At 72.3% G+C, this 228520-nt stretch carries 203 protein-coding genes, 6 pseudogenes and 1 riboswitch (1 of these 210 cut by a window edge); of the genes and pseudogenes, 101 read left to right on the top strand and 108 right to left on the bottom strand.

Annotation, left to right across the window (positions count from 1 at the left end):
• Window positions 1-697: the 3' portion of a nucleotidyltransferase domain-containing protein gene (locus tag IE212_RS04515; protein ID WP_190196363.1), read on the top strand. Its footprint begins 29 nt before the window's first position; the window shows 697 of its 726 coding nt (coding positions 30-726); its start codon lies beyond the left edge, outside the window; the stop codon is at window positions 695-697.
• Here the strand turns inward: IE212_RS04515 and rpmF are convergent.
• The 3 genes from rpmF to IE212_RS04500 form a co-directional block, all read right to left on the bottom strand.
• Window positions 664-834, bottom strand: coding sequence for a 50S ribosomal protein L32 (gene rpmF, locus IE212_RS04510; protein ID WP_190196362.1), 171 nt, complete (start codon window positions 832-834; stop codon window positions 664-666). The two genes, IE212_RS04515 and rpmF, sit on opposite strands and share 34 nt — an antisense overlap.
• Before the next feature lie 105 nt (window positions 835-939).
• Window positions 940-2535 (bottom strand): solute symporter family protein, encoded by a 1596-nt coding sequence (locus IE212_RS04505; protein ID WP_190196361.1) that lies wholly within the window; start codon window positions 2533-2535, stop codon window positions 940-942.
• Window positions 2529-2897: a DUF485 domain-containing protein gene (locus IE212_RS04500; protein ID WP_373301345.1), complete on the bottom strand. Its 369-nt coding sequence runs from the start codon at window positions 2895-2897 to the stop codon at window positions 2529-2531. The genes IE212_RS04505 and IE212_RS04500 overlap by 7 nt, the downstream gene beginning before the upstream one ends.
• 411 nt (window positions 2898-3308) lie before the next feature.
• Between IE212_RS04500 and IE212_RS04495 the strand changes: the two genes are divergently transcribed.
• On the top strand, window positions 3309-3803 hold the full coding sequence (locus IE212_RS04495; RefSeq protein WP_190196359.1) for a phosphatase domain-containing protein: 495 nt from the start codon (window positions 3309-3311) through the stop codon (window positions 3801-3803).
• Between the two features lie 10 nt (window positions 3804-3813).
• Here the strand turns inward: IE212_RS04495 and IE212_RS04490 are convergent, their stop codons facing one another.
• From IE212_RS04490 to IE212_RS04460, 7 genes are all read right to left on the bottom strand, one after another.
• A complete protein-coding gene (locus IE212_RS04490) occupies window positions 3814-4029 on the bottom strand; it encodes a dodecin (RefSeq protein ID WP_190196358.1) in 216 nt (71 codons plus the stop codon).
• A gap of 117 nt (window positions 4030-4146) precedes the next feature.
• Window positions 4147-5109, bottom strand: a complete 963-nt coding sequence (gene egtD, locus IE212_RS04485; protein ID WP_190196357.1) for an L-histidine N(alpha)-methyltransferase — start codon at window positions 5107-5109, stop codon at window positions 4147-4149.
• Window positions 5106-5894, bottom strand: a complete 789-nt coding sequence (gene egtC / locus IE212_RS04480; protein ID WP_190196356.1) for an ergothioneine biosynthesis protein EgtC — start codon at window positions 5892-5894, stop codon at window positions 5106-5108. Before egtC ends, egtD begins: the two co-directional genes overlap by 4 nt.
• Complete coding sequence (egtB, locus tag IE212_RS04475; protein ID WP_190196355.1) at window positions 5894-7231, bottom strand: ergothioneine biosynthesis protein EgtB; 1338 nt, start codon at window positions 7229-7231, stop codon at window positions 5894-5896. The genes egtC and egtB overlap by 1 nt, the downstream gene beginning before the upstream one ends.
• Window positions 7228-8547 carry an ergothioneine biosynthesis glutamate--cysteine ligase EgtA gene (gene egtA, locus IE212_RS04470; protein WP_190196354.1) on the bottom strand — a complete coding sequence of 440 codons (1320 nt, stop codon included), beginning with the start codon at window positions 8545-8547 and terminating at the stop codon, window positions 7228-7230. The genes egtB and egtA overlap by 4 nt, the downstream gene beginning before the upstream one ends.
• A 647-nt stretch (window positions 8548-9194) precedes the next feature.
• Window positions 9195-9641 carry a type II toxin-antitoxin system PemK/MazF family toxin gene (locus IE212_RS04465; RefSeq protein WP_190196353.1) on the bottom strand — a complete coding sequence of 149 codons (447 nt, stop codon included), beginning with the start codon at window positions 9639-9641 and terminating at the stop codon, window positions 9195-9197.
• Between the two features lie 100 nt (window positions 9642-9741).
• Window positions 9742-11166 carry an amidase gene (locus tag IE212_RS04460; protein ID WP_190196352.1) on the bottom strand — a complete coding sequence of 475 codons (1425 nt, stop codon included), beginning with the start codon at window positions 11164-11166 and terminating at the stop codon, window positions 9742-9744.
• A gap of 240 nt (window positions 11167-11406) precedes the next feature.
• Here IE212_RS04460 and IE212_RS04455 point away from each other — a divergent pair, with 240 nt between their 5' ends.
• Window positions 11407-12792: a glycoside hydrolase family 43 protein gene (locus tag IE212_RS04455; protein ID WP_190196351.1), complete on the top strand. Its 1386-nt coding sequence runs from the start codon at window positions 11407-11409 to the stop codon at window positions 12790-12792.
• Between the two features lie 115 nt (window positions 12793-12907).
• The gene (locus IE212_RS04450; RefSeq protein WP_190196350.1) at window positions 12908-14275 is read left to right on the top strand and encodes an APC family permease; all 1368 of its coding nucleotides are present in this window, start codon (window positions 12908-12910) and stop codon (window positions 14273-14275) included.
• Window positions 14276-14361: 86 nt separating this feature from the next.
• Here the strand turns inward: IE212_RS04450 and IE212_RS04445 are convergent, their stop codons facing one another.
• Entirely contained in the window at window positions 14362-14811 is a 450-nt protein-coding gene (locus IE212_RS04445) for a spore-associated protein (protein ID WP_190196349.1), read from the bottom strand.
• 356 nt (window positions 14812-15167) lie between these two features.
• On the opposite strand from IE212_RS04445, the gene IE212_RS04440 reads away from it, so the two are divergent.
• The 4 genes from IE212_RS04440 (at window position 15168) to IE212_RS04425 (ending at window position 18298) form a co-directional block, all read left to right on the top strand.
• Complete coding sequence (locus IE212_RS04440; RefSeq protein ID WP_190196348.1) at window positions 15168-16082, top strand: SCO2400 family protein; 915 nt, start codon at window positions 15168-15170, stop codon at window positions 16080-16082.
• A gap of 257 nt (window positions 16083-16339) precedes the next feature.
• Complete coding sequence (locus tag IE212_RS04435) at window positions 16340-17122, top strand: FHA domain-containing protein (protein ID WP_190196347.1); 783 nt, start codon at window positions 16340-16342, stop codon at window positions 17120-17122.
• A 223-nt stretch (window positions 17123-17345) separates the two neighbouring features.
• The gene (locus tag IE212_RS04430; protein WP_229864048.1) at window positions 17346-17852 is read left to right on the top strand and encodes a protein kinase domain-containing protein; all 507 of its coding nucleotides are present in this window, start codon (window positions 17346-17348) and stop codon (window positions 17850-17852) included.
• Window positions 17849-18298, top strand: coding sequence for a hypothetical protein (locus IE212_RS04425; protein WP_190196346.1), 450 nt, complete (start codon window positions 17849-17851; stop codon window positions 18296-18298). Before IE212_RS04430 ends, IE212_RS04425 begins: the two co-directional genes overlap by 4 nt.
• 113 nt (window positions 18299-18411) lie before the next feature.
• Here the strand turns inward: IE212_RS04425 and IE212_RS04420 are convergent, their stop codons facing one another.
• A complete protein-coding gene (locus tag IE212_RS04420) occupies window positions 18412-18789 on the bottom strand; it encodes a peptidase M23 (RefSeq protein WP_190196345.1) in 378 nt (125 codons plus the stop codon).
• A gap of 50 nt (window positions 18790-18839) precedes the next feature.
• Window positions 18840-19214 carry an SH3 domain-containing protein gene (locus tag IE212_RS04415; RefSeq protein ID WP_190196344.1) on the bottom strand — a complete coding sequence of 125 codons (375 nt, stop codon included), beginning with the start codon at window positions 19212-19214 and terminating at the stop codon, window positions 18840-18842.
• A gap of 258 nt (window positions 19215-19472) precedes the next feature.
• Between IE212_RS04415 and IE212_RS04410 the strand changes: the two genes are divergently transcribed.
• A complete protein-coding gene (locus IE212_RS04410) occupies window positions 19473-19901 on the top strand; it encodes a VOC family protein (protein ID WP_190196343.1) in 429 nt (142 codons plus the stop codon).
• 48 nt (window positions 19902-19949) lie between these two features.
• Here IE212_RS04410 and IE212_RS04405 read toward each other — a convergent pair whose 3' ends face one another.
• Together IE212_RS04405 and IE212_RS04400 are read right to left on the bottom strand one after the other, a co-directional pair.
• On the bottom strand, window positions 19950-21215 hold the full coding sequence (locus IE212_RS04405) for an MFS transporter (RefSeq protein ID WP_190196342.1): 1266 nt from the start codon (window positions 21213-21215) through the stop codon (window positions 19950-19952).
• Between the two features lie 150 nt (window positions 21216-21365).
• Complete coding sequence (locus IE212_RS04400) at window positions 21366-21818, bottom strand: YbhB/YbcL family Raf kinase inhibitor-like protein (RefSeq protein WP_190196341.1); 453 nt, start codon at window positions 21816-21818, stop codon at window positions 21366-21368.
• 264 nt (window positions 21819-22082) lie between these two features.
• Between IE212_RS04400 and IE212_RS04395 the strand changes: the two genes are divergently transcribed.
• Complete coding sequence (locus tag IE212_RS04395) at window positions 22083-23510, top strand: serine/threonine-protein kinase (RefSeq protein WP_444545054.1); 1428 nt, start codon at window positions 22083-22085, stop codon at window positions 23508-23510.
• A gap of 131 nt (window positions 23511-23641) precedes the next feature.
• Here IE212_RS04395 and IE212_RS04390 read toward each other — a convergent pair whose 3' ends face one another.
• Both IE212_RS04390 and IE212_RS04385 read right to left on the bottom strand, forming a co-directional pair.
• A complete protein-coding gene (locus IE212_RS04390; RefSeq protein ID WP_190196339.1) occupies window positions 23642-24706 on the bottom strand; it encodes a fatty acid desaturase family protein in 1065 nt (354 codons plus the stop codon).
• A gap of 173 nt (window positions 24707-24879) precedes the next feature.
• Entirely contained in the window at window positions 24880-26400 is a 1521-nt protein-coding gene (locus IE212_RS04385) for an alpha/beta hydrolase (RefSeq protein WP_190196338.1), read from the bottom strand.
• Between the two features lie 122 nt (window positions 26401-26522).
• Between IE212_RS04385 and IE212_RS04380 the strand changes: the two genes are divergently transcribed.
• A complete protein-coding gene (locus IE212_RS04380) occupies window positions 26523-27467 on the top strand; it encodes a helix-turn-helix domain-containing protein (RefSeq protein ID WP_190196612.1) in 945 nt (314 codons plus the stop codon).
• A 675-nt stretch (window positions 27468-28142) separates the two neighbouring features.
• Window positions 28143-29486, top strand: a complete 1344-nt coding sequence (locus IE212_RS04375) for a DEAD/DEAH box helicase (RefSeq protein ID WP_229864074.1) — start codon at window positions 28143-28145, stop codon at window positions 29484-29486.
• Window positions 29487-29558: 72 nt separating this feature from the next.
• On the opposite strand, the gene IE212_RS04370 is transcribed toward IE212_RS04375, so the two are convergent.
• On the bottom strand, window positions 29559-29924 hold the full coding sequence (locus IE212_RS04370; protein ID WP_190196336.1) for an STAS domain-containing protein: 366 nt from the start codon (window positions 29922-29924) through the stop codon (window positions 29559-29561).
• A gap of 172 nt (window positions 29925-30096) precedes the next feature.
• On the opposite strand from IE212_RS04370, the gene IE212_RS04365 reads away from it, so the two are divergent.
• Complete coding sequence (locus tag IE212_RS04365) at window positions 30097-30567, top strand: ATP-binding protein (RefSeq protein WP_190196335.1); 471 nt, start codon at window positions 30097-30099, stop codon at window positions 30565-30567.
• Window positions 30568-30660: 93 nt separating this feature from the next.
• Here IE212_RS04365 and IE212_RS04360 read toward each other — a convergent pair whose 3' ends face one another.
• Genes IE212_RS04360 through IE212_RS04345 form a run of 4 tightly spaced genes read right to left on the bottom strand, consistent with a single transcriptional unit; the run spans window position 30661 to window position 33933 of the window.
• Entirely contained in the window at window positions 30661-31770 is a 1110-nt protein-coding gene (locus IE212_RS04360) for a CapA family protein (RefSeq protein ID WP_190196334.1), read from the bottom strand.
• 39 nt (window positions 31771-31809) lie between these two features.
• Window positions 31810-32265 (bottom strand): archease, encoded by a 456-nt coding sequence (locus IE212_RS04355; protein WP_190196333.1) that lies wholly within the window; start codon window positions 32263-32265, stop codon window positions 31810-31812.
• A 58-nt stretch (window positions 32266-32323) separates the two neighbouring features.
• Entirely contained in the window at window positions 32324-32926 is a 603-nt protein-coding gene (locus IE212_RS04350) for a DJ-1/PfpI family protein (RefSeq protein WP_190196332.1), read from the bottom strand.
• Entirely contained in the window at window positions 32923-33933 is a 1011-nt protein-coding gene (locus tag IE212_RS04345; RefSeq protein WP_190196331.1) for a GlxA family transcriptional regulator, read from the bottom strand. Before IE212_RS04345 ends, IE212_RS04350 begins: the two co-directional genes overlap by 4 nt.
• 117 nt (window positions 33934-34050) lie before the next feature.
• On the opposite strand from IE212_RS04345, the gene IE212_RS04340 reads away from it, so the two are divergent.
• Window positions 34051-34707 (top strand): dienelactone hydrolase family protein, encoded by a 657-nt coding sequence (locus tag IE212_RS04340; protein ID WP_190196330.1) that lies wholly within the window; start codon window positions 34051-34053, stop codon window positions 34705-34707.
• A gap of 162 nt (window positions 34708-34869) precedes the next feature.
• On the top strand, window positions 34870-35514 hold the full coding sequence (locus IE212_RS04335) for a phosphoribosyltransferase (protein ID WP_190196329.1): 645 nt from the start codon (window positions 34870-34872) through the stop codon (window positions 35512-35514).
• 46 nt (window positions 35515-35560) lie between these two features.
• Here the strand turns inward: IE212_RS04335 and IE212_RS04330 are convergent, their stop codons facing one another.
• The 4 genes from IE212_RS04330 to IE212_RS04315 all read right to left on the bottom strand — a co-directional run bounded on the left by IE212_RS04330 (window position 35561) and on the right by IE212_RS04315 (window position 39836).
• Complete coding sequence (locus IE212_RS04330; RefSeq protein ID WP_190196328.1) at window positions 35561-36751, bottom strand: CaiB/BaiF CoA transferase family protein; 1191 nt, start codon at window positions 36749-36751, stop codon at window positions 35561-35563.
• 120 nt (window positions 36752-36871) lie between these two features.
• Window positions 36872-38242, bottom strand: coding sequence for a helix-turn-helix domain-containing protein (locus tag IE212_RS35725; protein ID WP_190196327.1), 1371 nt, complete (start codon window positions 38240-38242; stop codon window positions 36872-36874).
• Between the two features lie 78 nt (window positions 38243-38320).
• Entirely contained in the window at window positions 38321-39295 is a 975-nt protein-coding gene (locus IE212_RS04320) for an alpha/beta hydrolase (RefSeq protein ID WP_190196326.1), read from the bottom strand.
• A gap of 328 nt (window positions 39296-39623) precedes the next feature.
• On the bottom strand, window positions 39624-39836 hold the full coding sequence (locus IE212_RS04315; RefSeq protein ID WP_190196325.1) for a hypothetical protein: 213 nt from the start codon (window positions 39834-39836) through the stop codon (window positions 39624-39626).
• A gap of 117 nt (window positions 39837-39953) precedes the next feature.
• Here IE212_RS04315 and IE212_RS04310 point away from each other — a divergent pair, with 117 nt between their 5' ends.
• Window positions 39954-40859, top strand: coding sequence for a LysR family transcriptional regulator (locus IE212_RS04310; protein ID WP_190196324.1), 906 nt, complete (start codon window positions 39954-39956; stop codon window positions 40857-40859).
• Window positions 40860-41060: 201 nt separating this feature from the next.
• Here the strand turns inward: IE212_RS04310 and IE212_RS04305 are convergent, their stop codons facing one another.
• Entirely contained in the window at window positions 41061-41639 is a 579-nt protein-coding gene (locus tag IE212_RS04305; RefSeq protein ID WP_190196323.1) for a TetR/AcrR family transcriptional regulator, read from the bottom strand.
• A gap of 238 nt (window positions 41640-41877) precedes the next feature.
• Between IE212_RS04305 and IE212_RS04300 the strand changes: the two genes are divergently transcribed.
• The 4 genes from IE212_RS04300 to IE212_RS04285 are packed head-to-tail and all read left to right on the top strand — an operon-like array spanning window position 41878 to window position 46649.
• Window positions 41878-42420 (top strand): (2Fe-2S)-binding protein, encoded by a 543-nt coding sequence (locus tag IE212_RS04300; RefSeq protein ID WP_190196322.1) that lies wholly within the window; start codon window positions 41878-41880, stop codon window positions 42418-42420.
• Window positions 42417-43409: an FAD binding domain-containing protein gene (locus tag IE212_RS04295; protein WP_190196321.1), complete on the top strand. Its 993-nt coding sequence runs from the start codon at window positions 42417-42419 to the stop codon at window positions 43407-43409. The genes IE212_RS04300 and IE212_RS04295 overlap by 4 nt, the downstream gene beginning before the upstream one ends.
• Complete coding sequence (locus IE212_RS04290) at window positions 43406-45520, top strand: xanthine dehydrogenase family protein molybdopterin-binding subunit (RefSeq protein WP_190196320.1); 2115 nt, start codon at window positions 43406-43408, stop codon at window positions 45518-45520. Before IE212_RS04295 ends, IE212_RS04290 begins: the two co-directional genes overlap by 4 nt.
• Window positions 45513-46649, top strand: coding sequence for an XdhC family protein (locus IE212_RS04285; protein ID WP_190196319.1), 1137 nt, complete (start codon window positions 45513-45515; stop codon window positions 46647-46649). Before IE212_RS04290 ends, IE212_RS04285 begins: the two co-directional genes overlap by 8 nt.
• 119 nt (window positions 46650-46768) lie before the next feature.
• Here IE212_RS04285 and IE212_RS04280 read toward each other — a convergent pair whose 3' ends face one another.
• The gene (locus IE212_RS04280; protein WP_190196318.1) at window positions 46769-47332 is read right to left on the bottom strand and encodes an NAD(P)H-dependent oxidoreductase; all 564 of its coding nucleotides are present in this window, start codon (window positions 47330-47332) and stop codon (window positions 46769-46771) included.
• Window positions 47333-47463: 131 nt separating this feature from the next.
• On the opposite strand from IE212_RS04280, the gene IE212_RS04275 reads away from it, so the two are divergent.
• The 3 genes from IE212_RS04275 (at window position 47464) to IE212_RS04265 (ending at window position 50947) form a co-directional block, all read left to right on the top strand.
• Complete coding sequence (locus IE212_RS04275) at window positions 47464-48129, top strand: TetR/AcrR family transcriptional regulator (protein ID WP_229864042.1); 666 nt, start codon at window positions 47464-47466, stop codon at window positions 48127-48129.
• Between the two features lie 93 nt (window positions 48130-48222).
• On the top strand, window positions 48223-49260 hold the full coding sequence (locus IE212_RS04270; protein WP_190196316.1) for a LacI family DNA-binding transcriptional regulator: 1038 nt from the start codon (window positions 48223-48225) through the stop codon (window positions 49258-49260).
• Window positions 49261-49510: 250 nt separating this feature from the next.
• Window positions 49511-50947: a benzaldehyde dehydrogenase gene (locus IE212_RS04265; protein WP_190196315.1), complete on the top strand. Its 1437-nt coding sequence runs from the start codon at window positions 49511-49513 to the stop codon at window positions 50945-50947.
• A gap of 34 nt (window positions 50948-50981) precedes the next feature.
• On the opposite strand, the gene trxA is transcribed toward IE212_RS04265, so the two are convergent.
• On the bottom strand, window positions 50982-51368 hold the full coding sequence (gene trxA, locus IE212_RS04260) for a thioredoxin (RefSeq protein WP_190196314.1): 387 nt from the start codon (window positions 51366-51368) through the stop codon (window positions 50982-50984).
• A 118-nt stretch (window positions 51369-51486) separates the two neighbouring features.
• Between trxA and IE212_RS04255 the strand changes: the two genes are divergently transcribed.
• On the top strand, window positions 51487-52917 hold the full coding sequence (locus tag IE212_RS04255) for a dihydrolipoyl dehydrogenase family protein (RefSeq protein ID WP_190196313.1): 1431 nt from the start codon (window positions 51487-51489) through the stop codon (window positions 52915-52917).
• A 182-nt stretch (window positions 52918-53099) separates the two neighbouring features.
• Here the strand turns inward: IE212_RS04255 and IE212_RS04250 are convergent, their stop codons facing one another.
• Window positions 53100-53744, bottom strand: a complete 645-nt coding sequence (locus tag IE212_RS04250; RefSeq protein WP_190196312.1) for a peptide deformylase — start codon at window positions 53742-53744, stop codon at window positions 53100-53102.
• A gap of 133 nt (window positions 53745-53877) precedes the next feature.
• On the opposite strand from IE212_RS04250, the gene IE212_RS04245 reads away from it, so the two are divergent.
• Window positions 53878-55287: a PepSY-associated TM helix domain-containing protein gene (locus tag IE212_RS04245; protein WP_190196311.1), complete on the top strand. Its 1410-nt coding sequence runs from the start codon at window positions 53878-53880 to the stop codon at window positions 55285-55287.
• Between the two features lie 79 nt (window positions 55288-55366).
• On the opposite strand, the gene IE212_RS04240 is transcribed toward IE212_RS04245, so the two are convergent.
• The 3 genes from IE212_RS04240 to IE212_RS04230 form a co-directional block, all read right to left on the bottom strand.
• Complete coding sequence (locus IE212_RS04240) at window positions 55367-55726, bottom strand: tetratricopeptide repeat protein (protein WP_190196310.1); 360 nt, start codon at window positions 55724-55726, stop codon at window positions 55367-55369.
• A 64-nt stretch (window positions 55727-55790) separates the two neighbouring features.
• Window positions 55791-56756, bottom strand: a complete 966-nt coding sequence (locus tag IE212_RS04235) for a pirin family protein (RefSeq protein ID WP_190196309.1) — start codon at window positions 56754-56756, stop codon at window positions 55791-55793.
• A 120-nt stretch (window positions 56757-56876) separates the two neighbouring features.
• Window positions 56877-57413 (bottom strand): hypothetical protein, encoded by a 537-nt coding sequence (locus tag IE212_RS04230; RefSeq protein ID WP_190196308.1) that lies wholly within the window; start codon window positions 57411-57413, stop codon window positions 56877-56879.
• A 143-nt stretch (window positions 57414-57556) separates the two neighbouring features.
• On the opposite strand from IE212_RS04230, the gene IE212_RS04225 reads away from it, so the two are divergent.
• The 5 genes from IE212_RS04225 to IE212_RS04205 all read left to right on the top strand — a co-directional run bounded on the left by IE212_RS04225 (window position 57557) and on the right by IE212_RS04205 (window position 62393).
• Entirely contained in the window at window positions 57557-58306 is a 750-nt protein-coding gene (locus IE212_RS04225) for a GNAT family N-acetyltransferase (RefSeq protein ID WP_190196611.1), read from the top strand.
• A 609-nt stretch (window positions 58307-58915) separates the two neighbouring features.
• Window positions 58916-60001 (top strand): S-(hydroxymethyl)mycothiol dehydrogenase, encoded by a 1086-nt coding sequence (locus IE212_RS04220; protein WP_190196307.1) that lies wholly within the window; start codon window positions 58916-58918, stop codon window positions 59999-60001.
• Window positions 60001-60636: an MBL fold metallo-hydrolase gene (locus IE212_RS04215; protein ID WP_190196306.1), complete on the top strand. Its 636-nt coding sequence runs from the start codon at window positions 60001-60003 to the stop codon at window positions 60634-60636. Before IE212_RS04220 ends, IE212_RS04215 begins: the two co-directional genes overlap by 1 nt.
• Window positions 60637-60870: 234 nt before the next feature.
• Window positions 60871-61233 (top strand): bifunctional 3-phenylpropionate/cinnamic acid dioxygenase ferredoxin subunit, encoded by a 363-nt coding sequence (locus IE212_RS04210; protein WP_190196305.1) that lies wholly within the window; start codon window positions 60871-60873, stop codon window positions 61231-61233.
• Window positions 61230-62393, top strand: a complete 1164-nt coding sequence (locus tag IE212_RS04205) for an NAD(P)/FAD-dependent oxidoreductase (RefSeq protein WP_190196304.1) — start codon at window positions 61230-61232, stop codon at window positions 62391-62393. Before IE212_RS04210 ends, IE212_RS04205 begins: the two co-directional genes overlap by 4 nt.
• 85 nt (window positions 62394-62478) lie before the next feature.
• Here the strand turns inward: IE212_RS04205 and IE212_RS04200 are convergent, their stop codons facing one another.
• Window positions 62479-63225: an IclR family transcriptional regulator gene (locus tag IE212_RS04200; RefSeq protein WP_190196610.1), complete on the bottom strand. Its 747-nt coding sequence runs from the start codon at window positions 63223-63225 to the stop codon at window positions 62479-62481.
• 209 nt (window positions 63226-63434) lie between these two features.
• Here IE212_RS04200 and betA point away from each other — a divergent pair, with 209 nt between their 5' ends.
• From betA to IE212_RS04155, 9 genes are all read left to right on the top strand, one after another.
• Window positions 63435-65096: a choline dehydrogenase gene (gene betA, locus IE212_RS04195; RefSeq protein ID WP_190196303.1), complete on the top strand. Its 1662-nt coding sequence runs from the start codon at window positions 63435-63437 to the stop codon at window positions 65094-65096.
• Window positions 65097-65294: 198 nt separating this feature from the next.
• Window positions 65295-66764: an aldehyde dehydrogenase family protein gene (locus IE212_RS04190; RefSeq protein WP_190196302.1), complete on the top strand. Its 1470-nt coding sequence runs from the start codon at window positions 65295-65297 to the stop codon at window positions 66762-66764.
• Between the two features lie 19 nt (window positions 66765-66783).
• Complete coding sequence (locus IE212_RS04185; RefSeq protein ID WP_190196301.1) at window positions 66784-67872, top strand: quaternary amine ABC transporter ATP-binding protein; 1089 nt, start codon at window positions 66784-66786, stop codon at window positions 67870-67872.
• Window positions 67872-69881, top strand: a complete 2010-nt coding sequence (locus tag IE212_RS04180; RefSeq protein WP_190196300.1) for an ABC transporter permease — start codon at window positions 67872-67874, stop codon at window positions 69879-69881. The genes IE212_RS04185 and IE212_RS04180 overlap by 1 nt, the downstream gene beginning before the upstream one ends.
• A gap of 15 nt (window positions 69882-69896) precedes the next feature.
• A complete protein-coding gene (locus IE212_RS04175; protein ID WP_190196299.1) occupies window positions 69897-70859 on the top strand; it encodes an ABC transporter substrate-binding protein in 963 nt (320 codons plus the stop codon).
• Between the two features lie 227 nt (window positions 70860-71086).
• Window positions 71087-73525: a GcvT family protein gene (locus IE212_RS04170; protein WP_190196298.1), complete on the top strand. Its 2439-nt coding sequence runs from the start codon at window positions 71087-71089 to the stop codon at window positions 73523-73525.
• Between the two features lie 184 nt (window positions 73526-73709).
• Complete coding sequence (locus tag IE212_RS04165; RefSeq protein WP_190196297.1) at window positions 73710-74942, top strand: sarcosine oxidase subunit beta family protein; 1233 nt, start codon at window positions 73710-73712, stop codon at window positions 74940-74942.
• Window positions 74943-74970: 28 nt separating this feature from the next.
• Complete coding sequence (locus IE212_RS04160) at window positions 74971-78207, top strand: sarcosine oxidase subunit delta family protein (RefSeq protein WP_190196296.1); 3237 nt, start codon at window positions 74971-74973, stop codon at window positions 78205-78207.
• Entirely contained in the window at window positions 78200-78805 is a 606-nt protein-coding gene (locus IE212_RS04155) for a sarcosine oxidase subunit gamma (RefSeq protein WP_190196295.1), read from the top strand. Before IE212_RS04160 ends, IE212_RS04155 begins: the two co-directional genes overlap by 8 nt.
• 93 nt (window positions 78806-78898) lie before the next feature.
• Here IE212_RS04155 and IE212_RS04150 read toward each other — a convergent pair whose 3' ends face one another.
• The gene (locus IE212_RS04150; RefSeq protein WP_373301337.1) at window positions 78899-79690 is read right to left on the bottom strand and encodes an IclR family transcriptional regulator; all 792 of its coding nucleotides are present in this window, start codon (window positions 79688-79690) and stop codon (window positions 78899-78901) included.
• Between the two features lie 54 nt (window positions 79691-79744).
• Entirely contained in the window at window positions 79745-80617 is an 873-nt protein-coding gene (gene purU, locus IE212_RS04145) for a formyltetrahydrofolate deformylase (RefSeq protein ID WP_190196294.1), read from the bottom strand.
• 194 nt (window positions 80618-80811) lie between these two features.
• Here purU and IE212_RS04140 point away from each other — a divergent pair, with 194 nt between their 5' ends.
• Complete coding sequence (locus IE212_RS04140; protein ID WP_190196293.1) at window positions 80812-81954, top strand: aromatic ring-hydroxylating oxygenase subunit alpha; 1143 nt, start codon at window positions 80812-80814, stop codon at window positions 81952-81954.
• A 13-nt stretch (window positions 81955-81967) separates the two neighbouring features.
• On the opposite strand, the gene IE212_RS04135 is transcribed toward IE212_RS04140, so the two are convergent.
• From IE212_RS04135 to IE212_RS04065, 15 genes are all read right to left on the bottom strand, one after another.
• Window positions 81968-82288, bottom strand: coding sequence for an FCD domain-containing protein (locus tag IE212_RS04135; RefSeq protein ID WP_229864040.1), 321 nt, complete (start codon window positions 82286-82288; stop codon window positions 81968-81970).
• A gap of 132 nt (window positions 82289-82420) precedes the next feature.
• Window positions 82421-84226: an ABC transporter ATP-binding protein gene (locus IE212_RS04130; protein WP_190196292.1), complete on the bottom strand. Its 1806-nt coding sequence runs from the start codon at window positions 84224-84226 to the stop codon at window positions 82421-82423.
• A gap of 190 nt (window positions 84227-84416) precedes the next feature.
• On the bottom strand, window positions 84417-84773 hold the full coding sequence (locus IE212_RS04125) for an STAS domain-containing protein (protein WP_190196291.1): 357 nt from the start codon (window positions 84771-84773) through the stop codon (window positions 84417-84419).
• Window positions 84770-86101 (bottom strand): PP2C family protein-serine/threonine phosphatase, encoded by a 1332-nt coding sequence (locus tag IE212_RS04120; RefSeq protein ID WP_190196290.1) that lies wholly within the window; start codon window positions 86099-86101, stop codon window positions 84770-84772. The genes IE212_RS04125 and IE212_RS04120 overlap by 4 nt, the downstream gene beginning before the upstream one ends.
• Entirely contained in the window at window positions 86101-86904 is an 804-nt protein-coding gene (locus tag IE212_RS04115; RefSeq protein ID WP_190196289.1) for an alpha/beta fold hydrolase, read from the bottom strand. Before IE212_RS04115 ends, IE212_RS04120 begins: the two co-directional genes overlap by 1 nt.
• A gap of 63 nt (window positions 86905-86967) precedes the next feature.
• On the bottom strand, window positions 86968-87633 hold the full coding sequence (locus IE212_RS04110; RefSeq protein ID WP_229864039.1) for a maleylpyruvate isomerase N-terminal domain-containing protein: 666 nt from the start codon (window positions 87631-87633) through the stop codon (window positions 86968-86970).
• A 91-nt stretch (window positions 87634-87724) separates the two neighbouring features.
• On the bottom strand, window positions 87725-88579 hold the full coding sequence (locus IE212_RS04105) for an energy-coupling factor ABC transporter ATP-binding protein (RefSeq protein ID WP_190196288.1): 855 nt from the start codon (window positions 88577-88579) through the stop codon (window positions 87725-87727).
• Window positions 88576-89325, bottom strand: coding sequence for a cobalt ECF transporter T component CbiQ (cbiQ, locus tag IE212_RS04100; RefSeq protein WP_190196287.1), 750 nt, complete (start codon window positions 89323-89325; stop codon window positions 88576-88578). Before cbiQ ends, IE212_RS04105 begins: the two co-directional genes overlap by 4 nt.
• A 4-nt stretch (window positions 89326-89329) precedes the next feature.
• Window positions 89330-89698, bottom strand: coding sequence for an energy-coupling factor ABC transporter substrate-binding protein (locus tag IE212_RS04095; protein ID WP_190196286.1), 369 nt, complete (start codon window positions 89696-89698; stop codon window positions 89330-89332).
• On the bottom strand, window positions 89695-90396 hold the full coding sequence (locus IE212_RS04090) for an energy-coupling factor ABC transporter permease (RefSeq protein WP_190196285.1): 702 nt from the start codon (window positions 90394-90396) through the stop codon (window positions 89695-89697). Before IE212_RS04090 ends, IE212_RS04095 begins: the two co-directional genes overlap by 4 nt.
• Window positions 90397-90426: 30 nt before the next feature.
• Window positions 90427-90610, bottom strand: a riboswitch (cobalamin riboswitch).
• A gap of 136 nt (window positions 90611-90746) precedes the next feature.
• The gene (locus IE212_RS04085) at window positions 90747-92183 is read right to left on the bottom strand and encodes a serine/threonine-protein kinase (RefSeq protein WP_190196284.1); all 1437 of its coding nucleotides are present in this window, start codon (window positions 92181-92183) and stop codon (window positions 90747-90749) included.
• A gap of 248 nt (window positions 92184-92431) precedes the next feature.
• Window positions 92432-93730: an MDR family MFS transporter gene (locus tag IE212_RS04080; protein ID WP_190196283.1), complete on the bottom strand. Its 1299-nt coding sequence runs from the start codon at window positions 93728-93730 to the stop codon at window positions 92432-92434.
• Window positions 93727-95529, bottom strand: a complete 1803-nt coding sequence (locus IE212_RS04075; protein WP_190196282.1) for an ABC transporter permease subunit — start codon at window positions 95527-95529, stop codon at window positions 93727-93729. Before IE212_RS04075 ends, IE212_RS04080 begins: the two co-directional genes overlap by 4 nt.
• A 106-nt stretch (window positions 95530-95635) precedes the next feature.
• The gene (locus IE212_RS04070; RefSeq protein WP_190196281.1) at window positions 95636-96169 is read right to left on the bottom strand and encodes a GNAT family N-acetyltransferase; all 534 of its coding nucleotides are present in this window, start codon (window positions 96167-96169) and stop codon (window positions 95636-95638) included.
• 77 nt (window positions 96170-96246) lie between these two features.
• On the bottom strand, window positions 96247-97044 hold the full coding sequence (locus IE212_RS04065; protein WP_190196280.1) for a VOC family protein: 798 nt from the start codon (window positions 97042-97044) through the stop codon (window positions 96247-96249).
• 136 nt (window positions 97045-97180) lie between these two features.
• On the opposite strand from IE212_RS04065, the pseudogene IE212_RS04060 reads away from it, so the two are divergent.
• Window positions 97181-97687 (top strand): annotated as a pseudogene (locus IE212_RS04060) (SAM-dependent methyltransferase); the annotation flags it as partial.
• A 51-nt stretch (window positions 97688-97738) separates the two neighbouring features.
• Here the strand turns inward: IE212_RS04060 and IE212_RS04055 are convergent.
• Window positions 97739-98536: an SDR family NAD(P)-dependent oxidoreductase gene (locus tag IE212_RS04055; RefSeq protein WP_190196279.1), complete on the bottom strand. Its 798-nt coding sequence runs from the start codon at window positions 98534-98536 to the stop codon at window positions 97739-97741.
• Between the two features lie 56 nt (window positions 98537-98592).
• Here IE212_RS04055 and IE212_RS04050 point away from each other — a divergent pair, with 56 nt between their 5' ends.
• The 6 genes from IE212_RS04050 (at window position 98593) to IE212_RS04025 (ending at window position 102980) form a co-directional block, all read left to right on the top strand.
• Window positions 98593-99069: a DUF4396 domain-containing protein gene (locus IE212_RS04050; protein ID WP_190196278.1), complete on the top strand. Its 477-nt coding sequence runs from the start codon at window positions 98593-98595 to the stop codon at window positions 99067-99069.
• A 117-nt stretch (window positions 99070-99186) separates the two neighbouring features.
• On the top strand, window positions 99187-99855 hold the full coding sequence (locus tag IE212_RS04045; RefSeq protein ID WP_190196277.1) for a hypothetical protein: 669 nt from the start codon (window positions 99187-99189) through the stop codon (window positions 99853-99855).
• Between the two features lie 195 nt (window positions 99856-100050).
• The gene (locus IE212_RS04040) at window positions 100051-100683 is read left to right on the top strand and encodes a sigma-70 family RNA polymerase sigma factor (protein ID WP_190196276.1); all 633 of its coding nucleotides are present in this window, start codon (window positions 100051-100053) and stop codon (window positions 100681-100683) included.
• A 196-nt stretch (window positions 100684-100879) separates the two neighbouring features.
• Window positions 100880-101569 (top strand): helix-turn-helix transcriptional regulator, encoded by a 690-nt coding sequence (locus IE212_RS04035; protein ID WP_190196275.1) that lies wholly within the window; start codon window positions 100880-100882, stop codon window positions 101567-101569.
• Complete coding sequence (locus tag IE212_RS04030; protein WP_190196274.1) at window positions 101566-102543, top strand: pyridoxal-phosphate dependent enzyme; 978 nt, start codon at window positions 101566-101568, stop codon at window positions 102541-102543. Before IE212_RS04035 ends, IE212_RS04030 begins: the two co-directional genes overlap by 4 nt.
• A gap of 77 nt (window positions 102544-102620) precedes the next feature.
• Window positions 102621-102980 carry a cupin domain-containing protein gene (locus IE212_RS04025; RefSeq protein WP_190196273.1) on the top strand — a complete coding sequence of 120 codons (360 nt, stop codon included), beginning with the start codon at window positions 102621-102623 and terminating at the stop codon, window positions 102978-102980.
• 11 nt (window positions 102981-102991) lie between these two features.
• Here the strand turns inward: IE212_RS04025 and IE212_RS04020 are convergent.
• The 7 genes and pseudogenes from IE212_RS04020 to rhaI form a co-directional block, all read right to left on the bottom strand.
• Window positions 102992-103928, bottom strand: a pseudogene (locus tag IE212_RS04020) (VWA domain-containing protein); the annotation flags it as partial.
• Window positions 103929-103948: 20 nt separating this feature from the next.
• Entirely contained in the window at window positions 103949-104596 is a 648-nt protein-coding gene (locus IE212_RS04015; RefSeq protein ID WP_190196272.1) for a LutC/YkgG family protein, read from the bottom strand.
• On the bottom strand, window positions 104593-106071 hold the full coding sequence (locus IE212_RS04010; RefSeq protein WP_190196271.1) for a LutB/LldF family L-lactate oxidation iron-sulfur protein: 1479 nt from the start codon (window positions 106069-106071) through the stop codon (window positions 104593-104595). The genes IE212_RS04015 and IE212_RS04010 overlap by 4 nt, the downstream gene beginning before the upstream one ends.
• Window positions 106068-106823, bottom strand: a complete 756-nt coding sequence (locus tag IE212_RS04005) for a (Fe-S)-binding protein (protein WP_190196270.1) — start codon at window positions 106821-106823, stop codon at window positions 106068-106070. Before IE212_RS04005 ends, IE212_RS04010 begins: the two co-directional genes overlap by 4 nt.
• Window positions 106824-106894: 71 nt before the next feature.
• Window positions 106895-108283, bottom strand: a complete 1389-nt coding sequence (locus IE212_RS04000) for a rhamnulokinase (protein WP_229864073.1) — start codon at window positions 108281-108283, stop codon at window positions 106895-106897.
• A 56-nt stretch (window positions 108284-108339) separates the two neighbouring features.
• Window positions 108340-110379 (bottom strand): bifunctional aldolase/short-chain dehydrogenase, encoded by a 2040-nt coding sequence (locus tag IE212_RS03995; protein ID WP_190196268.1) that lies wholly within the window; start codon window positions 110377-110379, stop codon window positions 108340-108342.
• A 108-nt stretch (window positions 110380-110487) separates the two neighbouring features.
• Window positions 110488-111648, bottom strand: coding sequence for an L-rhamnose isomerase (gene rhaI / locus IE212_RS03990; protein WP_190196267.1), 1161 nt, complete (start codon window positions 111646-111648; stop codon window positions 110488-110490).
• 262 nt (window positions 111649-111910) lie between these two features.
• Between rhaI and IE212_RS03985 the strand changes: the two genes are divergently transcribed.
• The 10 genes from IE212_RS03985 to IE212_RS03940 all read left to right on the top strand — a co-directional run bounded on the left by IE212_RS03985 (window position 111911) and on the right by IE212_RS03940 (window position 122591).
• Complete coding sequence (locus tag IE212_RS03985) at window positions 111911-113428, top strand: sugar ABC transporter ATP-binding protein (RefSeq protein WP_190196266.1); 1518 nt, start codon at window positions 111911-111913, stop codon at window positions 113426-113428.
• On the top strand, window positions 113425-114465 hold the full coding sequence (locus IE212_RS03980; RefSeq protein WP_190196265.1) for an ABC transporter permease: 1041 nt from the start codon (window positions 113425-113427) through the stop codon (window positions 114463-114465). Before IE212_RS03985 ends, IE212_RS03980 begins: the two co-directional genes overlap by 4 nt.
• A complete protein-coding gene (locus tag IE212_RS03975; RefSeq protein WP_190196264.1) occupies window positions 114458-115432 on the top strand; it encodes an ABC transporter permease in 975 nt (324 codons plus the stop codon). The genes IE212_RS03980 and IE212_RS03975 overlap by 8 nt, the downstream gene beginning before the upstream one ends.
• Window positions 115433-115541: 109 nt before the next feature.
• Window positions 115542-116624, top strand: coding sequence for a rhamnose ABC transporter substrate-binding protein (gene rhaS / locus IE212_RS03970; protein ID WP_190196263.1), 1083 nt, complete (start codon window positions 115542-115544; stop codon window positions 116622-116624).
• Window positions 116625-116641: 17 nt separating this feature from the next.
• Window positions 116642-116962 (top strand): L-rhamnose mutarotase, encoded by a 321-nt coding sequence (locus IE212_RS03965; protein ID WP_190196262.1) that lies wholly within the window; start codon window positions 116642-116644, stop codon window positions 116960-116962.
• Window positions 116963-116978: 16 nt separating this feature from the next.
• On the top strand, window positions 116979-118403 hold the full coding sequence (locus IE212_RS03960) for a BNR repeat-containing protein (protein WP_190196261.1): 1425 nt from the start codon (window positions 116979-116981) through the stop codon (window positions 118401-118403).
• Window positions 118404-118487: 84 nt separating this feature from the next.
• A complete protein-coding gene (locus IE212_RS03955) occupies window positions 118488-119513 on the top strand; it encodes a LacI family DNA-binding transcriptional regulator (RefSeq protein WP_190196260.1) in 1026 nt (341 codons plus the stop codon).
• A gap of 119 nt (window positions 119514-119632) precedes the next feature.
• Window positions 119633-120934, top strand: a complete 1302-nt coding sequence (locus tag IE212_RS03950) for an alpha/beta fold hydrolase (protein ID WP_190196259.1) — start codon at window positions 119633-119635, stop codon at window positions 120932-120934.
• Window positions 120935-120984: 50 nt separating this feature from the next.
• A complete protein-coding gene (locus IE212_RS03945; protein ID WP_190196258.1) occupies window positions 120985-121719 on the top strand; it encodes a PIG-L deacetylase family protein in 735 nt (244 codons plus the stop codon).
• 29 nt (window positions 121720-121748) lie between these two features.
• A complete protein-coding gene (locus IE212_RS03940) occupies window positions 121749-122591 on the top strand; it encodes a pentapeptide repeat-containing protein (RefSeq protein WP_190196607.1) in 843 nt (280 codons plus the stop codon).
• On the opposite strand, the gene IE212_RS03935 is transcribed toward IE212_RS03940, so the two are convergent.
• Entirely contained in the window at window positions 122553-124049 is a 1497-nt protein-coding gene (locus IE212_RS03935) for a cytochrome P450 (protein ID WP_190196257.1), read from the bottom strand. The genes IE212_RS03940 and IE212_RS03935 overlap by 39 nt on opposite strands.
• A gap of 123 nt (window positions 124050-124172) precedes the next feature.
• On the opposite strand from IE212_RS03935, the gene IE212_RS03930 reads away from it, so the two are divergent.
• Window positions 124173-124781, top strand: a complete 609-nt coding sequence (locus tag IE212_RS03930) for a TetR/AcrR family transcriptional regulator (protein ID WP_190196256.1) — start codon at window positions 124173-124175, stop codon at window positions 124779-124781.
• Between the two features lie 85 nt (window positions 124782-124866).
• On the top strand, window positions 124867-125595 hold the full coding sequence (locus tag IE212_RS03925; protein ID WP_190196255.1) for a DUF2470 domain-containing protein: 729 nt from the start codon (window positions 124867-124869) through the stop codon (window positions 125593-125595).
• On the opposite strand, the gene IE212_RS03920 is transcribed toward IE212_RS03925, so the two are convergent.
• From IE212_RS03920 to IE212_RS03905, 4 genes are all read right to left on the bottom strand, one after another.
• Complete coding sequence (locus IE212_RS03920) at window positions 125563-126804, bottom strand: lactonase family protein (protein WP_229864038.1); 1242 nt, start codon at window positions 126802-126804, stop codon at window positions 125563-125565. The genes IE212_RS03925 and IE212_RS03920 overlap by 33 nt on opposite strands.
• A gap of 85 nt (window positions 126805-126889) precedes the next feature.
• The gene (locus tag IE212_RS03915; RefSeq protein WP_190196254.1) at window positions 126890-128143 is read right to left on the bottom strand and encodes an FUSC family protein; all 1254 of its coding nucleotides are present in this window, start codon (window positions 128141-128143) and stop codon (window positions 126890-126892) included.
• An 85-nt stretch (window positions 128144-128228) separates the two neighbouring features.
• Complete coding sequence (locus IE212_RS03910; protein ID WP_190196253.1) at window positions 128229-128723, bottom strand: FBP domain-containing protein; 495 nt, start codon at window positions 128721-128723, stop codon at window positions 128229-128231.
• Window positions 128724-128856: 133 nt separating this feature from the next.
• Entirely contained in the window at window positions 128857-129537 is a 681-nt protein-coding gene (locus tag IE212_RS03905) for a helix-turn-helix transcriptional regulator (RefSeq protein ID WP_373301333.1), read from the bottom strand.
• A 116-nt stretch (window positions 129538-129653) separates the two neighbouring features.
• Here IE212_RS03905 and IE212_RS03900 point away from each other — a divergent pair, with 116 nt between their 5' ends.
• The 3 genes from IE212_RS03900 to IE212_RS03890 all read left to right on the top strand — a co-directional run bounded on the left by IE212_RS03900 (window position 129654) and on the right by IE212_RS03890 (window position 134218).
• Window positions 129654-132839, top strand: coding sequence for a bifunctional cytochrome P450/NADPH--P450 reductase (locus IE212_RS03900; RefSeq protein WP_190196252.1), 3186 nt, complete (start codon window positions 129654-129656; stop codon window positions 132837-132839).
• Between the two features lie 24 nt (window positions 132840-132863).
• Window positions 132864-133832 (top strand): phosphotransferase family protein, encoded by a 969-nt coding sequence (locus IE212_RS03895; RefSeq protein WP_190196251.1) that lies wholly within the window; start codon window positions 132864-132866, stop codon window positions 133830-133832.
• Between the two features lie 92 nt (window positions 133833-133924).
• Window positions 133925-134218 carry a hypothetical protein gene (locus IE212_RS03890; protein WP_190196250.1) on the top strand — a complete coding sequence of 98 codons (294 nt, stop codon included), beginning with the start codon at window positions 133925-133927 and terminating at the stop codon, window positions 134216-134218.
• A gap of 121 nt (window positions 134219-134339) precedes the next feature.
• Here IE212_RS03890 and IE212_RS03885 read toward each other — a convergent pair whose 3' ends face one another.
• The 4 genes from IE212_RS03885 to IE212_RS03870 all read right to left on the bottom strand — a co-directional run bounded on the left by IE212_RS03885 (window position 134340) and on the right by IE212_RS03870 (window position 138833).
• Entirely contained in the window at window positions 134340-135368 is a 1029-nt protein-coding gene (locus tag IE212_RS03885; protein ID WP_190196249.1) for an SDR family oxidoreductase, read from the bottom strand.
• A gap of 310 nt (window positions 135369-135678) precedes the next feature.
• Window positions 135679-136872, bottom strand: a complete 1194-nt coding sequence (locus tag IE212_RS03880; protein ID WP_190196604.1) for an FUSC family protein — start codon at window positions 136870-136872, stop codon at window positions 135679-135681.
• Between the two features lie 208 nt (window positions 136873-137080).
• Window positions 137081-137746, bottom strand: a complete 666-nt coding sequence (locus IE212_RS03875; protein ID WP_190196248.1) for an HAD family hydrolase — start codon at window positions 137744-137746, stop codon at window positions 137081-137083.
• 46 nt (window positions 137747-137792) lie between these two features.
• Window positions 137793-138833, bottom strand: coding sequence for a PHP domain-containing protein (locus IE212_RS03870; protein WP_190196247.1), 1041 nt, complete (start codon window positions 138831-138833; stop codon window positions 137793-137795).
• A 124-nt stretch (window positions 138834-138957) separates the two neighbouring features.
• On the opposite strand from IE212_RS03870, the gene IE212_RS03865 reads away from it, so the two are divergent.
• Window positions 138958-139767, top strand: a complete 810-nt coding sequence (locus IE212_RS03865) for an SDR family oxidoreductase (RefSeq protein ID WP_190196246.1) — start codon at window positions 138958-138960, stop codon at window positions 139765-139767.
• Between the two features lie 85 nt (window positions 139768-139852).
• Window positions 139853-140089 (top strand): hypothetical protein, encoded by a 237-nt coding sequence (locus IE212_RS03860; protein ID WP_190196245.1) that lies wholly within the window; start codon window positions 139853-139855, stop codon window positions 140087-140089.
• On the opposite strand, the gene IE212_RS03855 is transcribed toward IE212_RS03860, so the two are convergent.
• The 4 genes from IE212_RS03855 to IE212_RS03840 all read right to left on the bottom strand — a co-directional run bounded on the left by IE212_RS03855 (window position 140070) and on the right by IE212_RS03840 (window position 142621).
• Window positions 140070-140630, bottom strand: a complete 561-nt coding sequence (locus IE212_RS03855) for a VanZ family protein (RefSeq protein ID WP_190196244.1) — start codon at window positions 140628-140630, stop codon at window positions 140070-140072. The genes IE212_RS03860 and IE212_RS03855 overlap by 20 nt on opposite strands.
• A gap of 158 nt (window positions 140631-140788) precedes the next feature.
• Window positions 140789-141451, bottom strand: coding sequence for a DUF4230 domain-containing protein (locus IE212_RS03850; protein WP_190196243.1), 663 nt, complete (start codon window positions 141449-141451; stop codon window positions 140789-140791).
• 145 nt (window positions 141452-141596) lie between these two features.
• The gene (locus IE212_RS03845; RefSeq protein ID WP_190196242.1) at window positions 141597-141977 is read right to left on the bottom strand and encodes an anti-sigma factor antagonist; all 381 of its coding nucleotides are present in this window, start codon (window positions 141975-141977) and stop codon (window positions 141597-141599) included.
• Window positions 141978-142183: 206 nt separating this feature from the next.
• Window positions 142184-142621, bottom strand: a complete 438-nt coding sequence (locus tag IE212_RS03840; RefSeq protein WP_190196241.1) for a MarR family winged helix-turn-helix transcriptional regulator — start codon at window positions 142619-142621, stop codon at window positions 142184-142186.
• 103 nt (window positions 142622-142724) lie between these two features.
• Between IE212_RS03840 and IE212_RS03835 the strand changes: the two genes are divergently transcribed.
• Window positions 142725-144179, top strand: a complete 1455-nt coding sequence (locus IE212_RS03835) for an aldehyde dehydrogenase family protein (protein ID WP_190196240.1) — start codon at window positions 142725-142727, stop codon at window positions 144177-144179.
• Window positions 144180-144201: 22 nt separating this feature from the next.
• On the top strand, window positions 144202-145308 hold the full coding sequence (locus IE212_RS03830) for an NAD(P)-dependent alcohol dehydrogenase (protein WP_190196239.1): 1107 nt from the start codon (window positions 144202-144204) through the stop codon (window positions 145306-145308).
• A 584-nt stretch (window positions 145309-145892) separates the two neighbouring features.
• Here the strand turns inward: IE212_RS03830 and IE212_RS03825 are convergent.
• Entirely contained in the window at window positions 145893-146843 is a 951-nt protein-coding gene (locus tag IE212_RS03825; protein WP_190196238.1) for an NADP-dependent oxidoreductase, read from the bottom strand.
• A gap of 71 nt (window positions 146844-146914) precedes the next feature.
• Between IE212_RS03825 and IE212_RS03820 the strand changes: the two genes are divergently transcribed.
• The 6 genes from IE212_RS03820 (at window position 146915) to IE212_RS03795 (ending at window position 152429) form a co-directional block, all read left to right on the top strand.
• Window positions 146915-147859, top strand: a complete 945-nt coding sequence (locus IE212_RS03820) for a GlxA family transcriptional regulator (RefSeq protein ID WP_190196237.1) — start codon at window positions 146915-146917, stop codon at window positions 147857-147859.
• Window positions 147860-148096: 237 nt separating this feature from the next.
• Window positions 148097-149827, top strand: a complete 1731-nt coding sequence (locus tag IE212_RS03815) for an ATP-binding protein (protein WP_190196236.1) — start codon at window positions 148097-148099, stop codon at window positions 149825-149827.
• Window positions 149828-149832: 5 nt separating this feature from the next.
• Entirely contained in the window at window positions 149833-150243 is a 411-nt protein-coding gene (locus tag IE212_RS03810; protein ID WP_003994857.1) for a roadblock/LC7 domain-containing protein, read from the top strand.
• Window positions 150240-150611 carry a DUF742 domain-containing protein gene (locus IE212_RS03805; protein ID WP_190196235.1) on the top strand — a complete coding sequence of 124 codons (372 nt, stop codon included), beginning with the start codon at window positions 150240-150242 and terminating at the stop codon, window positions 150609-150611. Before IE212_RS03810 ends, IE212_RS03805 begins: the two co-directional genes overlap by 4 nt.
• On the top strand, window positions 150592-151197 hold the full coding sequence (locus IE212_RS03800) for a GTP-binding protein (RefSeq protein ID WP_190196234.1): 606 nt from the start codon (window positions 150592-150594) through the stop codon (window positions 151195-151197). The genes IE212_RS03805 and IE212_RS03800 overlap by 20 nt, the downstream gene beginning before the upstream one ends.
• Complete coding sequence (locus IE212_RS03795) at window positions 151194-152429, top strand: cytochrome P450 (RefSeq protein WP_190196233.1); 1236 nt, start codon at window positions 151194-151196, stop codon at window positions 152427-152429. The genes IE212_RS03800 and IE212_RS03795 overlap by 4 nt, the downstream gene beginning before the upstream one ends.
• A 187-nt stretch (window positions 152430-152616) precedes the next feature.
• Here the strand turns inward: IE212_RS03795 and IE212_RS03790 are convergent, their stop codons facing one another.
• The gene (locus IE212_RS03790; protein ID WP_229864037.1) at window positions 152617-154230 is read right to left on the bottom strand and encodes a hypothetical protein; all 1614 of its coding nucleotides are present in this window, start codon (window positions 154228-154230) and stop codon (window positions 152617-152619) included.
• 780 nt (window positions 154231-155010) lie between these two features.
• Here IE212_RS03790 and IE212_RS03785 point away from each other — a divergent pair.
• Window positions 155011-155226, top strand: coding sequence for a hypothetical protein (locus tag IE212_RS03785; protein WP_229864035.1), 216 nt, complete (start codon window positions 155011-155013; stop codon window positions 155224-155226).
• A 79-nt stretch (window positions 155227-155305) separates the two neighbouring features.
• Complete coding sequence (locus IE212_RS03780) at window positions 155306-155698, top strand: VOC family protein (protein ID WP_190196232.1); 393 nt, start codon at window positions 155306-155308, stop codon at window positions 155696-155698.
• 111 nt (window positions 155699-155809) lie between these two features.
• Here IE212_RS03780 and IE212_RS03775 read toward each other — a convergent pair whose 3' ends face one another.
• The gene (locus IE212_RS03775; protein ID WP_190196231.1) at window positions 155810-156106 is read right to left on the bottom strand and encodes a DUF4235 domain-containing protein; all 297 of its coding nucleotides are present in this window, start codon (window positions 156104-156106) and stop codon (window positions 155810-155812) included.
• Window positions 156107-156147: 41 nt separating this feature from the next.
• Window positions 156148-157170: a glutathione S-transferase family protein gene (locus IE212_RS03770; protein ID WP_190196230.1), complete on the bottom strand. Its 1023-nt coding sequence runs from the start codon at window positions 157168-157170 to the stop codon at window positions 156148-156150.
• Between IE212_RS03770 and IE212_RS03765 the strand changes: the two genes are divergently transcribed.
• A complete protein-coding gene (locus IE212_RS03765; protein WP_229864033.1) occupies window positions 157169-158230 on the top strand; it encodes a cation diffusion facilitator family transporter in 1062 nt (353 codons plus the stop codon). The two genes, IE212_RS03770 and IE212_RS03765, sit on opposite strands and share 2 nt — an antisense overlap.
• A gap of 93 nt (window positions 158231-158323) precedes the next feature.
• On the opposite strand, the gene IE212_RS03760 is transcribed toward IE212_RS03765, so the two are convergent.
• On the bottom strand, window positions 158324-158773 hold the full coding sequence (locus tag IE212_RS03760; RefSeq protein ID WP_190196228.1) for a nitroreductase family deazaflavin-dependent oxidoreductase: 450 nt from the start codon (window positions 158771-158773) through the stop codon (window positions 158324-158326).
• 105 nt (window positions 158774-158878) lie between these two features.
• Window positions 158879-159511, bottom strand: coding sequence for a LysE family transporter (locus IE212_RS03755; RefSeq protein ID WP_190196227.1), 633 nt, complete (start codon window positions 159509-159511; stop codon window positions 158879-158881).
• A 287-nt stretch (window positions 159512-159798) separates the two neighbouring features.
• On the opposite strand from IE212_RS03755, the gene IE212_RS03750 reads away from it, so the two are divergent.
• Genes IE212_RS03750 through IE212_RS03740 form a run of 3 tightly spaced genes read left to right on the top strand, consistent with a single transcriptional unit; the run spans window position 159799 to window position 161795 of the window.
• Window positions 159799-160995 carry a cytochrome P450 gene (locus IE212_RS03750; RefSeq protein WP_190196226.1) on the top strand — a complete coding sequence of 399 codons (1197 nt, stop codon included), beginning with the start codon at window positions 159799-159801 and terminating at the stop codon, window positions 160993-160995.
• Window positions 160996-161008: 13 nt separating this feature from the next.
• Window positions 161009-161209 carry a ferredoxin gene (locus IE212_RS03745; protein WP_030247659.1) on the top strand — a complete coding sequence of 67 codons (201 nt, stop codon included), beginning with the start codon at window positions 161009-161011 and terminating at the stop codon, window positions 161207-161209.
• 49 nt (window positions 161210-161258) lie between these two features.
• Window positions 161259-161795: a flavoprotein gene (locus IE212_RS03740; protein WP_190196225.1), complete on the top strand. Its 537-nt coding sequence runs from the start codon at window positions 161259-161261 to the stop codon at window positions 161793-161795.
• Between the two features lie 87 nt (window positions 161796-161882).
• On the opposite strand, the gene IE212_RS03735 is transcribed toward IE212_RS03740, so the two are convergent.
• A complete protein-coding gene (locus IE212_RS03735; protein ID WP_190196224.1) occupies window positions 161883-162722 on the bottom strand; it encodes a phytanoyl-CoA dioxygenase family protein in 840 nt (279 codons plus the stop codon).
• A gap of 64 nt (window positions 162723-162786) precedes the next feature.
• Here IE212_RS03735 and IE212_RS03730 point away from each other — a divergent pair, with 64 nt between their 5' ends.
• Window positions 162787-163788 carry a helix-turn-helix domain-containing protein gene (locus IE212_RS03730; protein ID WP_190196223.1) on the top strand — a complete coding sequence of 334 codons (1002 nt, stop codon included), beginning with the start codon at window positions 162787-162789 and terminating at the stop codon, window positions 163786-163788.
• Between the two features lie 196 nt (window positions 163789-163984).
• Window positions 163985-166088 (top strand): annotated as a pseudogene (locus IE212_RS03725) (ricin-type beta-trefoil lectin domain protein).
• Between the two features lie 8 nt (window positions 166089-166096).
• Here IE212_RS03725 and IE212_RS03720 read toward each other — a convergent pair.
• Together IE212_RS03720 and IE212_RS03715 are read right to left on the bottom strand one after the other, a co-directional pair.
• The gene (locus IE212_RS03720) at window positions 166097-167353 is read right to left on the bottom strand and encodes an arsenic transporter (RefSeq protein ID WP_190196602.1); all 1257 of its coding nucleotides are present in this window, start codon (window positions 167351-167353) and stop codon (window positions 166097-166099) included.
• A gap of 295 nt (window positions 167354-167648) precedes the next feature.
• Window positions 167649-170036 (bottom strand): SpoIIE family protein phosphatase, encoded by a 2388-nt coding sequence (locus IE212_RS03715; protein ID WP_190196222.1) that lies wholly within the window; start codon window positions 170034-170036, stop codon window positions 167649-167651.
• A 180-nt stretch (window positions 170037-170216) separates the two neighbouring features.
• Here IE212_RS03715 and IE212_RS03710 point away from each other — a divergent pair.
• The 3 genes and pseudogenes from IE212_RS03710 to IE212_RS03700 all read left to right on the top strand — a co-directional run.
• Window positions 170217-170499, top strand: a pseudogene (locus tag IE212_RS03710) (hypothetical protein); the annotation flags it as partial.
• A gap of 158 nt (window positions 170500-170657) precedes the next feature.
• Window positions 170658-172901 carry a glycoside hydrolase family 9 protein gene (locus IE212_RS03705; RefSeq protein ID WP_190196221.1) on the top strand — a complete coding sequence of 748 codons (2244 nt, stop codon included), beginning with the start codon at window positions 170658-170660 and terminating at the stop codon, window positions 172899-172901.
• A gap of 80 nt (window positions 172902-172981) precedes the next feature.
• On the top strand, window positions 172982-173773 hold the full coding sequence (locus tag IE212_RS03700) for an alpha/beta fold hydrolase (protein ID WP_190196220.1): 792 nt from the start codon (window positions 172982-172984) through the stop codon (window positions 173771-173773).
• On the opposite strand, the gene qcrB is transcribed toward IE212_RS03700, so the two are convergent.
• Window positions 173733-175247, bottom strand: coding sequence for a cytochrome bc1 complex cytochrome b subunit (qcrB, locus tag IE212_RS03695; protein WP_190196219.1), 1515 nt, complete (start codon window positions 175245-175247; stop codon window positions 173733-173735). The genes IE212_RS03700 and qcrB overlap by 41 nt on opposite strands.
• Window positions 175244-176176, bottom strand: a complete 933-nt coding sequence (gene sigJ, locus IE212_RS03690; protein ID WP_190196218.1) for an RNA polymerase sigma factor SigJ — start codon at window positions 176174-176176, stop codon at window positions 175244-175246. The genes qcrB and sigJ overlap by 4 nt, the downstream gene beginning before the upstream one ends.
• Window positions 176177-176362: 186 nt before the next feature.
• Here sigJ and IE212_RS03685 point away from each other — a divergent pair, with 186 nt between their 5' ends.
• The 3 genes from IE212_RS03685 to IE212_RS03675 all read left to right on the top strand — a co-directional run bounded on the left by IE212_RS03685 (window position 176363) and on the right by IE212_RS03675 (window position 178930).
• On the top strand, window positions 176363-176608 hold the full coding sequence (locus tag IE212_RS03685) for a hypothetical protein (protein WP_190196217.1): 246 nt from the start codon (window positions 176363-176365) through the stop codon (window positions 176606-176608).
• Between the two features lie 3 nt (window positions 176609-176611).
• Window positions 176612-176989, top strand: coding sequence for a toxin Doc (locus IE212_RS03680; RefSeq protein ID WP_190196216.1), 378 nt, complete (start codon window positions 176612-176614; stop codon window positions 176987-176989).
• 306 nt (window positions 176990-177295) lie between these two features.
• Window positions 177296-178930 (top strand): RICIN domain-containing protein, encoded by a 1635-nt coding sequence (locus IE212_RS03675; protein WP_190196215.1) that lies wholly within the window; start codon window positions 177296-177298, stop codon window positions 178928-178930.
• 37 nt (window positions 178931-178967) lie between these two features.
• On the opposite strand, the gene IE212_RS03670 is transcribed toward IE212_RS03675, so the two are convergent.
• Window positions 178968-180137 (bottom strand): lactate 2-monooxygenase, encoded by a 1170-nt coding sequence (locus tag IE212_RS03670; protein ID WP_190196601.1) that lies wholly within the window; start codon window positions 180135-180137, stop codon window positions 178968-178970.
• 144 nt (window positions 180138-180281) lie between these two features.
• A complete protein-coding gene (abmR, locus tag IE212_RS03665) occupies window positions 180282-180839 on the bottom strand; it encodes an ATP-binding transcription factor AbmR (protein WP_190196214.1) in 558 nt (185 codons plus the stop codon).
• 326 nt (window positions 180840-181165) lie between these two features.
• On the opposite strand from abmR, the gene IE212_RS03660 reads away from it, so the two are divergent.
• Complete coding sequence (locus IE212_RS03660) at window positions 181166-181600, top strand: protease inhibitor (protein WP_190196213.1); 435 nt, start codon at window positions 181166-181168, stop codon at window positions 181598-181600.
• A gap of 197 nt (window positions 181601-181797) precedes the next feature.
• Here the strand turns inward: IE212_RS03660 and IE212_RS03655 are convergent, their stop codons facing one another.
• The 9 genes from IE212_RS03655 to IE212_RS03615 form a co-directional block, all read right to left on the bottom strand.
• The gene (locus IE212_RS03655) at window positions 181798-182013 is read right to left on the bottom strand and encodes a CDGSH iron-sulfur domain-containing protein (RefSeq protein WP_190196212.1); all 216 of its coding nucleotides are present in this window, start codon (window positions 182011-182013) and stop codon (window positions 181798-181800) included.
• Complete coding sequence (locus IE212_RS03650; protein ID WP_229864029.1) at window positions 181994-182647, bottom strand: HemK2/MTQ2 family protein methyltransferase; 654 nt, start codon at window positions 182645-182647, stop codon at window positions 181994-181996. The genes IE212_RS03655 and IE212_RS03650 overlap by 20 nt, the downstream gene beginning before the upstream one ends.
• A gap of 21 nt (window positions 182648-182668) precedes the next feature.
• Window positions 182669-183697 (bottom strand): iron-containing redox enzyme family protein, encoded by a 1029-nt coding sequence (locus IE212_RS03645; RefSeq protein WP_190196211.1) that lies wholly within the window; start codon window positions 183695-183697, stop codon window positions 182669-182671.
• Between the two features lie 173 nt (window positions 183698-183870).
• A complete protein-coding gene (locus IE212_RS03640; protein ID WP_190196210.1) occupies window positions 183871-184080 on the bottom strand; it encodes a hypothetical protein in 210 nt (69 codons plus the stop codon).
• Between the two features lie 47 nt (window positions 184081-184127).
• Entirely contained in the window at window positions 184128-185138 is a 1011-nt protein-coding gene (locus tag IE212_RS03635) for a Ppx/GppA family phosphatase (RefSeq protein ID WP_190196209.1), read from the bottom strand.
• An 80-nt stretch (window positions 185139-185218) separates the two neighbouring features.
• Complete coding sequence (locus IE212_RS03630) at window positions 185219-188041, bottom strand: NHLP bacteriocin export ABC transporter permease/ATPase subunit (protein ID WP_190196208.1); 2823 nt, start codon at window positions 188039-188041, stop codon at window positions 185219-185221.
• Between the two features lies 1 nt (window position 188042).
• A complete protein-coding gene (locus tag IE212_RS03625) occupies window positions 188043-190268 on the bottom strand; it encodes an NHLP family bacteriocin export ABC transporter peptidase/permease/ATPase subunit (RefSeq protein ID WP_190196207.1) in 2226 nt (741 codons plus the stop codon).
• Entirely contained in the window at window positions 190265-191071 is an 807-nt protein-coding gene (locus IE212_RS03620; RefSeq protein ID WP_190196206.1) for an HlyD family efflux transporter periplasmic adaptor subunit, read from the bottom strand. The genes IE212_RS03625 and IE212_RS03620 overlap by 4 nt, the downstream gene beginning before the upstream one ends.
• A gap of 116 nt (window positions 191072-191187) precedes the next feature.
• Window positions 191188-191403, bottom strand: a complete 216-nt coding sequence (locus IE212_RS03615) for a type A2 lantipeptide (protein ID WP_190196205.1) — start codon at window positions 191401-191403, stop codon at window positions 191188-191190.
• Window positions 191404-192148: 745 nt separating this feature from the next.
• Here IE212_RS03615 and IE212_RS03610 point away from each other — a divergent pair.
• A complete protein-coding gene (locus IE212_RS03610; protein WP_190196204.1) occupies window positions 192149-193525 on the top strand; it encodes a S1 family peptidase in 1377 nt (458 codons plus the stop codon).
• 94 nt (window positions 193526-193619) lie between these two features.
• Here the strand turns inward: IE212_RS03610 and IE212_RS03605 are convergent, their stop codons facing one another.
• Entirely contained in the window at window positions 193620-195776 is a 2157-nt protein-coding gene (locus IE212_RS03605; protein WP_190196203.1) for a SpoIIE family protein phosphatase, read from the bottom strand.
• Between the two features lie 311 nt (window positions 195777-196087).
• Between IE212_RS03605 and IE212_RS03600 the strand changes: the two are divergent.
• Window positions 196088-196618, top strand: a pseudogene (locus tag IE212_RS03600) (LuxR C-terminal-related transcriptional regulator); the annotation flags it as partial.
• Here IE212_RS03600 and IE212_RS03595 read toward each other — a convergent pair.
• From IE212_RS03595 to lanKC, 4 genes are all read right to left on the bottom strand, one after another.
• Window positions 196541-198745, bottom strand: coding sequence for an ATP-binding cassette domain-containing protein (locus IE212_RS03595; RefSeq protein WP_308430171.1), 2205 nt, complete (start codon window positions 198743-198745; stop codon window positions 196541-196543). The pseudogene IE212_RS03600 and the gene IE212_RS03595 overlap by 78 nt on opposite strands.
• Window positions 198742-200493 carry an ABC transporter ATP-binding protein gene (locus IE212_RS03590; RefSeq protein WP_190196201.1) on the bottom strand — a complete coding sequence of 584 codons (1752 nt, stop codon included), beginning with the start codon at window positions 200491-200493 and terminating at the stop codon, window positions 198742-198744. Before IE212_RS03590 ends, IE212_RS03595 begins: the two co-directional genes overlap by 4 nt.
• Window positions 200494-200576: 83 nt before the next feature.
• Complete coding sequence (locus IE212_RS03585) at window positions 200577-200693, bottom strand: SapB/AmfS family lanthipeptide (RefSeq protein ID WP_190196200.1); 117 nt, start codon at window positions 200691-200693, stop codon at window positions 200577-200579.
• A 56-nt stretch (window positions 200694-200749) separates the two neighbouring features.
• Complete coding sequence (lanKC, locus tag IE212_RS03580) at window positions 200750-203374, bottom strand: class III lanthionine synthetase LanKC (RefSeq protein WP_190196199.1); 2625 nt, start codon at window positions 203372-203374, stop codon at window positions 200750-200752.
• Between the two features lie 185 nt (window positions 203375-203559).
• Here lanKC and IE212_RS03575 point away from each other — a divergent pair, with 185 nt between their 5' ends.
• The 7 genes from IE212_RS03575 to IE212_RS03545 all read left to right on the top strand — a co-directional run bounded on the left by IE212_RS03575 (window position 203560) and on the right by IE212_RS03545 (window position 210708).
• Complete coding sequence (locus IE212_RS03575; protein ID WP_190196198.1) at window positions 203560-206010, top strand: SpoIIE family protein phosphatase; 2451 nt, start codon at window positions 203560-203562, stop codon at window positions 206008-206010.
• Window positions 206011-206107: 97 nt separating this feature from the next.
• Window positions 206108-206527 (top strand): CBS domain-containing protein, encoded by a 420-nt coding sequence (locus tag IE212_RS03570; RefSeq protein ID WP_190196197.1) that lies wholly within the window; start codon window positions 206108-206110, stop codon window positions 206525-206527.
• Window positions 206528-206708: 181 nt separating this feature from the next.
• The gene (locus tag IE212_RS03565; RefSeq protein ID WP_190196630.1) at window positions 206709-206888 is read left to right on the top strand and encodes a hypothetical protein; all 180 of its coding nucleotides are present in this window, start codon (window positions 206709-206711) and stop codon (window positions 206886-206888) included.
• 103 nt (window positions 206889-206991) lie between these two features.
• On the top strand, window positions 206992-208059 hold the full coding sequence (locus IE212_RS03560; RefSeq protein ID WP_190196196.1) for a glucose-1-phosphate thymidylyltransferase: 1068 nt from the start codon (window positions 206992-206994) through the stop codon (window positions 208057-208059).
• Window positions 208056-209036, top strand: coding sequence for a dTDP-glucose 4,6-dehydratase (gene rfbB, locus IE212_RS03555; RefSeq protein ID WP_190196195.1), 981 nt, complete (start codon window positions 208056-208058; stop codon window positions 209034-209036). Before IE212_RS03560 ends, rfbB begins: the two co-directional genes overlap by 4 nt.
• Window positions 209033-209908 (top strand): dTDP-4-dehydrorhamnose reductase, encoded by an 876-nt coding sequence (gene rfbD, locus IE212_RS03550; RefSeq protein ID WP_190196194.1) that lies wholly within the window; start codon window positions 209033-209035, stop codon window positions 209906-209908. Before rfbB ends, rfbD begins: the two co-directional genes overlap by 4 nt.
• Entirely contained in the window at window positions 209905-210708 is an 804-nt protein-coding gene (locus IE212_RS03545) for a class I SAM-dependent methyltransferase (protein WP_190196193.1), read from the top strand. Before rfbD ends, IE212_RS03545 begins: the two co-directional genes overlap by 4 nt.
• A gap of 591 nt (window positions 210709-211299) precedes the next feature.
• Here the strand turns inward: IE212_RS03545 and IE212_RS03540 are convergent.
• Entirely contained in the window at window positions 211300-213243 is a 1944-nt protein-coding gene (locus tag IE212_RS03540; RefSeq protein WP_190196192.1) for a glycosyltransferase family 2 protein, read from the bottom strand.
• Between the two features lie 206 nt (window positions 213244-213449).
• Here IE212_RS03540 and IE212_RS03535 point away from each other — a divergent pair, with 206 nt between their 5' ends.
• Window positions 213450-213959: a metallophosphoesterase family protein gene (locus tag IE212_RS03535; protein ID WP_190196191.1), complete on the top strand. Its 510-nt coding sequence runs from the start codon at window positions 213450-213452 to the stop codon at window positions 213957-213959.
• Window positions 213960-214124: 165 nt separating this feature from the next.
• Window positions 214125-214784 (top strand): TetR/AcrR family transcriptional regulator, encoded by a 660-nt coding sequence (locus IE212_RS03530; RefSeq protein WP_190196190.1) that lies wholly within the window; start codon window positions 214125-214127, stop codon window positions 214782-214784.
• Window positions 214785-214865: 81 nt separating this feature from the next.
• Here IE212_RS03530 and IE212_RS03525 read toward each other — a convergent pair whose 3' ends face one another.
• The 5 genes from IE212_RS03525 to IE212_RS03505 all read right to left on the bottom strand — a co-directional run bounded on the left by IE212_RS03525 (window position 214866) and on the right by IE212_RS03505 (window position 220857).
• Window positions 214866-216527: a carboxylesterase/lipase family protein gene (locus IE212_RS03525; protein ID WP_190196189.1), complete on the bottom strand. Its 1662-nt coding sequence runs from the start codon at window positions 216525-216527 to the stop codon at window positions 214866-214868.
• A gap of 47 nt (window positions 216528-216574) precedes the next feature.
• Window positions 216575-217810: a right-handed parallel beta-helix repeat-containing protein gene (locus tag IE212_RS03520; protein ID WP_229864026.1), complete on the bottom strand. Its 1236-nt coding sequence runs from the start codon at window positions 217808-217810 to the stop codon at window positions 216575-216577.
• Window positions 217811-218177: 367 nt separating this feature from the next.
• Complete coding sequence (locus IE212_RS03515) at window positions 218178-219230, bottom strand: alcohol dehydrogenase catalytic domain-containing protein (protein WP_190196187.1); 1053 nt, start codon at window positions 219228-219230, stop codon at window positions 218178-218180.
• 26 nt (window positions 219231-219256) lie between these two features.
• Window positions 219257-220264, bottom strand: coding sequence for an NADP-dependent oxidoreductase (locus IE212_RS03510; RefSeq protein ID WP_190196186.1), 1008 nt, complete (start codon window positions 220262-220264; stop codon window positions 219257-219259).
• 260 nt (window positions 220265-220524) lie between these two features.
• Entirely contained in the window at window positions 220525-220857 is a 333-nt protein-coding gene (locus IE212_RS03505) for a putative quinol monooxygenase (protein ID WP_190196185.1), read from the bottom strand.
• A 280-nt stretch (window positions 220858-221137) separates the two neighbouring features.
• Here IE212_RS03505 and IE212_RS03500 point away from each other — a divergent pair.
• Both IE212_RS03500 and IE212_RS03495 read left to right on the top strand, forming a co-directional pair.
• Window positions 221138-223005 (top strand): annotated as a pseudogene (locus IE212_RS03500) (GTP-binding protein).
• Between the two features lie 75 nt (window positions 223006-223080).
• Window positions 223081-224958: a glycoside hydrolase family 5 protein gene (locus IE212_RS03495; protein ID WP_190196184.1), complete on the top strand. Its 1878-nt coding sequence runs from the start codon at window positions 223081-223083 to the stop codon at window positions 224956-224958.
• On the opposite strand, the gene IE212_RS03490 is transcribed toward IE212_RS03495, so the two are convergent.
• On the bottom strand, window positions 224939-226195 hold the full coding sequence (locus IE212_RS03490; protein ID WP_190196183.1) for a YncE family protein: 1257 nt from the start codon (window positions 226193-226195) through the stop codon (window positions 224939-224941). The genes IE212_RS03495 and IE212_RS03490 overlap by 20 nt on opposite strands.
• 161 nt (window positions 226196-226356) lie before the next feature.
• On the opposite strand from IE212_RS03490, the gene IE212_RS03485 reads away from it, so the two are divergent.
• Window positions 226357-227010 (top strand): TetR/AcrR family transcriptional regulator, encoded by a 654-nt coding sequence (locus tag IE212_RS03485; RefSeq protein ID WP_190196182.1) that lies wholly within the window; start codon window positions 226357-226359, stop codon window positions 227008-227010.
• A gap of 85 nt (window positions 227011-227095) precedes the next feature.
• Here IE212_RS03485 and IE212_RS03480 read toward each other — a convergent pair whose 3' ends face one another.
• Window positions 227096-227437, bottom strand: a complete 342-nt coding sequence (locus IE212_RS03480) for a hypothetical protein (protein WP_229864024.1) — start codon at window positions 227435-227437, stop codon at window positions 227096-227098.
• A 5-nt stretch (window positions 227438-227442) separates the two neighbouring features.
• The coding region (locus tag IE212_RS03475) for a cbb3-type cytochrome c oxidase subunit I (RefSeq protein ID WP_190196181.1) at window positions 227443-228520 on the bottom strand (1078 nt) is incomplete at its 5' end.

The following is a 228520-nucleotide window of genomic DNA, read 5'->3' as shown; positions in this document are numbered from 1 at the left end:
CATCGTCGGATCCACCGCGTACGGCCTCGCCCGCGAGGGCTCCGACATCGACCGTCTCGGGCTGTTCGCCGCGCCCACCACGGAGCTGCACGGACTGCGCCGGCCCAAGGAGTCCCACGTCAGCACGGCACCGGACCGCACGCTGCACGAGGCCGCCAAGTGGTGCCGGCTGGCCCTGGGCGGCAATCCGACCGCCATGGAGCTGGTGTGGCTCCCGGACGAGCTGTACGAGGTGCGGACGCCGCTCGGCGACGAACTCATAGGCATCCGGGCGGCGTTCCTGAGCGCCCGGCGTGTCAGGGACGCCTACCTCGGCTACGCCACCCAGCAGTTCCGGCGGCTGGAGGCACGCGGCGACGGTTCGTTCTCCGCGGACACCCGGGGGCGCACCGCGAAGCACGCCCGGCATCTCAAACGGCTGTGCGCGCAGGGCCTGGAGCTGTACACCACCGGGCGGCTGACGATCCGTGTCGCGGACCCCGAGGAGTACCACGCCTTCGGGGAGCGGGTCGCCGCCGACCCGTCGGCCGCGCTGCCCCTGCTCAGGCAGTACGAGACGGCCTTCGACTCGGGCCCCACGGTGCTGCCGGAGGAGCCCGACGAGGCGCCGGTCGAGGCGTGGCTGCGCCGGGTCCGCGCGGACTTCTACCCGGAGGCCGTGCCTCAGCCCTCGGGGTGCAGCAGCCCGCGCTCGTAGGCCCTGACCAGGTTCTGCGGGACGAGGTGACGCACGCCGTCGACGGTGACCGGGACCAGCGCCGGCGTGGCGGCCTTCCACTGGGCGCGGCGGTGACGGGTGTTGCTGCGGGACATCTTCCGCTTCGGGACAGCCATGGGACTCCTCCTCGGTGGGCCGGTCACCGGGGACGCTACATGAAAATGGATCCCATTAGCAACGAGAGTCTCCGGGGACCGGCCCCATGTGTGCCGAAGGGGCCGTCAGTCGTCGGCGCCCACGAGCATCCGAATCTCGAACTCCTCGTGCACGTCGCTCTGCTCGGGCCGGCCCTTGTCCAGAAGCGTGCCGAGCCAGCCGAGGAAGAAGCCCGCCGGGATGGAGACGATGCCGGGGTTCTGCAGCGGGAACCAGGCGAAGTCCGCGTCCGGGTAGATCGACGCCTCGGTGGAGGAGACCACGGGCGAGAACACCACGAGGAGCACGGAGCAGCCCAGTCCGCCGTAGAGGCTGAGCAGGGCTCCCTTCGCCGAGAAGCGCCGCCAGAAGAGGGTGTAGATGATCGTCGGCAGGATCGCCGACGCCGCCATGGCGAAGGCGAGGAAGGCCAGCGTCGCGGTGTTCGAGCCCCAGGCGACGAGGGCGAGCAGGATGCCGAGGACGCCGATGACCGCGCCGGACAGCCGGGCGACGGCCAGCTCCTCCGTCTCGCTCGCCCGGCCCTTGCGGATCACCTCGCCGTACAGGTCGTGAGCGAGCGACGAGGCGGCGGCCAGCGTGAGGCCGACGGCCACCGCGAGCAGCGTCAGGTACGCCAGACAGGTCAGCAGCGCGGTGAGCAGGCTGCCGCCCAGTTCGTGGGCGAGGAGGAGGACCGAGGCGTTGCCGGTGCGGTCCGTGCCGACGATGGCGTCCTGGCCGACGAGTGCGGTGGCGCCGAGGCCGAGGACGCCGGCCCCGAGGCAGATCGCGCCGACCAGGCCGATGGCCCACAGGAGAGAGGAGCGCAGGACGCCGCTGCCGCGCGGGGCGAGCAGCCGCATCAGCACATGGGGGAGGGCGGCGAGGCCGAGGACGATGGCCAGTTCCAGGCTGAGGAAGTCCAGCTTGTTGCTGACGGTGCCGCCGTAGCGCAGCCCGGGTTCGAGGAACCGCGCCCCGTTTCCGCTGCGGTCGGCGGCCGCCGTGAGCAGGGCGTTGGGGTTCCAGTCGTAGTGGTGCAGCACCCAGCCCGCCGTGAACAGCACGCCCACCACCAGCATCACGGCCTTGATGATCTGGATGACCGTGGCACCGGGCATGCCGCCGAGGGACGCGTACAAGATCACGAACGTGCCGATCACGGCCACGCACAGGGTGCGTGTGGTGGCGCTCGGCACTCCGGTGAACTGCGTCAGCAGGGCCACACTGCCGACGAGCTGGGCCACCAGGTACAGCGTCGCGACGGCCAGCACGCACACCGAAAGGGCCAGCCGCACCGACCGCTGCCGCCGGGGCAGCCGCAGTGCGATGGTGTCGCCCAGCGTGAACCTGCCCGTGCGGTGCAGGGGTTCGGCGATGAGCAGCAGCACCGTCATCCACGCGACGGTGGTGCCGCCGAGGTACATCAGCCCGTCGTAACCGGTCAGGGCGACCAGTCCGGTACTGCCCAGCAGCGTGGCGGCTGACAGGTAGTCACCGCACATGGCCAGGCCGTTGCGCAGCGGTGACATGGCACGGTTGCCGAGGTAGAACTCGCTGATCTCGTCGCGCTGGGGGGCCGTCAGCAGTGCCGTGAACAGGGTGATCACGACGACGGTCAGGAACAGTACGAACGTCAGCTGGAGGCTGCTGTCGTCGATGGCGGCGGCGGTCACCACGCGCGGGACCCCCTCGCGCCCTGCTGGAAGAACCGGCCGGCCTCGGACCGCGGCGCGGCCGGACCTGCCCGGCGGCTCTCGTCCTCACGCATCCGGACCCGGAGGCCGTGGGCGAGCGGATCGACCCGGGTGCGCATGTGCCGGACATAGCACCACGCGGTCACGCCCATGACGGCGAACTGCCCGAGACCGAGGGTGAGCCCGACCGTGAGACGTCCGAACAGCGGCTGGTTCATCACCGCGGGCGCGAAAAACGACACCAGCACGTACAGCAGGAATCCGCCCACCGACAGGATCGTCGCCCGGATGCCGAAGCGGCGCTGCGCGCGACGCAGCGACCGGAATTCGGGATGGCTGGATATCCGGAACGGCTGCGTGTGTTCGACGTGTGGAAGCGGAAATGTGGGAGAGTCCTCCCGCCGTGGTGGAAATTCGGGCACAGTCGCACCTTCTTCGCTGCTTCGTGCCCCGCATTCGACCCCGTTGTCGCAAGGGCGTGTCCGGCGTTCGGGCAGGGGTGGGGGACGCCGAACACGCGGTGGGGGGTGCGGGCTCTGTGGGGGGTGTGAAACCGGGAAACTCGCTGCTCGGAATCACGCAGGCGGCCGGCCCCGGCCGCGGGTGGTGGCCGGGACTGAATGCGGAGTATGTCAGTGCAGTGCTTGAGCCATCAACTGTGGTGCTGAATTGGCACATTCTTCGGCCAGGCTGTCTCAAAAGACGCGGCAGCCCGGGACGGTCCAAGGTTGCCGGCAGGCCCTAATGTGGACAGTGTGAGTGACGACCGCAGCAAGGCCCCGCTGGCCGTGTTCGACCTGGACAACACCCTCGCCGACACCGCGCACCGGCAGCGGTTCCTGGAGCGCAGGCCGCGCGACTGGGACGGCTTCTTCTCGGCGGCGCCGCAGGACCCGCCGCTCCCGGAGGGCATCGCGCTGGTCAAGGAGAGCGCCCGGGACTGCGAGATCGTCTACCTCACCGGGCGTCCCGAGCGCTGCCGCCGCGACACACTCGACTGGCTGGCGGCGCAGCAGCTGCCCGAGGGACGGGTGTACATGCGGCGCGACGCCGACCGCCGGCCCGCCCGGTTCACCAAGCTGGACATCCTGCGGCGACTCGCCCGCACGCGCGAGATCCGCATCCTCGTGGACGACGACGAACTGGTCTGCCAGGGCGCCCGGAGCGCGGGCTTCACCGTCCTGCAGGCGGACTGGGCGGCCCGGTCGGCCGAGCTGAAGGTGGCGCAGGAGCGCGAAGGGCGGACCTGAGGGCACGTCCCTACGCGGGCTCCTCCAGCCGGAAGCCCACCTTGAGGCCCACCTGCCAGTGCGCGATCTGCCCGTTCTCCAACTGGCCGCGTACCTGTGTCACCTCGAACCAGTCCAGGTTGCGCAGGGTGTGCGAGGCCCGGTCGATGCCGTTGCGGATGGCCTGGTCGACGCCGTCGGGGGAGGTGCCGACGATCTCCGTCACCCGGTAGATGTGGTCCGACATGCCGCTGCTCCTGTTCAGGGACGGACGTGTGTCACGCGTTACTCCACCGTGCCCCAAGCGGCGGCGAAGCGCGAGACGTCACCTCGCGCCGCGCCGCCGCCGAAGGGGACACCGGTGTCAGCGCGCCACGCTCAGCGACAGCGCGAACCGGCCCGCGCCGTCCGTCCACCAGTGCGCCAGGTCCAGCCCGGCCGTGAACAGTTCGGCGCGCACGCCCTCCCGCCGGAACTTCGCCGACACCTCGGTGCGCAGCTCCTCGCCCGCCGCGAAGTCGACGGCGAGGCCGAGCGCCGGCACCTTCACCGTCTGCGCCGTACGGGAGCGCAGCCGCATCTCGATCCACTCGTGCTCGGCGTCCCACCGGGCCACGTGGTCGAACGCGGCGGGCTCGAAGTCGGCGCCGAGCTCACGGTTGATCACGGTCAGGACGTTCTTGTTGAACGCGGACGTCACCCCGGCCGCGTCGTCGTACGCCCGGACCAGCACCCCCTCGTCCTTGACCAGGTCGGTGCCCAGCAACAGGGCGTCACCGGGGGCGAGCAGAGCACGCACCGACGCCAGGAACGCGGCCCGTTCGGCGGGCAGCAGGTTGCCGATCGTGCCGCCGAGGAACGCCACCAGCCGGGGCCCTGGGGTGTCCGGCAGCGTCAGCTGCGTGGTGAAGTCGGCGATCAGCGCGTGCACGTCGAGTCCCGGCCGCTCTTCCGCGAGAGCCTGCCCGGCCTGGGTGAGGGCGCTCTCACTGACGTCGACGGGGACGTAGGTGTGCAGGTCCGCAAGGGCGTCGAGCAGGTGCCGGGTCTTCTCGGACGAACCGGAGCCCAGCTCGACCAGGGTGCGGGCCCGGATCGCCTCGGCGATGTCGCCGGAGCGGGCGCGAAGGATCTCCCGCTCGGCGCGGGTGGGGTAGTACTCGGGCAGTTCGGTGATCTTCTCGAACAGGTCGCTGCCGTGCGCGTCGTAGAACCACTTCGGCGGCAGCGTCTTAGGTGTGCCGGTCAGACCCCGGTGGACGTCGGCGCGCAGCGCGGCGTCCGTGGCGTCCTCGGGCAGGGTGCGGGTGACGTGGAACGGGCTCACGTGCGGGGCTCCTTCGGGGACGGCGTGAAGGCGTCGGCCGGCTCCTTCAGCGGCGTCAGCAGCACGTCCGTGCGGCCGGCCGTCAGCAGGGTGCGGTCCGGGACTTCCTTCCAGTGCGGGTCGTCGTCGTAGGGCTCGGAGGCCACGACGGTGCCGCCGCCGGGCCGGGTGAGGTGCCAGAGGGTGTCGCCCCAGGCGGTGGCGGTGATGGTGTCGCCGTCGGTGAGCAGCAGGTTGAGCCGCGAACCGGGCGCTGCGGCGGCGACCTCCAGGACCGTGTCGGCCAGGGCCTGGCCCTGCTCGTCGCCGCTCCGCAGCCGGGCCAGGACCAGTGCCCACACGAGCGCCGAGTCGTTGCGGGCCTCCAGCGACAGCAGGTCCTCCGGCGGCAGGGTGCGGGACACCTGCGCGAGCGAGCCGGGCCAGCCCCTGACCGCGCCGTTGTGGCTGAACAGCCAGGCCCCCGCGGCGAACGGGGCGGCCGCGGCCTCCGCGTCCGCGCCCGACAGGGTCGCGTCCCGGACCGCGGCGAGCAGCGCGGTGGTGCGTACGACGCGGGCGAGGTCGGCGAAGGACACATCGGCCCAGATCGGCCCGGCCCGGCGGTAGCGGGCGGGCACCGGGTCGCCCTCGGCGTACCAGCCGACGCCGAACCCGTCGGCGTTGACGGTGCCGTAGCGCTGCCGCCGGGGCGCCCACGACTGCCGGTACAGCCCGTGCGGGGGCTCCACCAGGAGCCGGCCGAGCGGCTCCCCGGGCCCCACGTACGCCACGTGGCGGCACATCAGACGTCCTCCGAGCGGGCGGTGCGGAACCCGGAGAAGATCTGCCGGCGGATCGGGTAGTCCCAGTTGCGGAACGTGCCACGGCAGGCCACCGGGTCCACGGCGAACGAACCGCCGCGCAGCACCTTGTGGTCGGACCCGAAGAAGACCTCCGAGTACTCCCGGTACGGGAATGCCCTGAACCCCGGGTAGGGCAGGAAGTCGCTCGCCGTCCACTCCCACACGTCGCCGATCAGCTGCCGTACGCCGAGCGGCGACTCGCCGGCCGGGTAGCTGCCGGCGGGCGCCGGACGCAGGTGCCGCTGGCCGAGGTTGGCGTGTTCGGGACCGGGGTCGGCGTCGCCCCACGGGTAGCGCATCGAGCGGTCACCTGCCGGGTCGTACCGGGCCGCCTTCTCCCACTCGGTCTCCGTGGGCAGCCGGCGTCCGGCCCAGCGGGCGTAGGCGTCCGCCTCGTACCAGCACACGTGCAGCACCGGCTCGTCCGGCGGAACGACCTCGGTCACGCCGAAGCGACGCCGCAGCCATTGCCCGCCGTCCCGCCGCCAGAACAGCGGGTGCGCGATGGAGTTCCGGCGGATGTGGGCCCAGCCGTCCGGATCCCACCAGCGCGGGTCGTCGTAGCCGCCGTCCTCGATGAACGCCTGGTACGCGCCGTTCGTCACCGGGGTGGTGTCGATCCAGAACGCCGGCACCTCACGCCGGTGCGCGGGGCGTTCGTTGTCCAGGGCCCACGGCTCATCGGAGGTGCCCATGGTGAACGGGCCGCCCGGGACGAGGACTTCGGGCGGGCCGGTGAACAGGGGCGCCGGCTCCGGGTCGGGCGCGGTGAGCGCCTGCGGTCCGCGGCGCAGCTGGTGAGTGATCAGCATGGTCTCGTCGTGCTGCTGTTCGTGCTGCGCGATCATCCCGAAGGCGAACCCGGCCTCCGTCAGCCGTGTCCCGTGGAACGCGGCCTTCTCCAGCACGTCCAGGACCCGGCCGCGTACGTCGGCCGCGTAGCCGCGTGCCTCGGCGGGTGCGAGCAGGGGCAGTTTCGGCCGGTCGGCCCTCGGGTGCTCGAAGGCGTCGTAGAGGCTGTCGATCTCGGGCCGGATCGCCTCCTGCCCGGCGACGGCCCGCAGCAGCCACTGCTCCTCCTGGTTGCCGATGTGCGCGAGGTCCCACACCAGGGGCGACATCAGCGGGGAGTGCTGCGCGGTCAGGTCGGGTTCCTCGACGCAGCTCGTCAGCAGCATGGTGCGTTCGCGGGCGACGACCAGCGAGGCGACCGCGCGCTCGCGCAGTGCCTCGGGGTCGGCCGTCCCGGTGCCGGCGGCGGGGCTGGTGTCGGTCATGGGCGGATGTCCTTCCCGTGGGCGCGACCGTCCGTGGCGCGCTGCCGTTCGAGGAGGTCGTCCGCGGGGCAGCGGCCCCGGACGACGTAGTGGTCCAGATGGGCCGCGACGGCGGCCGTCACCCCGGGCGCGGCGCCGAGCCTCGGCAGGGCGTCCAGAGCGGCCGTGAAGCACGAGACGGCCACCTCGCGCAGTTCGGTGTCGGCCAGGCCGGTGCGGGCCGCGTCGCGCCACAGCGGGTTGTGCGGCGCGGGCAGGCCCAGCGTGCGCTCGCCCAGCGGCTTCGCGGCCCGGTAGGCGGTCTCGGCGGCCTCCGGGTCGTCGAACAGCGCCGCCGTCACGGCCAGCGGCACGATCCACCCGTCGTCGCCGGGCTGCGCGTCGATCATGCGCAGTTCGAGGTGGCCGCGCGGCCTGACCGGCGGGAACAGTGTGGTGACGTGGTAGTCGAGGTCCTCGCGGGTGGGCGGCCTGGGGTGCCCCTTCCGAGTCCATTCCCGGAAGGTGAGATCCTCCGGGACGTGCCAGGGACCGCCGTCGTCCTGCCGCCGTACGCACATCACGGGGGAGTCGAGCACGTGCCGGGCCCAGGCGCCGCGCGGGTCGCTGTCGAGGGCCGGTCCGCCCGCCCGGCCCGCGCCGATCCGTGTCCACAGCAGCTGCCGGGTGGACACCCAGCCGGTCGGCCGGTGACCGGCGAGGGGTGAGTTGGCGAACGCGGCCAGCAGCACCGGGCCCAGGTGATGGGCCAGCCACCAGCGCCGCACGAAGCCCAGGGGCCCCGGCTCCTCGTGGCCGGCGTCCAGGCACACCTGCACGGAGGCGGAGGTGCACATCATGGCGCGGCCTGCCGGGCCGGTGCGGTCGAGGCAGGCCTCCATGGCGTCGTAGCGCGGTTCGCGCAGGAACCGGCGGGGTTCGTGCCAGGGATCGTGGCCGAGGCCGACGAGCGTGAGGCCGTCGTCGCGCAGGGCCGCGCGGACGGCGTCGAGGTCGGCGGAGACGGTGGCGATGCATTCCGTCAGTGAGGCGGCGGGGGGCGAGCTGAGCTCCAGCTGGCCGCCGGGCTCCACGGTGAGCGCCGACCTCAGGGGCAGGGCCCGCAGCGCGGCATAGGCCGCTTCCAGCCGTTCGAGTGTGACGGGGAGCTGCGGTGAGCACAGCTCGTGGATGAGCCATTCCACCTCGACGCCGATGCGGCGCGGTGGGCCGGTCTTGAAGCAGATGCCGCGGACCAGGGCCTCGACCTCGGCTTCGTGCAAACCCGGGTGAGGCTCGGAACAGCCACCCGCCGGGGCAGTTGACGCATCGGACATGTCTGGATCCTCCTGAGATTCCACCATGCCACCGGTCCGGGCTTCATGACGGCCCGGGCCGGAATCACTCGTCCCACCCAAGACTCTCGCGCGGCTCGGCACAAGGGGGCCAACCAGGGCGTTCCGCGGCGGTCATCCCGGTCGGCCGGGGTATCCGGGTGCTTTCCCCGGTGTGCTCCGGCGGCGGAAACTCCGTTGCGCCGTGGCTCCGGCATCACGCACGATGCCTGCGTGAGCACGACAAGATCGGCCCGCGCGGCACGCGCTCACGGCGCGCACGGGGGTGGCGCCGTGAGCGTGCGCCTGCGGGGCATCGCGCGGCAGACCGAGAAGATCGTGGCGTCGGGGTGCGGGGTGCCACCGGGTCCCGGACGGGCCCCAGGTGTCGGTCGCGACGGCACTCCGGGTGGTGTGCGAGGGCACCCGCGTGTACGGACCGCGACCGCTGCCGGTGTCCGCCGTACGGGTGACCGAGACGCCGATCGTGCCGAACTTCGCGTTGCTGCGCCTGTCACGGCCAGTACCGAGAACTCGGGTCTTCCGGTCCGTACTCGGTGCGGGTGCGCTGTGCCTGATCGCGCAGTTCCCCGCGCCCCTTCCGGACCGGACGCCGGGCGGTGTGGTGCGGGGAGCCTTCGAGAGGGTTCTCAGCTCCAGCCGTACCGCTCCCGCAGGCGGTGTCTGACCGCGTTGAAGCGCATCCGGTCCAGCGCGCAGGCCTCCCGGCGCATGCCCTGTTCGTGCAGGCGCAGGACGCGGTCCACGGCGACCCACGAGTCGCGGCCCGACCGGTCCCACGGGCCGCTGCCGATCGGTACCCACTCCCGGTCACCGGAGTGGCTCTTGCTGGACAGCTGGACCGCGAGGAACGTACCGCCCGCCTCGCGTGCGACGACGAGCACCGGGCGGTCCTTGCCCCGGCCGTCGTTCTCCTCGAACGGGACCCACGTCCAGACGATCTCCCCCGGGTCGGGGTCGCCGTCGTGCGCGGGCGAGTACTCGGTGCGGACCCGGCCCACCTCGCGCGGGTCGGCCTGGGTGGTGGCGGTGGGGCCGTGACGGCCCGGGACGTGTCCGTCGGCGATCGTGCTCACGGAAGGCACCTTAGGCGCTGCCCCGGTGAGCGGCGTGGGGAGGGTCACTCGCCGTCCGCCGGCGCAAGCGCGGCCGGCCCGTGGAGCGGCGGGGCCCGCGTCAGGCGGCGGCGGAGCGGGCCGTGACCGGAGGATCGGGCCACTTCTCGCACCAGCGCAGCTCGGACTCCAGCTGCGCGGCCACCTGCAGCAGCAGCGGCTCGCTGTTCGCCGGGCCGAGCAACTGCGCGCCGACCGGCAGACCGTCCGCCGTGAAACCGGCGGGCACGTTGACACCCGGCCAGCCCAGTACGTTCCACGGCCAGGCGTACGGGCAGGCGGCGATCATCGCCCGGTCGGTGGCGAAACCGCTGAGTTCGAGCAGGGCGCCGATCCGGGGCGGGGGAGCGGCGGTGGTGGGCGCGAGGACCACGTCGTACGAGGTGAAGAACGCGCCGATCCGGCGGTGCAGCACGGCCTCCGCCCGCCGGGCCACCCGCAGCGGTGCCCCGCCGAGCAGCCGGCCCAGCCGGGCCGCGCCCCGGGTGCGCCGGTCCAGCAGCGCCGGGAAGGGCGCCTCGTCCACCCGCTCGGCGATCCCGGCCGTCGCCCGGGGCACGAAGGTCAGCCCGATCTGGCCGTACGGCGGGTCCGCCTCCTCGACCGTGTGCCCCGCCGCCGCGAGGCGCTCGGCGAGCGCGACGACCCGGGCCCGTACCTCGGGACGGAGCCGGGCGGGCACGGCCGTGAACGGTGGCTTCAGGGAGAGCGCGATGCGCAGCCGCCCGGGGTCTCGGCCGATGACCGGCAACAGGTCGACAGCCGGGGGCCGGTGCGGGTCCCGCGCGTGGTTGCCGCTCGCCGCGTCCAGCAGGAGTGCGGCGTCGGCGACCGTGCGGGCCAGGGTGCCGTTGACGGTGATGCCCTGGAAGGACTCGCCGCGCGGCCAGGTGGAGATGCGGCCGCGCTGCGGTTTGACGCCGACCAGATGGGTCCAGGCGGCCGGGATCCGCACCGAGCCGGCCCCGTCCGAGCCGAGCGCGGCGGGCACCAGACCGGCGGCGACCGCGGCGGCCGAACCGCCCGAGGACCCGCCGGGCGTGTGATCCGTGTTCCACGGATTGCGGGTCGCCCCGAACGCGGGCCCCTCGGTGAAGGGCCACTGGCCGAACTCGCAGGTGTTGGTCTTGCCGACGATCACGGCACCAGCCGCGCGCAGCCGCCGCACCGCCTCGCCGTCCTCGGCGACCGGCGGGAACTCCCCGCAGCAGCCGAAGGCGGTCGGCTCGCCGGCCACGTCCATGTCGTCCTTCACCGCCACGGGCACTCCGAGCAGCGGCAGCCGCGTACCGGCGGCCAGTTCCCGGTCGGCCGCATCGGCCTCGGCCAGCGCCGCTTCGGCCCGGACGATCCGGAAGGCGTTGATGCTGTCCTGCGTGGCCTCGATCCGCGCCAGGGTCCGCTCGACCAGCACCCGGGACGTCACTTCCCCGGCGGCCAGCGCACGGGCGGTCTCCGCCAGGCCTGCCGAACGGTCGAGCGTCATACGGGCACCTCCGCGAACAACTTTTCTACCGAACGGTAACGTCCGGGGGCCGCTGGCGGAACGCCGACGGCCCAAGTGGAAATTCACCCACAGCTCACCTTCTACCCCACTGGGCTCATCCGCTCCTGTTCAAACCATTGACGCCTCCGGGCCCCGCCCTTACTTTCTGTGCCCCACCGCTGATCGGCTTTCCGAACCTTGTTCGGTATATCGATCCCCGTGTCTCATGGAGAGCCCCCTGTGACCCCACGACCCGCCCCGTCCCGCCGTACCCTGCTGCGCGCCCTGACCGTCCTGCCCGCCTCGGCGGCGCTGCTGGGCGAAGCTCCCGGGATGCTCGGCGGTTCCCTGGCCGCCGCACCCCCGAACGGCTCCGCCACGCGCTACACGATCGTGCCGTTCCTCAACGGCGACGACGGCACGGTCAACGTCTACCAGGCGGACGACGCCACCGACTTCCGGCTGGTGCGGGCCTCCGCGTACACCCCGCCCGCCGGCCGGATCCGCGACGCGAGCATCCTCAGACACACCGACGGCTACCACTACGTCACCTACACGACACGCACCTGGCAGGACCCCAGCACGACCATCGGCTTCGCCCGCAGCTCCGACCGCGTCAACTGGACGTTTCTCTACGACTACACCGTCCCCGTCGCCAACCTCTCCCGCGCCTGGGCGCCCGAGTGGTTCGTCGACAGCGACGGCAGCGTCAACATCATCGTGTCCTGCTCCACCACGAACGACGAGTGGATCTTCACGCCCTACCGGCTGAGGGCCGCCAACTCCGCCCTGACCGCGTGGAGTCCCCCGGTGGCGCTGTCGGGCATCGGCGCCAATCACATCGACACGTTCATCGTGAAGATCGGCTCGACGTACCACGCCTTCCCGAAGAACGAGACGACGAAGTACATCGAGTACGCCACCGCCTCCCGTCTCGACGGCCCGTACACGATCCGCAGAACGGGCGACTGGGCGGGCTGGGGCAGCTACCGGGAGGGCCCCGCGCTGGTACAGCTGGACAACGGGGGATGGCGGATCTTCTTCGACGGCTACGGCGACGGGAACTACTACTACAGCGACAGCCACGACACCTTCGCGACCTGGTCCGCGCCGGCCGCGCTGCCCGCGATCTCCGGAACGGCGCGGCACTTCACGGTGGTCAAGGAGACGGTGCCGGGCGGCCCGGACCTGGCGAGGAACGTCACCCGCTCGTTCCGCTCGGCCAACTACCCGACCCGCTACTGGCAGCAGCAGTCCGCGCTCCTCAACCTCCCCGTAGTCAGCGGCTCCAGCACCACCGCCGAGAAGCAGGCCGCCACCTTCACGGTCGTCGCCGGCCTGGCGGACGCGAGCGGCTGCTCCTTCCGGGACGCGGCCGGCAATCACCTGCGCCACTGGGACTTCCGCGCCCGCTTCGACCGGAACGACGGCACCAGAACGTTCGCCGAGGACGCCACGTTCTTCCTCCGGGCCGGAGCGGCCTCGGGCTCCGTCCGCTTCGAGTCGTACAACTACCCGGGGCACTACCTGCGCCACTACGCCTACCAGCTCCGCGTGGAGCGCTCGAACGGAACCGACCTGTTCCGGCAGGACAGCTCGTTCGTGCCGGTGACGGCCTGGGCCTGACCGGGACGCCCGGCGGCGCGTCAACGAGCTCTGCGGTGGGCCGATGCATCACCGCCCGAGCCGGTGGGCAGGTGAGACGTACCTTCTTCAGCGCCGAACGCCTCAGGGAGCCCTCGTGTCCACAACCGACAAGGACGCAGCCGCTGACCCGCAGAGAGGGGACGACGGCACCCCGCTGCGGCGCGCCATCGGGCCCGGACTGCTGGTCCTGTTCGTCATCGGCGACATCCTCGGCACCGGCATCTACGCCACCACCGGCCAGGTCGCCGGCAAGGTGGGCGGAGCGCTGTGGCTGCCGTTCGTCATCGGATTCGTGGTGGCCGTCCTGACAGCCGCCTCGTACGTCGAACTCGTCGGCAAGTACCCGAAGGCGGCCGGGGCCGCGCTCTACACGCAGAAGGCGTTCCAGGTCCCGTTCCTCACCTTCATCGTCGCCTTCATGGTCATGTGCTCGGGCCTCTCCTCGGCGAGCGCGGCGGCCCGTGCCTTCAGCGGGGACTACCTCTCCGAGTTCACGGACCTCCTCCCGCCCACCCTCGTCGCGATCCTGTTCATCCTCGCCCTGGCGGCGCTCAACCTGCGTGGTGTGGCGGAGTCCGTGAAGACCAACGTGGTGCTCACCCTCGTCGAGCTGACCGGTCTGCTGATCATTCTCACGATCGGGGCCTGGGCCGTCCTGACCGGCGACGGTGAGCCCTCACGACTCGGCGAGTTCCAGGCGGAGGGCACCGGCTTCGCGCTGCTCACCAGCGTGCTGGGGGCGACAGCGCTCGGTTTCTTCGCCTTCGTGGGCTTCGAGGACTCCGTCAACATGGCCGAGGAGACCAAGGATCCGGTGCGGACGTTCCCGCGCGCCATCTTCATCGGCGTGGCCGTCACCGGCACCATCTACGTCCTGGTCGCCCTGGTCTCCTCCCTGCTCGTCGACTACCGCGTGCTGGAGGACTCCAGCGGCCCGCTGCTGGAGGTCGTCAAGGCCGGCGGGATCGACTTCCCGCCCAAGCTCTTCGCCCTGATCGCGCTGTTCGCGGTCACCAACTCGGCGCTGATCAACATCATGATGGCGTCCCGCCTGTGCTACGGCATGGCGAACGAACGCATCCTGCCCCGTGCCCTGGGCCGTGTGCTGCCCCGGCGCCGCACCCCCGTCGTCGGCATCGTCTTCGTCTCGCTCCTCGCCATCGGCCTGGTCTCCACCGGCGAGATCGAGGGCCTCGGTGACACCACGTCCTTCCTGCTCCTGTGCGTCTTCGCCGTCGTCAACGTCACCGTCCTCGTGCTGCGTCGCGACCGCGTCGCGCACCAGCACTTCCGGACGCCCACCGCCCTGCCGGTGGTCGGCGCGGTCACCGCCCTGATCCTGGCCAGCCCGTTGTCCGACCGGCCGGCGAGCGTCTACATCCGGGCGGGGGTGCTGCTGGCCGTCGGAATCGGGCTGTGGGTGCTCAACAAGACGGTGATGAAGGTGCGCGGCGAGGCGTGAGCGGCGCCGGGCCACCACCTTCCCGCACGACGGCGGCGGGAACGTGATGGCCCGGCAGGGGTGGTTCAGGGTGGTTCAGGGGTGGATCAGCGGGTGAACGTGACCCGGTGTTCCTTCAGGGCACTGCAGTTGGAGCCGTACACCTGCACATGCGTGCCGGCGATGCTGCCACCCCAGTCCACGCAGTGGCCCTTGCCGTAGGCGTAGGTGGGACCGGCGTACGAGGTGAACAGCCCCTCGTCGTAGTGGTGCTCGTCGGTGTCCGGGATGTAGATCCAGGCGGACATGTTCACGGCCTTGCCCGGGTTGTTGCGGATGGTCGCGACGCAGTTCTTGCCGTTGGAGGAGTTGTAGGTCAGGTAGACCGTCCCCAGCGAACCGACGGCCGCCGAGTTGACCGTCTTGTAGCCACTTCCGCAGACCCTCTGCGGAGTGGTGTCGGGCGCGGCGGAGGCGGGCGACGCCAGGGCGGTCATGGTCCCCAGCGACAGGGCCGCCGTGGCGGACGCGGCCAGCACAGAACGGGTGAATCTCATATTTCCCCCTTGCAACTCTTCGAGATGGTTGCTCCTGCATGATGTGACCCGCCCGGCGTCCAAAGGGTTGTGCGTCAGTTCGCGTGAAAATCAAGAGAGTTGACGACGAGCGTGCGCTGGGGGTCGCCGGCCGGGCCGTGGCCCGCGAGCGCCTGAGCATGCCCACGCCGGACCGCGTTGACTCACGAGTCACTCATGGCACACGCGAGATCCCGAGTATCTGCTCAGGGGTGTCACACAGGCTGCACATTCCCCTTTCAAAGTCTCGTTAGCGTTACGGCTCGATCCCACGTACGAACGTGACCAGGCCGCGGCCGGCGAGCCGCCGGAACAGCCAGATCGGGAAGACCACACACATGGACTACTGCTCCTCGTGCCGTCGGCACCTCAACGGCGCCTTGGTCTGCCCGGGGTGCGGCGCCTACGCCCCGGACATCGACCCCTCCGCCGCCCCCGGCGCACGGCTTGGCCAGAACGCTTCGCAGGCCGGGAACGTGTGGGACGACCCGAGCGTGTGGGAGGAAGCCGACGCCGGCACGCGTGAGATCCACCTCGCGCACACCGGGTCCGCCGCCGGCCCGGCGAAGACCCCCGCGGCGGACACGCCGGACGGCTCCGGGACCGCGGACACCGACGCGACCGCCACCGGCGGCTTCACGGCCCCGCCGCAGGGGCGCGCCGCACGGCGGCGCCAGATGGCCCGCTGGAAGAAGAACCAGCGCCGGGCCGTGGTGGCGACCGCGTTCGCGCTCGTGGGCGGCGGGCTGACCGTTGCGGGCATGAACGGGAACGCCACCGACTCGAAGCAGTCGGCCACGGCCCCGGGCGACACGGCCATGGGCGGCACCGGAGGGCAGGCGCCGACGTACACCGAACCGACGTCGTCCCGGCGCGACACCCCGCGTTCCTCGCCCACGCCCGCCACCACCCCGGCCTCGCACCGTGAGCAGCCCCGTGCCGCCCGCACCACGCCGACGGACACCCGGACGGACTCGGGTTCCACGCCCCGCGCCCTGCCGAAGACGACGCAGCAGCCGAGGACCACCGACCCGGACGCCGCCGGCTCCGCAGCCGGCGGCGCCGGAGATTCCCCGTCGACGGTGACCGAGCGGACGACACCACCCACCGCCGACGACGGCCACGACACCCAGCAGTCCGCGGACACCGCGCCGCCCCCGCCCGCCGCCAGCCCCACTCCCGCCGAGACGCCCCCCTCCAGCGGGAACTCGGACCCGAAGGAACTCTGCCTGGTCGTCGTCTGCCTCGGCTGAGACATGCCAGGGCGGCCGCCGAAACAAACCGGTGGCCGCCCCCAGCCCATCCGCGGCTCGCCGCGCTCCACGACCCGCTCGCCCCCCGAGCGCCTCGACCTGGGCCCGTACCCGCGGGCTGAAGGAGGAGTTCGGGGCTCGCCGGGTGCTCGCGGGAACAGTGGCCTGACCCCGGCCCCGCCGCCTCCGCGACGAGCGGAACCCGCCCGTACAATCCTCGCGACCAAATCGGGGGCGTCGGCAGCGGGGGAGTCCGCGTGGAAACCATCATCGTGCAGTTGCCCGGACCCGCACTGTGGGGCGAGGCCCAGCCGGGCAGACCCGAACTCATCCACCTGGGGCCCGGGGACATCGCCGACTTCGGCCGCGGCGCGCCCGGTGACCCCGCGGTGCGCATCGTCCTCACCGATCCGGGGATCTCCCGCCGTGCCGGGCAACTGGAGGCGGCCGGGGACTACTGGCGGCTGTCCAACTTCAGCCGCAGCGTGTCGTACGTGGTGGAGAACCTGGAGGGAGCCGGCGAGTACCTCACCGTGGCCCCCGGGCGGCTCGGCGCGCCCGTGCCGTTCGAGTTCGCGCGCGTCGTGCTTCCCGCTCTGGCCGGCACCGCCACGTTCAAGGTGTTCGCACCACAACACGCCTACCTCGGCGAGCAGGCGGCACCTGGCGGTGGTGAGCAGACCGTGCACCCCTTCGCTCTGGACCCGACGTCGAAGTACTTCCTCGTCCTGGTGGCCCTGTGCGAACCCCGGCTGCGTGACCCCTCCGGCTCGGCGCTGCCCGGGGTCGGGCAGATCGTGGAACGGCTGCGGCCGCTGGAGACGTGCCGGGACCTGACCCGCTCGGCGGTCAACTACCACATCGACTACCTCGCCTTCGCGAAACTGCGCCTGGACCCGGGCGAGGAGACCGCGACCGGCGCCAAGCGCACCCGGCTCGCCTCGGTCGCCCTGCGCTTCGGCCTGGTGCGCGAGGAGCACCTCGGCCTGCTGCCGCCGCGCGGCGCGGGCCGCCTCGCCCCGCAGGGGGCCGGCGCATGACCTGATCCGGCGGAGGCGACGACCTGCGGACACCCGCACCGCCCCGCCTTCCCGAGGGCTTCCGCGTCGACGGCTGGGAGCTTGGCGCGATCATCGGCTCCGGCGGCTGGGGGACCGTGTACGAGGCCTGCGGCAGCGACGACGGCGCGCCCGTGGCGGTGAAGGTGCTCCCGACCGGTGCTCTGGGGCCCGGACAGCGCGCCGCGCCGCGCTCGGCGAACTCGTGGCGCTTGAGGTCCGGTTCAGCGCGGAGGCCGACCACCCGCACCTCGTCCGGACCCACGCCGTGCGCACCATCGAGGCACCGGAGCTGCCCACGCTGGACGGCGCCGTCGCACTGGTGATGGACCGTGCCGAGGCCAGCCTGAAGGACGTACTGGACGGCGCCGGGGCCGGCCGGCCGATCGACGGCGCCGACCGGATCCTGCGGGGAGTCGCCGCCGGACTCGCCCACATGCACGACGCGGGCTGGGTGCACGGCGACCTGAAACCGGCCAACGTCCTGCTCGGCCCGGGCGGGCAGGTGTGGCTGGCCGACTTCGGGCTGGCCGCCGAACTCGACGGCACCCACGCCCATGGCGGCCGGCTACCGCACCAGCGACCGAGCGCTCGTGAGCCGGCCCGGCGGCCGACCCTGACAAGTGTCAGGTGTCGCCGGCGCGGTGACGGCTCCTACGGTCGGCACAGCACGACCAGAACACTCGCCGACCACCTGAAAGAGGACTCATGAGCCGTCGATCGCTCAGGACACTGCTGGCCGCCGGGGGCGCCGCCGCGGTGATGGCGCTCCTGCCCACCTCCGCCCAGGCCGCACCGCACTCGGGCGGCAACTACGGGGCCTACGGCATGGAGGGGCAGTACCCCACCACCTCCTTCTGCTCGGGCACGTTCCGGCAGATCGGACCCACCAAGTACGCCGAGGGCATGGCCCTGAAGTACTTCTACTCCGACAAGTGCGGCTCGTTCGCCCGGATCGAGAACTCGCGGGCCAACTGCGCCGCCGTGCTGCAGCGCTCCGACAACGGCGTGGGACGCGCCGACGGCTGGGTCTCCGAGACCGTCGACCCGGGCATCAACTACGCCTACACGCAGATGGGCAACAACCTCAACGGCCGTGTCTCGCGCGCCCTGCTCTCGTGCGACGGCCACGACCTGGTCGCGACCGGCTGGTACTGAGCCGCACACGCGCCACCGCCGGCCGGACGGGTCGCTGAGCCCGGCCACCACGAGCGCGGCGGGTCACCGCAGGACCGGTGACCCGCCGCGCGGCGTGTGGCGGGGACGGGGTGTCAGCAGTCCCGGACGCCGGCGATCTTCTCGCCACCCCGGATGTACAGGTTGTTCACCCAGGCGATGTCGCTGCCGGCGAACTCCTGGACAGCGGTCCACCAGTTGTTGCTGCCGACGGCCGGGTCGTGCACCATCTGGCCCTGCGTCTGGCACACGGCGTCCGCCCACCACTGCGAACGGACCGCGAGGCGGGGCGAGTCGGTGGTCGGCTGCTGGCGCAGATTGACGTCGGTCGCCCAGATGTAGACGTCGGTCAGGGTCGGGTCACCGTTGTCGGCGACGGCGGCCGGAGCGGCCTGTGCGGTCGTGGTGAGGCCGCCGACGGCGAGTGCCGCCGCGGCCAGGCCCATGGCGGTACGGCTGATGAGTCGCTTCATGTCTGTCCCCCGTAGGACGGTGGTGCGGATGGTCGGTGTCGTGCCATGGGTCAGCAACTCGCCGAGGCGGGCAGGTCGCCGTACTCGTCGCCCTTGAGGTAGACGGCGCTGACGTAGCCCTCGGCGAGCTTGACCCAGACGTTGTTGGTGATGCCGTAGTCGCTGACCGTCTCGCCGCGCTCCCAGCAGTAGGCGCCGCGCGGCTGGCCCGCCGGCACGGAACCCACCTTCGGGAACGCGCGGGCCGGTCCGGAGCGGACGTTGACGGTCTCGTACGGCACGACCGCGTACGGCGCGGCCATGACGCGGACGGTGCCCTGCTCGCCCGCGGAGGACGCGACGGCGGTCCCCGCGGTGAGCGGGCCGAGCAGAGCGAGCGCCCCGGCGCCGGCGAGCGCGGCCCTGGCGAAGATGCGAGTGGTCATGTCGAGTTCCCCCTGAACGGTGTGGCCGATGCTCAGAACTGTAGGGAGACCAGGGGCGACGCGGTCCTGACAATTGTCAGGGTCATCCGCGACGGCGGGGGCGGTGTGCGGGGCGGGCGGACGCGCCATGACACGGCCGAAAACCGCTCGACGGCCACGGCCGCCCCTGTCTACGATCCACGGCGCGGCATCGCGTGCCGGTCACCGGCCGGGTGAGGCATGGAGGCGCCGCGGAGATGCCCGTGGAGGCATTCAACCGTGTCTGTCGAGTTCAATCACACCATCGTGCTGTCCCGTGACCGGGAGAAGTCCGCTCACTTCCTCGCCGAGATCCTGGGGCTGGAGGTCGGGGCGCCGGCCGGGGTGTTCCTGCCCGTGACGACCGCCAACGGCGTCACCCTGGACTTTCTCACCATCGACGCCGACATTCCCATGCAGCACTACGCGTTCCTCGTCTCCGAGGACGAGTTCGACGAGGCCCTCGCCCGTCTCGTCGCGGCCCGGATCCCGATCCAGGCCGACCCGCACGGCAACCACCCGCGCCGGATCAACCGCCACGACGGCGGCCGGGGCGTCTACTTCCTCGACCCGGCGGGCCACGGGCTGGAGATCATCACCCGCCCGTACGGCACCGACCCGTCCTCCCCGCTGAACGGCGTCACGGAGGACGTGCCCGGAGCAGTCTGAACCGGACCTCGGCCGGGGGCGGGAGCAAGGCCGTCCCCGGCCCGACGGTCAGCCCCCGCCCGCGCTGAGCCGCGCGGGAGCCGGCTCCGGGCCGGTGCCGGGCATGTGGCCACGGCGGGGGAGCAGCAGCGGAGTGGTGAGGAGGAGAGCACCGGCGAGCGCGATGGCGGTGCGGGGGCCGGTCAGGCCGGCCAGCACGCCCCACAGGGCGGTCACAGCCGCCGTGGTGGCCTTGCCGGTGGCCGACCAGGCCGCCAGGGTGCGGGCGACCCGGTCCGCGGGCGTCCGCTCGAGCCGGTACGTCGCGAACACCGGGTTGAACACGCCGCAGCAGGCGATCAGCCCGAACTCGACCACCATGACCAGCACCAGCCCGGCCGTGCCCGGGCCGACGAAGGCCGGCCCCAGGGACCAGCACGCCCGCAGCACCCCCGAGGCGAGCAGGACCCGGTGCCGGCCGAACCGTGTGACGAGCCGCGCGGCCAGTCGTGAGCCGAGAAGGCCGCCGGTGCAGGGCACCGCGAAGGCGAGGGCGTACTGCCAGGGCTCGAACCGCAGATCGCCGACCATCAGCACGAGGAGCGGTGGCGAGGCCGCCATGATCAGGGCGTTGCTCAGGAGCGTGTTGAAGAACAGCGGGCGCAGTCCCGGATCCGCCAGGATGTACCGCCATCCGCCGAGCAGTTCGCCCGCACGGGGCCGGGCCCCCAGGGGAACGGCCCGCGCGGGGCGCTTGTCATGGCCCCCGACCGCCCGGATCCCGAACGCCGAGAGCAGATAGCTCACCGCGTCCGCCGCCACGGTCGCCACCGGGCCGAACAGCCCGATCACCGCCCCGCCCAACGGCGGCCCCACCATGCTGGCCGTCCAGTTCGTCGCCTCGAACCGTCCGTTCGCGACCAGCAGGTCCCGGCCCGGCACCAGTTCCTTCAGGAACGCCCCGGCCGCCGCGTTGAAGGTGATGTCCGCCGCCGCGACCACCACCGACACGAACAGCAACTGACCGAAGCCCAGCCGGCCAAGGACGAACGCCACGGGGATGCTCAGCAGCACCGCGCACCGCAGCAGATCCGTCGCGATCATCACCGGGCGTTTGCCGCGGACCTCCACCCACGGACAGAGCGGCACCGACACCACCGCGCCGACCGCGGGCCCGACCGCCGCCAGCAGCGACACCTGCGCCGGCCCGGCGTCCAGCACCAGCACCGCGATCAGCGCGAGCGCGTCGAAAGCCAGCCACGTACCGGCCGTGCTGACCGCGTACGCGCCCCACAACCACCCGAACCGCCGCCCCAACGACCGTCTGTCCGCCATACCCGGCGCACGCTCCCAGCTCCCGAGGCCGCTCCGCTGCCGACCGGGAGCCATCCAAGCGAGGACCGGGCCGTCCGGGCAAACAACCGTCCGTGGGCCGTGCCACAACCATCCGTTGTGTCACGGCGCTCCGGCCGGACGGGGGCGGTGTCAGCGCTGGTACAGCCCCACCAGCGTCCCGTCCGCGAGGCGGCGCCTGTCGACCTCGGCGTGCACCTGGTCCGCGTCCGGCGCGTCGGGCAGGACGCACGGTTCGGACAGGGCGTAGAGGCGGAAGAAGTAGTGGTGCGCGTCGTCCCCGGGCGGAGGATGCGGACCGCCCCAGCCGTGCTGTCCGTAGCCGTTGACGAGCTCCGTGCCACCGGGTGGGCAGTGCCCGGCCTCGACGCCGTCGCTGTGCGGGTCGATGCCGACCACGACCCAGTGCGCGAAGGTGCCCGACGGGGCGTCGGGGTCCTCGCAGAGCAGGACCAGTTCGGTCGCGTCGTCCGGTACGCCGCTCCAGGTCAGCGGCGGAGAGACGTTCGGTCCCTCGTACGCGTACCGGCGCGCGATGAAGGAGTGGTCGTTGAACGCGTCGCTGCGCAGTTCGATGCCGGTCATGTGCCCCGGTGTACCCCTGCCGGGCCCGGACATGCGGTCGGGGGTCCGCCAGGCCGTTTCGCCGGCGTCCCGCCAGCTGCCCCATGTCCCGAAACGGGCATGTTCCAGCAGGTCAGGCTGTATGTGGCCGCGGCATCCACCAGGTGGCCGCGCGGGAGAACCCGCACCGTTGTGCAAGCGGCGGATGGCTGGGTACTCGCGTTCGGCGGCCCGTCGACGTCGGTCCGCCGAGCGGTGCGAGTGTGCGGAGTGGGGAGATCGAGGGTGGGATTGCGCGAGGTGCGGGACGCTCGGGCTTTTCGAGGCTGTGTCCGGATTCTGGCGGGCCGCTACCGTCTGGACACGCTGATCGGTTCGGGTGGCGCGGCTGACGTGTACCGGGGCGTCGACCTGCGCCTGCGGCGGCCGGTCGCTGTGAAGGTCTTCCGCGCCGGCACCGGTTTCGACACGGAGGAGGCCTTCCGCAGTGAGGCCGTGATCCTGGCACGATTGCAGCATCCGGGACTGGTGACCGCCTTCGACGCCGGACACCATGGCGGCGATGCCTTCCTGGTCATGCAGCTGATCGACGGGCGTACCCTGAAATCCCGCATCGCCGAAGGTCCCCTGTCGTGCGAGGCTGCCGCCGCGCTCGGCGCGGCATTGGCCGAGGCTCTGGCTCACGCCCATGAGGAGGGGATCGTCCACCGCGATGTCAAGCCGTCCAACATCCTCCTGGACTCCTCCGGCCGTCCCCATCTGACCGACTTCGGCATCTCCCGGCTGCTGGACGCGACCACCCGCACCGCTACCGGCGCCCTGACCGGCACGGCGGCCTATCTCTCCCCCGAACAGGTGCTGGGCCAGCCCGTCGGCCGGCCCGCCGACATCTACGCCCTCGGCTTGGTCCTCCTCGAATGCCTCACCGGCCGACTCGAATACGACGGCGGCCCTCTGGAGGCCGCCATAGCGCGCCTGTACCGCCGACCCGCCCTCCCGGACTTCCTGCCCGACGGTTTCGCCACCCTCCTTCGGGACATGACCAGCCTGGAAGAGCAAGTTCGTCCCAGCGCGTACGACTGCGCCCAAGCCCTGACCGGTCTCTCCGGAACGAGCGCGGCAGTCCTTGCCGCACCCGCTGCCCGGCCGGCGCTCAGCGCCGTACCTCCCACAGTCGCGGATCACGCCGACAGCACCCACCGGAGCCTGTCGCCCGCCGCGAAAGCGCTCGGCAACTCCAGCACCTCGACAGGTCTTGCCCGGTCAGCCTCCCAAGGCGGCCGTCTCCGAACGCGTGGGGCGGCAGCTGCACTGGCCGCCCTGCTCGCCGCGGGCCTGGTGGTCACCGACGGCCTCTCACATCGCGACGCCACGGACGAAGCGGCGCCGGAAGCGGCCCCCTCCGCCCCTGCTCCGGCCGCCCCTTCCCCGGACAAGTCCGCTCACCAGGACGACACGCCCTCCGCATCGGTGACCCCGCCTTCGCGCCACCCCACCGCCTCTGGCCGGCCGCTGAGCGACTCCGTCCCGAGGCACAACACTCACCCCCAGCCCGGCAGCGCCGAGTCCACCACTCACCCTGCCACCAGTCCCGGCGATTCCGAGCCGGCCGCGGCCGACGCAGCCGCGAAGGACAGGGCAAAGGCCTCCGACGAACCGCCAGGCCATGCGCGGAACAGCCAGAAGGGCAAGGAGGCAGCGCCTGCCAAGTAAGGGACCCACGCTCGGTGGAACCTCGCTGCTCCACCACGTCGTCCGCGCTGTCACCGTCGGCGAAGTCCTCCAGGGTGTACACCGACCCGGCAGGTCAGCGGATCAGGTCCCCGGCCCCGGCGCCCGCCGGGTCAGTCCACGGCCGGGGCGCGCAGCGGCTCGCCGACACTCCTGAGGTGGCGTAGCGCCTCCCGGTGCGAGGCGATCAGCCCGGTCCGGTGGTACGGGATGCCCAGTTCCCCGCAGTACCGCTCGGTGATGGCCTGCGCCCTGGCGAGTGCGGGTGTCGGCATACTGGGGAAGAGGTGGTGCTCGATCTGGTAGTTGAGCCCGCCCATGAAGGCGTCGACCAGTGCGCCGCCCCGGACATTGCGCGAGGTGAGGACCTGGCGGCGCAGGAAGTCCAGCCGGGTCCCCTCCTCGATCATCGGCATCCCCTTGTGGTTGGGCGCGAACACCGAACCCAAATAGATACCGAACAGGCCCTGGTGAACGGCGAGGAACAGGAGCGCCTTGGCGGGGGAAAGGACGGCGAACAGGCCGCCGAAGTACAGAACGAAATGCGTTATGAGTAGCGTGCCTTCGAGCGCGGGCCTCTTCACCGATGGACTTTTCAGAGCCCGGAAGCTGCTGAAGCTCAGATTCAAACCCTCCAGGGTCAGCAGCGGGAAGAAGAGCGCGGCCTGGTGTTTTCCGATGAAACGCGGCAAACCCCGGGCCGTGCGCGCCTGTCGGCGCGACCACACGAGAATGTCAGGCGAGACGTCCGGGTCCTTCCCCTCGTGATTGGGGTTCGCGTGGTGCCGGGTGTGCTTGTTCATCCACCACCCGTAGCTCATGCCCAGTAGCAGGTCGGCGACGAGCAGTCCCCCTGCCTCGCTGGGCCGTCGGCGGGAGAAGACCTGTCGGTGGGCGAGGTCGTGGGCGGCCAGTCCGAGTTGGCCGAATACCACGGCCAGGGCGACGGCGACGAGCAGTTGACCCCAGCTGTCGCCCAGTGCGGCAAACGCGCCGACGCACCCCGCGAGAGCGAGGGCGACCAGTCCGAAACGGACCGTGTAATACAGCGGACGGCGCCGGAGAAGCCCGGCCTCGGTTATGCGCCGCGACAGCTCGGAGAAGTCGCTTCCCCTGCTGTGCGGCTGTCGTTCTCCTCGCGTCGGCGGGTCCACCGGAAGCACCATTGACGTTGTCATGGAGTTCAGTATTCAGATCCTTCTCCGGCGGCATAATGGCGCCCGCCCCCTGAACGAGGTGGGGCCAGCGCCACCATGGTTCCGGGGGCGGGCCGCAGCCCGGGCCGCCGACCGCCTTCCGTTCGGAGACCAGACGCACAGAGGTGTCCGTGACAGCTCGCGGCCGATGGCGGTCAGGCGGTCAGGTGGGTGACCACCGAGCGCATCGCATGGCGCAGGGCCGGACGCGTCTCCTCCGGCGCGTTGAGGGTTTCGAACCCGTGGTGGCCGCCTGGGACATCGACCAGTTCGAGTCGCGCCGCGCAGTCGCCGGCCGCGGTCACGAACGCCTCGACCGTCGCGGCGATCTCGGGTGCCTCCCGCCCGACGCGCAGGAGGACGACGGGCAAGGACCCCGCCTGACCGACCGCCCTGGCGGGATGGAAGCGGCTGCCGGCCATCCCCCAGGCGGGAAGCGGGGCCAGCACGGGGTAGGAGGCGGCCAGGCAGCGCAGCCAGGCGGGGGGCTTTGCCAGCCAGTCCGTGGTGAGCAGGCCGCTGCCGGAGAAGAACCACAGGGCGATCCGGTCGGCGTCCACCCGGGCGTCGGCCCGCACCAGCTCCACCCCGGCGGCTATGTCGGCGGCGGCGCGCTCGTAGTCCGCGATGTCGTGGAGGCGGTGGTCGAGGGTCGCGCCGACCATGCCCTCCGCGGCGGCCAAGCGGGCGTATCCCATCAGGGTCGGCCAGTCACGCGGGCGCGGCCGCGCTCCCGCGGGCACCGGTCCGCCGTGCACGAACACCACGGCCGGTCGCGTGCCCTCGCCGCCGGGGACGTACAGATCGACATGACCCTGGCGGTCGCGGGGCGACTCGGGGACGTCCAACGGGAACGGACGCAGATGTGCGGGCGCCGGCGCATCGCCGGCCGGCCGCAGGCGTTGCCCCTCACCGGCCGCTGCCCGCAGCAGGACGTCCGCCAGCTCGGCGGGGCAGGACAGCATCGGCCAGTGCCCGGTCGGGAGCTCGAAGAAAGTGACCTGAGGCCGGGTCAGGACAGCGAGGGCGGGGTCGCCGAAGTCGACGAGCCTCTGCACTTGGCCGATACCGGCGCCGTTCCTGGTGCACAGCACGCCGGTGACGGGAACCGCGGCCACCGCTCCGGTCAGACGCAGCGGCTGAAGCAGGGTGCCCAGCGGCTGCGGCGCTGCCAGGGCGGTCAACCGCTCCAGGGCCGCCTCGCCGACGCCGGCGGTACTGCCCCAGCGCTCCCACTCGCCATGGGCCGGTGGCTCCAGCACGCCCTCGCGCTCGCCTGCCTCGGCGCGTTCGGCCAGCCGCGCACGCAGCACCTGGTCCGGTACGGCGGCCAGCGCCGGAACACCGTTCTGCGGCATCCCCGAGTCCAGGTACACGACGCGTGCGACGCGCTCCGCCCGCCGGTCAGCGGCGCCGAGCACAGGATGGATCCCGTAGTCGTGACCGACGAGCACGATCTCCCGCCCCGATGTCACCTCCACCGCGTCGATCGCCGCGATCACGTCCTCGATGTGCGTCTCCAGCCCGACGTGCGCCGGCGCGGCGGGCCGGGCCGGGTCGATGCCCGTCAGCGGCACCGCGTGCGCCGCGTTGCCCGCCGCGACCAGCCGCGCGGCCGTCTCCTGCCAGACATGGGCCCCGGTGAACACGCCCGCCACCATGATGAACACCTGCACAAAGGCCTCCCCGGACTCGTCACATGACGCCGCGCCGGCCGCGTACGCCACCGTCCGCGGGCCGAGGCGTCTGCCTTGCCCGCGCAGCGGTACCGTAGAAACTCCCCTTAAGGGAGGTTCAACTGTCGACCTCGAACGAGCTGTTGTGGAGCATCGGGGAGCTCGCCGAGCGCGCCGGTGCCACCGTGAAGACCGTCCGCTTCTACTCCGACCGGGGCCTGCTCCCCGAAGCCGCCCGCAGCAGTGGCGGACACCGCCGGTACGGCCCGCAGGCGTTGGAACGACTTCGGCTGATCCGCTCCCTGCGCACCCTTGACCTGCCCCTGCCCGAGATAAGCCGCATCCTCGAGGACGAAGACGCGGCCGGCCCCGCACTGGAGAACGCCGTCGACAGCCGTCTGCGTGAGCTCGGCAGTGAGCTGAGGGCCCTGCGCTGGCGGGAAGCGGCACTCCAATCGGTGCGGGACTGCCCGCCGGCTCAGCGCGCCGGTCGGCTGAGGCTGCTCGCCGCACTGGACACCCCGCCGAGCACCGCACCACTGGCCAGGTTCTGGCGCAATTGGCTGCCACCGAGGATGCCGCGCCCGGCGACCGCGGCATTCCTCGAAGCGGCCGTCCCCCAGCCGCCCGACGAACCGCACCCCTCCCAGGTGCTCGCCTTCGCCCGGCTGCACGCGATGACGACTGCTCCCTGCCCGGACGGTCGGCAGCCCCAACCGGAGGTGCACCGAGTGGCCGGGGCTCGCGGCGCCGCCCTGCTGTACGCGGGCCTCGCCGAAGCATTCGAACTCGCGGCCTCACACCTGCGCCGGACACACGACCCGCATCCGGGCGAGGCCCTGGACGCCTACGTCGCGGCATACGCGAGCGCCTACGGAAGCCGGGACACCCACGAGTTCCGTCGCGTGCTGGCCGCCCGTCTCACGGCCGAGCCGCGCCTGCACCAGTACTGGGAACTCGCTGCCGTCGTCCTGACTCCGCCGGGCAGCCGCCCGCAGCCGACCCCGGGCTCCGCGGACGACTGGCTGCGCGCGGCACTGAGCTTGCACAACGCCGAAGCAGCCTGAGTCACGTTCCCCCCTGAGGCACCCGGCGGGGCCCGAAGCGTTCAGAAAGGCCCGATGGTGGAACTGATCACAAGTGGGTGGCACGTGATTCCGGGAAGCCTTTCGGAAGTGGGCTCGGGGGAGAGTCGGTGACGGCGAGTGGGTGAGCAGGGCGGCCGCGACTGGGTGTGCATGACTCCGGACGACTTCGACCGGGAAGCGCCGCCACGCCCGGAGGCGGACGGACGGATCCCGGCCGAGCTGGACGAGTGCGGTACGCCTCCTCTCTTCGGTGACGAACCTGCTCCGGCAAGGACTGGGCGGCCGAGCGATACCGAACGAGGCTGCCAGGGACGGCTGTTCTGACCCCGGGCGGTGCTCGGGGCGCACGGGAGCCGCTCCGCCACTGCCGGGGTCCGCGCGGCGCATCGTCACCGGCGCCCACGACGGGATCAGATCAGATTTCGCACACGCCACGCCGCGATACCGTGCGGTGCGCCGTGCTAGCGTTCGCTGTTTGCAGCGTCGCTGTGGCGGTACTCCGCTCGGAGTTCCTGACCGGTGACCGCGTCCCTGCCGCGCCTTCCTCGGGACGGCTTCTTCGGAGGAAGGCTTTCTGTGAGCGAATCAGCACGTGGCGATGCCCGGCGGCAGGACCGTCTGTCCGAGGTGTCCGGCGCCGCTTCGACGGTGCCCATGGTGACGTCCTTCGCGCGGTTGGGGTTGCCGGCCAAGCTTCTGCGGGCACTCGACGAGCACGGTGTGACGGTGCCCTTTCCCATCCAGGCGGCGGCGCTGCCGGACGCGCTCGCGGGACGGGACGTCCTGGGCCGGGGCCGTACCGGGTCGGGCAAGACGCTCGCCTTCGGCCTGGGCATGCTCGCCCGGACGGCCGGGCAGCGCGCCCAGTCCAACGAGCCACTGGCGCTCTGCCTGGTGCCCACCAGGGAGCTGGCGCAGCAGGTCGGCGAGGCGCTCACCCCGTACGCCGAGGCGCTGCGGCTGCGGCTCGCGACCGTGGTGGGCGGAGTGTCCATCGGACGGCAGACCGCCATGCTGCGGGACGGCGCCGAGATCCTCATCGCCACCCCCGGCCGGCTGCACGACCTCATCGAGCGCAAGGACTGCCGGCTGGGACGGGTGCGCATCACGGTCCTGGACGAGGCCGACCAGATGTGTGACATGGGGTTCCTGCCGCAGGTCACCGAGATCTTGGACCAGGTGCGTTCCGACGGGCAGCGAATGCTGTTCTCCGCGACCCTGGACCATGACGTCGACCAGCTGGTGCGGCGCTACCTGCGCGACCCCGCCGTCCACTCCGTGGACCCCTCGTCCAGCGCGGTTTCCGCGATCGAGCACCACCTCTTCGTCGTGCACGGCCCGGACCGGTACGCCGTGACCACGGAGATCGCCGCCCGGGACGGCCGGGTCCTGCTGTTCCTGGACACCAAGCACGGCGTCGACCAGCTCACGCGGCATCTGCGGGCCAGCGGCGTGGCCGCCGCCGCCCTGCACAGCGGGAAGTCCCAGCCGCAGCGCACCCGGACCCTGGCCCAGTTCAAGAACGGGCAGGTCACCTCGCTGGTGGCGACGAACGTCGCCGCACGCGGCCTGCACGTCGACGACCTCGACCTCGTGGTCAACGTCGACCCGGCCACCGATCCGAAGGACTATCTGCACCGGGCGGGCCGCACGGCCCGGGCCGGCCGCTCCGGCACCGTCGTGACCCTCGTCCTGCCGGGACAGCGCCGCGAGACGAGCCAGGTCATGGCGGACGCCGACGTCGCTCCCAAGGTCACCAAGGTGCGGTCCGGCGAGGCTGAGCTGAGCCGTATCACCGGCGCCAAGGTTCCCTCCGGAGTTCCTCTCGACGGCGGGTCGGCCGTGCCGCGCCCCAAGAACCACAACGCCCCGTTCCGCGGCCTGGGCAGCGCCAAGGACGGGAAGGGCGGCTCCGGCAGCAGGTCGTCCCGCAAGAGCGGCGAGGCCCGCCGGCTCGCGGAGGCCCGCAAGGCGGCCAGGGTGCGGCGCGGCGGCTGAACCCGGCCTGCCGAACGGCCGGCCCTGTACGTGCACCGGCCCCAGCCGCGACTCCCCGGCGCCTCGCAGCGGTCAGGCGGTCAGAGCCTGCTCGGTGGTGGGGTGGCAGGGGATGAGCGCATCGACGCCCACCAGCTGCAGGACCCGCAGAACAGACTGCTGAGCACCGGCGATGCGCACCCACCCGTCAGCGTCGCTCACCCGCTGATAGGCGGCGACGAAGACGTTGATGCCGCTGGAGTCCATGAAGGTCACATCGCTGAGGTCGGCCACTATCCGCGGTGGCACCGGCCCGTCTTCGACCTGCAGAGCCTGGCGGAGCACGTCCTGCACGTCGTGGTCGATCTCGCCCCGCAGGGTCGCGACACAGACGCCGTCGACCGCGCGGTGTTCGACGGACAGCCGCTCTGGCCGGCGCGCTGGTTCGATGTGGGCCACGGTCTCCTCGACTGCTGTCCGGGCTCGTCCCCGGTTCAGGGCGTGCGGGGATGATTCTGCCCCACTGATCCGGCCGGAAGCCTCCCCGAGGCCGATTCGAAAATCATCGGTGCGGCATGCACGGCGGCAAAGGGGGTAGTGGCGCGCTAGACGGGGGAGTGAGGGCGGACCGGTGGATTCTGATGCCGATGGTGACGGCTGTACTGCACAGGTGGAAGATCTGGTGCGTGTCGGCTTCGCCCTGGGCGGCGATGACGGTTGCATCGCGGACGCCCGCCAACACGCCGCCGCCTTCCTCGACCAGGCGGCCGACGACTACGGCGTGCTGGTGCCCGTGCGAGCGAAGGAGCTCACCCAGCTGGTGGTCAGCGAGCTGGTCACCAACGCCTGCAAGTACGCGCCGGGCCCGGTCCTGGTGGAGTTGGGCCTGACCGCCGGTGCGGTGGAAGTGGTCGTGTGGGACAGCGATCCCAGGGTCCCCGCGGCCTGGGCCGCGGATCCGGGCAGGATCGGCCGGCACGGCCTGGAGATCGTCAAAGCGGTGACGGAGGGCCTGTCCGTCGAGTCGGAGGCGGTGGGCAAGCGCATCGCGGCCCGCGTCACCCTGCCCGGCGCATCCGGCGGCACCCGGCTCGGAGGCTGACGCGGGGACGGCTGAAGCCGCTCGGTCCCTGCTGTGCGCGGCCCACATCCGCAGCCGGTCACAGCCACTGCTCCGGCGCGCGGCCCGTCCGGTTCACCGTCCGGCCGACAACACCAGCGAACCGTCGGCCGCCAGACCCACCCCCACCCCGCCGCTGATCCGGTCGAGCGTCGTTCGCAGCCACACGCGGTCCGCCCGGGGCGCCGGCTCCAGGCGCAGTCGTCGCGCGCGCAGCGGCACCATGCGCAGCCCCACCAGCCGGCCGCTGCCGGCGTCCAGGGACACGAAGTACGCCAGCCGCAGGTCGTCGCGGTACTCCTCGTAACCGGGGATGCCCTCGTAGTCGTCGATGAAGTCGCCGCAGCCGTACAGGATCAGCCGGTCCCGGTACACCTCCAGCGGCCGGGGATGGTGCGAGGAGTGCCCGTGGACGACGTCGACACCCCCGTCCACCAGCGCGTGCGCGAAGCGGACCTGCTCCCTGGGCACGTGGAACCCCCAGTTCGAGCCCCAGTGCACGGACACGACGGTCGGATCACCGGCCCGGCCGGCCCGCCGGACGTGCCGCACCACCGCATCGGCCACGGCTCGCGAGAGCTCCGGCAGGTACGCCACACCGGGCAGCTCCGCCGTCGCCGCCCACCCGGACGGGATGCCGCTGGAGCGCGCCCCGAGGGCGAGCACCAGCAGCCGGCGGCCACCGGGGAGGGGGACGGTCGCGGGTGTGAAGGCCTCGTCGGCGTTCCGGCCCGCGCCCGCGGTCCGCAGGCCCGCCCGCCCCAGCACGTCCAGCGTCTCCAGCAGACCGGCCCGGCCGAAGTCCAGGACGTGGTTGTTGGCGACGACGGTCACATCCGGCCGCGCCACCGCCAGGGCGGGCAGATTGGCCGGGTGCATCCGGTAGTGGATCTCCTTGTCGGGGGCGAACGTGTCGCCGCACGTCACCGACGTCTCCAGATTCACGATCCGCGCGTCCGGCGCGGCGGCCTCCAGTACCCGCAGCGCCGTCCCCCACGGCCAGGACGGACCGGCGGGCGCCGGCACCGGCCCGTGCACCGACTCCGCCAGCCGGACGTAGGACCGGGCGTCCTCGATGTACGCCTCCCGCAGCACCGGATCACCGGGATGCGCCAGGATCTGGTCGACACCGCGCCCGAGCATCACGTCACCGCACAGGAACAGCGTCACGACGCCGCCGCCCACACCTCCACGGTAGAACGGCCGCGTGGCCCCGCCGGAACCTCAGGCGTCGACCCGCACGGCGCACGACCACCCGTACGGATCCGGCCCGATGCGCAGCTCGTCCCACGCCACCGCCGTCGGGACCGCCCCGGTGACCGCCACGTCCGCCAGCCCGGCCGTCGCCAGCCGGACGTCCAGCCCGCCGTCGGCCTCGTCCGCCTCCACGTCCACGGGCACCTGCCCGTACACCCGCAGCCGGAAGATGACCTCGTCCAGCAGCGTGGCCAGCAGGTCGTCGTCGCTGGCCTCGTCCAGCCGGATCCGGTCCACGGCGGTGGGCCGGACCCCGGAGAGGTCGGCGAAGCACTCCACCATCCCCAGCACGGCCTCCGCCAGACAGTGCTCCCGGCACGCCGCCCACGCCTCGATCCGGATGTCGTCCGGGCGCGGCACCGCGCGGTGCCCCCAATCGCCCGGCTGCCGTCCCTGCCCGCCGTCGCTCGTGTCACCGCCCATGAGACATCGACTGCCCGACGTACGCGCACCCATGCGGCGCCGGTGCTCGCCTACGGGGTCACATCGGCTCGTCCGCGAGGTACGGCGGCGCCGGGTCGTACTGGATCTGACGGCGCACGGCCCGCGCGTGGTCACGGCCGTGCAGCCGCCCGACGAGCCACAGCGCGCTGTCGACACCGGCCGAGACGCCCTGGCTGGTGACCAGGTCGCCGTCCACCACGTAGCGCACGTCCCGGACGACCGTCACGTCGCCGCGCGCCTGAAGGGTGTCCTCATGGCTCCAATGCGTGGCCACCCGGCGCCCGCGCGCCGGACCCGCCGCGTGCAGCAGAAACGCCCCGGTGCACACGCCGTGCACCCACGCGGCCTCCTTCGCCGTGCGGGCGATCCAGTCGGTGATCACTCGGTTGTGCGGCTGGACCTCGCGCGCGCCCCGTCCGCCGGGTACATGCAGCACGTCCAGGGGCGGATGGTCGTCCAGGGTGTGGTCGGGCAGGACGCGCAGGCCCTTGTTGCAGCGCACGGGCCCGGCGTGTTCGGCGACGAGCACGGCCGTGTCGGCACCCCCGCGGAGCCGGGCGGAGACGTTGAAGACCTCCCAGGGCCCCACGAAGTCGAGCTCCTCGGCATCCTCGAAGACCAGCAGGCCGTACGTCGTCATGCGGGCTCACCTTCCAGTGGGAGAGCAGTCGGCTGAGACTGGGGAGCACCGGCGGGGCCGGCGGTGGAGCGGAATCTGGCGCGGTAGTCCGACGGGGCGACGCCGAGCCGGCGGTGGAACGTGCGGCGCAGCGTCTCGGCGGTGGCGAAGCCGCAGCGGCGGGCGATGGCGTCCACCGGTTCGTCGCCCTCGGCGAGGGCGCGCTGGGCCGCCTCGACGCGCACCCGCTCGACGTACGCGGTCGGCGGCACGCCCAGCTCGGCGGTGAAACGCCGCTGGAGGTGGCGCGGGCTCAGGCCGGCATGCGCGGCGAGGCCCGCGATGTCGTGCCGGTTGCCCGGGGCGGCGTGGATCGCGGTGACGGCGGCCCGCACCGGGTCCGTCGCCGGCTGCCGCGACCACAGCGCCACGCTGAACTGCGACTGGCCCCCCGGGCGGCGCAGGAAGAGCACCAGCCGGCGGGCCACCGCGTGTGCGACGTCCCGGCCCAGGTCGTCCTCCACCAGGGCGAGCGCCAGATCCATACCGGCCGTCACCCCGGCCGACGTCCACACCCGCCCGTCCCGGACGAAGATCGGGTCGCGGTCCACCCGTACATCGGGGTACTCCCGGGCCAGCTGCTCCTCGCGGGCCCAGTGCGTGGTGACCCGCCGCCCGTCCAGCAGCCCCGCGGCCGCCAGCAGGAAAGCGCCGCTGCACACCGAAGCGACACGCCGCGCTCCGGCCGCCGCGGCGGTGATCCACGCCATCAGCGCCTCGTCCTCGCGGGCCCGGTCGACACCTCGGCCGCCGACCACCACGAGGGTGTCGACACCGGCCGGGTCGAGGTCCGTCACGCCGTGCGCGACATGCACGAGCAGCCCGCTGGCCGATGCGACCGGCCCCGCCCGGGACGCCACCACCACGCAGGCGTAGTCGCCCGCGCTGTGGAACACCTCGTGGGGACCCGTGAGGTCGAGCGGCTGGAAGCCGTCGAAGACGACGAAGGCGATACGGCGTGATGTCACCCCCTCACGCTCCTGCGCGACGCGGCACGGCGTCAACGACACGCATCCCACGGATCGCGCCATGGGACGCCCACCGCATCGTGGGTACCACGGGAACCGGGGGAGAGGAGGCCTGCGATGAACTCCCAGACGGTCACCCTGCCCGCCGGCGACGCGGCGCTCACCGGCGATCTGACCGTGCCGCCCGCCGCCCGCGCGGTCGTGCTGTTCGCGCACGGCAGCGGCAGCTCCCGGCACAGTCCCCGCAACCGCGAGGTCGCCGCCGGTCTGCGTACCGCCGGACTCGGCACCCTGCTGATCGACCTGCTCACCGAGGAGGAGGAACGGCTCGACGTGGTCACCGCCGAACTCCGCTTCGACATCCCGCTGCTGGGCCGCCGGCTGGTGGCCGCCGTCGACTGGCTGGCCGAGTCGCCCGCCACCCGCCGGCTGCCCGTCGTCCTGTTCGGCGCCAGCACCGGCGCGGGCGCGGCCCTTGTCGCGGCCGCCGAGCGTCCGGGCCGGGTGTCGGCGGTCGTCTCGCGGGGCGGCCGGCCCGACCTGGCGGGTGACGCCCTGGAGGCCGTCCGGGCTCCGGTGCTGCTGATCGTCGGCGGCCGCGACCAGCAGGTGCTGCGGCTCAACCAGGAGGCGGCCCGGCGGCTGCGCGTCCCGCACACCCTCCACGTGGTGCCCGGCGCCACCCACCTGTTCGAGGAGCCGGGCGCGCTCGGCCAGGTCACCGAGGCGGCCCGCCAGTGGTGCCACGAGCAGCTGAGGACCGCGGCGGGCTGAACGGCGGCCGGTGCCGTCCGGGGAAGCTGTCCGTGGGCACCCGCTTCGGCGCGGTCACGAGCCACGCACGTCCGCGCGGCGCGCATCGTCCGGTGGGCAGCGGGTACGCGGGTGCCGGACCGGCCGAGGGCCCTCTCCGTGTGGGAAACAGAGGTGACCGTCATGCGGTTCCGTGATCGCCGCCAGGCCGGCGGGGAACTGGCCGACATCCTGCGCACCCGGCAGCACGAGGGGGCTCTGCCCCGTCCTCTCGTCCTCGCTCTGCCGCGCGGCGGGGTCGCGGTGGCGCGCGAGGTCGCCCGGGCCCTCGACGCCCCGCTGGACGTGGTCGTCGTACGGAAGATCGGGGCGCCCTTCCAGGAGGAGCTCGGCGTCGGTGCGATGGCCGGGGACGAGGTGCCGCTCCTCGACCAGGACGCCCTGCGGCACCTGGGGCTCAGCGAGGCCGCCCTGGCCCCCGTCATCGAACGGGAGCGTGCGGAACTGCGCCGCCGTGAGCGGCTCTACCGGCAGGGCCGCCCCGCCCCCGACCTGAGCGGACACACCGTGATCGTGGTCGACGACGGCCTGGCGACCGGTTCCACCGCCCGGGCCGCGCTGCGGTTCGTACGCCGCCAGGAGCCCGAACGGGTGGTGCTGGCCGTGCCGGTGGGATCCCCGGAGGCCGCCGAGTCGCTGCGGGCCGAGGCCGACGAGGTGATCTGCCTGCACCGGCCGGCCGCCTTCATGGCCGTGGGCCTGTGGTACGAGAACTTCGACCAGCTGACGGACCGGGACGTCCTCGAGGCCCTCCGCGTGCGGCTCTGACCCCTCGCACGGGAGCAGGCGGGGCGGCGGGCCGGAGCCCGCCCGCTCAGACGACGCCGTCCGCGCGCAGGGCCGCCACCTGTTCCTCGGTGCGGCCCAGCTCGCCGAGGATCGCCTCGGTGTGCTCGCCCACCGCCGGCACCGGGTCCATGCGCGCGGCCAGCCCCGCGAGATCGGCCGGGGGAAGGAGGGCCTCGACCGTGGCACCGGGCACCGCGACCTCGGTCCAGCGGCCGCGGGCGGCCAGCACCGGGTGGTCCAGGAAGGCGGGGACGTCGTTGACCCCGGCGCAGGCGATGCCGAGGGCCTCCAGGTCCTCGAGGATCTCGTCGGACGCGGAGCGGGCGAAGCGTGCCGAGACGATGGTGTTGAGCTCCTCGCGGTGGGCGACGCGGTCGGAGGCGGTGGCGAAACGCGGATCGTCGACGAGCTCGGGCCGGCCGAGGAACCCGGTGCACAGGGCCGCCCACTCGCGCTCGTTCTGGATGGAGAACAGCACTTCTCTGCCATCGGCGGCCGGGTACGTCCCGTACGGCGCGATGGTGGCGTGCTGCGTGCCGATGCGCGGGGGCTGGCTGCCGCCGTGCCGCGTGTAGTAGGCGGGCTGGCCCATCCACTCCGCGAGCGCCTCGAACAGGGACACCTCCACCGGGTGGGCCTCGCCGGTGACGGCGCGCGTGTACAGGGCCGTGAGGACGCCGCTGTAGGCGTACATCCCGGCGGCGATGTCGGCGACGGAGATCCCGGTCCGGGCGGTCCCCTCCGGGGTCCCCGTCAGGGACACCAGCCCGGTCTGGCACTGCACGAGCAGGTCGTACGCCTTGCGGTCGGCCCACGGGCCGGTGGTGCCGTACCCGGATATCGTGCACGGGATCAGGCCGGGGCGGCGGGCGGTGAGGGTGGCGACGTCCAGGCCGAGCCGGTCGGCGGCGCCCGGGGCGAGGTTCTGAACGAACACGTCGGCACCGTCGAGGAGTTCGTGGAGGATGTCGCGTCCCCGCGGGTCCTTGAGGTCCAGCGTGAGGGACTCCTTGGAGCGGTTGAGCCACACGAAATAGCTGGAGTGGCCGTGCACGGTCGTGTCGTAACGCCGGGCGAAGTCGCCGCCGCCCGGCCGCTCCACCTTGATCACGCGAGCACCGAGGTCGGCGAGCTGCCGGGTGGCGTAGGGCGCGGCCACCGCCTGCTCCAGGCTGACCACCGTGACCCCGGACAGGGGATACCGCTGCACGCTCATGCCTCAAGCTCCTGAACCTCGTACCGACCGGCCCGGCCAGTGTCTCCCAGGGGAAGGGCGCAGGCATGGGACCTCGGGCGCGATCCGGATCACGCCGCGCGGGAGCCGGATCGCACGGGGCTATGGCCGGGCGAGGCGCCGCATGGCCAGTGCGAGTTGCAGCCGCAGCCGGCCCTGCGGGGTGCGCACCGGCCAGCCGAGCAGGTGCTCGGCGTGGGCCAGCCGGTCCTGCAGCGTGGAGTGGTGGACGTTGATCTGCGCTGCGGCCGCCCGCAGGCTCGCAGTGGACGCGACGGCGTGCAGCGTCACCGGCAGCCAGGGTGCGGTCGCCGCGGCGGTCTCCAGGGCACGGACGTCGGGCGGCGGTTCGGCGCCCGGGGCGACCAGACCGGCGAGGAGGGCGATACCGCCCAGCTCGTCGGCGTACACGACGCGCGGCCCGGGGTCCTGCGCGGTGCCCTCGGCGGTGAAACGCAGTGCGGTACGGGCGGCGGCCCACGACCCGGGCAGCTCGAGCACGGGGACGGCGGGTCCGACCCCGAGCCGGCCGGCCGGACCGGCCTCCACCCCGTCGGGTACGACCCGTGGCCGGTCGTTCAGCGGGGCGAGGGCACGGACCGGGGCCGCCGGGTCCAGGCCGAGGCGGCGGGCGGCGTGCAGCCGGGCGGGTTCCGGGGCACTGGCGTCGAGAAGGGTCTCCACCAGCGCCGGGTCGTCGGCCGGGGCCCGGCCCCGGGTGCGGTCGAGCACGACCCTCACGGCACCGGCGGCCCGTTCGAGAATCACGGCATCGACGACGCTGGCCGCGCCCCCGGTGCCGTACCGTGCGCTGCCGGCGTCGGCTGTGCCCACCGCGCCCGCTGCACCGGTCGCGCTGCCTGCGCCGGTCGCGCTGGCTGTGCTGGCTGTGCTGGCTGTGCCGGTCGTGCTGGCTGTGCCGGTCGTGCTGGCTGTGCTGGCTGTGCCGACCGTGCCGGTCGCGCCGACTGTGCCGGTCGCGCTGGCTGTGCCGACCGCCGTCGCGGTGCCGAACCTCGTATCGGGCACCGCCCCGGTGCCGTCCCAGGTCTCCGGGTGGGGAGCCGGCCTGGCCTGGCCGGCGTCGTCCGGGTCGGGAGCCGGCCTGGCCTGGCCGGCGTCGTCCGGGCGGGACTCTGTCCGGGTGTGGTCCGGCCCGACCACCCCGGGCGCCGCTGCGGCCCGCTCCAGCCACAGGGTCGCCGCACCGCCCGGGGCCAGCCGCGCGGACGGCCACGCGGGATCCGGTGGCGTCTCGGTGTCCCGGCGGGTGCCGTCGGCCTCCACGCGGACGTGCACGCGCCGCTCGGGGTCGACCAGCCGGGCTGGGCAGCCCGCCAGTACGGCGGCACCGCGGACAAGCGCCTCCACACCGGCCCTGGACTCGGCCAGACGGTCGAAGTAGGCGATGACCCGGACCGCCGCACCGGCGTCCGGATCGAGCGCGGTCAGGCGCCCGGCCAGCTCTTTCATAGGCCCATGGTGCGGCATGCGGCCGTGCCGCGGCAGCCGGCCGCAGGGCTCGCGGACACGCGGACGCACCTGGTGCCGTCACATCCCGAGCAGCCTCCGCAGCCAGTCCACATGCGCCGCCCGCGCCGACTGGGAGAGCGCCGCCTGGGGGGCGAAGCCGTCGAATCCGTGGAAGCCGCCGGGCCAGACGTGCAGTTCGGCCACGCCACCGGCCTGCCAGATGCGCGACGCGTAGGCGACGACCTCGTCGCGGAAGGTCTCGGCGGAGCCGACGTCGAGGAAGGCGGGCGGCAGCCCGGACAGGTCCTCGGCCCGGGCCGGCGCCGCGTACGCCGGTACGTCGGGCCCGCCGCGCCGCGCGCCCAGCAGGGCGGTCCAGCCGGTCTCGTTGGCGGTGCGGTCCCACACCCCGAGCCCTGCCATCTGGTACGCCGACGGCGTGTCGTTGCGGTCGTCGAGCATCGGGCACAACAAGACCTGGCCGACCGGCTGCGGCCCCTTGCGGTCCCGGGTCAGCAACGCCAGAGCCGCGCACAGCCCACCGCCGGCGCTGGCCCCCGCGATGACGATCCGCTCCGGGTCGGCCCCGAGCTCGGCGGCGTGGTCGGCCGTCCACAGCAGCCCGGCGTACACGTCCTCGATCGGCGCGGGATGCGGATGCTCCGGTGCCAGCCGGTACTCCACCGACACCACCACCGCGTCCAGCGCCCCGGCCCAGGCCAGCGGGCCGTCGACGCCGACCCGGTTGTTGCCGATGACCATGCCACCGCCGTGCACGTGGTAGATGACGGGCCGTGCCCCGGCGGTCCCCGGAGCGGTCGGCCGGCAGATCAGCAGCGAGATGTCGGGCTCGCCCTCCGGACCGGGCACCTGCCGGTCCTCCACCTCGAACGCCCCGCCCATGGTCAGGTCCAGATCGGCCAGCATCTCGATGCCCGGGCCCCGGCGAGCGTCGGCGATCTCGTCCAGCGCGAGACCGGGACTGATCATGTCCTTGATCAGCTCGAGGGCAGCGGCGAGTTCCGGGTCGAACGGGGGCGGAACATGTGTCATGACGTCTCCTCGGGCGAGGTCGCGGCGGCTCGTGCGGACAGGATCGGGCCGGCCGGGCCGGGCCCGGGCGCCGCCGTACGGCGGAACCTCCCCGCCGTACGGCGGGTGGCGCTCCGTGCTGCGTCTGCCGGCCGAGCCTCTGCCCACCGTGGAGCCGGCCCGGCGGCTGGGGGTGCCCCCGAGCGCCCGTGTCCCCGCATGTGCGCGTCCCGCACGCGACGGGCCTGGTGAGCCGCGCCCGCGACGGCCGCCGCGTCCGGCGCGGCCCGCTGGGGAGCGACTGGCGCGGCACGGCGGCGGCTGAACGACGCTCAGTGGCCGCCGTACCCTACCGGGCCGGAGCGTAACTGGGGGCCGGCACGCTCCGGGAGACGATGCGAGTGCCGCAGCCGTCGACGACCCGGACCTGGAGGGAGCCGCAGCCGCAGCGCGTCCATTCCGTGCGGCCCGTCGCGGTGGTGTGCCGGGACAGCACCTGGAACGGCTCACCTCCGTCCGGCCAGCCGCAGTGCGGGCAGACGATGCCGGTGGTGCTGCTCATGTCTGTGACTCCTCGTACCTCGTGGCTGGTTGACCGTCGCGACACAGCCAGGGTGCGTCGAAGCGTCTGTGCACGTCCAGGTTGACTTTGCGGACTCGACTGTGAAGTCTCGCCTTCATGATTGACCTGCGCCGGCTGCACGTCCTCAGGGCCGTCTCCCACTACGGCACGGTCACGGCGGCGGCCCGGGCCCTGCACTTCACCCCGTCCGCCGCCTCCCAGCAGATCCGGCAGCTCGCCCGCGACCTGGGCGTGGACCTGCTGGAGCCGCAGGGGCGGGGGGTGCGCCTCACGCCCGCCGCCGAAAGCCTGCTCGCGCACGCCGACGCCATCCAGGCCCAGTGGGAACAGGCCGAGATCGACCTCCGGGCCGACCGCGGGGCGCCGTCCGGGGTGCTGCGCGTGACGGGTTTCCCGGTGGCCGTCTCGGTGCTGCTGGCCCCCCTGGCGTCCCGGCTGGCGGAGCGGCACCCCCGGCTGTCCGTGCGGATCACCGAGGCGGGTGTGCCGGAGAGCTTCGACCTCCTCTTCGAGGGCGAGGCCGATCTGGCGGTCGTCGAGTCGACCCCGCACAGCCCGCCGATGAGCGACAAGCGGTTCGACCAGCAGCCGTTGCTCGACGACCCGTTCGACCTGGTCGTTCCCGACGCGCATCCACTGGCGGGGCGGGACCGGGTCGACCTCGCCGAGGCTGCCTGCGAGCCGTGGATCGCGCCGGTGGAGCAGAGCCCCTGCCGCCGGCACGTCCTGTCGGCCTGCGGCGCGGCGGGCTTCACGCCCGACGTCGTCCACCACGCCCGCGACTGGGACGTCACCGCCCACCTGGTCGCCCACCGGCTCGGCGTCGCCCTCATCCCCCGCCTGGCGCATCTGACCCCGGACCTCCCGATCACCCGGATCCGTTGCGCCGGCAACCCCCACCGCAAACTCCTCACCTGCACCCGAGGCGCCGGTCATGCCCGCCCGGCCGTGGCGGCGGCCCTCCACGAGCTACGAGAACTGGCCCTCACGGCCGTCGCCTGACCCCCGTCGCCGTGCGCACCGGCACCGCGGCCCCCGCCCCGGTCGCACACCGTCCGGCCACCCGTGTCCGGCTGCCTCCGCGTGACGGCTTTCCTGCCCGGTGGTGTGTGCCCCGCCATCGGGCAGCCCGTCAGGGCGGCCCTGCGCGCCGCTCACCGCGCTCACGGTCCGGCGCTCAGAACCGGCCACCGCGGGAGGCGCTCAGTGCCCGGGCGCCCCCACCCGCAGCGCGTCCATGACGAGGTCCAGGAGCCGGGTGGCGCGGGGTTGCCAGTCGCTGTGGGGGTCGATCGTCCACAGGCCGCCGATGGCGAGGAAGAAGTCCTCCGCGGTGATGCCCGGGCGGATGGTGCCGGAGGACTCGGCGGCGCGGAGCAGGAGTTCTGCCGCCGCGGTCACCGGGGCGTGACCCGGCTTCGCCGGCTTCCCGGGTGCGCTGGTGGCCTGACGGAGCGCGTCGGCCAGCCCCGCCTTGGTCATGGCGAAGCGCGCGAGACGGTCCATCCACTCGCGCAGCGCCCGGTCCGGTTCCCGGCTCTCCAGCAGCGGTGCCGCGGTGTCGGCGACCTGCTGCATCTCGTGGCGGTAGATCTCCAGGACGAGTGCCTCCCGGCTGGGGAAGTGCCGGTAGAACGTCCCCTGCCCGACACCCGCCTTCTTGGCGATCGCGCTGAGCGGGGCGTCCGCCGAGCGCGTCAGCTCGGCCAGAGCCACCTCCAGGATGCGTTCGCGGTTGCGTTGCGCGTCCGAGCGCAAAGGGGCGTCCCCGTTCTGCGGCACTCGTCCTCCTCGCGGTCCCTGGCCGAAACCCGGCCCTTGTTAAGCGGACAGTTGTCCGTTACGTTTCCGGGTAACGGACAACTGTCCGCTTGTTCCATCGTATCGGCGGGCCGCCCGCGCGGACAGCCCGCGACGGCCGTGTGCACGGCGGACCCGCCCCTCATCCCGCACCTTGCGAACCCGCACCGGCCCCACGGGCCATGCCACCTGATCTTGTGACGTGAGAAAGAAGGCTTCCATGCCCCCATCGGCGTCCAGCGACCTCACCCTGTCCGTCAACGGCGAGAAGTACACGCTGACCGTCGACCACCGCACGACCCTGCTCGACGCCCTCCGCGAGCGCCTCGACCTGACCGGCACGAAGAAGGGCTGCGACCAGGGCCAGTGCGGTGCCTGCACGGTCCTGGTCGACGGCCGCCGGTCCGTGTCCTGCCTCCAGCTCGCGGTGGCCGCCGAAGGGCGTGAGATCACCACCATCGAGGGCGTGGCCGAAGGGGAGCGGTTGCATCCGGTGCAGCAGGCCTTCCTCGACCTGGACGGTTTCCAGTGCGGTTACTGCACGCCGGGACAGATCTGCTCGGCCATCGCGGTGATCGAGGAACACGCGGCCGGCTGGCCCAGCGCCGCCACCGGGGACGTCCGGCCCGAGGCCGGACCGCCGCCGCTCACCCCGGAGGAGATACGGGAGCGCATGAGCGGCAACCTGTGCCGCTGCGGTGCGTACGTGTCGATCGTCCAGGCCGTGGCCCGGGCGGCCGAGCAGAAGGGTGCGGCGGCATGAGGGAGTTCGGATACCAGCGCGCCCTCGACGTCTCCGGCGCGCTGGCGTTGCTCGACGCCGACCCGGAGGCCCGCTTCCTGGGCGGCGGCACCAACCTGGTGGACCTGATGAAGACCGGCGTCGAGCGGCCCGCCCGGCTGGTCGACATCCGGGAACTGCCCCTGAACCGGATCGAGCCGGCCGAGGACGGCGGACTGCGCATCGGGGCGACGGTCACCAACAGCGACCTCGCCGCCCATCCCGAAGTCCGGCGCCGCTATCCGGCGTTGGCGCAGGCGGTCCTCGCCGGTGCGTCCGGTCAGCTGCGCAACATGGCCACCGTCGGCGGAAACCTGCTCCAGCGCACCCGCTGCGGCTACTTCGCCGACGTCACCTCCCCCTGCAACAAGCGCACCCCCGGCAGCGGCTGCCCCGCGGTCGAGGGCGAGCACCACAACCACGCCATCCTGGGCGCCTCCGGACACTGCGTCGCCACCCACCCGTCCGACATGGGCGTGGCGCTGACCGCCTTCGACGCGCGCGTGTCGTACGAGACGGCGGACGGGCCGGGCGAGGTGCCGCTGGCCGACTTCTACCTGCCGGTGGGGGAGACCCCGCACCTGGAGACGGCCCTGCCGCCGGGCGCGCTGATCACCGGCGTCACCCTGCCGCCCGTCCCGGCCGCGGCCGGCTCCCGCTACCGAAAGGTGCGCGAGCGCGCCTCGTACGCCTTCGCCATCGGCTCCGTCGCCGCCGCGCTCGACGTCCAGGACGGCGTGGTGCGCGACGTACGCCTGGCCTTCGGAGCGGTCGCCTCACGCCCCTGGCGTGCCCGAACGGCGGAGGACGTCCTGACCGGGGCCCCGGCCGACGCCGGGACCTTCGCCGCCGCCGCGGACGCCGAGCTGGCGGGAGCGAGGCCCCTGCCCCACAACGGATACAAGGTCACACTGATGCGCAACCTCGCCGTGGCCGTGCTGAGCGAACTCGCCGAGGAGGCCGCCCGATGACCACCGCCACCCGAGATTCCGTCGGTACCGCGCACACCCGCGTCGAGGGCCGCGACAAGGTCACCGGCGCGGCCCGCTACGCCGCGGAGGTCCCCTTCGCCGAGCTCGCCCACGGGTGGCTGGTGCTGTCCACCGTCGCCCGCGGGCGAGTCAGGTCCGTCGAGACCGAGGCCGTGCTCGCGATGCCCGGCGTCCTCGCCGTGCTGCACCACCACAACGCCCCGCGCGTCGACACGGACTACGTCGGCCTGCTGGGCGTCCCTCCGGACCTGACCGTGGCCCTCTTCCAGCATGACCGGGTGGCCCACCGGGGCTGGCCGGTGGCGCTGGTCGTGGCCGAGACGTCCGAGCAGGCCAGGGAGGCCGCCGAGTCCCTCGTGGTGCACTACGAGGAGGAGCCGCACGACGTCGCGTTCTGCGCGGAGCGGCAGACGGAGGCGTACACGCGCGACAGCCATGCCCCGGCCGTGGTGCGCAAGGGCGACCTGGAGGCGCAGCTCGCCGCGTCCGCCGTCGTGGTGGACGCGGAGTACACCACGCCCGAGGAGCACCACAACCCGATGGAGCCGCACGCGGCGACGGCCCGGTGGGAGGGCGGCCGGCTGGAGGTCGTCGACTCCAACCAGGGCACCACCTGGGTCGCCGGTGAACTCGCCAGCCTGTTCTCCCTCGACCCGGCCTCCGTGCGGGTGCGGTCCGAGCACGTCGGCGGCGGCTTCGGCAGCAAGGGCGTCCGCGCGCACCAGGTGGCCGCCGTGATGGCCGCGACCGTCCTGCAGCGCCCGGTCAGGGTCGTCATGACCCGCCGCCAGATGTTCTCGCTCGCCGGCTACCGCAGCCCCACGGCCCAGCGGGTCAGGCTCGGCGCCGACGCGGACGGGCGGCTGCGCGCCCTGGAGCACCAGTCCCTGAACCAGACCTCGACGGTGTACGAGTTCGTCGAGCCGGGAGCGGCGGCGAGCCGGGCGATGTACGCGGCCGACGCCCATCACACGGTCAACCGGCTGGTACGGCTCGACGTACCGAGCCCGACGTGGATGCGGGCCCCGGGTGAGGCGCCCGGATCCTTCGCGCTGGAGTCGGCGCTCGACGAGCTCGCCGAGCGGTGCGGCATCGACCCGATCGAGCTCCGCGTACGCAACGAGCCGGCGGCGGGCCCCGTGTCGGGGCTGCCCTTCAGCAGCCGCAATCTGGTCGCCTGCTTCGAGGAAGGCGCCCGCCGGTTCGGCTGGTCCGGGCGGGACCCGCGCCCGGGGGCGCGCCGGGAGGGGCGCTGGCTGATCGGCACCGGCACGGCCGCCGCCTCCTTCCCGGCGGGAGTCATGCCCTCGACAGCGGCCGTCACCGCGGAGGCGGACGGCACCTTCACGGTGCGGATCAACGCCGCGGACATCGGCACCGGTGCCCGCACCGCGCTCACCCTGGTCGCCGCCGACGCCCTCGGGGTGCCGACGGACCGCGTCCGGGTCCGTATCGGGGACAGCGACTTCGGTCCCGCCATGATCGCGGGCGGCTCGATGGGCACCCGCTCCTGGGCCTGGGCGGTCACGGCCGCCGCCGGGGAGCTGCGCCAGAGCCTCGCGCCGGGCGCCGAGATCCCGCCGGAGGGCATCACCGTACGGTCGGACACGGCCGAGGCCGTCGGCGCCCTCGCCCAGAAGGAGCGGCACTCCTTCGGGGCTCAGTTCGCCGAGGTGGCCGTGGACCCGGCGACCGGCGAGGTCAGGGTGCGCCGCATGCTGGGCATCTTCGCGGCCGGCCGGATCGTCAACCCGCTCACGGCCCGCAACCAGCTCGTCGGCGGCATGATCTGGGGCATCTCCATGGCCCTGCACGAGGAAGCCGTCCGCGACCGGGCCTCCGGCGGTCTCTACGGCGCCGACCTCGCGGGCTACCACGTCGCCGCACACGCCGACATCCCCCACATCGAGGCCGACTGGGTCGACGACCCCGACCCGGACGACCCGGTGGGCATCAAGGGCATAGGTGAGGTCGGCATGGTGGGCGCCGCGGCGGCGGTCGCCAACGCGGTGTGGCACGCGACCGGCGTCCGCCACCGGAACCTGCCGATCCGGCCCGACCGGGTGCTGATGGCGGGCGGCGATGCTTGACCTGTCCGGGCAGCTGAGCGAGTGGATCGAGGAGGGCCGGGAGTTCGCCGTCGCCACGGTCGTCGCCGTCGGCGGCAGCGCCCCGCGCCCTCCAGGGGCCGCCCTTGCCGTCGCCGCGGACGGCACGGCGATCGGCTCGGTCTCCGGCGGCTGCGTGGAAGGCGCCGTCTACGATCTGTGCGTCCAGGCCCTCCAGGACGGCGAGACGCTCGTCGAACGGTTCGGCTACAGCGACGAGGACGCCTTCGCGGTCGGACTGACCTGCGGTGGAACCATCGACGTCATGGTGACCCCGTTCGATGCCCGCCGGGGAGCCGAACCGGCCGCCCTGCGGGCCGCCGCCCGAAGCGAGCCGGTGGCCCTCGCCCGGGTGGCCCGGGGCCCGGCCGGCCTCCTCGGCCGGGCGGTGCTGGTGCGGCCCGACGGCACCCACCAGGGCAGCCTCGGCGGCCACCGGGGCCTGGACCGCACGGCGATCGCCGAGGCCCGTGCCCTGCTGCGGGCCGGCCGCACCGGCACGGTCGACCTCTCCGAGGACGGCTCCCACTGCCCGGGCGGTCTCACGCTGCTCGTCGAGTCGGCCGTCCCACCGCCCCGCATGATCGTCTTCGGTGCGATCGACTTCGCCGCCGCCCTCGTCGGGGCGGGCAAGTTCCTCGGCTACCACGTGACCGTGTGCGACGCCCGCCCCGTCTTCGCCACCCGGGCCCGCTTCCCCGACGCCGACGACATCGTCGTCGACTGGCCCCACCGTTACCTGCGGGGGACGAAGACCGACCGGCGCACGGTGCTGTGCGTGCTCACCCATGACGCCAAGTTCGACGTGCCCCTGCTGGCCGAGGCCCTGCGGCTGCCGGTCGCCTACGTCGGCGCCATGGGCTCGCGCCGCACCCACGAGGACCGGAACCGGCGGTTGCGGGAAGCCGGCGTGAGCGAGCGCGAACTGGCCCGGCTGAAGTCCCCGATCGGCCTGGACCTGGGTGCGCGCACGCCCGAGGAGACCGCCGTGTCCATCGCGGCGGAGATCATCGCGGCGGGAAACGGCGGGACGGGACGTCCGCTCACCGGCTCGGGCACACCGATCCACCGAGCCGTGCGGGAGAGCGGGCACCTGCCCCGAGCGGTCTGAGCCGCGCCCCCGCCGACGGCACGCCGCAGGGGCCGCAGTCCTCTCGGGCCGCGGCCCCCGCGCGGGTACCCGGCCGGCCGTTTCGGGTCGCGGCCCCTCGAGGGCCGGACGCGAGCGGATCAGGCCGCGGTCGGCTCCGTGGCGTAGCCGTGCAGGCGGGCGATGACCTCGGTGAGCTGCTCGGCGACCTCGGTGTCGTCGGCCGGGTGGGTCTCGGCGAAGCGGGTCATGGAGCCGGGGATGGACAGCTTGACGTCCTCCAGGACCTTGCCGCCGGCCACGCCCACGGACTTGCGGGTCTCGTCGTGCGCCCAGACACCGCCGTACTGGCCGAACGCGGTGCCGACCACGGCGACCGGCTTGCCGCTGAGGGCGCCGGCGCCGTACGGGCGGGACAGCCAGTCGATGGCGTTCTTCAGCACGGCCGGGATGGTGCCGTTGTACTCGGGGGTGAAGAAGATCAGGGCGTCCGCGGCGGAGGCGGCCTCGCGCAGCCGGGCCGCCGCGGGCGGAACGGAACCCTCGACGTCGATGTCCTCGTTGTAGAAGGGGATCTCGGCAAGGCCCTCGAACAGGTCCACCTCGGCGCCCTCGGGGGCGAGCTTGACGGCCGCCTCGGCGAGCTGCCGGTTGTGCGAACCGGCGCGGAGGCTGCCGACGAGGGCGAGGATACGAACAGACATGCTGACTCCCACGTAGTGAAGAACGACTCCGAGAAACACTGCCGTAACGATCCGGACCAGGGTCCGTTTACTGTTGTAGCACTCTAACCGGACCACGGTCCAGTTTCTTCCCCATGCTTTACGCTGGCCTCATGTCCGCCATCCCGCCCTTCCCGACGCCCCAGGAGCCCGTCGACCACCCCGAGCTGCTCCAGCTCGGCAGCGCGATGGCGGCCGATGAGCCATGCCTGCGGGCCGACGCCGCGCGCAATCGGGCCCGGTTGCTGGAGGCGGCCGCGCGGCTGGTGGCGGAGCGTGGCGCGGACGCCGTCACGATGGAGGCGGTGGCCGCCGCCGCCTCGGTCGGCAAGGGCACGGTCTTCCGCCGGTTCGGCGACCGCACCGGCCTGCTGACGGCACTGCTCGACCACTCGGAGAAGAAGTTCCAGGCCGCGTTCCTCGCCGGCCCGCCGCCCCTCGGGCCCGGGGCGCCGCCCGTGGAGCGGCTGCGGGCGTTCGGCCGCGCGATGCTGCGCCGGTCGGCCGACGAACTGGACCTGCAACTGGCGGCCGAGCCGTGCGCGCCTCGCCGCTTCACCATCCCGGCCCGCAGCGTGCTGCGCCACCACGTGGCCGTGCTGCTGCGGCAGATCGTCCCGGAAGCGGACTGCGAGCTCCTCTCGTACACCTTGATGGGCCAGCTCGACCCGGCCCTGATCCACCACCTGACCTCGCAGCGCGGAATCCCCCTGGCCCGCCTGGAGGACGCCTGGATCGCCCTGGTCGACCGGGTGGCGGGCGCGCCCCCGGCCGGCTGATGACCCTCGCGGATCTCCGTGACCGTTCACGGCATCCTCACAACTCCCCCGCCCGAAGGGTCCGTTGGCGCTTCTGCCAAGATGCCCTTCGTCATGGTGCAGATACCGAAACCGCCCACGCCCCCGTCCCCCGCACCGACGCGCTCCGTGCCCACGAGCGCCGATGTGGCCCGCCTGGCCGGCGTCTCGCGCGCGACCGTCTCCTACGTCCTCAACAACACCAGTGCCGTACGGATCAGTGAACCCACCCGCCGTCGCGTCCACGAGGCCGCGAAGGAACTCGGCTACGTCCCGCACGCGGCGGCCCGCAGCCTGCGCGCCGGGCACAGCCGTATGGTCCTGATCCCCGCGCCGACCTTCCCCGTCGGCCCCCTCTACAGCCGCTTCCTGGCCGACCTCCAGAGTGCCCTCGCCGCCCTGGACTACACGGTGGTGCAGCACGGCACCGGCGGCCCGCACGGTGACGAGGCCGCGCGCGGCTGGGCCGAGTTGCGGCCCGTGGCCGTCCTCGTGCCCGGCTCCGGGCTCGGCCCGCGCGGGGTCGCGGTGCTCAAACGCTCCGGGGCACGGGCCGTCGTCACCCTCGGCCCGGAGACCATCGAGGGCGCGCACGCCCTGCTCATGGACCACGATGTCGTCGGCCACAGCGCGGGTGCCCACCTCTACGACCGCGGCAGGCGCCGGATCGGCGTGGTCGTCCCCCAGGAAGCGGGCCTGGAGGCGTTCTCGGCGCCCCGGCTCGACGGTGTGCGCCAGTCCGTGCGGGGCACCGGCGCCACGGTGACCGAACTGCCCCTCGCGTACGACGAGGAGGCCGCCGCGCGTCTCGCCGCCCGCTGGCGGACCCTCGGCCTGGACGCCGTCTTCACCTACAACGACGAGTACGCGATGCTGCTGATGCGGGCCCTGCAGGACGAGGGTGTCAGCGTCCCCGAGGAGACGGCGGTGATCGGCGCCGACGACCTGATGCTCGGCCGGCTGCTGCGGCCGCGGCTCAGTACGGTGCGGCTGGAACTGCCCCCCGGCCGCGAACTCGCCGAACTGGTCGACCGCGCGGTGCGCAGGCCCGGGAGTGAGCCCGAGGCGCACAAGGTGCTGGGTGCCACGGTGCTGCAACGCGAGTCGAGTTGACCCGCGCGGCGCGTTCCGCGGCGGCTGACCGGATCTGTGCGGCCGGCCGGGAGCGGACGACCTGCCGGGGCACGTCGGCACGGCTAGGATGTTGCATGCTCAACAAATTGAGGACGCGTCAGCACGCGGGCCGCAGCGCGCAAGGCTGCGCCCGGTCGGCGCGTCCCGTCATGTGACCGCCGAACCGGCCGCGCACACACGGGAGTTCCGCTCGCCCGTCAGCCGGTGACCGATCGATCGGAGAGCCGTCTTGCCGTTGCTCGACACCAGGACCTGGCAGCCCAGCACCCTGACCGGGCCCGGGTACACCGTCACCGAGCCCGCCACCGGCCAAGCCCTCGGCCCCCTCACCCTCGCCACCCCGGAGGACGTCGCGGCCGCCGCCGGCCGTGCCGCCTCCGCCCAGCGGGAATGGGCGCGTGCCCCGCACTTCGCCCGTGCCGCCGTGCTGCGCAAGGCCGGCGACCTGTTCACGGCGCACGCCGACGAACTGCGCGAGTGGCTCGTCCGCGAGTCCGGCTCCGTCCCCGGCAAGGCCGACTTCGAACTGCACGTCGCCGCCCAGGAGTGCTACGAGGCCGCCGCGCTCGCCTCCCGCCCGGCCGGCCAGGTCCTGCCCAGCGAGGCGCCGCGCCTGTCCTACACGCGCCGCGTGCCGGCCGGCGTGGTGGGCGTGATCTCCCCGTTCAACGCCCCGCTGATCCTGTCCATACGCTCCGTCGCCCCCGCCCTGGCCCTCGGTAACGCGGTCCTGCTGAAGCCGGACCCGCGCACCGCCGTCTGCGGCGGACTGTCCCTGGCCGCGGTCTTCGCCGCCGCGGGCCTGCCGCAGGACCTGCTGCACGTGCTCCCCGCAGGCCCGGACGCCGGGCAGGCCCTGGTCGCCGACCCGCGCGTGCCGGTCATCTCCTTCACCGGCTCCACCGCCGCCGGACGGGCCGTGGGCGAGTCGGCCGGCCGCCACCTCAAGCGGGCCCACCTGGAACTGGGCGGCAACTCGGCCATGATCGTGCTGGAGGACGCCGACCTCGACGCGGTGATCTCCACCGCCGCCTGGGGCTCGTTCTTCCACCAGGGCCAGATCTGCATGACCACCGGACGCCACCTGGTGCACGCGTCCCTGTACGACGAGTACGTCGAGCGGCTGGCGGCCAAGGCCGACTCGCTGGCCGTCGGCGACCCGTACCGCGACCGGGTCCACCTGGGCCCCATCATCGACTCGGGTCAGCTCGCCAAGATCGGCCAACTGGTCGAGTCCAGCGTGGCCGCGGGCGCCAAGCTCGCCGCGGGCGGCACGTCCGACCGGCTCTTCTACCGTCCGACGGTCCTCGCCCACGTCGGCGACCACACCCCGGCGTACACCGAGGAGGTCTTCGGTCCTGTGGCGCCCGTACGCTCCTTCACCACCGCCGACGAGGCGGCGGACCTGGCCGCGCAGAGCCCCTACGGCCTCTCCCTGGGCATCGTCACCAGGGACCCGGCCCGCGGCCTGGACCTCGCCGAGCGCATACCCACGGGCATCGTCCATATCAACGACCAGACCGTGAACGACGAGGCCGTGGCACCCTTCGGCGGAGTGGCCGCCTCCGGCACCGGCGCGCGCTTCGGCGGCGAGGCCAACCTCGAGGCCTTCACCGAACTGCGCTGGACGACGGTACGCGGAGACGTGGCGCCTTATCCCTTCTAGGACGGCGTGGGGGCCCCGCACAAACGGCCCCGCGTCACTCGCTCTGCTGCGGCTGCTGGGCCTGCTGCTCGGCGACCGCCTTGCGGACCTCGTTCATGTCGAGGTTCCGGGCCTGCCCGATGACGTCCGTCAGAGCGGCCTCGGGCAGCGCGCCCGGCTGGGCGAACACGGCGACCTGGTCACGCACGATCATCAGCGTCGGGATCGACTGGATACCGAAGGCCGCGGCCAGCTCCGGCTGCGCCTCGGTGTCCACCTTGCCGAACACCAGGTCCGGGTTGTCCTCGGCCGCCTTCTCGTAGACCGGTGCGAACTGCTTGCACGGCCCGCACCACTCGGCCCAGAAGTCGATCAGGACGAACTCGTTGTCCGTGACCGTCTGGTCGAAGTTCTCCTTGGTGAGCTCCACGGTGCTGCTCATGGCGTAAGTCCCTCTTCCTGGTGTGGGTAAAGCGGTCGGCACAACACGGCCGACCGGATGCGTATTCCGCGCCCCTACCCGTGTGGCCAGGGCGCACACCACCCACCAGACTGACCCCATGACGGAAACGGAAACCAACACGTACGACGTCGTGGTGCTCGGGGCCGGTCCCGTGGGGGAGAACGTCGCCGACCGGACCCGGGCCGCCGGTCTGACCACCGCGGTCGTGGAGAGCGAGCTGGTCGGCGGCGAGTGCTCGTACTGGGCGTGCATGCCCAGCAAGGCCCTGCTGCGGCCGGTCATCGCCCGGGCGGACGCCCGCCGCGTGCCCGGCCTGAGCCAGTCGGTGCGGGGCCCCCTCGACGCGTCCGCGGTCCTCGCCCACCGCGACTACTACACCTCCCACTGGAAGGACGACGGACAGGTCGGATGGCTCGACTCCATCGGCGCCGACCTGTACCGCGGCCACGGGCGGCTCACCGGCCCCCGCAGGGTGACGGTCACCGGCCCGGACGGCGTCGAACAGGTCCTGACCGCCCGGCACGCCGTGGCCGTCTGCACCGGCAGCCGCGCCGCCCTGCCCCCGCTGCCGGGGCTGGACGACGTCAAGCCGTGGACCAGCCGGGAGGCCACCAGCTCGGCGAGCGTGCCCGGCCGCCTCATCGTGGTGGGCGGTGGCGTGGTCGCCACCGAGATGGCCACCGTCTGGCAGGCCCTGGGCTCCGAGGTCACCCTGCTGGTCCGCGGCAAGGGCCTGCTCGCCCGGATGGAGCCCTTCGCCGGAGAACTGGTCGCGGAGGCGCTCACGGAGGCCGGTACGGACGTCCGCACCGGCACCGGCGTGGAGTCGGTGACCCGTGAGAACGGCACGGTCGTGGCCGTCACCGACAAGGGCGACCGCATCGAGGCCGACGAGATCCTCTTCGCCACCGGTCGCGCCCCGCGCACCGACGACATCGGTCTGGAGACCATCGGCCTGGAACCGGGCTCCTGGCTGCCGGTCGACGACAGCCTCCGCGTCACCGGCCACGACTGGCTGTACGCCGTCGGCGACGTCAACCACCGCGCCCTGCTCACCCACCAGGGCAAGTACCAGGCCCGGATCGCGGGTGCCGCGATCGCCGCGCGGGCCACCGGCGAGACGCCCCTCGCGGGGCCGTGGGGCGCCCACGCCGCGACCGCCGACCAGGCCGCCGTCCCCCAGGTCGTCTTCACCGACCCCGAGGCGGCCGCCGTGGGCCTGTCCCTGGCCGAGGCGGAACAGGCGGGGCACCGGGTACGGGCCGTCGACGTCGACCTGTCCACCGTCGCCGGGGCCGGCCTGTACGCCGACGGCTACAAGGGCCGGGCCCGCATGGTCGTCGACGTCGAGGACGAGATCCTGCGCGGTGTGACCCTCGTCGGCCCCGGTGTGGGCGAACTCATCCACTCCGCCACGGTCGCCGTCGCCGGCCAGGTCCCGGTCAGCCGCCTGTGGCACGCCGTCCCCTCGTACCCGACGATCAGCGAGGTGTGGCTGCGGCTGCTGGAGGCCTACCGGGACAACTGAGCCCGACTGCCGGTGAGACGCGGGGCGGCACCTGACAGGTCCTCAGGGACCGTCGGTGCCGGGGCGGCCGTCCGACGTGCCGCCCCGCGAGGATGCGCGACAGGGTGGTCCGGCCGGCATCCGAGGCCATCGCCTCCGGCCGTCGGGCGGGAGCATCGGCCGGCATCAGTTTCTCCGGTGCCTCAGGGCAGTTCGAAGCCCAGTGCCCGCGCCGCCTCCTGGGGCGTCGGCTGGGACCAGCGCTCCGTCATCGCCTGGTTGGACGACAGCGAACGCGACTCGGCCCGGTCCAGATACAGGACGCCGTCGAGGTGGTCGGTCTCGTGCTGCACGATCCGTGCGGGCCAGCCGCCGAACACCTCGTCCACCGCGCGCCCGTGCTCGTCCTGCCCGGTGAGCCGCACCTCGGCGGGCCGTGCCACCACCGCCTGCCAGCCCGGAACGCTCAGACAGCCCTCGAAGAACGCGGCCCGCGTGCCGCCGACGGGCTCGTAGGCCGGATTGACCAGCACCCGGAACGGCTGCGGCACCCGCCCGCGCGCGAGACGCACCTCCTCCGGCACGGGGGCCGGGTCCTCGATCACCGCGATCCTCAGCGGCACACCGACCTGGGGCGCCGCCAGACCCACCCCGGGCGCCGCGCGCATGGTGACCCGCAGAGCCTCGACGAACCGGGCCAGCAGCGCGGACCCCAGCTGCCCGTCGTAGCGCTCGGTGCCACGCCGCAGCACCGGATCGCCGGCCGCGACGATGCGCAACGGCCCGCCATCGGCGAGGAGTTGCTCGACCCGCTCGGCCAGGGGCGCGTGATGGCTCGGAGTTCCCATCGCGTCAGGATGACACGGCACCTTCCACCCGAGCGTGATGCGCATCACACGCTCTCCTCGGGAACTCAACCCCCGGCCGCACCGACTACTGCACCGCAACGGCCACGAAGACGTCCCCGGGAGAAGCCCGCCGATGACCACCGCCCCCTCGACCACCACGGACGAGGCCCCGAAACCCGCCAAGCCGGCACCGTCGAGGAACAGCCGGGCCCTGCTGCGTCCACTCATCCTCCGCCTGCACTTCTACGCCGGGGTCCTGGTCGCGCCGTTCCTCCTCGTCGCCGCCCTCACCGGCCTGCTCTACGCCGCCTCCTTCCAGGCCGAGAAGGTCGTGTACGACCACGAACTGACCGTCCCCGTAGGCAGGACGAAGCTACCGGTCGGCGAGCAGGTGGCCGCCGCCCGCGAGGCCCACCCCGAGGGCACCGTCTCGGCCGTCCGCCCCTCGCCCGAGGCCGACGCGACGACGAGGGTGATGCTGTCCGGTGTCCCGGGCGTCGACGAGGGCCACACGCTCGCCGTCTTCGTCGACCCGTACACCGCGGAAGTGCGCGGCTCCCTCGAACAGTACGGCTCGACCGGCGCGCTGCCGCTGCGCACCTGGATCGACGAGTTCCACCGGGATCTGCGCCTGGGCGAACCGGGCCGCTTGTACAGCGAGTTGGCGGCCAGCTGGCTGTGGGTGATCTCGGCCGGCGGACTGGTGCTGTGGTTCTCCCGCCGCCGTGCGCTGCGCAAGGTGCGGGGAACCGGCGGACGGCGTCGCACGCTGGGACTGCACGGCAGCGTCGGCGCATGGGCGGCGGCGGGCTTCCTCTTCCTCTCGGCGACCGGTCTGACCTGGTCGGCCTACGCCGGGGCGAGCATCGACGAGTTGCGGACCTCGCTGGGCCAGGCCACCCCGTCGGTGTCGGCGGCGGCGGGCGGTGAACACGGCGGCCACGGCTCCGCCGCAGGGCAGGCGGGAGACGCGGCGCACGGTGTGGGACTCGACAAGGTGCTGGCGGCGGCGCGGGCCGAGGGCCTCGGCGACCCGGTGGAGATCGTGCCGCCGGCCGACGCGAAGTCGGCGTACGTCGTGAAGCAGGTGCAGCGCGGCTGGCCCGGGAAGCAGGACTCCGTCGCGGTCGACCCGGCCAGTGGCCAGGTGACCGACGTGCTGCGGTTCGCCGACTACCCCGTGCTCGCGAAGCTCACCCGCTGGGGCATCGACCTGCACACCGGCGTTCTGTTCGGCCTGGCCAACCAGATCGCCCTGATGCTGCTCGCGCTCTCGCTGATCCTGCTGATCGTCTGGGGCTACCGCATGTGGTGGCAGCGCGGCCGCGGCAGCGCCTTCGGCCGGCCGGTCCCGCGCGGCGCCTGGCAGCAGGTACCGCCGCAGATCCTGGTGCCGCTGCTCGCCGGGGTCGCCGTACTCGGGTACTTCCTTCCCCTGTTCGGCATCCCGCTGGTGGCTTTCCTCGCCGTCGACATCCTGTTGGGAGAGATCGCCTACCGGCGGGGGCGACGGTCGTACGGATCCGGAACAGCCGCCCGGTGACATACCCGCGCCGACGCGCCGGTGCCCGGCTCCCCAAGGGGGGCCGGGCACCGTTCGTCAGGCGAGGGCCGGCGCCGCGTCAGCGTTCCCCGAAGTCGCCCGCCAGCGCCGAGGCGATCCGCAGATGCGTCTCGGCCTCCTCGTGCCGCCCCTGCCGCTGCAGTGTGCGGCCCAGCATCAGCCGGGCGTAGTGCTCCACGGGATCCCGCTCGACGATCGTCCGCAGCTCTGTCTCCGCGCGCCACAGCTGCGCCGAGTGGTAGTAGGAGCGTGCCAGCAGCAGCCGCGGTCCGGTCTGCTCCGGGACCTCCTCGACCAGCCCGCCCAGGACGCGCGCGGCGGCGGCGTAGTCCTTGGCGGCGAAGAACAGCTGCGCGCGGTCCCAGCGCTCCGCAGGTGTTCCGTGGTCGTAGTACACCGGCTCGTGGGTCGTGTTCACGGGTGACCTCCTTCGGTCCCGGCAACCGAACCCGGTGGTTCAATATTCCACTACTTGGTCCGGCTCAACGGACGCGGCCACGGGGCTTGAGCGGCGTCGTGGGCAGCTCCGGCGCGGCGAGCGGAGCGCCGTCATATCCCTTCACCTCGCCGAACCTGCTGCCTGCCATCCAGTCGGCACGGGCCTGTTCGATCTCTGCCTGCGTGCGGCCCACGAAGTTCCACCACATGATCAGTTCCTCGGCGAACGGCTCCCCGCCGAGCAGCATCACGCCCGCGTCGGATCCGGCGCGCAGCGGGAGCTCGCCGCGGCCGCACCCGAGGTACAGCATCGAGCCCGGCAGCACCGGCACGCCGTCGACGTGGACCTCACCCGACATGGACAGCACCCCGTACTCGAAGTCGGGCACGAGGGGCAGCCGGACGTCGGCACCGCGGTCGAGGGCGAGGTCGGCGCCGACGATCGGCGTGTACGTCGTGCCGGGCGAGGCCGCGCCGTCCAGGTCGCCGAGGAGGACGGTCGCCGTGAACCCGGGGGCCGTCACGGTCGGCAGCCGGGCGTGGTGCTCGAACTTCGGGTCGACATGCCGGTGCGCGTCCGGGAGGGCCACCCAGAGCTGCGCGCCGTGCAGGTAGCGGGCGTGTGACCTGGGGCTCTCCTCCGAGTGACTGATCGCCCGGCCGGACGTCATGAGCCCGAGCTCGCGTGGGCGGATCGTCTGCAGGCTGCCGGTGGAGTCGCGGTGCAGCACTTCGCCCTGGTGCAGCCAGCTGACGGTCTGCAGGCCGATGTGCGGATGGGGTGGCACCTGCATGCCGGGCTCGTCGGCGATGTCATCGGGACCGTAGTGATCAACGAAGGCCCAGGCGCCGATCATGCGCCGGCCGAGGTTCGGCAGCAGCCGGCGCACCTCGGTCGACTCCCCGAGCTGTACGCGTCGAGGGCTCAGCAGCTCGCGGACGGGTTCGGCGACGACGAATCCACGGCCGCCGCACACGCTCGGTGCGGGCGCGCGGTCAAGGTTGCTCATGCGGCACAACCTAGTCGCGCCCGGGCGTGCGCGCAGAGAGTCCAGCGCCCCGGGCGAAGTACTGGGCTGACGCCGGCCCCGCCGGCAGGAGCTGACCGCGCCGTCCGCACCCGGTGGAAGCTAATGGATCAGGGCGTTCAGCGTAATGATCACTATGCCGATCAGCATGTCCAGGCCCCCTGCCAGGCATGCGGACGGCCACCCGTGCCCAGCGGTACGGGCCGCCCAGACGCCCACGGCGAACAAGGCGGCGGTGTTGAACAGCAGGGCCGTGTCCGCGGCCGCGGCCTCCGACCACCACCCGGCGACCGCGGTGAGCAGCATCCCCACCGTGGGCAGCGCGGCGGCGACCAGTGGCCATTCGGCGAGCACCGACCGCAGTCTGCTGGTGGTGGCAGCCCCGTCGCCGGACGCACGCTGGGCGATCACGTGCGCGTACCCGTGGGCGGCACTGGACGCCACCGCGGTGATCAGCACCCACAGCGCGTCCTCACCGGGATCGGCCTCCTCACCCGTCGCGTCCAGCGCGGCCACCATGGCGCTGGCCAGCACCAGTCCGTAGATGCCGCTGAACAGCCACTGCTCCGACGACTGCCGCCGCGGGATCCCCTGTGGTGCCGTGCCTTCGGGGCGGACACGGTCGGCGCGGTCGGGCATCGCGTCCCCTCGGTGCGGGAAGAGGCCTGGATCCGCACATGCTCACCCGCGTGCCGCCGGAGAAACACGACGCCACGCGGGTGAGCCCGCTCGATGCGCCTGAAGGGGGCAGCCCCGCCGGCGCCGGAGACCACGGCACTAGGATGGTCGGCCGGGTTCGGCCGGAGGCAGGAAAGGGGCAGCACGTGGTGGGTCTCCGCGACGCCGTCGCGCTCGACGACCCGGTGGGGGAGTCGCTCCGAGGCCACCACGGGCACCTCGCCCGCCGGCTCGGCCGGGCTGTCACCTACCTTCCGGCCGTCGCGACCTTCTCCGCGATTCCCGCGGAGGCGGACCCGGCGGCGTGGGCCGACCTGGCCGCGTTGCTCGGGCCGGGCGAGTTCGCCGACATGTTCAGCTGTCCCGCGGCGCCGCCGTCGGACTGGGATCCGGTCTTCGTTCTCGAAGGCCGCCAGATGATCTGGGTCGGCGACAGCCGCCCGGACCGGTTCCCCGCAAGGGAGGATCCGGGCATCGTCGAACTCGGCGCACAGGACGTGCCGGAGATGCTCGGCCTCGTCGAGCGGACCCGGCCGGGGCCGTTTCGGCCACGCACCCATGAACTCGGCACCTACCTCGGTGTCCGCGACGGCGGCACGTTGGTGGCGATGACGGGAGAGCGGCTCAGGCCTCCCGGATGGACCGAGATCAGCGCTGTCTGCACCGCCCCCGAGGCGCGTGGGCGTGGCCACGCGGCCCGTCTGGTCCGCGCGCTCATCGCGCGCGTCGTGGCCCGGGGCGAACGTCCCTTCCTCCACGTGGCCGAGGCGAACACCGGCGCGATCGCGCTCTACGAACGGCTCGGGTTCGAGACCCGGAAGCACGTGACGTTTCGCGGGTTCCGCATCCCCTGAGGGAGCCGGACCGGCAGTCGGCCCGGCCGGCTACTGGGCCGGCGTCCTGGCCTGCCGGTGCGACGCCTTCGCCGGACGCAGGCCTGAGTCCTGGGCCGACTTCCGGAGCTTCGAGGCCTTCCCGGGCACCCGCGCGATGCAGGGCTTGGTGGACTGGCCGGAGCTGGAGTCCGATCTGCTCGCCGACGGCGTACCGCTCGACGGCCTGTATCCGCTCTACGTGGACCGCGCCCTCCACCGGGTGGGGGAACTGATCCGTGGCGCGGCTACGACCGGCTGCGGAGCACCCGAAACGCCGGCATCGCCGATTCGCTGCTCACTTCCCACGGCGTCGGCAACTCGGGCACGCCCGGCACTTCGGTCACTCGGGACCTCGTCACCGACGCGGCCACGGGCGAGGCCTTCGAGATCTCCGCCCCCGCGCCGGCCGGCAGCGGGGCGTCGGCCACCGCGTGCCGGTGTCCCGGCCGAGGCGCCCTGTTCCTGTCCGCCCCTTGACCACCGGTGTCCCCCTCCCCGATGCTCGGTTGCGTATGGCGGTGCGTGTATCTGATGAGGCAACCGGCAGCGGTGACACGCCCGCGTGTTCTCCCGTATGAGGAGCAACTCATGGCTCACGAGGTTCGTGCCGTAGTCGCCCGGAAGAAGGGCGCCCCGGTGTCCGTCGAGACGATCGTCGTCCCCGATCCCGGCCCGGGCGAGGCGCTGGTCGAGGTCGAGGCGTGCGGTGTCTGTCATACCGACCTCCACTATCGCGAGGGCGGGATCAACGACGAGTTCCCCTTCCTGCTGGGGCACGAGGCGGCCGGCCGCGTCGAGGCGGTGGGGGAGGGGGTCACCGGCGTCGAGCCCGGTGACTTCGTCATCCTCAACTGGCGTGCCGTGTGCGGCCGGTGCCGGGCGTGCGGCAGGGGCAAGCCCTGGTACTGCTTCGCCACCCACAACGCCACGCAGCCGATGACGCTGCTCGACGGTACCCCGCTCTCGCCCGCTCTCGGCATCGGCGCCTTCGCGGAGAAGACACTGGTCGCGGCCGGGCAGTGCACCAAGGTGGATCCGGCCGCCCCGGCGGCGGCTGCCGGGCTGCTCGGATGCGGGGTCATGGCGGGTTTCGGCGCCGCCGTGAACACCGGCGCCGTGGGCCGAGGGGACTCCGTCGCCGTCATCGGCTGCGGAGGTGTCGGTATGGCCGCCGTCGCGGGCGCCAGGCTCGCCGGCGCGTCCAAGGTCATCGCCGTCGACATCGACCGGCGCAAACTGGACCGAGCCCGGACCATGGGGGCCACCCACACGGTCGACGGCACGCGGGCCGACGTCGTGGCGGCGGTGCGCGAACTGACCGGAGGCTTCGGCGCGGACGTCGTCGTCGATGCGGTGGGCCGCCCCGAGACGTATCAGCAGGCCTTCTACGCCCGGGACTTGGCCGGCACGGTCGTGCTGGTGGGTGTGCCCAACCCGGAGATGAAGGTGGAGCTGCCGCTGCTGGACGTCTTCGGGCGCGGCGGCTCGCTGAAGTCCAGCTGGTACGGCGACTGCCTGCCCTCGCGCGACTTCCCGGCCCTCATCGACCTGTACCTGGGAGGCCGGTTCGACCTGGACGCGTTCGTCACCGAGACCATCGGCCTCGGTGACGTGGAGGAGGCCTTCGAGAAGATGCACGGCGGTGACGTGCTGCGCTCCGTGGTGGTGCTGTGATGGCCGGCGCCCCGCGCATCGAGCGCCTCGTCACCAGCGGCACCTTCAGCCTCGACGGCGGCACCTGGGACGTCGACAACAACGTCTGGATCGTCGGTGACGACGACGAGGTGGCCGTCATCGACGCGGCCCATGACTCCGACGCCGTCCTGGAGGCCGTCGGCGACCGCCGCCTGTCGGCCGTCGTGTGCACCCATGCCCACGACGACCATGTGCGCGCCGCGCCGGACGTCGCGCTCGCCACGGGTGCGCCCGTCCTCCTCCACCCCGACGACCAGGTGCTGTGGAAGACGGCGCATCCGAACCGGCGGCCCGACGGACCGCTCGCCGACGGCGACGAGATCGTCGTGGCGGGCATCGGCCTGCGCGTCCTCCACACGCCCGGACACGCACCCGGGGCCGTGTGCCTGTACGCCCCGGATCTGGGGGCGCTGTTCAGCGGCGACACGCTGTTCGCGGGCGGGCCCGGCGCGACGGGGCGCTCGTACAGCGACTTCGGCACGATCATCACCTCGATCGGTGACCGGCTGCTGACGCTCCCGGGGGAGACGGTCGTTCACACCGGCCATGGCGACACGACCACCATCGAGGCGGAAGCCCCACACCTTCAGCAGTGGGCCGCCCGCGGCTGGTGACTCGGGCACCGCACCGCCCGGCCGTGGCCGAGAAGCATCGCAGTGGTGTCGAGGGCCCGCTTCTGCGGTTGCCTGCGCCCTGACCTGCGTTTCTCATAGTGCGGTTGGTTTTGTGTCGCACAACCAAAATGAGGGTCTCGGCCGTCCCGTGAACTCCTTGACAAGGGTTTGTGGACGCCCTCACACTGGCGTTGCGTTCACCGCAATCCGTTTCGCTATACGCACCGAGGTGTCATGATGATTCCCGCGTGCCGTCTCGTGGATCTGCCCCGAGGCGAGGCTCACAGGCTCGACATCGACCCGCCCGTCTCGGTGTTCCACACCGACGACGGCGAACTCTTCGCCATCGACGACACCTGCACTCACCAGGACGCCTCGCTCGCCGACGGCTGGCTGGAGGGCTGCGAGGTCGAATGCCCGCTGCACGCCTCGAAGTTCGACCTCAAGACCGGAGCCGTCGACGCCCCGCCGGCCAGGCTCCCGGTGCGCACCCACGAGGTCTTCGTCGAGGACGGCATGATCTACGTCAGGCTGTCCACGGCAGCCCCCAACCTGCCTCCCTGCGTCGCCGCCCGGCTCGCCGGGGGCGTCGCGTGAGGACAGTGGCCGTGGTGGGCGCGTCGCTGGCCGGTCTGTCAGCGGCGCGCTCGTTGCGCAAACAGGGGTACGACGGGCGACTCGTCGTCATCGGTGACGAAGTCCACCGCCCGTACGACAGGCCGCCGCTGTCCAAGGAGTTCCTGGCCGGCGGCATCGGCGAAGCCGATCTCGCGCTCGAGCCGGACGACGAGGACCTGCAGGCGGAGTGGCTGCTCGGCACCCGCGCCGCCGGACTCGGCAGCGCGCCCCGTTCCGTGCGGCTCACCGACGGCCGGGAGGTGAGAGCCGACGGCATCGTCATCGCCACCGGTGCGTCCGCCCGGACCCTGCCCGGCATGGACGGACTGGCCGGTGTGCACACCCTGCGCACCCTGGACGACGCCCGCGGCCTGCGGGACGAACTGACCCGGGGCGGGCGCCTGGTCGTGATCGGCGGCGGCTTCATCGGTGCCGAAGTAGCCTCCACCGCCCACACTCTCGGTCTCGACGTGACCATCGTCGAAGCCGCGCCCACTGCGCTGGCCGGGCCGCTCGGCGCGACCATGGGCGGCATCGTCTCCGCCCTCCACGCGGACCACGGCGTGCGGCTGTTGTGCGGAACGGGCGTCAAGGGGCTGAGCGGCGAGACCCGCGTCGACGGCGTCCTCATGGAGGACGGCCGCAGCATCCCGGCCGACATCGTCGTCGTGGGGATCGGGGCCCGTCCCTGCGTCGAGTGGCTGGTGGGATCCCGGGTCCAACTCGCCGACGGCGTCAGGTGCGGTGCCGACGGCCGAACCAGTCTGGCCGGGGTGGTCGCGGTCGGCGACTGCGCCTCCTGGTACGACCCGCGCGCGGGCACCCACCGGCGCGTGGAGCACTGGACCGGCGCCCGGGAGCGCCCCGACGCGGCCGTGGCGGCTCTGCTGTCCTGGGGCGAATCCGAGCCGGGCATACCCCGGCCGCCGTACTTCTGGTCCGACCAGTACGGCGTGAAGATCCAGTTCGTCGGCAACGCGGCGCGCGCCGACAGCGTGACGATCGAGGACGGCACCGTCGACGATCGCAACGTCCTGGCCGTCTACCGGCGAGCCGGACACCCGGTCGCCGTACTCGGGATGAACCAGCCGCGGCTGTTCATGCGCTGGCGCAAGCAACTCGCGGCCAGAACGTCCTGAACGAGGTCGCGACCGCACTTCCCGGCGTCACCGCGAGGGCCGGGACCGGCGCACCTCGAGCACGTCGTCGAGGCGGTGCGGCGGCTCAGCCCAGGTAGCCCATCCGGTGGCTGATCTCGTCCGCGCCCTTGACCAGCACCGGGGCGAGCTCGTGTATACGGTCCTCGGTGAGCCGGTAGGCGGGCCCGGAGGCGCTGACCGCGGCGATGACCTCTCCGTCCCGGTTGCGGACCGGCGCGGCCATCGCGTGCAGCCCCACCTCGAACTCCTCCAGCGTCCAGGAGTAGCCACGCTGCAGCGCTTCGGCGAGGTTCTTCTCGAGTTTCGTCTTCGCGGTCAGCGTGCGGGGCGTCAACTTCTTCAGGCCGGCGTTCGACAGGAGCGCGGCACGTTCCTTCGGTGGCATGTGGGCCAGCAGGATCTTGCCGCTGGAGGTGGCGTGCAGCGGTGTCAGCTGGCCCACCCAGTTGAACGCCGTGACGGCACCCGGTCCGCGTACCTGGTACAGGTTGATGGCGTACTGCTCCTGCATCACGGCGAGGTTCACGGTCTCGCCGATCTCATCGGCGAGACGCTCGCAGACCGGGCGGCTCTGCTGGGTGATGTCGATACGTCCGGTGACCGCGCCGGCGAGACGGACGAGACCGAAACCGAGGCGGTACTTGCCGCGCTCGCCCGCCTGTTCCACCAGGCCGCGTACCTCCAGGGCGCCGAGCAGCCGGAACGCGGTGGACTTGTGGACGTCGATCTCGGCAGCCACCTCACTGACGCCGGCCTCTCCGCGCCGGGCCAGGATCTCCAGCACGGTGATGGCGCGGTCGACCGACTGCACCCCGCCGGCCGGCGCACTTGTCGTTTCGGTATCCGGATGGTAGTTGCTCACAGCGCAACTATACGGGCGATCAACATGGCCGAAAGCTGTGCAGGTCACGAGCCTGGGACAGACCCGACCGAAGTTGCGCCGTCCGCAACCTGGTGCGCATAGAGATACCGGTACTAGCATGCCGCGCATTCTGTACGGCGTGAGCGAGACGAGGCACCATGGCGCACTTGCAGTACGACTTCGTCATCGTCGGTGGTGGATCGGCCGGCAGCGCACTGGCCAACCGGCTCTCCGCGGACCCCGGCAACCGGGTGCTGGTCCTGGAGGCGGGCAGACCCGACTATCCCTGGGACGTCTTCATCCACATGCCGGCGGCGCTGACCTACCCGATCGGCAGCCGCTTCTATGACTGGAAGTACGAGTCCGAACCCGAGCCCCACATGGGCGGCCGCCGCGTCTATCACGCGCGGGGCAAGGTGCTGGGCGGCTCCAGCAGCATCAACGGGATGATCTTCCAGCGCGGCAACCCCATGGACTACGAGCGGTGGGCGGCCGACCCGGGCATGGACGCCTGGGACTACGCGCACTGCCTGCCGTATTTCCGGCGGATGGAGAACTGCCTCGCCGCCGACCCGGACGACGAGTTCCGTGGGCATGACGGGCCCCTGGTGCTCGAACGCGGGCCGGGAACCAGCCCGCTCTTCGAGGCCTTCCTCAAGGCCACCGAGGAGGCGGGGTACGCCCCCACCGACGACGTGAACGGATACCGGCAGGAAGGATTCGCCCGGTTCGACCGCAACGTCCACCGCGGGCGCCGGCTCTCGGCCGCCAAGGCGTACCTCAAGCCCGTGCGCAAGCGCCCCAACCTCACCGTCACCACGCGCGCCCTGGTCACCCGCGTCCTCTTCGAGGGCAAGCGCGCCGTCGGCGTCGAGTACCGGCGCGGCCGCGGCAGACCCCAGCGGGTGCGTGCCCGCGAGATCATCCTGTGCGGAGGGGCGATCAACTCCCCGCAGTTGCTGCAGCTCTCCGGCGTCGGCAACGCCGAGGAGCTGAGCGCGCTCGGCATCGACGTCGTACACGATCTGCCTGGGGTCGGCGAGAACCTCCAGGACCACTTGGAGGTCTACATCCAGTACGGCTGCAGGCAGCCCGTCTCCATGCAGCCGTACCTCGCGAAGTGGCGCGCCCCCTTCATCGGCCTGCAGTGGCTCTTCCGTACCGGCCCCGCCGCGACCAATCACTTCGAGGCGGGCGGCTTCGTCCGCGGCAACGAGGACGTGGACTACCCGAATCTGATGTTCCACTTCCTGCCCGTGGCGGTCCGCTACGACGGCTCCGTGCCCGCGGGCGGACACGGCTACCAGGTGCACGTCGGGCCCATGTACTCCGACGCCGTCGGCTCGGTGAAGATCAAGAGCAAGGATCCGGCGGAGCACCCCGCGCTGCGCTTCAACTATCTGTCCACCGAGCAGGACCGCCGTGAGTGGGTCGAGGCCGTCAGGGTCGCCCGGGAGCTGCTCAACCAGCCCGCCATGGCCCCGTACAACGCCGGGGAGATCTCGCCCGGGCCGTCCGTCGAGACCGACGAGGAGATCCTCGACTGGGTCGCCAGGGACGGGGAGACCGCGCTGCATCCCTCCTGCACCTGCAAGATGGGCACCGACTCGATGGCGGTCGTGGACCCGGCCAGTATGCGGGTGCACGGAGTCGAAGGGCTGCGGGTCGTCGACGCGTCCGTCATGCCCTACATCACCAACGGCAACATCTACGCGCCGGTGATGATGATCGCGGAGAAGGCGGCCGACCTCATCCTCGGCGAGGAGCCGCTGCCGCCGTCCACCGCCGCGTACTACCGGTACCGCGACGCACAGGCGTAACCTGCGGTTTTCATGGAACCGGTCGACCCGGAAACGAGACGCTCCGGGGCTGCGGCCGTCGTGTTCTCCTGACTGCCTCCGTAGCGGAAACGTCATGGGCCAACCCCTTGACGCGGGTTCCGGCCTTCTTCCAGAGTGTTCCACCAAAAGCAATGCGGTGCGCGATGCGCAACGAGATTCGCTCGAAGGGCTCCCGACGTGGCAGACCTGTTCGTGGACGGAAAATGGCGCGATCCCGTGGCCGGAGGTCACCGGGAGATCCGCTGTCCCGCCGACGGCACGCTCTCCGCGACCGTGTCCGAAGGCACCCGCCCCGACGCCGAGGCGGCCATCGCCGCGGCCCGCCGGGCCTTCGACGAAGGGCCCTGGCCGCGCACCCCCGAGCGCGAGCGAGGCGCGCTCCTCCTGCGCACCGCCGGCATCCTCGAGCGCGACGCCGATGCGTTCGCCCGCGCCGAATCACTGGACACCGGCAAGCGCCTGGTGGAGAGTGTCTACGACATCGCCGACGTCGTCTCCTGCTTCCGCTACTACGGAGGACGTGGCGGCACCGACGCCGGCCGGGTGATCGACACCGGCCGCGACGACGCGGTCAGCCGCGTCGTGTACGAACCGATCGGCGTGTGCGGACTGATAACTCCCTGGAACTATCCGCTGCTCCAGGCGAGCTGGAAGGTCGCCCCGGCACTCCTCGCCGGCAACACAATCGTCCTCAAGCCCAGCGAACTCACCCCGTCCACCTCGATCCTGCTGATGCGGGCCCTCGAGGAGGCCGGGATCCCGGAGGGAGCCGCCAACCTCGTCCTGGGGACCGGGCCCGAGGCGGGCGCACCGCTCGCCGAGCACCCGGCCGTCGACATGGTGTCCTTCACGGGTGGCCTGGACACCGGCAGACGCATCATGGCCACCGCCGCCGCGACCGTGAAGAAGGTCGCGCTGGAACTCGGCGGCAAGAACCCCGACGTCGTCTTCGCCGACGCCGACTTCGAGACGGCCGTGGACTTCGCGCTCACGGCCGTCTTCCTGCATTCGGGACAGGTCTGCTCGGCCGGCGCCCGGCTGATCGTCGAGGACTCGCTGCACGACCGGTTCGTCGACGAGGTGGTCCGCCGGGCCCGGCGGATCCGGCTCGGCGGCCCCTTCGATCCGCGGGCCGACACCGGAGCGCTGATCTCCGCACAGCACCTGGCGAAGGTCGAGGCCTACGTCGCCGCGGGTGTCGCCGCGGGTGCCGTCCTGCGCTGCGGCGGGGAACGCCCCGGCGATGCGGCCCTGGCCGGCGGACACTTCTATCCGCCGACCGTGCTCGACGAGTGCGACCAGAGCATGCGGGTGGTGCACGAGGAGTCCTTCGGGCCGGTGCTCACCGTGGAGCGCTTCACCGACGAGGACGACGCCGTACGCATCGCCAACGACACCGAGTACGGGCTCGCCGGCGCGGTCTGGACGCAGGACGCGGGCAAGGCCCAGCGCGTCGCCCGCCGGCTGCGCCACGGCACGGTGTGGATCAACGACTACCACCCCTATGTCCCACAGGCGGAATGGGGCGGGTTCGGGCACTCCGGCGTGGGCCGGGAGCTGGGACCCACCGGCCTGGACGAGTACCGGGAGCCCAAACACATCTGGCAGAACATCCAACCCCGGCCGCAGTACTGGTTCCGCGGCTGAACGCCGAAAGAGGTCGAACATGACCCCAGCAACGACCGAGGCGCCGCGGCGGCGCGACACCCCCGAGGACCGGGCGCCCACCCCGGTCATCTCCGTGCGCGAGCTGTGGAAGGTGTTCGGGCCGAAGGCCGGCCAGGTACCCGGCTCCGAGGAGCTGCGCGGACTCACCCGCCGCGAACTGATGGACCGCACCGGTTGCACCGCCGCCGTGCGCGACGTGAGCTTCGACGTCGCCCCCGGCGAGGTGTTCGTCGTCATGGGACTGTCCGGCTCCGGCAAGTCCACCCTGGTGCGCTGTCTGACCCGGCTCATCGAACCCACCGCCGGCGAGATCCTCTTCGAGGGCGAGGACATCCGCGACGCCGACGCGGGCCGCCTGCGCGAACTGCGCCGCAGCAAGTTCTCGATGGTCTTCCAGCACTTCGGGCTGCTTCCGCACCGCCGGGTCGTCGACAACGTGGCGTTCGGTCTCGAGATCCGCGGCATGAGCAGAGCCGAGCGCACCAGGCGTGCGCTGGAGGTCGTCGAACTCGTCGGCCTCTCCGGGTACGAGAGCTCCTACCCCGACCAGCTCTCCGGAGGTATGCAGCAACGCGTGGGCCTCGCCCGGGCGCTGGCCGGCGACCCGGACGTGCTCCTCTTCGACGAGCCGTTCTCGGCGCTCGACCCGCTGATCCGACGGGACATGCAGAACGAGGTCGTCCGCCTGCACCGCGAGGTGGGCAAGACGATGGTGTTCATCACCCACGACCTGTCCGAGGCGCTGCGGCTGGGCGACCGCATCCTCATCATGCGCGACGGCCGGACGGTCCAGTGCGGCACCGGCGACGAACTCGTCGGTGCCCCCGCCGACGACTACGTGCGCGACTTCGTCCGGGACGTGCCCCGTGGCGACGTGCTGACCCTGCGATGGATCATGCGCCCGGCCGATCCCGGCGACGCCCTGGACGGTCCGGAGCTGGGACCGGACGTCGTCGTGAAGGAGGCCACCCGGGCGGTGCTCGCTGCCGAGAAGCCGGTGAAGGTCGTCGAGAACGGCAAGCTGCTCGGCATCGTCGGCGACGAGGAGATACTCGCGGTGGTCGCGGGGCAGGAAGGCGACGCGTGATGACCGTCGCCGTGCGGAAACCGGAGAAGCCGGAGAGAACCGGGACCGAGGAGCCCCCCGCTCCCGCCCGCCGCGTACGCACGGTCAGCCGCTCCATGGTCGTGGCCGCGATCCTGCTGGTCTGGCTGCTGCTCTTCACGGTGCTGCGCGGCAAGCAGACCCTGTCCCTCGCGGCGGCGGACCTGACCGATCTGCACCGGTGGTTCAACGACGTCAACGACTCGGTCGGCGCCAACCGCAACTCCAACCCGCTCTTCCTCTACTTCTTCAACGAGATCCGCCTGGTCATCGACACCCTGGTGACCTTCGTCCAGGAGCTGATCTCGCAGCCGACCCCGGGACGCCCGGTGCCGCGGATCGGCTGGCTCGGTGTCGTCGGCATCGCCGGCTACGTCTCGTGGGCCGTCGGCAACTGGCGGGTCGCGCTGCTGGCCGTGGCCGGCTTCACCTTCCTCGGCCTGCAAGGGCTCTGGCAGGAGAGCATGGACACGCTGGCCCTGACCCTCTCCGCGGTCCTCGTGGCGCTGCTGTTCGCCCTCCCCCTGGGGGTGTGGGCGGGGTTGTCGGACCGGGTGAACCGGATCGTGACGCCGTTCCTGGACTTCATGCAGACGATGCCGACCTTCGTCTACCTGGCGCCCCTGACCCTGTTCTTCCTGATCGGTCCGGCCTCCGCCACCATCGCCACCGCGATCTACGCGGCACCGCCGGCGATCCGCATCACCGCACACGCCATCCGGTCCGTGCCCGAGACCACCGTCGAGGCGGCGGACTCGATGGGCGCGACCCGGCGGCAGGCGCTGCTGAAGGTCCTGCTGCCGATGTCCAGACGGACCGTGGTGATGGGCGTCAACCAGACCATCATGGCCGCCCTGGCCATGGTGACCATCGCGGCCCTGATCGACGCCCCGGGCCTCGGCAAGACCGTCGTCCAGGCCCTGCAGTCGCTGGACGTCGGCACGGCCTTCAACGCCGGTCTGGCCATCGTCGTCATGGCCATCGTGCTGGACCGGGTCACCACCGCGGCGAGCGGACGGGCGGAGACGGCCCGGGGCTCGGCCAGTCCCTTCCTCAGGTGGCGGCGGCACCTGCTCGCGGGCGGCGCGGTGGCGGCGGCGGTGCTGGTCTATCTGTCGCACACCTATGTCTGGGCGGCCGAGTTCCCCGGCGAGGGCGGCGTCGGCAGCGGTATCTCCAAGGGGACGACCGACGTGACCACCTGGGCGCAGGACAACCTGGCGGGCCTGACCAACGCCTTCCGCGACATCCTCACCAACGGCCTGCTCAATCCCTTCCAGACCCTGCTCACCGACTCCCCGTGGTGGCTCGTCGGCGCCGCCCTCGTCGCGGTCGGCACGGTGCTCGGCGGATGGCGCGCCGGGGCCACCGCCGCCGTGTGCGTGGGCCTGCTGGTCGGTACCGGCGTGTGGTCCGACGCCATGACGACGCTGGCCTCCACCGCGGTGGCGACCGTGCTGGTGATGCTGCTCGGCGTCGTCCTCGGAGTGTGGATGGGGCGCAGCGCGCTCGTCGACCGGCTGCTCAGACCCTCCCTGGACGCCGCCCAGGTCATGCCGCCGTTCGTCTACCTCGTGCCGTTCCTCGCGCTGTTCGGCGCGACACGGTTCACGGCCATCGTCGCCGCCGTCGTCTACGCGGCGCCCGTCGCCGTCAAGATCATCGCCGACGGGGTGCGGGCCGTACCCGGGGCCACCGTCGAGGCGGCCACGTCCAGCGGGTGCAGCACCTGGCAGCTCATCACCAAGGTCCAGCTGCCGATGTCGCGCGGCGCCCTGACCCTCGCGACCAACCAGGGCCTGATCTACGTGCTGTCGATGGTCGTCGTGGGCGGCCTGGTCGGTGCCGGGGCCCTCGGCTACGACGTGGTGGCCGGGTTCTCGCAGGGCCAGCTGTACGGCAAGGGACTGGCGGCCGGGCTCGCCATCGTCCTGCTCGGGATCATGTTCGACCGGATCACTCAGGCAGCGGCTCGCCGCGCCGGCGCATAAAGGGAGCAGCAGATCATGGCACGACATCGGAGAGTCGGCGCGGCCGGCCTGGCCGTCCTCGGCCTCACCCTCACCGCCTGCAGCGGCGCGAAGGTCGGCGAGGACAGCGCGGGCGGTTCGGGCGGCTCGGGCAAGTGCGGCACCTTCAACCTCGCGATCAACCCGTGGGTGGGCTACGAGGCGAACGCGGCGGTCCTCGCGTACGTCGCCGAGCACGACCTCGGCTGCAAGGTCGAGCAGAAGGACCTCAAGGAGGAGATCGCCTGGCAGGGCTTCGGGACCGGCGAGGTCGACGCCGTCGTCGAGAACTGGGGCCACGACGACCTGAAGAAGAAGTACATCACCGATCAGAAGACCGCCGTCGAGGCCGGTCCGACGGGCAACAAGGGCCTCATCGGCTGGTACGTGCCGCCGTGGCTGGCGAAGGCGCACCCCGACATCACGGACTGGAAGAACCTCGACAAGTACGCGTCGAAGTTCAAGACCTCCGAGTCGGGCGGCAAGGGGCAGCTCCTCGACGGCGACCCGTCGTTCGTCACCAACGACGAGGCGCTGGTGAAGAATCTCAAGCTCGACTTCAAGGTGGTGTACGCGGGCAGCGAGACCGCGCTCATCCAGGCCTACCGCAACGCCGAGAAGAACAAGGAATGGGTGATCGGCTACTTCTACGAGCCGCAGTGGTTCATGTCCGAGGTGCCGCTGAAGAAGGTCAGCCTGCCCGAGTACAAGACGGGCTGTGACGCCGACACCGAGAAGGTCGCCTGCGACTACCCCGTGTACGAACTCGACAAGATCGTCAGCGCCAAGTTCGCCAAGTCGGGCAGCCCGGCCTATGACCTGGTGAAGAACTTCACCTGGACGAACGACGACCAGAACACCGTCGCGAAGTACATCGCGGTGGACAAGATGGCACCCGAGGCGGCGGCGAAGAAGTGGGTCGAGGCCAACCGCGGCAAGGTCGACGCCTGGATCAAGTAGAGCGCGGGAACGCCCGTGTGAAACCCGCCGGGAAGGCCCGGCAGGCTGTGCGGTCAGCCTGCCGGGCCCCGTCGTTTTCCGGTGATTCCTCCCTGTCGTCCCGCGGTGCGCTCCCGGCGTCGCGGACCCCTTGACACGCCGATGCGCGGGGGGCACATTGAGTTGCGCAAGCTGAACCATGTTGCGCAGACAGCAACTGGATCTCTTTCGACGTCGGAGGTGCGGCGATGGCGGGACCCCGGGTGGTCATCATCGGAGCGGGCGTCGTGGGAGCGGCGCTCGCCGACGAGATCTCCGCACGCGGCTGGACCGACGTGACCGTGGTCGACCAGGGCCCGCTGCCCGCCACCGGGGGATCGTCGTCGCACGCCCCCGGCCTGGTCTTCCAGGCCAACCCCTCCAAGACCATGACCGAGATGGCCCGTTACACCGTCGAGAAGTTCCGCTCGCTCGACGTCGACGGGCAGCCCTGCTTCCTCCAGGTCGGCGGCCTGGAGGTGGCGACCAGCCCGGAGCGCGTCGCCGAACTGCGGCGGCGCCGAGGCTGGCTCACCTCCTGGGGTATCGAGTCCCGGCTGCTGAGCACCGAGGAATGCGTCGCCCAGCACCCGCTCGTCAACCCGGACCGGGTCCTCGCCGGCCTCCTCGTGCCCACGGACGGCCTCGCGAAGGCGGTCCTCGCCGTCGAGGCACAGATCCGCCGGGCCACCGAGCGCGGCGTGCGGTTCCTCGCCCGGCACGAAGTCCTCGACGTCCAGCGGGCGGAGGGGGAGGTGACCGGCGTCCTCACCGACCAGGGTGAGATCCCCGCCGACATCGTCGTGTGCTGCGCCGGCATCTGGGGCCCGAGGATCGCCCGCATGGCCGGCATGAACCTCCCGCTCACGCCGCTCGCCCACCAGCTCGCCTGGACCGGCCCGGTACCGGCCCTGGCGGGCCAGACCGAGGAGGCGGTCCGCCCGATCCTGCGCCACCAGGACGCCGACCTCTACTACCGCGACCGCTTCGAGGGCCTCGGCATCGGCTACTACGGCCACCGCCCGATGCCCGTCTGCGCCGACGACATCCTCTCCGTGGACGAGGCCGACGACATGCCCTCCGTCCTGAAGTTCACCGAGGAGGACTTCGAGGAGGCCTGGAGCGAGACCCGGTCCCTGCTTCCCGCGACGAAGGACGCCAAGGTCGAGGAGGGCATCAACGGCCTGTTCTCCTTCACCACCGACGGCCTGCCCCTGCTCGGCGAATCCCCGGACGTCAAGGGCTTCTGGGTCGCCGAAGCCGTCTGGGTCACGCACTCCGCGGGCGTCGGCCGCGCCATGGCCGAGTGGCTGGTCGACGGCTACTGCTCCTCCTTCGACCTGCACGAGTGCGACGTCAACCGCTTCGAACCGCACCAGCTGTCGCCGGAGTACGTCCTGGCCCGCGACTGCCGGAACTTCGCCGAGGTCTACGACATCCTCCACCCCCTCCAGCCGCCGGGCGACCCGCGCCCGATCCGCACCAGCCCCTTCCACCCCCGCCAGCAGGAGCTGGGCGCCGTCTTCCTCGAGGCGAACGGCTGGGAGCGGCCCCAGTGGTACGAGGCCAACGCGGGCCTGGTCGAAGGCCGTTCCATCGTCACCCCCAACGACTGGGCCGCGCGGTACTGGTCGCCCATCGTCGCCGCCGAGGCCCAGACCACCCGTGAGACCGTCGCCATGTACGACATGACGGCACTCAAACGGCTGGAGGTCGGCGGTCGCGGTGCCGGCGCGTTCCTGGAGCGGCTGTGCACCGGCAAGGTCGCCAAGTCCGTCGGCTCGGTGACGTACACGCTGCTCCTCGGCCACGACGGAAGGCTCCGCAGCGACATCACCGTCGCCCGGCTCGCCCCCGACCTCTTCCAGGTAGGCGCCAACGGCAACCTGGACCTCGACTGGTTCACCCGCCACCTCCCCACCGACGGCACCGTCCACGTCCGCGACATCACCCCCGGCACCTGCTGCGTCGGCCTGTGGGGACCGCGCGCCCGTGACGTCCTCCAGCCGCTCGCCGACGCCGACTTCTCCGCGTCCGGCCTGAAGTACTTCCGTGCCAAGCGCGCCCACATCGGCTCCGTGCCCGTCACCGCGATGCGTCTGTCGTACGTCGGTGAACTCGGCTGGGAGCTGTACACCACCGCGGACCTGGGCCTGAAACTGTGGGACACGCTGTGGCGCGCGGCCGAGCCGCTGGGCGGCATCGTGGCCGGGCGGGGCGCGTTCAACAGTCTCCGGCTGGAGAAGGGGTACCGGTCGTTCGGCACCGACATGACCTATGAGCACGACCCCTTCGAGGCGGGGGTGGGCTTCGCCGTGAAGCTCGACAAGGGCGACTTCGTCGGGAAGGCGGCGCTGGAGCGGCGCCGGGCCGACGTGCGGCGCAAGCTCACGTGCCTCACCATCGACGATCCCAGGGCGGTCGTCATGGGCAAGGAGCCGGTGTACGACGGGGACCGTGCGGTCGGGTACGTCACCAGTGCGGCGTACGGCTACACCATCGGCAAGGGCATCGCCTACGCGTGGCTGCCGGTGGAGCTGGCCGCTCCGGGGACCGTGGTGCACATCGGGTACTTCGACCAGTTCGTCGAGGCGGTCGTGGCCGAGGAGCCGTTGTTCGATCCGGCGATGTCCCGGCTTCGTGGGTGAGTTCTCGTCTGCGGCCGCGTCGTGGCTGTCGCGCAGTTCCCCGCGCCCCTCGGGGGCGTTCAAACTCAGCCTCGTCTGAAGGAGCTCCCCAGGTGACCGCACAACTCCTCGACGGCGAAGCCACTGTCGCCGTTGCCGGCAACCACCCGCTCCACCCCCATCTCTCCGAGGACGGAGACGCCCGATGAGCCCCCGCACACCCGGCGCCGAGCTCCCGGAACACCCGGACTGGCTGTGGCGCAACCCCGAGCCGAAGCGCTCCTACGACGTCGTCATCGTGGGCGGCGGCGGCCACGGGCTGGCCACCGCCCACTACCTGGCGAGGAACCACGGCATCACGAATGTCGCCGTGCTGGAGAAGGGCTGGCTGGCGGGCGGCAACATGGCCCGCAACACCACGATCATCCGCTCCAACTACCTCTGGGACGAGAGCGCCGGCATCTACGAGCACGCCCTCAAGCTGTGGGAGGGCCTGGCGGACGAGCTCGACTACCCGATCCTCTTCTCCCAGCGCGGCGTCCTGAACCTCGCCCACAGCCTCCAGGACGTCCGCGACGGCGTGCGCCGCGTCGAGGCCAACCGGCTGGGCGGCGTGGACGCCGAATGGCTCGACGCGGACGGGGTCAAGGCAGTCTGCCCGATCGTCAACGTCTCCCCGGACGTGCGCTACCCCGTCCTGGGCGCCACCTACCAGCCGCGCGCCGGCATCGCCAAGCACGACCACGTGGCATGGGGCCTGGCACGCTCCGCCGACGCCGCCGGCATCGACATCATCCAGAACTGCGAGGTCACCGGCCTCGACGTGACCGGCAACCGGGTCGTCGGAGTCCGGACCACCCGGGGCCCGATCGCGGCGGGCAAGGTCGCGCTCTGCTCGGCGGGCCACACCTCGGTCCTGGCGGCCATGGCGGGCATCGAACTCCCCATCCAGAGCCACCCCTTGCAGGCGCTCGTGTCGGAGCTGCTGGAACCGGTGCACCCCACGGTCGTCATGTCCAACGCCGTCCACGTGTACGTCAGCCAGGCCCACAAGGGCGAACTGGTGATGGGCGCGGGCATCGACGCGTACAACTCCTACACCCAGCGCGGCGCCTTCCACATCATCGAGGAGCAGATGTCGGCGGCCCTGGAACTCTTCCCGGTCTTCGCCCGCGCCCATGTGCTGCGCACCTGGGGCGGCATCGTCGACGTCAGCCCCGACGCCTCACCGATCACCGGCCTCAGCCCGGTGGACAACCTCTACCTCAACTGCGGCTGGGGAACCGGCGGTTTCAAGGCCACCCCGGGCGTCGGCTGGGTCTACGCGCACACCATCGCCCACGACGCGCCGCATCCGCTGAACGCCCCCTTCTCGCTCGACCGTTTCACCACCGGCGCGCTTGTCGACGAGCACGGCGCGGCCGCGGTGGCCCACTAGGACCACTGGAAGCTCTGGGAGCCGATCCATGCTGCTGATCCCTTGCCCATGGTGCGGACCTCGCGACGAGGCCGAGTTCCACTACGGTGGCCAGGCCCATGTGCCGTACCCGGAGGACCCGGCGTCCCTCACCGACGAGGAGTGGGCCCGCTACCTCTTCTTCCGCGACAACCCGAGGGGGCCCTTCGCCGAGCGCTGGAGCCACGCCGCGGGCTGCCGCCGCTGGTTCAACGCCGTGCGGGACACGTCGACGAACGAGATTCTGACGGTGTACCGGGCGGGGGAGGAGCGCCCGGCCACCTTCCAGGCACGTTCCGTGCGGGTAGCCCGTCCGGCGATCGAGGACGAGGCCGCTCAGGCCGATACGGGGGTCAGGGGGCAGAGCCCCCAGCGAGGTCCGGGGGCAGAGCCCCCGGTTTCGGGAAGGGGCGGGGTGGGGGAGAGCAACCAGCCCTTCCGCCACCCCACCCGAGGTCGGATCCGCCGCGACAAACTCCTCACCTTCACCTTCGACGGCACCGAATACCAAGGCCACGAAGGCGACACCCTCGCCTCCGCCCTCCTCGCCAACGGAGTCATCCAGACAGGCACCAGCATCAAACTGGGCCGCCCCCGCGGCATCTTCTCCGCCGGCGTCGAGGAACCCAACGCGGTCGTCCAGATCGAGGAACCGTTCCCCGAGCCCATGCTTCCGGCCACCACGGTCGAACTCTACGACGGCCTTGTCGCGGCCGGCCTCCCCGGCCAGGGCCGCCTCGCCACCGAACCGGACCCGGCACGCTATGACGCCGTGCACACCCACTGCGACCTCTTGGTCGTGGGCGCGGGCCCGGCCGGGCTCGCCGCCGCGGCGGCGGCAGCGAGGACCGGCGCCCGCGTCGTCCTCGCCGACGACCAGCCGGACCTGGGCGGCAGCCTCCTCGACACCGGCGAGCACCTCGACTGGGTGGCCGAGACGACCGCCCGTCTCGCCGCCGCCCCCGACATACGAGTCCTGCGCCGCACCACCGTCTTCGGCTACTACGACGACAACCACCTCCTCGCCGTGGAGCGCCGCACCAACCACCTCGGTGCCGAGGCCCCGGAGCACGTCTCGCGCGAACGCGTCCACCGCATCCGCGCCCGCCGCGTCGTCCTCGCCACCGGCGCCCACGAACGCTCACTGGCCTTCGCCGACAACGACCGTCCCGGTGTGATGCTGGCCGCCTCGGTGCGCGCCTACCTCAACAAGTACGGTGTCCTGCCCGGCCGTCACGCCGTCGTGTTCACCACCAACGACAGCGCGTACGCCGCCGCCCTGGACCTCGCCGCGGCGGGCGTCGGCATCGCGGCGATCGTCGACACCCGCCCCGACGCGGGGGAATGGGCCGAGCGGGCCAGGGCGGCCGGCATCGAGGTGCTGACCGGACACGCCGTCACCGGCACTCAGGGCGCGGCGCGCCTCACCGCCGTGACCGTCGCCCCGTACGGAGAGTCCACCGGGCAACGGGAGTTCGCCGCCGACCTGCTGCTGGTCTCCGGCGGCTGGAACCCGGTGGCGCACCTGTTCAGCCAGGCGGGCGGCACACTGCGCCACGACGAGACGCTGGGCTCGTTCGTCCCCGACACCTGCCGTCAGGCGGTCGAGGTCGCGGGCGGCGCGAACGGCACGCTGGACCTGGCCGCGGCGCTGGCGCAGGGCGCGGCCGCCGGTGCCCGAGCCGTCGAGGCCGAGGGCTACGCCCCCGCAACCCCCGGCCTCCCGTACGTGCCCGCACAGCCCCGGCGGACGCCCCCCATGCACGTGTACGTCGTCCCCGGCGCCCCGGGCGCGCCCCGGTTCGTCGACCTCCAACGGGACGTCACCGTCGACGACCTGGCCCGCGCCACCGGTGCCGGGATGCGCTCGGTCGAGCACACCAAGCGCTACACCACGGCCGGCACCGCCAACGACCAGGGCAAGACCTCCGGCGTGCTGGCGAGTGGCGTCGTCGCCGAACTGCTCGGGGTGGACATCTCGGCCCTCGGCACGACCACGTTCCGCCCGCCCTACACCCCCGTCTCCTTCGCCACCCTCGCCGGCCGCGACCGGGGCGCCCTGCACGACCCGGTCCGCACGACCGCCCTGCACGAGTGGCATGCCGCCCACGGCGCGCTGTTCGAGAACGTCGGCCAGTGGAAGCGGCCCTGGTACTACCCGCGTGACGGCGAGGACATGGAGGCGGCCGTGCTGCGCGAGTGCGCCGCCGCCCGCGAGGGCGTCGCCTTCATGGACGCCTCCACCCTCGGCAAGATCGACGTCCAGGGCCCGGACGCCGCCGTCTTCCTCGACCTGCTCTACACCAACATGATGAGCACCCTGAAGGTCGGCATGATCCGCTACGGCGTGATGTGCCGCCCGGACGGGATGGTCTTCGACGACGGCACCGTCATCCGCCTCGACCAGGACCGCTTCCTTGTCACCACCACCACGGGCAACGCCGCGGCCGTGCTGGACTGGATGGAGGAGTGGCTCCAGACGGAGTGGCCCGGGCTGAGGGTCCACTGCACCTCCGTGACCGAGCAGTGGGCCACCGTCGCCCTGGTCGGTCCGAAGTCGCGCGCCGTGCTCGGCTCACTCGCGCCGCAACTGGCCGTGCACAATGACGACTTCCCGTTCATGGCATGGCGGGACACGGCAGTCGCGGGCATCGACGCACGGGTCTGCCGGATCAGCTTCTCCGGTGAACTCGCCTACGAGATCAACGTGTCGCCGTGGGAGGCCCTCGCCCTGTGGGAAGCGCTGTACGAGGCGGGCGCCCCGTACGGCATCACCCCCTACGGCACGCAGACCATGCACGTGCTGCGCGCGGAGAAGGGCTATCCGATCGTCGGCCAGGACACCGACGGTACGGTGACGCCGCAGGACCTCGGCATGAGCTGGGCGGTGTCCAGGAAGAAGCCCGACTTCATCGGCAAGCGTTCCTTCGCCCGTGCCGACACCGCCCGCCGCGACCGCAAGCACCTGGTCGGACTGCTCCCGGAGGACCCGGGCGCGTTCCTCCCCGAGGGCACGCAGCTGGTCGCCGGCAGTGTGCTGCCCGCGCCGCCCGTCCCGATGCTCGGTCACGTCACGTCCAGCTACCGCAGCGCGGCCCTCGGCCGGACCTTCGCGCTCGCGCTGGTCAAGGGCGGCCGGGACCGCATCGGCGAGCGGCTCTACGCCCCCGTGGGCGACCGGCTGGTCCCGGTGACCGTCGCGAGCCCCGTCCTCTACGACCCCGAGGGAGCCCGCCGCGATGGCTGACACCGCCCTTACCGCCCCGCTCCGCAGCCCGCTGTCGGACGCGGCCGGCCGGCTGGCCACCGCGACCCGTACCTCCCGGGGCGCGATCCGGCTGGCGGAGCTGCCCTTCCTCACCCAGATGAACGTGCGCCTCGACCCGAAGGGCGCGGCGGCGGACGCGGTGGGGCTCGCGCTGGGTCTCCAACTGCCCGTCGACCCCTGCACCATCGCCCGCGCGGGGGAGCTGGCCGCGCTGTGGCTCGGCCCCGACGAGTGGCTCGTGGTGGGCCCGCCGGGCGGTCAGCGGGACCTGGAGAGCCGCATTCGCAAGGCGGCGGGCGACGAGCACGTGTCCGTCATCGATGTCTCGGCCCAGCGCACCACGCTTCTCGTCGCGGGTCCGCGCGCCCGCGACCTGCTGGCCCACGGCTGCTCGCTCGATCTGCACCCGCGTGTCCTCGGCCCGGGCCGCTGCGCCCAGACGACTCTGGGCCGCACCCAGGTCGTCCTGGTCGCCCGTGACGACCCGAGGGCCGGGTTCTGGGTGCTGGTCCGCTCGTCCTTCGCCGGCTACCTCACCGACTGGCTGCTGGACGCGGCTGTGGAGTGGACGGGCTGACACGGGTGCTCGCCGCGTCGGTTGATCTCCCCAGGGGCAGATGGCGCGTAGGCGCCCTGTAAGGAGACGGGCACGCGACGACCCGGGCCGGGCTCAGCCCGGGTAGCCGAGACGGCGGCTGAGCTCGTCCGCTCCGGCGACGAGCACCGGTGCCAGTTCGCGCAGCCGCTCGTCGGTCAGGCGGAAAGCCGGCCCCGACGCGCTCAGCGCGGCCACGACCTCACCGTCGCCAGAACGCACCGGCGCCGACAGGGCGTTGAGGCCTTCCTCGTACTCCTCCCTGGTGACGGCGTAGCCCTGCTCACGGGCCTCGGCCAGTTCCGCCTCCAGTTTCTTCCTGGAGGTCACCGTGCGCGGTGTCATACGGGGCAGGCCGGCCTCGGCGAGAAGCGCGTCGCGGTCCATGCGGTCGAGGTGGGCCAGGAGCACCTTGCCGCTCGACGTGCAGTGCAGCGGCGTCTGGCGCCCCACCCAGTTCTGCGCGGCGATCGCCGAGGTACTGCGCACCTGGTAGAGGTTGATCGCGTGGCAGGACTCGAGCACGGCGATGTTCATGGTCTCGCCCACGTCGTCGACGAGACGCTCGCAGACGCCCCGCCCGTGCCTGGTGACGGCGATGCGGCCGGTCACGGCGCCGGCCAGGCGCACGACTCCGAAACCGAGACGGTACTTCCCGCGCTCGCTCTCCTGCTCGACCATCCCATGCGCTTCCAGCGCGCCGAGCAGCCGGAAAGCGGTGGACTTGTGGACGTCGATCGCCGACGCCACCTCACTCACGCCCGCCTCGCCGTGCTGGGCGAGGATCTCCAGCACCGAGACAGCACGGTCAACGGATTGCACTCCGCCACTGGGAGCGCCTGCGGACTCGACGCCGTGGTTGCCCATGGCGAAACTCTAGGCGAAATGGACAACAGGCGTGAGGGGTGGAGGTCATTTTCCTCAGCGGAAGACGACCGTACGGTTGCCGTTGACCATGATGCGGCTCTGGCTGTGCCACTCCACGGCCCGCGCCAGGACCTGTGCCTCGACATCGCGCCCCAAAGCCACCAGAGCGTCGGGCCCTTGCGCGTGGCTCACGCGGATGACGTCCTGCTCGATGATGGGCCCCTCGTCGAGGTCCGGGGTGACGTAGTGGGCCGTCGCCCCGACGAGCTTGACGCCGCGCTCGTGTGCCTGGACATAGGGCCGGGCGCCCTTGAAGCTCGGCAGGAACGAGTGGTGGATGTTGATCGCCCGGCCTTCGAGCTGCTTGCACAGATCGTTCGACAGGATCTGCATGTAGCGGGCGAGCACCACCAGGTCGATGTCCAGCTCGTCGACGAGCTCCAGCAGTCGCGCCTCCGCCTCGGGCTTCGTCTCCTGGGTCACCGGCACGTGGTGGAAGGGGATCCGGTAGCTCTCGGCGAGCGGCTCGAAGTCCCGGTGGTTGGAGACGATCGCCGGGACCTCGATGTTCAGCGCGCCGGTACGGCAACGGAAGAGCAGGTCGTTCAGGCAGTGCCCGAACCTCGACACCATGATCAGCGTGCGCGTGGGGGTCGACGCGTCGTACAGCTGCCAGGAGATCCGGTACGCCTCCGCCACCGGTGCGAAGCCGGATCTCAGGTCCTGAAGTGAGGTTCCCGGGTCCGAGACGTCGAAGTGCACCCGCATGAAGAAGCGGTTTTCCAGCCGGTCGTCGAACTGCTGGCTCTCCTGGATGTTGCCGGAGTGCCGGAGCAGGTAGCCGGTGACGGCGTGGACGAGGCCCGAGCGGTCGGGGCACGACAGGGTGAGGACGAACTCGCGGCCGGCTGTGGGTCCAGGAGACACTGAGCCCTCCCTGAGAGGGGTGCGCAATACGCAACAACGGGTCTGATGCGCAACATGGTCCTGGCTGTGACGGCCTGCGGTCAAGGTCTTGACAGCGCTTCCGGCGGGCTGCACTGTGAGTTGCGTAGCAAGAACTTCGTTGCATATGAAGCAACCGAGCTGCCTGTCCGAGGCGCTTCACTTCGAGGTGGACCATGACTACGACCGGCCTGCCGGAGAGCCTGATCGCGACGCTTCCCGGTGACCACTACACGGACCCGGAGATCTTCCGCCTGGAGCAGGAGCGCGTCTTCGAGTCCATGTGGTTCTGCGCGGCACGCGCGTCTGAACTGGCGAAGCCGGGTGCGTTCCGGACCGTGGACGTCGGGCGGGAGAGCGTCCTGCTGGCCCGGTCGCGGGACGGCTCCGTGCGGGCCTTCTTCAACGTGTGCCGGCACCGGGGCGCGAGGCTCTGCACGCAGGAGTCCGGCGAGGTGAAACGGGCCTTCCAGTGCCCGTACCACGCCTGGACCTACGGCCTCGACGGCAAGCTCGTCGCGGCTCCGAACCTCACGAAGATGCCGGACGTCGGCCGCACCGAATACGGCCTGGCGAGCGTGGCGGTACGCGAGTGGCTGGGCTACGTATGGGTGTGCCTGGCGGAGGACCCGCCCTCGTTCGAGGAGTCTGTGATCGCGGACGTGGTCGCGCGCCTGGGGGACGTGGAGTCCATCGAGCGGTACGAGGTCGAGAGCCTGGAGATCGGCCGCCGGATCGTCTACGACGTCAAGGCCAACTGGAAGCTGATCATCGAGAACTTCATGGAGTGCTACCACTGCGCGACCATCCACCCCGAACTGACCGAGGTGCTCCCGGAGTTCGCCGACGGCTACGCGGCGCAGTACTACGTGGGACACGGCGCCGAGTTCGGCTCGGACGTCCAGGGCTTCACCGTGGACGGCTCGCAGGGCCTGGACCGCATTCCCGGCGTCACCGAGGAACAGGACCGCCGGTACTACGCGATCACGGTGCGGCCGCAGGTGTTCATCAACCTGGTCCCGGACCATGTGATCCTCCACCGGATGTTCCCGGTCGCGGTCGACCGCACCATTGTGGAGTGCGACTGGCTGTACCTGAAGGGTGTGGTGGCCGGCGGCCGGGACGTCAGCCGCTCGGTGGAGCTGTTCGACCGCGTCAACCGGCAGGACTTCGACGCCTGCGAGCGCTGCCAGCCGGCGATGAGTTCCCGGCTGTACGCCAAGGGCGGCGTCCTGGTACCCAGCGAGCACCACATCGGCGAGTTCCACGCCTGGCTCCGGGACCGCATCGGCACCCGCGCGAACCGCGCGGAGCGCTGACGCGAAGGCGTCCTCAGGCGAGCGCGTCCTCCGTGAACTGGTTGGTGTCGAAGAGCTGTTTGATGTGGCCGCCGAGTTCGGACCAGTGCTGTGCGGAGAGTTCGGCGGCGGCGAGGGCGTCGCCGCCGGCGCAGACGTCGACGAGCTGGTCGTGGTGCTCGATGGTGTTGCGGCCCCCGAGCAGGGTGGAGAACGTGCGGTAGAGGATGCGGTGGATCTGCGGGTGGAGCTGCTCGACGATCCTGCTGAGGACGGGGTTGTCCGCCGCGGCGATGGGGACGGCGTGGAAGCGGTCGTCCGCGGCGATCCCGGCCCATGACGGACTCGGCCCCACCCGCCGACCGGCGCCGGGTTCCTGGCACGCGGGCGAGCACTTCGACGTCCGCCCGGCAGCCACCGAGGCGATGGGCGTCGAGCGCACCCTGGCGCACTTCGCGCCCCTGGCGCACGGCAGGCCGGGCCTCGGCTAGCCCGCCCCGGACGTGTCGTCGAGGAAGCCGCCGGACTGGTGCTGCCACAGCTTCGCGTAGGCGCCGTCGAGCGCGAGCAGCTCCTGGTGCGTGCCCTGCTCGACGATTCGCCCGCGGTCGAGGACGACGAGCTGGTCCATGGTGGCGACCGTGCTCAGCCGGTGCGCCACCACGAGCGCGGTCCGCCCCTCCATCAGCCGCCACAGCGCCTCCTGCACGAGGAGTTCGCTCTCGGAGTCCAGGGCGCTGGTCGCCTCGTCGAGCAGCAGGATCGGGGCGTCACGCAGGATCGCCCGCGCGAGCGCCACCCGCTGGCGCTGACCGCCCGACAGCTTCACTCCGCGTTCGCCCACCAAGGTGTCGAAGCCGGCCGGCAGGGCGTCGGCGAACTCCGTGACGTGGGCTGCCTCCGCCGCCCGGCGGATCTCGGTGTCGGTGGCGTCCGGCCGGGCGAACGCGATGTTGTCCCGCAGAGTGCGGTGGAACATCGCCGGGTCCTGCGGCACGTAGGCGATCTGGCTGCGCAGGTCGGCCTGGCGCAGCCGGCTGATGTCCTGACCGCCGACCAGGATGCGGCCGCCGTCGATGTCCGTCATCCGCAGCAGCAGCCGGGTGAGGGACGTCTTGCCGCCGCCGGACCGGCCGACCAGGCCGAGTTTCGTCCCGCTCGGCACGTCCAGGTCGAGACCCTCGAAAAGCGGCCGGCCACCCCGGTGCGCGAAGGTCACCTTCTCGAAGCGGACGTCGGCGGCCCGGGGGCGCAGCGGCTCCGGTTCCGGCGGGTCGAGCACGGTCGGCGGCGTCAGGAGCAGCTCCGTGAACTGCGCGGCCTCCGTCATGGAGCTCTCCAGCCGACGGTAGATCTGGTTGAACTCGAACATGATCCGCGTCGCGTTGCCGTAGTAGGTGAAGGCGACCACGATCGCCTCCACGCCGTGCCCGCCCCCGCCCAGCGTGACCGCGAGCAGCAGACCCACCGCGTTGGTCAGCACCGACATCGGCGCGACCAGTGTGTCGATGCGGAGGTTGCCGTAGTCCCACGACCTGAGCATGAGCCGCCGCGACGCCGCCACCCGCGAGCGGTGCTCGGCGGCCTCACGCTCCTCGGCGGCGAACGCCCGCACCGTGTCCATGTTCATCAGGCTGTCGGCGACATGGCCCGACACCCGGGCGATCGCCTCCTCACGCAGGTCGACCAGAGCCTGGCGGCGGCGGATGAGGGGCACGACGAGCACCGCCGTCAGCGCGATCATCACCAGCAGCCCGACCACGAGCAGGGGCTCGTAGCGCCACAGGACCACCGCCCCGAACGCCAGCGGTACGAAGCTGCCCACGATCTGGAAGGCGAGTGTGTCCACGAACTGCTCGAAGCGGGAGGCGAAGCTGAGGACCCGTTTGGTCAGCGAACCCGCGAAGTTGTCGTGGAAGAACGCGGCGTCCTTGGCGAACAACTCGTCCATCCCGACCACGTACAGGTGCTCGATGCCGAGGGCGTCGAGGCGGTTGAGGCAGTGCATGGCGACGCGCCACAGTGCCTCCGCGAGCAGCAGGACACCCGCGAAGCCGAGGACGTACGGCAGTGTCGAGCCGACCGTGACGTCCCTGTCACCGGCGATGTCGCCGACGAGCTTGGCGACAACGAGCGGCGCCACGTAGTTGATTCCTGTGTTGCCCAGCGCCATGAGCAGCATCGCGGGTGCCGACAGCCGGCGGAGCCGGGCCAACTCCCGCCCGTAGTAACGGAGTGCGAGAAGCACCGAGCGTTTGTCCGGCTGGACCCTGCGGGTTTCAGGCGTTTCCATCCCACCCCTGTGTCGTCCTGTGGCCGCCCGCCACGTGCCTGCGCGGGCAGGGGCCTTCGCCGCAACGGATGTGTGGATTTCGGTCCGAGTCCGGAAGTGTCCCGCGACGGCGACCGCGCCGTCCAAGTGTTTTCCGGACGGGCGGTGGTGCGCGGGGGAGCGCGAAGGGGCGCGGCGGGACGGACTCCCGCTACCTCGTGTCCTGCCCGGTGGGACGGGCCGGATCGCCGCCGGCCGGGAGCAGGGTGAAGACCCGGTCGAGGCCCACCAGGGTGAGGACCCGCAGCAGGTTGGCGGGCACGGCGGACAGGGCGACGTCGGCCCGCGCCTCCAGGGCGCGCTGGCGGGCGGTGAGGAACGCGGTGATGCCGGAGGAGTCGCAGAACTCCAGCCCGGACACGTCGACGACCAGACACTGACCCGGTCGGAGGTCCAGCTGGTCGACCTGCCGGCGCAGTTCGGGGGCCTGGTCGAAGTCGAGGTCGCCCGACAGCCGCAGAAGGGGTCCGGCCGGGGTCTCGCGGTGGGTGATGCGCAGCGGGTTCATGAGGTTCTGGCGGGGTGTGCGGGGGACGGGGTGGCGGGGGCGCCGAGGGCGAGCAGGGCGGTGTCGTCGCCCAGCCCGTCGCCGAATCGCTTCAGCAGCCCGGTCAGCGCCGTGATCACTTCGTGTGGTGCGGCGGGAGCGTGCTCGGCGGCGAAGGCGCGCAGGGCGTCCTCGCCGAACAGGTCGTCACGGCCGGGGCCCGTGCGTGCCTCGGTGAGGCCGTCGGTGTACAGCACGATCGTGTCGCCGTCGGCCAGGACGGTCTGCGCGGTGCCGATCGGCGCGCCGGGCAGCACACCGACGAGCATGCCGCCGGGGGTGGGCAGGAACTCGGCCCGGCCGTCGGCGCGCAGGACCAGGGCCGGGGGGTGGCCGCCGGAGGCGAGGCGAACGGTCGTCGGCCCCTGGCCCCGGCCGGGCTCGACGATGCCGAACACGCATGTGCAGTAACGAGGGTTGCCGCCGGCCGTGTACCTCTCGTGCAGTACGGCGTTCAGCGTGGCCAGGGCCGCGGCCGGGTCCGGGTCGTGGTGCGCGGCGGCCCGGAGCGTGTAGCGGGTCAGCGAGGTCAGGGAGGCGGCCTCGGGCCCCTTGCCGCACACGTCGCCGAGGAAGAACGCCCACCGGTCACCGGCCACGGGGAACAGGTCGTAGAAGTCGCCGCCGAGCTGGTCCGGCGAGGCCGCGTGGTAGTAGACGGCGGTCTCCAGCCCGGGCACGGCGGGCAGCGAGTCGGGCACCAGGGACCGCTGGAGGACGGCGAGCGCGTCGGCCAGCCGGGCCCGGTCCGCCTCGGCCTGCCGCCGGGCCTCGTCCGCCTCGGCACGCGCACGCTCGGCCTCGGCACGGGACCGTTCCGCCTCCTGGCGACGGCGCAGGAGCTCCTCCTCGTAGGCGCGGCGGTCGGAGGCGTCGAGGACCGTGATGCGGATCAGCAGGGGCTCGCCGCCCACGCCGTGCTTGATCACGGCGGAGACCAGCACCGGCAGCCGGCCCCCGCCCCGGCGCTTCATCTCCAGGGCGATTCCCCGCAGCTCGCCCTGCATGCGCAGCAGCGGTGCGAAGTGCGTCTCGTGGTACAGCCTCCCGCCCACGGTGAGCAGGTCCGTGAAGCGCATCCGGCCGATCACGGCCCGGCGGTCCAGGCCGAGCCAGTCCAGAAGCGTGTGGTTGATCTTGGCGATGGTGCCGTCCATCATCGTGGACAGGAAACCGCACGGTGCGGACTCGTACAGGTCTTCCGCGCTGTCCTCCAGGAGTGCGGTGAAAGCGGCGTGCGTGCTCGCCTCGTCCCCGGCGGGGTCCGGTACGCCGCCCGTGCGGCACATCACCGGATGGTGTCCAGGAAGCCGAGGATCGCTTCCGTGGTGGCCTCGGGTGCGCTCAGCTGCGGGCAGTGCCCGGTGGCGGCGAGGGTGACCAGACGGGACGACCCGATCGCCGCGTGCACGTAGGCGCCGACCTCGCGGGGCGCGATGGCGTCCTGCTCGCATTCCAGCACCAGGGTCGGTACGGACACGCTCTTCAGGTCGTCGCGGCTGTCGGTCAGGAAGGTGGTCCGGGCGAAGACCCTGGCGATGTCGGGGTCGGTGGCGCAGAAGCTGTTGGTCAGCTCCTGGCCGAGCTCGGGCCGCTCCGGATTGCCCATGATCACCGGGGCCATCGCGGACGACCAGCCCAGGTAGTTCGCCTCCAGTGAGGCCAGCAGTTCCTCGATGTCCTCCGTGCTGAAGCCGCCCCGGTACTCCTCGTCGTCGATGTAGCAGGGCGAGGGAGTCACCATCACCAGTGCGCCGATCCGCTCCGGCGCGGCCTGCGCCGCCAGCACGCCCACCATGGCGCTGACCGAGTGCCCCACGAACACCGCCCGCCTCAGGTCCAGCTCCTCGCAGACCTCGACCACGTCCCTGGCGTAGCCGTGCAGTGAGGAGTACCGCTCCTCACTCCACGCCGACAGAGCCGAACCGCCGGAGCCGACGTAGTCGAACAGCACCAGCCGGTACCGCTCGGCCAGCGCCGGCACCACCAGCCGCCACATGTTCTGGTCGCAGCCGAACCCGTGCGCGAGGACGAGCACCGGCCCGTCGTCGCGGCCGGTGACCTTCACGTTGTTCCTGTGGCGGACGTCCATCGGGCCATGCTCGCACCACGCCCGGACCGGTCCGACAGCGGGGCGGGACACGGCGCCGGCAAGTCATCCCAGGTGGAGCGGGAGCCGCACGGCCAGATCGCCCAGCTCACACCGCTCCGCCTCGGTCGGCGCCCGCCTCCCGGTGCCGACCAGCAGCGCGTCCAGGTCGCGGAACGACGAGGGGAACGGTTGCCCCACGATCCGCTCCAGCATCTCGCGGGACCGGGCGAGCCCCTCCTCGGGCGGCTCCTCCTGCTCCGGGAGGTACGCGATCAGGTCCAGGTGATGCAGGGTCCACTCCATCACGTACGCCGAGAGGTAGCCGGCCACGGTGAGGACCTCGTCGCGGGTGCCGACCCTGCGGGCCGGGTCGGCGAGCAGGGCGGCGCGTCCAGCGGCGGAACCGACGTCGTCCAGGTGGAACTTGAGCAGCCTCGGGTCCTCGTAGGCGGCGGCCAGCCGGACCGTCAGCGCGTCGAGCGGGTCGTCGCCGCTCGGCGGCGTGCCGGACACCTCCCAGTACGTCACCGCGTCCCGGGTCGGCTCCCCCTCGGCGGGCGTGGCGAGGGTGATCAGCACGTCCTGGGCGTCGATGACGAGGTGGCACACCAGGTCCCGGACCAGCCAGCCCCTGCAGCCGGACGGACGCGTGAAGTCCTCGTCGCGGAGACCGGCGACCGCCACGCGCAGCGCCGCCCAGGAGCGCGAGAAGAGACTGACGTGGTCCACGTCGGCAACCTAGTGCCGGGCCACGAGGAGGGACAAGCGCTCGTCGGCGGCGGCCCCGGCGCGGCGGCCGGCGAACACGCCAGGGCCGGCCTCAGCCGCCGGACGCCCCCAGCGGTCCCGCTACGAGGGCGACCAGTTCGTCCGGGGTGCGCGGCCCGGGCACCGACTCGGCCAGCAGGCCCTGGGCCCGCAGCAGATCGGCGGTGGCGGCGCCCCACGGCAACCTGAGTCCGGCCTCCCGCAGCAGATCCGTGCGGGCCAGCGCCACGGGTGCCGGGCCGGTGCGCACGCCGGACGGCGTGAGGAGCGCGGCGTCGTCGGCCCACCGCAGGGCGAGATCCACGTCGTGGGTGGCCATCACCACCGTGGTGCCGGACTCGCGGAGACCGTCGAGCGTGACGAGGAGCCGCTCCTGGCCCTCCGGGTCGAGTCCGGCCGTCGGCTCGTCGAGGATCAGCACCCGGGGCCGCATGGCGACCGCGCCCGCGATGGCGGTGCGTTTGCGCTGCCCGTAGGAGAGCAGGTGGGTCGGCCGGTCGGCCAGGGCCGTGATGTCCAGCGCGGCGAGCGCCTCCGCCACCCGCGCCCGTACCTCGGAGTCGGGCAGGCCGAGGTTCAGCGGCCCGAAGGACACGTCCTGCTCGACGGAGGCCGCGAACAGCTGGTCGTCCGGGTCCTGCACCACCAGCTGGACGGTCGTCCGCAACCGGGTCAGACCCTTGCGGTCGTACGTCACCGGCTGCCCCTGGACCGTCAGCCGGCCCTCGTGCGGCCGCAGTCCGCCGCTGAGCAGCCGCATCAGCGTGGTCTTGCCGCTGCCGTTGCGGCCGAGCAGCGCGAGAGCGCGCCCCTCGCGGATCTCGAAGTCGAGGCCGCGGAGCACGGGCGGGCCGTCCTCGTAGGCGAAGGACGCGCCCCGCAGGGCGACGAGGGCGGGCTCGCTCATGTCAGCGGCCTTTCCAGTACGAAGGTGAGAACGGTCAGCGCGACGAGGAGGGCACAGCTGGCGGCCGTGAAGCGGACGGAGACGCGAGCCTCGGGCAGCAGCACGCGCAGGGTGCCGTCGTAGCCGCGCCCGGCGAGACCGGCCTGGAGGCGGGCCGCCCGGTCGAAGGCCCGGATGAACGCGGTGGCGCCCAGCCCGCCCAGGGAACGCCAGGCCGCTGCCCGCGTGGTGTGCCCGAGCCGCGCCGACTGCGCCTCGCGGATCCGGCGCACCGAGTCCAGGAGCAGGAAGCTCATGCGGTACGTCACGAGCGCGACGTCGACGACGGGCGCGGGGACGCCGGCCCGGACCAGCCGCGGCAGCAGGTCGGACATGGGCGTGGTGAACGCGAACAGCAGCACACCCAGGGAGGCGGCGGAGGTGCGCAGCAGCAACTCCCCGGCACGCACGGGTCCGCCGTCGGCGAGGGAGACGAACCCCCCGGGCCCGCCGACCTGGACGAGCAGCGTGACCGCGCCGGTCACGCAGAAGCCCAGCGGCACCCGGTAGGCACGCCACAGCCGCCGCCGTGGCACACCCGCCGGGCCCAGCAGCACCACCAGGGCCGTCACGAGCACCAGGGCCGCACCCGGCCAGGGCGGCAGCGAGACGGCCAGCACGGTCAGTCCCAGCCCGAGCACGGCCTTGTCCACGGGATGGCGGCGGCGCCAGCGACTGCTGTGCGCCGCGGCGTCGATCGGCAGCACGGGCTCAGGACCTCTCGGCCGTGGACTCCTCGGCGCTGCCTGGGGCCGGGTTTCCGGTCGCCCCCTCCAGCGCCCGCCGCTCGCCCTGCCGGCGGCCCCGGCGCAGTCCGAAGTAGTAGGCGAGGACACCGGCGCCGAGTGCCGCCTGGAGGGAGAACAGGGCCGACTCGATCTCACCGGAGGGCGGTTCGTACAGCGGTGAGAACCAGGGCTTGTAGTCCGGCTCGATCTCGGTGATCGCCGTCTCGGCCTCACCGTCGGAACCCGTGAACGGTTCCTTCTTGTGGTCGCCGAGGCCGAGCGCGAGCGGCAGCACGGCCAGCGCCGCCACGGCGAGCAGCAGCAGGAGGTTGATCCTCGTGTTCTTCCTCATCGGGTCACCGCCTCGGTCTCGGTCCGGGACTGCTTCTCGGCGAGGAGCACGCCCAGCCGGGTCAGTTCGCCCTTGCTGGACTGCACCAGCAGCCGCATGACGAGCACCGTGAGCAGGCCCTCGCTCACCGCGAGCGGGACCTGGGTGATGGCGAAGATGGAACCGAACTTGCCGAGCGCGCCCAGGAACCCGCTGCCCGGGTCGGGGAAGGCCAGCGCCAGCTGCACGCTGGTGACGCAGTAGGTGGACAGGTCGGCGACGAACGCGGCGGAGAACACGGCGACCATCAGGGGCACGTCGTAGCGCCGCAGCAGCCGGTACACCGTGTAGCCGGCCCAGGGCCCGGCGATCGCCATGGAGAAGACGTTGGCGCCGAGCGTGGTGAGACCGCCGTGCGCGAGCAGCAGCGCCTGGAAGAGCAGGGTGATGGTGCCCAGCACCGCCATCGCCGGGGGCCGGAACAGGATGGCGCCCAGCCCGGTGCCGGTGGGGTGGGAGCAACTTCCGGTCACGGAGGGAAGTTTCAGGGCGGACAGGACGAACGTGAAGGCGCCGGAGGCGCCGAGGAGCAGAGTGCTCTCGGGGTGCTCGCGCACCTCACGGGTGAGCGACCGGACTCCGTGGACGACGAACGGCGCCGATGCGACACCCCAGGCGACCGCGTGCGCCGGCGGAAGGAAACCCTCGGCTATGTGCATGGCTCAGCAGACCCTCTCCAGCACCTCGTGGATGGTTGACGCGCCTTGGCCGGTCTCCTGGCTGACGGGTACCACCGCCCGAACCCCGCCTTCCCGGGTCACGAGGACCCAGTGGCTGCCCGTCAGGGCCGGAGCCGGACTTCCCGATCACAGTGGCGAGGGCCGCACCGGCATCACACCGGATTTCCCGTTCACCAAGGCCAGGTGACAATAAGGCCGGGGTAAGGGCGATGACAAGCCACCCCGGGGGCGCGTGAGGGGGCGCCCGTTCGCACACCGGCGCATCTTCCAGCGGATCCTGGCGGCACGTGCAGGCGGCCAGGACCTGGTCGGCGACCGCCCGGACCGCGTCAGTCGTCGCCCGCGTCGTCTCCGTCCGCTTCGCCCTCGCCGCCCCCGTCGGCCGGGCGCGGGCTCTGCGGAGCGGGCTCCTCCACCTGCCCCGGACCGCCGTCGTTCGCCTCGTTCTCCGGGCTCGTGGCACTGGGCGAGGGCGAGGCGGGAGCCGGGGAAGCGGACGGTGTGACGCGTGGGGTGACTTCGGCCACTGTTCCGGTGGCCGGCGTCTCGGCGGCCGCCGGGGCGGAGGGGAGGGGCGAGCCGGAGTCGGCGGACGGGGTGGCGGCGGGACTGCTCGCGGTCGGGGATGCTTCGGGTTCCGTGCCCTCCGTGGCGGTGCTGTCGGGCGAGAACCACCGCATGCCGATGACCATCGCGGCGATGAACAGCGCGGCCGCGGCGGCCGCCCCGGCCACCTTCGACCGGTCACCGAGGCCGCCCCGCCGCCCCGCACGGCCCGAACGCCCTCCCTGGGCCGCACGGGCCGCGCTGCGATGCCCCGGGGTGGCGGGCAGCGCGTAGGTGGTGGGACTGCCGGTCCCGGCGCCCGGGTACGGTCCCGGAACGGAAGACGGCGCCGGGGACTGGGAGTTCGGCCGGAGGGGCGAGGAGAACGCCGGCAGCGGCTCGGGCAGGCCCCGCCAGGATCCGTCGGCGAACCATTCGGCGGCCTGCTGGGCGGTGGGCCGGTCCTCGGGCTGCTTCGCGAGCAGGCCCAGCAGGTAGTTCTCGAACGCCGGTGGGAGTCCGGCGACTCCCAGCTCGCGCGGCGGTACGGGGACCGAGTCGAGATGCTGGTGGAGGAGCGCGACCGCGGTGTCCGCCTGGAACGGAGGGCGGCCACTGAGGAGCTGGTAGAGCACGCACCCCAGGGAGTACATGTCGGAAGCCGGGCCCGCGGGCCGGCCCAGGGCGCGTTCGGGGGCCAGGTAGAGGCCGGTGCCGACGATCTGACCGGTGGCGGTGAGCGCCGCGCCGGGGTCGTCGAGGAAGCGCGCGATGCCGAAGTCACCGATCTTCAGCGTGCCGTGGGCGTCGAGCAGCAGGTTGGCCGGCTTGACGTCCCGGTGCACGATGCCCTGTGCGTGCGCGGCGGCGAGTCCGGCGGCGGCCTGTGCGGCGAGGGCCGCCACCCGTTCGGCGGGGAGCGCGCCGGAGGCGGACAGCACCCCGGCGAGGCTGTCCCCGTCGACCAGCTCCATCACCAGGTACAGCCGGTTGTCGTACTCGCCGAAGTCCAGGACACCGACCACGTTGGGGTGGTTGAGCCGCCCGGCGGTCTGGGCCTCCAGGCGGAACCGGGAGGCCGCCGTGGCGTCCGTGTCCTGAGGCAGCAGCAACTTGACGGCCACCGGCCTGGCGAGCATCTCGTCGTACGCACGCCAGACCTCTCCCATTCCGCCGCGCCCGATCTCAACGTCCAGCCGGTACCGGCCCGCTAGCAGCACTCGTCCTCGTCCTCATGCTCGTGGGAAGGTCGTCGCCGCAGGCCTAACTCCCCGCGTTCGCAACGGGGTTGGTGGGGTTGCCGCAGCCGACCCAGAATACTGGCGCCGCGTGACACCGTTTCCCGCCTTCGGGCCCCCGGGCGGCACGGTCCCGGACATCCCGGACCGGAAAGGCCGCCCGGGGGAAGTGACGCGAGCGCGCGTGAAGTTGCCGCGGTCGTCGGCGAGGTCCCCTATTCCCGGCCGGTTCAGGCCGCCTTCCCGTCCTGTTCCCGCCGGCGCGGCAGGAGCGCCACCGCCGAGGCCGGTACGGCGGCGAGGACCAGCCACGGCACGCAGGACGGAAGGTCCAGGTCGAGCAGGAGGCCGGTGGCCGCGCTGCCGGCGAGGACGATCAGGCCGGAGACCGAGGACAGCGCGCCCGTGTAGAGGCCGAGCCGGCCCTCCTCGGCGAGGTCGGGCACCCAGGAGCGCGCGGCGGGCACGACCAGCATCTGCCCCAGGGTGAGCAAGATCACGAAACCCGCGGTGGGCAGCAGGCCGGTGGTGCCCGTCCAGCCGGCGGGGCGCGCGGCGGCCACCACCGCGAAGCCGGACGCGATCAGCAGCAGCCCGGCGGTCATGGAGCGGCGCAGGTCGAGCCGGTCGCCCGCCCAGCGGGTGATCGGCAGCTGAGCGAGGACCACCAGCACCGAGGACAGGGCGAACAGCCAGGACAGCGGCGCCTGGGAGCCGGCCGCGCGCCGCACCTCGTCCGGCAGGGCCAGATACAGCTGGTTGTAGGCGAGCAGGTAGGTGCCGTACGCGCAGCACAGGGCCAGGAAGCGGCGGTTGCGCAGCAACAGGCGCGCCCCGCCCCGCTCCCGGACGCGGAGCCGGCCGGGGATGTGCCGCGGCATCAGCCAGAGGTGCCCGGCGAGGACGCACACGAACACGGCGGCACCGGCGAGGCACGCGGTGCGGAAGCCGACGGCCAGCAGCAGCGCGCCGAGCAGCGGCCCGACGAAGGCCCCGGCCTGGCCTGCCACGCTGAACAGCGCCAGCACCCGGGTGCGCGGGCCGTGCCCCTCCTCCTCCCAGGCCACCGCCTGGCGGGCCACTTCGGACTCCACGGCGGGGGAGAAGAGCGCGGCGGCGAAGCCGATCACCAGCACCGCCCCGATCACGGCCCAGGTCGCCTCGGCGTACCCGAGCCAGGCGAACCCGGCGATCCGCAGCGCGCAGCCGGCCAGGACGACCGGCCGCACCCCGCCCCGGTCGACGAGCAAGCCGCCGACGACGAACAGCCCCTGCTGGCTGAAGGTGCGCAGCCCGAGCACGAACCCGACCAGCCAGCCCGCCATGCCGATCGCCGTGCCGAGGTGCTCGGCCAGGAACGGCAGGACGGCGAAGAAGCCGATGTTGAAGGCGAGTTGGGTCCAGATCAGCAGCCGCAGCAGGGGCGACAGCTCCCTCCAGAGCCGCCAGGTGCCTTCCTTCGGGGCGCGGGAGTCCTCGGTCGGGCGTGCGGTCCGGAGGGTCGGGACGCGGGACATGAGACCGGTCATCGCTTTTCTGTCGTCGAGGTGGAGGGGGGTCTCAGGAGGGCGTCGGGGTGTTCCGGCAGCGGGGCGGGACGCGCCTGTTCCGGGGGAGGCCCGGCCGGGCTGCCGGGACGCTTCCGCCGCCGGGGCGGTCGTACGCCGCCCGCGGCCGTCACCGCGAGTGCCCCCAGCAGGGCGAGTACGGCGGCGGGGACGAGGACGGCCCAGGGGGCCCGCTCCGCGTACGGCTGGTTCTCGGCGAGCAGCAGGCCCCATTCGGGGGACGGCGGTTGCGCGCCCAGGCCGAGGAAGCCGAGCGCGGCGAGACTCAGCGCGACGCCGGGCAGCCGGAGCAGCGCGTGCCGGGTCACCGGCGGCAGGACGGCGGGCAGCAGTTCGTGCCGGAGCAGGTACCAGCGCCCGGCGCCCAGCCCGCGGGTGGCGGCCAGATGGGTGGTCGCCCGCTCCTGGCGCAGCAGCGCGGAGGTGTGGGCGGCCAGTGGGGACCAGGCGACGACGCCGACGGCGACGGCGGGTGTCCACGGGCCGCCGCCCGCGATGCCGGCGACGAGCAGGCCGGCCAGGACGGGCGGCACGGCGCCGGCCGTGTCGACGAGCGGCCCGGACAGCCGCGGCAGCACTCCCAGCAGCAGCCCGAGGGCCAGGGCCGCGGCGCTCACCGCCAGGGCGGTGCCGAGGGTGGTCAGTGCGCCGTGCGACACCCGGGCGAGGACGTCCCGGCCGAGGGCGTCCGTCCCGAACGGGTGCTCCGGGGAAGGAGCCCGCAGCCGGGCCGTGGTGTTCAGGGTGAGCGCGTCACGCGGCAGGCCGAACCCGATGACGGCGGCGAGCAGCCCGCCGTACAGCAGAGGCAGGAAGCGGGGCGCGGGCGGCACGGCCCGGTGCGGGGAGTGCAGGGCGCCGTCGCGCAGGGCGGGACCGATCAGCAGCCGGGCCGTGAGCCGGGCGAGGAGTCCGGCGGTGGCCGCCAGCAGGACCAGGGAGAGCGTGCCGGCCTGCAGGACGGGCAGGTCCTGGGCGAGAGCGGCGTGCAGGGTGAGCCGGCCGAGGCCCGGGATGTCGAAGATCTGCTCGACGGCGACCGAGCCGCCGGTCAGACCGACCACGAACAGCCCCAGGTTCGGCAGCAGTCCGGGCACGCAACGGCGTACCGCCTGACGTGCCACGGACTTCGGCGGAACGCCACGGGCCGCGGCGGCCGACGCCCACGGTTCGGCGAACGCGCCGGGCAGCAGGTCGTCCAGCAGCCGCCCGAGCAGCGCTCCGGCGGGCAGACCGAGGGCCAGCGAGGGCAGCACCAGCCACCGCGGCCCGTACCAGCCGAGGGCGGGCAGCCAGCCCAACCGCACACCGATCACCGAGGCCAGCACCGAGGCGACGAGGAACTCGGGCAGGGCCGCCAGCACGGCCGACGTCGTGCCACCGGGGCCGCGCCCGGTGAGCCGTCCCCGCGCTCCGAGGAGGAGCGTACGGGCGCACACCGCTGCCGCCGTGCCCGCCGCGACCGCCAGGGCCCCGGCCATCAGCAGCAGCGACGCGCCGAGCGCCTGAACAACGGAGGGCAGTACCTGCGCGCCGGACACCCACGACGTACCCGCGTCACCGTGCAGCAGCCCGCCCAGCCAGTGGCCGAGCAGCGCCGACGGGCCGTCGTCCAGGCCGAGTTGGTCCCGGACGGCGCGCAGTGTCCCGGGCGTCGGGTCACGGTCCGCGGAGCGGGCCTTGAGCACGGTCAGCGCGGGGTCGGTGCGCGACAGCCACGGAAGCAGGCCGACGGCGGCGAGCAGGGCGGCCGTGAGCACGGCCCGCCACAGCAGGGCCGGACCACCGCCGCGCGCGAGAGCGCCCAGGACGGTGAGGACCTTGGCCAGGGGTGAGATCGAGGAGTTCAGTGTCGTCCCCGGCTGCTCACGCGAAGGGGATCTCGAAGTGCACCACGCCGCTGCCGCCGGGCACTTCCTCCCGCTCGTCGCACACCACCTTGCCCAGTGACCGCCACAGGCCCATCGCACCGGGCGAGTGCGGATACGTGTGCAGATACACGGACCGGTAGCCACCGTCGGACCGCGCGAAGGCCACCAGGCCCTCCACCAGCCGCCGGGCCAGACCCCGCCGCCGGTGCTCCGGGCGTACGTACACCCGTCGCAGCTGAGCTGTCTCACCCGAGGGGAACCGCTCGGCGAGCCGGCGCGGGTTCGGCGGGTGCGCCGGCCCGCGGGCGTCCAGCGCTCCCGTGGCAGCCACCGTCCCGTCCCGCTCGTCCACGGCGACCAGGAGGGTGTGCCGCGGCGGTTCGACGTAGAAGGACACCGGATCGATGATGTCGGCGTGCCACCGGGGCACGTAACCGGTTGCGAAGTCGCGGTACACGGCGTCCAGCATCACCGCCCGCGCCCCGTCGACGTCCGCGGGCATGGCTTCCCTGATGCTGTACTCATGCATTTGCACATCATATGCAAATAGCAACCCGGCGCCATCAGCGTTCACTCCCGATGTCCGCCGCGCACGGCTCGGGCGGTTCAGCTCCCGGACGGGGCGAGCAGCACGAAGTCGGCGTTCGCCGGGTCGAGGCAGACGGCCAGCCGGCCGACGCCCTCCGCGTCCACCGGGCCCATCTGCACGCTGCCGCCGTGCTCGGTCACCCTCGCCACCGCCGCGTCACAGTCCTCCACGGCGAAGACCGGGTGCCAGTACGGCCGCCCGTTGGTCAGCGCCAGATCCTCCTTCCGGAGCTCCATGAGGCCCCCGTGCATGCGGTCCTCGGGCAGGCCGGCGGGCGTGATGAGGGTGTAGGTGCCCCCACCGCCCGGCATCGGCATGTCGCTGAACTGCCACCCGAAGAGGCCGCCGTAGAACTCCCGCGCGGCGGCGGCGTCGCTGGTGTAGAGCTCGGTCCAGCACAGCGAGCCCGGCTGGTCCACCAGGTCGAGGCCCTTGTTGGTCCCCGGCTGCCAGACGGCGAACTGGCCGCCCAGCGGGTCGCTGAACTGCGCCATCCGGCCCCACTCGTCGAGATCCATCGGCGCCACCCGCACGGTGCCGCCCGCCTGCCGCACGGCCTGCGTCGTGGCGTCGGCGTCGGTGACGCTGTAGTAGAGCATCCAGGCCGGGCGCGCGCCCTCCTCCGTGAGCTTGCCGAGCCCGGCGACGACCTTGCCGTCCTTCCGGAACATCCCGCCCTCGAAGTCCTCACTCTGGCCCATGGACTCGTACTCCCACCCGAGCACGGCGCCGTAGAAGGCCGCGGCGGTCCGCACGTCCGGGGCGCCGAGGTCGAGCCAGCAGGGGGAACCGGGGGCGTACTCCGTGGTGATCATGGTGATGCATCCCTTCCGCAGATCCTCTGTGGCCCCAGCGTGACACCGGGCACTGACACCCGCCCGTCGGCCGCCCGTGGAACCATCGGCGTCATCGCCCGGTCGGGTGGTCGTGGACCGGATGCTGCGAGGGTGGTGGGCGGAGTCCTTCCACTGGATGGACCGCGACCTGGTCGCGGCGCCCCTCCGGGACATGCTCCGGCCCGGCGGGGCCCTGGTGCACATCTCGGACCTGAGGACGGACGAGCTGACCGTCGACGGTCTGCCGCACCCGGCGGTCCCCTACACGGCGGTGGACGAGCTGGTCAAGCGGTACCTGGGGCCCGTACGGAGAGCCGGCCGGGGCCTGCTGCCGCAGGGGACCCCGGGGGGAGAGGCCGAGGTCTTCGCCCGGGCCGGATTCTCCGGCCCCCGGCGTCTCCTCGTGCCGGGCGGTCAGGCACTGGAGCGGGCCTCAGACGATGTCGTCGCCTGGGTGTTCTCGATGTCGTTCTCGGCGCCGCACCTGTTCGATGGACGCCGGGACCGCTTCGAGGAGGACCTGCGCCGGCTGCTGCGGAAGGCCTCCCCGTCGGGTCTGTTCTCCGAACGCGGCCCGAGCACCGAGGTCTTCCTGCGGCGGAAGGACGGGACCGCGCGCTGACGGGAGGGAGCGGGTGAGGGGCACGGCCTCGCAGAGCGGCCACCTTCGGTGTCAGTGGACGGACAGACCGCCGTCGACGAAGACCGACTGCCCGGTGATGTAGCCGGACGCCGGGCCCGCCAGGAAGACCGCCGCTCCCGCGAAGTCCTCGGCCAGGCCGTTCCGTCCGATCATGGTGCGCGCGGCGAGCGCGGCCACCTTCTCGGGATCCGACGACAGCCGCGCGTTGAGCGGTGTCATGACGAAGCCCGGCACCAGCACGTTGCAGGTGACTCCGCGCGGTGACCACGCCTCGGCCTGGGACCGCGCCAGCGACTCCAGCGCGCCCTTGGAGGCGCCGTAGGCACCGCTCTGGACGAACGCGCGGTGCGCCTGCTGGGAGCTGATGTGCAGGATGCGCCCGTACCCGCGCTCCGCCATGCGGGGCCCGAACCGCTGCCCCAGGAGGAAGGGCGCCTCGAGATTGACGGCCATCGTCATGTCCCAGTCCTCCTCGGTGAGTTCGTCCATCGGCGGACGGACGTTGATCCCGGCGCTGTTGACGAGGATGTCGGGCTCACCGAACGCCTCGACGGCCCGCTCGGCGGCCGCTCGCACGCCCTCCCGTGTGCTCAGGTCGGCGCCCACCCACGCGGCGCGGCAGCCCTCCGACGTCAACTCCTCGACGGTGGCCGCCAGCCGGGCCTCTCCCCGGGCCACGGCCACCACGCTCGCACCGGCCCGCGCGAGGGCGTCGGTGATGGCACGGCCGATGCCGGAACTGCCGCCCGTGACCACCGCGACCCGGCCGTGCAGGGAGAACAGCTGGGAGAGGTAGGCGTGTGCGGCCGGTGCCGGTTCCGTCGTCATGGCGAGAACTCTACCGGCCTGGCGCCTATACCCCGGGGGGGTATATAGTGTGGGCCATGGATCACACTCATGGCCACGATGAGCGCCAGCACGGGACGGCCGCCTCATGGGGGACGGCCGTCAAGGCGACGCTCCACTGTCTGACCGGGTGCGCGATCGGTGAGATCCTCGGCATGGTGATCGGCACCGCCCTCGACTGGGGCAATCTGCCCACCATGGTGCTGGCGATCGGGCTCGCGTTCCTCTTCGGATACTCGTTCACCCTGTTCGCGGTCCTGCGGGCCGGTCTGGGCCTCAAGCCGGCGATCCGGGTCGCGCTCGCCGCCGACACCGTCTCGATCACGGTGATGGAACTCGTGGACAACGCGATCATCGCGCTCACTCCCGGGGCGATGGACGCCCACCTGACGGACACGCTGTTCTGGTCCGCCCTGCTGGGCGGTTTCGCGGTCGCCTTCCTGATCACGGCTCCGGTCAACAAGTGGATGATCGGCCGGGGCAAGGGGCATGCCGTGGTGCACGCCCATCACTGACAGGCATCACCCGCGGCAGTGGCCTGGATCACATGCCGCCCATTGAGTGCCCCGCACGGGAGATGCCCGTACCCATGGGTGACGACCGGGCGGGGCCGGATGCGAAGATGAGGCGCCATGACAGCTGGGTGGTGTGCTCGCACGTTACGGGCCGCGGTGTTCGCGGCTGTCTGTGTCGTGCTCGCCGCTCTCGGCCACGTCATGATGTCCGGCGACCACGTGTCCGTGCGGACCCTGGTGGCCGGCTGGGCCGTGACGGCCTCGGCGGGCTGGTGCCTGGCGGGCCGCGAGCGCGGCCTGCGACTCGTCGTCGCCGTGGCGGTGGCCGTCCAGACGGCCCTGCACTCGGCGTTCTCGCTCGAGCCGTCGGCCGTCGGGGCAGCGGGTGGCGCCCACCCGATGAGCATGCGCTCCATGGGCGCACACTCCACGGACACGGGCCCCATGGGGCATGAGACGCACTCCATGGGCTCGACCTCCATGCACATGGGGCACGCGGGAGACGTTCCGGGCGGCGACTCGTCGCTCGGCATGCTCGTCGCCCACCTGCTCGCCGCCCTGCTGTGCGGTCTGTGGCTGGGCCACGGGGAGCGGGCCGTGTTCCGCCTGCTGCGTGCCGTGGGCGGCTGGCTGGCCGCGCCGCTGCGGCTCCTGTTCGCCCTGCCCGCGCCGCCGCCCCCGCCCGTACGCGCGCGACGACGGTCCTCGGACCGGCCGCCGCGTCTCGCCCTTCTCGTCCACGCGATCACCTCTCGAGGGCCACCTGCGAGGGCCGCTGCCGCCTGACGGCAGCCGGTGACACCGGGGCCGCACCGGCGCGCCCCGGAACCGGTCGTACCTCCGTGCCCGCGACCCCGCCGCACGGATACGGCCGCATTCCCTCCCTCACCCGGACCCCGGAGCCACGCGCACACGCCCGGCCTCCCGTACCGGCGTCGCCCGCGCGCCCGTGGCTCCGGCAATCTTCGAGAAGGACACCAGGTGACCACTCCTGCCCTGCCCCCTGCCCGCCGGAGAGCGGACCGCCTCGCCTCGGCCGACGAGTCGATAACCGCCTGGGCGCTGGCCGCCCGCGGCGGTGACTCCGTGGCCGTCGACCGGTTCGTGCGCGCCCTGCACCGCGACGTCATCCGCTACGTGGCCCACCTGTGCGCCGATCCGCAGGCCGTGGACGATCTGGCGCAGGACACGTTCCTGCGGGCGCTCGGCAGCCTGCACCGGTTCGAGGGCCGTTCCTCGGCACGCTCCTGGCTGCTGTCCATCGCCCGGCGAGCGGTGGCCGACAGCCTCCGCCGCACCGCCGTACGCCCCCGCCGTGCCGACGTGCCGGACTGGGAGCTGGCCGCCGAGCTTGCCCAGCCGCCCGGACTGCCCGGCTTCGACGACGGCGTGGTGCTGCTGGAGCTGCTGGCCGGGCTGCCGGACGAGCGGCGTGAGGCGTTCGTCCTCACACAGCTCCTCGGTGTGACGTACGCGGAGGCCGCCGAGCTGAGCGACTGCCCGGTCGGCACCGTCCGCTCCCGCGTGGCGCGGGCCCGGGCGACGCTCATCGCCCTGCTAGCCGAGGCGGAGGAACCGGTACCCGCCGTGTCGCCCGCCCTGGCCGCGGCCTGAGGCGGGCGGCGTCAGGGCCGGGCCGGCTCGATGTTCTGGTCGGCGTGGAAGAGGTCGTCCGGCCCGTAGGTGGACGCTGCCGCCCAGGGCCAGGAGGATGCCGCCCTCGATCGAGGCCACCGGACTTTCCTGGACTCTCTATCCAACTGCTGGACGCATGGTCTAGCGTGGTGCCGGGAGAAGGGGGGACGGTGCGATGACCGCCGATGACCAAGCCCTGGACGCCGAACGGGACGCGATCCTCTCCGCGCTGACGCCGGTCGCCGACGGCATCGCGGCCACCTTCGGGCCGCTCTGCGAGGCCGTGCTGCACGACTACCGGAAGCCGGAGAAGTCGGTTGTCGCCGTGGCCGGGTCGGTGACGGGCAGGACGGTGGGCGGAGCGATGAGTGAGATCGGCATGGGTGTCCTGGCCCGTGGTGACGAGGCGTCCGACGAGCTGAACTACGTCACCCGCACCGGCAACGGCACGCTGGTGAAGTCCTCCACGATGGTGCTGCGCGACTCCACCGGAGCCGTGTTCGGCGCGCTCTGCCTGAACGTGGACGTCAGCGCCGTCAGCCAGGTGCACGGCCTGCTGGGCGCGCTCGCCGGTCTCGGCCCGGCCCCGGCGGAGCTGCCGACCACCACCTTCGGCAATGACATCGACTCCGTGGTCGACGCCCTCGTCGACGCCCACCAGTCGAGGCAGCGCGGCAGCTGGGCGGAACTCGGCCGCGCGGAGCGGCTGGAGCTGTTCGGCGGACTCGACGCGCGCGGTGTCTTCGCCGTGCGCGGCGCGGTCGAGCAGGTCGCCGCACGGCTCGGCATCTCCCGTGCCTCCGCCTACAACTACCTCTCCCAGGCCAGGGCCGCCCACGACACGTCGACTGGAGAGCACACGTGACGACCACCACCCCACCGGTCACCCTCGACGACGTCCGGGACGCCGCCGAGCGGCTCAAGGGCATCGCGCACCACACGCCCGTGCTGCGCTCGCGGACCCTCGACGAACTCGTCGGTGCCGAGGTCCATCTCAAGTGCGAGAACTTCCAGCGCGCCGGCGCCTTCAAGTTCCGCGGTGCCTACAACGCCGCCTCCCGCCTCACCCCCGGCCAGTTGTCCCGGGGCATCGCCTCCTACTCCTCCGGCAACCACGCCCAGGCCGTCGCCCTGGCCGCCCGCGAACTCGGCACCACCGCCGTGATCGTCATGCCGGAGGACGCGCCGCCGTCCAAGCGCGCGGCCACCGCCGGCTACGGAGCCGAGATCGTCGGCTACGACCGCTACACCGGCGACCGGGTCGCGATCGCCGAGGCCCTGGCCGCAGAGCGGGGCCTCACCGTCATCCCGCCCTACGAGCATCCGCACGTGATGGCCGGACAGGGGACAGCCGCACTCGAACTCCTCGAAGAGGCGGGAGAGCTGGATGCGATACTGACGCCGGTGGGCGGCGGCGGACTGATGGCCGGCAGTGCCACCGCGGCCAAGGGGCTGCACCCCGGCATCCGCATGATCGGCGTCGAACCGGAGGCCGGGGACGACACCAAGCGCTCGCTGGAGGCGGGGCGGCGCATCAGCATCCCGGTGCCGCGCACCATCGCCGACGGACAGGCGCTGCCCACACCCGGGGAACTCACCTTCTCCGTCAACCGGCGTCTCGTCGACGCCATCGCGCTGGTCGGTGACGACGCGATCAGGGACGCGATGCGGTTCGCGTTCGAGCGTCTGAAGATGGTCGTCGAGCCGAGCGGCGCCACCCCGCTGGCCGCCCTGCTCACCGGCCGGGCGGGCCCGCTCCCGCGCCGCGTCGGCGTGATCGTCTCCGGCGGCAACGTCGATGCCGGGCGTTTCGCCGAGCTCTGCGGGAGCGGCCTCTGAGCGGGCTCTCCCCCGGATGGCGGTCCCCGCTGGACAGGCGGACGATTGCAGGGTAGGGACCCGGAAGGGAGCGTGTCATGCTGGAAGTGAAGACGCTTGACAAGCCGGATGAGCGGCGTGATTTCTCGCGCGGCCACCTCGAGGCCGTCCACATGACGGATCTCGACTTCGCCGTGGCGACCTTCGAGCCGGGCTGGCGCTGGTCCGAGTCCGTGGCGCCGATCGCGGGCACCGACAGCTGCCAGATGCACCACAACGGGTACATCGTCCAAGGACGCATGCACATCCGCATGGACGACGGCGGTGAGACGGAGGTCGGTCCCGGCGACGTCTTCGTCGTCTCGCCCGGCCACGACGCCTGGGTCGTGGGCGACGAACAGGTCGTGACCTACGACTTCCAGGGGCAGACGGCCAGGGAGTACGCCAAGAAGGACTAGGACATCGGACGTCACACCGGGAGCAACCTCGCCACCAGCGCGCCCAGTTGCCGGACGTCGCGGCACTCGTGCATTCCGACCGGCTCCGCGTAGGCGGGCGCGACGGAGTCGCCCGTGCCCCAGCGGGAACGCTGCTCGGGATTCAGCCAGTGGACGCGGCGGGCCCGTTCGGCGATCCGCCGGACAGCGGGCAGATTCGGGTCGCTCCGGTTCGTCCGCGCGTCGCCCAGGATGAACACCGTGGTGCGCGGACCCGCCGCGCCCTCCTAGCGTTCCGCGAACTCGCCCAGCGCCATGCCGTAGTCGCTGCTGCCGTGATAGCCCGTGAGCGCCGCCTCGGCCTGGATCCGGGCGCCCAGCCCCTCCGGGCCGGCGGTGCCGTGTTCGAGCAGCGCGGTCACCTCGTCGATCCGGTTGACGAAGGCGAACACCCGTACCTTGCTGAACTGGTCGTGCAGTGCCTGCACCAGCAGCATCGTGAAGTCCGAGAAGCCGGACACCGAGCCCGACACATCGCACAGCAGGACCAGTTCGGGACGGGCGGGACGCCGTCTGCGCAGTACTGGCTTCATGGGCACACCGCCCGTCGACAGCGACCCGCGCGCCCCGGGAGGCGCGACGGCGCCGGGCCGCGAGCCGGGTGGCGAGCTTGCGGGCGAGCGGCTGGACCACCCTGCGCAGCTCGGCCAGCCGGTCCTTGCCGGCGAACAGGAAGTCGACCCGGTCGGCGGCCGGGGCCACCGCCCGCCGGGCGATCTCGTCCCGCCCGCGCCGCTCGGCCACCCGGCGCCGCGCCTCCGCGGCCACCAACGAGCGGAAGGTGTCGATGCGGCGCCGGATCTCGTCCTCCAGCAGCCGGTCCGCGAACCCCGGGCTTCCGCCCTCAGCCCGCACATCGTCCCGGACCCGGGCGAGCAGGGTCTGCGGGCGGAGCCGCTCGAGCGGCTCCGCCCCGCACCGCTGACCGGTCAGTCCCCGCTCACCAGGATCACCTCCAGCGTGCGCGGGCCGTGCACGCCCTCGACGCGGTCCAGCTCGATGTCACTCGTCGCCGACGGTCCGGAGATCCATGTCAGGGGACGCGCCGGGTCGAGGCGTTCGAGGCCCTGCGGCACCGACGAGACCACCTGGGAGGGCACCCGCACGACACAGATGTGATGGTCCGGGACGAGGGTGATCCGCCGCCTGCCCTGGTCGTGCGAGCCGTCCAGCACGATCGTCCCGGTCTCCGCGATCGCGACCGCACAGGCGGTCACCACACTGTCCACCTCGTCGAGTTCGTGCGGCGTGCTCTCCGCCCGGTCCGCCACCCGCGTCACCGCGGTCCGCGCCAGCCACGACGGGTCCAGCCCGGGCGGCACCAGCACCGAGGCGGACCCGCGCTTGTCCAGCAGTGCCGCGATCAGCCCGGCCAGCCCCTCGCCGTCCGTGCGGTGCACGACCGCCCGGTAGTCCGCCAGGTTCTCGGCCAGCAGATCCACCGTCTGCGAGGCACTCCGGTCACCGTGCTCGCGCAGATAGTCACGCGGCACCGCCCGCTCGTACGGCACGTCGTCCCCGGCGGTGTCCGCCAGCGCGCGCCGCACCCGCCCCAGGATCCGCTCCCTGCTGCTCACTTGGCACCGCCCTTCCCGCCGCGCGTCCGCTGCCACCAGTCCCGGAACGGCTCGGCGGGCACCGGCGGCAGTTCCCGGGTCCCGCTCCAGGCCCGGCCGGGCCCCGGCAGCGACCGGGGATGGAAGCGCCGGGTCCGCGAGGCCGCGCGCTGCCCGGTGCGCAGCGCGCCCGGATGCGTCAACGCCCAGCGGGCCGCCCGCATCGCCGCCCGTTCGGCGGCATGCCCCTTGGCCGGCCGCAGCACCACCTTGTTGCCCTGCCGCGTGACCTCGCCGCCCTCCACGACCCGTTCCCTCAGGTGCACCAGCACCTCGGGGATGTCGATGGCGACCGGGCACACCTCGTAGCACGCGCCGCACAGCGAGGACGCGTACGGCAGCGAGGCGTCGATCTCGCTGCCCGTGCCCCGCAGTTGCGGGCTGAGGATCGCGCCGATCGGCCCCGGGTACACCGAGCCGTAGGCGTGACCGCCGGCCCGCTCGTACACCGGGCACACGTTGAGACACGCCGAGCAGCGGATGCAGCGCAGCGCCTGCCGGCCGACCTCGTCGGCGAGGGTGTCGGTGCGGCCGTTGTCCAGCAGCACCAGATGGAACGTGCCGGGCCCGTCACCGTCCGTCGTACCGGTCCAGGTCGACGTGTAGGGGTTCATGCGCTCCGCGGTCGAGGACCGGGGAAGGGTCTGGAGGAACACTTCCAGGTCCCGCCACGTCGGCACGATCTTCTCGATACCGACGACCGAGATCAGCGTCTCGGGCAGCGTCAGGCACATCCGGCCGTTGCCCTCCGACTCGACGACCACCAGCGTGCCCGTCTCGGCCACCATGAAGTTGGCCCCCGAGATGCCGACCTTGGCCCGCAGGAACTTCTCCCGCAGGTGCAGCCGGGCCGCCTCGGCGAGTTCGGCGGGTGTGTCGGTGAGGCCGTCGGGTGCGGGGCGGCCCCACTCGCCCATCTCCGACCGGAAGATGTCCCGGATCTCGCCCCGGTTGCGGTGGATGGCCGGGACGAGGATGTGCGAGGGCCGGTCCCCGCCCAACTGCACGATCAGCTCCGCGAGATCCGTCTCGTAGGCGCTGATGCCCGCGTCCCGAAGCGCCTCGTTGAGCCCGATCTCCTGCGTCGCCATCGACTTGACCTTGACGACCTCCGACTCGCCGGTCGTCTTCACCAGCCGGGTGACGATCTCGTTGGCCTCGGCGGCGTCCGCGGCCCAGTGCACGACGCCGCCCGCGGCCGTCACCGATTCCTCCAACTGGATGAGGTAGCGGTCGAGGTGGCGCAGCGTGTGGTCCTTGATCCGCTTGCCCGCCTCACGCAGCCCGGCCCAGTCGGACACCTCGTTCACGGCCTTCGCCCGCTTGGCGCGGATGGTGTGCGTGGCGTGCCGCAGATTGCCGCGCAGGGTCGTGTTGGCCACGGCCTCCCGCGCGGCCTCGGGGAACGCCGGCATCCCGAGATACGTCCCGCTCATACGGCCGGTTCCTCCTCCGTGCTCGCCAGGATCTCCGCGATGTGCACCGGCCGCATGCCGGTCCGCAGCCGGGCCATCGTCCCGCCGATGTGCATCAGGCAGGAGTTGTCGGCGGCGCACAGCACCTGAGCGCCCGTCGACTCGGCGTTGCGCACCTTGTCGGCGCCCATCGCCGCCGAGACGTCGGGATTCTTCAGGGCGAAGGTGCCGCCGAACCCGCAGCACTCGTCCGCCCCCGGCAGCTCGACCAGCTCCAGCCCCTTCACGGCCTTCAGCAGCCGCCGCGGCCGGTCACCGAGCCCGAGCCCGCGCAGCCCGTGACAGGTCGGGTGGTACGTCACCGTGTGCGGGTACCAGGCCCCCACGTCCGTCACGCCCAGCACGTCGACCAGGAACTCCGTGAGCTCGTACGTCTTCGGCACGACCGGCGCCAGGGTAGCCGCGAGGGTGTCACCGCGCCCCTCGGCCCGGGCCCGCTCACCCATCCGCGGATACAGCTCCCGCACCATCGCCCCGCACGACCCGGACGGCGTCACGATCGCCTCGTACTCCCGGAAGACATCGGAGAAATGCCGGGCGAGCGGTTCGGCCTCGTGACGGTATCCGGTGTTGTAGTGCGCCTGTCCGCAGCAGGTCTGCGCCATCGGGAAGTCGACGTCGACGCCCAGCCTGGTCAGCAGTTTCACCACGGCGCGCCCGGTGTCCGGATACAGCGTGTCGTTGACGCAGGTCAGGAACAGGGCGACACGCATCGCGGCTCCTTGTGTTCGGTCATCGGATGAGTGCAGCGTAGTCCGGGCGCGGGACCCGGGGGAGAGGCGCGTCAGGGCCCGGCGAGCCGGTCCTGCGCCGCGCGCCACCGCTCGGTCCCGCCGCGCGGCTCGTACCGGGTCAGCGGCTGCGTGCGGACGAGCAGTGCCCGCATCTCCGCCAGGTCACCGGCCAGCCCGTGCGTCCGTGCCTGCACGAGCACGTTCCCCAGGGCCGCCGCCTCCGTCGGGCCCGCCACCACCGGCAGCCCACAGGCGTCGGCGGTCAGCTGGCACAGCAGCGCGTTGCGGGTACCGCCGCCCACCACGTGCACCACGTCGACCGGGTGCCCGGCGAGCCGCTGCGCGTCCAGGACGGCCCCCCGGTGGGCGAGGGCGAGGGAGTCCAGGATGCAGCGCGTCACCTCGGCCGGCGACCCGGGCACGGGCTGGCCCGAGGCCCGGCACGCCTCGGCGATCCGCTCCGGCATCCGCCCGGGCGCGAGGAACGCCGCGTCCCCCGCGTCGACCACCGACCGCAGCGCCGGCACCTTGGACGCCTCCAGCAGCAGCGCGCCCAGATCCGGGTCGCCCCAGGCCCGCACGCACTCCTGGAGCAGCCACAGCCCCATGATGTTGCGCAGATAACGGACCGTGCCGTCCAGCCCCAGTTCGTTGGTGAAATTGGCCGCCCGGCTCTCCTCGGTCAGCACCGGCGCGTCCAGCTCCAGACCGGCCAGGGACCACGTGCCGGTGCAGATGTAGGCGAACCGCTCACCGGACGCCGGCACGGCGGCCACGGCCGACGCGGTGTCGTGCGACCCGACGGTCGTCACCGGTACCGGACCGGCGAGCCCGGTCTCCTCCAGCACCCGGTCCCGCAGTACACCCGCCGGATCGCCGGGCCGGCGCAGCGGTGCGAACAGGCCCAGGTCGATGCCCAGCCGCGAGGCGATGCCGTGCGACCAGTCACGCGTCCGGGGGTCGATGAGCTGGGTGGTGGAGGCGTTGGTGAGCTCGGTGCCCTGCTCGCCGGAGAGCCAGTACGCGATCAGATCGGGCACGAGCAACAGCCGCTCGGCGCGCGACAGCTGGGCCGTTTCCCGAGCCGCTGTCAGCTGGTACAGCGTGTTGAACGGCGCGTACTGCAACCCGGTCGCCGCGTACAGCTCCGCCGCCGGGACGGTCGCCCACACCTTCTCCGCGACACCCTCCGTGCGGGAGTCCCGGTAGTGCACGGGGTTGCCGAGCAGCGCCCCGTCCGCGTCGAGCAGCCCGTAGTCCACCGCCCAGCCGTCGATGCCCACGGAGTCGACCTGCCCGGCCGCCCGCAGCCCGTCCAGCACTCCGGCGTACAGAGCCAGGACGTCCCAGCGCAGCCCCTCGGGCACGCGTACGGGCCGGTTCGGGAAGCGGTGGGCCTCGGTCAGCTCCAGACTGTCGGGGCCGACGCGACCGGCCATGACGCGCCCGCTGGACGCGCCGAGGTCGACCGCGGCGTACGTCCTCACTGCCCCGCTCACCGCAGGAAGGCGGCCGCGACGCCGGCGTCGACCGGGATGTGCAGCCCGGTCGTGTGGGTCAGGTCCCCGCCGGTCAGGGCGAAGACGGCGTTCGCGACGTGCTCGGGAAGCACCTCGCGCTTGAGGATGGTCCGCTGGGCGTAGAACTCACCCAGTTTCTCCTCCTCGACCCCGTACACGGCGGCCCGCTGAGCCCCCCACCCTCCGGCGAAGATCCCGGAACCGCGCACCACACCGTCCGGGTTGATCCCGTTGACCCGGATCCCGTGCTCGCCCAGCTCGGCGGCGAGCAGCCGCACCTGGTGCGCCTGGTCGGCCTTGGTGGCCGAGTAGGCGATGTTGTCGGGTCCGGCGAACACGGCGTTCTTTGAAGCGATGTAGACGATGTCACCACCGAGCCCCTGGGCGATCATCGTCCGCGCCGCCTCCCTCGACACCAGGAAGGACCCGCGCGCCATGATGTCGTGCTGGAGGTCCCAGTCCTCGGCCGAGGTCTCCAGCAGGGGCTTGGAGATCGAGATCCCCGCGTTGTTGACGACGAGATCGACCCCGCCGAAGGCCAGGACGGCGGCCTTGAAGGCCTCGGCGATCTGCTCCTCGGACGTGACGTCCACCGTCACGGCGACGGCCTTGTCGGGCCCGCCCAGCTCGTCGGCGACGGCCCGGGCGTTCTCGCCGTTGAGGTCCGCCACGACCACACACGCCCCCTCGGCCGCGAGCCGGTGCGCGATGGCCTTCCCGATCCCGCTGCCCGCGCCGGTGACGAGCGCGACCCGCGTGGCCAGCGCCTTGGGCTTCGGCATCCGCTGGAGCTTGGCTTCCTCCAGGGCCCAGTACTCGATGCGGAACTTCTCGGACTCCTCGATGGGGGCGTAGGTGGACACCGCCTCCGCCCCGCGCATCACGTTGATGGCGTTGACGTAGAACTCCCCGGCCACCCGGGCCGTCTGCTTGTCCTTGCCGAACGAGAACATCCCCACCCCCGGGACCAGCACGATCGCCGGGTCGGCGCCGCGCATGGCGGGGGAGTCGGGCAGGGCGTGCCGCTGGTAGTAGGCGGCGTATTCCTCGCGGTACCCGGTGTGCAGTTCCTTCAGCCGTCCGACGGCCTCGTCGAGCGGGGCGGTCGGCGGCAGGTCGAGCACCAGCGGCCGCACCTTGGTGCGCAGGAAGTGGTCCGGGCAGGACGTGCCCAGCGCGGCCAGCCGGGGGTGCTCGGCGCTCGCGAGGAAGTCGAGGACGACCTCGGAGTCGTCGAAGTGCCCCACCTGGGGGCGGTCCTGGGAGGCGAGGGCGCGCACGTACGGCGCGAGTGCGGCGGCCCGTTCCCGGCGCTCAGCCGCGCTCAGCGCGGCGTAGCCGTCGATCACCGGCCCGAAGGGCTCGGCCCTGCCGCGTTCGGCGAGGAACTTCTCGGCGGTCCGGATGATGTGCAGCGAGTTCCGCTCGCACTCCTCGGACGTGTCGCCCCACGCGGTGATCCCGTGCCCGCCGAGGACGCACCCGACGGCCTGCGGGTTGGCCTCCTTCACGGCGGCGATGTCCAGCCCGAGCTGGAAACCGGGCCGCCGCCACGGCACCCACACGACGCTGTCCCCGAAACACTCGGCGGTCAGCTTCTCCCCGTCGGCGGCGCAGGCGAGCGCGATCCCGGAGTCCGGGTGCAGATGATCGACGTGCGCGGCGTCGACGAGCCCGTGCATCGCGGTGTCGATGGAGGGAGCGGCCCCGCCCTTGCCGTGCAGGCAGTAGTCGAACGCGGCGACCATCTCGTCCTCGCGCTCGACGCCCGGGTACACGCCGGCGAGCGCCCGCATCCGATCGAGCCGCAGCACGGCGAGCCCCGCCTCGGTGAGCGTCCCGAGGTCCCCACCGGACCCCTTGACCCACATCAGCTCGACGTCACCACCGGTCACGGGGTCGGTTTCGATGCCTTTCGCTGAAGCGTTGCCGCCGGCGTAGTTGGTGTTACGGGGGTCAGAACCGAGCCGGTGCGACCGGGCGAGCAGAGCAGCGGCCTCGGGATGGACAGCCATGACAGTTCCTTTTCAGAAGAGAGTGGGTGACGACCTCAGGGGCGCGGGGAACTGCGCGACCAGCCACACACGGTCCGCAGCCCGAATCGAACAGAACCCGGCAGACGCTCACGCCCCCCAACCGGCCTGCTGCCCCCCGACCCGCTCGGCGACAATCGCCTCGGCCCACCCACAACGCCGGTACGCCGAAACGGGGTCGGGGTCCAACCCCATCTCCTGACGCACCTCACGAAGCAGCGGCCGCACGTCCGTATTGAAGGCATCCATCAGCACGGCGTTGGCCTCCAGCACGTCACCGGACCGCTGCGCCGCACCCAGCGCGTCACCATCGACCAGCAACGCCTTCGCCGTGGCCTCCTGCACGTTCATCACCGACCGGATGATCGCCGGGATCTTCGCCTCGATGTTGTGACACTGATCGAGCATGAACGCGACCTCGGGCGTGAACCCCCCGCCCCGCACCACCTCGTACATGATCCGGAACAACTGGAACGGATCCGCGGCCCCGACCATGAGGTCGTCGTCCGCGTAGAACCGTGAGTTGAAGTCGAACCCTCCGAGCTTGCCCTCCCTGAGCAGGGTCGCCACGATGAACTCGATGTTGGTCCCCGGCGCGTGGTGCCCGGTGTCGACGACGACCTGAGCCTTCGGCCCGAGCTTCAGGCAGTGGGCGTAGGCCGTACCCCAGTCCGGCACGTCCGTCGTGTAGAACGCCGGCTCGAAGAACTTGTACTCCAGCAGCATCCGCTGTCCGTCGCCGAGCCGCTCGTAGACCTCGGCGAGCCCCTCGGCCAGCCGGTCCTGCCGCCCCCGGACGTCGTCCTGCCCCGGGTAGTTCGTCCCGTCGGCGAACCACAGCTTCAGGTCGCGGGACCCCGTCGCGTCCATGATGTCGACGCACTCCAGCAGATGATCCACCGCCTTGCGCCGCACCGCCGCGTCGGGATGACAGATGCTCCCGAGCTTGTAGTCGTCGTCCTGGAACGTGTTGGAGTTGATCGCACCCAGCCGCACGCCACGCTGCTCGGCGTGGATCGCCAGCGCCCCGTAGTCGTCGACCCTGTCCCACGGAATGTGCAGGGCGACCGTCGGCGCCACACCGGTGAACTCGTGCACCTTCGCCGCGTCGTCCAGCTTCTCGTAGGGGTTGCGCGGCACACCCGCCTGCGCGAACACCTTGAACCGGGTGCCCGAGTTCCCGTACGCCCAGGACGGCGTCTCGACGGCCTGTGTCTTGAGAGCGGTCTTCGCCGCGGCGAGCTCGGTCACGTCGGAACTCCTGTGACATCGGGTCATGACGACCACTGAATGAAACGATTCAGGAGGCGAAGCTATGGGCCCCCCGAAGGGGTGTCAACCCCTCACGCCGACACCGTTCACTGTGACCGCCGTATGGCCGCCGGTCCTCGAAATTTTTTCGATCGTGACCCATTGACGTGACATGCGCGGCCCGCCTAACGTCCCGGCAACCCAGTTGAAACCTTTCACGACGCCGGAAGGGCCGTCCCGCCGGCGTCGTCGAGGAGCCCCCATGACCCACCCGTCCACCACGGGTCCGGCACCGGTTCTGGCACTGAGGGACGTCTCCAAGTCCTTCGGAGCGGTCCGCGCCCTGCGGGACGTCTCCCTGGAGCTGTTCCCCGGGGAGGTGCATGCCCTGGCCGGTGAGAACGGAGCCGGCAAGTCGACCCTCATCAAGACACTCGCCGGAGTGCACCGGCCGGACACCGGCCAGGTGCTGCTCGACGGCGCGCCCGTCGCCTTCCACGGCCCCGGCGACGCCCGCGACGCCGGCATCGCCGTGATCTACCAGGAGCCCACGCTCTTCCCCGACCTGTCGATCGCCGAGAACATCTACATGGGCCGCCAGCCGCGCCGGGCCCTCGGCCGCATCGACCACAAGGCCACCCGCAACGCGACCGCCGCGCTCATGAAGCGCCTCGGTGTCGAACTCGACCCCGACCGGCCCGCCCGCGGCCTGTCCATCGCCGACCAGCAGATCGTCGAGATCGCCAAGGCCCTCTCCTTCGACGCCCGTGTCCTGATCATGGACGAGCCGACCGCCGCCCTCACCGGCAGCGAGGTCGCCCGCCTCTTCGGCGTCGTCCGCACCCTGCGCGAACAGGGCGCCGCCGTGCTGTTCATCTCCCACCGGCTGGAGGAGATCTTCGAGATCTGCCGGCGGGTCACCACCCTGCGCGACGGCGCCCGGGTCGGCAGCGAGCCGCTGGCGGGCATGACCGAGGACGACCTGGTGCGCCGCATGGTCGGCCGCGACCTCGACGAGCTGTACCCCAAGCAGGACGTACGGCCCGGGGAGGTCGCCCTGAGTGTGCGCCGGCTGACCCGCGAGGGCGTCTTCACCGACGTCTCCTTCGACGTGCGGCACGGCGAGATCGTCGCACTCGCCGGACTCGTCGGCGCCGGGCGCACGGAGGTCGCCCGGGCCGTCTTCGGCATCGACCGCCGGGACGCCGGCGAGGTCCGCGTGGACGGCAAGGCCCTGGCCAACGGATCTCCCTCCACCGCGATGTCCGCCGGACTCGCCCTGGTCCCCGAGGACCGGCGTGCCCAGGGCCTGGTGATGGACATGTCCATCGAGCGGAACATCGGGCTCACCGGACTGCGTACGACCGTGAGAGCCGGGTTGATGGACCGCGGCGCCGAGCGCGGCCGCTCCCTCGACTGGGCCGTCAAGCTGCGGGTCAAGTACGCCCGGCTCGCCGACACCGTCAGCACCCTGTCCGGCGGCAACCAGCAGAAGGTCGTGCTCGCCAAGTGGCTCGCCACCGGCCCCAGGGTGCTGATCGTCGACGAGCCGACCCGGGGCATCGACGTCGGCACCAAGGCCGAGGTGCACCGGCTGCTGTCCCAGCTGGCCGCCGACGGTGTGGCCGTCCTGATGATCTCCTCCGACCTGCCCGAGATCCTCGGCATGGCCGACCGCGTGCTGGTGATGCACGAGGGACGTCTCACCGCCGAGATCCCGCGCTCCGACGCCACCGAGGAAACCGTGATGGCCGCAGCCACCGGGAGGGCCGCCGCATGACGGTCGTCACTCCCCAGGAGGCCCCCGTGGCCGACGTGCCCAAGTCGAGCGGAACGCGGCTGGCCGACCGGGTCTTCAAGATGCGCGAACTCGCCATCCTGCTCGTCTTCCTGGTGATGATCGCCGTCACCCAGGCCGGAAACAGCGAGTTCCTGTCCGAGCAGGGCGTCAAGGACCTGCTGCTGAACGCGACGATCCTGGTGCTGGTCGCCACCGGCCAGTCCCTCGTGGTGATCACCAGGAACGTCGACCTGTCCGTCGGCTCCACGCTTGGCATCAGCGCGTTCGCCGCCGGCACGTATCTCCAGGGCGGCGGCGACCCGGCCGTGGCGATCGCCCTGGCGGTGCTGCTCGGCGTCGGCTTCGGACTGCTCAACGGACTGCTGGTCAGCCTCGGTCAGGTGCCCGCGCTCGTCGTCACCCTCGGCACGCTCTACATCATCCGCGGCATCGACTCCATCTGGGTCGGCTCCCGCCAGATCACGGCGGCCGATCTGCCCGCCGGATTCGTCGACTTCGGCTCCGGCGGCATCTCGGCGGTGCCGTACCTGGCGCTGATCGCGCTGGCGGTCCTCGTCGCGACCGCCTACTACCTCAAGCACTACGGCAGCGGCCGCGAACTGTACGCCCTCGGCTCCAACCCCGAGGCCGCCCGCCTCGCCGGCATCCCCGTCCGCAAGCGGATCCTCACCGCGTACACCTTCTGCGGCGCCCTCGCCGGCCTCGCCGGCGCGATGTACCTCGCCCGCTTCGGCAACGTCGACTCGGGCACCGGCAGCGGCTACGAACTCACCGTCGTCAGCGCGGTCGTGGTCGGCGGTGTCGTCTTCACCGGCGGCGCCGGGAGCGTCTACGGCGCGGCCCTCGGCGCTCTGCTGCTGACCTCCATCAACAGTGTGCTGCCCGCGCTCGGCGTCAGCTCCGTCTGGGTGCTCGCGATCAACGGCATCCTGCTCATCCTCGCGATCGCGGTCGACCGGATCGTCGCGCTGCGCGTGGCCTCCGCCCTGAAGAAGAGGAACGCCCGCCATGGCTGACATCTCCCTGAGCCGAGCGGTCCGCTGGGACACGGTGGTCGGCGCTCTGCTCATCGTCGTCCTGCTGTTCTCCTTCGGCTTCGTCGACGGGTTCGGCAACGCGCTCAACCTGTCGTTCCTGATCGGCAACACGCTGCCGATCGCGCTCATCGCGCTGCCGATGACCCTGCTGGTCGTCTCCGGGGAGATCGACCTGTCGGTGGCGTCCACGGCCGGGCTGTCCGGTGCCGTGATGGGGTCCCTGTGGAACCAGGGCATGGCCATCGAGACGATCATCCCGGTCTGTCTGCTGCTGGGGGTGGTGTGCGGGCTGGTCAACGGGCTGCTGGTGACCAGGCTGGGGCTGCCGTCGCTGGCCGTCACAATCGGCACGCTCGCGGCCTACCGGGGTGTCGCGCAGATCGTGCTCGGGTCCGACGCCGTGACCGACTTTCCCTCCCAGTACCTGGACTTCGCGGCTGGGCGCCTCGGTGACACGTTCATTCCGTACGCCTTCCTGCCGTTCCTGGTGCTGCTCGCCATCGCGGTGGTGGCGCTGCACGCCACGCCGTTCGGGCGGTCGCTGTTCGCGATCGGGGCGAGCGAGGAGGCGGCGCGGTTCGCCGGGATCCGGGTGAAGCGGCAGAAGCTGATCCTGTTCACGATGACGGGGCTGATGTCCTCGCTGACCGGCGTCTTCTGGGCGCTGCACTACGCCAGTGCGCGGTACGACAACGCGACGGGGCTCGAACTGTCCGTCGTGGCGGCGGTGTTGCTCGGTGGCATCGACTTCGACGGTGGCAAGGGCACGTTGGGCGGTGCGATCGCCGGGGTGTTCCTGCTCGGGGCGCTGCAGAACGTCATGAGCCTTCAGGATGTTTCCGCACAGTCGCAGATCGTCGTGACCGGGGTGTTGCTCGTGCTTTCCGTTCTGGGGCCCCGGGTGGCTCGGCAGATCGCCGTCCTGCGTGCTCAATCGCCCGGCTGACCGGTGGTCTGTGGCTGGTCGCGCCCACGCGGCGGAGCCGCATATCGATACAGCCCCGCGCCCCTGGAAGAAGGGGCGTTCCCCTCAACCTCGTTCTAAGGAAACCGTCATGCGCAAGTCCACCGTCCGCCGCGGCTGCGCGGCACTCGCCACCGCCACCACCCTGGCTCTGGCCCTCACCGCATGCGGCGGTACCACCAAGAAGGACGTCGCCGACGAGGGCGGGTCGGCCGCCACCGCCGGCAAGGCCGACCCGAACGCCGAGCTGAAGAAGGGGCTGACGGTCGGGTTCCTGCCCAAGCAGGTCAACAACCCGTACTTCACCTCCGCCGACAAGGGCGGCGAGAAGGCACTGAAGGAGCTCGGCTCCAGCTACAAGGAGGTCGGCCCGTCCAGCGCCACCGACACCTCCGGCCAGGTCTCCTACGTCAACACGCTCACCCAGCAGCAGGTCGACGCCATGGCCGTCTCCGCGCAGGACCCCGGCGCCCTGTGCACCGCGCTCAAGCAGGCCATGAAGAACGGCGTCAGGGTCGTCACCTACGACTCCGACACCAAGCCCGACTGCCGCAACGCCTTCGTCTCGCAGGCTTCCGCCGAGGACCTGGGCCGTACCGAGGTGCAACTGCTCGCCAAGCAGATCGGATACGAGGGCGAGATCGCGATCCTGTCCGCCGCGCAGACCGCGACGAACCAGAACACCTGGATCGGCTTCATGAAGGACGAGCTGAAGAAGCCCGCGTACAAGAACATGAAGCTGGTGAAGGTCGCGTACGGCAACGACGACGCCCAGCAGTCCTTCCAGCAGACGCAGGGCCTGCTCCAGGAGTACCCGAACCTGAAGGGGATCATCTCCCCGACCACCGTCGGCATCAAGGCCGCCGCCCAGTACCTGTCGGGCTCCAAGTACAAGGGCAAGGTCAAGCTGACCGGCCTCGGCACCCCGAACGACATGCGAAAGTACGTCAAGAACGGCACTGTCGAGGCGTTCGAGCTGTGGGACCCGGCGAAGCTGGGCGAGCTGGCCGCGCGGACCGCCGTCGCGCTGTCCTCCGGGCAGATCACCGGCAGGGAGGGCGAGACCTTCACGGCCGGCTCCATGGGCGAGTACACCATCGGCGAGGGCGGCGTGATCAGCCTCGGCAGGCCGACCGTGTTCGACGCGAAGAACATCGGCCAGTTCGACTTCTAGTCCTGGGAGGGTTGTCGATGCAGCGCGTGTGCTTCCTGCTGAAGGTCAGGGCGGACCGGCTCGACGAGTACCGCGAGCGGCACGCCGAGGTGTGGCCCGAGATGCTCCGGGCGCTCTCGGAGACCGGCTGGCACAATTACTCGCTCTTCCTGCGTGAGGACGGACTGCTCGTCGGCTACCTGGAGACCGAGGACTTCGCGGCCGCCCGGGCCGGAATGGAAGCCACCGACGTCAACGCCCGCTGGCAGGCGGAGATGGCGCCGTTCTTCGAGTCGCTGGACGGCGTCCGGCCCGACGAGGCCATGAAACCGCTCACCGAAGTGTTCCACCTCGCATGACGATGGAGTCCACGAGATGCACAGACGTACGTTGCTGGCCGCCGCCCTCGCCGGTGCCGTGGTGACCCCGGCGCTCGCCTCCGGTACCGCGCGGGCCGCCGCCCCCGGTCCCTCCGTCACCCGGACCGGCACCACCACGCTCGACGGCCGGGCCATCTTCTTCGTGTCGTACGACGGGCTGGTCAACAACAACGCGTTCCAGAAGAACGGCCTGCTGACCTACAAGGGCCACCAGTACGCCGTCTGGTACACCGCCGACCGGAACGCCGTCGTCGGCCGCCGCGCCCTCGGCGCCGGCACCTGGTCGACCGTGAAGGTCGGGCACACTCTGCGCTACGACGACTCCCACAACGTCATCTCCATGGGTGTCTCCAAGGCCGACGGCCGTCTGCACCTCAACATGGACTCCCACAGCGACGGCTTCACCTACGTCAAGTCGGTCGCCGGGCTGATGGACAACCCCGGCGGGCTGAGCTGGGACGCCGGCCGCTTCGGGGCGCCTCAGCCGACGCTGGACGGGCTGGCGCCGACCTCGCAGTTCACCTACCCGCAGTTCATCTCCACACCCGACGGCAAGCTCCAGCTGAGCTACCGCGTCGCCGTCTCCGGCAACGGGCGCAACGCGCTCGCCGAGTACGACGGCACGAAGTGGACCGACCTGGGGGAGTGGTCCAGTTCCACCGGCACCTACACGAGCGAGCACGGCTCCTCCACCGCCCGCAACATGTACCTGCACGGCATCGACTACGACCGCAGCGGCCGGCTGCACTGCTTCTTCACCTGGCGGGAGCAGAACGGCGCCGTGATGTGCAACAGCGGAGGCATCACCAACCACGACACCGGCTACGTCTACTCCGACGACCGCGGCCGCACCTGGCGCAACGACGCGGGTACCGTCGTCGGGGTCACGGGCGGCTCCGACAAGGTGTCCGTGGCCGACGCCGGCCTGGTCGTGGACCCGCTCAACCCGGACCACTCCCTGATGAACCAGGAGAGCCAGTTCACCGACTCCGCGGGCCGGCCGCACGCGATCATCTCCTATGTCCCCGGCCGCTTCGGGCAGTGCACCACCGACTATGTCGCCGACCGGACTCGTAACGGCCGCGCGTTCCACCTCCGGAAGAACGCCTCCGGCACCTGGCAGAAGACCGAGATACCGGTCCCGCTCAACTCCAGCCAGCGCACCAAGCTGATCCTGGACAAGTACGACAACGCCTACGCGGTCCTCCCCTTCGGGCGGATCGCCGCCGCCTCCGCCGCCTCCGGGTACACGGACTGGAAGCTCCTGTTCGACGGCAGCGGTCTCAACGCCTTCGGCGAGGTCGTCGTCGACGAGACACGCGTCGCCCAGGACGGGGTGCTGTCCTTCATGCACCAGGAGAGATCCAGCGGTACGACGCCCTCGGCACTCCACGTGACCGACTTCCGCCTGCCCGCCTGACCGGATCCGGTCCCCGGGGCGGCCTGCCGGTAATGTGAGGCAGCCCCGGCCGCCCACTCGTACTCCCCTGGAGGTCCCCGCCCGATGGTCCAGTCGGTGGGTATCAAGGACGTCGCCCGCGCCGCCGGAGTCTCCGTCGGCACGGTCTCGAACGTGATCAACCGTCCGGACACCGTCGCCACCGAGACCCGGGCGCGCGTGCAGTCCGCGATAGACCGGCTCGGCTACGTCCGCAGCGAGTCCGCTCGCCAGCTGCGAGCGGGCCGCAGCCGGATCATGGGGCTGCTCGTCCTCGACATGGGCAACCCCTTCTTCGTCGACGTCGCGCGCGGCGCCGAACGCGCCGCACGCCAGGCCGGGCTCGGCGTGATGGTCTGCAACAGTGCCCAGAACCCGGGCGAGGAAGCCGAGTACCTGTCGCTCTTCGCCGAGCAGCGCGTGCGCGGCGTGCTGCTCACACCGGCCGACGCGACGGGCCGCAACATCGCGGCGTTCCGCCGGCACGGCATCCCGTTCGTGCTGGTCGACCGCGTCGCCGAGGGCACCACCGAGTGCTCGGTCTCCGTCGACGACGTCGCGGGCGGCGCCCTCGCGGTACGCCACCTCGTCGACGCCGGGCACCGCTCCATCGCCTACGTCAGCGGCCCGCCCGGCCTGAACCAGGTCCGCGACCGGCGCACCGGCGCCCTCGAGGCGCTCGCCGAGGCCGGGCTCGGCCCCGACGCACTGCGTGAGCTGCCCACCGAACGGCTGGACGTCGCCGCCGGCCGCGACGCTGGTGCCCGCCTCCTCGGCCTCGCCGACCGGCCGACCGCGGTGTTCTGCGCCAACGACCTGCTCGCCCTCGGCGTCCTGCAGGCCATGTACGCGGCCGGTGTCGGCGTCCCCGACGACCTCGCCATCGTCGGCTACGACGACATCGAGTTCGCGGCGGCCGCGGCCGTCCCGCTCACCTCGGTGCGGCAGCCGGCCGTCACCATGGGCGCCATGGCCGCCGACCTGCTTCTGGAGGAGACGGAGGAGGACGGCAGGGCCCGACCCCACGAGCACCGCAGGGTCGTCCTCCAGCCCGAGCTGGTGGTCCGCCGCTCCAGCCTGTCCGCCCGCTAGGCGACCACCAGGGCTGAACCACCGTTCAGCAAGGTTTCATGATCGGAGGGCTCACGAGCGGACGATCCCTGTGATGAACTGGGACGCGGCCCGAAAATCCGTCCGTCCCGGGAGCTCCGTTGACCTCCAGCTACCGCCAGCCCGGAGTCGTCCTCACCGACCGCCGCTTCACCGTCCCGCTCGACCACGGCAACCCCGGGGGAGAGACGATCGAGCTGTACGCCCGTGAGGTCGTCGCGAGCGACAAGGCACACCAGGACCTGCCGTGGCTGCTCTACCTCCAGGGCGGTCCCGGCTTCGGCGCGGACCGCTCCGTCGGCCGGCCCGGCTGGCTCGGCCGCGCGCTGAAGGAGTACCGCGTTCTCCTCCTCGACCAGCGGGGCACCGGCCACAGCACGCCCGCCAACCGGCAGACCCTCCCGCTGCGCGGCGGCCCCGCCGAGCAGGCCGGCTACCTCACGCACTTCCGCGCCGACTCGATCGTCCGCGACTGCGAGGCCATCCGCGCGGAGATCACCGGCGGCGAGCCCTGGACCGTCCTCGGCCAGAGCTTCGGCGGCTTCTGCGTCACCAGCTACCTGTCCCTCGCTCCCGAGGGCCTGGCCACCGCCGTGATCACCGGCGGTCTGCCCTCCCTGGACGCCCACGCCGACGACGTCTACCGGGCCGCCTTCCCGCGCATCGAACGCAAGGTCACCGCCCACTACGCCCGCTACCCGCAGGACGCCGAACGCGCCCGCCGCATCGCCGACCACCTGCTGACCCACGACGTGGTCCTGCCGAGCGGCTACCGGCTCACCGTGGAGGCCTTCCAGTCCCTCGGCATCGCCCTGGGCACCGGCGACGGCACGCACCGCCTGCACTACCTCCTCGAGAACGCCTTCGTCCGCACCCCGCAGGGCTTCACGCTCTCCGACGCGTTCCAGGAGCAGGCGCAGTCCATGCTCTCCTACGCCCGGCACCCGCTGTACGCCCTGATCCACGAGTCGATCTACGGCCAGGACGCCCGGCCCACCGCCTGGTCGGCGGAGCGGGTCCGGGCCGAGTTCCCGCGGTTCGACGCCGCCAAGGCCCTCGCCGGTGACGAGCCTCTCCTGTTCACCGGCGAATCGATTCACCCCTGGATGTTCGACTGCGACCCGGCCCTGCGGCCGTTGCGTGAGACCGCCGGCCTGCTCGCCGCCCGTACCGACTGGGCGCCCCTGTACGACCAGGCCCGCCTCGCCACCAACACGGTGCCGGTGGCGGCGGCCGTCTACCACGACGACATGTACGTCGACACGGCTCACTCCCTGCGCACCGCCCGCAGGATCCAGGGCCTGCGCACCTGGATCACGGACGAGTTCGAGCACGACGGCATCCGCACCGGCGGTTCCCGCGTGCTCGACCGGCTGCTCGCGCTGGCGCGGGGCGAGGCGTGATACCGCGCCGGACCCGGGGAGATGCCGGTGGCGGGGATTAGTCTGCCGGCATGACGACCACTCAGCTCCAGCCCATGCCCACCGACTGGCGGCGTGCCCTCGCGGTCGTGGCACACCCGGACGACCTCGAGTACGGCTGCTCGGCGGCGGTCGCGGCCTGGACGGACCAGGGCCGCGAGGTCGCCTACGTGCTGGCGACGCGGGGCGAGGCGGGCATCGACACGCTGGAGCCGGAGAAGTGCGGCCCGCTGCGGGAGCGGGAGCAGCGGGCGAGCGCGGCCGTGGTCGGCGTCTTCGAGGTGGAGTTCCTCGACCACAAGGACGGCGTCATCGAGTACGGCACCGCGCTGCGCCGCGACATCGCCGCCGCGATCCGCAGGCACCGGCCCGAGCTGGTCATCACGCTCAATCACCGGGACACCTGGGGCCAGGTCGCCTGGAACACCCCCGACCACGTGGCCGTGGGACGTGCCACGCTCGACGCGGCCGGCGACGCCGGCAACCGCTGGATCTTCCCGGAACTCGTCGAGCAGGGCCTTCAGCCCTGGGACGGTGTGCGCTGGGTCGCCGTCGCCGGTTCCAGCACACCCACGCACGCGGTGGACGCGACACCGGGCCTGGAGCGCGCGGTGCGGTCCCTGCTGGAACACCGCACCTACATCGAAGCCCTGACCGACCAGGACCCTCAGACGTACGCCCGTGGCTTCCTGACCCAGAACACCGAGGCCACCGGCGAGCGCTTCGGGGGCAGGCCCGCGGTGGCGTTCGAACTGTTCAGCAGATGACGGAGAAGACCATGACACAGTCGTTCCGTATGCTGAACGCCATGCGAGATCACACGGCCGCCCGGGCGGAACTGCGCGGTGACTGCGAGCGGTGCTTCGGGCTGTGCTGTGTCGCCCTGCCCTTCGCGGCGTCGGCCGACTTCGCGGTCGGCAAGGACGCCGGCACACCCTGCCGCAACCTCCGGGACGACCACCGCTGCGGCATCCACGCCAGGCTGCGGCAGAAAGGATTCACCGGCTGCACCGTCTACGACTGCTTCGGCGCCGGACAGCAGGTCTCGCAGATCACCTTCGGCGGCCGGGACTGGCGGCAGGGGCCTGCGGAGCACGCCCGCCGCATGTTCGACGTCTTCCCGGTCGTCCGGCAGCTGCACGAGCTGCTGTGGTATCTCACCGAGGCGCTCGCCCTGCCCGCGGCCCGGCCCGTCCACCCCGATCTGCGCACGGCCCTGGAGAGGACCGAGGAGCTGGCCGGCCGCACCCCCGAGGAGCTCGCCGCGCTGGACGTGGCGGCGCACCGCCAGGAGGTCAACGTCCTGCTGCTGAGGACGAGCGAGCTGGCCAGGTCCGGCGCCAAGGGCCGCGGGAAGGACCGCAGAGGCGCGGACCTCGTCGGCGCCCGGCTCAGGGGCGCCGACCTGCGCGGCGCGACCCTGCGCGGCGCCTGCCTCATCGCCGCCGACCTCACCGGCGCCGATCTGCGGGGCGCGGACCTGATCGGCGCCGACCTGCGCGCCGCCGACCTCACCGACGCCGACCTGACCGGGGCGTTCTTCCTCACCCAGCCGCAGCTGAACGCGGCCCGGGGGAGCGCCGCGACCCGGCTGCCGGAGTCAGTCACCCGCCCCGGGCACTGGACAGGGCGGCTCTGAGACCGGCTCGCGTACCGGTGTGCGCCGCTCCGGGTGCAGCCGCAGCCCCTCCGGCATCAGCGTCAGCCGTTCCGTCACCCGCAGCCGGTAGGCCGGGTCGGGCCGCAGCTCGTAGCGGCGCAGCAGCAGGCCGAGCACCAGCGTCGCCTCGTGGAGGGCGAACTGGCGCCCGATGCAGGCCCGCGCGCCGGTCCCGAACGGCTTGAAGGTGTGCGGGGCCCGGGACCGCACGGCCGGCGCCTCGAAACGGTCCGGGTCGAACCGTTCGGCGTCCGCGCCCCACGCCTCGGGATCCCGGTGCAGCATCGGCGTCAGCACCAGCGCCCACGCCCCGCGCCGCATGGGGTGCTCCCCGGCCAGGACCGTGTCCTGACGCGCCTCCCGGGCGAAGGCGGGCGCGGTGGGCCACAGCCGCAGGGACTCGTCGAGCACCCGGCGGACGTAGCGCAGCCTGGCCACCTGCTCATAGGCGGGCTCCGCCGTGTCACCCCACACGCGGTCCACCTCGGCGCGGGCCCGGGCCGCGACGCCGGGGTCCCGGGCGAGGTAGTGCAGGGCGAAGGAGAGCGCGCCCGACGTCGTCTCATGGCCGGCGACGAGGAAGGTGATGACCTGGCGGCGGACGTTCTGAGCCGCCAGCCGTTCCCCCGTCTCGGGGTGCGCCGTCTCCAGCATCCGGTCGAGCAGGTCCCCCTGCCCGCCGCCGTCGGCGCGCCGGGCCCGGACCAGCTCGTCCACCGTGCGGTTGAGGAAGGCGATGTCGGCCGCGTTGCGGCGGCTCGCGCTCCGCAGCAGCAGCGGAGCCAGCGGGAACGGCACCGTGTTGAGCCGCTGCGCATAGGTCAGCGTGCCGATCATGGCGGTCACGAAGGGATGCGGCCGGGGCCGTTCGAACGACCCGAAGTCGTGGCCGAAGCCGGTTCGCGCGATCGTCTCCAGGGTCAGCTTGGTCATGTCACCGGACACGTCCACCGCTCGGCCCGCCTCGGCCGCCCGGTCCCAGTGCTCCGTCAGCCGCCGGGCGGCCGCCAGCATCATCGGGTGGTACCCGGCCATGGCCTCGCGGCTGAACCCGGGGGCGAGCACATCGTGCGCCAGCTGCCAGTTCGGCTCGTGGTTGTACGCCGTGAACAGACCGTCCCCGGCGACCGGCCGCAGGTTGGCGATGCCGAGCCCCACGTGCTTGGCGAACCGCGACTCGTCCGCGAGGTCGGCCGTGTGCCGGGCGCCCCACACGAACACGAACTCCTTGCCGAAGGCCTTCCGCCGGAAGACCGGCCCCAGCCGGCGGGCGTAGCGCAGCGTGTCCTGCAGGGGAGTGTGCCGGTTCACGCCCAGCACGTCACCGAGGAAGGGGACCCGGCGCGGCGGATGCGGAATGCGGTCCAGCTCCGGCCAGCCCAGCTCGGCGCTCCGGAACCCCTTGGGCCCCACGGCCCGTGTCGGCGCCTGCGTCATGACGCGATCTCCCTTGATCCAACGGTCTTGGCCCAACGGCGCGTTCGCACGTGTTGTACGTGGGTTCAATAGCGCGTTTCAGTCTGGTCCCGTTGTTGAACCGGCGTCAAGTAAAGTGCGGGCATGGCCGCGAACCAGGGCGGGCGGACGCGCCGCCGGCTCAGCACCGAGGAGCGCCGGGAGCAGCTTCTGTCGGTCGGCGAGCGGCTGTTCTCGGAGAACCCGTACGACGATGTGTGGATCGAGCAGGTCGCCGAGATCGCCGGGGTGTCGCGCGGGCTGCTGTACCACTACTTCCCGACCAAGCGGGACTTCTTCGCCGCGGTCGTGGAGCGCGAGAGCGAGCGGATGCTGCGCATGACGGCGGCGGTGCCCGGTGTCCCGGTGCGCGAGCAGCTCGCGGTCGGTCTCGACAGCTTCCTGGAGTACGTGGAGGCCCATGCGCACGGCTACCGCGCCTTTCACCGTGCCGACGCCGCGGGGGACCAGGCGGTGCGACGGGTCTACCAGCGGGCCCTGGGTGCCCAGGAGCGGCAGATCGTCGCGGCGCTGGCCGGGGACCCCGAGTTCGGCCCGGCCTTCGAGACGCGGCCGGAGGTGCGGCTCGCCGTGCGCGGCTGGCTGGCGTTCACCACGTCCGTCTGTCTGGAGTGGCTGCGCGGCACGGAGTTGAGCCGGGAACAGGTGCGCGACCTGTGCGCACGCGCCCTGCTGGGCGCGCTCACTCCCTGAAAGGACTCGTAAAGATCATGTGACCTGGTTGGCGCGCACTCCGATCTCCGATAGGTTAGGCAAGGCTTACCTAAGGAGGTCTGGGATGGGTGACGACAGCCACAGCTGGACGGCGGCCCCTGCCGCGGCGGAGCGGGCGCGCTCGGTGCTCGCCGCCGCGTGGTCCTGCTCGGTCACCGCGGAGGGCACGCGCGAGGAGCTGGCCGGCGCCCACACGGTGACCGAGGACGGCAGGGTCCTCGTCGATGTGCCCGAGGACAGCGCGCTGGCCGCCGCCGCGATCTGCGCGCCCCGCGGCGAGCCGTCCGCGGTGCTGGAGTTCGCCGACGTGGCCCCCGTCCCCGTGCGCGACCGGATCCGCGCGCGGCTGTGGCTCGCGGGCTGGTTCGCCGCCCGAGGGGAGAGGCTCGCCTTCACGCCCACCCGCGTGGTGCTGCGGCAGCCGTCCGGGACCGTCGTAGTGGACCCCGGGGAGTTCGCCGCCGCCGTACCCGATCCGCTCACCACGGCCGAGTCCCGGCTGCTGACCCACCTGGCCGACTGCCACGCCGACGCGGTCGAGCGGCTCACCCGGCTCGTCGACTCCGGCAGCCTGCACGGCGCCGTGCGGGTCCGGCCGCTCGCCGTCGACCGGCACGGACTGACGCTGCGCATCGAACGCGCCCGCGCCCACGGCGACGTACGGCTGGCCTTCCACACGCCCGCCGACGACATCGCGCAGCTCACCGAGCGCATGCACGCCCTGCTCGGCCAGGCGGCCGCCGCCTCCTGCCCCCGGGCCCTACAGCGGCAGCGCACAGACGGCGACCGGTGAGGGGAACGGTTCGCCCGCGCGGCGCAGCGCCCCGCTGCGCTCATCCACCCGGAAGACGGTCACGGTGCCGGACTTCTGGTTCGCGGCGAACAGCAGCGTGCCCTCCGGCGAGAACGCGATCTGGCGTGGGAAGTCACCGCCTACCGCAACGGTGTCCAGCAGCCTGAGTTTCGCGCCCTCGGCCTCGACGGCATAGCGCGTGAGGCTGTTGTGGCCGCGGTTGGCGAGATAGGCGTAGCGGCCGTTCGCGGTCACCAGGACCTGCGCCGGGTAACTCGTGCCGGGACCCGTGCCGGTGGACTGCGGCTCGCCCACGCTCACGCGGCCGGAGGCCGGATCGTACGCGCAGACCGCCACCGTGTTGTCCACCTCGTTGGCGAGGTAGGCGAACCGGCCGCCGGGGTGGAACGTGAGGTGGCGCGGACCGGCGCCCGGCCGCGTCCGCGCCTGCGCGACCTCCTGGAGCGTGCCGGCTCTGTCGTCGAGCCGGTACGTGTAGACGGTGTCCGTACCCAGGTCGACGGCGAGCACATGGCCCCCGTCCGGGCTGGTGATGATCTGGTGCGCGTGCGGGCCCTGCTGCCCCGGTCCGGGCGCCGGACGGGAGTGCCGGACGAGGTCGGTGCGCTCGCCGAGGGCGCCCGTCGGCTCGATGGGGTGCACGGCCACGTCGCCGGAGCCGTAGCCGGCGCTGAGCAGCCAGCGCCCGCCCGGATGCACCGACAGGTGGCAGGGGGCCGCGCCACCGGTGCTCCGGCTGCCCAGGATCTTCCGGTCGGACAGCCGGACGGCGGTCACGGCACCGTCCTCGCGCTCGTTCACCGCGTACAGCGTGCGCCGGTCCGGGTGGATGGCGAGGTACGACGGGTCGCCGACGCCGCCGAGGGTGCCGGTGCCGACGATGCGCCCCGTCGCCGTGTCGTACGTGGCCAGGCCGATGCCCTTGCCGCCACCGTCGACGGAGGTGTAGGTGCCGAGATAGAGGGGATGCGGCCCGGACGGGCGCCGGGCCTCCCGGGACGGGCTCCCGCTCGCCTCGGGGGCCGCCGGAGCCGTCGGGGGCGTGGGGGCGGGCGAGTCGTCGCAGGCCGGGAGCGTCGCCGCGCCGGCCCCTGCCGCCAGTACGCCCACGAACCGGCGCCTGCTCCAGCCGTCACCGCTCATGTCGCCCCTCAGGTCGTCCCTCGTCCCCGTCGCGACAGCCACCATGGCGTGGATCACCACCGGGTGCAAGGCAGGCACCGGGCGTTGCACGTGATGCAACGCCCGGGCGGGGTCGCACGCGGGTGCCGCCTCAGTGGGAACGCCCGCCGAACCCGGCACGGCTGCGCCACATCTGCTCCTGGACGCCGAGGCGCTCACGCAGCCGTGTCAGGCGCGGCATCCGGGCGCGCTGCTCACTCGACACACGGTCGAGTTCCTCGAGCAGGCGCCGGGAGCGGTGCTCGGTGTCGAGCTCGTCGAGGATCCGGTTGACCTCCGTCAGTACGGCGCCGAGCAACTGCCAGTGCCGCGTCTCGCGCCGGGCGTCCTCGCGCAGCAGCGCGGCCAGCTTGTCGCGGGTGCCCGCCGCGGTGCGCAGTTCCGTGGCGAGACGTTCCTCCGCCGACTCCGCGCTCTCGCTGAGATGAGTGGTCACCAGCACCGCGAAACTCACCACGGCGTCGGCGATCTCGGACAGCAGCTGCTGCAGCACGGCGCCCGTCTCGTCCTCGAACAGCGGCTCCGGTTCGCGCTCCTTGGCGAGGTCCGTGAAGGAGCGGGCGAGCACGCGAAGGACGACCGTGCAGATCTCCAGCGTGTCCAGGCCGGTACGCAGCACCACCCGGTGCAGCAGGCTGTCCCGGACCCGCGGGTTGAGCCGCAGGCTGTCCTCGGCCTGCCTGAGCGCCGCGTCCACCTCGACGATGTCGTGGTCCAGACGCCGCGCCTCGTACAGCCGCTCCTCCGCACGGTTCACGGGCGTGCCGCCGGCGGCCTCCTCGCCCATGCGCAGCATCAGTTGCCGCAGCCGGCGCGCCAGCCCGTCGATCGACTCGCCCGCCTCCTCCACCCACACGGGCGGGGCCAGCAGCAGATTGCAGGCGAGCCCGACGGTCGCGCCGATCAGCGTCTCCACGACCCGGGCCCACGCGGTGTTCCCGACGGTGGTGACTCCGAGGACCAGCATGGCGCTGATCGCGACCTCGGGCACGTACTCCTCCACCCGCACCAGCCGTCCCACGGCCAGCGAGGCCACGAGGAGCAGTGCCAGGCTCCACCAGGTCAGGCCCACCAGCAGACTGAACGCGATGGCGAGCAGGACCCCGGTCACCACGGCGTTCACCCGGCGGAACCCGTTGGTGAGCGTGGCGTACAGCGTCACCTGGACGACCAGCAGCGCCGTCAGGGGAGCGGTGAGGGGCGCCTTCTCGGGGCTCAGCCGCAGCGCGATGACGTACGCGATCGTCGCCGCCGTGGCGGACCGCACGGTCTGGACGACCACCGGATCCCGGTGTTTGCGCAGGATCCTCAGGGCGGGCGCCGTCCACTCACGTACCTCTCGCATCCTCGGCCTGTTCCCCTTCCCCTGGCTCGAAAGCATCCATGAAGGAAGTTAACGCCAGGGGACGGACGGGGCGACCGAGGGGTCCTCAGGCGGACACCTTGTCGAGGAAGGCGCCCAGATTGCCCAGGGTCCGCTCGATCTGCTCCTGGAGCGTGAGGCTCTCCTCGAAGCGGGCCCCGGTCTCCGGCGTCTTCTTCCCGCGTACGTAGAGGGAGCAGGCGAGGTCGGTGCACATGTACGCCCCGACGGAGTTGCCCTCGCGGCCGGCCGCCCCCGCCTTCCGCGCGGTCATCAGCGACACACCGCCCCGCGGGTGCGTCGTCAGGCACAGCGAACACATGCTGCGGTGCAGGAAGCCGCGCTGCGCGGCCTGGAACCGCATCGCCACCCCGACGAGCCGCCCCTCCCGCTCGACGACCAGATAGCTGCGATCGGGCGCCCCCGGATCGCGCCACCCGAGGAAGTCGAGGTCGTCCCACGGACGCTCGGCGAGGTCGCGGGGGACGGCCAGACGCTTGGCCTCGCCCTTGGAGCAGTTGATGAACGAGTTGCGGATGTCCGGTTCGGTGAGTGATCTCATGGGAGGGCTCCTGGTCGTCACCGAAACCTAGGGGCCCTAGGTTTCTGGGACAGGCTAGAAGGGCCGGCGAGGGGGAGCCAGTGGATTTTCCGGACGGCACGTCACGACGGCACGGGCGGCACCGCGCCAAGGCCTACTCCGCCCCCGACACCTCCGGCGGCCACACCCCGGGCGTCAGGACACCCAGTGCGTAGGCCCGGGCCACCAGTTCCGTGCGGTTGGCGGCGCGCCAACGGGACGAAAGACGGCGCAGGTGGTAGGTGACGCCGTCGGGCGTGAGGCCGGTTTCCCGGGACGCGCGGGCCGTGGTGGCGCCGGAGGCCAGCAGGGCCAGGACGCGGGCCTCCATCGGTGTGACCCGGGCCCGTTCCGTGGGCGGTGCGCAACCGGGCCGGCGCTCGCCGTCCACCCGCAGCATCACCAGCAGCGCCGGCGTGTCCTCCACCGTGTCACTCACCGGGTCCGCCGTCAGTTCGCCGTAGCGCTCCGTGCCGTCGGGGGCCCGCCAGCGCACCGAGACCTGGTAGCGCGAGCGGTGCCGCAGGCGCAGCGCCTGGGCGATGCGCTCCACCTGGGTGGCCTCGCTGGGGCAGAACAGCTCCAGCACGTCACGGCCGCGCAGCCGCCCCGGCGTCGTACCGCACTCCGCGGCCATCGCCGGGTTGGCGAGCAGCACCGCCCCGTACACGTCGCACACCGCGACCGGCATCGCGACCCGGTCGAACAGCAGCAGCGCGCGGTTGCGCCACGTCACGGCCTCCTGCCGGGCCTGCTCCACGAGTTCCTCCCTGCCATGCCGGGGCGCCGTACGCAAGGGCGAAGCATGTGCGCGCACTACAGAATCATGTAGGGCCGCCGTACGGCCGGCCGGGCCCCGTGGATCACGCTGGACCGGAGTACTCCCGTACCGCGAAAGGCAGTTGCCGCGTCATGCGCCCCACCGCACAGGCTCCCCGGCCCGCACCGTCCCTCCCCGGCGTCCCCGTCGCCGACATCTCCGCCACCGGCCCCGGCGCCACGCCCATCCAGCAGGCCATGGATCTCATGCGCGAGCACGGGCCCGTGTTCCTCCGGAGGCTGTACGGGCGCGACACGCTGTTCGTGGGCGACCTCGACCTCGTGGCCGAACTCGCGGACGAGCAGCGGTTCGCCAAGCACATCGGCCCGGGCCTTCAGAACGTGCGGGAGTTCGCCGCCGACGGCCTGTTCACCGCGTACAACGACGAGCCCAACTGGGCCAGGGCGCACGACATCCTCATGCCCGCCTTCGCGCTCGGCTCCATGCGGACCTACCACCCCGTGATGCTGAAGGTGGCCCGCCGGCTCATCGCGTCCTGGGACCGCGACGCCCGCGCCGGAGCGCCCGTCGACGTGCCCGGCGACATGACCCGCATGACGCTCGACACCATCGGACTGGCCGGGTTCGGCTACGACTTCGGCTCCTTCGAGCGGTCCGAGCCGCACCCCTTCGTCGAGTCGATGGTCCGCTGCCTGGAGTGGAGCATGACCCGCCTGGCGCGCGTCCCGGGCAAGGACTACTCGGCGGCGGACGCGGCCTTCCGGACCGACTCCGCCTACCTCGCCCAGGTGGTCGACGACGTCATCGCCGCCCGCACCGGCAGCGGCCAGAGGCAGGCCGACGACCTGCTCGGCCTGATGCTCACCGCCGAACACCCGGCCGACGGCAGCAGGCTCGACACCGCCAACATCCGCAACCAGGTCATCACCTTCCTGATCGCCGGCCACGAGACCACCTCCGGCGCCATGTCCTTCGCGCTGTACTACCTCGCCAAGCACCCCACCGCGCTCCGGCTGGTGCAGCGCGAGGTCGACGAGCTGTGGGGCGACGTGGCGGACGTCGATCCGACGTACGACGAGGTCGGCCGGCTGACCTACACCCGCCAGGTACTCAACGAGGCGCTCCGGCTGTGGCCGACGGCCGCCGTGTTCTCCCGGGAGGCCCGCGAGGACACACTGCTCGGCGGCCGCATCCCGCTGCGCGCCGGGCAGGCCGCCCTGGTGCTCACCCCGATGCTGCACCGGCAGCCCGTCTGGGGCGACAATCCCGAGCTGTTCGACCCCTCCCGCTTCACGCCCGAGGCGGAGGCGCGGCGCCCGGTGCACGCCTTCAAGCCGTTCGGCACCGGAGAACGCGCCTGCATCGGACGGCAGTTCGCGCTGCACGAGGCCACCATGCTGCTGGCCATGCTCGTCCACCGCTACCGGCTGCGCGACCACGCCGGCTACCGGCTCGACGTCAAGGAGACCCTCACCCTCAAGCCCGAGGGCTTCACCCTCGCCCTGACCCCGCGCACATCCGCCGACCGTGTCCACCCGCCGCTGCCCGGCGCCGCCCCGGTCAAGGACTCCCCGTCGGCCGCGCCTCAGGGACTGCCCGCCCGCGTCCGCACCGGCACCGCCGCCCTCTTCCTGCACGGCAGCAACTACGGCACCTGCCGCGACTTCGCCGGCCGGCTCGCCGACGAGGCCGCCGCCGTGGGCTGCGAGACCGAGGTGGCGCCCCTGGACGCCTACGCCGGCGGGCTGCCCACCGACCGGCCCGTCGTCATCACGGCCGCCTCCTACAACGGGCGCCCCACCGACGACGCCACCGCCTTCGCCGCCCGGCTGGAGGAGACCCGCGACCTGTCCGGCGTGACGTACGTCGTGCTCGGCGTCGGCGACCGCAACTGGGCCGCCACCTACCAGCACGTCCCCACCCGGATCGACGAACGGCTCGCCGAGTCCGGCGCCGCCCGGCTGCTCGACCGGGCCGCCGCCGACGCCTCCGGCGACCTCACCGGCACCGTCCGCGAGTTCACGACGGCCCTGCGCACCGCCCTCCTGGAACGGTACGGCGACCCCGACGCCACCACTCCGGACACCGGCGGACCCACGACCGCCTACGAGGTCCGCACCCTGACCGGCGGTCCGCTGGACGCCCTCGCCGAACGGCACCAACTCGTCCCCATGCGGGTCACCGAGGCCCGCGACCTCACCGCGCCCGGCTACGCCCGCCGCAAGCGCTTCGTCCGCGTCGCGCTGCCGGCCGGCGTCACCTACCGCACGGCCGACCACCTCACCGTGCTGCCCGCCAACGACCCGGCCCTCGTCGCCCGCGCCGCCGCCGCGCTCGGCGCCGACCTCGACACCGTGCTGGACATCCGCGCCACCCGCCCCCGCCGCGACGGCATCGCCGTCGACCGCCCCGTGACGGTACGGCAGCTCCTCACCCACCACGTGGAGCTCCAGGAGCGTCCGAGCGCCGGGCAGCTCGCCGCGCTCGCCGCCGCCAACCCGTGCCCGCCGGAGCGCACGGCCCTGGCCGCCCTCACCGACGACCCGCGCACCCTCGTGGAAATCCTCGAGGATTACCCGGCCCTGCGGGGCGCCCTGGACTGGCCGCGTCTGCTCGACCTGCTCACGCCGCTGCGTCCCCGCCACTACTCCATCTCGTCCTCGCCCGCCGTCGACCCCGGCCACGTGGACCTGATGGTCTCCCTTCTGGAGGCCCCCGCCCGCTCCGGCAAGGGCGTCTACCGGGGCACCGGGTCCGGACACCTGGCGGCGCTGGGGACCGGCGACACGGTGTACGCGCGGGTGCAGCCGTGCCGGGAGGCCTTCCGCATCGACGCCACCGGCGGCTCCACGCCAGTCGTCATGATCGCCGCGGGCACCGGTCTCGCCCCGTTCCGCGGCGCCATCGCCGACCGCACGGCGGCCCTGGCGGCGGGCGCCGAACTGCCCCCGGCCCTCTGCTACTTCGGCTGCGACGCGCCCGACGCCGACTTCCTGCACGCCGACGAACTGCGCGCCGCCGAGGCCGCCGGGGCCGTGTCCCTGCGCCCCGCCTTCAGCGAGACGCCCGAGGGCGAGGTGCGGTTCGTGCAGCACCGCATCGCCGCCGAGGCCGAGGAGGTCTGGGCGCTGCTGGAAACCGGCGCGCGCGTGTACGTCTGCGGCGACGGCTCCCGGATGGCGCCCGGGGTGCGGGAGGCCTTCCGTACCCTGTACCTCAAGCACACGCCGGGCACCGACGGGGCGGCCGCCGAGCAGTGGCTCGACGCACTCGTCGCGGACGGGCGTTACGTCGAGGACGTGTACGCGGCCGGCTGACCGCAGGGGAGGGGTGGGCGCACGGTGGTGGACTCCTGGGAACGGGCCCGGCACGTCCTTCGGGAGGCGGGCCTGGACCCCGGCCGCCTCGCCCGCCTCCGGCCGCTGACCGGCGGCACCTACAACACCGTCGAGGAACTCCGCCTCACCGACGGCGACCGCTACGTACTGAAGATCCCGCCCGCGGCCGCCACCCCCGGCATGCGGCACGAACGCAGACTGCTCGTCTCGGAGGCCGAGTTCTACCGTTCGGCCGCCGCCGCCGGGGTCCCCGCCCCCCGGCTGGTGTCCGTGGGCGACGGCTTCCTGCTGATGACGGCCTGCCCGGGCGAGGTCTGGGACGACACGCTCACCGACGGCGAACAGCGCGCGCTGCGTGCGGAGCTGGGGCGCCGGACGGCCCGTCTGCACGACGTGACGGGCACCGGCTTCGGCTACCCCTCCGGCGCCCTCGGCCCGCTCGCCCCCGACTGGCGGACGGCGTTCACCACGATGTTCGACGCCGTCCTCGACGACGCCCGGCGCTACAACCCCCGGCTGCCCCGGCCCGTCGACGCGGTGGCCCGTACCGCCGCCTCGGCGTACGGCGCCCTCGACGAGGTCACCGTCCCCCGCCTCGTCCACTTCGACCTCTGGCCGGGCAACATCCTGATCGACCGCACGGCCGGCGGGCCTCGCATCGGCGGGCTCATCGACGGGGAACGCATGTTCTGGGGCGACCCCCTCGCCGAGTTCGTCTCCCTGGCGCTGCTGGGCGACATCCGCACGGACGAGGCGTTCCTGGCGGGTTACCGGGAGGCCGGCGGCCGGGCCGTCTTCGACACGCCGGCCCGCCTGCGCTACGCCCTGTATCGCGCCTATCTGTACCTGATCATGCTCACCGAGACGGTTCCGCGCGAGGCCGGTGAGGAGCACCTGCGGTGGGTGCGGGAAAGGGTGGACCCGGAACTGGTGACCGCCCTGGACGAGATCGAGGCGGTTACCGGGGGTTAGCGCCCGCTCGGCGCATCCGGGGCCGCGCTGAGGTTTCGCAGGTCACGGCGGAGGTACTCGCGCGGCGCACGGACGACCGGAAGGAGTACGCCGTGACCGACCACCGCCTCGAAGGACCCGGCGAGAACGGTGACCCCGTCCCGCGGGACATGCCGGACCAGCAGGCCGACGTCGGCGAGGACCCGTGGGAGGTCGCCCCGCGCTTCACGGGCACCGGCAAGAACGACAAGACGGATGAGCGCGACGAGGACGAGGACGGGGCCGGGGACGCGAAGCCCGCCGACGACGTCCCCGACACGGACGAGGCGGGGACGGGCCGGCAGGGGGCGCCGCGGCAGGGAGGGGTGCACCCGGAGCATCCGGTGCCGGACGAGCCGGCCGACTGAGCGCCCCCGGCGCGTCGGTTCCTTGAACGCCGATGGCCGCAGCCGGCTGTGGGGGTCGGCTGCGGCCATCGGCCATGTTCGGGGGCTTTCGCTGTGCCACTCGGCCCGGTCGGCGGTGCGGTCAGCCCACCTTGCGTCCTCGCATCGGTGCCGTCCGCGCGCCCCCGCCCTGCTGGAGCCCCTCCAGGAACTCCTCCAGCACCGCCGTCGCCGTGTGCTCCGGCCGCCAGCCGAGCTCCCTGACCGCGCGGTCGCAGTCCATCAGGGGCAGGCGCAGCACCGCGTCGAACAGATGCGGGGACGCGGGCAGCAGGTGCAGGCCCCAGGCGGCGGCGATCGCCGAACGCGCCGCGGTGCGCGGGACCCGCACCGGGCGGGCGCCGAGCATCTCACCCAGCAGCCGCGCGTCGACCGTCTCCCCGGCCGCCAGGTTGAAGGCACCTCGGGCCTCGGAGTGCACGGCCAGCCGGTACGCGTTCGCCGCGTCGTCCGTGTGCAGGGCCTGCACCCGAAGTCCCGGGATGTCGGGCAGGAAGGGCAACAGCTCCGGGCGGGCCAGCGGGCCGGGCAGGAACCGGCCGCCGAAGATCCGGCGCTGTTCGCTCGCCGACTCCCACTTGAAGAGGAAGGCGGGCCGCATCCGCACCACCCGCGTGGCGGGGTGGTCGCGCTCGAACGTGTCCAGCGCCCGCTCCAGGTAGGCCTTCTCCCGGCAGTAGGCGGCGTCCGGCCAGCCGTGCGTCGGCCATGACTCGTCCACCGCCCGGTCCTTCGGGCCCGGGGAGTACGCCCCCACCGACGAGGCGTGCACCAGCGCCGGTACGCCGGCGGCGGCCACCGCCTCGAAAACCCGGATGCTGCCCAGCACATTGGTGCGCCAGGTCGCCGCCGGGTCGTGCGTCGGCTGGAAAGCCCACGCCAGATGGACCACCGCGTCCGCGTCCGCGAACCGCTCGGCCAGACCGGACTGTTCGGAGGCCAGGTCGACCGCCGCCCAGTCCGTCTTCGGCGGCGACCAGTCGGGGATCCGCCGGGACAGGCCCAGGACGGAGGCGACCTCCGGGTCCTCCGAGAGAAGGCGCACCACACTGGTGCCCACGTTGCCGGTGGCGCCCGTGACGACGATCCTCTTGCCCACTGTGCTGCTCACCTTCGGCTCCTCTCCGTCGTACCCGTCCTCGGGAGTCGACCGAGTACCCGGTTCGCGCGCGTGCAGCGGATGGCCGGCGCACGAGAAGGCCCCGGCCGGATGGGGGGGATCACGGCCGGGGCGGCTTGGAGGGCGGGCGCGGAGGGCGGTCGCCTCTCGGCGAAAGGCTCCACAGGGCTTCAGCCGAACGATCGTCCCTGTGGGCGAATGGTGAGGCCCGGGGACACTGTCCCATCCGCACCCACGGGTAGTTCAACGGAGAACCACTCTTGGGTGTTCCAGGCCAGGGGCCTCTTCGCGGTGACGTGCGTCACTGCTCCTGGTGTCCGTGGTCCCCGTGGTCGAGGACGGTTTCGGCCCACAGGTTCTCGGCCTGGAGCAGCAGCGTGCCGAGCACCGCGGTCCGGGCGGCTCCCTGCCCGGCGTGCTCGCGAAGCTTCTCCTGCAACTGCTCGTGCAGCTCCTGCACGTTCTTGTCCAGCTCGCCGTCACGGCAGGGGGCCGTGCTGCCCTTCAGCAGGCAATCGGCCTCCCTGAGGCAGACGTCCCCGATCAGATCCAGCAGCTCCGCGTACGTGCGCAGCGCCGGGCCCTCGGGCGGGGCCGACGTCCGCTTGTCGTCCACGGCCACCGCCAGGGCCCTGGTCAGGGCGGTGACGTGCCCGGTGACGCGGCTCCAGCGTTCGTCCTCGTCGGTGGGCGGCAGCGGCATGGACGAAACGCGGTGCAGGGTGCGCAGTGGGCCGTAGGTCAGGCGCAGGCTCTCCTGGCTCCAGCCGCGCGCCGACCGCAACGCCTTCAGGCGGTGGTCCAGCCGCGCCGCGGCGCTCACCCAGCCGGCGGCGGTCTGCGCGTCCCACTCGCCCTCGCGCAGGTCCCCCGCGACAGAGCGCAGTACCTCCCCCGACCCCCGGGCGAGGCCCGCCAGGTTCTCCCGGACGTCCCGCAGATGGACCGGCGGCAGGACGAACGCGTTGACGGCGACGCCGATGACGGCACCGAGCGCGGCCTGCCCCACACGGTGCCCGACGCTCGACATGGTCACGGAGCCCGCGGTGAGGGTGAACAGCGCCGTGGTCGCCGCGTAGATGCCCTGGTCGCCGAAGCGGGGCCAGTTCGCGAGCAGCATCAGCACCGGAACGGAGAGGGCCAGCGCCCCTGTCGTGTCGCCGGTGACGGCCCCCGCCGCCGAGGCGAGCACGGTGCCGACGCAGATCGCCCCGAACTGCCGTGCCCCCGTCAGCACCGAGCTGTAGACGGTGGCCTGCACCATCACCAGCGCCACCCACGGCGCCATCAGCGCCAGCGGGTCTCCCATCCACACGCCACCCACCAGCCAGGCGAGCACCGCCGCGGCGGCGGCCTTCAGCGACTGCACGAGCAGGTCCCGCTGCCGCCCCGGCCCACGCCAGGCGGCCCGGGCGGCATCCGCGACGCTCCGCGCCTCGCGCCGCACGGCGTCCACCGGCCGCGCCACGCGAACTCCCCGCCCCGGGCCGGTCATACCCTCCTGCGGCCCCTCGGCACCGGCCCGGCCGTCCGCCGCATGGTCAGGCTCCGTACTTCTCGTCGTCCGGCGGTCCGCCGCCTTCTCGGGACTCGTCTCCCGGGCCGTTCGCCCGGCCGGGTAGGAGTCGTCCGTCACCGCTTCCTCACTCGTCACACGCGTCATGCGCTGCGGGTATCCGTCTGACAGGACGTTTCACTCCGGCTCATGCCAGCGGGCTGTCACGCAGCGACGACATGAGGTGCGCTGGATCGGCGTAGACGGCGTCCGCGCCGGACTTCTCCAGGTCGGTGCGCGGAATGCCGCCGCACAGCACGCCCACACAGCGCACCCCGGCACGGCTGCCCGCCCGCATGTCCCACACGGTGTCACCGACGAACACCGCCCGCTCCGCCGGCACCCCGGCCAGCTCCAGGGCGTGCTCGACGGGTTCGGGCGCGGGCTTGCCCGCGTCGACGTCGTCGGCGCTTGCCGTGGCGGTGATGGCGTCGTCCGCGTCGATCGCCCGGCGCAACGCGCTCAGCTCCGCGCCGCCCGCCGAGGTGGCCAGCACCACCGCCCAGCCCTCGCGGTGCAGACGGCGCAGCAGCGGCCCGGCATCCGGCAACGCGGGCAGCCGGTCGAAGTACTGCCCGTACAGCGCCTTGTGCCCGGCGCTGATGTCGGCGTCCTGGCCGGTGTCGCGGTCGTCGCCCAGCAGATGGGCGACGAGGTCGGTGGACGGCAGGCCCACCGCCCGGTGGATGGCGTGCATCGGCACGTCGTGACCCGCCTGCCGGAAGGCCTCCCACCACGCCACCACATGCAGATGGTTGGTGTCGACCAGCGTGCCGTCGACGTCGAACACCGCCGCCCGTTCCGCTTGTGCCATGCGTGTGATCCCTTTCTCGCTTCGGCCTGCCCGCCCGGGTACCACCTCAGCCGCCGGTCACGCCCGACGGCACCCGCCGCTCGCGGGTCCAGGCCAGCAGCTCCGGAAGGGACCACGTGGTCACCACCCGCTCGGGCGGCACCCCGCACTCCTGTGCCCGCGCGCACCCGTTGATCTGCCAGTCCAGCTGCCCCGGCGCGTGCGCGTCGGTGTCGATGGAGAACAGCACACCCGCCTCCACGGCCCGGCGCAGCAGCCGCCGCGGCGGGTCGAGCCGCTCCGGCCGGCTGTTGATCTCCAGGGCCGTGCCCGTCTCCGCGCACGCCGCGAAGACCTCGTCCGCGTCGAACTCCGACTCGGGCCGTCCCCGGCCGGTCAGCAGCCGGCCCGTGCAGTGCCCGAGCACGTCGGAGTGCGGATCGCGGACCGCCGCCACCATCCGCCGGGTCATGGAGCGGGCGTCCATGCGCAGTTTGGAATGCACGGACACCACCACGACGTCGAGCCGCTCCAGCAGCTCCGGCTCCTGGTCGAGTGAGCCGTCCTCGAGGATGTCGCACTCGATGCCGGTCAGCAGCCGGAACGGCGCCCAGGTCTCGTTCAGCTCCGCCACTACGTCCAGCTGCTCCCGCAACCGCTCGGGCGACAGCCCGCGCGCCACCGTCAGCCGCGGCGAGTGGTCGGTCAGCGCCGCCCACTCGTGGCCCAGCGCGGCCGCGGCCCGGCCCATCTCCTCGATCGGGCTGCCGCCGTCCGACCAGTCGGAGTGCAGATGGCAGTCCCCGCGCATGCGTGCCCGCAACTCCTGTCCGCCCCGCACGGCCGGCCGCTCCCGCGCCTCCCCCTCCAGCTTCCGCAGATAGCCGGGCACCTCGCCGGCCAGTGCCTCCCGCACCACCTGGGCGGTCTTCGGGCCGACCCCCTTGAGCGACTCCAGCGACCCGGTGTCCGCCCGCTGCCGCACCTCGTCCTCGCCCAGCTCCCGCAGCACCCGGGACGCCGTACGGAAGGCGCGCACGCGGTACGTGGGCGCCAGGGACCGCTCCAGCAGGAAGGCGATCCGGTCCAGTGCCTCGACGGGATCCATCGCCACCTCCACCTCAAGGGTTCCCCAGCACCCGGTGGGCCGCACGACGTACGGCGGCGGTTTGCCCGGTACGCACCCGGGTACTGCGATGCCTCGTCCCGACCGCTTTGCCGAGGAGGCCTTCATGTCCGCCCCCAGCGCGCCCCGCAGCAAGGTCGCCTTGATCACCGGAGCCGACTCCGGCATCGGCAGGGCCACCGCCGTGCGCCTCGCCGAGGCGGGCATGGACGTCGGCATCACCTGGCACAGCGACCAGAAGGGAGCCCAGGAGACCGCCGAGGAGGTCCGGGCGCACGGGCGGCGCGCCGAGGTCGCCCGCATGGACCTCACCCGGCTGCCCGAGGCCGCCGACACCGTGGACGACCTGTGCGAGCGACTCGGCCGCGTCGACGTGCTGGTCAACAACGCCGGCACCGGCACCATGACGCCGTTCCTCGACCTGGAGCTGTCCGACGTGCGCGAGGTCCTGGACGTCGATCTCGTCGGGCCGTTCCTGTGCGGGCAGAAGGCCGCCCGGCGGATGATCGGGCAGGGCGACGGCGGGCGGATCGTCAACGTCACGTCCGTCCACGAGCACCAGCCGCGGGTGGGCGCCGCGCCGTACTGCGCGGCCAAGGGCGGTCTAGGGCTGCTCACCCAGGTCATGGCGCTCGAACTCGCCGAGTACCACATCACGGTCAACGCCGTCGCACCCGGCGAGATCGCCACGCCCATGACCGGGCAGGAGGACACCGACCCGCACACCGAGAGCCGCCCCGGAGTGCCGCTGGGACGGCCCGGCGACGCCCGCGAGGTCGCCGCCGTCATCGCCTTCCTCGCCGGTCCGGACGCCTCCTACGTCACCGGCGCCTCCTGGAGCGTGGACGGCGGCATGCTCCGCATGGGCCCGCAGGCCGGCTCGCACCTGACGGGCGACGACTGGCGCCGCCCCTGAGCGCGCCCGCGAGCTTCCTCCCCGCCGTCGCTCTCGCCGTCGGCCGGGAGCCGCGCTGTCGCCGGTTGCGCTCTACCCTCGATGCATGACCGAAATCGCGAGCCCGTACATATCCCAGCCGCGGATCATGGTGCTCGGGGTGCAGCCGGGCACACCGCCGTTCCGGATCGTGGAGATCGACGGCCAGGTCGTCGGTGAGGCCAGGGCCGTCACCGACGTGCTGGCGGCCGCCGCCGCGTTCGGCATCACGGTCCACGACCTGGACGATCCGGACGTGGTCCGCTGGGTCGGCGGGGACAAGTTCACCTGGACGCTGCGCTAGGCCTGTCGGCCGACGGCTTCTTCTCCCTCCGGGCGCCGCGGGGCCTGCGCGCGTGCACCGCTCGGCTCAGCCGCCGGCCCAGGAGCAGGTAGCCGATGAGCGCGCCGCTGGTGTTGAGGATGACGTCGTCGATGTCGAAGGCGCGGCCGGTGACCAGCGCGCCCTGGGCGAATTCCACCAGCAGCATCACGACGGCGGTCAGCAGCAGCACGCGCAGGATGCCGCGGGCGCGCGGAGCGACGACGGGGACCAGGACACCGAAGGGGACGCCCAGCAGGATGTTCCCCCCGATCTGCCGGACGGCGTCGCGCAGCGCCGGCTGGTCGAGATAGGCCTTCAGGGAACGGCCCGGATGCATGTTGGTGTGGGTCAGCGCCTCCGACGCGGGCGAGGGCTGCAGGGTCAGCCGTGCCAGCACCACCGCGAAGGCGACCATGAACGTGAAGGCGCACACCATCGCCAGCAGTCGGAGCGGCAGCGGCAGCGGGCGCCGCTCACTCCCGGAATCCGCGGTACGGAGACGTGAGGCTGCACCGGCCATTCGGTCCTCCACTCTTCAACATCGCTGCGTGACACGGCGGTTACCCGCAGCCGCGGCGACGATGCCGCGCGGTCCGCGGCGACACCGCCGCCGCGGACCGTTCCAGCCACTGTCGCCCCCGGTGCCCCGGGCACTCGAGGCGCCGGGTCGCCGCACGGTCAGCTGCCGTACGAGACCCGCACCTCCGTGAAGCCCAGGGAACGCAGGAGACCTTCGAGCATGCCCGTGGTGTTCGACTCGGCGCGTGCGGTCAGTTCGCTCTCCTTCGCCGCGTCGCCGATGTGCCGTACCGCGAGTTTCTGCACGGCCTGCTCGCCGTTCGGGTTGTCCGAGAACAGGTCCCCGAGGCGGTCGAAGAGTCCGCGCTGCTTGGAGACGGCGTAGGAGCGGTCGGGGTCGAGGGCCGGCTTGCCCAGTTGGGCGTGGGGAAGCCGGAGTGTGGCGGACGTGCGGTCCCCGTTGACGCGCACGTCGTTCTCGCCGACCTTGCCCAGGTCGACGTAGGCGTCGACGGTGCCCGCGCCGACGTACAGGGTGCGGGTGCCGCGGATCGCGTCGGGCAGGAACTTGGCGTCCTTCTCCAGGTCCACGACGACCTGGAAGTTGCCGGAAGCGGCGTCGTAACGGCTGATGTCCTGGATGGACTTCAGCAGCGCGGGACCGGACCGGTCGTGGGTGTCGGTGCCGAACAGGTCCTTCAGGCCCGGGACCACGCTCAGCCGGATCCCGGCGAAGAACACGACCAGCACCAGCACGAGCGCGGCCACCACCTTCGCCCAGCCGGGCATGCGCCTGGGGAGGCGCTTGACGGGAGTCGTCATGCGACGGCCCTCCTTCCTACTGACCGGATGCCCGCCAATGCCCCTGCCAGACCGCCCGGTTGAGGGCCGCACGAGGTGGCCGGGGGCGCGCAGGGCGCACCCGGCCGGGGCCGGACCGGCAGCCCGGTCACCGCCAGAGGCGCACTCATACCGGTCCGGAGGTGGCCTCCGGCTGCCCCAGCGCCGCGTCCAGCGTCGGCTGCGGCGGCAGCAGCCGGGACATGCCGGTGATCCGCAGGACGCGGAGCGTCAGGGGATGGGCGCAGACGAGGAGCAGTTGCCCGTCCCGGTCGAGCACCCGGCTCCTGGCCCGGTACAGCAGCCGCAGACCCGAGCAGTCGAAGAACTCGATCCCGCTGAGGTCGATCACGACCCGGGCGGCGGGGCGGTTCGTCTCCCGGTCCAGGTGCGGGGCGATCTCCGTGGCCGCGGCGAGGTCGATGTCGCCGCGGAACTCCAGCACCGTGTGCCCCCGCTCGTGGCGGACGCGCAGATGCCGGGTGAACGGTGCAGGTTCCTGCCGCACGACGAGATCGCCTCCAGCCTGCTCCGTGCGTGGGGAGGGGCCGCGGTCCTCAAAACCGTTCCCCACCCCGCAAGTTACCCCCCAACGAGTGAATTTCAGCATGTTCGATTGACATATGTCTTTGAATTGTGGGCGAGTTGGCCGAGGTTCGCGCCGGAATGTGAGCGGGGGTGAGCGCGGGCGCGCTTCCAGGCGCGCGCCCTGTTCTACGACAGGGCGTGCCAGGCCTTGGCGAGGGCCTGGCGGAACTGCTCGGTCTGGTGTGCCGTGAGGTCGCGCACCATCCGCTCCTCCAGTTCGCGGACCGGCCCGGCGTGCCGTGCGAGCAGCTCCCGGCCGTCGTCGGTGAGCAGGATCAGCAGTTCGCGGCGGTTGCGGGGATTGCGCTCCCGGCGGACCAGTCCACGTCCCTCCAGGGAGCGGACGAGATCCGCGATGGACTGCGCCGTGACGAAGGAGTCGCGTGCCAGCTGGGCCGCGGACAGTCCGTCGTGTCGCTCCAGGACGGTCAGCGCGGTGTACTGGAGGGCGGTGATGCCGGAGGGTTTGACCAGTTCGTCCAGGTGGGAGCGCACGACGAGCTCCACCTGCTTGACCATGTAGAGCAGGGAAGGGGGCGCCTTGGTCACCTGTGTGTCGAGCATGGACGCAGGCTAGAGCATTGACAGGAAACCTGTCTGTAAAGAGACTGCGGACCAACAGGAAACCTGATTGTTGAAATCTTGGCGACGATGCTGAGGAGCGGCGATGACCACCTTCGAGAGGGAACCCGGGCAGCTGTTCATCGGGGGCCAGTGGCGCGAGGCCGCCGACGGGGCGCGCACCGAGGTGGTCGACCCGTCCCGGGGAGCGGTCGTCACCACCGTCGCCGAGGCGGGCCCGGCCGACGTCGACGCGGCCGTACGGGCCGCCCGCGAGGCCTACGACGCCGGCGACTGGTCCGGGCTGAGCGGCCGCGAGCGTGGCCGGGTGCTGCACCGCGTCGCCCGGCTGATCCGTGAGAACGCCGACGAGCTCGCCGCGCTGGAGAGCCTCGACGTCGGCAAGCCGATCACCCTGTGCGGCGCGGTCGACGTCACCAACGCGGCCAACGACTACGAGTACTACGCGAACCTCGCCCAGAGCCTGGACGGCGCCCTGCGCGACACCCCCATGAACGCGCTCGCCTACACCAAGCGCGAGCCGCTCGGCGTGGTCGCCGCGATCACTCCGTTCAACTTCCCGCTGATCCTGGCCGGTTCCAAACTCGGCCCGGCCCTCGCGGCCGGCAACACCGTCGTCCACAAGCCGGCCGACGAGACCCCCCTCAGCGCCCTGTACATGGCGCGGCTCCTGAAGGAAGCGGGCGTGCCCGACGGTGTGGTCAACGTCGTGACGGGTGCGGGCCCGGTGGCGGGCGAGGCACTGCTGCGCCACCGCGGTGTCGACAAGGTCGCCTTCACCGGCTCCACCGCGATCGGCCGCCATGTGGCGAGCGTCGCCGGCGAGGCCCTCAAGCCCGTCACCATGGAACTCGGCGGGAACGCGGCCCACGTCGTCTTCGAGGACGCCGACCTGGAGAAGGCGGTCGGCGCGGTCATCAAGGGCTTCGTCTTCAACACCGGCCAGTTCTGCATGGGCGGACCGCGCCTGCTGGTGGCCCGCTCGGTGTACCCCACCCTGCTCGGCATCCTGGCCGAGGCCGTCCCCGGCGTACCGGTCGGCGACCCTCGCGACCCGGCCACCGTCATCGGCCCGATGGCTGCCGAGAAGCACCTGAAGAAGGTCGAGGAGTACGTCGCCCTGGCGCGCAAGGAGGGCGCCCGCGTCGTCTGCGGCGGCGAGCGGCTCGATCTCGACGGCGGCTACTACTACAAGCCCACCGTCCTCGCCGACCTGTCGAACGACTCCCGCGTCGTCCAGGAGGAGATCTTCGGCCCCGTCCTCACCGTCCAGCCCTTCGACGACGAGGACGAGGCCGTCGCCCTCGCCAACTCCACGCCCTACGGCCTGGCCTCGGGCGTCCAGACCAGCCATCTCGCCCGCGCCCACCGGGTCGCCGACCGGCTCCAGGCCGGCATCGTGTGGATCAACGACTGGGCCATGCTCGACCCCGCCGTGCCCTTCGGCGGCGTGAAGGACTCCGGCTACGGCCGCGAGTACGGGCCCGAGGCCCTCGCCGGTTACACCAAGGTCAAGTCCGTCGTCGTCTCGCTCGACTGAGCCACCGCAAGGAGCCCACCCGATGCCCATCACCACCCGTGCCGCGGTCGTCGAGTCCGGCGGCGCGCCCTTCACCCTCTCCGACGTCGTCCTCGACGAACCCGGCGCCGGCGAGGTGCTGGTCCGCATGGTCGCCGCCGGCCTGTGCCACACCGACCTCGGTGTGGCGGGCGGCGGACTGCCCTTCCCGCTGCCCGGGGTCCTGGGCCACGAGGGCGCGGGCATCGTCGAGGACGTCGGCCCCGGCGTCACCTCCGTCGCGCCCGGCGACCACGTCCTGCTCTCCTTCACCTCCTGCGGCGACTGCCGCAACTGCCGTGGCGGTCACCCGGCGTACTGCGCGACCTGGCTTCCGCTGAACCTGATCGGCGGCAGCCGGGCCGACGGGACGGGCACCATCAGCCGGGACGGCGAGACCCTGGGCGGGCACTTCTTCGGTCAGTCCTCCTTCGCCGACCGGGCACTCGCCGACGAGCGCAGCGTCGTCAAGGTCGACCCGGACGTACCACTGGCGTCCATCGCCCCGCTGGGCTGCGGTGTGCAGACCGGCGTGGGGGCGGTGTGGAACGTGCTGAAGCCGGAGACGGGCGCCACGGTCGTCGTCCTGGGCTCCGGGGCGGTCGGCCTGTCCGCGGTGATGGCGGCGGCCCTCACCCCGGCCACCAGGATCGTCGCGGTGGACCGGGTCGCCGAACGCCTCGCGCTGGCGACGGAGCTGGGGGCCACGCACACCGTGGACACCAGCCGGGAGGACCTGGCCGAGGCCCTCACCGGCATCACCGGCGGCCAGGGCGCGGACGGTGTCGTCGAGACCACGGGCAACGTCGGCGTCCTGCGCCAGGGCGTCGACGCGCTCGCCGCCCGCGGCACCCTGGTGGTCGTCGGCGCCCCGCCCTTCGGCTCCGAAGTCGCCCTGGACGTCAACGGGCTTCTCGGCGGCAAGCGGATCGTGGGACTGACCCTCGGCGACAGCGAGACGCAGACCATGATCCCGGCCCTGGTCCGGCTGGTGAAGGAGGGCCGGCTCCCGCTGCACCGCCTGATCAGCACGTATCCCTTCGGGGACATCGACCGTGCGGCCCAGGACATGAAGTCCGGCAAGACGATCAAGCCGGTGCTGGCGTTCTGACAGCTCCGCGCAGCAGGGCACCCGAGGGTGGCCGGGCAGGTATGCCTTCCCGGCGCTCTCGGCGTGGGTGCGGGGGCCGGGGCGTCGCGCAGCCCGGCGTCGCGGGGCGCCGCTGCGCTCACCCTCCCCCAAGCTCTCGGCTTCGCCCGATCAGGGGGGGACCCCATCGCCCCAGCGGTACGACTGCCCGCAGCGGCGGCGGCCGGTTCCAGGTACCCGGTGGGGTGCTGGGTGCGGAGCCCGGCGTTGCGAGGTGCTGGGGGCGGGGCGTTGCGCAACTCGGCGCGACGAGGTGCCGCTGCGCCCACCCGTGCCGCCCCAGCGGCACGACTGCCCGCAGCTAAGACGGCGTGCAGCCGCGTACGCACGGGAGGGGACGTGTCGGGGGGTGTCCGCCCGCAGCGGTTGGCGCGTCAACGGACAGTCACTCGGCATCCGACTCCATCGCGCCGTTCCGAGGACGGACACCCCCCGACACGTCCCCGACCCCCCACCCAGCGGCAGGCGCAACGCGCAACGCCCGACCCAACCCCACCGCGGGACGCGCAACGCGCACCGCCGCCGAAGGGGCCGACCGCTCCCGCTCAGTCGTTCAGCAGCACCAGCTTCCCCGTCGTGCGGCCCGTGTCACCGGAGGCGTGGGCCTCGGCCGCGGCCGACAGCGGGAACGTCCCGGCGATCGTGGCGCGGAGTTTGCCCCGCGCGGCGAGTTCCGCGATCGCCTCCATGCCCGCACGGTCGGCGTCGACCAGCATCCGGACCGCTCGCACCCCGAGCCCCTCGGCCTCCCGGTAGAAGTCGTCCGAGCCGCCCGGCAGGATCGACACCACGACCCCGCCCGGGCGCAGCACGCGCAGCGAGCGCAGCGAGGTCTCACCGCCGATCGTGTCCAGGACGACATCGACGTCCTTCACGGCCTCGGCGAAGTCCGTCTCCCGGTAGTCCACCGCCTCGTCCACACCGATGCCCCGCAGGAACTCGTGCTTGCCCGCGCTCGCCGTGCCGATCACATACGCCCCGAGCTCCTTGGCGATCTGCACCGCCACGTGCCCGACACCGCCCGCCGCGGCGTGGATCAGCACCCGCTGCCCGGGCCGCACGCCCGCGTGCTCCACCAGCGCCTGCCACGCGGTGAGCGACACCAGCGGCAGCGCGCCCGCCTGGGTGTGGTCGATCCCGGCCGGCTTGCGGGTGAGGGCCCGCACCGGAGCGATCACGTACTCGGCGTGCGATCCGTGCCCGAACGGGTACGGCAGCATGCCGAAGACCTCGTCCCCGGGCGCGAACGCCGCGACGCCGACACCGACCGCCTCCACCACTCCGGAGACGTCCCAGCCGAGGACGAAGGGCGGCTCGCCCAGAAAGCCGCCGGTGGCGCGGTGCTTCCAGTCGGTCGGGTTGACCCCGGCGGCCCGCACCCGGACCAGCACCTCGTTCGGCCGCGGTTCCGGGCGCTCGATCTCGACTTCCTTCAGGACCTCGGGACCGCCGAGGACGTCCTGGCTGATGGCTCGCATCGTGCTCTGTGTGGTCATGGTGATCAAGCGTGCCTGCTCACGCACCGCCCGCCAATGGCAAGATTGCCAACATTCGATAGGATCGTGCCATGCGGCGTGAACGAGTGGTGGTCCTGGCCCTGGACGGTGTGTACCCCTTCGAGCTGGGCATCCCGAGCCGGATCCTCGGCGCGGCCGACGACAGGTACGAGGTGCTGACCTGCTCGGTCGACGGCGGACCGGTCCGCACCAACGCAGACTTCGGCGTCACCGTGGAACACGGCCCCGAGGTCCTGGCCACGGCCGGCACCGTGGTGATCGCGCCCATCGCGCCCGACCACCTCACCGACGAGGTGCCCGGCGACGTGCTGTCCGCGCTGGCCCTCATCCGCCCCGGCACCCGCATCGTCTCCATCTGCACCGGCGCCTTCGTCCTCGCCGCCGCCGGGCTCCTCGACGGACGCCGGGCGACCACGCACTGGCAGGTCGCCGAGCGGTTCCGCCGTATGTTCCCGCGCGTCGACCTCGACCCGGACGTGCTGTTCGTCGACGACCACCCGTTCCTCACCTCCGCCGGGGCCGCCTCCGGCGTGGACATCTGCCTGCACCTCGTCCGCAAGGACCACGGCAGCCGGCTCGCCAACGCCGTCGCCCGCCGCTGTGTGGTCCCGCCGTTCAGGGACGGCGGCCAGGCCCAGTACATCGAACAGCCAATCCCCGAAGAGGGGGCCGCCAGCACCGCGGCCACCCGCGCCTGGGCCCTGGAGCGCCTGGGTGAGCCGCTCACCCTGGCCGAACTCGCCGGCCACGCCCGGATGAGCCGCCGCACCTTCGCGCGGCGCTTCCACGACGAGGTCGGCCTCAGCCCCGGCCGCTGGCTGATCCAGCAGCGGGTGGCACGGGCCCGGCATCTGCTGGAGTCCAGCGACCTCACCGTCGACCAGATCGCGGCCCGAGTCGGCTTCGCGACCGGCGCCTCGCTGCGCCAGCACCTCGGCGCGGCGATCGGGGTGTCGCCGCAGGCGTACCGCCGCACGTTCCAGGCCGCCCGCTGACACGTGCACGCCCAACTCCTCAGGCGGGCAAAGTCATTTGTCGATCTGTTGCCTTCTTCCGGAGCGTGACCGAACCCTCACCTCCGGCAGGGGATGAGTTTGATCCTTTGCGGTTCAAACCCGATAGGGTTCCGATCGGCGCTGCGAGTTGACGCGATCGCGTCCAGTCGGCTCGCGGTGCGTACTCATGAGTGCGATCCACACCCCCCGTTCGATCGTGTGCTTCGAAGGATGCAGATGGAACTCGCCACTCCGCCACCGGCGGCGCGGGCCCCTGTCGCCTGGTACAGCTGGTGGTTGATGCCGCTGGGCCTGGGAGGCGGGACGGTTGCCGCCACGTTCATGAGCTCGGAGCGAATAACCGTCGCCGTCGCCGGTGCCGCCGCGACGGCCGCCGGCGCCGTGTGCGTACGCCTGCTGCTGCGTACCCGAGCCCAACTCCAGCGCGCGGAGGCCTCCTTCCGCACCACGCAGGCCGAGCACAACCAGCAGTGGCAGCAGCATGTGGCGGGTCTGGAGCGGAAGTTCTCCGCCGACCGCGCCACCCTGGAGTCCCAGCTCAACGAGCAGCACACCACCTACGAGCGCCGCCTGACCGACCAGAGCGCCACGTACGAGTCGCAGCTCGCCGACCAGTCCCGGGCGTACGAGGAACGGCTGGCCGAGCAGGCCACGTCCTACGAGACCCGGCTCGCCGACCAGGCCGAGGTCTGGCAGGAACAGCTGTCCCACCAGCTCGCCGCCGTCGCCCGGCTCGCCGACGAGCAGCTTCCCGACGCGATGGACAAGCTGCGCTCCGGTGAGGCCATCGACGACATCCTGCCCACCGTCAACCAGTGCGCGAAGGTCAGTTCCGACCTCCAGGCGGAACTGCGCAAGCTGCTGCGCACGGCCCTGATCGGTCTCGAGGCGGAGTTCGACCGCTCCACCTCCGCCGAGCAGGCCGTCATCAGCATCGGCAACCGCATCCACGTCCTGACCAGCAAGCTCCGCGGCCGGCTGCACGAGATGCAGGGCGAGCACGGCCGGCTGCCGGCCGTCGCCCGCGGCCTGATGGAGCTCGACCAGGAGCTCGGCCCAGCCGACTCGCTCGCCGCGAGCATCGGCGTCCTCGGCGGATCGGACCGGCCGGGGCGCCAGTGGCAGGAACCGCAGCGGCTGCTGAGCGTGGTGCGCGGCGGCATCGGCCGGATCAAGGACTTCCACCGCGTCCAGGTGCGCCACCTGCCCGAACTCGGCGTCGACGGCGGCCTCGTGGACCACCTCACGCTGATCTTCGCCCACCTCCTGGACAACGCGGCGCGCTACTCGCCGCCCACCGAGCCGGTGCTCATCTCCGGCAAGGAGGTCCCCAACGGTGTCGGCATCGAGATCCAGGACTCGGGCAAGGGCCTGAGCGAGGAGAAGAAGCGCGAGGCCGAGCACGCCCTCGCCGGTACCGCGCCCGGCGCGGGCCTCGGCGGCATCACCGAGGACGCGAGCATCGGCCTGCGTGTCGTCGGCGCCCTCGCCCGCCGCTACGGCATCCGCGTCACCTTCGCGGACTCGCCCTGGCTCGGCACCTCGGTGGTGGTCGTGGTTCCGCACAAGTACTTCAGCCCGCTGCCCGCGGCCACCGCAACCCCGGCCGTCACCGCCCCGGAGGCCCGCACCGCCACGTCCCCCCCGGTCCGCGAGACGGTGACCGAGCCGGCCCCGCCACCGGTCGCGCAGGCCGAGGCCATGGAGACCACTCCCGGCGGCCTGCCCCGGCGCCGCAGCAAGCGGAACGAGGCCGACGGGCCGAGGCAGACCGAGCGGGCCGACCGGAGTACCCCCGCCGCCGTGCCGCCCGACGCCTCCTTCTCCGGTCTCGCCGCCTTCGCCACCGCGGGACGTGACGCCGCGTCGGCCTCGCAGGCGGCAGACGACCGCGACACACCCGCCGGACGCGAGTCCACCGAGCACCGCACCCAAGAGAGCGACTAGTCCCGATGACGCAGCAAGGAACAGACGTGAGCTGGGCGCTCCGCGATCTCGTCGAGAGCATCCAGGAGATCCGTTTCGCCCTGGTGGCCTCCAGCGACGGAAAGGCCATCACTTCCTACGGCGCCGAAGATCCCGACGACGTCGACCGCTTCGCCGCCGTGGTGGCCGGCCTGCAGGCCCTGGCCCAGCCGGTGGCCGAGCAGTTCCCCAAGTACGCCGGCCAGTTGCGCCTGGCGATGATCGAGGTCGACGGCGGGCACCTGTTCGTCGTCCGCGCCGGCGTGGAGACGTACCTCGGTGTCCTCGCCAGGGAGGGCCTCGACCAGGGCCTGCTCGGGCACCAGATGCGGGACCTGGCCCGCAGGATGGGTGAGCTCCTCGGCACCACTCCGCGCCTGGAGGAGCACTCTGGATGAGTGCTCCCCGCAGAACGTCGGACCCGTCCGGTCTCGAGCGCTACTACGTCCTGACCGGAGGGCGCAGCGGACCGGGCGGTGCGGCGTCGAGCCTTGACGTGGCGACTCTCGTCGTCGCCCGCGCCGCCCCGTTACCGGGGATGCAGCACGAGCACGAGGAGATCCTCAGGCGCTGCCGCGACCCGCTGTCGGTCGCCGAGCTCGGCGCTCACCTCGGGCTGCCCTTCAACATTCTCGCGGTGCTGCTGTCGGACCTGCTGGACGCAGGTCGCGTCGAAGCCCGTAACCCCATCCCGGCACACGACGCCGGCCGCGGGCCCGACCTCGCGCTCCTTGAGGAGGTACTCAGTGGACTTCAAAGGCTTTGACCAACCCGGAGGGCGGGCAGCCGGGGACACCCGCTCGGTGAAGGTGATGATCGCCGGCGGCTTCGGCACCGGGAAGACCACCATGGTCCGGTCGGTCAGCGACATCAAGCCGCTCACCACCGAGGAGACCCTCACCCAGGCCAGCGTCGACGTCGACCACCTCATAGGCGTCGCCGACAAGACGCAGACCACCGTCAGCCTGGACTTCGGCAAGATCGGAATCAACGAGAGCCTGGTGCTGTACCTGTTCGGCACACCGGGCCAGGAGCGGTTCTGGTTCCTGTGGAACGGGCTGTTCAAAGGGGCGCTGGGCGCGATCGTCCTGGTGGACACCCGCCGCCTGGAGTCCAGTTTCCGGGCGATCGAGGAGATGGAACGCCAGGATGTCCCCTTCGTGGTCGCCCTGAACGTCTTCCCCGACTCGCGGAACTACCCCGTCGAGGAGATCCGGGACGCCCTGGACATCCCCGACCACACCCCGGTGGTGGCCTTCGACGCCCGCGACCGGGCCTCCAGCCGGGACGTCCTCGTCGCCCTCATCCACCACCTGAAGGAACGCTCAGCCGTGGCCCTGGAGCCCCGATGAACGATCAGACCGCCCCGCGCGGTTGCCCCGTCGCCCACCATGGAGCCGAACTGACCCGGCTCTACGGCCCGGAGGCCGCCACCGACCCGGCAGGCATCTACGAGCGGCTGCGCAAGGAACACGGCCCGGTCGCCCCCGTCCTGCTGGAGGGCGACGTGCCGGCCTGGCTGGTCCTCGGCTACCGCGACAACCGGCGGGTGCTCGACAACCCCCGCCAGTTCAGCCGGGACGCGCGGATCTGGCGGGACTGGCGGGAGGGCCGGATCGAGGAGACCTCGCCGATCATGCCGATGGTCGGCTGGCGCCCGGACTGTGTGTCCCAGGACGGCGAACCGCACCGCAGGCTGCGCGGCGCCGTCACCGACGGGTTGCAGGCGGCGGCCGCCCGGGGCATCCGGCGGCACGTCACGCACTTCGCGAACAAGCGGATCGACGCGTTCGCCGACGCAGGGCGCGCCGACCTCGTGGCCGACTACGCCGAGCAACTGCCGATGCTTGTGCTCACCAGGATGCTGGGCCTTCCCGCGGCGGACGGGCTGCGCCTGATCGAGTCGTGCGCCCAGGTCTTCAAGGGCGGTGAGGGGGCCCTCGAGCACAACGACCGGATCATGGAGATCCTCGCGGAACTCGCCGAGCGCAAGCGGGCCGAGCCGGGCTCCGACTTCGCCACGGCCCTGCTGGAGCACCCAGCCGGCCTCGACCACGACGAGGTCGTCAGCCATCTGCGCCTGGTGCTGATCGCCGCGCACACCACCACCAGCAATCTGCTGGCCCGGGTCCTGCAACGGGTCCTCACCGACGCCGCCCGGCTGTCCGGTCTGGTCAGCGGGGAGCTGAATGTCTCCTCGGTGGTGGAAGAGGTCATGTGGGACGCCCCGCCGCTGTCCGTGCTGCCGGGCCGGTTCGCGACCGCCGACCTGGAGCTCGGAGGCCATCACGTCCAGGAGGGAGAGCTGCTCATCCTGGGCCTGGCCGCCGGCAACGTCGACCCGGAGGTACGGCCCGACTCGGCCGTCGCCGTGCAGGGCAACCAGTCGCACCTGGCGTTCAGCGCCGGACCGCACGAGTGCCCGGGGCAGAACATCGGACAGTCCATCATCGAGATCGGCGTGGACGTCCTGCTGCACCGGCTGCCGGACCTGCGCCTGGCCGTACCGCCGGAAGAACTCAGCTCGACCGCCTCCACGTGGGAGTCCCGGCTGGACAGCCTGCCGGTCGAGTTCGCCGTCTGAACCACGCCGACGCACCGTTGCCCGGCCGGCTTCCGGCCGGGCAACGCCGTGCGCGCGTGCGGTGGCTCGCACGCTCAGCAGGTCGTCAGCCGAGCCGCGTCCGGGTAGTCCGGCTCTGGCCGCGGGGCCGCCGCGGAGGTCGGCCAGGCGGGTGCGAGCAGCGGCCCGAGCCTTCAGGACCGGGGCGTCAGCCGTCGAGCCAGTCGCCTGCGACGCCCGTGGGACGGTATCCCGTAGCGTTCCAGAGGAAATGCGGGTGGGCACAGCCGAACATGTAGGCGAGCAGTGCGGTGTCCTCCCTCCCGGTCTGATGATCGTGCAGGGTGTGGAACCTCTCGGATCCGACTACGCCGGCGTCTTGTTGGACATGACGGGCGCGTTCCGTCGACGGCGCGGCGCTGGATGCCTCCACGGCGGCTATGTAGGTGCGGCGCAAGATCTCCCATGCGTTGTCCGTGTTGCCGTGCCAGGGGCCGTGCAGTGCCTCGAAGGCATGGAGCTCGGCGTCGAAGAGGGCCCATGCCCGGGGGTGTTGGGCTCGGCAGCGTGCGGACAGCTCGGCGGTCCGGGTGCTCAGTGCCGGTGCGGTGGGCCGCGGGGCGATGGTGAGGGTGGTGCCATGGGTGAGGATGCCGGTGCACGGGTTGGGCTGCAGGTCGCACAGCGGGCACTCCTCGGCCGGGGGGAGGCCCTGGGTGATGCCGTCGAACCACAGGGCGTGGCGGCCCGTGAGCCCCATCCACACGATGGTGGTGGTCATCAGCCAGGTGTTCCACATAGGGCTGTGGGCCTCGGGCATGCAGCCGTACTTGACGAGGGCTATCGCGCAGGCAGCGTAGAGCGCCTTGGTGTGGGTGGGCATTTCGGCGAGCCAGAAGTTGCTGATCTCGCCGGTGAGGGCGTCGGCCCGTACATCGGCCATGTCGTCGATGACGCGGCACAGCAGCAGGGAGGCGAGGTTTTCCTCCTGCCAGAGTTCGGTGTCGGGGGCGACGTGCCAGAACAGGCAGTCCAGCATCTGCAGGGCCGAGTAGGCGCTCTGGTTGAGAGGGTTGGTCTGGGGGAGCGTGACGCTGCCCGCGTCGTGCTGTCGCAGCCAGTACTCGTCGACGGATCGCTTGTGGGCCGCGAAGAGCCCGGAAACCAGGGCCCGCGCGCTGTTGGTGCTGAAATTCTCGGCCAGGCGGCCTTCGACGTGTCGGGTGAGGCGCGTTGTGTCGATGGTGTCGACCACGCGTTTGTACTCGTGGAAGACGAGGATGTCGTCCTCGAAGCGGTGGCGGTGGCCGAGATCTCGTTCGAGGTCGTTCATCTGCCGGGTCCAGGACCATCCACCGGTCAGGACGCTGTCGAGTTCCCGGCGGTGTGGCCAGGTCTTGACGGTGAGGGGACGGCCGGCGCTCTGCCGCCAGCGGTAGTCGTCCAGCGTGCGCGCGGGGGGCGTGGGCAGCCGACGGCACAGCGGGCAGGCGCAGGCGGTTGTCTCCTCCTGCGCCCGCGGCGGGGTGAGTGCCCGGCTCCTCCAGGCCCCCTCCAGCATCGTGCAGGTCAGTCTGCAGACCTCGATGTCGGTGCTGACTTGGGGGAAGGCTGCTTCGATCATGCGCAGGCCGGTGTCGAGGTGCCTCAACCTGGCGTAGCCCTCCTCGTCGGGCGGGAGGAACGCGGGCCGCGCCAGATGGAGCGCTCCCTCCACACGCAGCGTGGTGCTGGAACGGGCGGAGCCGAATCCGCTCAGCCGCTGCTGAGCGGCGTTCTGGGACCTCCGGTACTGCTCCGTGCTGCCATTGATGTGTTTCACCAGGAGGCGGGCCAGGGTGTTCCCCGCCTCCGTGGGCTGGAGCCGGGCGCTTGGCTGCGCCGGGAGTGAGCTGTCGGCGGACGCCTTCGGAACAGCACCTGCGACTCGAGATTTCACACCGGTCTCCCAATAAGCTGTGGTCCTGGCAACGGAGTCGATCGACCGTGGTCGTTGACCGGCCGTGCCCGGGAATCTTCTGAACTTGCCGCGACGGCCCCGCCGGACAGCCGGACGCACGCGACCGGCTTCGGCTCCTGCTACGAACGACCGCGAGGGGCACGACTGCTGCGTTGACGGCACTCCTGCTGCGAGGCGAGCACCCGCCGCCTCAGCTGTGTTGATCAGGAAGCACTCGCGGCCCGTCAGGCGTGGCGCGACCACCGGATCCGGGATGCGCTGCCTCGCCCGAGGCGTGCGGGGAGCTGACAGAGGTGTCGGAGGGCAGGTCGAACCGGACGTCCTGAGGCATGCGTTTCCTTTCGGGAGACGGAACGCGGAGTCCCCCCACCCCTGCGAGCGGACGGTCACCAGGACCGCCCGCACACTCGAACTGGTCATCCTGACTCGAAAGTTGAGGCGAGAAGCGGTACGAGGCTGCCCAAGGTGCTAATGAGCCATTCGTGACCGGACCGTGATCTCGGTTACTGCTGAAACCTCTTGAGCTGCGTACACTCCCACCTCCCTCGGACAACCGGAATCTCCCGGTCGTGCGGCGCGGGGGAGACGCCGTCCGCGACCGGCCGGGCCCGGGTGGGCATCGGACCGACCCGTGACGTCGTCATGGCCGAAGGCACCGTCGAGACGGTTCAGCCCGGCGAGCCGACCGAGCAGGACGCCGAACTCTCCGCCGCCAAGGCCTGGTTCGACCCCCGCGGCCTCACCACGCCGTACCTCCGCTTCCGCGTCGTGCCGCGGCGGGTCAAGGCACGGCGGGAGGCCGGCGAGCTGGACGGTCGCGAACTCATGCGCGACGGAAGGTGGTTGACGACCGACTGAATGGGCCGGACCGGGATATCCGCAAGGGAGAGGGCCGCGGGGCACGACCGCACCGCGGCCGGGATCCTGCGGAGGAGACATGGCCCTGGTGAATGCGGGCGTTCTGGTGCTCGACTGTGCCGAGCCCGAGAAGCTCGCCGTGTTCTACAAGGAACTGCTGGAGGGGGAGGAGGCGGACGCGACCGCCAACCGGGTGGAGATCCGGAGCGCCGACGGCTTCCGCATCGCCCTGCGGCGGGACGTCAACGCGACCCCGCCCAGCTGGCCCCGTCCGGAGAATTCGCTCCAGGCGCATCTGGAGTTCGTGGTGGACGACCTCGACGCGGTGGAACGCCGGGTCATCAGCCTCGGCGGGCGTCCCCTGGAGGCGAAGGAGGCCTCCGGCCCTCTGGAGGAGCGTGGCTACGCCGACCCGGCCGGGCACTCCTTCACGTTGCGCCGCACCGCGCCGACCGCGCCCAAGCAGGGCTGACGGCGGCGGCGGAGGCCGGCGAGGCACTGCCCGGGACCGCGGGGCCGTACCGGTCCTTAGGGACAGTCCGGTTCCGCCCCGCCGCAAGGGCGGGGCGGAACCGGGTGGCGGTCAGTCGCGGCCGCCCTTGTCGCCGGCCGGCCAGGTGCCGGTCGAGCGCTCGATGGCGGTCGCGCCCGCGCGGTCCACGGCGCTGCGCACCACGGCGAAGATGGCGCCCTGGACCGCGGCGGCCAGCAGCACCTCCCCCCAGCCGCGGTCCCGGTCCAGCGCGTCGGGCGCGTCCTCTTCGTGCCGGATCGCCATCCATGTCTTGCGGAAGGCGAGCCCGGCCAGCCAGCCGCTCGACCAGCCCAGCACGAATCCGAAGGGCTGGTAGGCGAGGGGGAGCTTCTTCTTCTTGGCCACGTGTATCTCCTAGGTCGGTGTGTGGGGGTGCCTTGCTGTGGTCAGGGTGTGCCCGCGGCCGGGACCCGCTCCTCGGGGCGGACCGGCCCGGGCGGTGTGCCGTCGCCGAACGGCCGGCCGCCCAGCTCCTCGCGGTGGTGCGGGGTCAGCCAGCCGGACAGGTCCGGGCCCAGGGGCACGACGCGGGTCGGGTTGATGCCCGTGTGCACCTGGTAGTAGTGGCGCTTGATGTGGTCGAAGTCGACGGTGTCGCCGAAGCCGGGCGTCTGGTACAGGTCACGTACGTAACCCCACAGCACCTGGTTCTCCGTCAGCTTCCAGCGGTTGCACTTGAAGTGGCCGTGGTAGACCGCGTCGAAGCGGACCAGCGTGGTGAACAGCCGGATGTCCGCCTCGGTGATGGTGTCGCCGACCAGGTACCGCTGCCGTTCCAGCCGCCCCGCGAGCAGCTCGAGCCGCCGGAACACGCCCGCGCAGGCGGCCTCGTACTCCTCCTGCCCGGTGGCGAAACCCGCTCGGTAGACGCCGTTGTTGACGTCCTCGTAGACGTCCGCCATCACCTCGTCGATCTCGTCCCGGTGCCCGTGCGGGTACAGGTCGGGCGCCCCGTCCCGGTGCAGAGCCGTCCACTCGGTCGCCAGGTCGAGCGTGATCCGCTGGTAGTCGTTGGTGACCAGCTTCCCGCTGGGCACGTCCACGACCGCCGGGACGCTGACCCCGCCGGGGTAGTCCTTCTCCCGCCGGTCGTAGGCCTCGCTCAGGTAGCGGATGCCGAGGACCGGGTCGCGCTCGTCCTCGTCCAGGGTGAAACGCCAGCTGCGGTCGTCCTGGATGGGGTCGGTGACGGCCAGGGACAGCGCGTCCTCGAGACCGAGCAGCCTGCGGGAGACCAGCGAGCGGCTCGCCCACGGGCAGGCACGGCTGACGACCAGCCGGTAGCGGCCGGCCTCCACCGGCCAGCCGTCCCGGCCGTCCGCCGTGATCCGGTCGGTGAAGTGCGCCTTGGACCGTTTGAACCTCCTCCTTCCATAGGCGCTGTTGCCGTCGCCGTCGTCGCGGCTCATGGGGGTGACCTCCTTGCCGTACGTGTGCCCTGGTGAACGCGTTCCCCGTTTTCCGCGGACGGCACGGTATGAGCACCGCCGACCGGGGCAATCGGCGTGGGTGACTGAAGAAGCATCTGATCGGAGGACCCGCGTCACCGTACTGGTGGCGCTCGCTGCCAATCTGGTGATCGCGGCCGCCAAGGCCGTCGGCGGCCTGGCCGTGGGATCACCCGCATTGCTGTCGGAGGCGGCCCATTCGGTGGCCGACAGCCTGAACGAGGTGTTCCTGCTGGCGGCGCTGCGCCGCAGCCGTCGCCCGGCCGACCGGCGTCATCCCTTCGGCTACGGCAAGGAGCGGTTCTTCTGGTCGCTCCTGGCGGCCGTGGGGATCTTCGTCATGGGGGGCTGTTTCTCCTTCTTCCAGGGCTTCGAAGCCCTGGCGAGCGGAGCGGAGGAGGATCTCGGCGGCTATGTGGCCGGACTGATCGTGCTCGGCATCGCCCTCCTCGCGGAGGGCGGTTCGCTGGTGCGGGCGCTGTACCAGGTCCGCCGGCAGGGCGGCACGGGTGACGGGATGCGCGACCCGGCCCTGCGCACGGTCGTCGCCGAGGACGGCACGGCGGTGCTCGGCGTCTCGCTGGCCATCGTGGGCATGGCGCTGCACATGGTCACCGGCCAGGTGGTCTGGGAGGCGGCGGCCTCCCTCGCGATCGGGGCGCTGCTCGTCTTCGTCGCGTACCGGCTGGGCCGTGAGGCGCGTGACCAGCTGATCGGCGAGGCGGCCGACCCGGAGTCGAGCGGGCGGATCCGGGCGCTGCTGCAGGCCCAGCCGGAGATCGACAGCGTGGAGGCGCTGTTCACGATGAAGACGGGGCTGGACACGGCCCTCGTGGCCGCTCGCGTCGACCTGGTGCCCGGCCTGGACAGCGAGCACGTCGAGGAGGTCGCCGTACGCATCAAGCGCTCGATCGCCCGGACGGTCCCGGAGGCCGACCAGATCTTCCTGGACGTCACGGACCGCCCCGCGGGCGAGGCAGCGGAAAGCCCCGCCGCGACGGGGGAGCGCGGCGGGGCCTGACGCTCGCCTGCCCCGCGTCGGACGGTCCATGCACCCGGGAAGAAGAAATTTTTTCGCCGACTGCCCCCGCGCGGGGCGGTCGGCCCCCGGGAGTCACCCGCCGTCGGCCGGCTCCAGTACGAACACCGGGATCTCCCGGTCCGTCTTCGTCTGGTAGTCGGCGTACGCCGGGTACGCCGCGACGGCGCGTTCCCACCACTCCGCCTTCTCCCGGCCCGTGACCTCACGGGCGGTCATGTCCTGTTTGACCGGGCCGTCCTGGAGCTCCACACGCGGGTCGGCCTTGAGGTTGAAGTACCAGACGGGGTGCCTGGGCGCGCCGCCGAGAGAGGCGACCGCGGCGTAACGCCCTTCGTGTTCCACCCGCATCACCGGTGTCTTGCGCAACTTGCCGCTCCTGGCGCCCCGTGAGGTCAGGACCACCACCGGCATCTTCGAACCGCGCAGGGTCGTCCCCTCGGTGCCGCCGGAGCTCTCGTACAGTTCCACCTGCCGGCGCACCCACTGCGTCGGGCTGGGCTCGTACTCACCTGCGAGAGGCATGGCATCCGTCCCATCGTCGTGTCGGCAACTGACTGGCACCCGAATTCAACACCGGTAGGCCCCGGAATCATCCGCTGGCCGGCGCGTACCGCCCCCTCGCGCGCCTCACCCCGGCGCGACCGCCATTCGCACGGCCAGGACGGTCATCACCCCGCCGGCCACCAGCGCCGTCGCCAGCCGCCCCCGATGGCCGGTCAGCGCACGGCCCAGCAACGCACCGCTCCCGGCGAGCAGCACCTGCCAGCTCGCGGACGCGGCGAACGCGGCCAGGACGAACACACCCTGTTCCAGGGCACCGGCCGGATCCGTGGCCCGGGAACCGAGCACCAGGGCAGCGAAGTAGATCACAGTGGTGGGATTGAGCAGCGTGACGCCGAGCAGTCCCAGGTAGGCCCGGGCCGGGGTCGGGGGAGCGGGGGCCGTGCGCGTGGCGAGCCGGTGGCCGCGGTACTCGCGCACCGCCCCGGCCGCACCCCACGCCGCGAGCGCGAGCAGCACCAGCACACAGACCCAGCGCAGCGGCCCGAGCACCGGCCGCAGCCCGTCGGCCAGGGCCGTCCCGCCGAGGGTGGCCGCGAGGGCGTACAGCCCGTCGGCGGTGGCGACCCCGAGCGCCGCGCAGACACCGGTACGCAGGCAGGCCCGGGCGGTGAGGGAGACGAGGTAGGTCCCGACCGCGCCGACGGGGACGGCGATGCCGTATCCGGCGAGCAGCCCCGCGACGAGAGCGGCCGTCATGACTGTGGCGGCGTCGGCCCTCCACGGCGGCCGGACCGCTGCTGTCGGCGCGCGGCAGGAGCGGCGACGGACAGCGGCGGGAGGGCATCGGGCACGTTCATGGCTGGATCCTCAGGCCCGCCCGCCGTACCGGCAACCGGTTTTCGGTTCCGCTCGAACTGAGAGACGGCATTCCTCGGCCAAGTTGCACGTCACCACCGATCTGGCCGAACTTCGCATCCCTCCATTAGGTGCCTGGGGCATCTAATGATGGCCGGCCCGACGCACACTTCCTCTGTGAGGTCTTCATGACGGACACGACCGCACCCGTGGCCTTCCCCCAGAGCCGGACCTGCCCCTACCACCCGCCCGCCGGCTACGAGCCGCTGCGCACCGAGCGCCCCCTGACCCGTATCACTCTCTTCGACGGCCGCGAGGCCTGGCTGGTCAGCGGCCACGCCACCGCCCGCGCGCTGCTCGCCGACCCGCGCCTGTCCTCCAACCGTGACCGCCCCGGCTTCCCCGTCCCCACCGCGCGCTTCGCCGGGATCCGCAACCGCAGGGCGGCTCTGCTGGGCGTGGACGACCCCCAGCACCGAGACCAGCGGCGCATGGTCGTCGGGGACTTCACCCTCAAGCGGGCCGCCGGACTCCGGCCCCGGATCCAGCAGATCGTGGACGAACGGCTCGACGCGATGATCGCCCGGGGCGCGCCCGCCGACCTGGTGAGCGCCTTCGCGCTGCCCGTGCCGTCCATGGTGATCTGCGCCCTGCTCGGCGTCCCGTACGACGACCACGACTTCTTCGAGAGCCAGTCACGGCGGCTGCTGCGCGGCCCGGAGACCGCCGACGTGATGGACGCCCGGGACCGGCTGGAGGACTACTTCGGCGAACTGATCGACCGCAAGCGGAAGAACCCCGGCACCGGCCTGCTGGACGATCTGGTCCAGCGGCAGCTGCGCGACGGCGCTCTCGACCGCGAGGGCCTGATCGCCCTGGCGCTCATCCTGCTGGTCGCGGGCCACGAGACGACCGCCAACATGATCTCGCTCGGCACCTTCACCCTGCTCCAGCACCCCGAGCGGCTCGCCGAGCTGCGCGCCGACCCGCGGCTGGTGCCGGCCGCGGTCGAGGAGCTGATGCGGATGCTGTCGATCGCGGACGGCCTGCTCCGCCTCGCCGTCGAGGACATCGAGGTGGCCGGGCAGACGATCCGCGAGGGAGACGGCGTGGTGTTCGCGACCTCCGTCATCAACCGCGACGAGACGGTCTACCCCGAGCCGGACAGCCTCGACTGGAACCGCTCGGCCCGGCATCACGTGGCGTTCGGCTTCGGCATCCACCAGTGCCTCGGCCAGAACCTCGCCCGCGCCGAGCTGGAGATCGCCCTGCGGACCCTCTTCGACCGGCTGCCCACCCTCCGCCTGGCCGCGCCGGCCGAGGAGATTCCCTTCAAGCCGGGCGACACGATCCAGGGGATGCTGGAACTCCCCGTGACTTGGTAAGAGGCTTCCCCCCATGCACATCGACATCGACAAGGACGTCTGCATCGGTGCGGGCCAGTGCGCCCTGACCGCCCCGGACGTGTTCACCCAGGACGACGACGGCATCAGCGCCCTGCTGCCCGGCCAGGAGGACGGCGGCGGCAGTCCGCTGGTGCGGGAGGCGGCCCGTGCCTGCCCGGTGAGCGCCATCACCGTGTCGGAGACGGTGAGCTGACGCGGCCTCCCCGTCCGGCGCTCCCGCGGGAGTCGCTAGGGTTTCCGGGATGACGGAACAGGCCGCCCGGAAACCCTTCCTCTACGTCGTCGTGTGCGCCGCCGGCGTCGCCGCGGACCTCAGCAAACTGATCACCGCCGCGCAGGAGCGGGACTGGGAGGTCGGGGTCATCGCGACGCCCGCCGCCATGAACGGCTTCTTCGACACCGCGGCCGTCGAGGCACAGACCGGCCGCCCGATCCGGTCCGCCTGGCGCGCCCCGGGCGAGCCGCGCCCCTTCCCGGCCCCCGACGCCGTGGTCGTGGCCCCCGCCACCTTCAACACCCTCAACAAGTGGGCGGCCGGCATCGCCGACACCCTCGCCCTGGGCACCCTCTGCGAGGCGGCGGGGCTCGGCGTGCCGATCGCCGTCCTGCCGTGCGTGGCCGAGGCGCTGGCCGCCCACCCCGCCTACCGGGAGAGCCTCGAACGGCTGCGCGGGATGGGGGTGCGGTTCGGGGAGCCGTACGCGGGAGAGCCGGGAAAGGGCGGCGGGGGACGGGAGTTCGGCTGGGAACGGGGGCTGGACCTCGCCGGCTGCCGCTGAGTCCGGGCCCACACGGGCACGTACGCCCCCCGCAGCCCCTGCGCACCGCAGCCGACCCGGCACCCCGTCGCCGCTCACTGAACGGGATCAGTGGGGCCCTTGAGGCTCGAACTCCGTACCGCAGGGCCCCGCTCCCTCACTCTCGGACAGCTCAACTCGCGCCCCACTCATCGTCAACGTCCTGTAGAAGCGCCCGATCCGCTCGGTCGACCGGCCCACATAGTGCCCGATGAACGACCGCCGGAACCGGTCACCCGAGCGGTTCGGCCCCGAACCGTGCACCAGGCTGCCGTTGAAGAACAGAACATCCCCCGGCTCCATGTCCACCGGCGCGGGGGCCAGGCCCGGCGGCGGCGGGACATACTCCCGCGCGAAGGAGACCTCCGCGTCCGCCTCCTTGGGACAGAACAGGTCCATCCGGTGGGTGCCCGGCACGACTTCGAGCCCGCCGTTCTCCCGGTCGATCACGTCGCAGGCCAGCCACGCCGCCACGCACGTGCCCGGTTCCACCCGCAGATAGAAGTTGTCCTGGTGCAACGCCTGGCCCCGGGCTCCCGGGGGCTTGAAGTAGAACATGCTCTGGGCGGCCAGGACCTCCTCACCCAGGAGCCCCTCGAGGACCGTGCGCAGCCGGGCGTCCAGCAAGACCTCACGCGCGAGGTCGTTGATCTCGTGCGGATGCATCACCCTCGGCCACACGTGCAGCGGATCGGCGTCCGGGCCGGACGCGCGGGGCTCGAAGTGCCCCGGTACCCGGCCGCCCGCGTGCAGCGCCGCGAACCCGTCGCACAGCCGCTCGGTCTCATCGGCCCCGAAGAGCCCGCGGACGACCGTGAATCCGTCCTCTTCGAATTCTTCCCGGTACCGCCGGAGCACCGCGGGGTCCAGGATGGGAGCGCCGGTGGCGCCCTTGCCCGTGACTGTCATGAACGCACCTCTCGGTCAGGTGTTCCCGGTGGACAGAACCTAGGTCGTCGAGTCACCGAGAGGGATGCCCGTGCGTGCTGACGCATTGCCCGGCACTGCCGGACCCGAGGACGACGGGGTGCCCGCCCCGCCTCCCGGCCTCGTCGTGACCGGCCACTTCGACCAGCCGTCCGGCTACGCCGTCAACCGGCCTCGCGGGTCGATGAGCTGGCTGTTCACCTGGACCCTGTCAGGCGGAGGCCTGCTGTGGCAGGGCGGAGCGAAGACCTCGGCCGGCGCGGGCCGGCTGGTCGTGCTCGCCCCGGGTGTGCCGCACGGTTACGCGACCGGGCCCGGGGACCGGCACTGGCGGTTCTGGTGGGCGCACTGCCAGGCCCGCCCGGCCTGGGCGGCGTGGCTGCGGCCGTACGACGCCGGGGACGGGATGTACGTGGTCACCTCCGTCCCGGCCGGAGCACACGACCGCGTCGAGGCGGCGTTCCGGCGCATGCACACCGACGCCCGCCGACCCGGGGCACCGCCCGAGACGGTGCCACCCGGCGGGCAGATCGCCGTCGCGCACGACAGCACCGCCCGCGAACTGGCCCTGTGCGCACTGGAGGAGGTGGTCCTGATCACCACCGCGGGTGCCCGGCCGGCGGCACCCCGTCCCGGCCTCGACGCACGGATCCGCCGGGCCCAGGAGCTGATCGACGCGGACCCGGGCGCGCCGCACACCGTACGCTCGCTCGCGGAGGGTGTCTCCCTGTCACCGTCCCGCTTCGCCCACCTGTTCAGTCGGCAGCTCGGCCGGTCGCCCATGCGCGCCCTGCGTGAGGCGCGGCTGCGCCACGCCGCCCGGCTGCTCGAGGGCACCGACCTTCCGGTGGAACGCGTCGCGGCGGCCTCGGGGTTCGCCAGTCCGTTCCACTTCAACCGGGTCTTCCGTGAACGCTTCGGGACGCCGCCCGGCGCGTACCGGACCGCGCTGCACGGCAATGGTTTCCGAGGTGTGCCGAGAACGGGTGAAAACGTACTGCCGAAACCAATTGCACCGCGCGGTAATCCCTTTCCGCCCACTGATTGACATTTTGTCAAAAAGGGTCGGCTGTGCACGCAAGGCGCGAAACCGTGAGATCTCTTGTTCCCGCTCGCTGACCTGTGCAAAGGTGTGCCGTGTCGGCGTGCGGGCGACACGCCTTCCTTTCGTGTGCGCGGCATCCGTGCCCGACATACCCCTTGGTATGGACTTTATTCCGCATGTCCTTGAGAGGAATGCAGCCGTGAATGACGCTGGCCTGTCGAATTCCCCGGCTTCGGCCCGCGGGTCCGGCGCCACGGACGAGCAACTGAGCGCCGAGCTCAGAAAGTGGACGGGCGCGACCCCCGCGCTCCACCCCGTCGGCGAACTGCTGGACCGGCACTGGGAGGCGGCCTTCGCGTACGCCAGGCTGTGCACCGACGGCCCGCGCTCCGCCGGAATACTCACCACCGCCGCGTTCACCCGCATCTTCGGCGAGACCCTCCGCCAGAACGGCCCGACCGCCGCGTGGCGGCCCCATCTGCTCGTCACCGTACGGCGCGTCGCCGCCGAGTGGGCCACCGACCACAAAGGGGAGATGCTCCACCCGGATCTGCTCTCCGGGGCCGGTACGGGGGAGCGGGTGGCCGCCCGTCTGCTGCCGCCGCAGCACCGGCGCCTGCTGTCCGGGGCCTTCCAGCGGCTGCCCCAGTCCGCCCGCTGCCTGCTGTGGCACATCGACGTCGAGGCCGAACCGCTCGCCGAGCCCGCCGGGTTGCTCGGCCTGGACGAGGAAGGAGCGCGCGTCGAACTGGGCCGGGCCCGCGACCGGCTGCGCGAGGAGTGCCTCCAACTGCACCGCGAACTCGCCCCCGACGAGGAGTGCCGCCGCTATCTGCGCCTGCTCGACGTGACGTACCGGCGTGGCGGCCACGACATCGACCCCGATCTACGCGCGCATATCGAGGGCTGCGGGCACTGCAGCGCCGCCTCGGACCAGCTCGGCCGGTTCAACCACGGGCTCGGTCCCGCCCTGGCGGAGGCGGTGCTGGGCTGGGGCGGGCGGGAGTACGCCGAGTGCCGGGTGAGCGGTCCGGAGCCGGTCACCGGCGATCAGGAGCCCGGCGGTGAGCGGCTCGGGCCGCTCCGGGGGGCGGCCGGTGGGCCCCTCCTGGACACGGCGGGCTCGGCACACGGGGCCGTCCCGGACCCCGTCGCTCTCGCGGGCATGGTGGGGGAGTCGTTCACCGACCCCGTCGGCACAGGGGCCGCGCCGGCCGCCTCCGCGGCCCGGGCGGAGACGTCAGGCCACGCCCACGACGGTTTCCCGGCCCCTCCCGCCACCCCGCCCACTCCCGGGCCCACTCCCGGCAGGCGCGTCGAAGGCCGCCGCGCGGCGGCCCGCCGATCGGCCCACAAGGCCGCCCGTCGCGCCGCCCGGCGCCGCAATCTCACCGTGGGCGTCCTGACCGTCAGCGGCCTGGTGGTACTCCCGCTCGTCCTGTGGTCCGTCGGCGGCTCCGGCGAGGACACGCCGCAGGGCGGAGCGGAACGGCCGTCCGGAGCGCCCGGCACCGGTGCGGGCGAGTCGACGAACGACCCATCCCGGATCGGGTCCGGCGAGAGAGGAAAGGATGTCCTGCGGGGCCGGCTGCACAACCTCGCCTCCGACCTGTGCGTCGGCATCGCGGGCGAGAAGGCCGTGGCGGGTGCGGAGGCCGAGCTCGCCGACTGCTCCTCGGACACCACCCAGCAGTGGACGTACGAGACGGACGGGCTGCTGCGCAGCGGTGCCGCCCCCGATCTGTGCCTGGACTCGCGTCTCGGCTACTCGGTGCGGCTGGCCCCCTGCTCGGGCGGGTCCCGGCCGGACGCCAAGGACGTCCGCTACGACTTCACCCTGCAGGGCGCTCTGGTGGCCCGCTGGAACCAGGATCTCGCCCTGGCCCCGTCCGCGACCGACGGCTCGGGAGCCCTGGTCCTCAAGGCCCGAGCGGACGACGAGGCACAGCGCTGGGTGATCGACGGCTCGAAGGCCGACCTCCAGATGGAGGCCGTCACCTGGAACGCCCCCGCCGCCCCTGCTCCGCGCCCCACGCCGACACCGGCCTCCACGCCCGCACCGACGCCCACGCCTTCCGGGACGCCTCCGCGGACCCCGGCCCCGTCCGCGACGCCCCCCGGCCCCGCAGCCGGCGACGAGCGGCCAGGCCTCCACCGACCCGTCCTGTTACCGCTACGGGTACCACTGCGAGGAGGACGGCCGGTACGACTACCCCGGCTATGGCTACCCGGGCTACGGCTACGGTGACGGCGGCTATGACGGCGGTTACGGCGGCTACGGCTACGGGGGCGGACGTCGCTGACCGCGCGTTCAGGTCCCGACGACGGCCAGCGACAGCCACAGCGCCACCACGGCCGGCACCAGCGCCGCCGGAACGGCGAGCAGCCCGAGCCGCGTGAACTCCCCGAGCCCGACCCGGTGCCCGTGCTGCTGCACGATCCGCCGCCACAACAGGGTCGCCAGCGATCCGGCGTAGGTCAGGTTGGGACCGATGTTCACACCGAGCAGCACCGCGAGCACGGCGCCGGGGCCGGCCCCGGCGGTCAGCGGCAGCAGCACCAGCACCGCGGGAAGGTTGTTGATGAGGTTCGCCAGTACGGCGGCCAGGGCGGCCACGCCCAGCAGTGCGAGCAGGCCCGAACCGTCCGGCAGCACCCGGTGGAGCGCGTCGGCGAGCCCGTGGTCGACGACCGCGCGCACGACGACGCCGAGCGCGAGCACGAACGCCAGGAAGGCGGGAGCGGCGGACCGCACCACGGTCAGCGCGGTGGCCCGCCTGCGCAGCAGCGCCCGCCCGGCCAGCACCAGCGCTCCGGCCAGCGCGGCCCACGCCGGTGCGATCCCCACGGCCGAGGCCACGACGAACCCGGCGAGCGTGCAGCCCACGGTGACCAGGGCGAACAGTGGCAGCTCGGGGGGCCGCTCGGCGCCGGGGGAGGGGAGAGCGGTGGTCAGTTCGTCATCGAAGTAACGCCTGAACACCAGGTACTCGGCGCCGATCGCCACCAGCCAGGGCAGCGCCATGAGGGCCGCGAACCTGGTGAAGCTCAGCCCGCTCGCCGTGAACGCCAGCAGGTTGGTCAGGTTGGAGACCGGAAGCAGCAGCGAAGCGGTGTTCGACAGATGGGCACAGGCGTAGAGGTGCGGACGGGCCGTCACGCCCATCCGGGTGGCGGTGGCGAGCACCACCGGTGTCAGCAGGACGACCGTGGCGTCCAGGCTGAGCACGGCCGTGATGACGGAGGCCAGGGCGAACACAGCGGTCAGCAGCCGCCCGGGGCGCCCCGCGGCCCAGCGGGCCATCCACGCTCCGCACGCCGTGAAGAGCCCTTCGACGTCACAGAAGTGGGCGAGCACCAGCACGGCGGCGAGGAAGCCGGTCACGGGCCCCAGCCGCTGGATCTCCTCCCACGCGTGAGAGGGGGAGATCACGCCGACGGCGACGGCCAGCCCGGCGGCCGGAACCGCCACCACGGCCTCGGGCAGCCCCCGCGGACGGGCAACGGCCCACACGAGCACGGCGACCAGCAGCGTCACGGACAGGACTTCGGCGAGCGGGGTGTTCAGGGCGGGGTCCTCCGGGGCGTGGTCAGGCCGTGCCCGCCCATGAAACCAGGCTTGGGTAAGAGAACCACGCCGCGGTCCCCGCGACGGCCCGGGGCCGCCCGTCGTGGCGGCGCCGGCCGCAGGGAGTGGTCGGGTCTGTCCGTTGTGGTCGCAGGGGATCTGTGGTCGGCTCTGCCTGCCGTGGCCCGCGTCAGCCGCAGGGGATCGGTGGCCCGGCCCATCCCGATGTGGCCGGTGCAGCCGGAGAGGACCGGCGATCCGGACTCCCGCCGCCCGGGCAGCCGCACCGGGCCGGTCAGATCTCCTCGGGGAGCAGCGCCAGCTCGGCCCAGATCGTCTTGCCCTCGGCGGTGTGTCTGCTGCCCCAGCGCTGGGTGAGCTGGGCGACCAGGAGCAGACCGCGTCCGCCCTCGTCCCAGGTCTTGGCCCGGCGCAGGTGCGGCGCCGTGTGGTTGGTGTCGGACACCTCGCAGATCAGCGTGGACGCGTCGTGGATCAGCCGGAGCCGGATGGGCGGGGCGCCGTAGCGGATGGCGTTGGTGACCAGCTCGCTCACCACCAGTTCCACGGTGAACGTGGCCTCGGCCAGGCCCCAGCGGTCGAGCTGGTCGACCACCTGCTTGCGGACCGGGGCCACCAGCGCCGGATCGGCGGGGATGTCCCAGGTGGCGACCTGGGAGGCCGGCAGGCCGCGGGTACGCGCCAGCAGCAGGGCCACGTCGTCGGCGGATCCGCCCGGCGGGAGCAGCGCGTGCAGCACGCGGTCGCAGATCTCGTCCAGGGAGTCGGCGGAGGCCGACAACGCCTCGAGCAGCATCCGCTGACTCGCGTCGACGTCCCGCTCGCGGCTGGCGAGCAGCCCGTCCGTGTGGAACGACAGGACGCTGCCCTCCCGCAGTTCCACCTCCGCGGCTTCGAACGGCAGGCCCCCGACGCCGAGCGGCGGCCCGGAGGGCAGGTCGAGCAGCCGCGCCGGGCCGTCCGGCGGTACGAGCAGCGGCAGCGGGTGCCCCGCCCGGGCCAGGGAGCAGCGGCGCGACACGGGGTCGTACACCGCGTACAGGCAGGTCGCGCCCACCTCCCCCGTGCCGGCCTCGACGCCGGACTCCTGGGAGAGCCGGATGACCAGGTCGTCGAGGTGCGTCAGCAGCTCGTCGGGAGCCAGGTCGATGTCGGCGAGGGTGCGCACGGCGGTGCGCAGCCGGCCCATGGTGGCCGAGGCCTGGATGCCGTGGCCGACGACGTCCCCGACGACCATGGCGACCCGCATCCCGGACAGCGGGATCACGTCGAACCAGTCGCCGCCGACGCCGGAGCGGATGGCGGGCAGATAGCGGGAGGCCGCCTCCACCGCCGCGGTGCGCGGCAGGGTGCGCGGCAGCAGGCTGCGCTGCAGGGTGAGGGTCGTCTCGCGCTCGCGGGAGTAGCGGCGGGCGTTGTCGATGCAGACGGCCGCGCGGGCCGCGACCTCCTCGGCCAGCAGCACATCGTCGGCGGTGAAGGGTTCGGGGCGCTGGAATCGGGTGAAGACCGCGACGCCAAGAGTCGTGCCCCTGGCCTGGAGCGGCACGGACATCGTGGAATGTATGCCGTACTCGCGGACCCGCTGGAAGCGGGCCGGGTCCCAGGCGAGCCACTGCTCGAGAGCGCCCTCCGTCCCCGAGGCCACGATCGTGTGGCCCAGGATGAGTGAGGCGGCCTGTGGGGAGTTCTCCGGGTAGACGTCCACCTGCCCCGGCTTGACGACGGCCTCCGGGCTGTCCGGATTGACCGACTGGTGGGCGGACCGGCGCAGACTCACCGGCGAGGTCGGGGGACCGGCGGACTCGCCGCCGTGCTCGCGTACGTCGAGCAGGTCGACGCTGACGAAGTCGGCGAGCGCTGGCACGCACACGTCCGCCATCTCCTGGGCCGTGCGGGTGACGTCGAGGGTGGTGCCGATGCGCACGCTCGCCTCGTTCACCAGCTGCAGCCGCTCGCGTGACCGGTACTGGTCGGAGAAGTCGTGGGCGGTCACGCACACGCCCCGCACCTGTCCCGAGTCGTCGGTGATCGGCGCGATCCTGGCCAGCCAGGCGTGCGCTCCCCGGCTCTCGCCGCTGGCCTTCATGTACGCCTGCATGTCCTGCCGGCGGCCGGTGCTCAGCACCCGGCGCAGATTCTCCTCGAACTCCCGGTTCTGCGGCCGGCTGCCGATCTCGGTGGGTTTCAGCCCCCGCAAACGGTCGGCGGGCAGTCCGAGCAGGTCGGCCATGGCGTCGTTGAGCCCGCGAAGCCGCAGCCGGTCGTCGAAGATCATCATCGCGCAGGGTGACTGCCTCACGGCCGCCCGCACCAGCGGGTCGTCAGGCAGCTCCGCATCGGCGGCGTCCGGCGGGGACACGGCGACCCAGTCGACCGTCTCCACGCCGTCCGGCGGCCTGCGGTGCGCGAGCACCCACACGGACACCGTGTGACCGTCGCGGTGCCGCAGGGCGAGCACGCCGCTCCACCGACCGTCGATCGGCACCGGGGGAGGGTCCGGGCTGCCGGCCAGCAACTCGGCGGCCGGGCGGCCCACCACGTCGGCGGCGGTGTGGCCGAGCAGCCGGCGCGCGCCCTCACTCCACCCGGTGAGCGTGCCGTCGGCGGCGATGACGGCACGCGCGGCCACGCCATCGTCGAACGGCTCGTCCGGGCTCATCGTCGCCACTCCATACGGGCACTCACAGTGATTGGGGAGGCCACCAGAGTCCCAGCCTAGTCCGTGGAGGGCCGGCGTGAACCGGTGACCCCGCGCCCTCCGGCATCGCACTGCCGAGGCGCGGGACCGGCCGATGTGACGGCCGAGGAAGCAGGGAGCTTCCGCACCCTTGACGGTCCTGTGTGGCGTCCCGGAGGCGAGGCCGCCGAGGATGCGCACGGAGTGCCCGGCCGCCGCACCGTCGCGCTGCGCGACGGCTGGCGCTTCGCGCTGGTCAACCCCGGCGGGACCACCGACGCGGGCGGCGGCTACGCCGACGTCCGGCTTCCCGGGTACGACTACTCGGGGTGGCGCGAGATCGCCGTACCGCACGACTGGAGCATCGAACAGGCCCCCCACCCACGGCACCACCAGCGGCACCGGTTTCCTCCCCGGCGGTCTCGGCTGGTACCGCCTCGGCTTCGAGTCCGAGTCTCCTCGCAGACCTCCACCCGGTGAACAGCCGGTCCTGTCCTGACCGTTGACGGGGCGTCACATCAGCCACAACCATGGTCGGCGTCCGCATCTGGGAGCGCTCCCACACCGTGAGCGCCACCCGCCCCTCCGCAGAGGAGCCCAGACGTGAAACGACGCAGAACCGCCCTGCTGTCCCTGACGGCCCTCCTGGCGACCGCGCTCACCGCGCTGCCCTCCGCGCCGGCCGGAGCCGAGGAGACCGAACAGGTCAGGAACGGCACCTTCGACACCACCACCGACCCCTGGTGGGCGACCGCCAACGTCACCGCCGGCCTGTCCGGCGGCCGCCTCTGTGCCGACGTACCCGGCGGCACCACCAACCGCTGGGACGCGGCCGTCGGGCAGAACGACATCGCGCTCGTGAAGGGGGAGACGTATCGCTTCTCCTTCAGCGCGAACGGCACGCCCGCCGGGCACGTGGTGCGCGCGATCGTCGGCCTGTCCGTATCGCCGTACGACACCTACTACGAGGTGACACCGCAGCTCAGCGTCTCCGGTGACACCTACTCCTACACCTTCACCTCACCCGTCGACACGGACCGGGGCCAGGTCGGCTTCCAGCTCGGCGGCAGCGCGGATCCGTGGCGCTTCTGCATGGACGACGTCTCGCTGCTCGGCGGGGTGGCGCCGGAGCCGTACGAGCCCGACACCGGGCCCCGGGTCCGCGTCAACCAGGTCGCCTATCTCCCCTCCGGGCCGAAGAACGCCACCCTGGTCACCGACGCCACGGCGAGGCTGCCCTGGGAGCTGAGGACCTCCGCCGGGACGGTGGTCGCGAGGGGCACGACCGTGCCGCGCGGGGTCGACGTCTCCTCCGGGCAGAACGTCCACTCGATCGACTTCGGCGCCTACCGCAGGAAGGGCTCGGGCCTCACACTCGTCGCCGACGGTGAGACCAGCCGTCCCTTCGACATCGGCGCCGGCGCCTACGAGCGGCTCCGGCTGGACTCGGCCAAGTACTACTACACCCAGCGCAGCGGCATCGCGATACGCGACGACCTGCGGCCCGGCTACGGCCGCCCGGCCGGGCACGTGGGCGTGGCCCCCAACCAGGGCGACACCGCCGTGCCCTGCCAGCCGGGCGTGTGCGACTACTCCCTGGACGTCAGCGGCGGCTGGTACGACGCCGGCGACCACGGCAAGTACGTCGTCAACGGCGGCATCTCCACCTGGGAGCTGCTCAGCACCTACGAGCGGGCCCTGCACGCCCGCACCGGCGACGCCGGCAAGCTCGGCGACGGCACGCTCGCCATCCCCGAGAGCGGCAACAAGGTCCCGGACCTCCTCGACGAGGCCCGCTGGGAGCTCGAGTTCCTGCTCAGGATGCAGGTGCCCGACGGGAAGCCGCTGGCCGGGATGGCACACCACAAGATGCACGACGAACAGTGGACCGGCCTGCCCCTGATGCCGGACGACGACCCGCAGAAGCGCGAGCTGCACCCGCCGTCCACCGCCGCCACCCTGAACCTGGCCGCCACCGCCGCGCAGGCGGCCCGCCTGTACCGGTCCCACGACAAGGCGTTCGCCGACAGGGCTCTGGCGGCCGCCCGCAAGGCCTGGTCGGCCGCGCTCGCCAACCCCGGCCGCTACGCCTCCGACAGCGACGGCACCGGCGGCGGGGCCTACGCCGACAGCGACGTCACGGACGACTTCTACTGGGCGGCGGCCGAGCTGTACCTCAGCACGGGGGAGAAGCAGTTCGCGGACCACATCATCAAGTCCCCGGTCCACACCGCCGACATCTTCAAGCCCGTCGGCTTCGACTGGGCCCGCACCGGGGCGGCGGGACGCCTCGACCTCGCGACCGTGCCGAACAAGCTGCCCGGCCGGGACAAGGTGCGCCAGTCCGTCGTCAAGGGCGCCGACCGCTACCTGGCCACGCTCCTGGCACAGCCCTACGGCATGCCCTACGCGCCGGACGGCAACACCTACGACTGGGGCTCCAGCCACCAGGTGCTCAACAACGCCGTCGTCCTCGCCACCGCCTACGACATCACCGGCGCCTCGAAGTACCGGGACGGCGCGGTGCAGAGCATGGACTACATCCTGGGCCGCAACGCGCTGAACATCTCCTACGTCACCGGCTACGGCGAGGTCAGCTCGCACAACCAGCACAGCCGCTGGTACGCCCGTCAGCTCGACCCCAGCCTTCCCAGCCCGCCGAGGGGCACCCTCGCGGGCGGACCCAACTCGGGCATCCAGGACCCCTTCGCACAGACCAAGCTGCAGGGGTGCGTGGGACAGTTCTGCTACATCGACGACATCCAGTCCTGGTCGACCAACGAGCACACGATCAACTGGAACGCCGCCCTGGTCCGCATGGCCGCCTTCGTGGCGGACCAGGGATAGGTGCCGGACCGACCGAGCCGGGGGGGAGCCGGGGGACGCGCCGACAGGCCGCCCCCGGCGCCCCCGCGTAGTCTGGTGCCATGCACGCGGTGCGGGTAGGCGGCGTCGAGGTCGTCTACGACCGGGTGGGCCAGGGCCCGCCTCTGGTGCTCGTGCACGGCGCCATGACGGACGCCCGACTGTGGCGCGCGCAGGTCGAGGACCTGTCCGACGAGTTCACGGTGATCGCCTGGGACGAGCCGGGCTCCGGCCGCTCCTCCGACGTGCCGCCCTCCTCCGTCCTCGCGGACTACGCCCGTTGCCTGGCCGCGGTCGTCGAGGACGCCGGCCTCGGCCCCGCCCATGTGGTGGGTCTCGGGTGGGGAGGAACCATCGTGCTGGAGTTCTACCGGCATCACGCCGGACTCGTCAGGACGCTGGTCCTCGCCGACACCTACGCCGGCTGGAAGGGCTCGCTGCCCCACGCGGAGGTACGGGCGCGGATCGAGGGAGCGGAGCGGATGCTCGACGTCCCCGACGAGGACTTCGCGCCCACCATGCCGGGCCTGTTCGCCGGTGAGCCATCCGCCGACGCCGTACGCATGCTGTCCCTGATGTCGGCGGACACGCGCCGCGGGAGCATGCGCACGGAGCTCACCATCATGGCGGAGGCCGACCTGCGCGACCTGCTGCCCGGGATCGAGGTGCCGACACTCCTGGTGTGGGGGGAACTCGACGGGCGTTCTCCGGTGGAGCAGGTCGCCCGCCCTTTCCTCGAAGCGATCCCGCAGGCCACTCTGGTGGTGCTCCCCGGCACCGGGCACCTCAGCAACGTGGAGGCGCCGGAGGCGTTCAACCGGACCGTCCGGGAGTTCTGCCGTTCCCATACCTGAGCGGACCGGCCACGGCCCGGCGCGCCGGCTCGTGCCCGACGAGTTCCCCGGGCCGTTCGTGGGCGGTCAGGGTGTGCAGCCGGGCCTGGTCGAGCGGCTCGTGGACCTCCACGTACTCGCCGTGCGGCAGTCGCCTGATCACACCGGTCGCCCGGCCGTGCAGCACCAGTTCCCGGTCGCGCAGCCGCAGACCCAAACAGATTCGCCGGGTGACGACGAGGACGACCGCCGGCACGACGAACACGCCGATCCGCACGGTCCAGGTCACGGTGTTGATCGACAGGTGGAAGCGGGTCGCCACGATGTCGTTGCCGCCACCCGCCAGCAACAGCAGGTACAGGCTGATCCAGGCCGCCCCGACAGCCGTGCGCACCGGCCGGTCGCGCGGCCGGTCCAGCAGGTGGTGCTCGTGCCGGTCGCCGGTGAACCTGGCCTCCAGGAACGGGTACACGCCGATGAAGACCAGCAGCAGCGGGAAGACCACGACCGGGATCAGCACCCCCAGTACCAGCGTGTGACCCCACAACGTGATCTCCCAGCCGGGCATGATCCGTACCAGCCCCTCGGCGAAGCCGAGATACCAGTCCGGCTGGGCGCCCGTGGAAACCTGGTCGGCGCGGTACGGGCCGTACGACCAGACCGGGTTGATCGTCGCCACCGCCGCGATCAGCGCGAGGACCCCGGACACAAGGAAGAAGAAGCCGCCCGCCTTCGCCAGGTACACCGGCATGAACGGGGCGCCCACCACGTTGCGTTCGGTCCGCCCGGGCCCCGCGAACTGGGTGTGCTTGTGGTACACGACCAGTACCAGGTGAAGCACGATCAGCGCCGCCATGATCCCGGGGATCAGCAGGACGTGCAGCGAGTAGAAACGGGCCACGACGTCGTCGCCGGGGAACTCCCCGCCGAACAGGAACAGGGCCAGGTACGTGCCCACGACCGGCACGGACAGCAGCGCGCCGTGCACGAACCTCAGGCCCGTGCCCGACAGCAGGTCGTCCGGCAGCGAGTAGCCGAACAGCCCCTCGAACAGCCCGAGGAGCAGCAGCAGCCACCCGAACAGCCAGTTGACCTCACGCGGCTTGCGGAACGAGCCGGTGAAGAAGTGCCGCATCATGTGCGTCAGCATTCCGGCGGCGAAGACCAGCGCCGCCCAGTGGTGGATCTGGCGGATCAGCAGCCCGCCGCGCACGTCGAAGCTGATGTCGAGCGTGGACGCGTACGCCTCGGACATGCGCACGCCGTTCAGCGGCGTGTAACTCCCCTGGTACGTGACCTCGTTCATCGACGGATGGAAGAACAGCGTCAGATACACCCCGGTGAGGACCAGCACCACGAAGCTGTACAGGCAGATCTCGCCCAGCAGGAAGGACCAGTGGTCCGGGAAGACCTTGCGCAGGTACTTCCTGCCGAGCCCGTGAATGCCGAGCCGCCCGTCGAACCAGCCGGCGAGACGCTCACCCCCGGCGCTCACACCGCCTCCTGGGGCACGTGCGCCAGCTTGTCCGGGTTGGCGACGACGTAGATGCCACACACCCGGTCGCCCTCCGGAGTGAGGTCCAGGACCAGGACGGCGTAGGGGGCGTCGCCGTCGAACAGCACCGCGGCGTCGTCGCCGTTGACGCGCCGGTGGCGCCAGACGGGGTTGCGGGGGCCGCCGCGCCCGTTCGTGAGGAGCCGGGCCACCTTGTCCCGGCCGCGCACCGGGCGCAGGGCCGCCGGCCTGCGCTTGCCGCCGGCGTCCGTCCACGCCGTGACATCCGGCGCCAGGACCTCCATCAATTCGGCGATGTCCCCGCCGAGTGCCGCCCGCACGAACCGCTCCGTCGCCTCCCTGCGCACCCGGGGATGCGCCTCGTACCGCGGCCGCCGCGTGTGCACGTGTTCCCGTGCCCGGTGCGCCAGCTGCCGCACGGCGGCGGGGGAGCGGTCGATGACCTCGGCGATCTCGGCGTGCGGGTAGCCGAACACCTCGCCCAGGACGAAGACCGCGCGTTCCAGCGGGGTCAGGGACTCCAGCACCACGAGCATCGCCAGCGACACCGACTCCGAGCGCAGCACCGGGCCGTCGGCGGTGTCCGCGCCCTCCTCGGTGACCAGGGGCTCGGGCAGCCACGGGCCGACGTACGTCTCACGCCTGCGGCTGACCGCGGCCCGGCGCCGCAGCGCGTGGTTGACCGCCACCCGGACGAGATAGGCCCGGGGGCTGTCGACCCCGGCCAGGGGAGCGCCCCCGCCGCGGGCCGTCCAGGACAGCCACGTCTCCTGCAGGACGTCCTCGGTGTCGGCGACACTGCCGAGCATGTTGTAGACGACGCCGAACAGCAGCTCGCGGTGGTCGACGAACACCCCGGTCGCCTCGTCGAGCGGGGCGGCGGTGCCGGCTGCGGATGTCTCGGTCATGCGTGGGCCTCCCAGAAGCGCGCTCACCACTGCGAGCCGCGCCGGGGCCCGGAATGTGACATCGCACGGTGCGATGTGACACAGGTCTCAGCCGACAGGGGGTGGTGGTACTCCTTCGGTACCGTCGGGTACCACATGTGACCTGCACGTATTTACGAGTCAGTACCCGAGCGGTACCGTGAAGTCATGCCAGCTCTCAACGTGGAGTTCAGCGACCGCGAACTTGAGGACCTCCGGCAGATCGCCAAGGAGCGCGGTACGTCCATGAAAGCGCTCGTACGAGAGGCCGCCGCGGCCGACATAGCCCGCCACCGTGCCCTGCAGGAGGGCGCCGAGGCGTTCCGGCGGTTCTTCGCGAACCACGCGGACGAGTTCGCCGCCGCCTTCCCCGAGGACGAACCGTCCGTCAAGGGCGAAGGACGGGTCGCCTGACCGATGGCACCCGTCATCCACATCGACGTGCCCTGGCTGCTCCATCGGCACGAAGAGGTCCTGCCGGACCAGCCCACCGTCAATGACTTCTCCGCGCTGGTCGCCGCCGTCGCCCGGCACCGCGTCGACCCGCCGCGCCTCGGAGTGGACTCCGACGCCGCCTGGCGGGCCGCCGCGCTGCTGCACACCCTCGCCGTGCTCCGGCCGCTCCCGGCGGCCAACGCACGCTTCGCCTGCGCGACCGCCGTGGCCTACATGTTCGTCAGCGGTGTCGGCATCGACCCGCCCTACGGCGCCCTCGTCGATCTCGCCCGCGATCTGATGTCCGGCGCGACCGACGTCTACGGCGCCGCGGACCGGTTGCGCTCCTGGCAGATATGAGCGCCCGCGCACTGCGCGAAATGTCGAAAACCGGTGCGAGCGGCGTCTGTCCGTTCGTTTTCTGACTTTCTGTCAATGGGCTGGATGTTGCACAGGCGCCTTGTTGGCCGTGTGGGGGTTGTGCAAGAGTGAAACACACGTGCGGGGGGAATGGCCGGGTGTCGCACGTGATTTGCTGACCGGGTCCGATTCACCGTCGGTGAATTCGCACCTCCCGCGCCGCGCCAAAGAGGTACTCACCAACCGGGCTCCTTTTTCGGCGCCAGGACTCTGTGTGTCACATGAGCGTGGGAAGGAACCGTCTCAGTGCCCACCCCCCACCCCCCTCGTCCTCCGTATCCCCCGCCCGGCGGGGATCCCGGGGACTCCGACGAATCCCTTGCCGCCCCGCTCAGAGGCAGCCCGGAGGGCGAGGTCGCCGCCCGTTCCGTCGCGCTGCTGATGGCGCGGCACTGGCAGCCGGTGCACGACTACGCGGTCATCTGTCTGGCGTCGTCGGCGCAGGTCGCCGCGATGGTCACCGGGACCGCCTTTCACCGGACCCTCAACCGCCTGGCCTTCGGCGAGTCGGCCGTCGCACTGCGCCCGGCCCTTCTGGTGACCGTGCGCGACACGATCCGCGAGTGGTCCGGTGACGATCGGATATCCGCCGTCCTGCCCGCGTTGCAGAAACCCGCCGGCGGGCGCGGCCTGCGGGCGGCGACGTCCATGACGCCCGAAAATCGCGTCCTCGCGGAGCGGGCATTTCAGGCACTTCCCGCAGCCGCACGCTGTTTGCTGTGGCATGTCGAGGTCGAGGCAGATCCTTTAAGCCTCCCCGCCGGTCTGCTGGGCATGGACACCGACATCGCGTCGGCCGCACTCGAACAGGCCCGTGACAAATTCCGTGAGGGGTGTGTGCATGCCCATCGGGAACTCGCGCCGACTCAGGATTGCCGGTTCTACAACCGCCTCCTCGACGTGCCGATCCGCCGGGGCGGCGCACTGCTGCCCGACGTCCAGGACCACCTGGTGGAGTGCCGGTACTGCCGGAACGCCGCCGAACAACTGAGCCATTTCGAGGGCGTGCTGGGGCCGCTGATCGCCGAGGCGGTGCTCGGCTGGGGTGCGCGCCGCTACCTCGACTCGCGTCCGGGCCGCGCCTCGCACGGCACGCGCGGCGGACGCGCCGGCCGGCGCGGTGGCGGGCGACGGGGAGAGGGGCGGGCCGATACCGGACGGCACCGCCTGCTGTCCAGGCTCCCCGTACCCGTGCGCCGGGTTCCGGGCGCACGGGTCCCGGACGCGCTGCGCTCGTCCCGGGCGCTGCTCTCGGGCGTCGGGGCGGTGTCGGCCGGGGTGCTGGCGACCGTGCTCATCCTCAGCGCCTCGTCGTACGACGGCGGCCAGGCCGACCCGGCGGGCTCCAACAGCGCGGCCGGCTCCGAATCCGTGACGCCGCCGGACACGGCCGGGCTTCCCACGGCACCCGTCGTGACACGGCTGCGCAACGCCGGTGCCGACCTGTGCCTCGACATCCGGGACCTTCCGAAGGAGGGCTCCGGGACGAAGCTGGCGGAGTGTTCCACGGTGTGGACCCAGCAGTGGACGTACGAGAACGACGGGCTGCTGCGCAGCGTCGCCGATCCGGGGCTGTGCCTGGATTCCCACAAGGACGCCGGCGTCGTCGTCCTCGGCACCTGCGCCGAGGAGGACGCCGAGCGGGGCGACGACGTGCGCTACGACCTGACCGTGCAGGGGGAGTTGCTGCCCCGCTGGGACGAGCAGCTCGCCCTCACCTCCACGGACGACGATCCGGACGCCGACATCGTCGTCAAGGTCCGCGACCGGTCCGACGCGCAGCGCTGGCGGCCGGAGCCCCTGCCGACGGCGGCGGACTCCCTGTCGATCGCGCAGGACGAGGCGCCCACGGCACGGCAGGTGGCGTTGCCGGAGGGCTGAGCGGCCGGAGCCGGGCTGAGACCCCCTCCGGGACGTCTCAGCCCGGCCCTTCCGTGAGGTCGGCCGGCCCGATCGTGCCCGGTGTGGCGTGGCCCGACAGGGCCAGGGTGAGGTCGAGTTCGGCCAGGAGACAGCGGATGACGTGTTCGACGCCGGGCCGGCCGTCGAGGCCGAGGCCGTAGACGTACGGACGGCCGACGAGGACGGCGCGGGCACCGAGGGCGAGCGCCTTGAAGATGTCGTCGCCGGTGCGCACGCCGCTGTCGAAGAGGACGGTGAGCCGGTCGCCGACGGCCTCCACCACGCCGGGCAGCGCGTCCGCCGCCGCGACGGAACCGGCCACCTGGCGCCCACCATGGTTGGAGACGACGACGCCGTCCATGCCCGCCTCCACCGCCCGCCGGGCGTCGTCCGGGTGGAGGACACCCTTGAGGACGATCGGGCCGTCCCAGTGCTCCCGCAGGAACGCCAGATCCGGCCAGGTCTTGGACGGGTCGGCGAACATCCCGACGAAGTGCGTCACGGCCGCGTTCGGGTCCTCGTGCACCGGCTTGGCCAGGCCGGCCCGGAAGGCCGGGTCCGAGAAGTAGTTGGCCGTGCCGACGCCGTGCAGGAACGGCAGATAGGCCTGGTCGAGATCGCGCGGCCGCCACGCCAGCAGCGGCGTGTCCAGGGTGACGACGAGGACGCCGAACCCGGCCGCCTCCGCCCGGTTCAGGAAACTGCGGGCCACCTCCGGGTCCCTGGGCCAGTACAACTGGAACCACCGCTCCGCGTCGCCCATCGCCTCGGCGACCTGCTCCATGGGCGTACTCGACGCGGACGACAGGACGAAGGGCACTCCCTGCCCGGCCGCGGCCCGGGCCGCGGCGCACTCGGCGTCCGGGTGCATGATCGACAGCACGCCGACGGGGGCCAGCGCCAGTGGAGCCGGCAGGGCGCGGCCCAGCACCTCCACCGACAGGTCCCGCTCGTGCACGTCCCTCAGCACGCGCGGCACGATCCGGCGGCGCTCCAGGGCCGACCGGTTGGCGCGGGCGGTGCTGCCGCTGCCCGCGCTGCCCGCCACATAGCCGACCGGGCCGGGCCCGAGCCGCTGCTCGGCCAGCTCCTCGAGCCGGGTCAGGTCGGTGGGCAGCCGCGGTACGGCGCCCGCCATCCCGTTCAGGTAGATCTCGTACTGGAAGTCCGCCCAGTGCCTGGCCACCGTACGCAACCGCCTCTCGTCGTCTCCTCGCCGAGACCGTGCCGCCGAGCCGACGATACCGATCGTCATGCGGGCAACTCGGCGGCAGGGTCTGCCGACGGGCTGCCTGCGGCGGGGGGTGCGGGCAGGTGCGGATGCCGTCGGTCACTCCTCGTCGTCCGCGTGCGGTCCGTGGTCCGGCCCGGTGTCCGGTCCCTGGGCCCGCACCCGCCGCACGTGCTCCAGGGAGTCGCGCAACTCCGTGAGCCAGTCGTCGGTGTGACGCTGGACGAGGCGCACGCACCAGGCCAGCGCGTCGCTGCGGCTGCGGGCGACGCCGCCGGCGATCAGGGTGTCGAGGACCTGGCGCTCAGGCTGGCGCAGCCGCGTCATGACGGGCGCGGCCACATGGGTGAACAGTGCGCGGCGCCCGCCGCACTCCACACCCCAGGACACCTTCCGGCCGAACCGGTGCTCGGCCTCCCGGGCCACCGCCATGCGGTCCTCGCGCGTGCGTTCCCGGAACTCCTGCACCCGGCTCTCCCGAGCCGCCTCGCGTTCGGTGGCCGGGGCGTCCTCGGCCAGCCGGGGTTCGGGGATGCGGCCGATCACCGTGATCTCCTCGCGGTCGACCGTGATCTCGGTCAGCTCCTCGAAGAGGTCGTCGGGAAGGCGGCCGGCGAACCAGCCGCGCAGCTTCTCTCTCTGTTCATTGGTAATCATGTAATGACGATTACTCGCCCGGAACATGAACGCAAGGGGTCGTGAAGTGGTCGGCTCAGAGCGGAATCGGAATGTTTCAGGCCTATTAACGAGCACACGGAAATCGGCCATCTGGCCGCTTCGCGCCCCCGTAGACCGTGCAGTTACAGGGCTCCGGCCATGCTGGTTCCGTAACTTCGCGCCACTGATTCAACACGCAAGGTTACTGAAACCGATGGGGTCGATGTGTGTTTCGGCAAGGGACTCGGCAGACTCGCGGTCGCCGTTCCGGGCACCAACCGAGCGCGGGCCGGCACACCCTGTCATCGAGCGGAAGGATGCACACAATGCGGAACACCGCGCGCTGGGCCATGACCCTCGGCCTGACGGCCACCGCCGTCTGCGGACCCCTCTCCGGGGCCGCGCTCGCCGACCCCGGTCAGGCCCCCGCCGCGCTCTACGCCCCGTCGGCCCTCGTCCTCACGGTGGGCCACGGTGAGAGCGCGGCCGACGCGACACCGGAACGCGCGGTCACCCTGACCTGTTTCCCGGCCCCCTCCGGCACGCACCCGGTCGCCGGCTCGGCCTGCGCGGAACTGCGCGGCGTGGGCGGCGACATCCACGCCCTGACGGCGGGCGGGGGCGCGGTGTGTACCAAGCAGTACGACCCCGTGGTCGTCACCGTCGACGGTGTCTGGCAGGGGAAGCGGGTCTCCTACGAGCGCGTGTTCTCCAATGACTGCGTGAAGAACGCCCACGGATCCGGCGTCTTCTCGTTCTAGGGCCGGGATCGCACCGGTTCCCGTGCGGACATGGCGGCTCGAGGCTGGGGAGCCGGGCCGCTGTCGCGGGGACCTGCGATCTCGTACAAGGGGGCCGGCGGGCGGAGTGGGGCCGCCCGCCGGCCCCTGGGCTTTCAGGCCTTCAGGCCTTCAGGCCTTCAGGCCTTCAGGCCTTCAGGCCTTCAGGATCGTGGCGATCACGCCCGGTCGCGGTGGCTCGTGTCGCACCACGGATACCGCCGGCTGCGCCGGCAGGTGCACAGGGCGACGCGGAAGCGGTCGGAGGTGACGACGGAACCGTCCTCCAGTTCCACTTCCACCGGGCCCTCCATCAACAGCGGACCCTTGCGCTGGACGCTGACCCGGCGCGGAGCCGCGGGCCGGTCAGACGGGTCAGACGGGGAGTTCGGCACGGACCACCACCAGTTCCTCGTTGTCCTCGGCGGCGGGCAGCAGCCCCCGCTCGCGCAGCCAGCGCTCCCGGCCGCGCAGCACCGGACCGAACGCGATCCGGCGACGCCGGGTCACCGCGGCCTTCAGGCCGGTGGCACGCAGATGCTGCACGGTCACGTCCGGGGCGCTGAGCGCCGACTGCACCATCAGCAGCACCCCGCCGGGGCGCAGCAGGGCGGGCGCCTCCAGGCAGATACGGTCCACGACCAGCCGTCCGTCATGGCCGGCGTCCCACGCGCGGGCCGCGCCGCGCGGCTGTCCCGGGCCGTCCGGTGCCGGGACGTACGGGGGGTTGGCCAGGATCAGGTCGAACGACTCACCGAGGACGGGGTCGAAAAGGTTCCCGTGCCTGATACGGACCGAAACCCCGGCTCGCGCGGCGTTCAGCCGTGCGGCCCACACCGCCCTCCGCGACACGTCCACGGCGGTCACACGGAGGCCGCGACGCGCGGCTTCCAGGGCCAGGGCACCGGTTCCGGTACCCACGTCGAGCACCTCGGCGCCCGGGGGCAACGGCTCGTCGAACAGCGCACCGGCCAGTAGCTCGGTGTCCTCCTGCGGGGCGTACACACCCGGGGGTACCAGTGGATTCACGGCGGTCGGGTACCCCGGCCGTCAGGAGATATGGGTGGTTTCGCGGGGGAGCGGTGACCGCAGTGACGAACGGGACGCGCGCCAGTCGGCCAGCAGCCGGGCACCGAAGCGCTCCTCCACGAACTCGGTGGCGTCGATGCCGAAGGCGACGTCCGGGGCGAGGTGCGGCTCCCGCTCCAGCAGGCCACCGATGACGTCGCGGCGCACGATCTGTTCGTGGACCGCGTCGGCCTCGACGTGCTCGTCGTAGAAGTGCTCGGCGGCGGGCCCGGCGCCGGTGCGGCGCATGGCCTCGGCCAGCCGCCGCGACCCCGGTGACGAGGTGATCTCCACCGTCGCGAAATGCCCGACCAGGGCACCTCTGAGAGCCCGGTGCAGACCGAAGAGGGACATGAGGTTCACGGTGACCAGGGCCTCGGCGGACGCCACGTCGAGATAGCGGCCGTACGTCGTGTCCAGGCCCAGGTCCGTCATCAGGTCGGCGAACAGACGGGCATGCACGCGCTCGGCGCGGCCACCGCCCCACTCGTCGAACTCCACCGCCGCCATCGCCGCCTTCGCCCGGCCTGACAGCCGGGGCAGCACCCAGGCGTGCGGGTCCGCTTCCTTGAGGTGGTACAGCGATCGCTGGGCCGCGTACTCACGCAGGTGCCACAGCTCGCCCTCGTCGCGCAGGAAGTGGCTGACGCCCGTGCCGTCGACGGGCTCCACCAGGAGTTCCGCCAGCGCCTCGTCCACGCTGTCGTGGGCCCGGGCGTCGCCCCGCAGGGCGGACAGGAAGCGGTGTTCCAGCGCCGCCCGGGTGCGCAGCAGGTCGGGGTCCCACTCGCGGTCGGGGGACACGCCCGCGAAACCGCGGTAGTGCAGCTCGTAGCACAGGTACAGGGCCAGCTGGAGATCCTCCCCGTACACGTCGGCCCGGGCCACCTCCTCGAGGCCGGGCAGCCGGCCCGCGCCCCGCAGATACGCCTCGATGCCGCTGCTCAGCGGCCCGCGCGGGGTCGGCAGGGCCGGTTCTTCGAGTCCTGGTTCTTCACGGTCGTGCGCCATGCGCGCCGGGTACCCGGCCGGAGCCCGCGGTCACCCTCCGGCTCGGCACCTGCACCGGCGCAGGGCGGCGGTCCGCCCGGCGTCACCCCGGCCTTCACGGCAACGGGCCCGGGCCCCGCAGCATCAGCGGCCGCCCGGCCCGCCGCCGCGGGAGCCCGGGCCCCCGGTTCCCTTCAGTCCCTCTTCGGCTCCCCCTCGGACTCCTCCTGGGCGCGTGTGTTCGGGGTGATGGCCTCACCGGCCTCGCCCCGGCGGCGGCGCTGCTCAGCGGTGTCCCGAGTGCGGTTCTCGGCGTCCTCGATCTCGCGCAGCACCTCCCCGAGCGCCGTCTCGGGCCGCTCGTCCCGCTTGCCGGAGTGCGTGGGTTCCTTGTCCTGGGACACAGGTTTCTCCCTTCCTCTTCGTACGTCCGTGTCTGTCTGCCGGGGGGTCAGCCGGAGGCGGTGGCCGCGATGCGCAGCGGCACCGGCTCAGCCGGGGCCGCCTCCTCGCTGCGGCGTGTGACCTCCGCCCACCAGGACGGGCCGTCCTCGATGTGCCGCAGCAGCACGCCCTCGCGGATCGCCCACGGGCAGATGGTGACGGCACTGAGGCCGGTCAGCTTCATCGCGGTGTGCCCGATCACCGCTCCGGCCAGGCTCTGCGCGGCCCGCGGCGCGGATATGCCGGGCAGACGCGCGCGTTCGGCGGCGGGCAGCGCGGACAGCCGGGCGATCGCCTGCCGCAGCTCAGCGCGGTGCAGCTGACGGTCCTCGAACGGGCCGTGGCGTCCGGGCGCCGCGCCGCACAGCCGGCCCAGCTGCTGGAACGTGCGGGAGGTGGCGACCGCGGTGCGCGGACCCTCCCAGCGGATCCGTGCCGCGACGTCCCGCAGCTGATGGCGGACCTTGCGGCGCAGCGCCCGCACCCGCTCCGGCGAGGGCGGGTCCTCGTCCTCGAAGAACTCGTGCGTCAGCCGTCCCGCGCCGAGCGGAAGGGACGCCACGAAGTCGGGCAACCGGCCGCGTCCGAAGGCGACTTCGAGTGAGCCGCCGCCGATGTCGAGCAGGGCGAGCGGCCCCGACCGCCAGCCCATCCAGCGCCGGGCGCCGAGGAACGTCAGCTCCGCCTCGACCTCGCCCGGCAGGGTGCACAGGTCGACGCCCGTACGAGCCCGGACGGTGTGCAGCACTTCCCGCCGGTTGGGCGCGTTGCGCACCACGGCGGTCGCGAACGCCAGCGGCCCGGCAGCCCCCCACCGGGACGCGGTCCGGCTCGCCTCCGCGACCGCGTGCACCAGTTGCTCCAGGGACTGCTCCGGTATGGGTCCCCCCGGTGCGACCTGTTCGGACAGCCGGAGCCGCCACTTGGCGGTGTGCACCGGGAGAGGTACCCCACCGTCCGCGTCGGCGACCACCAGTCTGACCGTCTTCGATCCCACATCCACCACGCTGATACGCATGGCCGGTGGGTACCCACTTCCACGGCGGACCAACGAAGCGGGCCGCAGCGTACGCCGAAGACGGGCCCTGACGGTGCGCTTCAGGCCATCTGGCGCCGCACCAGCTCGTGCAGCCGGCCGTTCGTGTCCACGAGCAGCTGCGCGGGCGGTCCCTGCTGGACCACCTTGCCGTCCTCCATCACCACGACCCGGTCGGCGTCCAGCACCGTCGACAGCCGGTGGGCGATGACGACCCGGCTGGCGTTGAGGGCCTTGGTGCTCTCGATGACCGTGCGCTGCGTCTCGTTGTCGAGGGCGCTGGTCGCCTCGTCGAAGAAGAGGATGCGCGGCCGGCGGATCAGCGCCTGGGCGATCATCAGCCGCTGGCGCTGACCTCCGGAGACGGCACCGCTGCCCGAGACGATGGTGTGCAGTCCCATCGGCATCCGCTTGATGTCCTCGCCGAGCCCGGCCATCTCCGCCGCCGCCATCGCCTCCTCCGGCGTGTACGGCTCGGTGCCGCAGATGACGTCCAGGATCGAGCCGGTGAACGGCTGCGCGTGCTGCAGCACCACACCGCACTGGCGGCGCACCGCCGACTGGTCGAGGGCGGCCAGGTCCTGACCGTCGTAGAGGACGCTGCCCGACAGCGGACGGTCGAAGCCGATCAGCAGGCGCAGCAGGGTCGACTTGCCGCAGCCGCTCGGGCCGACGACCGCGACGAACTCACCCGGCCGCACCTCGAACGACACGTCGTCCAGGACCAGAGGGCCGTCGTCCGAGTAGCGGAAGGACAGCCGCCGCGCCTCGAGCGCCCCCGACAGCGGACCCGGACGGGTGCTCGCGGTGCGCACCTCGGGTGTCGCGTCCAGCACCGGCTTGATCTCCTCGAACAGCGGCAGCGCCGCCACGGCCGAGACGAACGCGCCGGTCAGCTGTGTGACGGAGGTCAGCACCATCGTCACCGAGGTGTTGAAGGTGAGGAACGCGGCCGCCGACATCGAGCCCCGGGCCGGGCCGGCCAGCAGCATGAACATCAGCAGGGTGCACAGCGGCAGGTACACCGCGCCCAGCACCGTCGTGAGGTTCTTGATGCGGCCGACCTTCTGCTGGAGTTCCCGGCTGCGCGCGAACTCCGAGGCCCACGCGGCGTACGCGTAGTTCTCGGCGGCGGCCACCCGCAGCTTGGGCAGACCGCGCAGTGTCTGGAAGGCCTGGTTGTTCAGTTTGTTGGAGAGCACCACCAGCCGCCGCTGCCAGCGCACCTGCCACAGTCCCAGCCCCAGGAACACGGCCGCGATGACGACGAGCATGCCGATCGCGGCCAACGCCATCGGCACGCTGAACCACAGCAGCAGCCCGAGGTTCATCGCCCCGACCGTCACCGACTGCGCGACCGTCGGCCCGACCCCCGCCAGCAGCCTGCGGATCGAGCTGATGCCCATGGCCGCGCTGGCCAGTTCGCCGGTGGAACGCTCGGTGAAGAACTTGGTCGGCAGTCTCAGCAGCCGGTCCCACACGGCCGGCTGGAGCGTGGCCTCGATCCGGCCCTCCAGCCGCAGGATCGTCATGTTCTGCAACAGCATGAAGGCCGCCGCCACGACGCTGCCGAGCATCACCGCCAGGCACACCTGCACGATCAGGCCGGTCTGCGCCTTCGGCACGAACTCGCCGAGCACCTTGCCGGTCGCGATGGGCACCAGCGCGCCGATCGCCACCGTGACCAGACCGCTGATCAGCAGGCCCGTGAGGTCGCCGCGCATGCCCTGCACGCAGAACCGCAGCAGCCGCAGCGGGCTGAGACTCCGCTCGGGCAGCGGCCGGTAGAACATCACCGCGCGCGGTTCGAACTCGTCGGCGTTGGCCTTCTCCACCGGTGTCTCCCGGCCCGTGGACGGATGGACCGCCACGTAACCGCCGCGCCGCCACAGCAACGCCACCGGCGCGCCCGACAGGGCCCGGTGGCCGACGAGCGGGCCGACGTTGTCCCGCCACCACCGCCCGTCGAGCCGCACGGCCCGGGTACGGACGCGCGAGGCCAGGGCGACCTGTTCGACCGGGTCGAGGCGGTCGCCGCCGGTGCCCTTCTGGGCGGGCTCGGCGAGAGCGATCCCGGCCGCCCGGGCGACCAGCTTGCACGCCGCGTACGTGGCGTCGGCGTCGGCCGCGGTGGTGCGCTGGGACGACCGTTTGCCGATGGAGGCCAGCAGCGTCCGGTCGGCCTGGGTGCGCACCGCCTCACCGGCCTTGATGCCTTCGGCGGTCCGCGCCTCGTGGGTGCGCTCCAGCTGCTCGATCCAGCGGTCCAGCGTGGTCAGCAGCCGGTACTGCTGGTCGACCATGCTCTGCCAGAGCGCCGGGTCCATCAGCAGATCGGCCGCGGCCTCCGCGCCGTACAGCGAGCCGTACTGGACGCTGCCGGGCGGCACCTGCATCCAGAACACGTCGTCGTCCGTCGGTGCCGCGGCCCGCTCGGTCGCCATCGGCGCCTGGAAGAGGATGGACAGGCTGCGCCCGACTCCGAGGGCGAGCGCGTACTCCAGCGGGCTCGTCGTCGGCGGCACGTACTGCGGGTTGCCGTACTCGTCGTACGACCACGTCGCGGTGTCGGCGGGCTGGTACAGCTCGCGCAGCCCGATGCGGTGCACCACGCAGTCCCGCAGCGGGCGGGCCACCAGGGTGTGCTGGGGTCCGGCCACCGGGCCGAGCACCAGCGAGCCCGCCTCCAGGCGGCCGAGGTGGTGCCAGTGGCCCTGCTGGGCGGCGTCGACCGCGAACAGGTCGACGGCCCCCGCCGCGACCAGCCACAGCACCTGCGGGCCCTCCAGATCCAGGCGGTTGAACCCCGCGCAGTCGATACGCGAGCCCATCTGCCCGAACGCGGTGAGGACGAGGTCGCCCTCATGTCCCTGAAGGGTCGTCATCTCACCGCTCCCTGACCAGCGTGGCGTACGCGCCGCCGCGCGCCACCAGCTCCTCGTGCCGTCCGCGCTCCACGACCGTGCCGTGCTGGAGGACGACGATCTCGTCGCTGTCGCGGACCGTGCTGAGCCGGTGCGCGATCACCACACAGGCACAGCCGCGCTTGCGCAGGTTGTCCATCACGACCAGTTCGGTCTCCGCGTCCAGCGCGCTCGTCACCTCGTCGAGCACCAGGATGCTCGGCCGGCGCACCAGCGCCCGCGCGATCTCCAGGCGCTGGCGCTGCCCGCCGGAGAAGTTGCGGCCGTCCTGCTCCACCTTGCTGTGGATGCCGCCCGGGCGGCGCGTGATCACGTCGTACATCGCGGCGTCCCGCAGCGCGTCCTCCACCGCGTCGTCCGGGATCGACGGGTCCCACAGCGCCACGTTGTCGCGGACCGTGCCCTCGAAGAGGAACACCTCCTGGTCGACGAAGGAGACCGAAGCCGCCAGAGCCCCGCGCGGGATGTCCTCGATGCGCTGTCCGTCGATGCGGATGACGCCCTCCCAGGGCGCGTAGAGACCGGAGATCAGCCTCGACACGGTGGACTTGCCGCTGCCCGAGCCGCCGACCAGCGCGACCTGCTGTCCGGGGCCGACGGTCAGGTCGAACCCGGCGAGCAGGGGCTTGTCCAGCGGGCTGTAGCCGAACGTGATGTTCTGCAGCTCGACATGACCCTGCAGCCGGCGGGTCGACTCACCGGTGCCGGGACGGCCGTAGAGCGGGTCCGCCTGGAAGTTCTCGACGTCCTTCAGCCGGGCGACGTCCGCCGCGAAGTCCTGGATGCGCCCCGCGACACCGTTCAGCCGGGTCAGCGGGGCGGTGAACCGGGTGACGAGGGCCTGGAAGGCGACGAGCAGCCCGACCGAGATGTGGCCCTCGACCGCCCGCATGCCACCGATCCACAGGATCAGGGCGCTGTTGAGGGTGGCGAGCGTCGGCGCGACCACGCCCAGGTAGGCACTCGGCACCCCGAGCCGCTGCTGCTCCTCCAGGGTGGTGGCGTGCTGCCCGGCCCACTTGCGGAAGTAGCCGTCCTCGCCGCCGGTCGCCTTCATCGTCTCGATCAGCTGCAGACCGGTGTAGGCGGTGTTGGTGAGCCGGGCCGTGTCGGCACGCAGCTTGGCGGTGCGCGTGGCCCGCAGCCGTACGACGACCCGCATGGCGACGATGTTCAAGAGCGCCACGCCGATGCCGACGAACGTCAGTTGCGGGTCGTAGGTGTACAGCAGCACCGCGTACAGCACGACCACGATGGCGTCGACGCCCGCCGCCGCGAGGTCGCGGGACAGGGTCTCGGCGACCGCGTCGTTGGACTGGAGCCGCTGGACCAGGTCGGCCGGGCTGCGCTGGGAGAAGAACGTCACCGGCAGCCGCAGCAGGTGCCGCAGGAACCGGGCGCTGGACAGGGTCGAGGAGATGATGCGGCCGCGCAGCAGGTTGGCCTGCTGGAGCCAGGTCAGCACGACCGTGAGCAGCACGCACGCCGCCATCGACGTGAACAGCACGCCGAGCAGCGAGGTCTGGTTGCCGATCAGGAACTCGTCGATGTAGGTGCGGCTGAGCGCGGGCACGGCCGCTCCCACCGCCACCAGCAGCAGACTCGCGAGCACCGCGGCGGGCATGGTGCCCGCGGTGCCGCGCAGCCGGGCGGGCATCGCGCCCAGGACACCGGGCTTGCGGCCGCCCCGGGTGAAGTCCTCGCCGGGCTCCATGACCAGCACGACACCGGTGAAGCTGCCGTCGAAGTCCTCCATGGGGACGAAGCGGCGGCCCTTGCCGGGATCGTTGATGTAGACGCCGCGGCGGCCGAAGCGACGGCCCATGCCGTCGTAGACGACGTAGTGGTTGAACTCCCAGAACAGGATGGCCGGCGACTTCACCTCGGCGAGCGCGGCCAGGTCCATCTGCATGCCCTTGGCCGTCAGGCCGTAGGAGCGGGCCGCCTTGAGGAGGTTGCTGGCGCGCGAGCCGTCCCGGGAGACGCCGCAGGCGATGCGCAGCTCCTCCAGCGGGACGTGCTTGCCGTAGTGGCCGAGCACCATAGCGAGGGAGGCGGCGCCGCACTCCACGGCCTCCATCTGGAGCACGGTGGGCGTGCGGACCGCCTTGGCCCTGCCCTTGGGCACCTTGCGCTTCGGCGGGGCGGCACGCCGCCGGCCCCGGGTCTGCTGTGCGGTGGCGCTCATGGCAGCAGCCAGTCGACGGGACGCTGGTCGGCCAGCCGGATCGAGCCCGAGGCCATCGTCATCGAGGTGAGCTTGTACGGCGGCCCGTCCGCGGACGACCACGCGTAACCGCTCTTCGTCGCGGACGACTTGTCCAGCCGGACCGTCACGGCCACCGGCCTGCCCTTCCTGGTGAACTGCTCGCCGAGCTGGCTGTCCCCGAGGAACGCGGCGATCTCCTGCGGGGACTGGGCCGAGCGGTCCACCGACTTCACATGGCCGCGCAGTACGCCGTACTCCTGGGTGGGCACCGACTGCACGGTCAGGTCCACGGCGGCGTCGTCGGGGATCGAGGCGGCGTTCTCGGCGGGGACGTAGACCGTCGCGTACAACGGGTCCCTGGTGTGGGCGACCTTCTCGACGGCGGCGACGTTCGCGCCGGTCTGGATGATCTGCCCGACGGTCGCGGCGAGCGCGGAGACGCGGCCCGCGTCGAGCGTGCGGACGACCGTTTCCCCTTGCGCCGTGCGCACCTTGAGCACGGGGGAGTCGGCGGGCAACTGCTCGCCCTGCTTGGCGAGAACCGCGGTGACCTGCCCCGCGACGGGACTCTGGAGGAGGTAACTGCCCTGCCCGTGCGTGAGGATGGCCGGTGCGCTGACGGTGGAGGTCACCGAGCCGGTCACCGCCCATACCGAGGCGGCTGCCATCGTGACCACCGTCACCGAGAGCACGAGCCAGCCCTGCGGGCGGGCGAATCGCACCGGGAGATCGAGTTCCTCCGGTGACTGGAGTTTGGCGAGGGCCTGTTGGCGGAACTGCAAGGGAACTTCCCTCACCCGTAGAAGAGTTGCTGAAGGCCGTGACGGGAGTCGTCACGGCACCCGAAGAACCCGGAACCGCCGGCTGCGGTTCCGGGCCTCAACGGCACAAGGCTCGATCAGAGACCGGAGACCAGGCCGGCGACCGGGGCCGTGTTCAGGCCGGTGACGCCCTCGACGGTGCCGACGGCGGTGTCGACCACGCCGGAGACCGGGGCGATGCCGTTGACCGTGTCGGTGACGGTGTTCACGGCGTTCACGGAAAGGCCGCCGGAGACGGCGTCGAGCTCGGCGTCGGCGATCTCGACGGTCTCAACCTGGGGGGTGGAGTTCATGATGGAACTTCCCTTCATATGGATATCTCACAAGGGGGGAGCGGCCCCCTCTGGGGACAGATGACGGCCGCGACCGCGAGCGCAGGACTCCCGTTTCCGAATGCCCTGTGTGGCTCCCGCGGTGCGATGGATCAAAGCACGCTGCGGGCGACGGCTTCCAATCAACCAGGCGTCTCACCAGGCAACTTGCGAACCACAGGCACCGAAGCGTGCAGGTATGTGCACGCTACAGTGGCGAATTCTTCACACCGGCCACGGCATCGGCTCATTCGATCCCTTGTCCCTCGGCGCGGCGAATCCGGCACTCCCGCCCCAAAAGGCGTGACCGGCGCGAGTGGCGTGTGGATAACTCTCTGTCCGGTGACCGGGTTGCGTTTTCGGTGTGGAGATTCGCTGGAGGCGGGATTCAACTCGACGATCGCAACAGATCGTTCCCGGGTGGATACGGACTGTGCCGCTCCGGGGGTGCCGGGTCCGGGCATGCCGCTGAAGGGCCGTCATCCGGCCGCGGAGCCGCCGGCGGTCGGCTGGCCGCCCTCTGGGTCCGGCCCCTGTGACCAGGGCAGTCGCAGACCGTGCGGTCGGTGGGCAGGCGGCGGGAGCTGGCTGATTCGGCGATGCGAACGGAATCACTTGCAAACGGAATTGAACGCCCCGTGCGGCCCGTGCGTACCAACAGCCATCCAGGCGCCCCCCAGCAGCTGCCGGACGGCGGCACATACTCCGTCCCCAGGAGGAGAGAAGTTTGAGTCACAAGCGAATTCCGAAGCGCAAGGCCGCGATAGCGGCGGGCGGTGTGGTGGCGCTCGGCGCGGCCGCGATCCTGCTCCCCAACGCCAACGCGTCGCAGGACGGTTCGTCCGGCGACGCGGCGGCAGCGCCGAAGACTCTGAAGGCGGGCGACGCCTCGGATCTCGCCTCGCAGCTCTCCGGGCTCCTCGGTGAGGCGTTCGGCGGCTCCTACTACGACAGCGACAGCAAGCAGCTCGTCGTCAACGTCGTACCGGGCGACAACAACAACGTCATCGTGCAGGCGAAGGCGGCCGGCGCGAAGGTACGCGAGGTCGAGAACAGCTGGTCGGAACTCCAGGACGGTGCGTCGACGCTGAAGTCCAAGGCGACCATCGCGGGCACCTCGTGGTCGATCGACCCGCGCACCAACAAGCTCCTGGTGACCGCCGACAGCACCGTGACCGGTGCCAAGTGGGACAGACTGGAGAGCACCGTGCGGAGCCTCGGCTCCGGCATGGCCACCATCAAGAAGTCGGCGGGCACCTTCAAGCCGTTCGTCTCGGGCGGTGACGCCATCTTCGCGGGCGGCTCGCGCTGCTCCCTCGGCTTCAACGTGACGGCCGCCGACGGTTCGCCCGCGTTCCTGACGGCCGGTCACTGCACCCTCGGCGGCAACGAGTGGTCGGACACCCAGGGCGGTCAGCCGATCGCCACCGTCGATCAGTCCACCTTCCCGGGCGACGGTGACTTCGCACTCGTGAAGTACGACGACCCGGCGACCGAGGCGCCCAGCGAGGTCAACACCGGCAACCAGACCGTCCAGATCACCGAGGCCGCGGAGGCGACCGTCGGCCAGGAGGTCTTCCGGATGGGCAGCACCACCGGACTGTCCGATGGTCAGGTGCTCGGCCTCGACGCCACGGTGAACTACCCCGAGGGCACCGTCACGGGTCTCATCCAGACCAACGTCTGTGCCGAGCCCGGCGACAGCGGCGGTTCCATGTTCACCCAGGACGGTCTCGCGATCGGCCTGACGTCGGGCGGCAGCGGTGACTGCACCGTCGGTGGCGAGACGTTCTTCCAGCCGGTCACCACGGCCCTGGAGGCGGTCGGCGCGACCCTCGGCGCGGGTGGCGGCGCGGGCGCCGGTGCCGGTGCCGGTGGCGAGGAGGCCGGTGCGGGTGAGCAGGCCGGTGGCGAGGAGGCCGGTGCCGGCGAGCAGGCCGGTGGCGAAGAGGCCGGTGGCGAAGAGGCCGGTGCGGGTGAGCAGGCCGGCCAGGGAGCGGGCGCCGGAGCCGGCCAGGGCCAGGGCCAGGGCCAGGGGCAAGGTCAGGGCCAGGGCCAGGGCCAGGGCGTCGAGGACAACTCCGGCCTGACCGAGTCCCGCTGACCCCGGCACGTCGGCAGCCGGTCCGATGACGCCGGCCCGGTCCCGCCCCCTTCCTGGCGGGACCGGGCCGGCACACCGGTGTTCGGCCATGTCCCTATTCGAGGGCCCTGAGCAGCAACAAGGCGATGTCGTCGAGCCGTTCCTCCCCGTCCGTACGGTGCCGCTCCTGGTGGACGAGGCTGTCGGCCAGCTCGTCCAGCGGCTGCTCCCCGGCGTCCGTCAGCCGCCCGCCCAGCTCCGCGAGGGCCTCCTCGAAGTCCGTGCCGGGGGATTCGACCAGACCGTCCGTGTAGAGGACGAGCAGGGAGCCGGGGGCGAGGGCGACCTCCGTCGTCGGGTACACCGCCGAGGCGTCGACGCCCAGCAGCGGGCCGCCGGCCAGGTCGAGGACGCGCACCCGCCCGTCCGGCCGTCTCAGCAGCGGCGGCGGATGACCGGCCCGCGACATCACGGCCCGTCCGTGCGCCGGGTCGAGCCGCAGATACAGGCAGCTGGCGAACAGGTCGGCGCCCAGGTCGAGCAGCAGCCGGTTGGTGCTGCGCATGACCTCCTCGGGCGCCTGACCCACCGCCGTGTACGCGCGGACCGCGGTGCGGACCTGCCCCATCAGCCCGGCCGCCGTGACGTTGTGGCCCTGTACGTCCCCGATCACCGCCGCCGCCTTGCCCTGCGCGGCCACCACGTCGTAGAAGTCTCCGCCGATGTCCATGCCCTGCGTGGCGGGCACATAGCGAGCGGCCGCCTCGATACCGGGCAACGACGGCAGGGAGTGCGGCAGCAGCGCCTCCTGCAGGCCGTGCGCGAGCCGGTGTTTGGCGTCGTAGAGCAGCGCCCGCTCGAGCGCCTGGGCGATGAGTCCGGCCATACTGGTCATCACCGCCCGTTCCTCCGTGGGGAAGTGGTGCGGCTCGGCATAGGAGAGCACGCACGTCCCCACCGTCCGGCCCTGGGCGATCAGCGGCAGATAGGCCCAGGCGGCGAACCCGTCGGGTGTCGCGAGCCGCGCGGGGTAGAGGCGTTCCAGCTCCTCCTGCGACTCGAAGAACGCGGGCACGCCCGTGCGCAGCACCTGCGTGCCGGGGGTCGGCTCGGACAGCGGCATCCCGTCGAACCGCTCCACCACGTGCGCGTCCCGGTACCCGCGATGTCCGAGTACGCGCAGCCGGTTGGCCCGTGAGCCAAGGACGACCAGGGCCTGGCTGCCCACGGCCGGGGCGATCTCGTCCGCGACCAGTTGCACCACGTCCTGCACCCCCACCGCCTCGGTGAGCGCGCCGGCCAGGTCCAGCACCTGCGACATGGTGACCAGCCGGGACGGTTTCCCGTCGGCCGGCGGCACGGCCCGGTTCATCTCCGACACGGCCCGGGACCTGGTGATCCGTACGCTGAGGCCCGTGGTGCTCGGATACAGCCGGAACGACAGCCACTCCCCGGGCGGGCGCAGCGCCACGAACGAGGCGGTGTGCTGGCTCAGCAACGCGGCCCGGTACCGGTCCTCGTACACCGGGTCGTTGAGCCACGGCACCGACGCCCAGAGCTGGGTGCCGAGCAGCCGGCTGACCGGGACGTTCAGCAGCTCGGCCGCCGCCGCGTTGACGAAGCCGATCCGCCCGTGCAGATCCAGCGAGACCAGTCCGTACGGCAGCCGGCTCACCATCCGGGCCGCCTCGACCGTGCCGAGGGTGCCTGCCATCCCGCCCACCAGGGGCGAGGCGAGCAGATCGGTCTCGGGGTGCGGCGGGACGCTGTGCTCGGCGGCCCGCTCCAGCCGCACCGCGAGCCGGCCGCAGGCCGCGACCAGATGCTCGCGTTCCCGATCCGAGAGCTCCGGCGGGTGCGCGCCCGGCCAGGTCACGAAGACCGCGCCGTACACGGCGGACTCGGTGGCGACCGGAACCGCGGCCAGCGCGAACGGGTAGGGCAGCACGACCGCGATCCGCGGATAGCGGCGGGCCATCTCCTCCTCGCCGCCGACCCACACCAGCCGCCGCTCGCGCGCCGCGTCGGAGACCGGGATCGGGGCGCTCAGCCCCACCCGCTCCCAGGGCGCCGCGAACGCCCGGGGCAGCCCGGCCATCACCGCCATCTCCAGCACCGGCTGGTCCGGCGACAGCAGGTACACCGCGCCCGAGTGGGCGTGCACCTCGTCCATCATCGAAGCCAGCGCAAGGGACAGCACGGGGCGGCCGACCGGCGTCCTGGCGGCTGCCGGCGCCTGCGCGGACGACTGCCCGTCGGACACGCCGACCACCTCCTCGCACGGCCGCGCGACCTGGCCCCGGAACAAATCTCCCCCCTGGCGGGCCGTCGCGCACGGCGAGCGCCGACCGAGAAGCCGTTCGGTTACCAACGGTCACAGTGCCTGGCCTCGCCGAAGGCGCCGACGTACCCCGAAAGCCGTCGCTCATGCCGCCGAAGCCGAAGCGCGGACGGGCGTATGAGCGCCACACGTGCGCCCCCTCGCACCCTGATGGCCGGTTCTTCGCGCCCACGCAGGGTCACGATCACGAACAATGGGGCACGCGCTCAACAGGACAAGGGAATGTATGACGAGCCGAGGGGGTGGCAGTGATCCGGGTGCTTCTGGTGCACGACGAGTGTCTCGTGCGATCGGTGCTGGCGGAGTGGCTGCGGGGGGAGTCCGATCTGGCGGTGCACGCCACGTCGTGGAGCGGGGCGCCCGGCATGCTGCGTTCCGTGCGGCCGGACGTCTGCGCGGCGGACCTGGAGTGCGCGGACTCCTACGGCATCCCTCCGCTGGGCGAGCTGTGCCGTCCCGGGCCGGACCGGATGCGGCCCCGATTACTCGTGCTCGCCACCGCGAACCGGCCCGGCCTGCTGAGGCGGGCGGCGGAGGCGGGGGCGCTCGGCTACGTCGACAAGGAAGGGTCGCCGCAGAACCTGCTGGCCGGGATACGGGCGGTCGCCGAGGGGAAACGTTTCGTCAATGACTCCCTGGGCTTCGGTTTCCTCAAGGCGGCCGAGATGCCGCTGACCCGAAGAGAACTGAGCGTGTTATCCCTCGCGGCCGAGGGAGCCTCCATCGCCGAGATCGCCGGAAGCCTGCACCTGTCCCACGGGACCGTGCGCAACTACATGGCGGCCATCACCCGCAAGACCGGGGCCCGCAACCGGGTCGACGCGATCCGCATCTCGCAGGGACAGGGCTGGCTCTGACCGCCGCCGGGACGAAGCGGGTGTCCAGTTCCCGACGAGGTCCCGGTACAGCGCCGAGGAACGCATCAGCTCCTCGTGGCCGCCGCACGCCGTGTTCGGGCCGTCCATGACCAGAACACGGCCGGCGCGGCGGGCGGAGCTGATGCGGTGGGCGACGACCACGAGGGTCCCGCCCGGCCGCGCGGCGAACGCCCGCTCGGCGCGCTCCTCCGTCTCGGGGTCCAGGTGACAGGTCGCCTCGTCGAGCAGCGCGAGCGGGGCGTTCGACAGATAGGCCCGGGTCAGCGCGACCAGCTGCCGCTCGCCGGCCGACAGCGCCGCCGGGTCGATCCACGCGCCGAGGCCGCCGAGCCGGCCGGCCAGCGGGGCGAGGCCGACCGCCTCGGCCGCGGCCAGCAGTTCGTCCTCGGTGACCCGGTCCGGGCGCAGGTACGCGAGGTTCTCCGCCAGGGTGCCGCCGAAGACGTACGCCTCCTGCGGGATGAGCACGCGTGCGGCGACGGCCTCCGGCCCGGGCACGGCGTGCCCGCCCACCGTGATCGTGCCCCGGTCCGGCGTGAGGAGCCCGGCGACGAGGGCGGTGAGCGTGGACTTGCCGGTACCGCTCGGACCGACGACGGCGAGGTGAGAGCCCTGCGGAAGGCTGAGGTCGAGGTCCTGGACGACGGGGGTGCTGGCGGGGCCGTAGGCGAAGGTGACGGAGGAGAGGGACAGGGCCGGGGGTACATCGGCGGAGCGTCCGCCGCCCGGGCCTGCGAGCCGTGCCGTGGCGGCGTCGCGGGGCGTCGCTGTGGCATCCGACGGGCAGCTGCGGGTGCGGTGCGTGTCGGCGTCGGCGGGATAGGGCGGTCGGTTCCGGTGGGGTGTGCCGGGGGGTGAGGACGGCTGGTTCGGGTGGGTTGTGTCGGTGCCGGCGAGGGAGGGCGGCCTGTCTGGGCGGGTGGTGCCGACGGGGGGCAGTGGCCCGTTCGGGTAGGCGGTGGCGGTGGGTGACGTGCCGGCGTCGGGGCGGGAAGGCGGTCCGTCCCGGTGGGGTGTGGCCGCGTGGTCCGTGCCGGTGGCTGGGAGGGCGGGCGCGTCCGGGTGGGCGGCGTCTCCGGCGCCCGGGTCGGTGGCAGTCGGCGCCAGCCTGCGCAGGACCACCGTCAGGCGGGAGCCGCTGGTGCCCAGGCCGTGGATCAGGTTGCGCAGGGCCGGCAGGAGGGACTGGGTGACGTAGGCGAGGGCACCGACCAGGGCGCCCGTGGTGACACCGCCGTGAGTCAGCAGCCACGGGGCGGCGGCGAGCAGCAGCACGATCGGCACCTGGCCGCCGAGCGCCAGGGACGCCACCCGCAGCACGCCCCAGTGGGCCAGGGCGCGTGCCGCCCGCAGTTCCGCCTCGACCCGTTCACCGGTGGCGGCGGCGATGTGCGCCTCGGCGCCGGTCGCCGCGATGTCCCGCAGGCCCGGGCAGACGGCACCCAGCTGTCCGGCGAGGGCCTCGTCCGCCACGAGGAACGTCTCCTGCCGCCGGGCGAGCGGCCGCAGCGTCGCCGCGAACAGCACCACCCCGGCTGCCAGGGGCGGCCCCACCACCAGCAGCAGCGGCGGGGCGAGCGTGAACAGACCGGCGAGCGCGCCCGCGGCCGTGAACACGAAGGAGCGGGACACCATGACCAGCCCCGCGAAGGTGTCCCGCGCGATCTCCACCTGCTGGGTGAGCCCCGACAGGCAACCCGCGTCACCGGTCCGCACCCCGCGGGAGACCACCCGCTCCACGAGCCGGTCCCGGAAGGGTTCGACCAGCGCGGCGACCGCGGCGTAGACCCGCGCGGTCCCGTACGAGCCGATCAGCACACCGAGCCCGGTCACCGCGAGCCAGATCAGCCCGGCCTCCGGCCGCCCCCGCAGGAACCCGTCGTCCAGAGCGCGGGCCGGCCCGTACCCGAGCAGGAACGTCTGCCCGGTCTCCAGCACTGACCAGGCGGTGAGCCGCAGCAGGACCCTTCGGCGGTCCAGCAGGAAGCGCAGGCCCCGGGCGGGGATACCGGTGGCGGTCACGCCGGCACGCTCCTTTCGGCACCGGTTCCGGCGCTGTCCGTCCCCTCCCCGAACACCGCCCGGTACTCCGCGAATCGCCACAGCTCCTCGTGCCGCCCCACCGCGCGCACCCGCCCCTCGTCCAGCCAGGCCACCGTGTCGGCGCACGCGGCCGCGGCGCTGCGATGGGCGACCAGGAGCCGGGTGCGGCCCGGACCGTCGCCGAGGAGGGCGTCGGTGATGTGGCGTTCCGTCACGGTGTCCAGGCTGGACAGCGCGTCGTCGAGGATCAGCAGACGGCCACCGTGCGCGAACGCCCGGGCCAGACCCAGCCGTTGGGACTCGCCGCCGGAGCGCGGGGCGTCGGTGACGGTCGTGTCGTAGCCGTCGGGGAGCCGGCGCACGAAGTCGTCCGCGAGGGCCGTGCGCGCCGCCTCACGGATCCGGTCGGGGGAGGGGTCCGCAAGACCGAGGCCGATCGCCTGCCCGACCGTGCCGCCCAGCAGAGCCGGGCGGGCGAAGGCGTAGCCGACGGCACGGCGCAGGTCGTCGTGCGCCAGTTCGCGCAGCGGCACACCGTCGAGAAGCACCTCGCCCGCGTCCGGGTCGGACAGCCGCCCGGCGAGCGCGGCCAGCAGTGACTTGCCCGCGCCCGACCGGCCGACCACGGCCAGAGTCGTGCCACCGGGTACGACGAGGTCCACTTGGTCGAGCACGGTGCGTCCGCCACGCCGGGCGGTCACACCGCGCAGTTCCAGCCGTCCGGGGCCGTCCGGCAGGCGGCGCGCACCGAACGCGGTGGCGGGCTCGGCCTCGACCTCGGCGAGGCGGCGGGCCGCCGCCCGCGCCCGCGCCAGGCCCGCCAGGCGCCCCACCAGCACGCCGATGCCCGTCGCGAGCATCGCGTACCGCGAGGCGGCGAGCACGTCGCCCACCGACAGGTGCTCCCGGGTGAGCAGCACTCCGGCCACGGCGACGACCCCGAGCTGCAGCAGCGGTGCCACGGCGACCGCCTGTGCGGCGGCTCGTCCCTGGACCCGCCACATGCGGTGCCCGGCCTCGGACAGTCCCGGCAGGGGCCGCAGCACTCGGGCCGTCTCCCGGGCCTCCGTACCCGCCGCCCGGACGGTGCGGAACCCCTCGACGGCCTCCGCCAGGGCGGCCGCGATCCGGCCCTGGGCCTGCTGGTAGCGCGTGGCGCTCTCCGTCGTGCCACGGGCGACGGCGCGCAGCAGAAGAGTCAGGACGGGGGCCCCGGCGACGAAGACGGCCGCGAGCCGCCAGTCGATCAGGCCGAGCGCGACCACACCGCCGACGGGCCCGGCGAGGGCGGCCAGCAGCGCCGCACGGGCCGCTGGAGTGGTTCCGGCCTCGGCGGCGTTGCCGACCATGCGCGCGACGAGGTCACCGGCGCCGAAACGGTCCGCGGCCCGCGGGCCGACGCCCAGGACATGACCGGTCAGCCGACGGCGCAGCCACGCGGTACTGCGGGCGTCGACGGTGCCGGTGAGAACGGTCTGGGCCGCGTCCAGCACGGCGAGCAGCAGCACGAGACCGGCGCAGTACAGCACCCAGCGGGTCGCCCGGTCGTGCGCCAGCAACAGGTCGAGGGCCCGGCCCAGAGCGGCCGGCAGCAGCAGTTCGGCACCGGTCGCGGTGACGCTCACCAGACACAGCGCCACACAGCGGGCCCCGCTGTGCCGGGTGGCCGCACGCAGCAGCGAGCGCGCGTGCCCGGCCGCCCGGTCGTCGTCGGCACGCGTGGTCATACGGGCCTTTCGTAGGACGGGACGGGCCCCGGGCGGCCCCTCCCCGAAGGGAGGAACCGCCCGGAACCTTGCCGCAGACGCGGTCAGAGACAGAGCAGAACGCTCGCCGCGCTGACGCAGGAGAGCAGGCTCGCGGTGCTGGCGCCGCCGGTGTACGTCCGCTCCTCGGTCTCGATCGTCTGCAGGTCGAGAAGTGCCATGGTGTGTCCTTCCGTCGGTTTGTCCGTCCGTGGTCATCCGTGGGGACGGGGTGGTGTCACGACTCCGCCGGATCGCGGAACCGCGTCTGTGAGGGCCGCCGGTTCGGCGGCGGGAGGAACGGCAGGTGGGCGTCGGTCGCCGGGTCGAGGGCCGCGCCGAGTGCCAGCAGGCACCCTGCCGTTCCGGTGGCGAGGTCCATGGAGAGCCGCATCATCTGGTGTCCCGGGAAGGCGAGTTGGCCCTCGTACGCCATCGCGAACCAGCCGAGTCCGGTGATCTGCCCGGCCAGCCGGTCCGCGGTCGCGCCCGGCGTGGTGGTGCGGCTGAGGTGCAGAATCATTCCCGCGCGGCCCTGGAAAAGACCGGGCTGCGCGTAGAAGCGGGAGGTGGCCGCGGTGAGCACGCCGGAGCGGGCCGCCTCGAACTCCGCTGCGGTGTCAGGGGAGTGGGCCACGAGGTCGTCGAGGACCATGCCGAGCCCCGCGCTGCCGTCGCCGAGGTAGGGCAGGGTCCGCCAGCCCTCGTCGACCTCCAGTTCCCCGCCCTCGCGGGTCACACAGGACTCGAGATCCCGGCGCAGGGCGACGGCCGCCGCCTCCAGCCACGCCGCCTGGCCGGTCCACTCGTACTGCCGCAGCATGAGCAGCGCGGAACCGGTCGCACCCCGCATGAGTCCGGCGCGCCGCCGCGCGGTGGCGGGCAGCGGCTCGGCGAGCCGTCCCACGAGGATCCGCGCCGCCTCGTCAGCCCGCTCGCGCAACTGCGTCTCGCCCGTGGTACGGGCCAGTTCGCCCAGGACGAGGCCCAGTCCGGCCAGTCCGCCGTGCAGGTCGGAGGAGAGCTTCTGCCAGCGCTCGGCGAGGATGCCCTCGACCAGGTCCAGTGCCCGCTGCCGGTGGCCGAGCCGGTCCAGGACCAGTGCGACGCCCGCGAGCCCGTCGTACAGGCCGAGCGGGGTGCCCACCGGGGCCGGCGCGGTCCGCGCCAGCAGCCAGCGCTCGCCCTCCTCGTACCGCTCGGCGCCGATCGCGTCCAGCGCGTACAGCACCCCGGCCGCGCCGTGGGCGATGCCGAGCCCGCCGCCGTCCGAGAACTGGGCGACATCCCCCGGGAAGAGCCGGTCCTCCCGCTCCGGGGTGGCCGAGGCGAGGATCGCCTTGACCATCGAGTCCCGGCTGTACGGCCAGTCGCCGGGGTCCACCGGCGAGGAGGAGGCGGCCACGGTACGGCCCGGCCTCTCCCCCGTGATCTCCGCGACCGCCTCGTCGAGGAACTCCCGAGGCACGTCCGGGAACTCCTGGGAGATCACCTCCGCCAGATGCGCCGCCTTCCCGCGGTCGACCACGAACAGCGTGGTCACGGGCATGAACAGGGCCAGCCGCAGACAGGCCAGCGCATAGCGGTCGACAGCGGCGCCCCGGCGGTCCGGCGGTGCGAAGAAGCCGGGGTGGGCGACGACCTGGCGGCCGCTCTCCTCCGCCGGGGCCGCGGCCTCGAAGTCGAGGAGGCAGACCGATTCCTCGTCCGGCGCGACCATGATGTTGAAGACGTGCAGGTCGTTGAAGACGATGCCGCGCGCGTGCACCGCGGCCACGGCCTCCTCCACCTTGCGGTGGATGCGCAGCGCCCACGCCGTGTACGAGGCGACCGCATCGGGGTCCGGGTCCTGGGCCAGCAACGGGTGCCGCTCCGCGAAGAACGAGTTGAGCGGACGGCCCTCGAGGAAGTCCATCACCAGGAAGCGGTGGCCGCCGAGCTCGAACCAGTCGCGGACCTCCGGGACGACGCCCGTCCCCGCGACCCGCTCCAGTGCCCGCTTCTCCCGCTCCAGCCGGGCGACCGCGTCGGCGCCGTCCGAGGCCAGCCCCGCGTGCGGCCGGCCCTCCTTCAGCACGACCTTGCTCCCGTCGCGGGTGTCGGTGCCCGCGTACACACCGCCGCCGTTGGAGAAGTGCAGCGCCTTCTCGACGCGGTACGGCAGCTCGCCGAGGGTCGTGGTGTTGCGCGCGTCCAGGTGCGGCTGCAGGAACGCCGGCAGCGTCACCCACTCCGGTACCTGGAAGGACGGCGACCTCCGGTCCGGCACCAGCCGCCCCTCGCCGTCCCGTACCGCGGGCACCAGCGAGCCCCGTTCGTCCACCACGAAGGAGCGTGCGAAGGCGCCGTAGCGGACGTACAGCGGGCCCTCCCCCCAGCGCAGGTCCGTGAGGATGTACGGCCCCTCGAACCCCTCCAGCAGCGCGCCCAGCTCGCGCAGGACCTGCTGTAGCTGCTCCTCGTCGGCCGGATAGACGGTGACGAACTTGCCGCTGCCGTCGCGGGGCGCGTACTTGGTGTTGCGCAGGTGCAGCAGGTGCGGTCCCGGCACGAACTTGAAGGGGACGCGCCGCTCGACGCAGTAGTCCCACACGATCCCGGCGATCTTCTCCGCGTTCGCCCGCGTGGCCGAGGCGTGGATCTTCCAGCCCTGCGCCGGGCCGGGAAGCGGCTCGCCGTCCGTGCCGAGCGGCGTCATCGTCAGCCAGTCGCCGATCCGGGCCGCCTCCCAGCCGTCGGGCACCGGCCGGCCGGCCGTCTCGTAGAGGTGCGCCGCCGTCCCCTGACCGCTCCCCGCCAGCCGGTCCGGCGTCTCGTAGAAATGCCGGTCGGCGAGCGCGTACACCTCGTACCGCTTGTCCATGCGTCCCCCTCCGTGACGAGCACCGAGCTTTCCAGCCACACAACGGGGGCCAACAGTCACGGCTGTCACGAGAACCCTGTGCGGAACGCATGCGTAAAGACGTGTTCGATGCCCTTTCGATCACGAGGTGGGCCGGCTCCACGGAATGCTCACAGGGGCTGCGCAGGTGTCTCATAAGCGCTGTAATGGCCAACGTGGTCAGTGAGGGCGCCCAGGCACGCGGAACGCGAACGCTGCGGGTCGAAGGTGCCCTCAAGGCGATCGCGGTCGATGAGGAGTCACCCGAGCGGGTGCGCCGCGTCCTCGAACAGGCCCTCGTCTTCGCCGGTGCGGCCTTCGTCGCCGTGTACGTGCCCAGCGAGGACGGCGAGCTGCTGTGCCTGGCGGAGTCGGCCGGGGTACCGCGGACGCTGTACGGGCTGCGCGACAGCTACCCCCGCGCCGGCCGGTCCCCGGTCGCCGCGGCCCACCGCGAGGGACGGCCGGTGTCGCTGGGCCCGCGGGAGCTCGCCGAGCACGCCCAGGCGCGACGCGTGCCCTCACGGGACTTCCACCTGATGGCCCTGCCCGTACAGGGGGACGGCGGCGGCTGTCTCCTCGCCGTCAGCGAGCGCCCCGACGGGTTCGGCACCGACGACCGCGAGTGCCTGGAACTCGTCTCCGAGGCGGTCGCCTTCCCCACCCCGGCGGCGCTCACCGAGGGCGGTGACCTGCCACCCGGCGCCTTCAGCCTCGCCATGGACAGCGGCCGCGTCCGCGTCGGTGACGACCTGCTGGACCTGTTCGGCCTGGACCCCGTGGAGTTCGACGGCCGGGTCGAGACCCTGCTCGGCATGACCGTGCCGGAGGACCTGCCCTCACTGATGTCCGTGGTGGAGGCGGACCACATGTCGATCGGGGACCGGGAGCTGGAGTTCCGCGTGCTCCAGCCCACCGGGCCGCCGAGGTGGCTCCGGTTGCGCGGACGGCTCCTGCCCGGCGGGGAGGGCCGCCCCGTCCGGCTCGTCGGCACCGTCGCCGACGCCTCCACGCTGCGCTCCGACGTCACCGACGTGGCCCGCGTCCAGCGACTGGCCACCGCGCTGGCCACCGCCGTCACCGTCCGCGACGTCGGCAAGGCGGTGGTCGCCGCGCTGCGCCGGCCGCTCAGGGCCGACCGGATCGCGCTCGCCGAGCTGGAGGCCGACCGGCTCGTCGTCACGGTTCTGGATCCGCCCGGCCCCGAGGCATGGCCCGAGCTGTGGCGCACGGAATGGCGTTCCGAGTGGCCCGACGCGCCCGTGCGCGCCATGCCCACCCTCGCCGCCGCCCTGCGCGAGGGCCGTGCCCGGATCTGGCCCGCCGGCAGCCCACTGGAACGCGCCCTGGCGGAGGTCGGCCCCGGCGGTCTGGCCGTCCTGCCGCTGCCCGCCGGGAACCGCATGGCCGGGGTCTGCCTGATCGGCTGGGACAGTCCGCACGACTTCGGTGCCGACGAGCGCGCCCTGCTCACCGCCTGCGCGGGGCTCGCCGGACAGGCCCTGGTACGGGCCCGCGCCTTCGACGCCGAGCACGAACTCGTCGGCATGCTCCAGCGCCAGCTGCTGCCGCGCCGCCTGCCCGAGCTGCCCGGGGCGGCGGCCGTCGCCCGCTACCTGCCCAGCACGGCGGGGCTGGAACTCGGCGGCGACTGGTACGACGTCATCCCGCTGCCCGACAACCACGTCGCCCTCGTCATCGGCGATGTCCAGGGCCACAGCGCGGGCGCCGCCACCCTGATGGGCCAGATGCGGACCGCGCTGCGCGCCTACGCCGTCGAAGGGCACCCGCCGGACGTGGTGGTGGCGCACGCCAACCGGCTCCTCACGGACATGGACAGCGACCTGTTCGCCACCTGCGCCTACGTCGACGTCGACCTGGAGGAGGGCGCGGCCTGGTGCGTGCGCGCCGGGCACCTCCCGCCGGTACTGCGGTATCCCGACGGCACGACGGAGATCGCCGAGGCCGAGGGCGGCCCGCCCCTCGGAGTGATCAGCCGGGCCGACTTCCCGATGAGCCCGCTGCGGCTCCCGCCCGGCACCCTGCTCGCCCTGGTCACCGACGGGCTCGTCGAAACGCCCGACGCCGACATCGACGAGGGCATGGACCGTCTGGCCGGGCAGCTGGCCGACGCCGCCCCCGGTGACCTGGGCCTGATCGCCGACGCCCTCCTCGGCAACGCCCCGCGCAGCGACGACGTCGCCCTGCTCCTGATGCGCTACGACGGCATGGAGCTGCGCCCGCTGCGGGAGAGCTGGACGGTGTGGCGGGTGCCGCAGGCGGTCGGGCACGCCCGCCGCTTCGCCCGGCGCACCCTGCGCTCCTGGGGCGTCACCGAGGATGTCGACGCCGTGCTCCTTGTCGTCTCCGAACTCGTCACCAACGCCCTCGTCCACACCGACGGCCGGGTCCGTATGGACCTCACCCTCGTCGACAACCGCCTGCGCGTCGCCCTCGCCGACGCCTCACCCCGCTCGCCGGTCCGGCCCACCAGCATCGGCTGGGAGGCCACGGGCGGCCGCGGCATCCTCCTCGTCGAGGCCCTGTCCGCGACCTGGGGCACCCTGCCGGTCAGCGGTGGCAAACAGGTGTGGGCGGAGCTGGTGCTGGGGCGGTGAACGTCTCCGCGAACACCGGGTGACCGGTGCGGATCACCGGGTACCCGGGCGGCGCAAGACGGAGAAACCCGCGAGGAGCCGAAGGAAGAGGAACGACATGGCTCAGCTTGTCCGCGACATCATGACCGGCGATCCGGCCACGGTCGCGCCGCAGACCTCCGTCGCCGAGGTGGCCCGCATCATGCGTGACGAGGACCTCGGCGTCATCCTGGTGACGGACGGTGACGACCTGCGCGGGGTGGTCACCGACCGCGACCTGGTGGTCCGGTCGATCAGCCAGGGCGGTGACCCCGAGCGGACCGCCGTGGCCGGCGCGTGCAGTGACGAGGTGGTCACGGTCGGCCCCGACGAGGACCTGGGGCAGGCGGTGCGGCTGATGCGAGAGCACTCCGTGCGCCGCATCCCGGTCGTCGACCACGGACGCCCCGTGGGCATCGTCTCCCTGGGCGACATGGCCGTGGAGCGCGAGCCGGAGTCGGCGCTCGGCGACATCAGCGCCGCCCGTCCCAACACCTGACGGCGGCGTCCCTCCCCGTACGGTCCCGCGCACACAGCGTGCGCGGGACCGTCCTGTGCGGGAGAACAGGCAAACGGCGCAGGGGAGTTCGGAGCATCCGCGCGGCGTCACACCCCGGGTTTGTTCGGTTTGCTCCGGGGCACTCGAACAGGCAGCGGATGCAGAAGGAAGATGATGAGTCGTGACGACCATGGACACCAGTGACAAGCCCGTCCGTCGGCCCGAGACCGGCTGGTCGAGAGCACGCCGCCTGCGCGGCAAGGCCGCGCCGCGGACCTGCCTCCCCGCCGTCGAGGACCGGGCCGCCACCCGGACCACGCGCTCCGAGCCGGACTGGAACATCGTCAGGGGCGAGGACTGACGGTTCCCCCCGGGGCCGCGCGGTGACGAACTGATCAACTCAGGGCGCCGACAACTGACGAAGTGATGTTCACATCCGTCGGATCGGCACTAAGGTGAGCCGAATGAAGGCTCTCGTGCTGTCCGGCGGCGCAGGAACAAGACTGAGGCCGATCACACACACGTCGGCCAAACAACTCGTGCCAGTGGCCAACAAGCCCGTGCTCTTCTACGGGCTGGAATCGATCGCCGAGGCAGGCATCACCGACGTGGGCATGATCGTCGGGGACACGGCGGACGAGATCCGGGAAGCGGTGGGCGACGGGTCGAAGTTCGGCCTGGACGTCACCTACATCCCCCAGGAGCGGCCCCTCGGGCTGGCGCACGCGGTACTGATCGCCCGGGACTACCTCGGTGACGACGACTTCGTCATGTACCTCGGCGACAACTTCATCGTCGGCGGCATCACCGGCCTCGTCGACGAGTTCCGCCACAACCGGCCCGACGCACAGATCCTCCTCACCCGAGTCGCCGACCCACGCGCCTTCGGCGTCGCCGAACTCGATGCCTCCGGCCAGGTCATCGGCCTCGAGGAGAAGCCCGACCGGCCCAAGAGCGATCTCGCCCTGGTCGGCGTCTACCTGTTCACCCCCCTGATCCACGAAGCGGTACGCGCCATCGAGCCGTCCTGGCGTGGCGAGTTGGAGATCACCCACGCCCTCCAGCACCTGATCGACTCCCGGGCGGACGTGCGCTGCACGCTCGTCAAGGGCTACTGGAAGGACACCGGCAACGTCGGCGACATGCTCGAGGTGAACCGCACGGTCCTCGAAGGCGTGGAACGGCGGATCGACGGCGACGTGGACGACGCCTCGGAGACCATCGGCCGCGTGGTCGTGGAAGAGGGCGCGCGGATCGTGGGCTCCCGTATCGTCGGGCCCGCCGTCATCGGCTCGGGAACCCTCGTCAGCGACTCCTACGTCGGCCCCTTCACCTCCGTCGCCGAGAACTGCCGGATCACCGACAGCGAACTCGAGTTCTCCATCGTGCTGCGGGACTCCTCGATCCAGGGCGTCGGCCGGATCGAGTCCTCCCTGATCGGCCGGCATGTAGAGGTGACCCCGGCCCCGAGTGTCCCCAGCGCCCACCGTTTCGTCCTCGGAGACCACAGCAAGGTGCAGATCACTTCATGAACGTCCTCGTCACCGGAGCCGCCGGGTTCATCGGCTCCCGCTACGCCCGCCTACTGCTCGCCCCGGACGCGCCGGACGCGCCGCGCGTCACCGTGCTGGACAAGCTCACCTACGCCGGCACCCTCGACAACCTCGAACTCGGCCATCCCAGGCTGGAGTTCGTGCAGGGCGACATCTGCGACGCAGAACTGGTCGACAAGCTCGTGGCCGACGCGGACCAGGTCGTGCACTTCGCCGCCGAATCGCACGTGGACCGCTCGATCACCGGCGCCGCCGACTTCGTGCGCACCAACGTGCTGGGCACCCAGACCCTGCTCGACGCCGCCCTGCGCCACGGCACGGGCCCCTTCGTGCATGTCTCCACGGACGAGGTCTACGGCTCCATCGAGTCCGGCTCGTGGCCGGAGGACCACCCGCTCCAGCCGAACTCGCCGTACTCGGCCTCCAAGGCCTCCTCCGACCTGATCGCGCTGTCCTACCACCGCACCCACGGCCTGGACGTGCGCGTCACCCGGTGCTCCAACAACTACGGCCCGCACCAGTTCCCCGAGAAAGTCATCCCGCTGTTCGTCACCAACCTCCTCGACGGCCACAAGGTGCCGCTGTACGGCGAGGGCCGCAACGTCCGTGACTGGCTGCACGTCGACGACCACTGCCAGGGCATCGACCTCGTCCGCACCAAGGGCCGGCCCGGCGAGGTCTACAACATCGGCGGCGGCACCGAACTCACCAACAGGGAACTCACCGGACTGCTCCTCCAGGCCTGCGGCGCGGACTGGGACCGGGTGGAGTACGTCGAGGACCGCAAGGGCCACGACCTGCGCTACTCCGTCGACTGGTCCAAGGCCCGCGACGAACTCGGCTACCGGCCGCGTCACGACTTCACGGGCGGCCTCGCCGACACCGTCGCCTGGTACCGCGACAACCGCGCCTGGTGGGAACCCCTGAAGCGACGTGTCACCGAGGAGCGCGCATGAGGTGGCTGGTCACCGGAGCCGGCGGAATGCTCGGCCGCGACGTCGCCCTGGAGCTGACCCGGCGCGGCGAGGACGTGGTGGCCCTCGACCGGACGGCCCTGGACGTCACCCGGCCGGAGAACGTCGACAGCGCCGTCGCGGACCACCGGCCCGACCTCGTCGTGAACTGCGCCGCGTACACGGCCGTCGACGACGCCGAGACGGACGAGGCCCGCGCCCTGGAGATCAACGGCGAGGGGCCGCGCCTGCTGGCCCGGGCCTGCGCCGCGCGCGACGCCCGCCTGATCCACGTCTCCACCGACTACGTCTTCTCCGGTGAGACCCGTACCGCCCCCTACCCGGAGGACCACCCGACCGACCCGCGCACCGCCTACGGCCGCACCAAGCTGGCCGGGGAGCTGGCCGTGCTGGAGGAACTGCCCGGGCGAAGCGCGGTCGTGCGCACGGCTTGGCTCTACGGGGTACACGGCGCTAACTTCGTGCGGACCATGATCGGTCTCGAAGCCCGCCGCGACACCGTCGACGTCGTCGACGACCAGCGCGGGCAGCCCACCTGGAGCGCCGACGTCGCCGAGCGGATCGCCGATCTCGGCGTACGGATCGGCCCCGACGCGCACGGCGTCTTCCACGCCACCAACTCCGGCGAGGCCACCTGGTACGAGCTGGCCCGCGAGGTGTTCTTCCTCGTCGGCGCCGACCCGGACCGGGTGCGTCCCACCACCAGCGCGGCCTTCTCCAGGCCCGCGCCCCGCCCGGCGTACAGCGCCCTCGCACACAGCCGGTGGCAGGAGATCGGCCTGCCGCCGCTACGCGACTGGCGCTCCGCCCTGCACGAAGCAATGCCCCGTATCCGCAAGGAGTCCTCTTCGTGAAACGCCATGAGTTCCTCCGGGAACTGCACAAGGTCAGCGCCAACCGCAACTACCTGGAGATCGGCGTCAACGACGGCCGCAGCCTGACCCTGTCCCGTGTCCCCAGCATCGCGATCGACCCCGCCTTCAAGGTGGTCTCGGAGCTGAGGTGCGACGTCCACCTGGTGAAGGCCACCAGTGACGACTTCTTCGCGCGGGACAATCCGCTCCAGCACCTCAAGGGCGGCCGTCACCCGCTGCGCAACCTGCGTCGCGGCCGCAGCCCGATCGGCTACTGGCGCCGCACGACGCTGGACCTGTCGTTCATCGACGGCATGCATCTGTTCGAGTTCGCGCTGCGCGACTTCATGAACGTCGAGAAGTACTCGGACTGGGGAAGCGTGATCGTCCTCGACGACATGCTGCCGCGCAGCATCGACGAGGCGGCCCGGGACCGGCACACCAACGCCTGGACCGGTGACGTCTACAAGATCACGGAGGTTCTGGCGCGCTACCGCCCCGACCTCGTGACCGTCCAGGTCGACACCGCGCCCACCGGCCAGCTCGTGGTGTTCGGCGCCGACCCGAACAACCGGGTGCTGCACGACAAGTACGACGAGATCATGGCCGAGTACAAGGTGCCCGACCCGCAGAAGGTCCCCGAGGCGATCCTGGAGCGCGCCGGAGCGGTCCGCCCCGAGGCTCTCCTGGAAGCGGGCTTCTGGCGCCCCCTGGCCCAGGCCCGCAACCGCGGCCTGCCCCGCTCCGTCGGCTGGGAGCCCCTGCGCCGCTCCCTGGAACAGGTGGGCGTCAGCCGCTGACCCGGGCGCCGGCCACCGCCCGGGGGTGGCCGGCGCCGCGGCCTGCCTCGGCGCGCACGGCCACGCGCCCGGAGGCGGGGCCCGGCAGCGGGCCGGCTTCCCCCGCCGTGCGCCGGCGTCTGCCCGTAGGCGGGCGAGGCCGGCCGGCAACTGCTCCGGAGCACGGGCGGGTCCCGTCGCCGCACAGTGCGATCCCCGGTCGCCCACCGCGTACGGCTCCGGTCGAGGAGGACGACCTGGCCGAGCAGCCGGCGATCCCGGGCCGGTCCGCGGCCGGACCGGACCCGGCGCTGCCGCCCCAGGCGGCCTTCGCCGGAGCCCGGCACCCGGTCATCGCCGCCGCGAGCCGGGAGCGGCTGGCTCCGGGAACGCCGGCCGGGCCGCCGCGGCGCAAAGAACCCTTCCGGTCTGCGCCGGTCGCGCTGCTGTGGCCGGCGTCGTGTGAACGCACGGCAGGTCGCGGTCAGCCGCCCCCGCGTGTCCGGGAGGGGTGCGCGCCCCGCCCGGACACGCGTACCGCCCTCAGGCGCTGCGCGCGCCGCCCGCAGTGGCCCCGGGCGTCACGGACAGGCCGCGCACCCGCCTGGCACGTCAGCGCCTCCCGGCCCTCAGGCGGGGAATCGCCCTGCGGCGCGCTGCACCCAGCACACGCCGGGCGCCACGGGCCACTCGCAGGGCGAGACCCGGACCCGGCACCGGCACCACCAGGACCTGCCCGGCGGCGGCGCGCAGCGCGAACGGCAGGCCGGTGAAGCGCGGCTGAGGGGCGGACGGGGTCAGGCAGAGCGCCACCCGCCAGGTGTCGCGTGAGAGATCCTCGGTGGGCAGCGCCGCCCCCAGCAGTGCCCCCGACCCCTGCGCCGTGGGGGAGAGCGTGCCGGGCGCGTCGAAGTACCGGTGTGCGGAGACGAACCGCAGCCGCACCTCGGTGTCGCCCGGGACGTGCAGCGGAAGCAGCGCGCGGAAACGCCCGCCGGAGACCGAGACGTCGGACTGCTTCACACCACCCAGCCCCAGCCGCTTGCCCCGGGTACCGAGCTCCAGGGAGAGGTTGCCGTGCGGCTGGGTCCAGTACGGCAGGACCGTGCGGCTCCCGACGACCCCCGCCTCCGGCGCCGGCCGGCTCTCACGCGGCGCCGGGCCCAGCCGGCACTCCTTGGTCCAGCCGCCCAGCTTGACCCGCACGAACGCGTCCCAGGCGCCGTCACGCGGCAGAGCCGCCGGATCGACGGTGGCGGTCGCCCGCAGCACCAGCCGGACCTCCTCGCCCTCCCCGGCCGGGACGGTCTCCCGGGTGAAGCGCACGGGCTGGAAGTACTGTGCGGCACTGGACCGCTCCCGCAGCAGCAGGTCGGCGGTGGCCTGCCCGAAGCGCACGGCGCTCTGCGCGGACACCCACTCCACCGCTTCCCGCACGTCCTTCGGCGTGTCGTCCAGCGGTGCCGCCCCGGCATCGGCCGGGAACGTCATCGGCCGGTCACCCGACCTGTACTCCGCCGTGAAACCGATGCTGAGAGCGCCGTCCCGCCACTCCACGTGCCCGGGGGCCGCCTCGGGCGCGATCCCGGCCTCCCACTGGGCGAAGGCCACCACGTCGTCGTACCGGTCGGCCGCGGTCAGCGCTGCCACGACCTGCTGTGCCGGCTGCAGCCCGGCCGCGACGCCGGGCCCGAACCGTTCGACGACGACCTGGTGGATCTCCGTGAAGAGTTCCCTGCGGTAGTCGTCCGGCAGGTTCAGCAAGCGCCGGCCCCGCAGCCGCTCGACCATCTCCACCCGCAGCCACCTGCGGAAGAGCTTGTCCCGCACCGGACCGGGCTCGGTGTACCGCTCGACGACGTCCAGGGCCTCGCGGAGGTTCTTGAAGTAGCCGACGGGATCGAAGCGTTCGAAGCCGGCGTTGGAGCCGTCGTCGCGCCGGATGTGGTAGTAGCAGACGTAGTCGCTCAGCACGGAGACGTTCTCCGCGCGCAGGTACGCCTCGGCGATGAAGACGTGGTCCTCCAGGCGCCGCCTGCCCTCGGGGAAACGCAGGCCGATGCGGTCCAGGAACGCCCGGCGGAACATCTTGTGCGGGGTGAGGCTGTCGATGAGCGGCGCGTTGCCGACGGTGGCGCGCGGGTGGTTGCGGCGGAACAGCTCCACCGGCACCCCCCTGCCCTTGCCGGCCATCTTGCCCACGACGACGTCGGCGCCGTTGGCCACGCCGTAGTCGTACATCCGCTCCAGCGCCTCGTCGCCCAGGTAGTCGTCGTTGTCGACGAACATGACGAACTCACCCCGGGACGCCTCGATACCGACGTTGCGGGGCTTGCCCGACCAGCCGGAGTTCTCCTGGTGGATGACCTTCATCCGGGGGTCCTCGGCGGCAAGCGCGTCGAGCCGGGCCGGGGTCTCGTCGGTCGAGCCGTCGTCGACGAAGATCACCTCGTACTCGTCGGGAGGCAGCGACTGCCTCTTCAGTGAGGCGATGCAGTCCTCGATGTAGATCCCCGGGTTGTACACGGGGACGATGACGCTGACCTTGACCGGCATCGGGTTTCCGGGCCCCTTCGGGTCGCTTGCCGTAGATGTCCTACTGCTGGTTGCCCGATGCTAACCCGGCCGGGAACGCCGACCCACCTTTCGAGACCGGGCCGTGATCATCTCGTGGGCGGGCAACTCAGGTGCCCCGTCTGTCTGTTCGCGGTCAAGTGAGCACCGGGACGGAAGAGCCGGCGGCCTCTGGCTAGGCTGGAAGCGTGCGACTGCTCCTCATGTCCGACACCCACCTCCCGAAGCGGGCCAGGGAGCTGCCCCCGCGGCTGCTGGCCGAGATTCCCGAGGCCGACGTGGTGTTCCACGCCGGCGACTGGGTCGACACGGCCACCCTCGACCTGCTCGAGGACCGCTGCCGCAGGCTCGTCGCCGTGTACGGCAACAACGACGGCCCGGACCTGCGCGCCCGGCTGCCCGAGGTGGCGCACGCGGACCTCGGCGGCCTGCGTTTCGGCGTGATCCACGAGACGGGTCCCAGGCAGGGCCGGGAGCAGCGCTGCGCTGCGCGCTTCCCCGACGTCGACGTGCTGGTCTTCGGCCACAGTCACATCCCCTGGGACACCACGGCCCCCACCGGCCTGCGCCTGCTCAACCCGGGCTCCCCGACGGACCGCCGCCGGCAGCCCCACTGCACGTACATGACCGCCACCGTCGCCGACGGCCTGCTCACGGACGTGGAACTGCACCGGCTGCCGCCCCGCACACCACGCTGATCGAGCTCTGCGGCCGCCGTGACATGATCCGCGCATGGGTCAGGACGAGCGGCACCTCCTGGACAACCGGCGTCTCCGGCTACGGTTCCACACCTGGCCAGGGGACTCCCCCGGGAGAACCGAACCCGTCACCGTCGGGCCGGTGCCTGCTCTAGAGTCGGCCCTATGACGGAGGCACCGGCCCTGGACCGCGGAGCGCGGTCCCGTGACGCGATACTGGACACCGCCGGCGACCTGATGGCGCGTCATGGTTACGCCGCCACGTCCATCTCGATGATCTCCGCCGCGTGCGGACTGCCGGTCAGCTCGATCTACTGGCACTTCCGCAGCAAGGACGGGATCTACGTGGCGGTGCTGGGGCGTGCCAGGACCGCGTTGCTGGCGGCCCTGCCCCAGGCCGAGGTGCCGGGCGCCGACGTCGCGCAGCGTCTCGACACCTTTCTCGCGGAGGTCGGGAGCGCGTTCCGGCGTCAACCCCGAGGCGTGAAGCTGCTCTTGGGGCTGGGAATGGTGCAGCAGGACGCCAGCGCGGCGGCCCTGGCCGAGGTGCGTCGATACCGCGACGCGCTGGTGGCCTGGGCCCGGGATTCGCTGAGCTCCGTCTTCGCCCTGCGCGACCGCCCCGAGGTGGCGGACGAGCTGGCACGCTTCACCCTGAGGATGGCCGCCGGAACCGTGGTGGCCCGCTGGTTCGAGCCGGACGCGGTTCTGGAGACCGGACCGCTACGCGTGGCGCTGCTGGCGCTGGCGAGCCACCACGGCGTTCCGGTGGGACACGTCCCCGGCCGGGACGCCCCCTCCCGTGGCGTCGCGAACAGGGAATGACCCCCCGTACCGGCAGGCCGACCGCGTCCGGGCCCTGCCGTAGCGTCCGGTGCCCCGACCGGAACAGGGCGACTGCCGTTGTCATCGCACGACTCCCCGCGGAACGGGGCCGGGCTGCCAGAACGAGCAGTGGTGGTCGGCCGCGAACCGGGTCGTCGGGCCGACCCGGCCCGGGGACAGCACCTGGACGCGGTCGCCGTCGGCCGTGTGACGCGGCCAGGGCGGGGTTCCGGGCATGCCGGGGTCGCCGGTGGCGGCGAATCGGGCCCAGTAGGCGGTCATCGTGGCGGACAGCCGCCGCTGCGCGGGTGTCAGGGGCGCCAGCGCCTCCGTGGGGAAGAGATAAGCCAGTTCGGAAGCGTGGAAGGAGCCCTGCGGCGTGTGCGGTGCCGGGATGAAGGGCGGCGCCTGGGCGTCGGCGAACTCGTAGGCGTAGACCGGCGCCCGGCCGCTGTACAGCCGGCTGTCGGCCCGTGCCGGGCAGGCGAACCGCTGGTCGGTGTTGACGGCGGAGTAGGCCAGGTTGGCAGACGGATACGCCGAGGCGGGGTAGGTGTCCAGGATCGCGGCAGCCCGGTCGCCGTACTGGAGCCTGATGAGGGCGGCGTACGAGTCGGGGGTCAGGGGGCCGCCGCCGAGCAGATCCACGTACAGCGCGGTGAAGTAGCGGTATTCGTCATGGGTGCTGCCGCTCAGCGTCGGGACCGCGTTCACCCGCCCCTCGGCCCACGCCGTGTGCGGAGAGCGGGGGAGGATCCGGGGGCCGGTGTTCGGGGCCCACAGGGAGGCGGTCCCCGTCCCGGTGGCGCGGATGAGTTCGGTGGTGGGCACGGCCCGCAGGCAGTCCGCCGCGGTCGTCGGGTCGGTGCAGCCGACCGAGGCCGCGAAGTCGCTTCCCTTCCGCTCGGCCGCGGCGGGCGGAAGGGGGGTCAGACCGCCGCCCCCGGCGCAGGCTCCGCTCTGCTGGATCACCCGGTGGAACAGGCCTTTCGCGGTCGGCGAGGCGACGTGCAGGCAGGTGTCCGCCGATCCCGCGGACTGGCCGCCCAGCGTCACCCGGTTCCTGTCGCCGCCGAAGGCACCGATGTTGCGCCGCACCCAGCGCAACGCGGCCTGCTGGTCCATCAGGCCGTAGTCGCCGGAGGCGTGGTCCGCGTTCTCGGCGGACAGTGCGGGGTGGGCCAGGAACCCCAGTGCTCCGAGGCGGTAGTTGACCGTCACCACGACCACACCCCGCGCGGCCAGCGCGGCGCCGTCGTAGTCGCTGCCCGCGCCGTACGCGTTGGCGCCGCCGTGCAGCCACACCAGGACGGGCAGGGGCCGGGCGCTGCCGCGGGCGGGTGTGCGGACGTTGAGGTACAGGCAGTCCTCCACGGTGCTGCCGGTGCGGTTGGACTCGCCGGGCAGGACGGGGCCGCCGTCGGGGAGCAGTGTCAGCGGTAACTGGGGACAGGGGTGGGCCGGTTCGGTGGCTTTCCGTATGCCGGACCACCGCGCCGCGGGCCGCGGCGGACGCCAGCGCAGCTCACCGGTCGGCGGGGCGGCGAACGGGATCCCGTGGAAGACCCGTCCGCCGCCGTGGACGGCCGCGCCCCGCACCCAGCCCCGGTCGGTGCGCACGACCAGGGAGTCGGGGCCGGCCTCGGCGTGGGCCGTGGAGGGGGGAATGGCCAGGGACAGAAGCAGGGCGGCCGAGGCGGCTGTGGCGCGGGCCAGGGCGGGGCGCAGGCGCGAGACTCTCATCCGTCGCTCCAAGTGCCGGAGTCGGTTGGGCGGTTGAGGCGCGGGGGTCATGGCGTGTGCTCGTAGGCGCCGATGTCGCAGGCGGTGCCCTGGGGACGCGCGACGCCGCGCTGATCGGTGGCCGGGCAGCCGTCGGCCGCGTCCAGGGCGGGGCTGCCGGGCAGCAGCGCGACGGTGTCGGTGGGGCCGCCGTTGTCCGCGAGCGGTCCGATCAGGGGGGCGCGGCTGGGCAGATCGCCCGCTGCGGTCAGCCGGCAGCTGCCGTCGCCGTCGAGGTTGTGGCCCTGCGAGGTGATGGTGGCGAAGGCCTTCTTGCAGTTGGCGGGCCAACCGTCGACGGTGTTGTTCGCGATGATGGAGTTGCGCAGCGTCATGCGCCCCAGGGGCAGGTCCACGATGTCGGGGATAGGTGAGGGCAGGCTGTCGAGGTAGGCGGGCGCGATGTTGATCCCGCCCCCGCCGTCGCTGGAACGGTTCCCGGTGATGGTCGAGTTGAGGATCTCCACGGTTCCCGTCCCGCGGATGTCGATGCCTCCGCCGTAACCGGCGAGGCTGCCGGGCCGGTCGCCCGGGTTCGTCACCCGGTTGTCCGCGATCGTCGAGTTGGTCACGGTGCCGGTGTCGTCGAACCTGATGCCGCCGGCCTCTCCCGCGACGTTTCCGCTGACGGTGCTGTCGATCAGATCGAGGTGGGAGTCCGGGACGTTGAATATGCCGCCGCCGTAACCGGCGGAGTTCCCGGTCACGACGACCCGTCGCAGCGTCATGTGATGTCCGTTGGCGATCGCGCCACCACCGGTGTCGGTGATGGGCAGTTCGCGCTGTTTGGTTACCCCGCCGGTGATCGTCAGGTCGGACAGCCGGCTGTCCGCCTGCATGCGGAAGGCCCGGTCCAGGTGGTTGGCGTCGATGACCGTGGTCCGTGCGCCGCCGCCCTCGATCGTGACGGGGGCGGCGACGTTCAGGTCGCCCGTGGTGGGGTCGGGGTTGTCGCCGATGATCAGCCGCGGGTCGGGCGGGATCGTCAGCCGGTAACGGCCGGGAGGCAGCGTGATCGTGCTGCCCGGTCTGGCGTTGGCGGCCATCACCGCGGCACGCAGGCTGCACCCGCCCGAGGCGGTGAGACACCGGCCGTCCGCCGCGTCGGCGTCGACCGCGTCGGACGTGGTGTCCACGGTGAACACCGCAGGTCCGGGGGCCGCGGTAGTGGCGGCACGGGCGACGGGGTGTGCGGCGGGATGTGCGGCGGTGGCCAGAAGGACGACGGCGGTTGCGGCCGTCACGGCTGTGCACTTCATGAGGTGAACCCCTCTCCGCGAGGAATCCGGGCGTACCAGGACTCGGCTGCTGCGAGGACTTCGTGCTGATGAGCGATGCGCGCTCGTACGGGGAACGGCGTCGGCGCGTCCGGGGGGCGCGTCTCCTGGGTACCACCCGTGGTCTGGAGGGAGCGTTCCATTCAGACCGCCCCGTGTCCACCGACGGTCCCGGAAATGGCCGAATGAGGATGTCGCCGCCAGCCGGTGCGGGGAGCCGCACCGGCTGCGGCCGTGGAGACCCGCCGGGGGGAGAGAGGGCACCGCGGGCTGACGGTGAGGACGGCCGGCGCGACCGTGCCGGGGCCGCCGCGCCCGCGGCCCTGGGGAGGCGTCAGCGGGTGGGGTCGAGGAGTATCTTGCGGACGCCGTCGGAGCGGCCCGCGAACAGTTCGTACGCCTCCGGGCCCTCGGAGAGGGCGAAGCGGTGCGAGACCATGATCTCGGGCTTGATCCGGCCGGCACGGGTGAGGGCGATCAGCGGAGGGAGTTCGTAGTGCACCGAGCACAACCCGATCGCGAACTCCAGTTCCTTGACCTGCGCCAGCCCCATGTGGAAGGGGAACGCCCTGCTCTGACTGACCCCGATGACGCTGACCCGGCCCGCCTGCCGGACGGCCTTGAGGGCGAGCTCGATGGTCGCGTCGGAGCCCACGGCCTCCACCACGGCGTCCGGTCCGCGCCCGCCCGTCATCTCCCGTACCGCCGCCCGCGCGTCCTCGCCCTCGACCGGCTCGACGCCCAGGCCGGCGGCGAAGGCACGGCGCTCCGCGACCAGGTCCGCGCCCAGCACCCGCGCGGCGCCCATCGCGAAGGCGGACTGGGCGGCCATCAGGCCGACCGGGCCGAGGCCGATGACCAGGACGGTCTCGCCGGGCTGGATACGGGCACGGCGGCAGCCGTACCAGGCGGTGGGGGCGTTGTCCGTCAGGACGACGGCGGCCTCGTCCGAGACGTCCTCGGGCAAGTGCACCAGGTTGACGTCGGCGTAGGGCACCGCCACGGCCTGGGCCTGACTGCCCGGGAGTTGCGGGCTGACGCCGTAGCAGAGCTCCGTACTCGACTTGGCGCGCTCGCACCGGGCGGTGAACCCGGCCGCACACGAGCGGCAGTGCGCACAGCCGACAGAAGCGGGCACCAGAACCCGGTCACCGGGCTTGAAGCGGGTGACCTGGCCGCCCGTCTCGGCCACCACACCGACACACTCGTGCCCCGGTGTGTAGCCCAGTTCCGGGCTGAACGGGTTGCCGCCGTACAGGTGCAGGTCGCTGCCGCAGATGCCGGCCGCCGTCACCCGCACCACCGCGTCGGTGGGGCTGGTGACGGCCGGGTCGGGTGCGTCGCCGTAGCGGATGTCGTGACGGCCGTGGTAGGTAAGTGCCTTCACCGGAATTCTCCCTCCCTTCAGCCCGGTCAGTCCGCGATCTTCAGCACGAGCTTGCCGTGGTTGTCACCACGGAACAGCCGCATCAGGGTGTCGGGGAACGCCGCGACGTCGCCGGACACCACATCCTCGAGGGACGTCAGCCGGCCCTCCGCCCGCCACTCGGCCAATCGCGCGACGCCCTCGGAGTACCGGTCGGCGTAGTCGAACACCACCATGCCCGTCATGGAGGCGCGGTTCACCAGCAATGACATGTAGTTGGCGGGGCCCTGCGGCTTCGTGCTGTTGTACTGGGAGACCGCACCGCAGACGACGACACGGGCACCGCGCGCCAGCCGCAGCAGGACGGCGTCCAGAACGTCGCCGCCGACGTTGTCGAAATACACGTCGACCCCGTCGGGGGCGTGCTCGCGCAGCGCCTTGCGGACGTCCTCGCTCTTGTAGTCGATCGCGGCGTCGAACCCGAACTCGTCGACCACCAGCCGGCACTTGGCCTCACCGCCCGCGATCCCGACGACCCGGCAGCCCAGGATCTTGGCGATCTGCCCGACGACGCTGCCCACCGCCCCCGCCGCACCCGAGACGACGACGGTCTGGCCGGGTTCGGGACGCCCGATGTCGATCAGACCGAAGTAGGCCGTCAGGCCGGACATGCCGAGGAGGCCGAGATGGGTCGGCAGGGGAGCCGCCGCCGGATCGACCTTGGTCACGCCGAGCCCGTCCGACACGCAGTACTCCTGCACGCCGAAGGCGCCCGACACATGGTCGCCGACCGCGAACCCGGAGTGCCGGGAGGCGACCACCCTCCCCACCGCGCCGGCGCGCATCACCTCGCCGATCTCCACCGGGCGGATGTAGGACCTGCCCGCGTTCATCCAGCCGCGCATGGCCGGGTCGATCGACAGACAGAGCACCTGCACCAGGAACTCCCCGTCACCCGGCTGCCCGGCCGGCTCCTCGACGTGCTCCCAGTCGGTGGGGCGCGGCTCTCCCACGGGACGCGCGGCAAGGCGTATCTGGCGGTTGATTCTGCTCATCTCAGGTGGCTCCTTCTGCGGTCGCGTCGGCTCGGCGGCCGGCACGGCCGGCGGACTGCCGCGCACCGACCCTCCTCGGTGGCATACCGTCCAGTCGGTACGGTCGGTGAGCGTACGGGTGCCGTACCGCCCGAGGCAAGAGCGGGCCGCCGCGGAATACGGCTCAGTCTCGTGCCCCCGCTCCGCCCGCCGCGCGGACGGAGCGGGCAGCCGCGGCGGTCATGCCGTGAGCGAGCCGGCCGCCGGCACGGGAGCGGGAGCTACTCCCGGCCCGGGACCGCCATCTCTCCGAGGAGCGACCAGTCGTCCTGCGGGACGTTCGCGTTCACGATGCGCGGCGTCTCGACCAGATGCGGCGGCAGCGTCCGCTGCGCGGCCTTGAAGTGCGCGGACTGCACATGCGCGGCCCCGGCCTCTTCGTCGCGGAAGGCCTCGACCAGGACGTACTCCGCAGGGTCCGCCACACTGCGCGACCAGTCGAACCACAGGCAACCGGGCTCGGCGCGTGTCGCCCGGGTGAAGTCAGAGGTGATCTCGGGCCAGCGGTCGGCGTACTCGGGACGGACTCGGAACTTCGCGGTGATGAAGATCATGGGATTCCCTCGCTGATGTCTGTGTACCGTGCCGACCTGTCGGGGCCGGTGACGAACCTGACGTACTCCGGCCGGACGCCGGTCTGGATCTCGGTCGTGCTCTGTTCGGGCTGTGATTCCACCGGGTGCCCCGCCGGCCGCTAATTCCGTTGTGGCGCGCCGGGCCGGTCTGCTGCACTGCACGGGACGACGTCACCGATTCCCGAGGAGCCCCGGATGCGCACTGCGTACATGTCCCCCCAGTCAGGAACGGACCTCTCCTCGAAGGACATGACGCTTCGTGCACTTGCTCAACCTGGGAATCCTCGCCCATGTCGACGCCGGTAAGACCAGCCTGACCGAGCGACTGCTCCATTCGGCCGGGGTGATCGACGAGGTCGGCAGCGTCGACGACGGGAACACCCGTACCGACACCCTCGCGCTGGAACGGCAGCGCGGCATCACCATCAAGTCCGCCGTCGTGTCGTTCCCCCTGGACGGTGTGGCGGTCAACCTCATCGACACCCCCGGCCACCCGGACTTCATCGCGGAGGTCGAGCGGGTGCTCGGCGTGCTGGACGGCGCCGTCCTCGTCGTCTCCGCCGTCGAAGGCGTGCAGGCGCAGACGCGGGTGCTGATGCGGACCCTGAAGCGGCTGCGCATCCCGACCCTGCTGTTCGTCAACAAGATCGACCGGAGCGGGGCGGACCCCGGGAAGGCGCTGCGGTCGATCTCGGCCCGTCTGACCCCGGCGATCGTGCCGATGGGAACGGCCGCCCGCCCGGGCACGCGGGAAGCCCGATTCATCCCGGGGCCCGGCCCGGCCGCCGCCCTCGACGTCCTCGCCGACCATGACGACACCCTGCTGTCGGCGTACGTCGAGAACTCGGTCACCGAAGCCCTGCTGCTCACCTCGCTCGCCGCCCGGACACGCGAGGCCCTGGTCCATCCCGTCTACCTCGGCTCCGCCGCGACCGGCGCCGGTGTGGACGCGCTCCTGACCGGCATCGAGGAACTGCTGCCGACGGCCGACGGCGCCACGGACGGGCCGGTGTCCGGCACCGTGTTCAAGATCGAGCGCGGACCGGCGGGGGAGAAGGTCGCCTACGCCCCCGATGCGAGGCGGTCCACGCCGGACAGATCGCCAGGGTGTGGGGTCTCGGCGACATCAGGATCGGCGACGCGCTCGGCGAACCCCGCAAGCCATACGAGCGCTTCTTCGCCCCGCCCACCCTGGAGACGGTCGTCGTCCCCGGTTCGCGGGTGAACCGGGGAGCGCTCCACCTCGCGCTCACCCAGCTCGCCGAACAGGACCCGCTGATCGGGCTGCGCCACGACGAACGGCGGCAGGAGACCTCCGTGTCCCTCTACGGCGAGGTGCAGAAGGAGGTCGTCCAGGCCACCCTCGCCGGCGAGTACGGCCTCGAGGTCACCTTCCGGGAGACGACGCCGCTGTGTGTCGAACGGATCGTCGGCACGGGACAGGCCGTGGAGTTCAACAAGAACGACCCGAACCCGTTCCTCGCGACGGTCGGCCTGCGCGTCGAACCGGCACCCGCCGGCTCGGGCGTCTGCTTCCGGCTCGAGGTGGAACTCGGTTCCATGCCGTACGCCTTCTTCAAGGCCGTCGAGGACACCGTGCGCGAGACCCTCGGCCAGGGCCTGCACGGCTGGCAGATCCCCGACTGCGTGGTCACCATGACGCACAGCGGTTACTCGCCCCGGCAGAGCCACGCCCACCAGGGCTTCGACAAGAGCATGTCGAGCACCGGCGCCGACTTCCGCGGCCTGACCCCGCTGGTGCTGACCGAGGCGCTGCGGCGGGCCGGAACGAGGGTCCACGAGCCGATGCACCGCTTCCGCCTCGAAGCCCCGGCCGACACCCTCGGCGCACTGCTGCCGGTCCTGGCCGGGCTCGCGGCCGTACCCGGGACGACGCGGAACCGGGACGACACCTGCGTCCTCGAGGGCACCGTACCGGCGGCCCGGGTGCACGCCCTGGAGCAGCGGCTGCCGGGACTCACCCGGGGCGAGGGCGAACTGGAGAGCGCCTTCGACCACTACGCGCCGGTCATGTACGGCACGGTCCCCGAGCGCCCGCGCACCGATCACAACCCGCTGAACAGGAAGGAGTACTTGTTGAACGTGACACGAAGAGTGGGCGGCTGAGTGTGCGGGCCGTCCGAGCGGGAACTTACCTGGGAGTCAGGGGTGTTGACGGTGTCCTGACATCGCCGGACTGTAATGGACATGCCGACTATTCGAGCGCGTCTGCTGATTGTCCTGGCTGTCCTCTTCGGCTCCGTGTCGGTGGCGGGCGTCCCGCCCGCCACCGCCGCGCCCCCTCCCGGCCCCCTCTGGTTCGACGATCCGGCCGTCACGGTCCAGGGCGGCCGCTTCACCGACGCCCACGGCCGGGAGATCGTGCTGCGCGGCTACAACGTCTCCGGCGGGACCAAGCTGGCGGAGAACGGCGGCCTGCCCTTCGCGTCGGTCGCGGACGCGCGCAAGTCGGCGGCCGCGCTGCGCGCGCTCGGCGGCGGCAACACCATTCGCTTCCTGCTCTCCTGGGCCTACGCCGAGCCCGAGCGCGGCAGGGCGGACACGTCCTATCTGGCCGCCGCGACGGCCCAGATGAAGGCCTTCCTCGACGCGGGGATCCGCGTCTACCCCGACTTCCACCAGGACCTCTACTCCCGGCACCTCTTCGACGCCGACAGCTGGTACACCGGTGACGGCGCCCCCCGATGGGCCGTGGAGGCAGGTAACTACCCCGACGAGTCCTGCGGGATCTGCCTCTTCTGGGGCCAGAACATCACCCAGAACGAGGCCGTGAAGCGGGCGTCGCACGACTTCTGGCACAACGCGCACGGTGTGCAGGACGCCTTCCTCGCCACCGCGGAGAAAACCATGGCGTACGTGCGACAGCACCTGAGCGCAGACCAGTTCAGGGGCATCGTCGGCTTCGACCCCTACAACGAACCGCACGCGGGCGTCCTCGACTCCGGGCAGACCAGCCGGGCCTGGGAGAAGGACGTGCTGTGGCCGTTCTACGAGAGGTTCCGGGCCCGCATGGACACGGCGGGCTGGCGAGACAAGCCCGCGTTCGTCGAGCCCAACCTGTTCTGGAACGCCAACATCGACTTCCAGCGGCAGGAAGGCGGCCTGCTCGACGCCGGCCGGCTCGGACCGCGCTACGTCTTCAACACCCACTTCTACGACCAGAAGGCCATCTCCGGCGTCTTCATGTGGGGCAAGGCGGCCGACGGCCAGTACACGGGCGACTTCCGCACGGTCCGAGAGCGGGCCGCCGCCGCGCAGACGGCCGCCGTCGTCAGCGAGTTCGGGCACCCGCTGGCCGGCATCGTCTCCGACAAGGCACCCACCGTCCTCAAGGCGATGTACCAGGCCCTCGACTCGAGGCTGAGGGGCGCCGACTGGTGGTCCGACCCGGCGGCCTCCGGACCGGTGCTCTCCGGCTCCCAGTGGCAGTGGGACATCTACAACGGCCGTCACCGCGAGCTGATGAACGGCAACCCCGGCAAGGTCCTCACCCAGGGCGACGCCTGGAACGACGAGGACCTGTCCGCCGTACGCCTGGACGACTCGGGCAAGCCCGTGCTGCGCCAGGACGCCCGGCTCCTGGACCGCCTGTACCCGAGCGCCAGCGCCGGCACGACTGTCGGCTTCACGTACGAGGACCGCTCCCGGGACGGCTCGACGACTCTGACCTGGAACCCGGTGCCCGGCTCCCTGCCGAACGTGCAGCGGCTGGTGGGGTCAGGGCAGTACGGGCTGCTGCTGTGGCGCTCGAACGGCGGCGCGGCGCCCACCGAGCTGCATCTGCCGGCGAGCTTCCCGACCGCTTCCACCACGGTCGTCTCCGACCTGGGCACGGTCCACGCGCCGCCCGCGTACACCGCGTCCGCCCCGGTCGGCGTGGCCGAGGAGCCGGGCGGCGCGGGAAGCCGCCGCCTGCTGCTCACCGCGCCGGACTCGGGAGTCCTGCACTACGCGCTGGTGACCAACGGGGCGGCGGCACCCTCGGCGGAACTGCTCGCCGCGGCACGCTCCGAGCTGGCGGCGTGGGCGGCGAAGGAGGTCAGCCGGCGGGCGGGCTAGTCCAGCCGGCCGCCACATGACCCAGCCGGACCCGCTGCGGGTGGTCGCCGACCGGCACGGACACGGTCTTCTTCCCGGTGGTGAAGTCGATGGCCGTGACCTGGTCGGTGCCGCTCTCGGAGACGACACAGGACCTGCCGTCACCGCTGACCGTCGCCCAGTAGGGCTTCGAGGCGGTGACGAGCGGGCCCTCCTTCAGGGTGGCGCGGTCGACGACGGTGGCGTAGTCGTCCATCGTGCCCGCGACGCACAGCTTGCCGCCGTCGGGACTCATCGAGATGCCGTGGTGGCGGGAGTCGTTGACGAACGTGGTGCGGTCGTCGCTGGTCGCCGGGTTCTTCGGCAGGGTCTTGGTGCGGGTGATCTTCTCGGTCGCGATGTCGTACTCGAAGAAGCCGTTGAAGAACGACACCTGGAAGTACAGCTTGGACTCGTCCGGTGAGAACACGGCCGGCCGGACGGCGTCGGAGTGGTCCTTGAGCCCCAGCGCGTCCAGCTGCGGGCGCATGTCGATGACCTTGACCTGCTTGAAGGTCGTCGCGTCGACCACCGTGATGCGCCGGTCGCCCTTCGTCCAGTCCAGCCACGGTGCGTCGGTCTGCGTGTTCACGTCGCCGATCGCCATGTTGTAGATGTACTTGCCGTCCTGGGTGAAGATGTTCTCGTGCGGCTTGTCGCCGGTGGCGAACCTGCCCAGCTCCCTGCCGGTGACGATGTCCAGCACGTGCACGGTGTTGGAGGTCGACGCCGACACCGCGACCCGCTTGCCGTCGGGGGAGACCGCCATGTGGTCGGAGCGGTAACCGGACACCGGGAAACGCCAGTTGATCCGCCCGGTGGTGACGTCGAGGCTGACCACGTCGGCGAAGCTCGGCCGGGAGACGACCACCGACGAGCCGTCCGGTGTGGAGTACATGTCGTCGACGAACTGGTCGTGGCCCTCACCGACCGTGTTGCGGATCGTCATGAAGGCGATCCATCGGATCGGGTCGGCGTTGATCTGCGCCATCCGCTCGTCCTTGTCGGGGATGACATTGATCCGGCCGAGCTTGGCGAAGTCGCCGGTCGACTTGATGACATCGGCGGTGCCGTCCCAGTTGTTGCCCACGAACAGCACCTCGCGCAGCGCGGCGGAGGCACCCGCCGCGTCCGCCTGGGCGGCGGTCGCGGGAACCGCGGCGGTCAGGGCGAGGGCGGCGGTCAGGGAGCACAGGTGCCGTCGTCGGAAGACGGGCATGGCTGATCCCTCCTCAAAGGTGGGGTGAGGAATCTGAACACACGTGCTTTCAGAGTTAACTTACTGCAAAGTAAGGAAGGGTGGCCTTCTCCACAAGACCGTGTGCACGACAAAATCGGTGTTCGACCGGGGATGGACGTCCGAACGCGGAGGGGGAGCCGGTGCCGGGCCGACTCAGAGCGCCGACCGGCCGCTACGGCGGCAAGACCGCCGAGGAGCGGCAGGCCGAACGCCGCCGGAGGTTCCTCGACGCCGCGCTCCAACTCTTCGGTGACGCACCGGGCTTCCGCTCCACCACGGTCGCGGCGCTCAGCGAGGCCGCCGGACTTTCCACCCGCCAGTTCTACGAGGAGTTCCGCACCCTCGAGGACGTGCTCGCCGCGCTGCACCTCCAGGTCAACGCCTGGGCCGAGTCGGCGGTGCTGGAGGCGGCGGCCGCGGCGGCGGGCCTGCCGCTCGCCGAGCGCGCCACCGCGATCTTCCGCGCCTACGCCGGGAACGTCACCGCGGACCCGCGCCGGATCCGCATCACCTTCGTCGAGATCATCGGCGTCAGCGCGCGCCTGGAGGAACAGCGGCTCGCCCGCCGGGCCGGCTGGGTCGACCTCATCTGCGCCGAGGCCCGGGCGGCGGCCGAGCGCGGGGAGGCGGCACGCCGCGACTACCGTCTCGCCGCGACAGGCTTCATCGGCAGCGTCAACGGGCTGCTCCACGACTGGAGTGCCGGCTGGGTCGAGGCCACGCTGGACGAGGTCGTCGACGAACTGGTCCGGCAGCTGATCGGCATTCTGCGGCCGCCGGGCTGGAACCCCTGACCGGACCCCTGAGGGGCCTCTCAGGGCTCCACGCTCGGCTTCGCTCGCGCGGGCGGTGCCCCCATCGCGTCGAAAACGACGGACCCTAGGCCGACATCAGCACCACGAAGTTCGTCGCGACCACCAGCACGAACCCCAGCAGCAGACCGGCCAGCAGCCGCATGCGCGACTCGCGGTACGCGGCCTCGTACTCACCCCGCAGTTCCGTAGCACGCTGCCCCGTCCGCTGCCAGGAGGCCCGGGCGAGCGCCAGGTGCTCCACCGCGAACCGCCGCTCCAGCTCGCGGCGTTGCGCCTCGGTCAGCCAGTCGAGCCCGGCGGCGAAGCGCGCGGCGGCCGCGCGGGCCTCCTCGTGTGCGGCGGCGGCGAGCAGGTAGCCCTCGACCTCGTTGTGGAACGCCCGCATGTCGGCGGGGAGATCCTCCATGGCGGTCACCGCAGCGTCAGCTCCCGCTCGGCCGCGACGTCCGGGTGATGCAGGTCGAACGCCGGGGATTCACTGCGGATCCGGGGGAGGACGACGAAGTTGTGGCGGGGCGGCGGACAGGAGGTGGCCCATTCCAGGGAGCGGCCGTGGCCCCACGGGTCGTCGGCCGTGACCGGCTTGCCGTACTTGGCCGTCTTCCAGACGTTGTAGAAGAACGGCAGCATCGACATGCCGAGCAGGAAGGAGAAGACGCTCGACACCGTGTTGAGCGCCGTCAGGCCCTCCACCGCCAGGTAGTCGGGGATCCGCCGCTGCATACCCTGAGCGCCCAGCCAGTGCTGCACCAGGAACGTGCCGTGGAAGCCGGTGAACAGCGTCCAGAACGTGATCTTGCCGAGGCGCTCGTCCAGCATCCTGCCGGTGAACTTCGGCCACCAGAAGTGGAAGCCGGAGAACATGGCGAACACGACCGTGCCGAAGACGACGTAGTGGAAGTGGGCCACCACGAAGTACGAGTCGGACACGTGGAAATCGATCGGCGGCGACGCCAGCAGCACACCCGTGAGCCCGCCGAACACGAACGTGATCAGGAAGCCGGTCGCCCAGAGCATCGGCGTCTCGAACGACAGACTTCCGCGCCACATGGTGCCGATCCAGTTGAAGAACTTCACACCGGTGGGTACGGCGATGAGGAACGTCATGAAAGAGAAGAACGGCAGCAGCACACCGCCGGTGACGTACATGTGGTGCGCCCACACCGTCACGGACAGACCCGCGATCGCGATGGTCGCGCCGATCAGGCCGAAGTATCCGAACATCGGCTTACGGGAGAAGACCGGGATGACCTCGGAGATGATGCCGAAGAACGGCAGGGCGATGATGTACACCTCTGGATGGCCGAAGAACCAGAAGAGGTGCTGCCACAGCAACGCGCCGCCACCCGCGGCGTCGAAGACGTGGGCGCCGAACTTGCGGTCCGCCTCCAGGGCGAACAGGGCCGCGGCCAGGACCGGGAAGGCGAGCAGGACCAGCACACCGGTCAGCAGCACGTTCCAGGTGAAGATCGGCATGCGGAACATCGTC

The organism is Streptomyces djakartensis (genome assembly GCF_014651075.1).
Taxonomy (GTDB): domain Bacteria; phylum Actinomycetota; class Actinomycetes; order Streptomycetales; family Streptomycetaceae; genus Streptomyces; species Streptomyces djakartensis.
This window is presented reverse-complemented; position numbering and strand designations above follow the sequence as displayed.

What these genes read in the sequence shown, in the direction of transcription:
- lanKC (WP_190196199.1), bottom strand. Translation starts at nt 203,374, where the DNA reads ATGGACAAGCGGTACGAGGTGTACGCGCTCGCCGACCGGCATTTCTAC.
- IE212_RS04310 (WP_190196324.1), top strand. Translation starts at nt 39,954, where the DNA reads ATGATTGACCTGCGCCGGCTGCACGTCCTCAGGGCCGTCTCCCACTAC.
- IE212_RS04270 (WP_190196316.1), top strand. Translation starts at nt 48,223, where the DNA reads ATGGTGCAGATACCGAAACCGCCCACGCCCCCGTCCCCCGCACCGACG.
- IE212_RS04115 (WP_190196289.1), bottom strand. Translation starts at nt 86,904, where the DNA reads ATGGACGTCCGCCACAGGAACAACGTGAAGGTCACCGGCCGCGACGAC.
- IE212_RS04105 (WP_190196288.1), bottom strand. Translation starts at nt 88,579, where the DNA reads ATGAGCGAGCCCGCCCTCGTCGCCCTGCGGGGCGCGTCCTTCGCCTAC.
- IE212_RS04165 (WP_190196297.1), top strand. Translation starts at nt 73,710, where the DNA reads ATGAGCCCCCGCACACCCGGCGCCGAGCTCCCGGAACACCCGGACTGG.
- IE212_RS04225 (WP_190196611.1), top strand. Translation starts at nt 57,557, where the DNA reads ATGGTCGGCCGGGTTCGGCCGGAGGCAGGAAAGGGGCAGCACGTGGTG.
- IE212_RS04210 (WP_190196305.1), top strand. Translation starts at nt 60,871, where the DNA reads ATGATGATTCCCGCGTGCCGTCTCGTGGATCTGCCCCGAGGCGAGGCT.
- IE212_RS03995 (WP_190196268.1), bottom strand. Translation starts at nt 110,379, where the DNA reads ATGGCTGTCCATCCCGAGGCCGCTGCTCTGCTCGCCCGGTCGCACCGG.
- IE212_RS04055 (WP_190196279.1), bottom strand. Translation starts at nt 98,536, where the DNA reads ATGACGACGGAACCGGCACCGGCCGCACACGCCTACCTCTCCCAGCTG.
- IE212_RS04330 (WP_190196328.1), bottom strand. Translation starts at nt 36,751, where the DNA reads ATGAGCGTGCAGCGGTATCCCCTGTCCGGGGTCACGGTGGTCAGCCTG.
- IE212_RS03530 (WP_190196190.1), top strand. Translation starts at nt 214,125, where the DNA reads ATGACGGAGGCACCGGCCCTGGACCGCGGAGCGCGGTCCCGTGACGCG.
- IE212_RS04065 (WP_190196280.1), bottom strand. Translation starts at nt 97,044, where the DNA reads ATGATCACCACGGAGTACGCCCCCGGTTCCCCCTGCTGGCTCGACCTC.
- IE212_RS03900 (WP_190196252.1), top strand. Translation starts at nt 129,654, where the DNA reads ATGCGCCCCACCGCACAGGCTCCCCGGCCCGCACCGTCCCTCCCCGGC.
- IE212_RS04170 (WP_190196298.1), top strand. Translation starts at nt 71,087, where the DNA reads ATGGCGGGACCCCGGGTGGTCATCATCGGAGCGGGCGTCGTGGGAGCG.
- IE212_RS03745 (WP_030247659.1), top strand. Translation starts at nt 161,009, where the DNA reads ATGCACATCGACATCGACAAGGACGTCTGCATCGGTGCGGGCCAGTGC.
- IE212_RS03820 (WP_190196237.1), top strand. Translation starts at nt 146,915, where the DNA reads ATGCGGCGTGAACGAGTGGTGGTCCTGGCCCTGGACGGTGTGTACCCC.
- IE212_RS03760 (WP_190196228.1), bottom strand. Translation starts at nt 158,773, where the DNA reads ATGCCTCTCGCAGGTGAGTACGAGCCCAGCCCGACGCAGTGGGTGCGC.
- IE212_RS04275 (WP_229864042.1), top strand. Translation starts at nt 47,464, where the DNA reads ATGTCCGCCATCCCGCCCTTCCCGACGCCCCAGGAGCCCGTCGACCAC.
- IE212_RS03875 (WP_190196248.1), bottom strand. Translation starts at nt 137,746, where the DNA reads ATGGCACAAGCGGAACGGGCGGCGGTGTTCGACGTCGACGGCACGCTG.
- IE212_RS04340 (WP_190196330.1), top strand. Translation starts at nt 34,051, where the DNA reads ATGAACTCCCAGACGGTCACCCTGCCCGCCGGCGACGCGGCGCTCACC.
- IE212_RS04290 (WP_190196320.1), top strand. Translation starts at nt 43,406, where the DNA reads ATGACCACCGCCACCCGAGATTCCGTCGGTACCGCGCACACCCGCGTC.
- IE212_RS03915 (WP_190196254.1), bottom strand. Translation starts at nt 128,143, where the DNA reads ATGCGAGAGGTACGTGAGTGGACGGCGCCCGCCCTGAGGATCCTGCGC.
- IE212_RS04425 (WP_190196346.1), top strand. Translation starts at nt 17,849, where the DNA reads ATGAGCCGTCGATCGCTCAGGACACTGCTGGCCGCCGGGGGCGCCGCC.
- IE212_RS03740 (WP_190196225.1), top strand. Translation starts at nt 161,259, where the DNA reads ATGACGGAACAGGCCGCCCGGAAACCCTTCCTCTACGTCGTCGTGTGC.
- IE212_RS04490 (WP_190196358.1), bottom strand. Translation starts at nt 4,029, where the DNA reads ATGTCGGACCACATCTACCGGGTGACGGAGATCGTCGGCACCTCCCCC.
- IE212_RS04300 (WP_190196322.1), top strand. Translation starts at nt 41,878, where the DNA reads ATGCCCCCATCGGCGTCCAGCGACCTCACCCTGTCCGTCAACGGCGAG.
- IE212_RS04090 (WP_190196285.1), bottom strand. Translation starts at nt 90,396, where the DNA reads ATGCACATAGCCGAGGGTTTCCTTCCGCCGGCGCACGCGGTCGCCTGG.
- IE212_RS04440 (WP_190196348.1), top strand. Translation starts at nt 15,168, where the DNA reads ATGGACTACTGCTCCTCGTGCCGTCGGCACCTCAACGGCGCCTTGGTC.
- IE212_RS03630 (WP_190196208.1), bottom strand. Translation starts at nt 188,041, where the DNA reads ATGACGACCCTTCAGGGACATGAGGGCGACCTCGTCCTCACCGCGTTC.
- IE212_RS04220 (WP_190196307.1), top strand. Translation starts at nt 58,916, where the DNA reads ATGGCTCACGAGGTTCGTGCCGTAGTCGCCCGGAAGAAGGGCGCCCCG.
- IE212_RS04005 (WP_190196270.1), bottom strand. Translation starts at nt 106,823, where the DNA reads ATGCGTGTCGCCCTGTTCCTGACCTGCGTCAACGACACGCTGTATCCG.
- IE212_RS04460 (WP_190196352.1), bottom strand. Translation starts at nt 11,166, where the DNA reads ATGACGCTCGACCGTTCGGCAGGCCTGGCGGAGACCGCCCGTGCGCTG.
- IE212_RS03975 (WP_190196264.1), top strand. Translation starts at nt 114,458, where the DNA reads ATGGCTGACATCTCCCTGAGCCGAGCGGTCCGCTGGGACACGGTGGTC.
- sigJ (WP_190196218.1), bottom strand. Translation starts at nt 176,176, where the DNA reads ATGACCGAGACATCCGCAGCCGGCACCGCCGCCCCGCTCGACGAGGCG.
- IE212_RS04295 (WP_190196321.1), top strand. Translation starts at nt 42,417, where the DNA reads ATGAGGGAGTTCGGATACCAGCGCGCCCTCGACGTCTCCGGCGCGCTG.
- IE212_RS04400 (WP_190196341.1), bottom strand. Translation starts at nt 21,818, where the DNA reads ATGACCGGCATCGAACTGCGCAGCGACGCGTTCAACGACCACTCCTTC.
- IE212_RS03925 (WP_190196255.1), top strand. Translation starts at nt 124,867, where the DNA reads ATGGGTGACGACAGCCACAGCTGGACGGCGGCCCCTGCCGCGGCGGAG.
- abmR (WP_190196214.1), bottom strand. Translation starts at nt 180,839, where the DNA reads ATGATTACCAATGAACAGAGAGAGAAGCTGCGCGGCTGGTTCGCCGGC.
- IE212_RS04045 (WP_190196277.1), top strand. Translation starts at nt 99,187, where the DNA reads ATGACAGCTGGGTGGTGTGCTCGCACGTTACGGGCCGCGGTGTTCGCG.
- IE212_RS04050 (WP_190196278.1), top strand. Translation starts at nt 98,593, where the DNA reads ATGGATCACACTCATGGCCACGATGAGCGCCAGCACGGGACGGCCGCC.
- egtB (WP_190196355.1), bottom strand. Translation starts at nt 7,231, where the DNA reads ATGACCGACACCAGCCCCGCCGCCGGCACCGGGACGGCCGACCCCGAG.
- IE212_RS03575 (WP_190196198.1), top strand. Translation starts at nt 203,560, where the DNA reads ATGGCCAACGTGGTCAGTGAGGGCGCCCAGGCACGCGGAACGCGAACG.
- IE212_RS03730 (WP_190196223.1), top strand. Translation starts at nt 162,787, where the DNA reads ATGCCCGTGCGTGCTGACGCATTGCCCGGCACTGCCGGACCCGAGGAC.
- IE212_RS03910 (WP_190196253.1), bottom strand. Translation starts at nt 128,723, where the DNA reads ATGAGATCACTCACCGAACCGGACATCCGCAACTCGTTCATCAACTGC.
- IE212_RS03765 (WP_229864033.1), top strand. Translation starts at nt 157,169, where the DNA reads ATGGGGGTGACCTCCTTGCCGTACGTGTGCCCTGGTGAACGCGTTCCC.
- IE212_RS03830 (WP_190196239.1), top strand. Translation starts at nt 144,202, where the DNA reads ATGCCCATCACCACCCGTGCCGCGGTCGTCGAGTCCGGCGGCGCGCCC.
- IE212_RS03490 (WP_190196183.1), bottom strand. Translation starts at nt 226,195, where the DNA reads ATGCCCGTCTTCCGACGACGGCACCTGTGCTCCCTGACCGCCGCCCTC.
- IE212_RS03920 (WP_229864038.1), bottom strand. Translation starts at nt 126,804, where the DNA reads ATGGTGGCTGTCGCGACGGGGACGAGGGACGACCTGAGGGGCGACATG.
- IE212_RS04235 (WP_190196309.1), bottom strand. Translation starts at nt 56,756, where the DNA reads ATGAGCAACCTTGACCGCGCGCCCGCACCGAGCGTGTGCGGCGGCCGT.
- IE212_RS03715 (WP_190196222.1), bottom strand. Translation starts at nt 170,036, where the DNA reads ATGAGCCCGGACGAGCCGTTCGACGATGGCGTGGCCGCGCGTGCCGTC.
- trxA (WP_190196314.1), bottom strand. Translation starts at nt 51,368, where the DNA reads ATGAGCAGCACCGTGGAGCTCACCAAGGAGAACTTCGACCAGACGGTC.
- egtA (WP_190196354.1), bottom strand. Translation starts at nt 8,547, where the DNA reads ATGTCCGATGCGTCAACTGCCCCGGCGGGTGGCTGTTCCGAGCCTCAC.
- rfbB (WP_190196195.1), top strand. Translation starts at nt 208,056, where the DNA reads ATGAACGTCCTCGTCACCGGAGCCGCCGGGTTCATCGGCTCCCGCTAC.
- IE212_RS03835 (WP_190196240.1), top strand. Translation starts at nt 142,725, where the DNA reads ATGACCACCTTCGAGAGGGAACCCGGGCAGCTGTTCATCGGGGGCCAG.
- rfbD (WP_190196194.1), top strand. Translation starts at nt 209,033, where the DNA reads ATGAGGTGGCTGGTCACCGGAGCCGGCGGAATGCTCGGCCGCGACGTC.
- IE212_RS04445 (WP_190196349.1), bottom strand. Translation starts at nt 14,811, where the DNA reads ATGAGATTCACCCGTTCTGTGCTGGCCGCGTCCGCCACGGCGGCCCTG.
- IE212_RS03625 (WP_190196207.1), bottom strand. Translation starts at nt 190,268, where the DNA reads ATGAGCGCCACCGCACAGCAGACCCGGGGCCGGCGGCGTGCCGCCCCG.
- egtC (WP_190196356.1), bottom strand. Translation starts at nt 5,894, where the DNA reads ATGTGCCGCCACGTGGCGTACGTGGGGCCCGGGGAGCCGCTCGGCCGG.
- IE212_RS04175 (WP_190196299.1), top strand. Translation starts at nt 69,897, where the DNA reads ATGGCACGACATCGGAGAGTCGGCGCGGCCGGCCTGGCCGTCCTCGGC.
- IE212_RS04215 (WP_190196306.1), top strand. Translation starts at nt 60,001, where the DNA reads ATGGCCGGCGCCCCGCGCATCGAGCGCCTCGTCACCAGCGGCACCTTC.
- IE212_RS03930 (WP_190196256.1), top strand. Translation starts at nt 124,173, where the DNA reads ATGGCCGCGAACCAGGGCGGGCGGACGCGCCGCCGGCTCAGCACCGAG.
- IE212_RS04095 (WP_190196286.1), bottom strand. Translation starts at nt 89,698, where the DNA reads ATGAGGAAGAACACGAGGATCAACCTCCTGCTGCTGCTCGCCGTGGCG.
- IE212_RS03850 (WP_190196243.1), bottom strand. Translation starts at nt 141,451, where the DNA reads ATGACGACTCCCGTCAAGCGCCTCCCCAGGCGCATGCCCGGCTGGGCG.
- IE212_RS04250 (WP_190196312.1), bottom strand. Translation starts at nt 53,744, where the DNA reads ATGGGAACTCCGAGCCATCACGCGCCCCTGGCCGAGCGGGTCGAGCAA.
- IE212_RS03860 (WP_190196245.1), top strand. Translation starts at nt 139,853, where the DNA reads ATGACCGAAATCGCGAGCCCGTACATATCCCAGCCGCGGATCATGGTG.
- IE212_RS04010 (WP_190196271.1), bottom strand. Translation starts at nt 106,071, where the DNA reads ATGAGCGGGACGTATCTCGGGATGCCGGCGTTCCCCGAGGCCGCGCGG.
- IE212_RS03570 (WP_190196197.1), top strand. Translation starts at nt 206,108, where the DNA reads ATGGCTCAGCTTGTCCGCGACATCATGACCGGCGATCCGGCCACGGTC.
- IE212_RS03590 (WP_190196201.1), bottom strand. Translation starts at nt 200,493, where the DNA reads ATGACCACGCGTGCCGACGACGACCGGGCGGCCGGGCACGCGCGCTCG.
- rpmF (WP_190196362.1), bottom strand. Translation starts at nt 834, where the DNA reads ATGGCTGTCCCGAAGCGGAAGATGTCCCGCAGCAACACCCGTCACCGC.
- IE212_RS04315 (WP_190196325.1), bottom strand. Translation starts at nt 39,836, where the DNA reads ATGAGCAGCACCACCGGCATCGTCTGCCCGCACTGCGGCTGGCCGGAC.
- IE212_RS04285 (WP_190196319.1), top strand. Translation starts at nt 45,513, where the DNA reads ATGCTTGACCTGTCCGGGCAGCTGAGCGAGTGGATCGAGGAGGGCCGG.
- IE212_RS03615 (WP_190196205.1), bottom strand. Translation starts at nt 191,403, where the DNA reads ATGAACTCCACCCCCCAGGTTGAGACCGTCGAGATCGCCGACGCCGAG.
- IE212_RS03770 (WP_190196230.1), bottom strand. Translation starts at nt 157,170, where the DNA reads ATGAGCCGCGACGACGGCGACGGCAACAGCGCCTATGGAAGGAGGAGG.
- IE212_RS04230 (WP_190196308.1), bottom strand. Translation starts at nt 57,413, where the DNA reads ATGCCCGACCGCGCCGACCGTGTCCGCCCCGAAGGCACGGCACCACAG.
- IE212_RS04255 (WP_190196313.1), top strand. Translation starts at nt 51,487, where the DNA reads ATGACGGAAACGGAAACCAACACGTACGACGTCGTGGTGCTCGGGGCC.
- betA (WP_190196303.1), top strand. Translation starts at nt 63,435, where the DNA reads ATGGCGCACTTGCAGTACGACTTCGTCATCGTCGGTGGTGGATCGGCC.
- IE212_RS03680 (WP_190196216.1), top strand. Translation starts at nt 176,612, where the DNA reads ATGGCACCCGTCATCCACATCGACGTGCCCTGGCTGCTCCATCGGCAC.
- IE212_RS03700 (WP_190196220.1), top strand. Translation starts at nt 172,982, where the DNA reads ATGCACGCGGTGCGGGTAGGCGGCGTCGAGGTCGTCTACGACCGGGTG.
- IE212_RS03635 (WP_190196209.1), bottom strand. Translation starts at nt 185,138, where the DNA reads ATGCGTATCAGCGTGGTGGATGTGGGATCGAAGACGGTCAGACTGGTG.
- IE212_RS04420 (WP_190196345.1), bottom strand. Translation starts at nt 18,789, where the DNA reads ATGAAGCGACTCATCAGCCGTACCGCCATGGGCCTGGCCGCGGCGGCA.
- IE212_RS03510 (WP_190196186.1), bottom strand. Translation starts at nt 220,264, where the DNA reads ATGAGCAGAATCAACCGCCAGATACGCCTTGCCGCGCGTCCCGTGGGA.
- IE212_RS03735 (WP_190196224.1), bottom strand. Translation starts at nt 162,722, where the DNA reads ATGACAGTCACGGGCAAGGGCGCCACCGGCGCTCCCATCCTGGACCCC.
- IE212_RS03865 (WP_190196246.1), top strand. Translation starts at nt 138,958, where the DNA reads ATGTCCGCCCCCAGCGCGCCCCGCAGCAAGGTCGCCTTGATCACCGGA.
- IE212_RS03540 (WP_190196192.1), bottom strand. Translation starts at nt 213,243, where the DNA reads ATGCCGGTCAAGGTCAGCGTCATCGTCCCCGTGTACAACCCGGGGATC.
- IE212_RS03660 (WP_190196213.1), top strand. Translation starts at nt 181,166, where the DNA reads ATGCGGAACACCGCGCGCTGGGCCATGACCCTCGGCCTGACGGCCACC.
- IE212_RS03505 (WP_190196185.1), bottom strand. Translation starts at nt 220,857, where the DNA reads ATGATCTTCATCACCGCGAAGTTCCGAGTCCGTCCCGAGTACGCCGAC.
- IE212_RS04120 (WP_190196290.1), bottom strand. Translation starts at nt 86,101, where the DNA reads ATGTGCCGCACGGGCGGCGTACCGGACCCCGCCGGGGACGAGGCGAGC.
- IE212_RS04280 (WP_190196318.1), bottom strand. Translation starts at nt 47,332, where the DNA reads ATGTCTGTTCGTATCCTCGCCCTCGTCGGCAGCCTCCGCGCCGGTTCG.
- IE212_RS03810 (WP_003994857.1), top strand. Translation starts at nt 149,833, where the DNA reads ATGACGCAGCAAGGAACAGACGTGAGCTGGGCGCTCCGCGATCTCGTC.
- IE212_RS04245 (WP_190196311.1), top strand. Translation starts at nt 53,878, where the DNA reads ATGACCACCGCCCCCTCGACCACCACGGACGAGGCCCCGAAACCCGCC.
- IE212_RS04025 (WP_190196273.1), top strand. Translation starts at nt 102,621, where the DNA reads ATGCTGGAAGTGAAGACGCTTGACAAGCCGGATGAGCGGCGTGATTTC.
- IE212_RS03480 (WP_229864024.1), bottom strand. Translation starts at nt 227,437, where the DNA reads ATGGAGGATCTCCCCGCCGACATGCGGGCGTTCCACAACGAGGTCGAG.
- IE212_RS04035 (WP_190196275.1), top strand. Translation starts at nt 100,880, where the DNA reads ATGACCGCCGATGACCAAGCCCTGGACGCCGAACGGGACGCGATCCTC.
- IE212_RS04185 (WP_190196301.1), top strand. Translation starts at nt 66,784, where the DNA reads ATGACCCCAGCAACGACCGAGGCGCCGCGGCGGCGCGACACCCCCGAG.
- IE212_RS03815 (WP_190196236.1), top strand. Translation starts at nt 148,097, where the DNA reads ATGGAACTCGCCACTCCGCCACCGGCGGCGCGGGCCCCTGTCGCCTGG.
- IE212_RS03685 (WP_190196217.1), top strand. Translation starts at nt 176,363, where the DNA reads ATGCCAGCTCTCAACGTGGAGTTCAGCGACCGCGAACTTGAGGACCTC.
- IE212_RS04355 (WP_190196333.1), bottom strand. Translation starts at nt 32,265, where the DNA reads ATGGGCGGTGACACGAGCGACGGCGGGCAGGGACGGCAGCCGGGCGAT.
- IE212_RS04150 (WP_373301337.1), bottom strand. Translation starts at nt 79,690, where the DNA reads ATGGGCAACCACGGCGTCGAGTCCGCAGGCGCTCCCAGTGGCGGAGTG.
- rhaS (WP_190196263.1), top strand. Translation starts at nt 115,542, where the DNA reads ATGCGCAAGTCCACCGTCCGCCGCGGCTGCGCGGCACTCGCCACCGCC.
- IE212_RS04155 (WP_190196295.1), top strand. Translation starts at nt 78,200, where the DNA reads ATGGCTGACACCGCCCTTACCGCCCCGCTCCGCAGCCCGCTGTCGGAC.
- IE212_RS03560 (WP_190196196.1), top strand. Translation starts at nt 206,992, where the DNA reads ATGAAGGCTCTCGTGCTGTCCGGCGGCGCAGGAACAAGACTGAGGCCG.
- IE212_RS03780 (WP_190196232.1), top strand. Translation starts at nt 155,306, where the DNA reads ATGGCCCTGGTGAATGCGGGCGTTCTGGTGCTCGACTGTGCCGAGCCC.
- IE212_RS04390 (WP_190196339.1), bottom strand. Translation starts at nt 24,706, where the DNA reads ATGACAACGTCAATGGTGCTTCCGGTGGACCCGCCGACGCGAGGAGAA.
- IE212_RS03755 (WP_190196227.1), bottom strand. Translation starts at nt 159,511, where the DNA reads ATGACGGCCGCTCTCGTCGCGGGGCTGCTCGCCGGATACGGCATCGCC.
- IE212_RS04070 (WP_190196281.1), bottom strand. Translation starts at nt 96,169, where the DNA reads ATGCATGAGTACAGCATCAGGGAAGCCATGCCCGCGGACGTCGACGGG.
- IE212_RS03825 (WP_190196238.1), bottom strand. Translation starts at nt 146,843, where the DNA reads ATGACCACACAGAGCACGATGCGAGCCATCAGCCAGGACGTCCTCGGC.
- IE212_RS03805 (WP_190196235.1), top strand. Translation starts at nt 150,240, where the DNA reads ATGAGTGCTCCCCGCAGAACGTCGGACCCGTCCGGTCTCGAGCGCTAC.
- IE212_RS03870 (WP_190196247.1), bottom strand. Translation starts at nt 138,833, where the DNA reads ATGGATCCCGTCGAGGCACTGGACCGGATCGCCTTCCTGCTGGAGCGG.
- IE212_RS04130 (WP_190196292.1), bottom strand. Translation starts at nt 84,226, where the DNA reads ATGGAAACGCCTGAAACCCGCAGGGTCCAGCCGGACAAACGCTCGGTG.
- IE212_RS03945 (WP_190196258.1), top strand. Translation starts at nt 120,985, where the DNA reads ATGACGACCACTCAGCTCCAGCCCATGCCCACCGACTGGCGGCGTGCC.
- IE212_RS03785 (WP_229864035.1), top strand. Translation starts at nt 155,011, where the DNA reads ATGGCCGAAGGCACCGTCGAGACGGTTCAGCCCGGCGAGCCGACCGAG.
- IE212_RS04415 (WP_190196344.1), bottom strand. Translation starts at nt 19,214, where the DNA reads ATGACCACTCGCATCTTCGCCAGGGCCGCGCTCGCCGGCGCCGGGGCG.
- IE212_RS04405 (WP_190196342.1), bottom strand. Translation starts at nt 21,215, where the DNA reads ATGGCGGACAGACGGTCGTTGGGGCGGCGGTTCGGGTGGTTGTGGGGC.
- IE212_RS04375 (WP_229864074.1), top strand. Translation starts at nt 28,143, where the DNA reads ATGGTGACGTCCTTCGCGCGGTTGGGGTTGCCGGCCAAGCTTCTGCGG.
- IE212_RS03965 (WP_190196262.1), top strand. Translation starts at nt 116,642, where the DNA reads ATGCAGCGCGTGTGCTTCCTGCTGAAGGTCAGGGCGGACCGGCTCGAC.
- IE212_RS04125 (WP_190196291.1), bottom strand. Translation starts at nt 84,773, where the DNA reads ATGAACCCGCTGCGCATCACCCACCGCGAGACCCCGGCCGGACCCCTT.
- IE212_RS03585 (WP_190196200.1), bottom strand. Translation starts at nt 200,693, where the DNA reads ATGGCACTTCTCGACCTGCAGACGATCGAGACCGAGGAGCGGACGTAC.
- IE212_RS35725 (WP_190196327.1), bottom strand. Translation starts at nt 38,242, where the DNA reads ATGAAAGAGCTGGCCGGGCGCCTGACCGCGCTCGATCCGGACGCCGGT.
- IE212_RS04350 (WP_190196332.1), bottom strand. Translation starts at nt 32,926, where the DNA reads ATGACGACGTACGGCCTGCTGGTCTTCGAGGATGCCGAGGAGCTCGAC.
- IE212_RS04335 (WP_190196329.1), top strand. Translation starts at nt 34,870, where the DNA reads ATGCGGTTCCGTGATCGCCGCCAGGCCGGCGGGGAACTGGCCGACATC.
- IE212_RS04000 (WP_229864073.1), bottom strand. Translation starts at nt 108,283, where the DNA reads ATGGCCGGTCGCGTCGGCCCCGACAGTCTGGAGCTGACCGAGGCCCAC.
- IE212_RS03855 (WP_190196244.1), bottom strand. Translation starts at nt 140,630, where the DNA reads ATGGCCGGTGCAGCCTCACGTCTCCGTACCGCGGATTCCGGGAGTGAG.
- IE212_RS03645 (WP_190196211.1), bottom strand. Translation starts at nt 183,697, where the DNA reads ATGGCGCACGACCGTGAAGAACCAGGACTCGAAGAACCGGCCCTGCCG.
- IE212_RS04140 (WP_190196293.1), top strand. Translation starts at nt 80,812, where the DNA reads ATGACTACGACCGGCCTGCCGGAGAGCCTGATCGCGACGCTTCCCGGT.
- IE212_RS03880 (WP_190196604.1), bottom strand. Translation starts at nt 136,872, where the DNA reads ATGACCGGCCCGGGGCGGGGAGTTCGCGTGGCGCGGCCGGTGGACGCC.
- IE212_RS03960 (WP_190196261.1), top strand. Translation starts at nt 116,979, where the DNA reads ATGCACAGACGTACGTTGCTGGCCGCCGCCCTCGCCGGTGCCGTGGTG.
- IE212_RS03795 (WP_190196233.1), top strand. Translation starts at nt 151,194, where the DNA reads ATGAACGATCAGACCGCCCCGCGCGGTTGCCCCGTCGCCCACCATGGA.
- IE212_RS03935 (WP_190196257.1), bottom strand. Translation starts at nt 124,049, where the DNA reads ATGACGCAGGCGCCGACACGGGCCGTGGGGCCCAAGGGGTTCCGGAGC.
- IE212_RS03840 (WP_190196241.1), bottom strand. Translation starts at nt 142,621, where the DNA reads ATGCTCGACACACAGGTGACCAAGGCGCCCCCTTCCCTGCTCTACATG.
- IE212_RS04320 (WP_190196326.1), bottom strand. Translation starts at nt 39,295, where the DNA reads ATGACACATGTTCCGCCCCCGTTCGACCCGGAACTCGCCGCTGCCCTC.
- IE212_RS04180 (WP_190196300.1), top strand. Translation starts at nt 67,872, where the DNA reads ATGACCGTCGCCGTGCGGAAACCGGAGAAGCCGGAGAGAACCGGGACC.
- IE212_RS03525 (WP_190196189.1), bottom strand. Translation starts at nt 216,527, where the DNA reads ATGAGAGTCTCGCGCCTGCGCCCCGCCCTGGCCCGCGCCACAGCCGCC.
- IE212_RS03940 (WP_190196607.1), top strand. Translation starts at nt 121,749, where the DNA reads ATGCTGAACGCCATGCGAGATCACACGGCCGCCCGGGCGGAACTGCGC.
- IE212_RS03955 (WP_190196260.1), top strand. Translation starts at nt 118,488, where the DNA reads ATGGTCCAGTCGGTGGGTATCAAGGACGTCGCCCGCGCCGCCGGAGTC.
- IE212_RS03980 (WP_190196265.1), top strand. Translation starts at nt 113,425, where the DNA reads ATGACGGTCGTCACTCCCCAGGAGGCCCCCGTGGCCGACGTGCCCAAG.
- IE212_RS03985 (WP_190196266.1), top strand. Translation starts at nt 111,911, where the DNA reads ATGACCCACCCGTCCACCACGGGTCCGGCACCGGTTCTGGCACTGAGG.
- IE212_RS04080 (WP_190196283.1), bottom strand. Translation starts at nt 93,730, where the DNA reads ATGACCGGTCTCATGTCCCGCGTCCCGACCCTCCGGACCGCACGCCCG.
- IE212_RS03750 (WP_190196226.1), top strand. Translation starts at nt 159,799, where the DNA reads ATGACGGACACGACCGCACCCGTGGCCTTCCCCCAGAGCCGGACCTGC.
- IE212_RS04160 (WP_190196296.1), top strand. Translation starts at nt 74,971, where the DNA reads ATGCTGCTGATCCCTTGCCCATGGTGCGGACCTCGCGACGAGGCCGAG.
- IE212_RS03495 (WP_190196184.1), top strand. Translation starts at nt 223,081, where the DNA reads ATGGACATGCCGACTATTCGAGCGCGTCTGCTGATTGTCCTGGCTGTC.